This is a genomic window from Peribacillus sp. FSL P2-0133, assembly GCF_037975445.1.
Classification (GTDB): Bacteria; Bacillota; Bacilli; order Bacillales; family DSM-1321; genus Peribacillus; species Peribacillus simplex_E.
Genome location: NZ_CP150254.1, coordinates 2,589,701 through 2,820,386, shown reverse-complemented (window position 1 = coordinate 2,820,386; position 230,686 = coordinate 2,589,701). Strand labels below are relative to the sequence as shown.

215 protein-coding genes, 1 other RNA gene, 13 pseudogenes and 3 riboswitches (1 of these 232 only partly in view) are annotated in these 230,686 nt (G+C 38.3%); of the genes and pseudogenes, 73 read left to right on the top strand and 156 right to left on the bottom strand.

The window, feature by feature from the left end:
* The first annotated feature begins 435 nt into the window (after positions 1-435).
* The 4 genes from MKY17_RS13555 (at position 436) to MKY17_RS13540 (ending at position 4,514) form a co-directional block, all read left to right on the top strand.
* Positions 436-648 (top strand): hypothetical protein, encoded by a 213-nt coding sequence (locus MKY17_RS13555; RefSeq protein ID WP_098372361.1) that lies wholly within the window; start codon positions 436-438, stop codon positions 646-648.
* 834 nt (positions 649-1,482) lie between these two features.
* Positions 1,483-1,989, top strand: a complete 507-nt coding sequence (locus MKY17_RS13550) for a hypothetical protein (RefSeq protein ID WP_339202226.1) — start codon at positions 1,483-1,485, stop codon at positions 1,987-1,989.
* Between the two features lie 599 nt (positions 1,990-2,588).
* Positions 2,589-3,866 carry an IS110 family transposase gene (locus MKY17_RS13545; protein ID WP_289314804.1) on the top strand — a complete coding sequence of 426 codons (1,278 nt, stop codon included), beginning with the start codon at positions 2,589-2,591 and terminating at the stop codon, positions 3,864-3,866.
* Between the two features lie 435 nt (positions 3,867-4,301).
* On the top strand, positions 4,302-4,514 hold the full coding sequence (locus MKY17_RS13540) for a hypothetical protein (protein ID WP_098372358.1): 213 nt from the start codon (positions 4,302-4,304) through the stop codon (positions 4,512-4,514).
* Positions 4,515-5,015: 501 nt separating this feature from the next.
* Here the strand turns inward: MKY17_RS13540 and MKY17_RS13535 are convergent.
* The 6 genes from MKY17_RS13535 to MKY17_RS13510 all read right to left on the bottom strand — a co-directional run bounded on the left by MKY17_RS13535 (position 5,016) and on the right by MKY17_RS13510 (position 9,771).
* Complete coding sequence (locus MKY17_RS13535; RefSeq protein WP_339202225.1) at positions 5,016-5,198, bottom strand: hypothetical protein; 183 nt, start codon at positions 5,196-5,198, stop codon at positions 5,016-5,018.
* 85 nt (positions 5,199-5,283) lie between these two features.
* The gene (locus MKY17_RS13530) at positions 5,284-5,418 is read right to left on the bottom strand and encodes a hypothetical protein (RefSeq protein WP_283902636.1); all 135 of its coding nucleotides are present in this window, start codon (positions 5,416-5,418) and stop codon (positions 5,284-5,286) included.
* A 351-nt stretch (positions 5,419-5,769) separates the two neighbouring features.
* Positions 5,770-5,940 (bottom strand): hypothetical protein, encoded by a 171-nt coding sequence (locus tag MKY17_RS13525; RefSeq protein WP_339202222.1) that lies wholly within the window; start codon positions 5,938-5,940, stop codon positions 5,770-5,772.
* A 157-nt stretch (positions 5,941-6,097) separates the two neighbouring features.
* Positions 6,098-6,433: a YolD-like family protein gene (locus MKY17_RS13520; protein ID WP_339202220.1), complete on the bottom strand. Its 336-nt coding sequence runs from the start codon at positions 6,431-6,433 to the stop codon at positions 6,098-6,100.
* A gap of 318 nt (positions 6,434-6,751) precedes the next feature.
* Positions 6,752-9,409: a heavy metal translocating P-type ATPase gene (locus tag MKY17_RS13515; RefSeq protein WP_339202380.1), complete on the bottom strand. Its 2,658-nt coding sequence runs from the start codon at positions 9,407-9,409 to the stop codon at positions 6,752-6,754.
* A 41-nt stretch (positions 9,410-9,450) separates the two neighbouring features.
* Entirely contained in the window at positions 9,451-9,771 is a 321-nt protein-coding gene (locus tag MKY17_RS13510; RefSeq protein WP_098372355.1) for a metalloregulator ArsR/SmtB family transcription factor, read from the bottom strand.
* A 123-nt stretch (positions 9,772-9,894) separates the two neighbouring features.
* Here MKY17_RS13510 and MKY17_RS13505 point away from each other — a divergent pair, with 123 nt between their 5' ends.
* From MKY17_RS13505 to MKY17_RS13455, 11 genes are all read left to right on the top strand, one after another.
* Positions 9,895-10,437, top strand: coding sequence for a copper resistance protein CopC (locus MKY17_RS13505; protein WP_339202216.1), 543 nt, complete (start codon positions 9,895-9,897; stop codon positions 10,435-10,437).
* Positions 10,438-10,734: 297 nt separating this feature from the next.
* Complete coding sequence (locus MKY17_RS13500) at positions 10,735-11,418, top strand: DsbA family protein (RefSeq protein WP_339202214.1); 684 nt, start codon at positions 10,735-10,737, stop codon at positions 11,416-11,418.
* A complete protein-coding gene (locus MKY17_RS13495; RefSeq protein WP_339202378.1) occupies positions 11,418-11,855 on the top strand; it encodes a disulfide oxidoreductase in 438 nt (145 codons plus the stop codon). Before MKY17_RS13500 ends, MKY17_RS13495 begins: the two co-directional genes overlap by 1 nt.
* A gap of 280 nt (positions 11,856-12,135) precedes the next feature.
* Entirely contained in the window at positions 12,136-12,642 is a 507-nt protein-coding gene (locus MKY17_RS13490) for a class I SAM-dependent methyltransferase (protein WP_339202211.1), read from the top strand.
* A gap of 9 nt (positions 12,643-12,651) precedes the next feature.
* Positions 12,652-13,188: a copper resistance protein CopC gene (locus MKY17_RS13485; RefSeq protein WP_339202209.1), complete on the top strand. Its 537-nt coding sequence runs from the start codon at positions 12,652-12,654 to the stop codon at positions 13,186-13,188.
* Positions 13,185-14,264, top strand: a complete 1,080-nt coding sequence (locus MKY17_RS13480) for a CopD family protein (RefSeq protein WP_339202208.1) — start codon at positions 13,185-13,187, stop codon at positions 14,262-14,264. Before MKY17_RS13485 ends, MKY17_RS13480 begins: the two co-directional genes overlap by 4 nt.
* A gap of 319 nt (positions 14,265-14,583) precedes the next feature.
* Entirely contained in the window at positions 14,584-15,069 is a 486-nt protein-coding gene (locus MKY17_RS13475; protein ID WP_144551583.1) for an arsinothricin resistance N-acetyltransferase ArsN1 family A, read from the top strand.
* Between the two features lie 22 nt (positions 15,070-15,091).
* The gene (locus MKY17_RS13470) at positions 15,092-15,301 is read left to right on the top strand and encodes a hypothetical protein (RefSeq protein ID WP_339202206.1); all 210 of its coding nucleotides are present in this window, start codon (positions 15,092-15,094) and stop codon (positions 15,299-15,301) included.
* A 60-nt stretch (positions 15,302-15,361) separates the two neighbouring features.
* On the top strand, positions 15,362-15,817 hold the full coding sequence (locus tag MKY17_RS13465) for a MarR family transcriptional regulator (protein ID WP_141994861.1): 456 nt from the start codon (positions 15,362-15,364) through the stop codon (positions 15,815-15,817).
* A 52-nt stretch (positions 15,818-15,869) separates the two neighbouring features.
* Entirely contained in the window at positions 15,870-17,243 is a 1,374-nt protein-coding gene (locus tag MKY17_RS13460) for an FAD-dependent oxidoreductase (protein ID WP_339202204.1), read from the top strand.
* A 1,134-nt stretch (positions 17,244-18,377) separates the two neighbouring features.
* Entirely contained in the window at positions 18,378-18,692 is a 315-nt protein-coding gene (locus tag MKY17_RS13455; protein WP_339202202.1) for a hypothetical protein, read from the top strand.
* Between the two features lie 153 nt (positions 18,693-18,845).
* Here the strand turns inward: MKY17_RS13455 and MKY17_RS13450 are convergent, their stop codons facing one another.
* Together MKY17_RS13450 and MKY17_RS13445 are read right to left on the bottom strand one after the other, a co-directional pair.
* A complete protein-coding gene (locus MKY17_RS13450; RefSeq protein ID WP_339202200.1) occupies positions 18,846-18,977 on the bottom strand; it encodes a hypothetical protein in 132 nt (43 codons plus the stop codon).
* A gap of 232 nt (positions 18,978-19,209) precedes the next feature.
* On the bottom strand, positions 19,210-19,656 hold the full coding sequence (locus tag MKY17_RS13445) for a hypothetical protein (protein WP_098372344.1): 447 nt from the start codon (positions 19,654-19,656) through the stop codon (positions 19,210-19,212).
* Positions 19,657-19,986: 330 nt separating this feature from the next.
* Between MKY17_RS13445 and MKY17_RS13440 the strand changes: the two genes are divergently transcribed.
* The 5 genes and pseudogenes from MKY17_RS13440 to MKY17_RS13420 form a co-directional block, all read left to right on the top strand.
* Positions 19,987-20,334, top strand: coding sequence for a metalloregulator ArsR/SmtB family transcription factor (locus MKY17_RS13440; protein ID WP_098372343.1), 348 nt, complete (start codon positions 19,987-19,989; stop codon positions 20,332-20,334).
* Between the two features lie 17 nt (positions 20,335-20,351).
* Positions 20,352-21,650: an arsenic transporter gene (locus MKY17_RS13435; protein WP_339202196.1), complete on the top strand. Its 1,299-nt coding sequence runs from the start codon at positions 20,352-20,354 to the stop codon at positions 21,648-21,650.
* A 34-nt stretch (positions 21,651-21,684) separates the two neighbouring features.
* Positions 21,685-22,104: an arsenate reductase (thioredoxin) gene (arsC, locus tag MKY17_RS13430; RefSeq protein WP_339202194.1), complete on the top strand. Its 420-nt coding sequence runs from the start codon at positions 21,685-21,687 to the stop codon at positions 22,102-22,104.
* Between the two features lie 85 nt (positions 22,105-22,189).
* Positions 22,190-22,567: pseudogene (gene arsD, locus MKY17_RS13425) on the top strand (arsenite efflux transporter metallochaperone ArsD).
* Positions 22,568-22,601: 34 nt separating this feature from the next.
* A pseudogene (locus MKY17_RS13420) lies at positions 22,602-23,028 on the top strand (ArsA-related P-loop ATPase); the annotation flags it as partial.
* Positions 23,029-23,058: 30 nt separating this feature from the next.
* On the opposite strand, the pseudogene MKY17_RS13415 reads toward MKY17_RS13420, so the two are convergent.
* The 9 genes and pseudogenes from MKY17_RS13415 to MKY17_RS13375 all read right to left on the bottom strand — a co-directional run bounded on the left by MKY17_RS13415 (position 23,059) and on the right by MKY17_RS13375 (position 34,396).
* Positions 23,059-23,622, bottom strand: a pseudogene (locus MKY17_RS13415) (tyrosine-type recombinase/integrase).
* Between the two features lie 101 nt (positions 23,623-23,723).
* Positions 23,724-23,903: a hypothetical protein gene (locus MKY17_RS13410; RefSeq protein ID WP_286177137.1), complete on the bottom strand. Its 180-nt coding sequence runs from the start codon at positions 23,901-23,903 to the stop codon at positions 23,724-23,726.
* Between the two features lie 1,743 nt (positions 23,904-25,646).
* Positions 25,647-26,624, bottom strand: coding sequence for a nitronate monooxygenase (locus MKY17_RS13405; protein WP_339202191.1), 978 nt, complete (start codon positions 26,622-26,624; stop codon positions 25,647-25,649).
* Positions 26,625-26,696: 72 nt separating this feature from the next.
* On the bottom strand, positions 26,697-28,583 hold the full coding sequence (locus MKY17_RS13400; protein ID WP_339202189.1) for a sigma-54-dependent Fis family transcriptional regulator: 1,887 nt from the start codon (positions 28,581-28,583) through the stop codon (positions 26,697-26,699).
* Between the two features lie 213 nt (positions 28,584-28,796).
* A complete protein-coding gene (locus MKY17_RS13395; RefSeq protein ID WP_098372337.1) occupies positions 28,797-29,573 on the bottom strand; it encodes an acetoin reductase in 777 nt (258 codons plus the stop codon).
* 43 nt (positions 29,574-29,616) lie between these two features.
* Positions 29,617-30,999 carry a dihydrolipoyl dehydrogenase gene (lpdA, locus tag MKY17_RS13390; RefSeq protein ID WP_339202187.1) on the bottom strand — a complete coding sequence of 461 codons (1,383 nt, stop codon included), beginning with the start codon at positions 30,997-30,999 and terminating at the stop codon, positions 29,617-29,619.
* Between the two features lie 17 nt (positions 31,000-31,016).
* A complete protein-coding gene (locus tag MKY17_RS13385) occupies positions 31,017-32,240 on the bottom strand; it encodes a dihydrolipoamide acetyltransferase family protein (protein WP_339202185.1) in 1,224 nt (407 codons plus the stop codon).
* A gap of 107 nt (positions 32,241-32,347) precedes the next feature.
* Entirely contained in the window at positions 32,348-33,382 is a 1,035-nt protein-coding gene (locus tag MKY17_RS13380) for an alpha-ketoacid dehydrogenase subunit beta (RefSeq protein ID WP_339202183.1), read from the bottom strand.
* 21 nt (positions 33,383-33,403) lie between these two features.
* A complete protein-coding gene (locus MKY17_RS13375) occupies positions 33,404-34,396 on the bottom strand; it encodes a thiamine pyrophosphate-dependent dehydrogenase E1 component subunit alpha (RefSeq protein ID WP_098372333.1) in 993 nt (330 codons plus the stop codon).
* 275 nt (positions 34,397-34,671) lie between these two features.
* Between MKY17_RS13375 and MKY17_RS13370 the strand changes: the two are divergent.
* Positions 34,672-34,962: pseudogene (locus MKY17_RS13370) on the top strand (transposase); the annotation flags it as partial.
* 36 nt (positions 34,963-34,998) lie between these two features.
* On the opposite strand, the gene sdaAA reads toward MKY17_RS13370, so the two are convergent.
* The 14 genes from sdaAA to MKY17_RS13300 all read right to left on the bottom strand — a co-directional run bounded on the left by sdaAA (position 34,999) and on the right by MKY17_RS13300 (position 52,038).
* Positions 34,999-35,874: an L-serine ammonia-lyase, iron-sulfur-dependent, subunit alpha gene (gene sdaAA, locus MKY17_RS13365; RefSeq protein ID WP_339200947.1), complete on the bottom strand. Its 876-nt coding sequence runs from the start codon at positions 35,872-35,874 to the stop codon at positions 34,999-35,001.
* A gap of 40 nt (positions 35,875-35,914) precedes the next feature.
* Positions 35,915-36,577 (bottom strand): L-serine ammonia-lyase, iron-sulfur-dependent subunit beta, encoded by a 663-nt coding sequence (gene sdaAB, locus MKY17_RS13360; protein ID WP_339202182.1) that lies wholly within the window; start codon positions 36,575-36,577, stop codon positions 35,915-35,917.
* A 696-nt stretch (positions 36,578-37,273) separates the two neighbouring features.
* The gene (purU, locus tag MKY17_RS13355) at positions 37,274-38,143 is read right to left on the bottom strand and encodes a formyltetrahydrofolate deformylase (protein WP_098372273.1); all 870 of its coding nucleotides are present in this window, start codon (positions 38,141-38,143) and stop codon (positions 37,274-37,276) included.
* A 252-nt stretch (positions 38,144-38,395) separates the two neighbouring features.
* Positions 38,396-39,793: a dihydrolipoyl dehydrogenase gene (gene lpdA, locus MKY17_RS13350; RefSeq protein ID WP_339202178.1), complete on the bottom strand. Its 1,398-nt coding sequence runs from the start codon at positions 39,791-39,793 to the stop codon at positions 38,396-38,398.
* A gap of 113 nt (positions 39,794-39,906) precedes the next feature.
* Positions 39,907-40,218 carry an iron-sulfur cluster biosynthesis family protein gene (locus tag MKY17_RS13345; protein ID WP_339202176.1) on the bottom strand — a complete coding sequence of 104 codons (312 nt, stop codon included), beginning with the start codon at positions 40,216-40,218 and terminating at the stop codon, positions 39,907-39,909.
* 38 nt (positions 40,219-40,256) lie between these two features.
* Positions 40,257-41,135: a lipoyl synthase gene (lipA, locus tag MKY17_RS13340; RefSeq protein WP_098372270.1), complete on the bottom strand. Its 879-nt coding sequence runs from the start codon at positions 41,133-41,135 to the stop codon at positions 40,257-40,259.
* Between the two features lie 251 nt (positions 41,136-41,386).
* Positions 41,387-42,874, bottom strand: coding sequence for an aminomethyl-transferring glycine dehydrogenase subunit GcvPB (gene gcvPB / locus MKY17_RS13335; protein ID WP_098372269.1), 1,488 nt, complete (start codon positions 42,872-42,874; stop codon positions 41,387-41,389).
* The gene (gene gcvPA / locus MKY17_RS13330; protein WP_339202174.1) at positions 42,867-44,219 is read right to left on the bottom strand and encodes an aminomethyl-transferring glycine dehydrogenase subunit GcvPA; all 1,353 of its coding nucleotides are present in this window, start codon (positions 44,217-44,219) and stop codon (positions 42,867-42,869) included. The genes gcvPB and gcvPA overlap by 8 nt, the downstream gene beginning before the upstream one ends.
* 1 nt (position 44,220) lies before the next feature.
* The gene (gene gcvH / locus MKY17_RS13325; protein ID WP_098372267.1) at positions 44,221-44,616 is read right to left on the bottom strand and encodes a glycine cleavage system protein GcvH; all 396 of its coding nucleotides are present in this window, start codon (positions 44,614-44,616) and stop codon (positions 44,221-44,223) included.
* Between the two features lie 163 nt (positions 44,617-44,779).
* Positions 44,780-45,889 (bottom strand): glycine cleavage system aminomethyltransferase GcvT, encoded by a 1,110-nt coding sequence (gcvT, locus tag MKY17_RS13320; RefSeq protein ID WP_098372266.1) that lies wholly within the window; start codon positions 45,887-45,889, stop codon positions 44,780-44,782.
* Between the two features lie 134 nt (positions 45,890-46,023).
* A complete protein-coding gene (glyA, locus tag MKY17_RS13315; RefSeq protein ID WP_098372265.1) occupies positions 46,024-47,274 on the bottom strand; it encodes a serine hydroxymethyltransferase in 1,251 nt (416 codons plus the stop codon).
* A 173-nt stretch (positions 47,275-47,447) separates the two neighbouring features.
* Positions 47,448-47,552: riboswitch (glycine riboswitch) on the bottom strand.
* Positions 47,553-47,881: 329 nt separating this feature from the next.
* Complete coding sequence (locus MKY17_RS13310) at positions 47,882-49,261, bottom strand: amino acid permease (RefSeq protein ID WP_339202170.1); 1,380 nt, start codon at positions 49,259-49,261, stop codon at positions 47,882-47,884.
* 363 nt (positions 49,262-49,624) lie between these two features.
* A riboswitch (glycine riboswitch) is annotated at positions 49,625-49,724 on the bottom strand.
* Between the two features lie 281 nt (positions 49,725-50,005).
* A complete protein-coding gene (locus MKY17_RS13305; RefSeq protein WP_339202168.1) occupies positions 50,006-50,248 on the bottom strand; it encodes a hypothetical protein in 243 nt (80 codons plus the stop codon).
* Positions 50,249-50,850: 602 nt separating this feature from the next.
* Entirely contained in the window at positions 50,851-52,038 is a 1,188-nt protein-coding gene (locus MKY17_RS13300; protein ID WP_339202166.1) for an amidohydrolase, read from the bottom strand.
* Positions 52,039-52,455: 417 nt separating this feature from the next.
* Between MKY17_RS13300 and MKY17_RS13295 the strand changes: the two genes are divergently transcribed.
* Positions 52,456-52,893, top strand: coding sequence for a hypothetical protein (locus MKY17_RS13295; protein ID WP_339202165.1), 438 nt, complete (start codon positions 52,456-52,458; stop codon positions 52,891-52,893).
* A gap of 150 nt (positions 52,894-53,043) precedes the next feature.
* Here the strand turns inward: MKY17_RS13295 and MKY17_RS13290 are convergent, their stop codons facing one another.
* The 7 genes from MKY17_RS13290 to cdaS form a co-directional block, all read right to left on the bottom strand.
* A complete protein-coding gene (locus MKY17_RS13290; protein ID WP_339202162.1) occupies positions 53,044-55,032 on the bottom strand; it encodes an acetoacetate--CoA ligase in 1,989 nt (662 codons plus the stop codon).
* 107 nt (positions 55,033-55,139) lie between these two features.
* Positions 55,140-56,411: a HAMP domain-containing sensor histidine kinase gene (locus MKY17_RS13285; protein ID WP_339202160.1), complete on the bottom strand. Its 1,272-nt coding sequence runs from the start codon at positions 56,409-56,411 to the stop codon at positions 55,140-55,142.
* Positions 56,412-56,624: 213 nt separating this feature from the next.
* Positions 56,625-57,767: an acyl-CoA dehydrogenase family protein gene (locus tag MKY17_RS13280; RefSeq protein WP_141994893.1), complete on the bottom strand. Its 1,143-nt coding sequence runs from the start codon at positions 57,765-57,767 to the stop codon at positions 56,625-56,627.
* 115 nt (positions 57,768-57,882) lie between these two features.
* Complete coding sequence (locus MKY17_RS13275) at positions 57,883-59,130, bottom strand: GTPase (RefSeq protein ID WP_339202159.1); 1,248 nt, start codon at positions 59,128-59,130, stop codon at positions 57,883-57,885.
* Positions 59,131-59,246: 116 nt separating this feature from the next.
* Positions 59,247-59,999, bottom strand: a complete 753-nt coding sequence (locus MKY17_RS13270) for a helix-turn-helix transcriptional regulator (protein ID WP_179891103.1) — start codon at positions 59,997-59,999, stop codon at positions 59,247-59,249.
* A gap of 245 nt (positions 60,000-60,244) precedes the next feature.
* On the bottom strand, positions 60,245-60,991 hold the full coding sequence (gene map / locus MKY17_RS13265) for a type I methionyl aminopeptidase (RefSeq protein ID WP_098372255.1): 747 nt from the start codon (positions 60,989-60,991) through the stop codon (positions 60,245-60,247).
* Positions 60,992-61,267: 276 nt separating this feature from the next.
* Positions 61,268-61,888 carry a sporulation-specific diadenylate cyclase CdaS gene (gene cdaS, locus MKY17_RS13260; protein ID WP_098372282.1) on the bottom strand — a complete coding sequence of 207 codons (621 nt, stop codon included), beginning with the start codon at positions 61,886-61,888 and terminating at the stop codon, positions 61,268-61,270.
* A gap of 276 nt (positions 61,889-62,164) precedes the next feature.
* On the opposite strand from cdaS, the gene MKY17_RS13255 reads away from it, so the two are divergent.
* Complete coding sequence (locus MKY17_RS13255; protein ID WP_098372254.1) at positions 62,165-62,485, top strand: 2Fe-2S iron-sulfur cluster-binding protein; 321 nt, start codon at positions 62,165-62,167, stop codon at positions 62,483-62,485.
* Between the two features lie 77 nt (positions 62,486-62,562).
* Here MKY17_RS13255 and MKY17_RS13250 read toward each other — a convergent pair whose 3' ends face one another.
* Positions 62,563-62,943 carry a VOC family protein gene (locus MKY17_RS13250; RefSeq protein ID WP_063233829.1) on the bottom strand — a complete coding sequence of 127 codons (381 nt, stop codon included), beginning with the start codon at positions 62,941-62,943 and terminating at the stop codon, positions 62,563-62,565.
* A gap of 379 nt (positions 62,944-63,322) precedes the next feature.
* On the opposite strand from MKY17_RS13250, the gene MKY17_RS13245 reads away from it, so the two are divergent.
* The 4 genes from MKY17_RS13245 to MKY17_RS13230 all read left to right on the top strand — a co-directional run bounded on the left by MKY17_RS13245 (position 63,323) and on the right by MKY17_RS13230 (position 65,937).
* The gene (locus MKY17_RS13245; protein ID WP_098372253.1) at positions 63,323-63,790 is read left to right on the top strand and encodes a DinB family protein; all 468 of its coding nucleotides are present in this window, start codon (positions 63,323-63,325) and stop codon (positions 63,788-63,790) included.
* Between the two features lie 66 nt (positions 63,791-63,856).
* The gene (locus tag MKY17_RS13240; protein ID WP_098372252.1) at positions 63,857-64,270 is read left to right on the top strand and encodes a VOC family protein; all 414 of its coding nucleotides are present in this window, start codon (positions 63,857-63,859) and stop codon (positions 64,268-64,270) included.
* A gap of 380 nt (positions 64,271-64,650) precedes the next feature.
* The gene (locus MKY17_RS13235; RefSeq protein WP_339202154.1) at positions 64,651-65,151 is read left to right on the top strand and encodes a VOC family protein; all 501 of its coding nucleotides are present in this window, start codon (positions 64,651-64,653) and stop codon (positions 65,149-65,151) included.
* A 234-nt stretch (positions 65,152-65,385) separates the two neighbouring features.
* Positions 65,386-65,937 carry a DUF402 domain-containing protein gene (locus MKY17_RS13230; protein WP_144551528.1) on the top strand — a complete coding sequence of 184 codons (552 nt, stop codon included), beginning with the start codon at positions 65,386-65,388 and terminating at the stop codon, positions 65,935-65,937.
* 89 nt (positions 65,938-66,026) lie between these two features.
* On the opposite strand, the gene MKY17_RS13225 is transcribed toward MKY17_RS13230, so the two are convergent.
* The gene (locus MKY17_RS13225; protein ID WP_286177123.1) at positions 66,027-66,677 is read right to left on the bottom strand and encodes a lysozyme family protein; all 651 of its coding nucleotides are present in this window, start codon (positions 66,675-66,677) and stop codon (positions 66,027-66,029) included.
* Between the two features lie 224 nt (positions 66,678-66,901).
* On the opposite strand from MKY17_RS13225, the gene MKY17_RS13220 reads away from it, so the two are divergent.
* Positions 66,902-67,057, top strand: a complete 156-nt coding sequence (locus MKY17_RS13220) for a DUF4021 domain-containing protein (RefSeq protein WP_098372249.1) — start codon at positions 66,902-66,904, stop codon at positions 67,055-67,057.
* Positions 67,058-67,305: 248 nt separating this feature from the next.
* Here MKY17_RS13220 and MKY17_RS13215 read toward each other — a convergent pair whose 3' ends face one another.
* The 5 genes from MKY17_RS13215 to MKY17_RS13195 form a co-directional block, all read right to left on the bottom strand.
* On the bottom strand, positions 67,306-68,091 hold the full coding sequence (locus tag MKY17_RS13215) for a glucose 1-dehydrogenase (protein ID WP_098372248.1): 786 nt from the start codon (positions 68,089-68,091) through the stop codon (positions 67,306-67,308).
* Positions 68,092-68,136: 45 nt separating this feature from the next.
* Positions 68,137-68,889 carry an SDR family NAD(P)-dependent oxidoreductase gene (locus MKY17_RS13210; protein WP_339202148.1) on the bottom strand — a complete coding sequence of 251 codons (753 nt, stop codon included), beginning with the start codon at positions 68,887-68,889 and terminating at the stop codon, positions 68,137-68,139.
* A gap of 34 nt (positions 68,890-68,923) precedes the next feature.
* Complete coding sequence (locus MKY17_RS13205; RefSeq protein WP_339202146.1) at positions 68,924-69,712, bottom strand: glucose 1-dehydrogenase; 789 nt, start codon at positions 69,710-69,712, stop codon at positions 68,924-68,926.
* Positions 69,713-69,825: 113 nt separating this feature from the next.
* Entirely contained in the window at positions 69,826-70,476 is a 651-nt protein-coding gene (locus tag MKY17_RS13200) for a GntR family transcriptional regulator (protein WP_098372245.1), read from the bottom strand.
* A 249-nt stretch (positions 70,477-70,725) separates the two neighbouring features.
* Positions 70,726-71,523: a DUF2935 domain-containing protein gene (locus MKY17_RS13195; RefSeq protein ID WP_144529102.1), complete on the bottom strand. Its 798-nt coding sequence runs from the start codon at positions 71,521-71,523 to the stop codon at positions 70,726-70,728.
* Positions 71,524-71,864: 341 nt separating this feature from the next.
* Between MKY17_RS13195 and MKY17_RS13190 the strand changes: the two genes are divergently transcribed.
* A complete protein-coding gene (locus MKY17_RS13190; protein WP_339202376.1) occupies positions 71,865-72,503 on the top strand; it encodes an SUMF1/EgtB/PvdO family nonheme iron enzyme in 639 nt (212 codons plus the stop codon).
* A 269-nt stretch (positions 72,504-72,772) separates the two neighbouring features.
* Here MKY17_RS13190 and MKY17_RS13185 read toward each other — a convergent pair whose 3' ends face one another.
* Positions 72,773-73,033 (bottom strand): hypothetical protein, encoded by a 261-nt coding sequence (locus tag MKY17_RS13185; protein ID WP_098372242.1) that lies wholly within the window; start codon positions 73,031-73,033, stop codon positions 72,773-72,775.
* A 175-nt stretch (positions 73,034-73,208) separates the two neighbouring features.
* On the opposite strand from MKY17_RS13185, the gene MKY17_RS13180 reads away from it, so the two are divergent.
* Positions 73,209-73,922: a methyltransferase domain-containing protein gene (locus MKY17_RS13180; protein ID WP_339202145.1), complete on the top strand. Its 714-nt coding sequence runs from the start codon at positions 73,209-73,211 to the stop codon at positions 73,920-73,922.
* Between the two features lie 101 nt (positions 73,923-74,023).
* Here MKY17_RS13180 and MKY17_RS13175 read toward each other — a convergent pair whose 3' ends face one another.
* The 6 genes from MKY17_RS13175 to kdpA form a co-directional block, all read right to left on the bottom strand.
* On the bottom strand, positions 74,024-75,574 hold the full coding sequence (locus tag MKY17_RS13175; protein ID WP_339202143.1) for a histidine kinase N-terminal 7TM domain-containing protein: 1,551 nt from the start codon (positions 75,572-75,574) through the stop codon (positions 74,024-74,026).
* Between the two features lie 268 nt (positions 75,575-75,842).
* Entirely contained in the window at positions 75,843-77,642 is a 1,800-nt protein-coding gene (locus tag MKY17_RS13170; protein ID WP_339202140.1) for a S9 family peptidase, read from the bottom strand.
* Positions 77,643-77,783: 141 nt separating this feature from the next.
* Positions 77,784-80,099 (bottom strand): histidine kinase, encoded by a 2,316-nt coding sequence (locus MKY17_RS13165; protein WP_339202138.1) that lies wholly within the window; start codon positions 80,097-80,099, stop codon positions 77,784-77,786.
* A 63-nt stretch (positions 80,100-80,162) separates the two neighbouring features.
* Positions 80,163-80,720: a potassium-transporting ATPase subunit KdpC gene (gene kdpC / locus MKY17_RS13160; RefSeq protein WP_339202136.1), complete on the bottom strand. Its 558-nt coding sequence runs from the start codon at positions 80,718-80,720 to the stop codon at positions 80,163-80,165.
* Positions 80,721-80,745: 25 nt separating this feature from the next.
* Entirely contained in the window at positions 80,746-82,785 is a 2,040-nt protein-coding gene (gene kdpB / locus MKY17_RS13155; protein ID WP_339202133.1) for a potassium-transporting ATPase subunit KdpB, read from the bottom strand.
* A gap of 22 nt (positions 82,786-82,807) precedes the next feature.
* Entirely contained in the window at positions 82,808-84,481 is a 1,674-nt protein-coding gene (gene kdpA, locus MKY17_RS13150; RefSeq protein ID WP_339202131.1) for a potassium-transporting ATPase subunit KdpA, read from the bottom strand.
* A 720-nt stretch (positions 84,482-85,201) separates the two neighbouring features.
* Positions 85,202-85,343, bottom strand: a riboswitch (cyclic di-AMP (ydaO/yuaA leader).
* A gap of 242 nt (positions 85,344-85,585) precedes the next feature.
* Between kdpA and MKY17_RS13145 the strand changes: the two genes are divergently transcribed.
* A complete protein-coding gene (locus tag MKY17_RS13145; protein WP_179086106.1) occupies positions 85,586-85,960 on the top strand; it encodes a DUF2294 domain-containing protein in 375 nt (124 codons plus the stop codon).
* 556 nt (positions 85,961-86,516) lie between these two features.
* Here MKY17_RS13145 and MKY17_RS13140 read toward each other — a convergent pair.
* The 7 genes from MKY17_RS13140 to MKY17_RS13110 form a co-directional block, all read right to left on the bottom strand.
* The gene (locus tag MKY17_RS13140; protein ID WP_339202128.1) at positions 86,517-87,518 is read right to left on the bottom strand and encodes a C40 family peptidase; all 1,002 of its coding nucleotides are present in this window, start codon (positions 87,516-87,518) and stop codon (positions 86,517-86,519) included.
* Between the two features lie 71 nt (positions 87,519-87,589).
* A complete protein-coding gene (locus MKY17_RS13135; RefSeq protein WP_339202125.1) occupies positions 87,590-88,456 on the bottom strand; it encodes a carbon-nitrogen hydrolase family protein in 867 nt (288 codons plus the stop codon).
* Positions 88,457-88,507: 51 nt separating this feature from the next.
* Complete coding sequence (locus MKY17_RS13130) at positions 88,508-89,992, bottom strand: sodium:solute symporter family protein (protein ID WP_098372231.1); 1,485 nt, start codon at positions 89,990-89,992, stop codon at positions 88,508-88,510.
* Positions 89,989-90,189, bottom strand: a complete 201-nt coding sequence (locus tag MKY17_RS13125) for a DUF3311 domain-containing protein (protein ID WP_095393819.1) — start codon at positions 90,187-90,189, stop codon at positions 89,989-89,991. The genes MKY17_RS13130 and MKY17_RS13125 overlap by 4 nt, the downstream gene beginning before the upstream one ends.
* A 136-nt stretch (positions 90,190-90,325) precedes the next feature.
* Positions 90,326-91,558 carry a Zn-dependent hydrolase gene (locus MKY17_RS13120; RefSeq protein WP_141994917.1) on the bottom strand — a complete coding sequence of 411 codons (1,233 nt, stop codon included), beginning with the start codon at positions 91,556-91,558 and terminating at the stop codon, positions 90,326-90,328.
* Between the two features lie 91 nt (positions 91,559-91,649).
* Positions 91,650-93,269, bottom strand: coding sequence for an amidohydrolase (locus MKY17_RS13115; RefSeq protein WP_339202119.1), 1,620 nt, complete (start codon positions 93,267-93,269; stop codon positions 91,650-91,652).
* Between the two features lie 319 nt (positions 93,270-93,588).
* Positions 93,589-94,473: a hypothetical protein gene (locus MKY17_RS13110; protein WP_339202118.1), complete on the bottom strand. Its 885-nt coding sequence runs from the start codon at positions 94,471-94,473 to the stop codon at positions 93,589-93,591.
* Between the two features lie 191 nt (positions 94,474-94,664).
* On the opposite strand from MKY17_RS13110, the gene MKY17_RS13105 reads away from it, so the two are divergent.
* From MKY17_RS13105 to MKY17_RS13095, 3 genes are all read left to right on the top strand, one after another.
* Positions 94,665-95,396: a hypothetical protein gene (locus tag MKY17_RS13105; protein ID WP_339202115.1), complete on the top strand. Its 732-nt coding sequence runs from the start codon at positions 94,665-94,667 to the stop codon at positions 95,394-95,396.
* 618 nt (positions 95,397-96,014) lie between these two features.
* Positions 96,015-96,968 carry an arginase gene (gene rocF, locus MKY17_RS13100; RefSeq protein ID WP_339202112.1) on the top strand — a complete coding sequence of 318 codons (954 nt, stop codon included), beginning with the start codon at positions 96,015-96,017 and terminating at the stop codon, positions 96,966-96,968.
* A gap of 373 nt (positions 96,969-97,341) precedes the next feature.
* Positions 97,342-98,778 carry an amino acid permease gene (locus tag MKY17_RS13095; RefSeq protein WP_098372224.1) on the top strand — a complete coding sequence of 479 codons (1,437 nt, stop codon included), beginning with the start codon at positions 97,342-97,344 and terminating at the stop codon, positions 98,776-98,778.
* Positions 98,779-99,064: 286 nt separating this feature from the next.
* Here the strand turns inward: MKY17_RS13095 and MKY17_RS13090 are convergent, their stop codons facing one another.
* The gene (locus tag MKY17_RS13090) at positions 99,065-99,343 is read right to left on the bottom strand and encodes a hypothetical protein (protein ID WP_142323975.1); all 279 of its coding nucleotides are present in this window, start codon (positions 99,341-99,343) and stop codon (positions 99,065-99,067) included.
* Between the two features lie 84 nt (positions 99,344-99,427).
* The gene (locus MKY17_RS13085) at positions 99,428-99,565 is read right to left on the bottom strand and encodes a hypothetical protein (RefSeq protein ID WP_339202109.1); all 138 of its coding nucleotides are present in this window, start codon (positions 99,563-99,565) and stop codon (positions 99,428-99,430) included.
* A gap of 170 nt (positions 99,566-99,735) precedes the next feature.
* On the opposite strand from MKY17_RS13085, the gene MKY17_RS13080 reads away from it, so the two are divergent.
* Together MKY17_RS13080 and MKY17_RS13075 are read left to right on the top strand one after the other, a co-directional pair.
* On the top strand, positions 99,736-101,067 hold the full coding sequence (locus MKY17_RS13080) for a polysaccharide biosynthesis protein (RefSeq protein ID WP_144529118.1): 1,332 nt from the start codon (positions 99,736-99,738) through the stop codon (positions 101,065-101,067).
* Between the two features lie 160 nt (positions 101,068-101,227).
* Entirely contained in the window at positions 101,228-101,419 is a 192-nt protein-coding gene (locus MKY17_RS13075) for a DUF3934 family protein (RefSeq protein ID WP_098372221.1), read from the top strand.
* Between the two features lie 206 nt (positions 101,420-101,625).
* Here MKY17_RS13075 and MKY17_RS13070 read toward each other — a convergent pair whose 3' ends face one another.
* Together MKY17_RS13070 and MKY17_RS13065 are read right to left on the bottom strand one after the other, a co-directional pair.
* Entirely contained in the window at positions 101,626-101,991 is a 366-nt protein-coding gene (locus MKY17_RS13070; protein WP_339202105.1) for a DUF948 domain-containing protein, read from the bottom strand.
* A 96-nt stretch (positions 101,992-102,087) separates the two neighbouring features.
* Positions 102,088-102,477: a DUF948 domain-containing protein gene (locus tag MKY17_RS13065; RefSeq protein ID WP_144529120.1), complete on the bottom strand. Its 390-nt coding sequence runs from the start codon at positions 102,475-102,477 to the stop codon at positions 102,088-102,090.
* 163 nt (positions 102,478-102,640) lie between these two features.
* Here MKY17_RS13065 and MKY17_RS13060 point away from each other — a divergent pair, with 163 nt between their 5' ends.
* Both MKY17_RS13060 and MKY17_RS13055 read left to right on the top strand, forming a co-directional pair.
* Entirely contained in the window at positions 102,641-102,970 is a 330-nt protein-coding gene (locus tag MKY17_RS13060; RefSeq protein ID WP_339202102.1) for a four-helix bundle copper-binding protein, read from the top strand.
* A 229-nt stretch (positions 102,971-103,199) separates the two neighbouring features.
* Positions 103,200-103,511, top strand: coding sequence for a hypothetical protein (locus MKY17_RS13055; protein ID WP_098372217.1), 312 nt, complete (start codon positions 103,200-103,202; stop codon positions 103,509-103,511).
* A 126-nt stretch (positions 103,512-103,637) separates the two neighbouring features.
* On the opposite strand, the gene MKY17_RS13050 is transcribed toward MKY17_RS13055, so the two are convergent.
* Entirely contained in the window at positions 103,638-104,309 is a 672-nt protein-coding gene (locus MKY17_RS13050) for a hypothetical protein (RefSeq protein ID WP_098372216.1), read from the bottom strand.
* Positions 104,310-104,652: 343 nt separating this feature from the next.
* Here MKY17_RS13050 and MKY17_RS13045 point away from each other — a divergent pair, with 343 nt between their 5' ends.
* Complete coding sequence (locus tag MKY17_RS13045) at positions 104,653-104,862, top strand: YqaE/Pmp3 family membrane protein (protein WP_098372280.1); 210 nt, start codon at positions 104,653-104,655, stop codon at positions 104,860-104,862.
* A gap of 77 nt (positions 104,863-104,939) precedes the next feature.
* Here MKY17_RS13045 and MKY17_RS13040 read toward each other — a convergent pair whose 3' ends face one another.
* A complete protein-coding gene (locus tag MKY17_RS13040) occupies positions 104,940-107,510 on the bottom strand; it encodes a helicase-related protein (protein ID WP_339202098.1) in 2,571 nt (856 codons plus the stop codon).
* 580 nt (positions 107,511-108,090) lie between these two features.
* Here MKY17_RS13040 and MKY17_RS13035 point away from each other — a divergent pair.
* Complete coding sequence (locus MKY17_RS13035) at positions 108,091-109,050, top strand: sensor domain-containing diguanylate cyclase (RefSeq protein WP_339202097.1); 960 nt, start codon at positions 108,091-108,093, stop codon at positions 109,048-109,050.
* Between the two features lie 278 nt (positions 109,051-109,328).
* On the opposite strand, the gene MKY17_RS13030 is transcribed toward MKY17_RS13035, so the two are convergent.
* From MKY17_RS13030 to tnpB, 3 genes are all read right to left on the bottom strand, one after another.
* Entirely contained in the window at positions 109,329-109,508 is a 180-nt protein-coding gene (locus MKY17_RS13030; protein ID WP_076369116.1) for a hypothetical protein, read from the bottom strand.
* Positions 109,509-110,252, bottom strand: a complete 744-nt coding sequence (locus MKY17_RS13025; protein WP_230302870.1) for a type II toxin-antitoxin system SpoIISA family toxin — start codon at positions 110,250-110,252, stop codon at positions 109,509-109,511. It lies immediately after the preceding gene.
* A 344-nt stretch (positions 110,253-110,596) separates the two neighbouring features.
* Complete coding sequence (tnpB, locus tag MKY17_RS13020) at positions 110,597-111,802, bottom strand: IS200/IS605 family element RNA-guided endonuclease TnpB (protein WP_098372279.1); 1,206 nt, start codon at positions 111,800-111,802, stop codon at positions 110,597-110,599.
* A gap of 219 nt (positions 111,803-112,021) precedes the next feature.
* On the opposite strand from tnpB, the gene MKY17_RS13015 reads away from it, so the two are divergent.
* Entirely contained in the window at positions 112,022-113,107 is a 1,086-nt protein-coding gene (locus tag MKY17_RS13015; RefSeq protein WP_339202093.1) for an MBL fold metallo-hydrolase, read from the top strand.
* A 314-nt stretch (positions 113,108-113,421) separates the two neighbouring features.
* Here the strand turns inward: MKY17_RS13015 and MKY17_RS13010 are convergent, their stop codons facing one another.
* On the bottom strand, positions 113,422-114,369 hold the full coding sequence (locus tag MKY17_RS13010) for a DMT family transporter (RefSeq protein ID WP_339202092.1): 948 nt from the start codon (positions 114,367-114,369) through the stop codon (positions 113,422-113,424).
* 641 nt (positions 114,370-115,010) lie between these two features.
* Between MKY17_RS13010 and MKY17_RS13005 the strand changes: the two genes are divergently transcribed.
* Complete coding sequence (locus MKY17_RS13005; RefSeq protein ID WP_098372211.1) at positions 115,011-115,337, top strand: YnfA family protein; 327 nt, start codon at positions 115,011-115,013, stop codon at positions 115,335-115,337.
* Between the two features lie 106 nt (positions 115,338-115,443).
* Here the strand turns inward: MKY17_RS13005 and MKY17_RS13000 are convergent, their stop codons facing one another.
* The 4 genes from MKY17_RS13000 to ssrS form a co-directional block, all read right to left on the bottom strand.
* On the bottom strand, positions 115,444-116,787 hold the full coding sequence (locus MKY17_RS13000) for an aromatic acid/H+ symport family MFS transporter (protein WP_339202089.1): 1,344 nt from the start codon (positions 116,785-116,787) through the stop codon (positions 115,444-115,446).
* A 248-nt stretch (positions 116,788-117,035) separates the two neighbouring features.
* A complete protein-coding gene (locus MKY17_RS12995; protein WP_098372209.1) occupies positions 117,036-117,224 on the bottom strand; it encodes a hypothetical protein in 189 nt (62 codons plus the stop codon).
* A 313-nt stretch (positions 117,225-117,537) separates the two neighbouring features.
* Positions 117,538-118,905, bottom strand: coding sequence for an aromatic acid/H+ symport family MFS transporter (locus MKY17_RS12990; RefSeq protein WP_339202086.1), 1,368 nt, complete (start codon positions 118,903-118,905; stop codon positions 117,538-117,540).
* 287 nt (positions 118,906-119,192) lie between these two features.
* A non-coding RNA gene (gene ssrS / locus MKY17_RS12985) (6S RNA) lies at positions 119,193-119,380 on the bottom strand.
* Between the two features lie 374 nt (positions 119,381-119,754).
* Between ssrS and tatA the strand changes: the two genes are divergently transcribed.
* Positions 119,755-119,961 (top strand): twin-arginine translocase TatA/TatE family subunit, encoded by a 207-nt coding sequence (gene tatA / locus MKY17_RS12980; RefSeq protein ID WP_048686086.1) that lies wholly within the window; start codon positions 119,755-119,757, stop codon positions 119,959-119,961.
* A 327-nt stretch (positions 119,962-120,288) separates the two neighbouring features.
* Here tatA and MKY17_RS12975 read toward each other — a convergent pair whose 3' ends face one another.
* The gene (locus MKY17_RS12975; protein WP_098372207.1) at positions 120,289-121,587 is read right to left on the bottom strand and encodes a globin-coupled sensor protein; all 1,299 of its coding nucleotides are present in this window, start codon (positions 121,585-121,587) and stop codon (positions 120,289-120,291) included.
* Positions 121,588-122,216: 629 nt separating this feature from the next.
* A complete protein-coding gene (locus tag MKY17_RS12970; RefSeq protein ID WP_098372206.1) occupies positions 122,217-123,623 on the bottom strand; it encodes an amino acid permease in 1,407 nt (468 codons plus the stop codon).
* A 513-nt stretch (positions 123,624-124,136) separates the two neighbouring features.
* Here MKY17_RS12970 and MKY17_RS12965 point away from each other — a divergent pair.
* Positions 124,137-125,198, top strand: coding sequence for a DUF3900 domain-containing protein (locus tag MKY17_RS12965; protein ID WP_098372205.1), 1,062 nt, complete (start codon positions 124,137-124,139; stop codon positions 125,196-125,198).
* Between the two features lie 340 nt (positions 125,199-125,538).
* On the opposite strand, the gene MKY17_RS12960 is transcribed toward MKY17_RS12965, so the two are convergent.
* Positions 125,539-125,712, bottom strand: coding sequence for a hypothetical protein (locus MKY17_RS12960; RefSeq protein ID WP_179891100.1), 174 nt, complete (start codon positions 125,710-125,712; stop codon positions 125,539-125,541).
* Positions 125,712-125,972: a hypothetical protein gene (locus MKY17_RS12955; protein WP_098372204.1), complete on the bottom strand. Its 261-nt coding sequence runs from the start codon at positions 125,970-125,972 to the stop codon at positions 125,712-125,714. The genes MKY17_RS12960 and MKY17_RS12955 overlap by 1 nt, the downstream gene beginning before the upstream one ends.
* Before the next feature lie 197 nt (positions 125,973-126,169).
* Here MKY17_RS12955 and MKY17_RS12950 point away from each other — a divergent pair, with 197 nt between their 5' ends.
* Positions 126,170-126,403, top strand: a complete 234-nt coding sequence (locus MKY17_RS12950; protein WP_061463132.1) for a helix-turn-helix transcriptional regulator — start codon at positions 126,170-126,172, stop codon at positions 126,401-126,403.
* Between the two features lie 119 nt (positions 126,404-126,522).
* Here the strand turns inward: MKY17_RS12950 and MKY17_RS12945 are convergent, their stop codons facing one another.
* On the bottom strand, positions 126,523-126,726 hold the full coding sequence (locus MKY17_RS12945) for a hypothetical protein (RefSeq protein WP_053346496.1): 204 nt from the start codon (positions 126,724-126,726) through the stop codon (positions 126,523-126,525).
* A gap of 307 nt (positions 126,727-127,033) precedes the next feature.
* Positions 127,034-127,882 (bottom strand): pyridoxamine kinase, encoded by an 849-nt coding sequence (locus MKY17_RS12940; RefSeq protein ID WP_053346497.1) that lies wholly within the window; start codon positions 127,880-127,882, stop codon positions 127,034-127,036.
* A gap of 209 nt (positions 127,883-128,091) precedes the next feature.
* Between MKY17_RS12940 and MKY17_RS12935 the strand changes: the two genes are divergently transcribed.
* Entirely contained in the window at positions 128,092-128,631 is a 540-nt protein-coding gene (locus MKY17_RS12935) for an ECF transporter S component (RefSeq protein ID WP_096340597.1), read from the top strand.
* A gap of 139 nt (positions 128,632-128,770) precedes the next feature.
* On the opposite strand, the gene MKY17_RS12930 is transcribed toward MKY17_RS12935, so the two are convergent.
* The 5 genes from MKY17_RS12930 to MKY17_RS12910 form a co-directional block, all read right to left on the bottom strand.
* Positions 128,771-129,028 (bottom strand): hypothetical protein, encoded by a 258-nt coding sequence (locus MKY17_RS12930; RefSeq protein ID WP_095396088.1) that lies wholly within the window; start codon positions 129,026-129,028, stop codon positions 128,771-128,773.
* A gap of 24 nt (positions 129,029-129,052) precedes the next feature.
* The gene (locus MKY17_RS12925; RefSeq protein ID WP_153246107.1) at positions 129,053-129,220 is read right to left on the bottom strand and encodes a hypothetical protein; all 168 of its coding nucleotides are present in this window, start codon (positions 129,218-129,220) and stop codon (positions 129,053-129,055) included.
* A gap of 270 nt (positions 129,221-129,490) precedes the next feature.
* Complete coding sequence (locus MKY17_RS12920) at positions 129,491-129,835, bottom strand: YolD-like family protein (RefSeq protein ID WP_053346500.1); 345 nt, start codon at positions 129,833-129,835, stop codon at positions 129,491-129,493.
* 87 nt (positions 129,836-129,922) lie between these two features.
* A complete protein-coding gene (locus MKY17_RS12915; RefSeq protein ID WP_339202076.1) occupies positions 129,923-130,180 on the bottom strand; it encodes a hypothetical protein in 258 nt (85 codons plus the stop codon).
* Position 130,181: 1 nt separating this feature from the next.
* On the bottom strand, positions 130,182-130,637 hold the full coding sequence (locus MKY17_RS12910) for a DUF559 domain-containing protein (RefSeq protein WP_339202073.1): 456 nt from the start codon (positions 130,635-130,637) through the stop codon (positions 130,182-130,184).
* A 126-nt stretch (positions 130,638-130,763) separates the two neighbouring features.
* On the opposite strand from MKY17_RS12910, the pseudogene MKY17_RS12905 reads away from it, so the two are divergent.
* Positions 130,764-131,027, top strand: a pseudogene (locus tag MKY17_RS12905) (DUF3898 domain-containing protein); the annotation flags it as partial.
* Between the two features lie 391 nt (positions 131,028-131,418).
* Here the strand turns inward: MKY17_RS12905 and MKY17_RS12900 are convergent.
* The gene (locus MKY17_RS12900; RefSeq protein WP_098372201.1) at positions 131,419-132,297 is read right to left on the bottom strand and encodes an acyltransferase; all 879 of its coding nucleotides are present in this window, start codon (positions 132,295-132,297) and stop codon (positions 131,419-131,421) included.
* 123 nt (positions 132,298-132,420) lie between these two features.
* Here MKY17_RS12900 and MKY17_RS12895 point away from each other — a divergent pair.
* The 4 genes and pseudogenes from MKY17_RS12895 to MKY17_RS12880 all read left to right on the top strand — a co-directional run.
* Positions 132,421-132,531 (top strand): annotated as a pseudogene (locus MKY17_RS12895) (Rha family transcriptional regulator); the annotation flags it as partial.
* 271 nt (positions 132,532-132,802) lie between these two features.
* Positions 132,803-133,666 carry a hypothetical protein gene (locus MKY17_RS12890; RefSeq protein WP_098372200.1) on the top strand — a complete coding sequence of 288 codons (864 nt, stop codon included), beginning with the start codon at positions 132,803-132,805 and terminating at the stop codon, positions 133,664-133,666.
* Positions 133,667-134,153: 487 nt separating this feature from the next.
* Positions 134,154-134,906, top strand: a complete 753-nt coding sequence (locus MKY17_RS12885; protein WP_339202070.1) for an alpha/beta hydrolase — start codon at positions 134,154-134,156, stop codon at positions 134,904-134,906.
* A gap of 7 nt (positions 134,907-134,913) precedes the next feature.
* Entirely contained in the window at positions 134,914-135,498 is a 585-nt protein-coding gene (locus tag MKY17_RS12880; protein WP_098372198.1) for a TetR/AcrR family transcriptional regulator, read from the top strand.
* A 333-nt stretch (positions 135,499-135,831) separates the two neighbouring features.
* On the opposite strand, the gene MKY17_RS12875 is transcribed toward MKY17_RS12880, so the two are convergent.
* Positions 135,832-137,436 carry a phosphodiester glycosidase family protein gene (locus MKY17_RS12875; RefSeq protein ID WP_098372197.1) on the bottom strand — a complete coding sequence of 535 codons (1,605 nt, stop codon included), beginning with the start codon at positions 137,434-137,436 and terminating at the stop codon, positions 135,832-135,834.
* A 284-nt stretch (positions 137,437-137,720) separates the two neighbouring features.
* Between MKY17_RS12875 and MKY17_RS12870 the strand changes: the two genes are divergently transcribed.
* On the top strand, positions 137,721-138,035 hold the full coding sequence (locus tag MKY17_RS12870; RefSeq protein WP_098372196.1) for a hypothetical protein: 315 nt from the start codon (positions 137,721-137,723) through the stop codon (positions 138,033-138,035).
* A gap of 507 nt (positions 138,036-138,542) precedes the next feature.
* Here the strand turns inward: MKY17_RS12870 and MKY17_RS12865 are convergent.
* The 3 genes from MKY17_RS12865 to MKY17_RS12855 form a co-directional block, all read right to left on the bottom strand.
* The gene (locus MKY17_RS12865; protein WP_286177115.1) at positions 138,543-138,875 is read right to left on the bottom strand and encodes a M15 family metallopeptidase; all 333 of its coding nucleotides are present in this window, start codon (positions 138,873-138,875) and stop codon (positions 138,543-138,545) included.
* A gap of 21 nt (positions 138,876-138,896) precedes the next feature.
* Positions 138,897-139,025 carry a hypothetical protein gene (locus tag MKY17_RS12860; RefSeq protein ID WP_286177114.1) on the bottom strand — a complete coding sequence of 43 codons (129 nt, stop codon included), beginning with the start codon at positions 139,023-139,025 and terminating at the stop codon, positions 138,897-138,899.
* Between the two features lie 102 nt (positions 139,026-139,127).
* Complete coding sequence (locus MKY17_RS12855) at positions 139,128-139,343, bottom strand: hypothetical protein (protein WP_098372195.1); 216 nt, start codon at positions 139,341-139,343, stop codon at positions 139,128-139,130.
* Between the two features lie 549 nt (positions 139,344-139,892).
* Here MKY17_RS12855 and MKY17_RS12850 point away from each other — a divergent pair.
* The 4 genes from MKY17_RS12850 (at position 139,893) to MKY17_RS12835 (ending at position 143,642) form a co-directional block, all read left to right on the top strand.
* Complete coding sequence (locus tag MKY17_RS12850) at positions 139,893-140,258, top strand: DUF2089 domain-containing protein (protein ID WP_098372194.1); 366 nt, start codon at positions 139,893-139,895, stop codon at positions 140,256-140,258.
* Between the two features lie 13 nt (positions 140,259-140,271).
* Positions 140,272-140,661, top strand: a complete 390-nt coding sequence (locus MKY17_RS12845) for a hypothetical protein (RefSeq protein ID WP_098372193.1) — start codon at positions 140,272-140,274, stop codon at positions 140,659-140,661.
* A gap of 10 nt (positions 140,662-140,671) precedes the next feature.
* Positions 140,672-140,953 carry a hypothetical protein gene (locus tag MKY17_RS12840; protein ID WP_098372192.1) on the top strand — a complete coding sequence of 94 codons (282 nt, stop codon included), beginning with the start codon at positions 140,672-140,674 and terminating at the stop codon, positions 140,951-140,953.
* 1,774 nt (positions 140,954-142,727) lie between these two features.
* Positions 142,728-143,642 carry an iron-hydroxamate ABC transporter substrate-binding protein gene (locus tag MKY17_RS12835; protein ID WP_098372191.1) on the top strand — a complete coding sequence of 305 codons (915 nt, stop codon included), beginning with the start codon at positions 142,728-142,730 and terminating at the stop codon, positions 143,640-143,642.
* A 627-nt stretch (positions 143,643-144,269) separates the two neighbouring features.
* Here MKY17_RS12835 and MKY17_RS12830 read toward each other — a convergent pair.
* From MKY17_RS12830 to MKY17_RS12745, 18 genes and pseudogenes are all read right to left on the bottom strand, one after another.
* Positions 144,270-144,818 carry a GNAT family protein gene (locus MKY17_RS12830; RefSeq protein ID WP_098372190.1) on the bottom strand — a complete coding sequence of 183 codons (549 nt, stop codon included), beginning with the start codon at positions 144,816-144,818 and terminating at the stop codon, positions 144,270-144,272.
* 280 nt (positions 144,819-145,098) lie between these two features.
* Positions 145,099-146,007, bottom strand: coding sequence for an endonuclease/exonuclease/phosphatase family protein (locus MKY17_RS12825; protein ID WP_098372189.1), 909 nt, complete (start codon positions 146,005-146,007; stop codon positions 145,099-145,101).
* A gap of 562 nt (positions 146,008-146,569) precedes the next feature.
* Entirely contained in the window at positions 146,570-147,034 is a 465-nt protein-coding gene (locus MKY17_RS12820) for a hypothetical protein (protein ID WP_098372188.1), read from the bottom strand.
* A gap of 2 nt (positions 147,035-147,036) precedes the next feature.
* Positions 147,037-147,624: a hypothetical protein gene (locus tag MKY17_RS12815; protein WP_286177112.1), complete on the bottom strand. Its 588-nt coding sequence runs from the start codon at positions 147,622-147,624 to the stop codon at positions 147,037-147,039.
* A 359-nt stretch (positions 147,625-147,983) separates the two neighbouring features.
* Positions 147,984-148,250 (bottom strand): hypothetical protein, encoded by a 267-nt coding sequence (locus tag MKY17_RS12810; RefSeq protein ID WP_286177111.1) that lies wholly within the window; start codon positions 148,248-148,250, stop codon positions 147,984-147,986.
* Positions 148,251-148,807: 557 nt separating this feature from the next.
* On the bottom strand, positions 148,808-149,293 hold the full coding sequence (locus MKY17_RS12805; protein WP_098372187.1) for an immunity protein YezG family protein: 486 nt from the start codon (positions 149,291-149,293) through the stop codon (positions 148,808-148,810).
* Positions 149,294-149,857, bottom strand: coding sequence for a DNA/RNA non-specific endonuclease (locus MKY17_RS12800; RefSeq protein WP_339202063.1), 564 nt, complete (start codon positions 149,855-149,857; stop codon positions 149,294-149,296).
* A 30-nt stretch (positions 149,858-149,887) separates the two neighbouring features.
* Entirely contained in the window at positions 149,888-150,208 is a 321-nt protein-coding gene (locus tag MKY17_RS12795) for a hypothetical protein (protein WP_339202061.1), read from the bottom strand.
* A gap of 172 nt (positions 150,209-150,380) precedes the next feature.
* A pseudogene (locus MKY17_RS12790) lies at positions 150,381-150,679 on the bottom strand (contact-dependent growth inhibition system immunity protein).
* A 17-nt stretch (positions 150,680-150,696) separates the two neighbouring features.
* Positions 150,697-151,109, bottom strand: a pseudogene (locus MKY17_RS12785) (RNase A-like domain-containing protein); the annotation flags it as partial.
* A 486-nt stretch (positions 151,110-151,595) separates the two neighbouring features.
* Positions 151,596-152,063, bottom strand: coding sequence for an antitoxin YezG family protein (locus MKY17_RS12780; RefSeq protein ID WP_098372185.1), 468 nt, complete (start codon positions 152,061-152,063; stop codon positions 151,596-151,598).
* Between the two features lie 2 nt (positions 152,064-152,065).
* Positions 152,066-153,019 carry a DNA/RNA non-specific endonuclease gene (locus MKY17_RS12775; RefSeq protein WP_339202058.1) on the bottom strand — a complete coding sequence of 318 codons (954 nt, stop codon included), beginning with the start codon at positions 153,017-153,019 and terminating at the stop codon, positions 152,066-152,068.
* A gap of 120 nt (positions 153,020-153,139) precedes the next feature.
* Positions 153,140-153,598 (bottom strand): SMI1/KNR4 family protein, encoded by a 459-nt coding sequence (locus MKY17_RS12770; RefSeq protein WP_339202055.1) that lies wholly within the window; start codon positions 153,596-153,598, stop codon positions 153,140-153,142.
* 20 nt (positions 153,599-153,618) lie between these two features.
* Complete coding sequence (locus MKY17_RS12765) at positions 153,619-154,056, bottom strand: SMI1/KNR4 family protein (protein ID WP_098373859.1); 438 nt, start codon at positions 154,054-154,056, stop codon at positions 153,619-153,621.
* The gene (locus tag MKY17_RS12760; protein ID WP_339202053.1) at positions 154,047-156,023 is read right to left on the bottom strand and encodes a T7SS effector LXG polymorphic toxin; all 1,977 of its coding nucleotides are present in this window, start codon (positions 156,021-156,023) and stop codon (positions 154,047-154,049) included. Before MKY17_RS12760 ends, MKY17_RS12765 begins: the two co-directional genes overlap by 10 nt.
* Positions 156,020-156,310 (bottom strand): YwqI/YxiC family protein, encoded by a 291-nt coding sequence (locus MKY17_RS12755; RefSeq protein ID WP_098373749.1) that lies wholly within the window; start codon positions 156,308-156,310, stop codon positions 156,020-156,022. The genes MKY17_RS12760 and MKY17_RS12755 overlap by 4 nt, the downstream gene beginning before the upstream one ends.
* Entirely contained in the window at positions 156,310-156,738 is a 429-nt protein-coding gene (locus MKY17_RS12750) for a DUF5082 family protein (RefSeq protein ID WP_098373750.1), read from the bottom strand. The genes MKY17_RS12755 and MKY17_RS12750 overlap by 1 nt, the downstream gene beginning before the upstream one ends.
* A 239-nt stretch (positions 156,739-156,977) precedes the next feature.
* On the bottom strand, positions 156,978-157,226 hold the full coding sequence (locus tag MKY17_RS12745; protein WP_098373751.1) for a hypothetical protein: 249 nt from the start codon (positions 157,224-157,226) through the stop codon (positions 156,978-156,980).
* Between the two features lie 382 nt (positions 157,227-157,608).
* Between MKY17_RS12745 and MKY17_RS12740 the strand changes: the two genes are divergently transcribed.
* Positions 157,609-158,013 (top strand): hypothetical protein, encoded by a 405-nt coding sequence (locus MKY17_RS12740; RefSeq protein ID WP_098373752.1) that lies wholly within the window; start codon positions 157,609-157,611, stop codon positions 158,011-158,013.
* Between the two features lie 170 nt (positions 158,014-158,183).
* Here MKY17_RS12740 and MKY17_RS12735 read toward each other — a convergent pair whose 3' ends face one another.
* The 9 genes and pseudogenes from MKY17_RS12735 to MKY17_RS12695 form a co-directional block, all read right to left on the bottom strand.
* Complete coding sequence (locus MKY17_RS12735; RefSeq protein ID WP_098373753.1) at positions 158,184-158,477, bottom strand: hypothetical protein; 294 nt, start codon at positions 158,475-158,477, stop codon at positions 158,184-158,186.
* A gap of 343 nt (positions 158,478-158,820) precedes the next feature.
* A complete protein-coding gene (locus MKY17_RS12730; RefSeq protein ID WP_339202052.1) occupies positions 158,821-159,846 on the bottom strand; it encodes a serine hydrolase in 1,026 nt (341 codons plus the stop codon).
* Between the two features lie 116 nt (positions 159,847-159,962).
* Positions 159,963-160,793: an ammonia-dependent NAD(+) synthetase gene (gene nadE, locus MKY17_RS12725; protein ID WP_144553986.1), complete on the bottom strand. Its 831-nt coding sequence runs from the start codon at positions 160,791-160,793 to the stop codon at positions 159,963-159,965.
* Between the two features lie 34 nt (positions 160,794-160,827).
* Positions 160,828-162,297: a nicotinate phosphoribosyltransferase gene (locus tag MKY17_RS12720; RefSeq protein WP_141994225.1), complete on the bottom strand. Its 1,470-nt coding sequence runs from the start codon at positions 162,295-162,297 to the stop codon at positions 160,828-160,830.
* Between the two features lie 61 nt (positions 162,298-162,358).
* A pseudogene (locus tag MKY17_RS12715) lies at positions 162,359-162,502 on the bottom strand (isochorismatase family protein); the annotation flags it as partial.
* Between the two features lie 321 nt (positions 162,503-162,823).
* Positions 162,824-163,645: a hypothetical protein gene (locus MKY17_RS12710; RefSeq protein WP_339202048.1), complete on the bottom strand. Its 822-nt coding sequence runs from the start codon at positions 163,643-163,645 to the stop codon at positions 162,824-162,826.
* 303 nt (positions 163,646-163,948) lie between these two features.
* Complete coding sequence (locus tag MKY17_RS12705) at positions 163,949-164,833, bottom strand: hypothetical protein (protein ID WP_339202045.1); 885 nt, start codon at positions 164,831-164,833, stop codon at positions 163,949-163,951.
* 379 nt (positions 164,834-165,212) lie between these two features.
* A complete protein-coding gene (locus MKY17_RS12700) occupies positions 165,213-165,989 on the bottom strand; it encodes a helix-turn-helix domain-containing protein (RefSeq protein WP_339202043.1) in 777 nt (258 codons plus the stop codon).
* Between the two features lie 334 nt (positions 165,990-166,323).
* Positions 166,324-166,608, bottom strand: coding sequence for a hypothetical protein (locus MKY17_RS12695; protein ID WP_098373760.1), 285 nt, complete (start codon positions 166,606-166,608; stop codon positions 166,324-166,326).
* Between the two features lie 685 nt (positions 166,609-167,293).
* On the opposite strand from MKY17_RS12695, the gene MKY17_RS12690 reads away from it, so the two are divergent.
* Positions 167,294-167,641: a hypothetical protein gene (locus MKY17_RS12690; RefSeq protein WP_144553995.1), complete on the top strand. Its 348-nt coding sequence runs from the start codon at positions 167,294-167,296 to the stop codon at positions 167,639-167,641.
* A 454-nt stretch (positions 167,642-168,095) separates the two neighbouring features.
* Here the strand turns inward: MKY17_RS12690 and MKY17_RS12685 are convergent, their stop codons facing one another.
* From MKY17_RS12685 to MKY17_RS12645, 9 genes and pseudogenes are all read right to left on the bottom strand, one after another.
* Complete coding sequence (locus MKY17_RS12685) at positions 168,096-168,242, bottom strand: hypothetical protein (RefSeq protein WP_179891087.1); 147 nt, start codon at positions 168,240-168,242, stop codon at positions 168,096-168,098.
* 674 nt (positions 168,243-168,916) lie between these two features.
* Positions 168,917-169,307: pseudogene (locus MKY17_RS12680) on the bottom strand (VOC family protein).
* Between the two features lie 216 nt (positions 169,308-169,523).
* Positions 169,524-170,621: an L-dopachrome tautomerase-related protein gene (locus MKY17_RS12675; RefSeq protein WP_339202040.1), complete on the bottom strand. Its 1,098-nt coding sequence runs from the start codon at positions 170,619-170,621 to the stop codon at positions 169,524-169,526.
* A gap of 391 nt (positions 170,622-171,012) precedes the next feature.
* Positions 171,013-172,038 carry an LLM class flavin-dependent oxidoreductase gene (locus tag MKY17_RS12670; protein ID WP_098371996.1) on the bottom strand — a complete coding sequence of 342 codons (1,026 nt, stop codon included), beginning with the start codon at positions 172,036-172,038 and terminating at the stop codon, positions 171,013-171,015.
* 156 nt (positions 172,039-172,194) lie between these two features.
* Entirely contained in the window at positions 172,195-173,169 is a 975-nt protein-coding gene (locus MKY17_RS12665) for an LLM class flavin-dependent oxidoreductase (protein WP_339202037.1), read from the bottom strand.
* A 1-nt stretch (position 173,170) separates the two neighbouring features.
* The gene (locus MKY17_RS12660; protein ID WP_339202034.1) at positions 173,171-174,130 is read right to left on the bottom strand and encodes a TIGR03571 family LLM class oxidoreductase; all 960 of its coding nucleotides are present in this window, start codon (positions 174,128-174,130) and stop codon (positions 173,171-173,173) included.
* A gap of 111 nt (positions 174,131-174,241) precedes the next feature.
* Positions 174,242-174,373 (bottom strand): annotated as a pseudogene (locus MKY17_RS12655) (LLM class flavin-dependent oxidoreductase); the annotation flags it as partial.
* A 348-nt stretch (positions 174,374-174,721) separates the two neighbouring features.
* Positions 174,722-175,030 (bottom strand): metalloregulator ArsR/SmtB family transcription factor, encoded by a 309-nt coding sequence (locus tag MKY17_RS12650; RefSeq protein WP_056519758.1) that lies wholly within the window; start codon positions 175,028-175,030, stop codon positions 174,722-174,724.
* A 739-nt stretch (positions 175,031-175,769) separates the two neighbouring features.
* Positions 175,770-176,135, bottom strand: coding sequence for a winged helix-turn-helix transcriptional regulator (locus MKY17_RS12645; protein WP_095394856.1), 366 nt, complete (start codon positions 176,133-176,135; stop codon positions 175,770-175,772).
* A gap of 208 nt (positions 176,136-176,343) precedes the next feature.
* Here MKY17_RS12645 and hxlA point away from each other — a divergent pair, with 208 nt between their 5' ends.
* The 3 genes from hxlA to MKY17_RS12630 all read left to right on the top strand — a co-directional run bounded on the left by hxlA (position 176,344) and on the right by MKY17_RS12630 (position 178,396).
* Positions 176,344-176,976: a 3-hexulose-6-phosphate synthase gene (gene hxlA / locus MKY17_RS12640; RefSeq protein ID WP_098371994.1), complete on the top strand. Its 633-nt coding sequence runs from the start codon at positions 176,344-176,346 to the stop codon at positions 176,974-176,976.
* An 8-nt stretch (positions 176,977-176,984) separates the two neighbouring features.
* Positions 176,985-177,542, top strand: coding sequence for a 6-phospho-3-hexuloisomerase (gene hxlB, locus MKY17_RS12635; RefSeq protein ID WP_339202030.1), 558 nt, complete (start codon positions 176,985-176,987; stop codon positions 177,540-177,542).
* A 137-nt stretch (positions 177,543-177,679) separates the two neighbouring features.
* Positions 177,680-178,396, top strand: a complete 717-nt coding sequence (locus MKY17_RS12630; protein ID WP_063593819.1) for a 3-ketoacyl-ACP reductase — start codon at positions 177,680-177,682, stop codon at positions 178,394-178,396.
* Positions 178,397-178,737: 341 nt separating this feature from the next.
* On the opposite strand, the gene MKY17_RS12625 is transcribed toward MKY17_RS12630, so the two are convergent.
* From MKY17_RS12625 to MKY17_RS12605, 5 genes are all read right to left on the bottom strand, one after another.
* Positions 178,738-180,201, bottom strand: a complete 1,464-nt coding sequence (locus MKY17_RS12625) for an NAD-dependent succinate-semialdehyde dehydrogenase (RefSeq protein WP_098371992.1) — start codon at positions 180,199-180,201, stop codon at positions 178,738-178,740.
* 58 nt (positions 180,202-180,259) lie between these two features.
* Positions 180,260-181,555: an MFS transporter gene (locus MKY17_RS12620; RefSeq protein WP_098371991.1), complete on the bottom strand. Its 1,296-nt coding sequence runs from the start codon at positions 181,553-181,555 to the stop codon at positions 180,260-180,262.
* A 133-nt stretch (positions 181,556-181,688) separates the two neighbouring features.
* Entirely contained in the window at positions 181,689-182,933 is a 1,245-nt protein-coding gene (locus MKY17_RS12615; RefSeq protein WP_286177088.1) for an iron-containing alcohol dehydrogenase, read from the bottom strand.
* A 109-nt stretch (positions 182,934-183,042) separates the two neighbouring features.
* The gene (locus tag MKY17_RS12610) at positions 183,043-184,248 is read right to left on the bottom strand and encodes a hydroxyacid-oxoacid transhydrogenase (RefSeq protein WP_339202027.1); all 1,206 of its coding nucleotides are present in this window, start codon (positions 184,246-184,248) and stop codon (positions 183,043-183,045) included.
* Between the two features lie 18 nt (positions 184,249-184,266).
* Positions 184,267-185,709, bottom strand: a complete 1,443-nt coding sequence (locus tag MKY17_RS12605; protein WP_098371988.1) for an aldehyde dehydrogenase family protein — start codon at positions 185,707-185,709, stop codon at positions 184,267-184,269.
* Between the two features lie 603 nt (positions 185,710-186,312).
* Here MKY17_RS12605 and MKY17_RS12600 point away from each other — a divergent pair.
* Both MKY17_RS12600 and MKY17_RS12595 read left to right on the top strand, forming a co-directional pair.
* Positions 186,313-186,978 carry a GntR family transcriptional regulator gene (locus tag MKY17_RS12600; RefSeq protein WP_057215460.1) on the top strand — a complete coding sequence of 222 codons (666 nt, stop codon included), beginning with the start codon at positions 186,313-186,315 and terminating at the stop codon, positions 186,976-186,978.
* A gap of 122 nt (positions 186,979-187,100) precedes the next feature.
* Positions 187,101-187,313 (top strand): topoisomerase C-terminal repeat-containing protein, encoded by a 213-nt coding sequence (locus MKY17_RS12595; protein WP_162258151.1) that lies wholly within the window; start codon positions 187,101-187,103, stop codon positions 187,311-187,313.
* Between the two features lie 445 nt (positions 187,314-187,758).
* Here MKY17_RS12595 and MKY17_RS12590 read toward each other — a convergent pair whose 3' ends face one another.
* The 3 genes from MKY17_RS12590 to MKY17_RS12580 are packed head-to-tail and all read right to left on the bottom strand — an operon-like array spanning position 187,759 to position 189,501.
* Complete coding sequence (locus MKY17_RS12590) at positions 187,759-188,895, bottom strand: zinc-dependent alcohol dehydrogenase (protein ID WP_056519699.1); 1,137 nt, start codon at positions 188,893-188,895, stop codon at positions 187,759-187,761.
* Positions 188,896-188,910: 15 nt separating this feature from the next.
* Positions 188,911-189,273 carry a spore coat protein gene (locus MKY17_RS12585; RefSeq protein ID WP_048682441.1) on the bottom strand — a complete coding sequence of 121 codons (363 nt, stop codon included), beginning with the start codon at positions 189,271-189,273 and terminating at the stop codon, positions 188,911-188,913.
* Between the two features lie 12 nt (positions 189,274-189,285).
* Complete coding sequence (locus tag MKY17_RS12580) at positions 189,286-189,501, bottom strand: hypothetical protein (RefSeq protein WP_061463532.1); 216 nt, start codon at positions 189,499-189,501, stop codon at positions 189,286-189,288.
* Positions 189,502-189,690: 189 nt separating this feature from the next.
* On the opposite strand from MKY17_RS12580, the gene MKY17_RS12575 reads away from it, so the two are divergent.
* Positions 189,691-189,894 (top strand): hypothetical protein, encoded by a 204-nt coding sequence (locus MKY17_RS12575; protein WP_098371985.1) that lies wholly within the window; start codon positions 189,691-189,693, stop codon positions 189,892-189,894.
* Complete coding sequence (locus MKY17_RS12570; protein ID WP_144553643.1) at positions 189,894-190,193, top strand: spore coat protein; 300 nt, start codon at positions 189,894-189,896, stop codon at positions 190,191-190,193. Before MKY17_RS12575 ends, MKY17_RS12570 begins: the two co-directional genes overlap by 1 nt.
* 2,251 nt (positions 190,194-192,444) lie before the next feature.
* Here the strand turns inward: MKY17_RS12570 and MKY17_RS12565 are convergent.
* Genes MKY17_RS12565 through MKY17_RS12555 form a run of 3 tightly spaced genes read right to left on the bottom strand, consistent with a single transcriptional unit; the run spans position 192,445 to position 196,206 of the window.
* The gene (locus tag MKY17_RS12565) at positions 192,445-193,533 is read right to left on the bottom strand and encodes a GerAB/ArcD/ProY family transporter (RefSeq protein WP_098371984.1); all 1,089 of its coding nucleotides are present in this window, start codon (positions 193,531-193,533) and stop codon (positions 192,445-192,447) included.
* A gap of 29 nt (positions 193,534-193,562) precedes the next feature.
* Complete coding sequence (locus tag MKY17_RS12560) at positions 193,563-194,642, bottom strand: Ger(x)C family spore germination protein (RefSeq protein ID WP_098371983.1); 1,080 nt, start codon at positions 194,640-194,642, stop codon at positions 193,563-193,565.
* Between the two features lie 28 nt (positions 194,643-194,670).
* Positions 194,671-196,206, bottom strand: a complete 1,536-nt coding sequence (locus tag MKY17_RS12555; protein ID WP_098371982.1) for a spore germination protein — start codon at positions 196,204-196,206, stop codon at positions 194,671-194,673.
* Between the two features lie 1,257 nt (positions 196,207-197,463).
* Between MKY17_RS12555 and MKY17_RS12550 the strand changes: the two are divergent.
* Positions 197,464-197,598, top strand: a pseudogene (locus MKY17_RS12550) (ADP-ribose pyrophosphatase); the annotation flags it as partial.
* A gap of 151 nt (positions 197,599-197,749) precedes the next feature.
* On the opposite strand, the gene MKY17_RS12545 reads toward MKY17_RS12550, so the two are convergent.
* The 11 genes from MKY17_RS12545 to MKY17_RS12495 form a co-directional block, all read right to left on the bottom strand.
* Positions 197,750-199,279: an acyl-CoA carboxylase subunit beta gene (locus tag MKY17_RS12545; protein WP_179891086.1), complete on the bottom strand. Its 1,530-nt coding sequence runs from the start codon at positions 199,277-199,279 to the stop codon at positions 197,750-197,752.
* Between the two features lie 23 nt (positions 199,280-199,302).
* Entirely contained in the window at positions 199,303-200,085 is a 783-nt protein-coding gene (locus tag MKY17_RS12540; protein ID WP_141994228.1) for an enoyl-CoA hydratase, read from the bottom strand.
* 19 nt (positions 200,086-200,104) lie between these two features.
* The gene (locus tag MKY17_RS12535; protein WP_339202013.1) at positions 200,105-201,004 is read right to left on the bottom strand and encodes a hydroxymethylglutaryl-CoA lyase; all 900 of its coding nucleotides are present in this window, start codon (positions 201,002-201,004) and stop codon (positions 200,105-200,107) included.
* A 17-nt stretch (positions 201,005-201,021) separates the two neighbouring features.
* Positions 201,022-201,234, bottom strand: coding sequence for an acetyl-CoA carboxylase biotin carboxyl carrier protein subunit (locus tag MKY17_RS12530; RefSeq protein ID WP_076371237.1), 213 nt, complete (start codon positions 201,232-201,234; stop codon positions 201,022-201,024).
* A 38-nt stretch (positions 201,235-201,272) separates the two neighbouring features.
* The gene (locus MKY17_RS12525) at positions 201,273-202,622 is read right to left on the bottom strand and encodes an acetyl-CoA carboxylase biotin carboxylase subunit (RefSeq protein WP_339202009.1); all 1,350 of its coding nucleotides are present in this window, start codon (positions 202,620-202,622) and stop codon (positions 201,273-201,275) included.
* Between the two features lie 12 nt (positions 202,623-202,634).
* Positions 202,635-204,272, bottom strand: a complete 1,638-nt coding sequence (locus tag MKY17_RS12520) for an AMP-binding protein (RefSeq protein ID WP_339202372.1) — start codon at positions 204,270-204,272, stop codon at positions 202,635-202,637.
* Between the two features lie 124 nt (positions 204,273-204,396).
* Complete coding sequence (locus MKY17_RS12515) at positions 204,397-205,539, bottom strand: acyl-CoA dehydrogenase family protein (RefSeq protein ID WP_141994231.1); 1,143 nt, start codon at positions 205,537-205,539, stop codon at positions 204,397-204,399.
* Positions 205,540-205,599: 60 nt separating this feature from the next.
* The gene (locus MKY17_RS12510) at positions 205,600-206,271 is read right to left on the bottom strand and encodes a TetR/AcrR family transcriptional regulator (protein WP_141994232.1); all 672 of its coding nucleotides are present in this window, start codon (positions 206,269-206,271) and stop codon (positions 205,600-205,602) included.
* A 177-nt stretch (positions 206,272-206,448) separates the two neighbouring features.
* On the bottom strand, positions 206,449-207,207 hold the full coding sequence (locus tag MKY17_RS12505) for a hypothetical protein (protein ID WP_141994233.1): 759 nt from the start codon (positions 207,205-207,207) through the stop codon (positions 206,449-206,451).
* A gap of 28 nt (positions 207,208-207,235) precedes the next feature.
* A complete protein-coding gene (locus MKY17_RS12500; protein ID WP_339202006.1) occupies positions 207,236-208,282 on the bottom strand; it encodes a cytochrome d ubiquinol oxidase subunit II in 1,047 nt (348 codons plus the stop codon).
* 15 nt (positions 208,283-208,297) lie between these two features.
* Positions 208,298-209,659, bottom strand: coding sequence for a cytochrome ubiquinol oxidase subunit I (locus MKY17_RS12495; RefSeq protein WP_098371973.1), 1,362 nt, complete (start codon positions 209,657-209,659; stop codon positions 208,298-208,300).
* Between the two features lie 636 nt (positions 209,660-210,295).
* Between MKY17_RS12495 and MKY17_RS12490 the strand changes: the two genes are divergently transcribed.
* A complete protein-coding gene (locus MKY17_RS12490) occupies positions 210,296-211,684 on the top strand; it encodes a M28 family peptidase (RefSeq protein ID WP_098371972.1) in 1,389 nt (462 codons plus the stop codon).
* Positions 211,685-212,509: 825 nt separating this feature from the next.
* Here MKY17_RS12490 and MKY17_RS12485 read toward each other — a convergent pair.
* From MKY17_RS12485 to MKY17_RS12470, 4 genes and pseudogenes are all read right to left on the bottom strand, one after another.
* Positions 212,510-213,055 (bottom strand): hypothetical protein, encoded by a 546-nt coding sequence (locus tag MKY17_RS12485; protein WP_098371971.1) that lies wholly within the window; start codon positions 213,053-213,055, stop codon positions 212,510-212,512.
* A 265-nt stretch (positions 213,056-213,320) separates the two neighbouring features.
* The gene (locus MKY17_RS12480; protein WP_098371970.1) at positions 213,321-213,818 is read right to left on the bottom strand and encodes an RHS repeat-associated core domain-containing protein; all 498 of its coding nucleotides are present in this window, start codon (positions 213,816-213,818) and stop codon (positions 213,321-213,323) included.
* Positions 213,819-213,928: 110 nt separating this feature from the next.
* Positions 213,929-214,663: pseudogene (locus MKY17_RS12475) on the bottom strand (IS66 family transposase); the annotation flags it as partial.
* Positions 214,664-215,378: 715 nt separating this feature from the next.
* Entirely contained in the window at positions 215,379-215,885 is a 507-nt protein-coding gene (locus MKY17_RS12470; RefSeq protein WP_098371969.1) for an acyl-CoA thioesterase, read from the bottom strand.
* A gap of 860 nt (positions 215,886-216,745) precedes the next feature.
* Here MKY17_RS12470 and MKY17_RS12465 point away from each other — a divergent pair.
* Entirely contained in the window at positions 216,746-218,194 is a 1,449-nt protein-coding gene (locus MKY17_RS12465) for a flavin monoamine oxidase family protein (protein WP_179891091.1), read from the top strand.
* Positions 218,195-218,289: 95 nt separating this feature from the next.
* Here the strand turns inward: MKY17_RS12465 and MKY17_RS12460 are convergent, their stop codons facing one another.
* Genes MKY17_RS12460 through MKY17_RS12450 form a run of 3 tightly spaced genes read right to left on the bottom strand, consistent with a single transcriptional unit; the run spans position 218,290 to position 221,920 of the window.
* Positions 218,290-219,402, bottom strand: coding sequence for a Ger(x)C family spore germination protein (locus MKY17_RS12460; protein WP_098371967.1), 1,113 nt, complete (start codon positions 219,400-219,402; stop codon positions 218,290-218,292).
* Entirely contained in the window at positions 219,399-220,493 is a 1,095-nt protein-coding gene (locus MKY17_RS12455; RefSeq protein ID WP_098371966.1) for a GerAB/ArcD/ProY family transporter, read from the bottom strand. Before MKY17_RS12455 ends, MKY17_RS12460 begins: the two co-directional genes overlap by 4 nt.
* Positions 220,490-221,920: a spore germination protein gene (locus MKY17_RS12450; protein WP_098371965.1), complete on the bottom strand. Its 1,431-nt coding sequence runs from the start codon at positions 221,918-221,920 to the stop codon at positions 220,490-220,492. Before MKY17_RS12450 ends, MKY17_RS12455 begins: the two co-directional genes overlap by 4 nt.
* 210 nt (positions 221,921-222,130) lie before the next feature.
* On the opposite strand from MKY17_RS12450, the gene MKY17_RS12445 reads away from it, so the two are divergent.
* The 4 genes from MKY17_RS12445 to MKY17_RS12430 are packed head-to-tail and all read left to right on the top strand — an operon-like array spanning position 222,131 to position 226,440.
* Entirely contained in the window at positions 222,131-223,657 is a 1,527-nt protein-coding gene (locus MKY17_RS12445; protein ID WP_286177086.1) for a spore germination protein, read from the top strand.
* Between the two features lie 18 nt (positions 223,658-223,675).
* Entirely contained in the window at positions 223,676-224,767 is a 1,092-nt protein-coding gene (locus MKY17_RS12440; protein WP_098371964.1) for a GerAB/ArcD/ProY family transporter, read from the top strand.
* Positions 224,764-225,849, top strand: a complete 1,086-nt coding sequence (locus MKY17_RS12435; RefSeq protein ID WP_098371963.1) for a Ger(x)C family spore germination protein — start codon at positions 224,764-224,766, stop codon at positions 225,847-225,849. The genes MKY17_RS12440 and MKY17_RS12435 overlap by 4 nt, the downstream gene beginning before the upstream one ends.
* 39 nt (positions 225,850-225,888) lie before the next feature.
* A complete protein-coding gene (locus MKY17_RS12430; protein WP_098371962.1) occupies positions 225,889-226,440 on the top strand; it encodes a Rid family hydrolase in 552 nt (183 codons plus the stop codon).
* Between the two features lie 131 nt (positions 226,441-226,571).
* On the opposite strand, the gene cysI is transcribed toward MKY17_RS12430, so the two are convergent.
* Entirely contained in the window at positions 226,572-228,302 is a 1,731-nt protein-coding gene (gene cysI, locus MKY17_RS12425; protein WP_144528144.1) for an assimilatory sulfite reductase (NADPH) hemoprotein subunit, read from the bottom strand.
* A 27-nt stretch (positions 228,303-228,329) separates the two neighbouring features.
* Entirely contained in the window at positions 228,330-230,144 is a 1,815-nt protein-coding gene (locus MKY17_RS12420) for an assimilatory sulfite reductase (NADPH) flavoprotein subunit (protein ID WP_339202001.1), read from the bottom strand.
* A 336-nt stretch (positions 230,145-230,480) separates the two neighbouring features.
* Between MKY17_RS12420 and MKY17_RS12415 the strand changes: the two genes are divergently transcribed.
* On the top strand, positions 230,481-230,686 hold the beginning of the coding sequence (locus MKY17_RS12415; RefSeq protein ID WP_339201998.1) for a LysR family transcriptional regulator. It continues 703 nt past the right edge of the window; only the first 206 of its 909 coding nucleotides appear in the window; it begins with the start codon at positions 230,481-230,483; its stop codon lies beyond the right edge, outside the window.

Sequence of the window (230,686 nt, the reverse complement as noted above, 5' to 3'; positions counted from 1 at the left end):
TCTCGTATAAATATGTCACAGTATTCCTTAAAAAATCGCTTAATTTTCAACACTATTTTTAAACATAACCAAAAGAAGAACCCTTTTCGAAAAGAGTAGGTTTTTTTTATTTCCAGTTAAAGATTGAAGTCCTCAAGAGCTTCGTCCAATGTATCGGTGAGTAATGGACGGAAGCCGATTGGTTGAAGCTTTTGTAATATCTTCTTGGTAATAGCCACAATGAATTCTTATTCAACTAAAGGGTGCGTTAGCTGAAGATCAGAGCTGTCTTTAAGGCGGCTTTTTCTTATGGCACTAACGGGACAGGTTAGTTGAACAAGCTATGAAGATCCAGCTGAACACTTATGGAAAAAGAAATTTTTGACAGTTATGTGAACTGGTAGGATTAGCGACTAGAAATAAAGAATACCTATTTATCAAAAGGGGGCATCTTTAATGGAAAAAGAAAACTTACTAGCTGTAAAATGTTCGTGCTGCAAAAAGGAATTGGACGCAATAGACTTGGTCATCATCAATGAATCACTTCAGCTGACGCATATTCAATGCCCTGATAAAGGAGAAAAAGCAATTATTGATGTAGGATATTTTAATGCTGTATCCCGAAAATACCTGACCTGTACTCGTGAAGAAGCCCCTATAAGTTTTTAGTGGAGCATAAGTCCATGGCTTTAAAATCTTTCTACAACTAACAGGTGTGTTAGCTGAAAATGATAGCTATCTTTAAGTGAGTTTTTTCTTTTTACTATAATTACCTTTTATTTAGATTCAGCATGAAATCGTTCCAGGATTTATTTGCATTGTAATGGGTTACGATATTAGTAATTTATCTATTTTAATTTTTATCATGATGAATTAAAGGTTATATATCCGAAATAATAAAATTAAAGTATACCAATTAATCTGTTTCTTTCACATTTGGTTGTCTGGCTCCTGCAAGACACAATGTATTCTTTAGGGTACAATTTTCATATGATAGCAGAATCATATTCCTTTTAGGACACAACTCCATATTAGTTAAATCCCAAATTTAATAAATCGGAGGTATGAATGTTGAAAGACAAATTTAAAAAATTAATAAATGATCCAAAAGTACAAAAGGCAGTAAAAGAAAAGGTAATTCCTTTGGTGAAAAAAGAAATTGAAAAAAGAAAAACAAATAAAACATAATCCTTATGAAGGACCTAGGCTGCACCGAATGGATTCGAAGTGATTAACTTCGAACACACGGATGTTTCCGACATTAGAAAGTTACCATTTGAAGCCAATTAAAATATAAACACATTATTAACTAACGAGTGTCTTAGTTCATTTAGAAGGCCACCAAATTGGTGGTCTTTTGAATGTAAGATTCTTATACAAATCATACATTCAAATTAGAGAAGAAAGTACCCTTATGCAACTAACGGTGCAGGTTAGTTCACTAAATATGGATACTTTTTCAATTTACATATATTGTAGAAGGAAGAAATGGAGGGATGAAATTTGAGGATTTTCAAGATGTTTTCTATGTGCATTTTAATGATAATATTCTTAAATGCTTGTAGTTTAGAAACTACAAAAACGAAAAGTGGAATTTTGGAGATACCTAATGAAGATGAATATACAACTTTATTAGTGCAAGGTGTTGATGAGGACGGGGTAACTTCCCAGTCAACTTCAAAGATCATTACAGATATTAATGAAATACAGGCTTTTATAGAAAAAGTGAACAAAATGGAAGTTGTGCAACCTCCTAATAAGGAGTTATTGGAGAAGAGTAAAGAATTAAATAAAAAAGGGAATTACTTTTTTGTTTTATCCGATAAGGAAACCATGGATAACAAAGTATATACTATAAATTTTTTTAGTGATGGAAGGATTATGTTTCAAGAACCGAACGGAAAGAAGCAAGAAACAAATGGAGCAGAACAGAAAATGATGTATTTATCAAAAGAAAAACATTCTGAAGTTCTTCTTGAAATGAAAGAATTATTAAACATTAAGTTTTAATTAACCATTCTTCAACTAAAAGGTCGATAGTTTAACAAAGGGTTGCTGCCGCAACCTTTTCTTATGGCACTAAAGGGGCAGGTTAGTTGAAGAACGGTAACAGAAAAAGTAGGGTAATTTGTAGGAGGTGCTAGTATTCGAGTTTTCTTATGTTTTTTTTATTTGTTTCTTTTAAGTGGTCTAGTAATGGGTTCAATGGAAAGTATTTTTTTTACTGATATTTTTGGTAAAAGCAGGTAAAGTTATTCCAACACTTTTTGCAATACCTTTAATTTATTTGATACGGGATCATTTTAAAGAGATAAAAGAACTGGATTTTGGAATGATGTTGTTTTTAAGTATTGCTTCTTTTACAGGAATTGCAGTCATCTTTGTTGTTTAGAGATGTTAAAAGGTGATTTTAAAATTCCCTTAATGAACTAACGGGTGCGTTAGCTGAAGATCAGAGCTGTCTTTAAGGCAGCTTTTTCTTTATGGAACTATCGGGGCAGCATTCCTGTTAGAAGGATGTTCGAAGTCTTGAAAGAAAAAGAGCCCTCTTGTATGATGCATGAGTGTCAACGACCATTGACTCAGCATCAAACAAGGAGGACTTCTCTATGCAGTTTAAATGGAATGAAAAAATTAATCAAGTTACTGAAAATACACTCGTTGTTGGTATGGATATTGCCAAGCGTGTTCATTACGCTTGTTTTGTTGATGAACGAGGGCGCGTGATAGAAAAAGCCTTCGCAGTACATCAATCAAAAGAGGGCTTTGAACACCTGTATGAAAAGATTCGTCAAACGATGAAGGAAGCTAAGAAAACAGAAGTAATTGTTGGAATTGAGCCAACAGGCCACTACTGGATGAACTTAGCTAATTTCTTAGATCATTACGGCATACCACTAGTCATGGTGAATCCAATGCATGTCAAACGATCGAAGGAACTGGACGATAATTTACCGACAAAGAACGATAAAAAAGATGCATTAGTCATCGCTCGTTTATTGAAAGATGGGCGTTTTAGCTATCCACGTTTATTAAAAGAAGTAGAAGCAGAACTTCGTATCGGATCTACTCTTCGTTCAAAGTTAACGGAAGATTTAGCGAGTATTAAAAACCGGATCATTCGTTGGCTTGATCGTTATTTTCCCGAGTTTACTCAAGTCTTTCCGGCTTTCGGAAAGATGGCTCTAGCTACATTGGAAATGACTCCGTTGCCACAGGATATCGATGGAAAAAGTGCTGAGGAGCTTGTCTTTCTTTACCGTAAGGTAAAGGGAATGAGAGCCCCACAGCTACCAAAAGCAAAGCTACTCATTGAAGCAGCGACGAACTCAATTGGACTGACAGAAGGGACACAGATGGCCCGACATGAAATTGCCACGCTCCTGCGTCAGTATCGCTTACTAGAAAACGAAATTGAATCTGTGAATAGTCAATTATCCGAAATGGCCCAAACAACTATGGAATATGAGCTGCTGGCTTCAGTTCCTGGATTAGGAGATGCAACCATTGTTGATTTGCTTTCAGAAGTTGGAAGTTTTTCACTTTATGAAAATCCACGCCAATTGATTAAACTAGCGGGATTAACATTACGTGAAAACTCATCTGGTCAACATAAGGGACAAAAACATATCTCCAAACGAGGAAGAAAGCGACTTAGATATATTCTTTTCAAAGTAATAGTACCACTCATTCGTCACAACGAGGGGTTTAAACAGCTTCATGAATATTACACAACACGCCAACAAAATCCCTTACGCGGAAAGCAATCGATGGTGGTACTCTGTGGTAAATTGTTGAAAGTATTGCATGGTATTTGTAAAAAGAAAGTCCATTTTAATGAGCAGAATATGATGAAGGATCTCTACTGCCTCTCAGAGGCAGCGTAAGCATTTCTAACTATCGATTTATAACAAGAAGGATGACACGGAGAAGCCAGCAACATTACTAAACTAAGACCAAGAGTCCCCGGGGCAGCTTAGCAGGCCTCTGCCTTATGAATAGACCGAACGAAGGAATGTAAGCGCAAATGACGCTAAGAGACATGGGAGGGTACGTCATCATAAGTTTCGCAGAGATCTATTGTGCATCACAAAGTGGAGAAAATAGCTAATGATTTCCATTAGTTTTAGCGAAGCGTACGCTCAATTTAGTAATAAAAACCAGAATTTCAATACTCTGTTTAAAAGTAGAATGAAAAAATAATTCCCCTAATACACCGAGTGGTGCAAACCGTTGATACATCAATGTTTATAGAGGGAGGTTAGTTGAACAAGGAATTAGATAATTAGGCTAATATTAGACTTAAGTTAGGGGGAGATAATGTGGATGACAAATTAATGGAAATGCCCTTTCCAGAACTTATCTCAAAATTAGCGATAGCACCTTTATATATTTTAGTGGTAATAGTGGCTATTTTAAATGTAATACTAAATAGAAAAAATAAAGGGTGTTTTAATTTTTTCTTGATAATGGGTTCTTGGGTATATATTTGTATATATTTATTAGCACTGTATTTCTTTTTCTTTGGAAAATAAATAGTTATACAACTAGCATGAAAATAAGTTTCTTTAAAAATAAAAATGACAATACTTAAGAAGACCCTGCTCAATCGTTTAAAAAAAGAGGGAGAGCGTTAATTAATTAGTCTATGGATTAGGGTTGACTGGATTAAGGTCAGTATCAGTATTGACACTTCCTAACCATTTTCATTCTTTGTGGTGAATCGCCGATTTTTGCGATTCATGGATGGCTAAAGGGTGCATAGGAATGGCTTAAGGTGGCTGTCAATGGGTGAGGTATACCCTGAAACAGGGTATACCCAGGACTCATTTTTTCCTTTTTTTATTCAAAAAGTCCAAAAGGAAGGAACAAAACAGTGCGTAGAACCCTATTACAAGAAGGTAGTAACTTGGAATGTCTCCTACCACGAAAAAGAAAATTGCAAATAACAAGTACGGAATTGATAAAATGATTCGCAACTTTGTCACATGGTCACCTCCATAAACATTGTTTACCTTAGGAACTGATTATCCATCTCAATTTTCGGCTTCCGTATAACCATTGACGGATAGTGCGATTTCAATTTCTTCAGCAGCTTTATAGTCCAATTTAAATATAGACAATAAAGCGAACGCTTGTTGATTTTCTATGGCCAAGGCAACTGCTTCCACGTCTTGTAGTAACTTCAGGTCCTCAACGTAGTCTTGGGCGGTTCTCATCGCTAAATATTCATTTAGTGGAGTTGAACTGAAGAAAGTCTTGTTAAAGTGGAGATTGCAATAGGCAAGGTTCAAAGTCATAGATTTATTTATTTTTATTTTCTAATTCCTCAACTCTCCTTTCCATGTTCTTTATTTTTTTGATTGAGTGAAGGGAGATCCCTAAAGCTATTCCACCTAAAGTGAATGCTGGAAAAACAAAAAAAGTAAACCATTCCATCTTTTAACACCCCCCTAAATCTACTAAACAATCTGGACCCATCTGGAAATGGAGGATTTCCTTTATGATAATTTTGGCAAGAAGTCAAAGCTTCTTAATGCAAAGTCAAAAGGAACCAAAAACCTTAAATGTTATTCATCGTAAAACCTTCTGATATTCATAATATTCTGTTTATTAAATATTTGAAGTACTATGTGAGGGTTGTAAACCCTTATTCAAGCTGGTATGTGATGAGCAAAATGTACTCACCAAATGAAAATAATGAGGACTAACCAAGTTGATTAGTCCTCATGACCATGTAGTACATTGTCGTGATAATATTTCTTCAGGAGTACTGCGGAAATTATGCTTTTAATCAGTAGTTATCTCTCGTATTCCTTCATTGATGTCAAAAAGTTTTCCTTCTATGCCTTGAAGGAAAATTCCCTCATCTAATTTTTTAATTTCCAAAAGAATTAACAAAAGCAAAAAAAGCAACAGAATACCAAAGATATACAAACTAAAAGTATGCACCTTTTTCATAGTTGGTTTTATCTCCTTTTTGATGAGATGGGATGCATTGATTAGAAGTATTATATATTGAAATTTCTTGATTATGTTTATCTTTTTATGCTCTTTATCTTTTTATCTTTACAAGCAAATTTACTGTATTAAAGTTAATTATTTTACAAACTTTAATTTAGATCTTTTTCGCCCCCTTAATCGTTGAAAAAGGTATTCTATGTATTCGTTCGTACACATCAATCACTCGTAAATGTCCATTCATTTGATCCACATAATGCACCAATCCTTCTACGTTACTCAGCCGATTATTCTGGTATAGCGTAAAAGAAATCGGAAAAGTAAACTCCATCGAAGCAGCAATTAAATCATTCATCTCCTCCAGGTGTTGTTCATCCAACACGGGTTCGGGTTCATCGTAATATTCCTCGTCAAAATAATGCCGTAGCATTTTTATATGTTCAGGTAGCATCAGACTGGTCCATTTAATATTACCTCTATTTCGAATGGTCATCTAAATCACTCCTTATTTAGATTACAAACGAACGTACGTTCTTTTTGAATAGCTTTTTATTTTGAGTTGGTAATCCAAGTTGGAACGAATCATGGATTTGAATCATTAAAATTTGCATAACAATTATGTTAAATAGACAGGCTTTTTTATTTAAATTGTGGTTTAGGCAACTAATAGTTATTTAAAAACAAATGCGATTTGTAGATGGCTAACGATTTGTTAGCTTAAGATCGAAGCTGTCTTTAAAGCAGTTTTTTCTTAAAAATTCTAATTATAAAAAAATGAGATGTTTCTTATCAAGAAACATCTCATAAATATCTATTCTTTAAATTTTAACAATCTCATTGCATTTAAAATAACAATTAAGGCTGCACCTGTATCACTTAATACAGCCATCCATAGTGTAAGCCAACCTGGGAATATAAAGACCAACGCAAGGACTTTAATAATGATAGAGAACCAAATATTTTGTTTAATAATCGTTAAAGCTTTTTTGCTTAACTTCATTGTATGAGATAATTTATCAAGATTATCAGCCATTAAAACAATATCAGCTGTTTCCATCGCGGTATCAGTTCCTGCACCACCCATAGCGATACCTAAATCTGCTGTTGCAAGTGCTGGCGCATCATTAATACCGTCTCCAACCATTGCCACCTTATGACCTTCATTTTGTAATTTTTTTATGGCATCTACTTTATCCTCTGGCAATAATTCTGCGAAAAAACGATTAACATTCGCTTCTGAAGCAATCATTTTAGCGGTTCCTTCATTATCTCCAGTCAACATGACCGTTTGATTAACTCCACTTTGTTTTAATGCTTCTAAAGCTGATGCTGAATTGTCCCGTATTGTATCAGAAACAGCAATAATCCCGATAACTTGATTTTGTGTCCCTATTATAACTACTGTTTTCCCTTTGTTCTGTATTTCATGAATATGTTTTTTTATATCCTCTAAATATACATTCATTTCTTCGAATAGCTTTAGATTACCTGCGTAAAAAATATCTCCTTGAATTGTAGCTTGAACGCCTTTTCCTACAATGCTTTTGTATAACTCACCATTTTTAGGTTGGATTCCTTTTTCGTTGCCGTAACGAACAATCGATTTTGCAATAGGATGTGTTGAGAAACCTTCTAGTGTTAATGCTATGGACAGTAATGTCTCTTCTGATACGTTTATCGTTTTAATTTCTGATACTTTAGGCTTTCCTTCCGTTAAAGTTCCTGTTTTATCAAATGCAATGGCCGTGATGGCACCTGCTTTTTCTAAAAACGTTCCGCCCTTAATTAATATTCCGTTCTTTGCGGCGTTTCCAATAGCTGATACGATCGCAACAGGAGTAGAAATGACTAAAGCACAAGGACAAGCTACAACTAGTATTTCAAGTCCTTTATAAAACCACTCTCCCCAAGTGCCAAATCCAAGGAGTGAAGGTACAACCATAACTGCCATTGCTAAAATAAATACAACAGGTGTATAAATACTTGCAAACTTATCTACAAATGCTTCTGTTGGTGCTTTTTGTTCTTGTGCTTCTTCAACTAAGTGAATAATTTTTGATATAGTCGTATCTTCCACTAACTTAGTGACCCTAATCTCAAGAGAACCATTTTCATTTATAGTTCCTGCGTATACTGTATCACCAATATTCTTATCGATAGGAATTGATTCTCCTGTAATAGGTGCCTGATTTACACTTGATTCACCTTGAATAATTTCACCGTCTAATGGAATTTTATCACCTGGTTTAACAAAGATAATGTCACCGACATTTATTTCTTCAACTGGTTTTTTAATGATTTCTGAGCCAACATAGATCCAAGCTTCAGGGGGAGCTAAATCCATAAGATTACGAATCGAATTCCTTGTTCGTTCAATTGATTTTGTTTGTAGTAAATTGCCGATTGCAAATAACCAAACAACGGTGGCACCTTCAAGCCATTCACCGATTAGAGCAGCTCCAATAGCCGCAACAGACATTAGGACATTCATATCCAGTGAACGACTTTTTATTGCATAGAATGCACTTTTAACTGGCTTAGCCCCACTTATCACCATTGCAATGGCGTAAAGTATTGAGGACATCATTGTAGAAACTCCATTAAATGAACCGATAAAGCCAAGAGCTATTAGTACACCAGATAAGATCACTAAACCATTTTCGTTTTTATTTTTATGAGTCTGTATCGACTGATTGTTTGATGGTAAGGAAGCTTTAAATCCGATTTTAGAAACTTCAGTCATAATATCTTTAACACTATTGGAATGTTCGATTTTCATTTTTCCAGTCGAGAAATTAACGCTGACATTTTTAACGGATGGAAGGGTATTTAAGTGGTTTTCAATGCTCTTAGCACAAGTACCACAATCCATTCCTTCAATTTCAAATGTTTTTATATTACCATTTTGATTTAAAGGTTCAATAGAAAATCCGAGTTTTTTGATTTCACTCTCAATCGGGATAAAGGCATCAGCGTTACTGGCTGCAACTTGCATTTTCGCTGTGCTGTAATTAACCTTTACTTCAGCTATATCCTTTAATGTGCTTAAACCTTTTTCAATGGTTTTTGCACATGCAGGACAATCCATTCCATGCACTCTATATGCCATCTTCTCGCCAGGAGGAAGAGAATTCGAGATTGTATCTTTTGTCCGTGGATCATTACTATTACAACAGTTTGTTTTCACGGAAATTTTATCTTCTGTTGTTTCACTATTACAACAAGCATTAGTTTTTTGCTTATTGTCACTTGTAGGGGAAGGGCTACAACAGCTTATTTTTTCTAGTTCATTAACGGTTTCCTTCGATGAATTACTGCTACAACAATTATTTTTTTTTTGAATTAAAATAGGTACTGGGTTAATACCATCTACTGAATGATGGTTACTTGAACAACAACTTGAATTCTCTAGTTTTGCGATTGATATATCAGAAGCGCTACAACCATTTTCCTCTTTATTTTCATTCATTTTATTTGAGCCACAACATTGTTCATCCAATTTAATCACCCCTAATCTATATGACGATCGCAACATGCAACATCATTTTGAACATCTCCAAGAACTGTATCAAACATCGTTAATAAATCTCGTATATGTTGATTTCGTAAACTGTAATAGCTGTATTTTCCTTCGTTCCTCCCCACAATAATTCCACAACCTTTTAAACACGCAAGATGTTGAGAAATATTAGATTGATTACCGCTAATCTCTTCTACAATTTGGGACACCGTTTTTTCTTCGTTTTTTATACTTTCGAGAATTTGAATCCTTGTTTTATTAGAAAATCCATGGATTAGTTTAACTTTCATATCGATATCAATATTTTGCATATATTTACCTCCGAACATATTAGACAGAGCTAATGTGTTTTGTTATTATCATATTAGCAACGCCTAATATGTGTGTCAAACAATATTAAATAATTACATAATTAATGAAAAGGAGTTTATTGAATGACTAAAAAGGTTTCAGTATTATTTTTAATCCTGTACTTTTTATGTTCTAATCAAGCATTCGCACACACTTCACTGAAAGAGTCAACACCTAAAGAGGGTGAAGTAATAGCAAAGCCCATTCAAGAGGTAACTTTAATTTTTGGAACCAAAGTTGAACAGACAAGTAAAATTACTGTTTTAAATTCAAAAGGAGAATCTATTCCACTTGGGAATTTCGTAATCGAAGACGATGAAATATGGGCTACTTTCCTTCAGCCTTTAGAGAACGGAGATTATAAAGTTAACTGGACGATAATAGGTGAAGATGGACATCTGATAGATGGTCATTTTTCTTTCACTGTTAATAGTCCTATGGCTGAAATTCCTTCGAAAGATCAAAAGAAAGAGACTGCACAAGTTAAAGAAAAAGAAGTAATTACGCCATCAAAACAAGAATCTGAACAAAATAAAATGCAGTCTTACATAATACCATTAACCATAGTTGTTTTATTATTTATAGTTATAGGAAGTTTTTTGTGGTTAGTGAGGAGGAAAAAGTAAAAAATGATAGTCTTGGGTGAAATTAGTGAGGCATTATTATATCTTTGCTTTTCCCTTTCAAAAGGCAGCTTTCTAATATGTTACCCAGAAAATTCATTTGATTATTATGATTAGCCCTTATAGCTTAAGAATCGATCATCTATATTTTTTGCCAAGGCATTAACGTCCAGAAATAAACGGATCAAAGGGTGTTTTAATGTTAAGGACTGGTTTGATTTTCGAAAGAGTTATTTAACTCTTAAGTTAAGTATCCAATAAGATTATAAGTTTAGAAAATAGTTTCAAAGAGGTGCTATGATGACGAAAAGAGAAAATTCACCATTTAAGATTGCAGTAATTCTAACATTAGTCGTATTTGTTTTATTGGCTGCATTAGTTATGGTTAACAATATGAAATCTAAATCAAATAGTGAAACAACTTATGATAAACAGCCACCAATAGAAGGTCAACCTACGTTAGGTGATTCTGATGCTCCGATAACAGTAGTGGAATTCGGTGATTTTAAATGCCCTTCTTGTAAAGCTTGGGGGGAAACAATTTATCCACAATTAATGAGTGATTATGTAGACACGGGCAAAGTGAAGTTTTCGTATATAAATGTGTTATTTCATGGGGATGAGTCCAAGCTAGGTTCATTGGCTGGAGAAGCAGTATATAAACAAAATCCAGAAAGTTATTGGATATTCCATAAAGAGTTATTTAAAGCACAACCAAGTGAGAATCACGACGGATTATGGATAACAAATGAGAAAATTTTAGAAATAGCTAAGACTATTCCTGAGATTGATGTACAACAATTACAAAAGGATTTAGAGAACCAAACGAGTTTAGAAGAAGTAAATAAGGATGAAAAATTAGTTGAAGAGTTTAAAGTACAATCTACACCAAGTATCATGGTAAACGGTACGATGCTTGAAGACCCCTTTGACTATAAAAAGATTCAAAGCCTTATAGATAAAGAGTTAGAGGAAAGTAAATGATGAAAGAAGCTGCAAGAAGGTCAAATAATACACAGTTATTTCTTTATATGGCATGGCTAGTTTCTGTTGTGGCTACGTTGGGAAGTCTTTATTTTAGTGAAATTCGAGGGTTTATTCCTTGTGAACTATGTTGGTATCAGCGTATATTGATGTACCCATTAACCTTAATTCTTGGAATTGGAACTTTTCAAAATGACGCTTCGGTAAAAAGATTTATACTACCAATGGCGATAATTGGTTGGTGTATCTCTCTTTTCCACTACCTTGAACAAAAAGTTCCAGGTTTTGCCGAATTAAAACCATGTGTAAATGGTGTTCCTTGTAGTGCAGAATATATTAACTGGCTTGGCTTTATCACGATTCCATTTTTAGCATTATCAGCTTTTTCTTTGATTATCGTGTTCATGCTTTTGATAAAAAAACCAAAAAAAGATTAAAGATAAAGGCGATCCGATAGGGGGAAGAGCTTGAAAAAGCATTCATCAGATATGGGCGCTACTCTAATTGTCACACTCAACAGCCTACGAGTTCTAACTTCTCAGATTAAAAGACAAATAACAGAGGGCTCCCATCGAGGGAGCCTATTTTGATAGGAGGGGAAAGCGATGAATAACAAGTGGAATAAATTTATATAAATGTTGGTCGCCTATTTACGATTATGTCTTTAACGCTGGATTATTTTTAAAAGCAAGAAAAGAAATCTTTCATGAAGTTAGCTTGGACAAGGGAAGTAAAGTTCTTGTAGTCGGTGTTGGAACGGGTGCGGACCTCCCATACTTACTCCATAAGGGATATGAGGTTACGGCTATTGACTACTCGTGTGATATGTTAAAACAGGCACAAGGGAAATATACCGATTCATCCATAAGGTTTAGAGAAATGGATGCACAGCAAATGGACTTTGAGAACGAAACATTTGATTTTATTGTTGCCAACTTAATACTTACGGTGGTACCTGATGCGGAAATGACAATAAAAGAAATGGTAAGAGTATTAAAGAAGAATGGCAGATTTCTCGTGTTTGATAAGTTTGTACCAAAAGGAAAAAAAATAAGGATGGGGCAGAGAGTATTCCGTCCTATTCTAAAAGGAATGGGAACAGATATCGGAATGGACTTTTATAACGTTTACAAAATTGTCGAAAACACCTGCGAAGTTATAGAGGATAAGGATGTTATGATGAATGGGTTGTATAGAAAAATAACAGCTAACAAGAAAGGATAGATCATAAAAATGAAAAAGATACTTTTTATGTTGATGTGCATGTTTACATGCATTCCTACCATAGCTAATGCACATACGGAACTTACTTCCTCCAATCCTAAAGAGGGGCAAATGGTTACCGAGGAACTGGATGAAATCGTTCTGGACTTTGCAGGATCTATCGAGGAATTAAGCACCATGAAACTAATGAAAGATGGAGAAGAGGTTTCGCTTTCTCAAGTTCAGGTACAAGACAAGAAAATGGTTGGGTCACCTTCTGCCCCTCTTGAAAATGGTTCGTATATCATTGACTGGACTATTGCAGGGGAGGATGGTCATCCCATTTCTGGCAAGGTTTCATTCACTGTACAAATAAAACAAATGCAAGAAGAAAAAGAAGAGGCACAACCAAAAGCAGCTAACAAAGAAAATGAACAGCAGGATAAAGGAGAGGTGCAAAAGGAAAATCAAACCTCATCCAATTCAGTAACAACCATCATCACCGTAATTCTTTTAGTCGTTTTATGCTTGGGTGTAGCTTTGATGTTCAGGAAAAAGCGTAAATGATGAATATACTTATCCCTTTTGCTGAATTAGGAAACTATATATTGTTTTCGATTCTTGCGGGGCATGTGGCACTACAATTTGTACCAGAAGAAAAAAAACCAGTAATTAGGATACCGAAACCTATTTTGCTTCTTTCTACTCTGGGTATTATTATTTTTACATTAGGACCCATTGTTCAAGTTATCTCCTTTTTTAAGGAAGGTATTGGGTTACAACAAGCTACCCTGTCCGCCTTTACTGAATTTCAGGTAGGAAAAGCCTGGACTTTCATTAGTTTTATGGCGACGTTATTATGGATGACCATCCATGTACAAGGATCAAAATATGTACAGGCGTTGTTGTTATTTCTAATGTTCCTTGGAGTGGGCTATGCAAGCCATAGTGCATCGTTGTCATTTTGGTCGGGATTGTTCTCTCACACGACACATTTCCTTATTGTCTCATTATGGACAGGCATACTCATCCATGTTTCTTGGTTCTCAAAGAAACAGTCCAATTGGTTAAGGTTTTTACGATGGTTTACACCATTTGCTCTTGCCTGTTTAGTCATCATATTAATAAGTGGGTTTATCATAATGTTTTCTTTTGTGGAACCACAGGATTATATGAAATCTTGGGTGCTGCCTTACGGGCAGATGCTGCTTCTTAAACACATAAGTATCATACCTGTTATCGCTTTTGCATTTGTTAACGGTTTTCTTGTAAAAAAGGCATTGTATCTTTCATCATTTAACCCACGTCCTTGGCTAATAGGTGAAACCATTTTACTGATGATTGTTTTCTATCTTACAGGAGTATTAGGGACGCTCATGCCTCCTCATGAAATTGATTTTACAGTAAGTTCAGAAGGTGCCTCTCCTTGGGTAGAATGGTTATTAAACAAAGATATTATTGCTCCATTGTACATACAGTTCATCCCATCTCTACAAACCATCTTGTTAATGATAATTTCCATCTTATTTTTGACGATGATTGTTGTAAGCTTTAGAAAAGCAAAACCCTATTTAGGACTCGTATTTGGAATATGTTTTATTGCGGCCTTATATATGGGGCTGATGCTGTCCATTTCCATATAAAAAGTAGAAAGTTCACTTATAAGCAATTTAACCTAATCCCGTTATAAAACCTCGGCAATTGCTGAGGTTTTTTTGCATATAAACAAATAAGAACTATAAAAGTAACATTAAGAACGATGTGATTCAAATAGTAAATTGCATTGCTCTTTTTACTCGTATTAATTAAAAACGAGGAACCCCATTTATGACTTAGTGAAAACGTAATGTTTGTATCACTTAAATTATACTTGCAACTTGCAAGTATTGGTATTATAAATTGGATATAGAATATTTGTAATGAATAATTTGCTTTTACAAGTGAAAGGAGAAGGGGAAAGGTATGATCATTCGTGAAGCGATGGAAGCGGACATAGATTTCATCAAAGAAATTTACAATCAAGGGATTCAAGATCGGGTCGCCACGTTAGAAACAGAGATGAAGGACCAAACTTACATGGAGGAATGGTTTGCTAAACACAGCGGTCGCTATAAGGTCATTGTCGCTGAGCAAGAAGGAGAAATCGTTGGATGGGCTTCCTTGAACCCATATAACAATCGTAGTGCTTATAAAGGGGTTGCCGATTTATCAGTTTATATCTCAAGAGATCATCGAGGAAAAGGAGTTGGCGGTTTATTGCTGCAATCAATCGAAAAGCTCGCAAAAGAAAATGACTTCAATAAAATTGTGTTATTCACTTTTACCTTTAACCAGATGGGTCAAGGATTGTACAAAAAACGGGGATATCGCGAAGTAGGAGTATTTAAGAACCAGGGAATTTTAGATGGGGAATTTGTCGATGTGATGGCTATGGAGAAATTACTGTAAACAATTAGGGGGTAGGAGGATTATGACAGTGAACCATTCAAGCGTATTGTCTGTTGGTTATTTTGATGCCTATTTCAAACTGGCTTTAGCTTCTCGTGAACCTGTGGTGGAAAAGACAAAAGAATTCATTGAAGCCAACTTTTTTAAAGGCGAAGCGTTTTATTATGGCGAGCAAACTTACCGAAATTTCATGACAGCTTTTAATAAGCTAAAAGGAGCAACAAAAAAATAGTTGAATCAAATAGTTGCAAAATGCAAATAATTAACGTATAAATTAAGAGAGGTGAAAGTAATGGAAAATGAAAACCTTAGAGGTCTCTTCCAACTCTTAACTAGACGTTTTGGATTATTGAATAAAAATTGTTGCAGCGCTGATGGAATTGAGATATCCCTTGTTCAAAGCCATATCCTGTATGAAATACATCGACAAAATAAGGCTTCCATCCAGCAAATTGCAGAAACATTGGGAACGGATATTACGACGTTCAGTAGACAAATCCAATCCCTAATAAAATTGAATTTAGTCACAAAAACCCCAGATGCGGAAGATCGGAGAATTTCTATTCTTTCTCTGACCGATGAAGGCGTGAAAACCAATCAAACCATCGACCAACAAATGAATGATTACTTGAATGAGATTTTCAAAACGATGAATGAGTTTGAAAAGGAATCAGTCGTGCGTTCTCTGCAATTGCTTAATGATCGAATGTTGAAGTCTTCCGTATGTTGTACTACTCCTTGGGGGTAGTATAATTTTTCGAAAATACTTGCAAATTACAACTAAAATATAGGAGGGAATAATGATGGTCCAATTTGATAATAGTACATTACCCGTAGCAATTATAGGTGGGGGACCTGTGGGCCTGGCCGCTGCCGCTCACTTACTAAAAAAAGGGGAGAAGTTTATCGTATTGGAAGCGGGGGATTCCGTTGGTTCGAGCATGTTGGAGTGGGGACACGTTCGTATGTTTTCTCCGTGGCAATATAACATCGATAAAGCAGCAAAGGAATTACTAGAGAACGCTGGATGGGCGTCACCTGACGAAGAAGCTTTGCCGACAGGTCGCGAATTGGTAGAAGAGTACCTTCTGCCGTTGAGTAACCTACCAGAAATGAAGGAAAACATTATGTTACAAGCAAAAGTAGTCGGTGTTGCCAAAAGGGCACACGATAAATTAAAAACAGGACAACGGGATACTGTTCCCTTTCAACTGTATGTAGAAGTGAATGGTGACACAACAGTCATTGAAGCGAAAGCAGTGATTGATTCCTCAGGTACTTGGACCAATCCGAACCCGATCCTTTCAAATGGAATTTGGACGAATGCGGAGAGACAATTACACAAACAAATCCACTATGGCATCCCTAACGTCGTACAACTAGAAAACAGATATCAAAATAAATCCACCGTGGTGATCGGAAGTGGTCATTCTGCCATAAATGCTCTATTGGATCTGGCCACCTTACAGCAGCAATTTACGGATACCAAGATCTACTGGGTTCTTCGTAAAAAACAGATGCATGAAGTGTACGGCGGGCAAGAAAACGACGGCTTGGCAACTCGTGGAGAGTTGGGCATAAGAATTCAGCAATTAGTGGAGTCTGGACGAATCCATATTCTTACTCCCTTTCATATTAAAAGAGTTTATCCAACAAACGGTCAAATCACTGTGGTGGGAGAACTAAACGGAGAAGAATTCACACTTGGTGATATCGATGAAATCGTTGTGAGTACGGGTTTCAGACCCGATACATCCTTTTTAAATGAAATAAGGATAAACCTTGATTCAGCTGTGGAAAGCATAGACACGCTTGCTCCGCTAATTGATCCCAATATTCATAGCTGTGGAACGGTGCGGCCGCATGGTGAACAAGAATTACGGCACCCTGAAAAGTACTTCTACATTGTTGGCATGAAGAGTTATGGAAGAGCACCTACATTCTTACTGGCGACAGGCTACGAACAAATCCGTTCGGTAGTGGCTTATCTTACTGGCGATATTGAGGGAGCAAAAGAAGTACACTTGGAACTGCCTGAAACAGGAGTTTGCAGTGTGAACCTGACATCTAGCTCCTGCGACTCTGATACCCCAGCAACTGAAACTAAGGATGGATCTTGCTGTGGGAGTCCTGTTTTAGAGAGATTGGAAATTAAAAAGAATTCTTGCTGCTAAAGAAACGGAACAGTGGAAAGTTGAATTGCTGGAACCATCCAAAGATAAAGGAAGAAAATATAAGGAATCCATTGTTTTTACTCCTTAAATATAAGTGGAGTTACTAACGGGTGCATGAAAAAACGGACTTTCGAAAGTCCGTTTTTTGTTTTTTACGCCCCCATTAACCCGTTGGAGGTTGTACGGTTTGGACGTGTTTTTGTACACTTCTTATGGGGTATACCACATAACGCACCTTTAATTCCTTACCCATAACAAATCTGGTAAAATGATTAAGACAAAAAACAAAGGCATTATGATCCAACCTATTTTCTTTGGTATCGTCTTCTTCAAGTAAGGAATTTTCTCTAATAGATAAAAACCCATTCCAATGGAGATAAAAACAAAAAGAAAACTCAACCAAATATTTTCAATCATAGGGGCAAAATATGTAATAATGATTACGAACCAACATCCCCTTGCAATAGCATTTAACTCCATCTCTTTTTCCTCACTTTTACTTCTTCCTCAGAAGAAATTCAATAGTTACAACTATAATCACTAGAAAGCTACCTATACACGCAGTAACTATGCCTTCTGTTTTGTCTTTTGCAAAAAAACAAATATATGTATTAAAGGAAGCAAAAATTAAAAAAATTAATAACTTTGTAACTAAGTTAATTCTATTTATTGCTCTCACAGTAAATCACAGTCCTTAATGGTGAATTAACGATATCATATTAAAATAATTCGAACCTTTAAATAATAACAATAAAGAGTAATTATTCATAAGGGGTAAAATAATCCATAGTAGATAAGTTATGTAATTTTAATTAGACTTCAGTACCCATAAAAAAGAGCTATAATCATAGCTCAAATTCATTTATGTAATAGAAACCTGTTAGTTCTATAAGGATTTTAAACCAATCTTCATATATCCAACAACCAAAGCATCCAATCTTTCTCCTCCTAAAAGGCTGTAATTCACATCATTTTATCAGAAAACAATCATTTAGCCTTTAGGTAGAATATGGACATTCTTTTTCAACAAACCTGCCCCTTAGTAACTAAATTGTAAACGGATTGTTACGCAAATAGCATTGTTGGAGGAGACTTCAATATATATAATTAAGACTCGTTAAGGAGTGATGAAAGATGATAAGCGTTACAGTAGATAAGTTAAAATTCAAGAAACAATTATCGGGGATTGAACAAATCACACTGAAAGATTTTCTGTATACCTGGGTAGGTAGCTCAAGCAAGGGATTTGATGATTTTTTTCACCTTGAGTACACAGTAGATGTATTTGCCAAAATGGAAAAAACGACGAATGACACCGATTTGATGATTTCTGATGATGATTATTTCAGATACATAACATTGACGGAAGATAATCAAATTGTGATAGGTGTTTTAGATATGAATTCAGAATTAAAACATAGAATAATTTCACTAGATAAGATTAAATAATTCTTCGTTTTTTTTAACCCATACAAAAAGAGGCAGTGGTACACTGTCTTTTTTTAATTGTTCACTATATGTCCTATACGACGTTACTGAATTATCCTGCCCCGTTAGTGTCCATAAGAAAAAGCTGCCTTAAAGACAACTCCGACCTTCAACTTATGCACCCTTTAGCCATCCATGAAATGAACAAAGATAGCTGTTAGCTGATATTATTATCGTTACACCAAGTACTAAAACAGGGAAGAACGCTGTATTTATGAAATGACTAGAAATCCATGTATCATACATTAAACTCCACCTCAGTTTTTGTTTTTATTGGTGTGAACGAAACTCTGGTGTTCCACTCAATGTTAAAGTCCATATTTTTTAAAGAGAAAACTACCAGTGACAAAAAAGAGAAATTTTAATATGTAAATTGAAAAAACTATTATTAGGATAGGGAGTCGTTTTATATTTTTCATCCTTTTAATAATATGGCTCTTACTTAGAGCTCACAGTACGAATACACTGCGTTAGCTGATTAAGAAACACTATTTTCATTTATTAGTATTCCGCCTTTTGACTGATAAACTCTCAATGACTTTCCTTGTTCAGTTTGTTGATAATACTCTACTTCACAGTAGTAGTTACCTTCTTCTACACCCTGATAATTCTTAGGAAACATAATGCTATGCTTTCCAAAGTTAGCCTCTGTATGTCCCCCTCTTGTAATATCGAATATGACGACCTCACAATCCCCTTTATATTGTTTCGTATTATCAGCTAAAACGTTAGGCAGGTCTAACAAAGAAAAAACAAACAAGAATCCTGATAGGAGAAATAAAAAGGCGACTCCAAAAATGTCCTTGATCGGTATCTTATACGAATCTCCGTTTTTCTTTTTCAATTTATAAAAATGCCAAAAATAAGCCGACATCCCCACAAGCATTACAAATGACAAGATTAGTAAAGAGTAATACTGTGCCAATTTCCTTCAATTCCTTTTTTATAGTTTCTTCTTATACGTTTCCCGATGATGTTTCAATTCACTCGTTTTTAACCCAAAAAAGGAATGAAACCTTATGGAACTATACTGCCCCGTTAGTTCATCAAGAAAATTAACAACACCCTTAAACAAGTCTTTGAAGGGGGCTAATAGGCTCGGAGATATTTTGAAACCATCTTTTAAGCAGACTAAAATAAAAAATTATTTTGTTGAATAGTTAAGCCTTGATTAAATAAGAATATGCTTATACAATGATATTGAATAACCACATAAGCATTTAATTATATATTCGATTAGGCTAGGAGGGATAACATGCAAACGAATGAAGCGTTGGAAATAGAAGGTACTGCAAACGTTCTTAAACTTTTAGGTGATAAAACACGTTTGACCATGGTGAAAATTATGTCTGAACATGAATGTTGTGTCTGTGAATTTGTAGACCTGTTTGATATGAGCCAACCTGCTATTAGCCAACATTTACGAAAGTTGAAAGATAGCGGAATTGTGAATGAAGCGAGAAGGGGACAATGGATATTTTACTCGTTAAACCAAGCATCCTCGTATTACTCCTTTATTCAAACAGTTATCAAGGACTTGCCAAGTCAAGCATTTAAAGTAGAAGAATTAACAGCACAAGGAAAACGAATTTGTTGTGACTAACGAGGAGGAGAACATCAGTGGGTACAGTTATATTAGCGAGTATCATCTTTTTGCTGACGTTGACATTCGTCATTTGGCAACCCAAGGGATTGTCAATCGGCTGGTCAGCATGCGGGGGTGCGTTACTTGCCTTACTCGTAGGAGTTGTTGACTTCAACGATGTAATTACCGTTACGGGAATTGTATGGAACGCGACGTTGGCGTTCATTGCTATTATCATTATTTCTTTAATTTTAGATGAAATTGGGTTCTTTGAATGGGCAGCTCTACATATGGCGAGAGCGGCCAAGGGAAATGGAGTTAGGATGTTTGTGTATGTGAGCATTCTCGGAGCTCTAGTCGCTGCGTTCTTCGCAAATGACGGAGCCGCGCTCATCTTAACTCCGATTGTATTGGCGATGGTTCGAAACTTGAAGTTGGAAGAGAGAATGATCTTCCCATTTATCATCGCGAGTGGGTTTATTGCGGACACTACATCCTTACCGCTTGTAGTAAGTAACCTGGTCAACATTGTTTCTGCTGACTTTTTTGATATCGGGTTTATTGAGTTCGTATCTAGAATGATCGTTCCCAACCTGTTTTCATTAGTAGCTAGCATCCTGGTATTATATTTGTACTTCAGAAAGAGCATTCCGAAGAATTATGATATGGCTCAATTGAAGAAGCCAGTCGATGCCATTCGGGATGTAAAAATGTTTCGCCTGTCTGGGATTGTTTTAGGTGTTCTGTTGGTAGGCTATTTTATCAGTGAATTTTTCAACATTCCTGTATCCATCATTGCAGGTGTTATCGCCATTTTCTTCTTGTTTATGGCAAGAAGAAGTCCAGCTGTAAATACCAAGACCGTTGTAAAAGGCGCACCATGGGCGATTGTGTTCTTCTCCATTGGAATGTATGTCGTGGTGTATGGATTGAGAAACGTTGGATTGACGAACATTTTAGCCGACCTAATCCAAGTGACAGCTGATCAAGGATTATTCGCTGCTACTGTCGGAATGGGATTCATCGCAGCTGTTCTTTCATCGCTTATGAATAACATGCCGACGGTCATGATAGACGCTCTTGCCATTTCCGACACGAATACAACGGGCGCGATTAAGGAAGCCCTTATTTATGCCAATGTCATCGGTTCGGACTTGGGACCAAAAATTACACCGATCGGTTCTTTGGCTACCTTATTGTGGCTGCATGTCCTTTCATTAAAAGGCGTGAAAATCTCATGGGGAACCTACTTTAAAACGGGTATTATCTTAACCATCCCAACATTGTTCATCACATTAGTTGGCCTATATATATGGTTGAACATTATTCACTAAACACATCATTTTACTCATAAAGGAGAGGAACAACATGGCTAAAAAAACACTTTACTTCTTATGTACAGGTAACTCGTGCAGAAGTCAAATGGCTGAAGCATGGGGTAAGAAATATCTAGGAGACGAATGGCAAGTGCTAAGTGCAGGAATTGAAGCACATGGGTTAAATCCGAAAGCTGTTAAAGCGATGAACGAGGTTGGAATGGATATTACCAATCAAAATTCCGATATCATTGACCCTGACATTTTAAATAATGCCGATTTTGTAGTCACATTATGTGGCGATGCGGCAGATAAATGTCCCATGACGCCACCGCATGTGAGACGAGAACATTGGGGATTTGATGACCCAGCAAGAGCGGAAGGGACCGATGAAGAAAAATGGGCGACCTTCCAACGTGTTCGTGATGAAATCGGAGAAAGAATTGAACGTTTCTCTAAAACGGGCGTATAAATAAAACTGAAAAGCCGAGTAATCACTCGGCTTTCGTTTTATCCATAGCATAATTAAATGATTATATAAGAAGGGGAGAAAACAAATGATGAAAGTGGAAATCTTTGATCCTGCCATGTTCTGTTCAACTGGGGTATGTGGACCGAGTGTTGATCCTGAATTAACAAGGGTGGCAACTGCTGTTTATTCTTTAGAAAAGAAAGGGTTTGATATCAAACGTTATTAATTGACCAATGATCCTGTTAAGTTCGCAGACAACCCTGACATTAATAAAGCTTTACACGAAAAAGGACCTGACGCCTTGCCTATTATTTTAGTCAATAATCAGATTGTAAAAGAGGGAAGTTATCCAACGAACGAAGAGTTTGGGAAATGGTTTGAAGTAAAACCTGAAAAGTTAAATAAAAAGCCAAAAGCTCGTCTTTCCATTGATTTAAATCAACTGAAATTAGAAAGAAGGTAAAAGTACGTTTCAATCCTTCAACCCGAAGAATGCCATTCATACGCCCTTTTTATTTTTAACGGGAAAAAGGGTGGGGTAGGAAAAACATCCACCGCTAGTGCGACCGCCATTGCATTAGCCGAGTGGGAAAAAGGTGTTACTCATTAGTACAGACCCAGCTTCCAACTTACAAGATGTATTTGGAATAGCATTTACCAATTCGCCCCTAGCGGTTCCTTGTGTTGGTGGAGATTGCCGCATTTGATGAATTTTCAAATCTGCTGACCAATGTTGACATAGTCAATCAGTATGACCATATCATCTTTGATACGGCCCCAACTGGGCATACGCTGAGACTTTTGTAGCTGCCAACGGCATGGAATGGGTTCCTGGAAGAAAGCACGCATGGTGCGTCATGCTTAGGGCCTTTATCAGGGTTGGCGGATAAGAAAGATCTTTATGCAAAAACCGTAGAGGTCCTATAAAATCCAAGTAAAACCACATTATTTTAATTAACTAATAAAAAAACTGTTTATGGCTTTTTTCTTCTGTTCAAAATCTATATGGGTGTACATACTCGTAGTAACAAGACTTTCATGGCCTAATAATTCCTGTAACGTTCTTAAATCCACTTTATCTTTGTTTTCTTGCAATAGTAAGGTAGCAAACGTATGCCTCAAATGGATCAGAGAGAATCGGTGAGCGGGTAAACCAGCTCGTTCTAAAATCTCTTTAAATATTTTGTGCAATCCACGCGGATTTAAAGGCTTATTTTTTTGATTATAAAAGATTGGTTCACTATAATGTTTTTGCTGCTTTAAAAGAGTTTCTTTATAGTCTTGAAATAACGGAAAGACAATGGGAGGAAGGGGAAGGAGGCGTTCTTTTCTCCCTTTTCCTCGAACTAAAATCGTTTGATTTTCTAAATTTACTTACTCCCATGTTAAATCCACTAATTCTTGACGTCTCATTCCTGTTGTTCCAAGTAGTTTAAACATTAATTCATTTCTAATTCTTTGGGGTCGTGGATCATGCTCTAAATAGGTAAATAACTTTTGAAGCTCCTGTAAGGTCATATATTTGGGTAAATTCTTATCGACTTTAGGTGCTTGAATACCTGCTGTGAAGTCAGACTTCATGTAATTTTCTTTTAGACAATATTAATTACTAAATGATTTTAAGCACGAAATGCGGCGTTATAGCGTTCTTGGCTTAATACTATGATTGATGACTGATCTTGCACAAAAAGACGCACACTGGACGACGTGAGCTCATCTAAGTCTAATGATCGGTTGTTAGCAGTTAAAAACTCACCGTAGAGCTTTAAATCGAATGCGTAACTAGTTAAAGTGTTCAAGGAGTAATTTTTCTCAACTTCTAAGTGAGATAATCATCCGAAGCTTGAACGTAATTCATAATTATAAGACCTCCTGGGAATTATTCTGTCCAACCCAAGGAATTATGTTCGAATCCATTTATTATGAGAACTAACCGACTAATCGGAAGCAGCATTGAATATTATAGTCAACTTGAGCCAAGTTAGGGGACAATAATGAATCTTATGGGAACTTGATGCTGAGACCACTTGGTACTATTATGTTTGTATCTAGTTTACATAATATATATTATAGGAAGTTATATTTTTATTGTTAATTTTATCTCATATCTTAAGAATACTTAACTTAATGAGACGAAATGCAAATTTTTATATTTATCTGCACAATTATTTATTATTATCTTTTTATCTAATTACTCATTGTTAACTAATACTTTACGTAAATCTTGTTACGTTTAGTTAGAAAAAAATGATTGATCTTCAATTTTATATTGGGATTAAATATTGGCAGTGAATTTTGCTTTGATTTAAGCTAATTTCACAATGAATTAAGTCCCATAATATTTAATTCTCAAATGTCAATTAAATTTCAGATATTTATTCTCAATCGTAATTTATCTGTTAATGGCTAACATTTTTCGTTTTTGTCTATTTTGTTTGTTTACGATTAATCACTTAATCGTTTTAGTTCCCTTATTATTTATTATACTTAGTCATTTGACTCTAAGGATCTCAAATCATTTTGTTGTATTAATTCTAAACTATATTATGTTTTTCCTTCATGTAAAAAACCGGTTTCAGCATTGCTCGATACAAAGAATTTGGATAAATCTTCAGTTGTTGTGTATGAAGATATAGACATGAAGTAAATAAACGATTCCCCCCTTCTATTAATAAAAATAACGCCGCTCTGCTGAGACCCCTCTAATCTTTTTATTCAAGTTGCTCATTTGAAATTCTATAGTTATCAAAACATTACGCTTAACTGACCTGATTTACCAATTTTGTTATTCTGATATATATAATATATGGCAATATGAGAAAAATCACGGGTTAACACTTCTAAAAAGTTATATTAATATATTTTCTCTTATGACAACTCTAAGGGTTTTTATCTTGAAATTCCCGCTTTTTCTTCCTGAAAGTGATTTTAGGGTCCTCTATTTAGCAATATAATCTCTCTTTAAACTTATAACTGCCTATATCATGAATAACCTTTAATAAATGATGAACAATCCGCTCTGTTTTTAAACTTATTTTTAAGTAAAGGTTACGATTTTAAGGAACTGCTTTCATAATTGCAAGGAAGCTGCCAAAGGCGATAAAGTAAACCTTCAAATTGATTTTTTTAAAAAACACTTCCTACCTTCAGCAATCAGTTCTTTGGTATAATGGGTGTAATTCATTTATATGTAAAAGTCGATTTTTACATATAAATGAATTACAAGGTTTCACAAATCAAGGCAGATTATAAGTTAATGCGAGATGACAACATATTTTTATAAAACGGAATAATAATGTTATGTAAACTCTAATCACGAAATGATGATTACCTATTTCTTTGGTTCTTTTACAAAAGTCTTTATTAAGAAGTTGAGGAAAGTTGGTTAGCAAGTTATTGATGAGTTATGTACCTTTTTTTCTTATTTGAAGGGGCATTTCGCGTTAGAGTTTCGATTAAATGAGTTTTTCCTTCAACCTTATGTCTAATAGACAAAAAAGGAACACGAAATAGCACTTGATCTCATGTTCCTGATACATTATTCATGTTCGAATGGATTCGATACGGCTTTGGATGAATTCGAACGAGGTTTTTGCTTCTTGGACGATTTGTTTTATTAGTTCATTGACAGTCAATATTTCTTTTATCAGTCCTACGGATTGACCGCATGACCAGATTCCTCCGTCTAAATTTCCTTCAAAGTATACTTTCTTGCTTCGTTGTCCCGTAATCAGTGGAATCAATTCCTCTATAGTGGCACCTTCATTTTCAAGTTTGTCCACTTCTTTACTGACTGCATTTAATGCTACACGTGACGGACTGCCTATATTCCGTTGGATGACAACCGTATCCATTTCATTGGCAGATACCATCCACTGCTTCACGTTATCATGGATCGGTGCTTCTTGCGTTGCCATAAAGCGAGTCCCCATGACGATACCTTCAGCACCGAGTGACAAGGCACTAATCAGGCCTCTGCCATCCGAAAATCCTCCGCCTGCTATTACTGGTATAGTAACGGAGTCAACGGCTCTAGGGAGCATGACAAGCGTTCCTACATCCCCCATGCCTGGATGTCCGCCTGTTTCATTCCCTACAATTATAATGGCATCGACTCCTAATTTCTCAGCCGACATTGCGTTTTTAATGTTCGCTACCTTATGTAACACGGTAAAGCGGTGCTCTTTAAGTTTGGCCATTAAACTTTCTGGGCTTCGGCCACTCGTTTCAACAATTTTTACATCTTCGTCAATTAAAATATCGATGAACTCATCATTCGGAGTTGCCGTTTGACTTGGAAACAGGTTCAGGTTGACAGCAAAGGGCTTCTTGGTCATAGTTTTCACTTTGCGTATTTCATCACGTAGACCTTCTGGTGTCACCTGTGTTTTCGAAGTTATGATGCCTAGTCCCCCCGCTTCTGAAACGGCGGCTGCAAGCGGGGCTCGGCCAACTTGAAACATCCCGCCGCAAATAATCGGATATTCAATCCCCAATAATTCTGTAATTCTTGTTTTCATTTGCCATACCCCTCTCATTTTCCATGGATTTCTATCAATCTACTCTTCTTACATAATGTACACACGCCATGTCTATATCCCATACTTATGAAGCCGCTTGTAAAATGTACTTCTGGGTATATCCATCAACTTTGCTGCAGCCGTTACATTTCCTCTTGATTTTTGTAATGCCTCTATCATTAAATCCCGTTGAATTTTTTCACGGATTGTCAGTTCATTTCCCTTGATGCCTTTTTTACCATGTTCATCCCATGAAGGGAAATCATCATGTCGGGTAACGGGCTGTGAATGCATGGAATTCAACACTTTAGCATAATCCAGAGGTCCTTCTGCAAGTAAGATGGTCAATCGCTGAAGTACATTCTGCAGTTCTCTAATATTGCCTGGCCAATTGTAATCATTTAAATGTATCAATAATTCTTCGGTTAATGGAATATTCCAATTATTCTTCGAACACAAGTAGTTGACTAGATAAGGAATGTCTTCAATTCTTTCTCTCAATGGAGGTACATGAATAGGGTAAACGTTCAACCTATAGTATAAATCCTTCCGAAAGGACCCTTCATTGACAAGCTCTTCAAGATTACGGTGTGTTGCAGTGATAATGCGAATATCCAATGAAATGCTTTTTGTGCCACCGATTGGAACGATTTTTCTTTCTTGAAGTACACGCAGTAAGGCAACTTGCATCGCTGAAGGGATTTCACCGATTTCATCGAGAAAAATGGTCCCTCCATTTGCCTGCTCGAACTTCCCTTTGTACCCTTGCCGTTTAGCCCCTGTAAAAGCACCATCAACATACCCGAATAATTCACTCTCCATTAAATCTTTAGGTATGGCTCCGCAATTTATCGTGACGAACGGTCCTTTTTTACGGAAGCCATTTTCATGAATGGCCATGGCAATAAGCTCTTTCCCGACCCCTGTTTCACCAGATATATACACATTGGCTTCTCTCGGTGCAACAAGCTTCACTTTGTGTAATGTGTTATGAAAGGATTCGCTAATCCCGCTTTCCCCTTTGAAGGCAAACCTTTCTGCAGGCATTGAAGCAGGGAAAAGCCTATTGGTTTCATGACCATGATTCTCTGATAAGAATAAACACTTACCTGAAATCCTATTATCTTCTTTGGATAGAAGCGGATTTTCCTTTACGATTCGATATCCATGATTTAATACATCAGCCAATGCCATACCAATGGATTGAGGAATTTTTTTGCGAATCTGTTTACTGGCGGAGATTATCATTTCTTTATGATTACAGACGATAAAAGGCAAATCCGGATAGGTCTCTGCAAGTTCTATCGAGTGCTGGGTCAGTGCCAGCTCCTTTTTATAGGAACGCACTCCCATTTCCTGTTCGATCGTATACGCCAAATTGGCTACCATACCCAGCATGGAGGGATGGAAATAATCTACTGGACAAGATATATCCAAAACTCCCAATATCTTACCGTCTTCATTTAAAATGGGCATGGCAGAGCAACTCCATTTGTGGGAGGCAATTGAATAGTGCTCGGTACCTTGGATCATTACGGCTTCACCCGTTTTCAAAGCTGTTCCAATTGCGTTCGTTCCGACCTCACCCTCCGTCCAGCATACGCCCTCCACAAAATTTATTTTACCTGCCTCCTCGAGGATTTTCTCGTTTCCGGAAAGTGAAAGGACATATCCATCCGGATCGACCAATAGAGCCATCATTCCAGATTCTTTTATCGATTGATTCATCCTAGTTAATTGGGGTGATGCCACTTCTAATAGGAAGGAGTTTTTTTCTCTTTGAATGTCCAATAATTCAGTCGTCAAAATGTGTTTGCCTTTGTTAAGGTATGGGTTAACTTGTTCTTTTTTGCAGCGATGCCAGGATTCCATTATTCGCTTGTTCAGACGATTTGAATCGAGAACCCCTTCACTGACAAAGCGTTCCCATGTGCGTAGATAACAACTAGTGGATAGCATATAATCCTCCTCTAATCATTTGGTTTAAACCTTCATTTGAACAGTCAATCTAGAGGAAAAATACCATGGAGTATAAAATAAGATGTTAATCGAGGTCCATTTAATTATAGTAGATTATGTATTCGCTTACAATATATAGATTTAGTATTCACAAAAAGCATCATGTGATCATTCACACGATGCTTTTCCTTCTAACAATATAATGTGTTAGTTTTATGAAAATATAACCCCACCATCAATCATGATGGATTGCCCTGTCATATAATCCGAATCCGGTGAAGCAAGGTAAGATACGAATTTCGCAACATCCTCTGGGGTTTCAGAGCGTCCTAAGGTTATGGAATCTGTAAACTTTTTAAATGTTTCACCTTTAGCAAGATTCATATATTGGCCCATTTTTTCATCGATTAAATCCCACATTTGCGTCCCGACAATTCCTGGACAGTATGCATTCACCGTAATGCCAAACTGGGCCAATTCCTGTGCTGCCGCTTGTGTAATGCCTCTTACGGCAAATTTTGTGGCCGAGTATGTACCTAATAAACTAAAGCCTTTGTAACTGGCGATGCTGGCAGCACTTATAATTTTTCCGCCTTCTTGCTTTTTCATTTGTTCAGCAGCGGCTTGCAGGCAAAAGAGGACACCATTTACATTTATATTGAAAATCTGTTCCAGATCCTCTTGAGTTACCTCCAATAGAGGCTTTATTTGAGCAATTCCTGCATTTGAAACCATAACGTCAAGTTGTCCAAAACGTTCCACAACTTGATTCACCATATCGAATACTTCCCGTCTATTGCTTACATCTGCTTTAACGGCAAAGCTTTCACGTCCAATTTCCCTGATCTCATTCACGACCGATTCAGCCGTATCCATATTGACATCGTTAATGACCACATTCAATCCATCTTGAGCTAATCTTAATGCAATGGCACGTCCGATACCACGTCCGGCACCAGTGACTACCGCCGTCCTTTGACCGCTAGCCATACAAAAATCTCCCTTCTGTCAAAAAAAGCTTATTTATAATTTTTTATGAATGCACAGCTTGACCTACAACGTTCAAAAAAGCTTCATGTATGGATTCCGACAAGGTTGGATGTGCCGCTACAAAATCTCCCATCATATCTGCCGTTATTTCTGCATGCAGCATGACCGTACCTTGACCAATCAATTCTGTCGCATGTTGACCAACAATGGTAAAACCTAGAATTTCATTATATTGTGGGTTCACTAGGACTTTGACCTTTCCTACCGGTTTATTGGAAAGGATTGCTTTCCCATTTGCCGAAAAAGCGAATTCACCAACTTTAATTTCCCCATATTTTTTACGCGCTTCTTTTTCAGTCAAGCCTACACTTGCAATCTCCGGGGAGGTATAAATGCAGCGAGGGATTGCCCGGTAATTAACTTGTGCAAATTGACCACAGGCATTTAGAGCCGCAACTCGCCCTTCATGAAAAGCGACATGGGCAAGTTGTATGCCCCCTATCACATCACCACAAGCATATATAGATGGAGTGCTTGTTTGCATTCGATCATCCACCGAGATGCCAAGTCGGGAAAAATCAATATCATTTCCCTCTAAGCCCATTTCGTTCACTCTTGGTTTTCTCCCTATTGATACGAGTACGTAATCTGCATGAAGTTCTTCAAATTCGCCATCGCTTTTCTCTAAAAATACCGTCTTACTGGCTGCATTGATGCTTTTGACAGATGTGGATGTATGGACCGTTACACCTTGGGTTTTCAATTCTCCATGAAGGATGCTCGTAATATCATCATCTTCCCCCGGAAGCAGCTTTGGCCCCATTTCTATAACGGTAACCTTGGTGCCCATCCTGCTATAAATACTGGCAAATTCACATCCGATGACGCCGCCTCCGACAATTAGCAGCGAATCGGGAATGGCAGGAAGTGACATGGCATGGCCACTGTGGATGATCCATTCACCATCAAACGGCGCAAAAGATAAAGGAATCGGTTCGGACCCCGTTGAAATGATGATCTTACTTGCTTCAATCTCTTCATTTTTATTTCCGTTCTCGATCCGAAGTCGATGGCTCGTCAGGATAGACGCTCTTCCCTGAATGACTTTTATTTTATTCTTATTCATTAAATATCGAATGCCGTTCACTAGTTTAGATATGACATCTCTCTTTCGTTCCTGTACGGTATCCCAATCGACTTCAATCGAATTGGAGGGCAGGCGAATTCCCATATGCCCGGCATTTTTCACCAAGTCATACGTATCGGCACTTTTCAATAATGACTTCGTTGGCATGCAGCCTTCGTTTAAACAGGTGCCCCCCAATGGCCCATCGACTACCAATATGACTTCCTTATCCTGCTGGGCAACAGTGATTGCCGCTACATACCCAGCAGGACCGCCGCCTATAATAGCTATACGATTCAAGAGCTTTCCCTCCTTTTTTATAAAATCACGGTGATCGGCTCTTCTAAATACCGTTTTAGTGTTTGTAAAAAGGCAGCAGCGGGTGCCCCGTCGAGTACACGGTGATCAAAAGTTAAACTGAGTGGCAAGATCGTTCTCCTCTCCAATTCTTCGCCAATATAAAGCGGGGTATCATAAGCAGAGCCAATTCCCAGTATCCCCGTTTCCGGTGTATTGAGAATCGGTGTAAAATGCTCAACGCCATATGCCCCAAGGTTACTGATGGTAAAAGTGGACCCTTGCATGTCTTCAATAGGCAATTGACCGTCACGTGCACACCGGGCCAATTCCTTACCTTTATTCGATAACTGCCTTAGGGTACAATTTTCGGCATTTCTTATGACAGGAACAACGAGCCCCTTCTCCAAGGCCACCGCTAATCCAAGATGGATATGCTCATTCAAAATGATGTTATCTTCAATATAAGCACTATTCATTTTAGGATGCTCATTAAGTGAAAGCACGACAGCCTTGGCAACAAAGTCCGTTATAGTCAATTTAGTTGATTCCTGTTTTTGTAGCGTTTCAGTAGCCTGTTTTTGCAAAATGACTAAATCGGTGACGTCAACTTTCATCGTTAGAGTTAATTGGGCACTGCTTTGCAAGCTCTCTTTCATACGTTTTGCAATGATTTTCCTCATTCCGGTAACAGGGATCTGTTGCCGACTCTCTAAAGTAGGTTGGGGAGGAACTATTCTTTCTTCTGTTGTATTTACCGACATGGAATCCCTTTTTTCGATTACTTTCTGTACATCTTCTTTAGTGATTCTTCCTCCTGGCCCGGTGCCTTGAATCTTCTCAATGTCAAGATTCGCTGCCTGTGCCATTTTTCGTGCAACCGGGGTGATCATCAAACGATCTCCCATTGACAAAATGGGTGACTCTTTTGTTTTCGGCTTTTCTTGATCAGCAATTCTCGACTGAGTTTGTTCAGCAACATGATCATCTTTCACTATTTCTTCATTCGGATTTCCGATATGACAGATAACGGTTCCTGGAGGTACTCCTTGCCCTTCTTGGACAGCTATATTCAGAATCGTACCTTCCGCCGGAGATTCAATATCCATTTCGATTTTCTCTGAATTGATGCTGGCTATTGCCTCACCTTTTTCGACTGGATCCCCAACAGCCTTACTCCACAAAGAAACGGTACCTTCTTTCATTGCCATGCCTAATTTCGGCATTACTACTTCGACCGCCATAACTTTTTTCTCCCTTCAGATTGGTTTCTGTGTCCAACTTTGGTTTTGTTGCTCCAACTTTTGCAGTTCTATTCGAAAAAGCTGGAGCATGCATCATATTGATTTATTTACACCCTAAGAATGGAAGGCTCCCCCAATAATTCTTTAACGACTTGTATCACTTTTTCTGATGTTGGAAGGTAAATATCTTCTAGCGGTGGAGAAAAAGGTACAGGTGTATGTGGTGCCGTAATCCTCTTAATTGGCGCATCGAGCGTGTCAAATCCCTTATCCGCCACCAGTGCGGCAATATCCGTTGCGACGCTGCATCTAGGGTTCGCTTCATCAATCACGATCAAACGATTTGTTTTTGCCACAGAATTGAGAATCGATTCTTCATCCAGTGGTGACAAGCTCCGAGGGTCGACAATCTCAACTTCAATGCCTTTTGAAGTAAGTTTTTCAGCAGCCTCCATCGCGGTGTGAACTTGTTTACCGATGGCAACGACCGTCAAATCCGAGCCTTTCCTTTTAATTTCAGCTTTGCCGATTGGGATTGTATAGTAGCCTTCCGGAACCTCTCCGACCATGTTGTATAGCGTTTTATCTTCAAAAAAGATGACAGGATCATTATCTTCTATGGCTGAAAGTAAGAGCCCTTTTGCGTCATAGGGGGATGAGGGAACAACTACCTTCAATCCAGGAATGCTAGTGAACAAGGCATAAAGGCTTTGTGAATGCTGTGCTGCAGCCCTGAACCCTGCACCATGCATCGTACGGATTGTCACGGGAACCTGTGCTTTTCCTCCAAACATATAGCGGAACTTCGCACCTTGATTCAATACTTCATCCAAACAGCTGCCAATGAAATCGTTGAACATTAGCTCGGCAATCGGTCGTAAGCCTGTCGAAGCGGCTGCCATGGCCGCACCCATATAACCGGCTTCCGCAATGGGAGTATCAAGGATTCTATCGCGGCCAAACTCTTGAACCAATCCTTTTGTGACACCTAAAACACCACCCCATGCTTCGTCATCCTGCAAATGATCAACCTCTGCGCCTCCGGCTACATCTTCTCCCATAAGGATGACATTTTCATCTTTTCTCATTGCCATGGCCATTGCTTCATTTATTGCCTGTGACATACTGATTTTTCTACTCATTTCAATTCCTCCTTTTATAATTTAATAGGATACATAAACATCTTTTAATAAATCGGAAGCCTCTGGATATGGGCTATCTTCACTGAACTTGACTGCTTGTTTAATAGATTCCTCAACGGCAATCTCAAGAGAAATCAGTTCTTTTTCCGCCAGCAGATTCTGTTTGAGTAAGTAATTCCTAAACAGGGAAATCGCATCTTTCTCTTGTTTATGCTCCTTTTTGTCTTGTTCTTTTTTATATTTCTGTGCATCTCCCTCGAAGTGTCCATAATTACGATAAGTAACGCATTCGATCAATGATGGACCTTCTCCCCTGCGAGCCCTCTGAACGGCTTCTTCGGCAGCCTTATACACAGCCAATACATCTTTCCCATCCACTCGGACACCCGGGATATTGTAGCTAATCGCCCGATCGGCTATCGTTTTACAGCTTGAAGCATAATTGAATGGCGTGGCCTCCCCATACCCATTATTTTCTGCGATGAATATTACGGGTAGCTTCCAAATTGCCGCCAGATTTATACCTTCATGGAATGTCCCATGATTATTGGCACCATCACCAAAAAAACAAACACTAACATGATCGGTCTTTTTATATTTCGCAGTTAATGCTGCACCGCATGCGAGCGGAAAGCCTCCACCAACTATCCCGTTTGCACCTAACATCCCCTTATCCAAATCGGCAATATGCATGGAACCGCCTTTTCCCTTGCAAAGCCCTGTCACTTTCCCATAGATTTCAGCCATCATCCCGTTAAGGTCACATTCTTTTGCGATACAGTGGCCATGCCCCCTGTGAGTGCTTGTAATGCTGTCCTTTTCAGAAAGGTGAGCACATACTCCTACAGCTACCGCTTCTTCCCCAGCATACAAATGGACAAAACCTGGTAAAATCCCTTTTGCAAAAGATTCATGAACTTGGTCTTCGAATTTCCTGATCTCCAGCATTTTTTTGTACATCCAATAAGCCTTGTCCTGTGATAACTTTATTTCATTCGATTGAACCGTTTCCATTTTTCAGCCCCCAATCATTAATAATGAGTCAATCTTTATATTGATATTGCAAATGCCGTGCCAAGATGGGAGGTCGGTAAAATTAGGATTTTATCTATTTTCAGTCGAGACAAAACAAGACAAAATGAGAATGTTGTCTCGTTTTGTCTCGTTTTTTTAAAATATACTATCCCAATTCATTAATCACTGAAGTGAAAAGATAATATGAATGCGGAAGCAGCGTTTTTAAGATTCATTTAGGGTGTCAGTACTTACTATCATGGATTTTTGTAAATAAGGGAGAAATAGAAAACTTAACAGGAATTCGACCTCCGGTCGTATTAGAGTCTACTAGTCATTGTCATACACCAGTTGTTCAGCATTTCGAGGAAAGAGATTATTTACAAATTATCATTAACCCACTTGTCTTATATCGAGAAAAGAGCTCATCTCTACGAAAAGTAAAAACAGATGTGATTGATGCTTGCCATCTCTGCGAGCTGTATAATAAAGTAGATTTGGAGCCAATACCTAGAAGTGACTTTGTTTTTTCTCCAATGCTATTGCAATACAGAGCAAACTTTTGAGGACAATGATTTCATAATTGAGCCTAAGGCGTAGGTTTATTTATATGAACCGAAAATTTCCTTTGCCAATCTACGCCCAGTAGGAGTCGCAGCCAGCCCGCCCTCTGCCGTTTCGCGAAGTGCAACCGGCATGGTCAATCCTATTTTATACATGGCGTCGATAACTTCGTCACATGGAATGCGGCTAGTAATGCCTGCAAGTGCCATATCAGCTGCCGTTATCGCGTTGGAGGCACCCATTGCGTTACGTTTCACGCAAGGAACTTCAACCAATCCAGCCACTGGATCACAAACCAGTCCAAGCATATTTTTCAATGTGATCGCCATCGCTTCTGCGGCTTGGCTCGGTGTACCGCCGGCCAGTTCTACTATCGCAGCTGCGGCCATGCCACTTGCCGAGCCCACTTCTGCTTGGCAGCCACCAGCCGCTCCAGAAATGGAAGCGTTGTTTGCGACCACGAAACCGAAGGCAGCGGAAGTGAAAAGAAATTCGATCATCTCTGCTCGGGTCGGGTTTAATTTTTCTTTCACAGCAAATAATGTCCCGGGAACAACGCCTGCCGAACCGGCAGTCGGAGTGGCACAAATCATTCCCATTGCTGCATTCACTTCGTTCGTCGCAACAGCTTTACTGACGGCATCCAATAATAAATCGCCTGCGAGCGCCTTGCCTGACTTGATATAATTTTGCAAAAGAACGGCATCCCCGCCCGTTAGGCCTGTAACGGATTGCACACCTTTCTGGCCTCTTTCCACCGCTTGTTCCATCACTGTCAAATTCCTGTCCATCTTTTCAATGATCTGTTCTCTCGACAGGCTCGAGAACTCCATTTCTTGTAAAATCATGATTTCCGCGATTTTTACATGTTTACTTTCAGCAAGTTCAACCAACTCTGCTACATTTCGGAACATGTTTTTACCTCCATATCTATGCCAACACTTTTACTGATTATTATTCAACCATTCTTATGACTTGCGACACGTTTTCCAATCCTTCAATTTCCTTCATGACATCACCCTTGATTTTCTGATCGACTTCAATCACCATGAGGGCCATTTGACCTTTTTCTTTTCGTGAAACTTCCATATGTCCAATGTTAATTTCATGATTCGCCAATACTGTCGAAACGGAGGATATGATTCCAAACACATCGTTATGCACGACTAAAATGGCTGGGTTTTCACCCGACAATTTAAGCTTGAACGTATTCAATTCCGTTATTTCTATCGTTCCGCCGCCAATCGAGATCCCAACAAGTTCCAATTCTTTATCTTCGTCGAACAGTCTGATCTTGACTGTATTAGGATGATCCATCACAGTATCCTCGATTGTAAAGGTAACTACCATGCCGGCTTCTTCCGCTATCGTTAAAGAGGCAGGGATTCGTTCATCATCCGTATCGAAATCCAATATCCCGCCTACGACAGCGACATCTGTACCGTGTCCCCTGAATGTTTTTGCAAAAGAGCCATATAAAGAAATGATGGCTTTCTTCGGTTGCTTTCCGAATAATGTCCGTGCTACTCTGCCAATTCTGGCAGCTCCTGCTGTATGTGAGCTTGAAGGTCCAATCATGACGGGACCGATTATATCGAATGCAGATCTGTATTTCATCGTGATATGCCCCTTTTTGGGAAAAGATTTGTTTATCCGTCTTCATTATGCCGCTTTTTGTTTTTCTTTCGCCCTTATTCGTGAAAGAGCCTAATCTTTTAATTTTGAACACGATTAAGCCAAGGAAACCTACCGAATCTCTCACAACTTGCACATAACTCAGCTGTGATAAGTCACCTTTACAGGATCATTGAAATCGTACAAAACTCCATACACTGCGATTGGTGTGGCCGTCCCGGTTACATTACTTGTCAGAAGCAGGGAAAAAGCTTTACAAGACGAGAACGGCCCTTGAGTGCGTCAATGCTTAAAAAAGAGTTTATTCAACTAATAATAATTTCAGTTATCGAACAGGCGAAAAAGGTAAAGTACATTTCGAACTTACAATGCTTGTTTATATTTATAATCCTCCGAAATTAGCAGTGAATCGGCTCAATCAACAAATGTACAAAATGAATCAAGCTGTTATTCGTTTAGGTAAACGAAGGCAAACCCTTTTATGGAATTAATTCAATTATAATAGAGATTGAAATGTGGCATTAATATAGGAATAAATAGTAATGATGTCCCTTTTGAGATATGACAAAATACTCACAAGGTCGAGGATTTTGTCTGCTCTAATAGAATTAGTAGAGAAAAATCTCTAAAAATAGTGTAAAGTTTATCTCCTATCTTTGAAGCATCATAATATTGTATTCACTCAAACACGATTGTTTTATTACCATGAATAATAACTCTATCTTCAATATGCCAAGAAACAGCTTGGGCAAGAACCTGTCTTTCCACATGACTTCCGGTAACCTTTAATTCTTCGATTGTATGTCTATGATTAACCCGCTTTACATCTTGCTGAATAATGGGTCCTTCATCAAGATCATTCGTAACATAATGAGCAGTTGCCCCAATTAGCTTTACACCACGGTTATAGGCCCTCGCATAAGGGTTTGCACCGACAAACGCCGGTAAGAAAGAATGATGAATGTTAATAATTTGATTTGGGAACTCCGATACAAAGGTTGGGGAAAGAATTTGCATATATCTAGCCAAGGCAATAAAGTCTACTTTCCCTTTCAATAGATCTATTGCTTTCTGTTCTGCTTGTTGCTTCGTTTCATGAGCTAAAGGAATATGATAATAAGGTATGCCATAACTTTCTACTATTTTTTTTAAATCAGGATGATTACTGATCACCATCGGAATTTCCACTGGAAGTTCATTCGATTTCCAACGCCATATAAGCTCCATAAGACAGTGATCCATTTTGGATACAAAGATAGCCATTCGTTTTCTTTTATTATTGCCGCTTAAGCTCCATTCCATCGCATAAGCCTGGGCCAGCACATGTAAGTCCTCTTCAAGTTTTGCATAGGAAGCATCAAAGTCGTTTAAATCAAATTCGATTCTCATAAAAAACATACCAGCTTGTGGATCCGTCGTATGTTGGTCAAAATGAACAACATTTGCTCTGTTTTCTAATAAAAGGTTAGATACGGCCGAGATAATACCTGGTTTCTCTGGACAAGATATTAATAATTTAGCACGATTAACATTCACTACTTGATACAATGGACTCTCACCATCCTTTAGATTTGTAATAAAAATATGTAAAAACTTTCGAATTCAGAATGATGGCTAAACTCAACCGCTATAGGTGTCCGAACAATACCGTTACTACAATTTCATTTCTAGCAATCTTGAACTACGGTGAGAGAGGGCTATGGACCTTGAATTTTTTTTACTGACTCCCACCTATCAAATGGTTCGCCTTCCCCCATGAAGGAAGAAGTATTCAACTCTTCTTTTTACTATCCTTTATATCTATGAGTGTATTTCCTTACCATATACAGCTAGGGCAGCTTCCCCAATTGCTTCCGCTAATGTAGGGTGAGGGTGTATCGTATGTGCAATGTCCATAGCTGTTGCATTTAATACTCGTGCAAGACCAGCTTCCGAAATCATATCGGTTACATGTGGCCCAACCATATGCGCTCCTAACAACTTACTAGATTCTTCTTCAACAACGAGTTTGACAAAACCGTCTGATTCACCAAAAACAAGAGCCTTTCCAATCGCACGGAAGGAGAACTTCCCTGTTTTTACTTGATACCCTTTCTCCTTTGCATCCTCTTCTGTTAACCCAACACTAGCTACCTCCGGGTTACTATATATGCATTTGGAAACAAGAGATTGATCAAGTGGCACTGGTTTTTCTCCTGCCATATGTTCAATGGCGATGATCCCTTCATGTGAAGCAACATGGGCAAGCTGTAATCCTCCAATCACATCTCCAATTGCATAAATGCTAGGCTCATTCGTTTGATAAAACTCATTTGTTTGAATCACACGTTCGACTTCAACTTTGGTATTTTCAAGGTGAATGCCTTCTATGTTTGCTAATCTTCCGACAGATACTAATAATTTTTCTGCTGAAAATGACGTGTCTTTTCCTTTATATTCCGCCTTTATAGAGACACCGTCACCTTTTTCTAACGATTCTGGAAGCACCTTTGCCCCTGTTACGATTTTCACACCTTTTTTCTTCATTAGTCGCTGTACTTCCTTTGAAATATCTTTATCTTCCGTCGGTAAAATGCGATCGGCATACTCAATCACAGTCACTTCTAATCCAAAGTCAATAAGCATCGAAGCCCATTCTATTCCAATAACACCGCCGCCGACAATAATGATGGAATTTGGGAGCTCTTTCATTTGTAGCGCTTCTTCCGATGTCATCACATATTCGCCATCTGCTTCTAGGCCGGGTAATGTCCTTGGACGAGATCCTGTAGCTATTAAAATATTTCGAGAGCTTAATATTGTTTCCCGTTCATCATTATTAAATCTCACTAAAACATCTCTTGACTGTAAAATACTCCCTTTCCCTTCAAACACATCTATTTTCCCTTTTTTCATTAAATGTTGTACACCTTTAAATAAGCGTCCAGTAATTTCTTCTTTCCTGGCCTGTACTTTTGAGAAGTCCAGTCCAACTTCCGGTGCAATAACACCATATTTATCTGCATTTTTTGCATTCGAATATATCTCTGCACTTCTTAATAATGCTTTACTTGGAATACAACCTGCATGAAGGCATGTTCCACCAAGTTTACCTTGTTCAACTACCGCCGTTTTTAATCCTAATTGAGACGCACGAATGGCCGCAACATATCCACCGGTGCCCCCACCGATGATAACAACGTCATATTTTTGATTCACCTAATACTACCCCCTTTTGTTTTCATAACCATAGAGATATATGGATAGTCTAAGATAACAACTAACTTATTAAACACGATCTATTCTATTAATAGGTAAACGATCATGATACTTTAAATTATTTCAATGGCACATGCATTGGATGCAAAGCTTTCTCCAACAATAAAGCCACTATCTTCTATATAATCAATTTGTGTTTCTTCATCTAAATAACGTTTTGTAAAATGATCTAATCTAAGCTGAACTCCCTCATATTCAATAATTACATCGTTTCTGCGGGGCTCGTCCAATAAGAGGGAGAACTTCACCGACACCCCGCAGCCGCCGGCAATATCAGCGTCAATGCGAGGAACTTGCGCACCCTTACATGTCATTTCCTTCAGTTTATTCATAGCTGCCTCTGTTATCTTTATTTTGACTATCATCTGATTCTCCCCTTTCTTAATGGATTATTGAAAAATGATTACGCATTAGCCTTAGTTGCACGGACTTGTTCATCTGCATGATAGGAGGAGCGAACAAGCGGACCGGCTTCGCAATGACTAAACCCTTTTGACATGGCAATGTTTTTCAGTTCTTCAAACTCTTCTGGACTCCAATATTTTTCGACTTTCAAATGTCGTTTAGTCGGCTGCAAATATTGACCAATAGTCATTATGTCTACATCGTTAATACGAAGATCATCCATTGTTTCCATAATTTCTTCTTTTGTTTCTCCTAGACCAATCATAATGCTTGATTTCGTAGGGATAGTGGAATTCATTTGCTTTGCCCGCCTTAAAAACTCTAATGAACGTTCGTATGTTGCACGTGCACGAACTTTTTGGGATAAGCGTTTTACTGTTTCAATGTTGTGATTCAAAATGTCTGGCCTTGTATCCATTAATGTTTTTAAGCTGTCATATTCCCCATTCAGATCTGAGGGGAGAACTTCAATGCTGCAAAATGGATTTTGCCGTCTCACTGCCTTTACAGTTTCTGCAAATACCTTTGCTCCGCCGTCTTTTAAATCATCACGAGCAACAGCGGTAATCACCACATGTTTTAGGTTCATTTGCTTTACTGATTCTGCGACACGTTCGGGCTCTTCCCAATCAAGTTCTGATGGTAGCCCTGTTTGAACTGCACAGAACCTGCAAGCTCGGGTACAAACACTTCCTAAAATCATGAAAGTTGCCGTTTTTCGTACCGCCCAGCATTCATGAATATTAGGACATCTTGCTTCTTCACAAACAGTATGAAGTTTTTTTTCCCGCATCATTTTCTTTAAGCCTGTATATTGTTCATTCGTATTTAATTTAATTTTAAGCCATTCTGGTTTACGAAGATCAGTGATGGACATTTTATTTCTCACTCCTATGAGCAGATGTAATTTTAGCTTTAAAGAGGTTGCTCCATACGCCTAAAAAAAAAGACCGATAGAGTTTCTCCGTTGCTCTGTCTTTTTAGTTCTCAAGACTATTTTCTCCTTGCACCACTTGGCACTTTTTTCATCCTTTATAAATACGCTTAAATGAAACCACCTTGAATGATATATTGAGATTCTTGTCTTTATATTCATCCTTGGTGGTTCATGTTCATTCAAACATTCATTTATGACGTTACCGTTGCTTCCTCTACTACTACTTCTTCTTTGGAATAACGCAAGATAGGTTGTCTAGCTGCTTGGACCTCATCCAATCGCCCAATCACTGTAGTATGTGGTGCTTCTAAAACAACCCCTGGGTTTTCTTCCACTTCTTTGGCAATTGTAATCATTACCTCCGCAAATGCATCGAGTGTTTCTTTCGACTCTGTTTCTGTCGGTTCAATCATCAAACATTCCTCAACATTTAACGGGAAATAGATGGTCGGCGGATGGTAGCCGAAATCTAGCAGGCGTTTTGCTATATCAAGCGTTCTTACACCTAGCTTTTTCTGTCTGGATCCGGATAGGACAAATTCATGCTTGCAAATTTGTAAATATGGCGCTTCAAAGTATGGCTCCAATCTTTTACGAAGGTAATTAGCATGAAGCACAGCACTTTCTGATACTTGGCGAAGCCCAACAGGCCCCATCGTGCGAATATAAGTATATGCCCGCAGGAGAATTCCGAAGTTTCCATAATACCCTTTTACCCTTCCGATAGAGTGCGAATAATTAGCGTTCAGCACATATTTATCACCTTCTTTTTCTATGCGCGGAACTGGCAAGTATGGAGTAAGTTTCTCTTTCACACCGACAGGACCTGCCCCTGGACCGCCACCTCCATGAGGAGTCGTAAATGTTTTGTGAAGATTTAAGTGCACGATGTCAAAGCCCATTTGACCTGGTGTTGTTTTTCCTAAAATGGCATTGGCATTCGCTCCGTCATAATATAATAGTCCCCCTGCTTTATGAACAACCTGAGCGATTTCCACAATTTCTTTTTCAAAAAGTCCAAGGGTATTCGGATTCGTCAACATTAGCGCAGCTGTATCAGATCCAACATGTTTCTTTAATTCTTCTAGGTCAACTAATCCATTTTTATCGGATGGAATCGTGATCGTTTGAAAACCAGCAACACTTGCACTTGCAGGATTTGTACCGTGCGCTGAGTCTGGAACAAGTACTTTCGTTCTGGTTTCACCTTTTTCAGCATGATACGCCTTAACCATCATTAAACCTGTCCATTCCCCTTGAGCCCCTGCGGATGGCTGTAATGTTACAGCATCCATTCCTGTAATGACGGCTAGCTCTTCCTGTAATTCATATAAAACTTCTAATGCACCTTGTACTGTTTCAACGGGCTGATAGGGATGAATGCGGCTAAAGCCTTCCAACCGTGCCACATCTTCATTTATTTTCGGATTGTACTTCATCGTACAAGAACCCAGTGGATAGAATCCATTATCGATTCCATGGTTTTTATTAGAGAGCGCTGTGTAATGGCGGACAAGCTGCAACTCTGATACTTCTGGCAGCTCAGCAGGTTCGTCACGGATTAAGTGCTTTGGAAATTTTTCATTTATATCAACATAGTCAACGTCACTATCCGGAATACTTGAACCTACCCGTCCTGGACGACTTATTTCAAAAATCAACTCATTATATTCAACCATTTACAATCGCCTCCAAAGCATCAACAAATTGGTCAATTTCTTCTTTTGTTCGCTGCTCAGTCACAGCTAGCAGCATTTTGTTTTCAAAACCGTAATCACTTTCTAAATCAAATCCACCGATAATACCCGCCTTAAGAAGTTTTGCATTGACTTCCTTTACCGAACGAGGAAGCCCGACTATAAACTCATTGAAGAATGGTGCCTCATTGATTATGGTATAGCCCTTCTGTTCTAGAGTTTTCGCCATGTAATCAGCTTTCTCAATGTTTAGCTGTGCCATTTGACGAATCCCTTGCTTTCCAAGTGATGTCATACAAATAGAAGAGGCAAGAGCATTTAATGCCTGGTTGGAACAAATATTCGATGAGGCTTTATCACGGCGAATATGCTGTTCACGTGCTTGAAGTGTTAACACAAATCCACGCTGTCCTTTTTCATCTGCTGTTTGGCCTACAATTCGTCCTGGGATTTTGCGCATGAGTTTTTTATTTACCGCAAAATAGCCGCAGTGTGGACCGCCAAAGGACATCGGGATTCCTAATGGCTGCATATCACCGATCACAATATCTGCCCCAAGTTTCCCAGGAGCCTGCAAGAGTGCTAGTGCAAGAGGATTGGCGCTTACGATTAAAAGGGCACCTTTTTCTTCCGCAATTTTCTTAATTGCTTTTATATCCTCAATGGAACCGAAGAAATTTGGATATTGAACAATTACGGCAGCAGTGTCATTATCTATTTGTTCTTGCAGCTTCCCTAAATCTGTAATCTCATCAGCTAGGTTTACTTCCTCAGCTGTGTATCCCGGACCACCTGCTACTGTATGTAAAATAGCACGGGATTCAGGATGTACCGCTTTGGAAACAAGAACTTTCGAACGTCTCGTAGCCTCAACAGCAAGTGATGCAGCTTCTGCAAGCGATGTAAAACCATCGTACATGGAAGAGTTAGCCACATCCATTCCTGTCAACTCACAGACCATCGTTTGAAATTCAAAAATTGCTTGTAATTCACCTTGACTGATTTCCGGTTGGTAAGGTGTATAGGCTGTGTAAAATTCGGAGCGTGAAATCATATGGTTTACCACACTTGGAATGTAGTGATCATATGTCCCCGCGCCTAGGAAAGTCGGGTAATGATTCGCATTTTTGTTTTTTGTAGCAAGCTGGTTCATTTTTTTCACAAGCAGCGGTTCAGGAACCGCCTTTGGGATGTTTAGCTCCCCCTGCAGGCTGATTTCAGCTGGAATATCTTCAAATAACTCATCTATAGAAGAAATATTTAAAAATGTTAGCATCTCGTCTTGGTCTTGTTTCGTATCAGGAAGGTATCTATAAGTGGCTGTCATATTATTCCTCTCCTTCATTAGTAAATGCTTGATACTCATCTTCGTTTAGAAGTGAGTCTAATTCTTCTGGATTGGACATTTCTACTTCGACTAACCACCCTGCTTCAAATGGATGCTCGTTAATCGTCTCTGGAGCGCCTTCTAACTCTTCGTTTACAGTAACTACTGTTCCTGAAACAGGTGAGTAAAGTTCGGAAACTGCTTTAACTGACTCGATCGTTCCCATCGATTCATTGACAGTTACTTCATCATCAATCGCTGGATTTTCAACAAAGACGATATCACCTAACGCTTTTTGTGCATAATCAGAGATTCCAATACGAACACGGTTTCCTTCTAATTGTTGCACCCACTCATGTTCTTTGCTATATCGAAAACTTGATAATAATTTCGTCATTGTATTTTCCCCTTTTCTTTTCTTTTTTGTTTTTTAACTATTCCCATAATTCAGAATATAATTTGGGTAATTTTGCTCTTAAGTAGTCGATTTTAGGCTGCATGCAAGGTAACGGATATCGACTCATGAAAACTACACGATAACTCTATTAAAATATTTCCGCTTACCTTTTGTAGAATGGTGCATTAACAATAACGGCTTCAATCTGTTTATTTCGGATTTCCACTATTATTGGTGTCCCCACTTCAGCTTGATCGGCTGATACCAAGGCAAGACCTAAGCTTTTCTTCAAAGATGGTGATTGTGTTCCTGATGTAACAATACCTATTTCCTCTCCATCTTTAGAAATTACCTTGTAACCATGACGCGGAATCCCCCGGCCTGTTACTTCAATCCCTACTAATTTTCGTTTTAATCCAGTTTCTTTTTGTTCTGTAAGAGCAGACTTTCCGATAAAGTCACTTTCTTTGTTCGTCTTTACGACAAAGCCGATTCCTGCTTCAAGCGGGCTGATATCATTACTTAGTTCTTGGCCATAGAGTGCAAGACGTGCTTCCAGCCGAAGCGTGTCCCGTGCACCAAGTCCGCATGGTTTTAATCCACTCGTGGCTCCTGTTTCTAAGATCTTTTCCCAAAGTGCTACCGCTTTGTCTGCAGATAAATAAAGCTCATATCCATTTTCTCCTGTGTAACCTGTACGGGATACAAGTACATCGGAAATCCCCGAGATGTTGACGTGTTGGGCGAATTTAAAAGAACCAATTTCTGATAAATCAATTTCCGTTAACTTTTGCAAAATGCTTTCTGCCTTTGGTCCTTGGATGGCAAGCTGAGCGATGTCTTCCGAAATATTTTGGAGCTCCATCTCTCCTTTTACATGCTGCTTCATCCATTCGTAATCTTTCTCAATGTTTGCAGCATTAATGACAAGTAAATATTTTTCATTTCCTAATTTATAAACTAATAAATCATCGACCGTTCCACCGTCTGGATAACACATTGCGGTATACTGTGCTTGATTGATGCCAAGCTTTGTTACATCGTTTGTAACAAGGTAGTTAATATAACTCTCGGCATCTTTCCCTTCCACAAGTACTTCTCCCATATGAGAAACATCAAAAAGTCCTGCTTCAGTTCGAACAGCTTCATGCTCTTCTAAAATGCTGGTAAATTGAACCGGTAGAGCCCAGCCACCAAAATTTATAACTTTTGCCCCGTATTTTTTATATACTTCAAAAAGCGGTGTTTGCTTTAATGCTGTTTCAATACCCATGATTTACCCCCAATTATGATTTTCTGCAAAATAGTTCAACTGTTACAGGTTTCTTTATTGCTAGTAGTATCTCGCTGCCATGGCAGTTGCTCAGGTTTCAGCAAAGGCATAATTCCATTAAGCTGCCCCTTTCTTTACACAGTAGTTGGCTGTTGAAATAACGGATAAACATCACAAATCTCTTTGGTTGTTTCTCTTGCTTTCTGAATGACGTCTTTATTACCTTTACTCTTTAGAACAGTTGCAATCACTTCACCAATTTTCACCATCTCTTCCCTCTTCATGCCTCGAGTTGTTAAAGCTGCTGTCCCCATTCGGATACCGCTCGTAACAAATGGCTTTTCTGGATCATAGGGAATCGTATTTTTATTCACGGTAATGCCTGCGTCTTCCAATAATTTCTCCGCTTCTTTTCCTGTTAAATTCCACGGACGCAAATCTAAAAGGACAATATGATTATCTGTTCCACCAGAAACAAGTGCTGCACCTTCATTTTTTAATGTTTCGCCAAGTGTTGTAGCATTTTCAATGACTTGTTTCGCATAATCCTTAAAGCTTGGTTGTAAAGCTTCGTTGAATGCAACTGCTTTTGCTGCAATGATATGCATAAGTGGACCGCCTTGAATTCCTGGGAATACGGATTTATTAATCGCTTTGATAATTACTTCATCGTTCGTTAAAATGATGCCCCCCCGAGGTCCTCTTAATGTTTTATGAGTTGTACTTGTCACAACATCCGCATATGGGATTGGGGATGGGTGAAGACCAGTAGCTACCAGCCCGGCTATATGAGCCATATCCACCATAAGTTTTGCACCAACTTGATCGGCGATTTCTCTAAATCGTGCAAAATTAATCGTTCTTGGATAGGCACTTGTTCCTGCAATAATCAATTTAGGTTGTTCTTTCTTTGCGATAGCTTCCAACTCATCATAATCAATTAACTGAGTATCTTCTCTAACTCCATAAGACACAACTTCAAACCATTTTCCTGAAACGCTGACTGGACTTCCATGAGTTAAGTGGCCACCATGTGAAAGGTTCATTCCCATCACCTTATCACCAGGCTGAAGGAGTGCGAAAAAAACTGCGAAATTGGCTTGTGCACCTGAGTGAGGCTGAACATTTGCATATTTGGCACCAAAAAGCTTTGTTAGACGCTCAATGGCCGTTTGTTCTGCCACATCGACAAATTCACATCCACCATAATAGCGCTTTCCTGGATAACCTTCTGCATATTTATTTGTCATCACGCTTCCCATTGCCTCTAATACATCTGGGCTAACAAAATTTTCTGATGCAATCAATTCCAGTGTTTGATGTTGACGTTGTCCTTCTTTCTCAATCGCTTTAAAAATGGTTGAATCATTTTGTTGTAAACTCATTTCATTTTCCCTCCCGGACATTTTTGTTAATTCTGAATTTTTACATAATTTTCAATTCCAATATGGTGCTCTTTCCCGCTACAGGCCTGCTTTTCTATGAAAACTGCTAAAAACAGTATGCTTTACAACCTTTTTTGCACGCAAAAAAGGACAGAAAAGGGTCGTAGCGTTCTCTACCCTTCTCTGTCCTTTTACCTGAGAGTTTAGCTCCATTTTTTAATAGAGCCTTTCCCCTTTGGTGGCGTATATGTTTATACGCGCTCTCCAGAGGTGCGTCCATTTGTGGTTCCATCTACCTGAGAGATTTATTCCAAGGGTCTTTTTGGAACTTGCTCCTTCGGTGGCTTGTCGCTTTGCACTCTCCCACAACTGTCATCCGCTTATTCAATTTGGTACATTTAGAATAGTTGTTGAGAATAATTATGTCAAGCATTTTTGAAAGCGCTAACAATACTATTCTATAATATTTATTTCGAATTATCATAGAATCAACCAGATATCTTTGGCTTTTTAAAACGGGCAGATTTTTTACTCACCCAGTTGGAAAAAATGGAGCGGCAACTATCTGGACAAACACAGCAAATAGAATCAAAGGATTTCTTGCCTCTTAATTCCCCGCTACCTCTCTCTGATTCGCCTGATCCACCTTCGTTATGCGCATCTTATAAATCGCAATCAGCATAATGAACCAAACAGGAGTAACGAATAAGGCAACACGAGTGTCGTCCGCAAGTGCAAGAACAACTAGGACGAACGCTAGGAAAACAAGGATCAAGTAATTGGAAATTGGATAAAGTGGTAATTTAAATTTGTTCTTTTTCACTAGATCTGGTCTTGTTTTACGGTATTTCAAATGACTGATGACTGTAATTCCCCAAATAAAGATGAAACATACGGTAGAAATACTTGTAATCAAGGTAAATACTCCTTCAGGCATTAAATAATTCAAAACAACAGAAATTAAAATGACAACAGTTGAAAAGAACAATGCATTGGAAGGTACTTTACGGTCATTAAGTTTTGCAAACGGTACAGGTGCATTTTTATCTTTGGCAAGTGAGTATACCATCCGGCTTGTACTGAAGATTGCGCTGTTACATGCCGAAGCAGCCGATGTTAGGACTACAAAATTAACGATACCAGCAGCTCCAGCAATACCTACAGCCACAAATACTTGAACGAATGGGCTTTCCGTTGGGATGATTGCGTTCCACGGATAAACACTCATAATGACAATAAGTGCGCCAATGTAGAAAATTATAATCCGAATAGGAATATTATTGATCGCCTTGGGGATAACTTTTTCTGGATCTTCTGTTTCACCTGCTGTAAGTCCTACAAGTTCAATGCCCACAAACGCAAACACTACCATCTGGAATGAGAGGACAAAACCATTTATTCCATTTGGGAACATACCTTCGTGACTCCATAGATTCGTGAAACTTGCTGCGCCTGAATCAGTGGAAAAGCCTTTAATAATCATGAAAATACCGATAACAATTAATGCTAGAATAGCTATGACCTTAATTAATGCGAACCAGAATTCCATTTCGCCAAAAAGTTTTACGGTTGCAAGATTCATAAATAGCAATATGACTAGTGCAATTAATCCAGGCATCCACTGCGGTACGGAGGGAAACCAATACTGAGTATAAAGTCCAACTGCTGTTAAGTCGGCCATTGCGATTGAAATCCAGCAGAACCAGTATGTCCAGCCGGTTACAAATGCTGCCATATTACCTAAATAGTCTCTTACAAAGTCAACAAAGGAATGATAGTTCAAATTAGATAAGAGTAGTTCTCCAAGTGCGCGCATGATTAAAAAACAAATGATGCCTGTAATCATGTAAGCAAATAGAATTGATGGCCCAGCTAAATGAATAGATTTTCCTGCTCCAAGAAATAATCCCGTTCCGATTGCACCACCAATAGCTATGAGTTGTACGTGCCTGTTTTTTAACCCTCTATCCAACTTTTGTTCCTGCATACGATTCCCCACTTTCTACTTTTATAGGCTACTTGGAATTTTTTCCTTATAAAGGTTCAGTCCTTCAATGAGTGTGAATTATTAGCATACTGGGAGACTGACCTATCACTGTAAGCGCTTTCTCGGTGGGTACTAGATATAGTTTTTTGAAATAGATCTACCAACCTTTTTTGAAAATATACCATTAGTTGCACAAATCAAAGGATAGACTCATTTATCTACATATCTCCATGCACTCTCCTCTCTTTTTATCTTTCCAAGTACAAAAAAAGGCAGAGGAAAGATAGGGATTTTCCTAACTTCCTCTGTCCTTTTACCTGAGAGTTTAGCTCCTTCGGTGGCCTATGGCTCTCTTCAGAGACGCGTCCAATTGTAGTCCTTTTACCTGAGAGATTAGTCCCCTGCTTTTTAGGGTTTGCTCCTTCGGTGCTAAACAATGTTTAGTCTCTCCCACAATCTTCATCCGCTGATATAGAGTTGTACTACTAGTTGTATATTATCGGGTTTTAATGGATATTTCAATTATTATCTGAAAAAGCTCTATTTTCTGATAATTAAATATGGACAAGTTTGAACTTTATGAACAGTGTATAATTTGAAGTTATTAGCTACGAAAAAACAAGCTTATAGCAGCTTTTCTATGTCGCAAGGAATCCCAAACAAGCTTATGTATAAGCGAAACATTTTTACATTTTTCCGATTGACAATACGGGTAAATTTTAAAGTTGGGAAAGGGCATAGAGTCTATAGTTTTATCATAATTAATGTATGGAAAAAGAGAAAATTCGAGACTCGCGAAAATCCTTGCAGCAGTAAAGATTGTCTAGGAGCTTCCTCCCTAAGTTCAGCAGTATTAGAAGCCTTCTCTTCTTTATCAACTTCCTCTTCAGCCCCACCACCTGCTATATTAGCAATGATGACTATTGCTAGAACCCATACCCACCACTTCTTTGGCTTCTTTAGCTTGATTTTCTTTTCCTTAACCATTAAGCCTTATACCCCCTTTACAGTTTTTCAGACGGACTGTTGTAAACAAAAATAGAATAACATAATTTGGATCAATACGGTTTATATTTATCATCAAGCATTCATTTTCACAATGCTTGACGTGTTAACGAAACAATCTCCCATTTCACTTTACCAGCGTCAAACTAGGCCACTAATTTGGTTAGACTCTACTTTTTAAACATATCCATAAAGTATGATCAATTCTATACCTTACCTTGATAAAATGACATATTTTAAGGGCGTGTTTAGGATGATCCAAACACACCCTTATAAAAATTCAATTGATTCATTCTATAAAAAGGGTTGATTTATTTGCATTCCCTATTTACAGATAGATGAAAATTCGAAGTTATCGTTGCCTTTTCCATAGTAATAGGGTGGTTAGATTTTTTATTTATAGAATCAATCAGCCCCTACCTCGCACCGTGCATGAAAGTTTCCCTTCACACGGAGATCCGCCTATCAGGTACTGCCATTAGCCTTTCTCCGCAATCGTTTTACTTTTTACTAATAAAAATATCTAATTCAGCAAATCCTGTGGTAATCTGAACCACACCTTACAAATGATTCTATTCTTTTCCTTAATCTAACTCATAATAACCACAAACAACATACCCTACTGCTTTTGCTGCCACGAGAAGGGCATCTTCATCGATATCAAATTTAGGATTATGATTAAAATAAGGTTTTTCTACTCCTTTAGGTGTACAAGCAATGTAAAAGAAACAGGAAGGGATTTTTTCAGCATAGTAAGCAAAGTCTTCAGATGGCGGCATTGCTGGAAATTCCATTACTTCTTTAATATCTTTATCCTTTGCATTCTTAAGAAACTCAGCAACCTTTCCTGTTAGTTCGGGATCATTATATAAAGGTGGATAGTCATTCGTATATGTAAGATCACATGTTACTCCAAACTCTTCTTCAAGTCCTTTTACAAGGCGTTTAACTTCCTTTTCAATTTTTTCTTTTGTTTCAACAGTCATATAACGGATATCGCCTTCAAGCTCTACGCTGTCTTTAATTATATTAAATGTTCCTTTTCCATCAAAAGAGCCAATAGTAATCACACCAATATCAAATGGACTTAATCGACGGCTAATAATCGTTTGAGCAGCTGTAACAAAATGAGCACCAGCCACAATGGCATCATTTGCTAGATGTGGTGAGGAACCATGTCCACCTCTGCCTTGAATTTTTAATTTCAAATAAGCCCTGCCGTTAAAGGAATATCCAGCATGATAACCAACAACTCCTGCTGAATCCATTGGCAGCAGATGGATGCCAAATATATTATCTAAATCGTCAAGTACCCCGGATTCTACAATACTCTTTGCCCCGCCTGGCGGAACTTCTTCCGCATGCTGATGAATAATTTTGATTGTACCGGGAATTTCATCTTTTAATTGAATGAGGCAATCCGCTAAGACTAACAAGTAGGCTGTATGGCCATCATGAGCACACGCATGCATAACGCCTTCATTTTTTGATTTAAAGGGTATATCCGTTTCTTCAACAATTGGAAGCGCATCAAAATCAGCTCGAAGACCGATGTTTTTTCCAGGCTTTCCACCTTTAATGGTCACGATAATTCCGTATCCATTACCTACATTAGATTGAACTTCTACGTCCTTTTCTTTATAAAAATCGATAATATATTGAGCTGTCTTTTCTTCTTTAAAAGAAAGCTCAGGATTTTCATGTAGGTATCTACGAATTTCAATCATTTCATCCGTACGGGATTGTAGCATTTCCATTAATTCACTTCTCATAATCTCTTCATCCCTTCATTATTTTTCGAAAACGCCGTTAAATGTGGCATTTTACATTTCCAACAGCTAATTATTCTGCAATAGGGATCCGGTTGGTACCAGCCGGTGATTTTTTAGGAGCATTAGATGTTTTAGCGGTATCTTTTGCACCAAAAAGATAATAGATGATATTGAAAGCACAGCGAATATAACATTTACGAAAATCCCTATTGAAGCCGCTGTTTCAAGCTTTCAATTTGCTGCTATTCCACCGTAAACAGCAGCTGAAGAAATCGCGACGCCGAATGCACTGCCAAGTGAGCTTGCCACCTGTATATGGCTTATTTTGAAATACAGCAAAGTCAATCAGAACGATATCTTTGCTATTTTCAACGATTAAAATAATAATGCCTATGATTGTGGCAACGAGTAGGACGATTGAAATCGGACTTGTCCATCCTAATCTGCTCCGTAATTAATAAATACATTCAAGGCAATCATTATAATGCTAAAAATGATCAAGCCAGTGTAATCGAATTTATAGGCACCGTTTCCTTTCTGGTTTATCTTTCAGCAGAAACATACCAATTATTGCAAAGAATGAAAATCCACCTCCGCCACATGGAAGCTGCGATTGCACCTTCGCAAAAGATATTACGTCTTTTCCCGTTTACCTTTCTCCTGCTTCTTCATAGCCTTCTAATTGCTTCCTCTAAATTAATTATAAGAATACTATTCAAATATAATGAGTCATTATTTGGTATATTGCCTACAGGGACACTGTTGGATAGTTCTTATCGTCATCCAGGTGTTCATAAAGGCAGCGAAATTCATAATCATGAACTATTACGCCTGCAGATCTGGATTTTATGCTAATGAGCTTTCCTTTTTCGTATATCGTGTAAATATATTTTCATATTGACTTCGAAAATAAAAACCCATATCCAGAAATAGAAGTGCTTGTTGGGGAAATAGCACCAGGCCCATTAAGCTAAAAAAGACGGAGCTTTTTGCTCCGCCTTAATGCTAGAATATTTTTTTCTCATTCAACTCGAGAGCTAATTCTTTAAAGAACTGTAGCGATTCTGGATTTCCCATGGAGTCTGCATTCACTACCTTATCAAACTCGAATCCTAATAACACTTTACGAATCGGGACTTCCATTTTCTTTCCGTTCAATGTTTTTGGAATTTGTTCAACGACATGGATTTGGTCAGGAATAAAGCGAGGGGACACATGCCCTCTGATTTGTTCCTTGATTTTTGCCGTCAATGAAGTATCCAGGGCTTTACCGGGCTTAAGAACAACGAACAGTAACATTGAGGAACCCCGGCCAAGCACTTCCCTATCAATGACAAGGCTTTCCATCACCTCGTCTATCGCTTCGACGACCCGGTAGATATCGCTAGTTCCCATCCGTACACCAGAACGGTTGATGGTCGAGTCGGAACGTCCATAAATGATACAGCTGCCCTTGTCGTCGATTTTTATCCAATCACCATGTTTCCATATGCCAGGATACGTATCGAAATAACTCTCGTAGTATCTTGACCCGTCTTGATCATTCCAGAAGTATAGCGGCATGGACGGCATCGGTTTGGTAATGACCAATTCACCGACTTCATTAATCAATGTTTGACCATGCTCATCAAAGGCTTCCGCACAAACCCCTAATGCCCTTCCTTGTATTTCTCCGATTCTCACGGGCAATGTTGGGACACCGCCAACAAAACCGGCACAAACATCGGTTCCGCCACTGGATGAACTGAGCCAGATATCCTTCTTGACATTCTCATACACCCATTTATAACCGTCGCCAGACAATGGAGCTCCAGTGGAAAAAAGAGCCTTCAATTTGGATAAATCATATTTTCCCATGGGTTTATTTCCTAACTTCATGGAATTGGTAAGGAAAGGTGCACTTGTTCCAAAGAAAGTCATGCCTGTATCTTCCGCCAATTCCCAAAGGGCATTCATATTCGGAAAAGAAGGACTGCCGTCATAAAGGACGATGGTCCCTTCATTAAGTAGACCGCCCATAAGGAGATTCCACATCATCCAGCCTGTCGTCGTAAACCAGAATACAGTATCCTCGGAAGCCATACCTTGATGGATTCTTGTTGATTTAAAATGCTCCAATAATATACCGCCATGCCCTTGTACAATTGGTTTTGGCATCCCGGTTGTACCTGATGAATAAAGAATCCATAGCGGATGATCGAACGGAACACTTTCAAAAGATAATTCTGTCTTTTCTTTTAAAAGGTCATCCCAAGGAATCACATCTGCCAGATTCACTTCCAAATTCTTTTTTTCTATGTAAGGAACTAACACGGTATGCTTGAGAGTGACCAATTCCTGTATAAGCTGTGAGACGACTGATGTTTTATCATATACATTTCCATTGTACTGATACCCATCAACCGCCATTAATACAACCGGTTCAACCTGTTTGAAACGATCTATGACACTTCTTGCCCCAAAGTCAGGTGAGCAACTGGACCAGATGGCACCTATGCTTGCTGTTGCCAAGAAAGCTATGACCGCTTCAGGAATATTCGGCATATAGGCAACAACACGGTCACCGGATTTCACACCAAGTTTCCTTAATGAATGGGCGACAGAAGCTACTTTTTCTTTCAGCTCTTTCCAGCTAACCTCTTGCTGCCTGATATGTTCGGAACGAAAAAAAATCGCCGTTTTTTCTTCTTGATCATTCAATAATGCATTTTCAGCATAATTTAGCCTTGCCCCCTCGAACCATTTCGCACCTGGCATTGTTTGCTCCGCTAAAACCCTATCATATTTCCTGGCTGCTTTTACATCACAATATTCCCAAATGGAAGCCCAAAATTCCTCCAGTTCATCTACCGACCATTTCCATAATTCATGATAATCATGAAATGTTAAACCTTTCTTTTCTTTTAACCATTTCACATATTGAGTCAATACCGTTTGCTCGATTTGTTCCTTTGTCGGTTCCCAAATGATTTGTCCATCTGTAAGCGATTTCATTTCATCATCTCCCTTAGGTATCAAATGCGTTATTGAATCATTTCATAATATTGGTAGTTTACTTAAATTGTAATCTATGAGTTTAAAACCGTCAATTTACACTAAACTTAAATCAGCTCGTTTCTATGTATAGGCAGGTTAATAGAGAAACATGTCCCTCTCCCTTGTACACTTGATACATGTACCGTTCCATCCATGCTTTTGATAACGCTATATGAAACCATCATTCCTAATCCCGTCCCTTTATTTTTTGTCGTGAAGTAAGGCTCACCTAAACGGTATATTTGTTCCTGTGTCATCCCAATTCCCTGATCTTGAATCTTAATTTGGATGGTAGTGGCAGCACGAATTAACTGTATGTATATTTCACCATCATGGTGCATCGATTCTACGCCATTCTTTAAGATATTGAACAAGCACTGCTGGAATTTCTTCCTTTCCCCCATGACAAAATAAGCTCCATCTTCGATTAGGGATAGCTTCAATTCCGTTCGATTATTGTTAGCCAATGGTTTTATGTTGTTCACGACATGCTGAATTTCCTCGGATACCCTTAATCGCTCTGTGTTTTCAGGGCTTATGGCAGCAAACGTCAAATAATCATTAATGACATCTGTGGCCCGATCTAATTCCTTCAATGCAATATTTGCATAATTGACCTTCGTGTGAGAAGACACGTCTTCGCTTAACATTTGAATATATCCCCTGGTAACTGTAAGGGGATTTCTGACTTCATGAGATATGCTTGCAGCCAGATGACTAACGAGCTGCAACTTTTCCGCTTTCACTAATTTTTCGAGAACCTGAAAATTAGTGAGGATGACTTCCCATAATATGATCACAACAACGATTCCTATGACTTGAATCGTGAAGTATTGTTTCCATAGACTTATACCGATAGTAAGTTCAAATACTACTGTTGAAATAAATTGTGTGAGAATATGAACAATGAATATTAATGATATACCAATGCAGATTTTTTTACTGACAGACATTTTTAGATAGTATTTAGATATAAAAAACAAGGAAACTCCCATGAGTGGAAAAGTGATGCATGAGATATAAAATCCATTTTCCCCCCCTGATAAATAGCGAATAAGAAGAGTGATGACTATCAATATGATTCCTAGCCGGTAGCCTCCATATAAACCGCCTAAAAGAAAAGGGATCCATCTAAGATCCCAAACAAAATCCTCTTCTATAACAACGGGAAACAGCATGCATAGAACAAGTGAAAGAATAGGGAAAATCGATAGGAAGGATCCTTTTAATGCATCTAAACGGTATACGTACTTCACTAGATAGCTCATTTGCAATAAAAAGATCGGAAAAAGGATAATTAAAAAGTTAATCAGTAAATCTTTTGTCATAAGATTCATTATTACACCGAACTTTCGATATTTTTCGAAGATTTAGACAGGTATATCAATCATAACAAGATAGAGAATGATAAGCTAGTGAAATTTCCATGCTGGACTAAAAAAAGATGCAGCTAGAGGGACCAACAAAGAAAGCGGATGATTCAAGGCTAAAAAAAACACTGAAACGACGAAGTCATTTCAGTGCCATCAAAATAATATCCGAATACGAACTTAATAAAGAGCTGACTTTGCGAGCGTGGTGATTGTCGCATCATCCATCGGAGGATTATGAAGTCCTGCTCGTACATCCCTATAGTAACGTTGCAGGGGATTATTTCGTTGTAAGCTTTTGGCACCGACGACTCTCATCGCTTTATCGACGATGGAAATCGATTTGTTGACGACCGATAACTTAACAGCACCCAATTGCTTCGATAATTCATCATGACTTTCAGGGTGCCGCACCCATTTTTCTGCGACAGAGTAGAGGAAATGGTGTGCTTCGCCCAATTCCAGTTCCATCTCCCCGATTGTCCGTTGAACATTCGGAAGGTCCCTGATTGGTCCTGGTAAGCTATTGGGAGAATAGGTTTTCGCAAATTCGACTGCGTAATTTCTGGCAGCCACTGCGATACCCAAGTAGCAAGCCGGTATATGTAATAGCCACGCTTCAGGCTTTCTTTTTTCACCAGGATTGCTTTTCATCACATAATACTTTTCAGGCAGGCTGACATCATTTAATACCAAATCGTGACTTCCTGTCCCCTGCATGGAAATCATATCCCAAGTTTCTTCTATACTTACCCCCATTACATCACGATGAATTAAAAATGTTCCTAGCTGCTCATCCTCGGGAACCCATGCCGTTACTAGAAAAATATCAAGGACGGGTGAGAGTGTAGTGAAAGTCTTTCTGCCATTCAAATTCCATTGTTGACCCTTTTTGATAGCGATCGTTTCCGGTCGGCCTCCGCGCGTCGGGCTTCCTGTTCCAGCCTCAGATGCTGCCGTGTTGATGAGAGCGCCTTTAGACACTTCATCAAACAATTCATTCATGACTCCTTTTTCCCATGGTCTCTTCTCCGTTAAGGATAGGACCGTTCCGACATGCCACCCTATTCCTAAGGCTGTCGGGCCGCAATATTGGGCTATTTTTTCTTGGCATAGGAGAAAATCATATAACGAACCGCCATATCCGCCATCTTCTTTTGCTAAAGTTAATTGGGGATATCCGAATTCCTTTAACTCCTGAATGTTTTCAAAAGGAAATCCCTTTGAATCATCAAGCGCTTCAGATCGGCCGGAAAAGGACTGAATCGCATCCTCTAATTTTTGTATATATTCTTTTTGCTTCTGTGAATGAAAAAACGACATGAAGATCATCCCTTCTGTAGTAAACAAAATCCTGAACCATTTTGCAGCAGAAACAGAACTGCGAACTCCACTTTATCATATCACCTTAGTGTAGTTTATGGTTTGAATCTGCCCATTAAGAGTCAATATCTTCATTTTTATAGTCTTTGTTCGCGTTCTTGTAAGCTTCCTTCGCCTGATCAATATCTTTGTTTTCGAGAAAGTAAGCTATCGCTGCTTGCCCGATTCCATATGTGACCGCGCCCGCTACCGCACCTGAAACCGCTAGACCAGCTCCTGGGATGAATCGGACTGCAGCCCTGACACCTTCCCTCACAAGGAGACCGATTCCAACATTGATCCCTAATGCCGCAATGAATTCACTTGCAGTTTTTGTATTGATTTCTTTATCCGCGATAAAACCAATCACCACAATCATCAAACCTTGAATGCCGGTCAAAATGGGAAAATCAGCGAAAGGTATCGGCTCTGCACCTATTAAACCAGCTATTGCCGTAAACGTTCCCACTATCGTCCGCGCGAATTTCTTCTTAACGAATTGGCTCTGCATCACTTTGGCGGTCTTCAGCTTCGCTTCACTGGGTAAGGCCTCGATCAAGTAATCAGAAAGCAAATCTATGTTCCAACGCATATCATATTCAATATTTCCATTTTCATCAAAATCAATATACGAACAAATAGGAATGATGTTCAATAGTGGTATTTCACTCTCTTTAAATCGTTTTGACATCAAAGCGATGGCTTCATCAATATTCTGTTTTTTCTTAGGATTGGCATCAAAAGGTGCTTGTTTATAATGGGGCGGATCTAATTCATCCACTTGGGTGACCACACAGATTACGGGTACATCATAATGGTGATTCTCTTTAACGATTTTGCGCAGCTTCTTCAACTCTTTTAAATCTTCTTCAACCCTTGAATCTGTTTCTTTTGCTTTAATCAAAAAAAGAAACACATCAGGCTGTTCTTCGGTTACCGCTTTTATCAATTCATCCATTGGTGTTTTTTCTTCGAACTCTTCCGTAGGAGCTTCACTCTCACCCAGTCCCCGGGAGTCCAGCAAACGGATTTTGGGCTCGGCATCACTCGGGTACCAAAGCCATTTTCCCTTACCCGTTCCAGATTTAACGGAACTGACATATTGCCGTTCCTGTCCAAACATCGCATTGATCAGTGATGATTTTCCGGACCCCCGCCTTCCTACAAGAGCAATTCGCGGTTCCCTTGCATCAACTGTCATCGTTTTAAGCTTTAGGAGCTGGTCGAGCATTTTGTTCTTTTTCGATTGTGAAATGGGCAGTTTATCTACCTGGCCTTTAATGAAACTGAATATGCTTCCCATTTCTTCGTGTTTTTCCACCATCAGTCATTCCCCCTTGTTAAGAAGTTTTTTAAGTAACATTTACCCTTGAACGATTCAATTTAAGCATGTAACTTCAATCTCCTTGCAAAATTAAGGGGCTCCATTTCTTATTTCAATTAACTCTTTTCTTTTAAGAACATAACGACACTGGCCATGTATTTTTGGACTTCCTGGACTTGAAAGGCTGCAGAATCCGCAATCTGTTTGTAATGATGCTGTCCTTCATCGGTGATTCGTAAATACCGTTTAGTTCGTTTTTCACTTTCCCACCTGCCGACAAGAAGGCCGTTCTCTTCCATTTCATGAGATAAATCGTATAAATAGCCGTTTGAAGCGATCCAACCGAACTGATTTTTAAGGAGATCGCCAATTTCCCCCATGTAAATGGGCTTCTTAGTGAAAGCGGCTTTTAAAGTTACATAACGGACAAGGTCTTTCACCGATATTATTTTCGAGAAATACGACCTGTATTCTTCTGGAAGTTCATTAATAACTGGTGGGTTTTCACCAGAACCCCTTAAATCGAACATGAAGCGATCAATGACCTTTTTCACTTCGGAAAACCGTTCCAGGAAATTTTCTTGATACCATATGTAAAGCTCTTTGCCTTTTTCAGTTATTTGATAATAATTTCTTCCCTTATTCGTATATAATGATAAATGTTTGGATTCGACTAGCGTATTGGATATTTTACATAGATAGTCATAGCTATGCACTTTTCCAGTGAACGTATTTTTTAGGTCCTGATGAATCGCCCTTGGATAATTCGGTTTTATTCTCAAAGAGTGTAGTAAAAAAATCGTTAAAAATTCCCGCTGGCTCAACCCAACTGTTTCAACCGTTGCAGACAGTTTCTCCCCTTTCTTCACAGTCATTACCCCCTTTATATAGTGTTTATATAACATATTATTAATTATTTCTTCCTTCCCCTTATTATCCTGTGCTCCCACATAATAGTAAAGTTTTTAATGCCTAACTGCCTAGTACTAATTTTTCGAATTTGATCTATTGTGGGTAAATGGAATTCAGAATATTCTGCCGAGGTTTATTGTGAAATATTTCAATAAAACAAAAAGAAGAAACGGCACATGATTAGGCCGTTTCTTCTTTTTGTTTACTGTTCCGTTAAAATGATCGGATCTTCTTTTGTAATGACGAGGGTATGTTCATATTGGGCGGAGAGTTTTCCATCTGCCGTTCTTGCCGTCCAGCCGTCTTGGTCCATTTTCATATGCCATGTTCCTGCATTCAACATTGGCTCGATCGTGATGACCATTCCCTCTTTTAAACGGGCACCTTTACCTGGCTTACCATAATGTAGGACTGTTGGGTCCTCGTGCATGGTTTTACCGATTCCGTGCCCTGTAAAATCGCGAACAACAGAAAACTTTTCACCTTCTGCATATGACTGGATTGCATGCCCGATGTCCCCAAGACGATTTCCTGCCCGTGCAACTTCGATGCCTCTATATAAAGCATTCTTGGTTACATCCATTAAACGCTGAGTTTCATCGGAAACTTCTCCGACTGCATATGTCCAAGCTGAATCCGCCAAACCTCCGTTAAGGTTCACTACCATATCAATCGTAACGATGTCTCCCTCTTTTAAGGCTTTCTTTTGCGGAAAGCCGTGGCAGATTACATCATTCACTGATGCACACGTTGCATATTTGTAGCCGTTATAGCCCTTTTGTTCAGGAGTGGCACCATGCTCTGCCAAGTACTTATCGACAAATTCTTCGATTTCCCAAGTCGTGATGCCCGGTTTTATCATTTTTGCAATTTCTCTATGCGTCGCAGCAAGAAGTTTGCCCGCTTCATGCATCAAATTTATTTCTCGTTCACTTTTAATGGTTATCATTTAAAATCCTCTTTCGTTTTATAACTTTTCTGATTGAGACTCCTTATTTATCATATGCCTTTTTTTATATAAAAAGCAACCAAAAACCCGGTAAAAATCACCGGGTTAATTAATTCATGACCTTTTCCGTACCTGTAATACCGAGAAAAATAAGCTTTTGAATTACAAAAGTGAAAAAAATACGTTTTCCTTTACCCAATTGCTCTATGATTATTTTTTCAGGGGTGAATTACCTACAGAATTATAATCACTAATGACTTAATGGTCTCAAAAATTCTAAATGGGCCCATGAGCATTAATTGGGTATAAATTCCCATTAAACGCGAATGAAACTCTTCCTGTTTCCTCTGATACTACCAATACAAGGGCATCACTTCGTTCAGATAAACCTAAAGCAGAGCGATGGCGTGTTCCAAGTTTTTTTCCCCCTGTTGGTCTGTCTGAAAGCGGAAGGACATTTGCTGCGGAAACAATCTGATTTTGACTAACCAATACGGCACCATCATGTAGTGGATTTCCAGGGAAAAAAATTGATTCCAATAAAGAATGGGTTAACTCCGCTCCTATTGAAATACCTGGTTGGATCAAAGAATCAAGAGAATCTCCCCGTTGAATAACAATCAACCCGCCATGTCTCAAGTTCGACAAATTTTGTACACAAATTGATAATTCGGGATATTTGTCCGTAAATGGTGACAAATAACAGTTCAAATAAAATGTTGCTGCTTTCATATCGATGTATACGAATTTATCCTTTATTTTCTCGAAATTTCCAAGAAGACAATAATTTTCATCATCCATTGCTTCTAAGTTATCCTGTAATGCCGATATTACTTGACGAATTTCCTCTTTTAACATTTGTTTCATTGGTGAAAAATCACAATTGCCATTAGTCACAGGCATGCACCTCCCTTTTATTATTTCACTCTCTTTTATTCAATAAATCTTAATTATCTCTCTAAATGAACATTCTTATTTTCCCTAGCTCTGTTTATGCTTTGTTAAATTTATTATTATGAATGTACTTAAAGTTTGTCTTCAAGATAATTAATTATTCATCTTAACTAGCAATCAGTAATGACTTCACATTTTTTTATGTCATATGGACAAGGTAAGAGAATAGATATGTTAATGACCTGTTGAAAGATATTTTATAATAAGAGGTGGTATTAGATGCCTTACGTAACAGTATTTGACCAAGGAACGTTTGAAGTTGAGAATGGAAAAAAGTTAGTATTAGCATTGGAGGATAATGGTATTAATATTCTTCACCGATGCGGCGGGAAGGCTAAATGTACAACTTGCAGAGTGGAAATATTGGCAGGTGATTTTTTGGAGGTCACACAAAAAGAAAAAAAGGTCTTTGAAGACAAAGGAATGGAAGATCATTTGCGTTTATCTTGTCAAATTTACGTGAATGGAGACATAACCGTTCGGCCGATCAAGACGGTTGAGAACTCTGGACTTCCTGCTGGGACAAGGCCTGCAGACTAAATAGTAGTATCAAAAACATCAAAATGACTAAAAAATAGTTTTTCTAGTCGTTTTGATGTTCTTTTATCTTTAATGATTTACTTCTTTTCCATGACCGCAAAGTAATTATCTTCATTATCAGCAAAATTGAAGACTCTTCCAGATGGCATATTCACAAGTTCCCCAACTTTGATATTCTTCTCCGAAAAGTCTTTATATAATTCATCAAGATTATCCGAGTAAAACATTAATGAAGGTGTATTAAGATTTAATTCCGGCTGCATTTTAGCAATGAATTCCTTATTATGCAGGATGATACTCGTTTGTGCTTCCTTTGTTGGGGCTATTTCAATCCATCTTAGCCCTTGGCCGTTATCTTCTTCAGAAATTACACTAAAACCGAATTTTTCCGTCCAAAATTTCAATGACTCGTCTTGGTTATTTACATATAACATGATTTGACCGACTTTATTAATCATTTGCTTCTCTCCTTTTCTGCTGGCTCCGTTATTAATGATATCCATTACGTATAAGCATATTGTTGGTTGGAAATATATAACCAATTGAATCGTATAATAAATACAAGATTTAATCAATATTTACCATGTGCGAATTCCTTCCAGATATTAAGTTACCACTGTTAATGGTACTATAACTCTAATTGGAGTAAAAAACCGTCTATGTTTTAATGCTCCTATTCATTTCATCAAGTGTAAAAGAAAAATGATATTTTTAGGAAGCTTTCCCCGGTAGTAAAAAAAGCTGTGCAAACTTTACATACAGAAATTTGCAGGAGTTGCAGGACTTTTCAATTTTCCCCAGAACTTCTATACAGAGTATTTCTTAAAGGAGAGTGAAATGGTGGTTCTATCGAAAGAGGGTTTGTTAAATATATTGGAAGGCAACAGGAGATTAACGATGCGGGTGGTTGAAGCCTTTCCTGAAGAGGAATTATTTCACTATACCCCCGCCGGGAAGCTTCGCCCTTTCGCAGAGATGGTTAAAGAAATCATGAACATTGAGACTGGATATATGCGTGGTATTGCACTTAGTGTTTGGGAGTATCCAGATTCGTTTGCTGGAATTTCCACCAAAGAGGAACTAGTTTCAGCATGCGAAGCAGTAAGGGATGATACTAGGAAACTGTGGAAGGAAATGACCGAGGAAACGCTTGCAGTGGTGGAAAAGGATCCTTTTTTCGGTCCCTCACAAAGCCACTTTGATAGACTTCAATATGCCTTGGAAAATGAGATCCATCATAGGGGACAAGGTTATATCTATCTTAGAACGCTCGGAATTGAACCACCGGAGTTTTTCGTCAGGTAATAATGCAACATGATGTCAATAAACTTGTAGCAACGAATAAAAATAAAAAAAATTGGAGTGAGATAGATGTCAGTTGATGCATATCTTAATTTTAATGGGAATTGTCGAGAAGCAGTAGAGTTCTACGCAGAGGTTTTTGGAACGGAACAACCAAATATCATGACCTTTGGGGAAACACCGCCTAATCCGGAATTTGCCCTTCCAGAAGAAGCGAAAGATTTAGTCATGCATACAAGGCTAAATATTAATGGAAGCAATGTCATGTTTTCCGATACTTTTCCTGGTATGCCCTTTATTGAAGGCAACAATATCAGCCTGGCATATGTCGGTAGTGACTTGGATGAAATTAAATCGATTTTTAACAAACTAAGTGTAGGCGGCACGGTTGGTCTAGAGCTCCAAGAAACATTCTGGAGTAAAATTTACGGTCAGTTAACGGATAAATTCGGAATCAAATGGCAATTTAACTTCGAGAGCTGAGAAATGAACATGACACTTTATTGATTAATCTTCAATTATTTGGATATAGGTCTTTTCACTGGTGAAAAGTTTCTATATCCTTTTTTATTTCCATCACTAGGGGCAAAGATACCGTAACTAGCATAAGGAAATAATTTTTCGTTAACCCTTAGGGGATGCTATATAAAGGTAATTAGTTAAATGATTGGCTAGTAAAAATTGAATTCTCAAACGGTTTTTAACTTCACCCTAACCCTTACATAATTTTCTAGGTTCCTGATAAATGGTGTATAGTAATAGGGTATTTCAATACTCGAAAAATAAATTTCACTTATAACCCCAATAACTGAAGGGTTTAGTTATCAAAGACTTACTAAATATGTAACCGAAAAGGAGAAATTATGAAAAATAAAATTCAAAAAATCACAACCAACTTGTGGTTTGATAATCAAGCTGAAGAGGCGGCAAAGTTCTACACATCCATCTTCGAAAATTCTAAGATCGGTAGGATCACTCGCTATGGAAATGAAGGAAATCAAATCCACGGGAAGCAAGAGGGGTCAGTGATGACCGTGGAATTTGAATTGGAAGGACAAGCATTCGTAGCATTGAATGGCGGCCCTCAATTCAAATTCACAGAGGCAATATCATTTATCATCAATTGCGACGATCAAGAAGATGTCGATTATTATTGGGAAAAACTTTCCGAAGGCGGAGACGAAAAAGCGCAAGTGTGCGGTTGGCTGAAAGATCGATTTGGTGTGTCATGGCAAATTGTCCCTGCGGAACTAACCGAGATGGTAAACGACTCCAATCCTGAAAAATCGGAAAGAGTTATGAAAGCGCTGCTCCAAATGAAGAAAATTGACATTAAAACTTTAAAGCAGGCGTATATAGGATAGGTTCCAAGAAACAACTATCTTGTAAGTTGTGTTTATTCCAGAAGTGTACGATTTTGAAGTAAATAAAGCCTAGTTTCTCGTTATTGTAGGTGTGAAATTAGGTTTTAATATTTGAATTTCCATAAAGCTGTTAATCCCCCATTTCCCTGGCGAGCCCCTTATTAGAAAAGAAAAACCTTATTAAGTAAAATGAAATAAATGATCTAGATAGTTTTTAAGGGAGAAATAGAAACGATGGACAATATATTTACACCAGCACTACAGCGTGGCGATGAAATAATAGAAAGAAAAATCCGCTATGACTCCTTAGTTGTGGAATATAACTGTTTGCTGTTAAAAGCACAAAATCAACATGTCGTGCTTTTTCATGAAATCATGGATTCTTTCACGATGAAAGCGGGTCCTATAAAACTAACCATTCCTATAGGCAGTTATACGATTGCTCATTATTGGAAAGACCGTCCTTATAATTTATACATTTGGAGAGATAACCAAGGGAATTATTTAGGATCCTATTTTAATATTGTAAGGAATACATATATGGAGGATAAGTTGGTTTCCTTTGAGGATTTGATCATTGATATCTTGGTGCTTCCGGGTGGGGCACATTTTATTTTAGACGAGGAAGAGTTACCTGTGCCCTTAGAGCACTATGAGAGTGGTTCTGTTAAACAAGCCCTAAACTCTTTACTTGATTCCATTGATATTCTTCTTTCACAAACCATTTCAGAATCCGAGAAACTCTATAAACATAAAGACCTCCTTCCATGGTTGAACAACAAATGACATTGGTTTTGATACTTTGAACTCAACAACAGTGAAACCTTTAGCATGAACAAAAAGCCTACTTCATTCAGCAGGCTTTTTTGTTCTCCTCACTCACCATCAGCTTGAGCCGATATACTGTCGGCAAGCTCCTCAATGTTCTTAGATACCTTGGCACTGTACGAGTAATCACCGTAGCAATATGGGTATCGAAAATTCTCTTTGTCTCCGCCGCAATCATAAAGGGTAGGGTTTTTTTCGACCTGAAGCATGGAAAACTTCTTCGCAAGCTCCTCAGTATGCTTGCCCCCTTTATTCGCAACGAAATCAATATAACCAATTCCCATGTTATATGCTTGAATGATCGTGGCAAAATCCACGTCCTTTTCATTGCCGTATTCATTGATTCTCTTAAAATGTTTCACTCCATACTTAATGCTTTCCGTTGGATCTGTGATTGTATTTGGATCAAGACCCGCTGACTCAGATGCCTGCATTGGGTCACCGCCCCGTCCTCGGCTTTCCTGCTGCATCAAAGCAATCAATGTCGAAGTATGCTCCTCAAGCCCGTATTTAGCCAACTCGTCTCTGAGAAGTGAACTATACTTTTTCACGTTCGCAAAAGAATCAAGCGTATTTACTGATGTGGAAACATTTTCAGAATTGGGGGTTCGCATGATCTCCTTTATTAGCAAAAATGCAAAAATGAGAATAAAAATGACAAAAACATTCTTTGATTTCTTACGTTTCTTCTTCACAATCTCTCTCCGTTATCTCTAAGTTATATATTTATATCTTAACAAATAGTAAGAGTTATAACTATTTAGAATACCAATTAAATGTTGTTGAAAATGAGATTACTAGTAATGAATTAGTATTTTATGTTTAACTCTTAACTTAAACGCAAGAAAACTTAAAAAGACCTGGTCGCTCAGCGTATGTTTTTTCGGATAATGAGACACCCTATTGTGTGGAGGTGATATGTATGGATAGGAAGAATGATAAAGAAGAAATCCTTGATGATAAAAAGAAAAAAAATAGAAATGAGTTTGGGGCAGATCCTGATGAACAAGAAATGAATGGTCTGTATGGTATGTTGGAAACTGAATATGAAGATAAGCTTCATGATAAAGAAAAATAACGATTGGTTTCTTGAAATTTTGTTAAGCGCCTTGTATGGCGTTTTTTTTATGAGTTCATCTGTTTTTTAGCTTCTTGAATCTATTCTAAAGGTTCGCATTTAGGCTATAAACTGATTTTTTACATAAGCAAAAAAAACGAAAACCCAGAAAGTCTTCGTTTTCATCAAATCCAAAAAAGTTTTGGTCTCTAACCATAAAGGATACCATTAAAAGGGAGTGACCTAATACTGGCACTCCCTTTACTTAATTAGTATTGTGATGATTGTCCGCCATCAATCGGAATGACTACCCCATTGATGAACTCTGATTCCCCTGATAATAAGAAAGCGACTAAACGGCCGACTTCTTCAGGTTTACCAAAGCGTTTTTTAGGATTCACACTGACGAAATCCGCCATTGCTTCTTCCCAATTCTCCCCGCCTATTTGCCTGAATGAACCTTCTACCATCGCTGTTAAGATTACTCCTGGTGCAATGGCATTTATGCTGATTCCGTATTGACCATACTCTATGGCGGCTGTTTTTGTTAATCCTGCTACAGCATGTTTACTTGCAACGTACGCAGCTTGGTTAAGCACAGCACGAATTCCGCCTACAGAAGCAACGTTCACCACTGCCCCTGATCCTTGTTCTTTCATGATTGGCAGGATGTATTTCATGCCATAAAATACACCATTAATATTGATGTCTGTTACTTTGTTGAAAACGTTGCTATCGTATTCAGCCGTTGGTGCCTGTTTACCTTCGATACCCGCATTATTATAAAAACCATCGACTCTACCATATTTGCTGACTGTTTGGTCTACATAGTTCTTTACTGCTTCTTCATTCGAAACATCTGCAGTGATCAGAAGCACATCTGAATTTGGTGCAATTTCAAAGATTAATTTTTTTGTTGCTTCCAAAGATGCATCGTTTAAATCAACTAATGAAAGTTTAGCTCCTTCTTTAGCCATTTCCAATGCGGCTGCTTGTCCTAAACCTGATCCTGCACCTGTAATGATTACTACTTTGCCATCGAATCGTTTGCTCATTGACAAAACTCCCTTTTTAAGTTATCTGAAAAATCTATTTATAATTTACCCCTTAAAGCTTAAGAATCCATCATCAACAGGAATGACTTGTCCATTAATGGCATCCGCTTTTTCAGAAAACAGGAACGTTACAACTTCAGCAACTTTTTCTGGCTGAATCAATTTTTTCCTCATATGAAGTTGTGCCAAACTGTCCAGGAACTCTTGATCATCACCAATGATCGGCGTTTCAATAAAACCTGGTGCCACACCGACAACACGAATCCCATATTGCGCAAGTTCAATTGCTCCTGATTTAGTCATGGCGATGACTGCAGCTTTTGCAGCATGGTAATTAAAGCTGCCAATTGAAACCATCGTCCCAAATATTGAAGCTGTATTAACAATCGTTGCGCCTGTTACCCCAAGCTCCACCATCTTCCTTGCTGCATAATACATGCCATAATAAACGCCGTGTTGATCAACATCAACGACTCTGTGATAAGACTCTGGATCCATCTCTAAAAATGGTTTTACTAGTCCAATTCCAGCGTTGTTGAAAATTCCGTCGATGGTGCCATGATTGGCAACTGCAGCTTCTACCATCGCTTCCACTTCTTCCGCTTTAGCTACATCCACTTTCACAAAAGAAGCCATGCCTCCCTTTTGTTGAATAGATTCAGCCGTTTCTTTAGCAGCAACATCATTGTAATCAGCCGCTACGACAATAGCTCCCTGTTCAGCTAATTTAAATGCCGTTTCCTTTCCAATTCCGCTGCCTGCTCCTGTAATTACTATGACTTTTCCTTTTAAACTCATGTATTCGTCCCCCTATAATAAAGTCTATTGCTTATCAGATTAAAATGGCCCCGCCGTCAATTACAAGTTCTTGACCCGTAATGTGGCTGGAAAGATCTGATACTAAGTACATCATTAGATTTGCAATTTCCTGCGGCTCAGCATACCGACCATCCGGAGTCGTTGCTTCCAACTGTTTTCTAGCCGTTTCAGCTGCCGCGGAATCACCTTGACCAAATCCGCTTTCAATCGACCGCATCATAGCCGTGTTGACGACACCTGGGCAGACGGCATTCACCCGTACACCATGGGGAGCAACTTCGACACCAGCAGTTTTCGTCATTCCAAGAACCGCATGTTTACTTGCACCATACGCCACCATGTTTGGCGTTGCGAGTAAGCCAGCTCCTGAAGCTGTATTCACGACCGCCCCGCTTTTTTGTTCAATCATATAGGGCAATACATGTTTCAAACCCAAGAAAACGCCGCGTACATTTATTGACATTAATTGATCGAAAACTTCAGTAGGATAATCGACAAGTGGCATGATTTTGCCTTCCCACCCTGCATTATTCAGGAAAATATCGATTTTCCCATAAGAATCTATCGTTTTTTGAACATAATTTTTTATATCGTCTTCATTTGTAACATCGGCTTTAACAAACTTCGCTTCGCCGCCTTTTTCTTTGATTTCATTAACCGTTAACATGCCAGCCTCTTCAGAAAGGTCTACAACAACCACTTTGGCTCCATACTCTGAAAGTGTAATAGAAGCTGCCCGGCCGATACCCCCGCCGCCACCGGTAACAATTGCTACTTTTTCTGTAAAATCAAATGCTTGCATAATATTCTCCCTTTCTCCCTTTGATCTTGGTGATGATATTCTTGTTTGAATACGATTACATCATAACACTAATTTTGTCGATTGTCGACAATTTGGTTTTAGAGTCAAAGACTCTACATCACTCCACGATTCAGAGCTTCATGAATTTCATTTTTTGCCTTAACGAAATCCTCTTCGATAATGGCCTCAATAGACATTTTTAATCTTAAATGGAAATTTTCCATCGTTTCTGTATTCCATTGACTTTGGGCAAAAACCATGAGGATATGACCGGCTTCCTCAAAAAATCTGGATAATGCTTTGTTATTAGCGATTGAAAGAATATATCGAAATATCTGTTCAGCTTTTTTTTGATACTCAATTACATTACTTTTCTTACACTCATCCGTTGCACTTTCCAAATGCTTTCGTAATGATTGCTTATTTTCTTCGTGCCATCTCCCTTGGGAAAATTCAATGCCCATCTGGATCAGCCCGATCGTAACATCATTATATTCAATGATTTCCTTTTGTGAAAATGGCTTGACGATCGTTCCCCGTCTTGGTATCCTCTCAACAATACCGTCAACCTGCAATAGATAAAGGGCTTCGCGTACTGGTGCACGGCTCGTATTCAATTCTTTGGAAATGTCTTCTTCGACGATTTTCTCTCCAGCTTCTATTTCCCCTTCAATGATTTTTTTTAAAATGTGTTTAGCGATTTGTTGTGGTAACGATTCTCCAAAATAAATGCCATCTGTCAAATTGGAAGTATTTCCAAACATCTTTCAGCACTCCTATACTTCTATAATTGATTTTAGTTCTTTTAGTATAACATAAGGATAGGAATTAACTTCCTTAAAAATTACACTCCGTAATGTTAACCAACCGAGAAAAACGTATTTAACCATGCGAGGCTCAGAAAGACAAGATGACCGAACGCTTCTTCGAAGAGTTAAATATCCTACTGAGTTTGAAGTTAAATTCAACAGATTTGAGCCCCTTTTATAGAAAGGGCTCTCTGGTTCACTTTTTTATTCCACTAGCCTAGGTTTCGCTGGATCGCAGTTTGGCTTTTCTGTGTCTGTCGATTCAGCGAGTTTCGTTAAATAATAACATTCTTCACGCCACATATGATCTGCCATTAATGGTGAAAACGTTCCAAGAGCCTGCGCACTGAGGTCAAGCTCCTCCAATTCAAGCAGAAAGTGCTGAAAGAATTTAATTTCCAAAGTAACGTCCTGATTCAATTTTTCCAATGCTGGGAATGTTGACAGATTGGTTCGTAAATATCCAGCCATTTCAACAGCTTTTAAATAAAAATCATTAAAATGTTTTTTATATTGGTCACTTTTCTCCTTTAATCTTTTTTCAACTTCATCCATATTGGATGATATTGCACCTGCATGCCCAGCTGCATCTAACAGCCAAAGCAAATGATGATGAAGTTCATGGAAAACAGGCGGCATTTGATTTGAATTGAAGTATTTCAATAATCTTAAATATTCTTCTAATTCGTTCACCATATGATTAATGAATGAAGGTGAAAGATGTATTTTTATTTTACCTACCAGATGTTCTTTAAGTAGGGATAGCTTAAACTCTCGAAACCTTAATGCCTCTTCTTCTGCCATGGCAGTTAGTTGCGAAATCTCTTCTGAATTGGCTTTACCAAGGAGAGTATCAAAAATTCGAATGAATTCTGAGGCAATTTCAATGTTTTCCACTTCAACCGGAGCTAAAGACTCATGGATGAACCTGCCATGGTCTCCTAAGATTTGCAGCCAAAACCGATGCTCAAATCTTGCTGTTTTTTCCAAAAACTCGTTCATTCGCTCTCCCCCATAATTTAAAGTATCGAAACTCACTTATAATTTGTATTCCAAAACCTACAAACTTATTAATATTAATTAAATGGGGGTCATGAAGCTTAAGCTTGCTCCCTTCCCCGCTCGATAGTTCATGCACCAAGAAAAATTAATGTGTTCCAATCATAATTGCATTACATAATCACATCTACTCCGCATACCCTCTTCAAAACGGTGGTTTGCACATATTTGAATCTATATTTGTATTGATTTAATAGTTCTGATTGTGGTAAGATTTGTAAAATTCTGATCATTTGGAGGAAGGTAGCTTGTCTAAGGAAATAATGAGTTACATTAACTGTCCAATGGTGAAAATTCCAGGGGGAGAAATAGAATTAAGGGACGACAGAATTAAAAGCAAATGGAAAGCTGAAATAAGACCATTCCTTCTTGCCCGTTATCCTGTTACTAGGGATTTCTACTATGATATTACAAATAAATCGCCTAATTCTTTTGATCGAGATTTAAAACCTGTTGTGAATATTTCTTGGAATGATGCAATTTCTTTTTGTAATCTACTTTCACGGAAAGCTGGACTGGGAGAGTGTTATTCTAAAAATGGTGAAAACATAGTTTGTGATTGGGAATCAAGCGGTTTTCGACTTCCTTCAGAAGCAGAGTGGCAATATGCATGTAAAGCTGGGACTGCTGGTTATAGATATGGTGATCTGAATAAGATTGCCTGGTATAACGAAAATTCAGGGGGCATAATCCATGAAGTAGGAACAAAGGAACCGAATCCATGGGGTTTGCATGATATGTTAGGGAATGTTTGGGAGTGGTGCTGGGATTTATATGATGAACAAGTGTACGGCACCTACCGTATTTTTCGAGGTGGTAGCTGGGCTGAGGATGCCAGGGGTTGTGGAGCTTCATGTCGTCGGCGCAGCCATCCGACATTTTGCATAGACGACCTAGGATTCCGTCTTGCCCGGTCTTTTTAACTTCAGCAATCAAGCCAACTTAATTCAAGGTTTTACAGTTTTACTAACGGATAACAGGAGTGAAAACAGAAAGATCAGCTGTATGTATTTGTGTTGAACCCCCAAAAAGAAGAAAGTTCAACAAAAAGGATCGATTAGAGATTAAATCCAGAAAAAAGAAGCCGTACTGCTATTCATATTTCTTTCCAGTTTTTTTGGTTGGATTCCGATTGTGAACAAAATAAAAAACCTGATAATTTTTCAGGTTTTTTAATATTTTCATCATTCGATTACCAGAGAAATGCGAGAAAAACTAAAGATGCAATTGCCCCAAAGGCAAATCCATTTGCAGCACCCCATCCAAATCCTGCATTAAAACCTCCATAACCAAACCCACCAAGGTTTCCGCCACCGTCAAATGGACGAATATATACACGGTTCGGTGTAACCCGGTGTATGATTCCCCGATGAACGGTTCCTCTACTTGTACGAATTTCAACCGGCCTTCCAACACCTTGCCTGCATTTATGATAATAATTATGATAACCCATTTTACACTCCCCTTGTCCGTCGATTATACATCGTATGCATTCGGGGACTAGCCTGCATGAATTAAATACCCACCAAACCTTTAAAAGTCTTTCCTATATTCCTTGTTAATGGTTAAACACACTTTGAAACCAAAGCATAAAATACATTTATACATGTACCAAAGGAGATTATGCCATGAACCACTCATACCAAGACGCACTAGCCATAATTGGAATTGAAGGGGCACACCCTGGTGGATTTGAACTGACTAAGCAGCTCTTGAAAAATGAAGAAATCGATCATACGTCAATAATCCTTGATGCCGGATGCGGGACTGGGCAAACCTCATCTTACTTGGCAAAAACGTTTCTTTGCCAAGTATCCGCGCTTGATAATCACCCAGAGATGGTGAAACATGCAAAAAAAAGATTCCAACAAGCTAACTTAAGCATTGACCTATATAAGGCTTCAATAGAAGAACTGCCTTTTGACAATCATTCTTTTGACTTTATCATAGCCGAATCAACGACTGCATTCACGGATATACAAAAATCGCTCCGTGAATTTTTCAGGGTCCTTAAACTAGAAGGAACTTTGTTATCCATTGATATGACAGCAGAAACCAGCCTTGATTCTGCCTCAAAAAAAGAAATCATGGACTTTTATAATTTAAGAGAATTATTGACGCAATCCGAATGGTTAAAGGCCTTCCAACAAAACGGATTTACAGATTTAAAAATCTTGAGATCGAGTACCGTCTTAGAGGAATTAATGAATTCTTCAGCATTAAATAGCCTCGTTCAGCCATTGAATGAATCCTTGGAACGAGTCATGGACGAACATTACCGCCTCATTCTATCTTATGGAAACAGCCTCGGATATAGAGTATACAGAGCAAGTAAAAAGTAGGGCATTTATTATGCATTATACAGTTCAATATTGTCAGGAATTTTGAACACAATAAAAAAACCTAGAACAAGTTCAAGGTTTAATGGGATGGTTCTGTTATCTTAGGCGATGATCTTTACACAATTTCGTCCATTCTTCTTTGCGGCATATAAGGCTTGGTCGGCCCGTGGCATCAATGTTTTGATGGATTGGCTTCGGTCACCAGCTTTAATTAAGACATGAGTCACCCCGAAACTACAGGAAACGGAAATCTTTTCTTCATTAACAACTGTAATGCTTTCAGATACCTTTTCCCTTATAATATCGGCCAACTCATATGCAGTGGCTAAAGCGGTGTCCGGCAAACATATGATAAATTCTTCACCGCCATAACGCCCCAATAAATCTCCTTCCCGAATGTGTTCCTTTGCAGTATTTGCAACAAGCGTTATGACCGCATCCCCTGCTTCATGTCCAAAAGTATCATTTACATCTTTGAAATGATCGATATCGAACATGATGACTGAAACACTGCCGCCTTCCATGCTTAGAGCATCGAATAACATTTCCGATTCATTAATGAAAAATGTTCTATTCAATATTTGGGTTAATCCATCCAAGCTGGCCAGTTGTTTCAACTTTTCCAGCATAAGCACTCTTTCAGTTACGTTGGCGAAGGTGATGATCTGTCCGATAGGCAGGTTACTTTTGTTGAGCACGGGTGAAAAACCAATATGGTAATGAACCAATTTACCATTTAGGCTGCAATTAAAATCACTGTCTTGCTTAAGTTCGATTATTTCGCTAAGATGATGATTCCCATTTAGCACACTTGTAATCGATTTACCTATGGAATGTTCATCCAACATGGGTATGACTTTGCGCATTCCATGGTTATAGTCAACAATCAAACCCTGTTGATTTAAAACGATGACACCCTCTTTCATACTTTCAAAGACAGTTTCCCGAGCGATCGGGGCTACATTGAACATTTGAAAAGTCAAAAGTGCCGCACCATGAAAGATAAACGTGATACTCATGGATACAGGACCAAGATCGATACCATATGAGCTTAATCCATTAATATAATAGTAATTTGCCATTATAGGAATAAGAAGACCTGCCACCATCATTGATATTTGCATCCTGAATCTGAATGAGGATTTTTTCACCTGCTTTAGCAATATGATTATACTTATCATGACACATAAAAAAAGAAATAGGGATTGGACGTAAAACCAAGGGCCCCCCACCAATTTTATAATTGGAAAAGGACTATCGCTTCTCAATTCCATTGATTTGTAATACAAGTGATGAAGGTCATTTGTATAATGCAAGAAGATGGTGATGAACGGAATGATGAAGAGCGCATATTGCCAAACCTTCTTAATTCTCTGCCCTATATATTCAATGCACATCAACAAAAGGAATACTGGGATGAATGGTAAGGCCAAGTACTCGACCCTTAACCAGAATATGATTTGTTCCAAAGATGTACTGGAAAGTTCGAAAGCATAGGAAAAAGTAAAAATGGAAGACAATAATGTCACGAGAATATAGGGTTTTGCTCCAGGTGCATCCTTGATCCTTAACTGTGCAAATAAACACAGGAAAAAGCTTAAAACACCTGCCATTATAACTACGAGTATGTATAACAATAATTCCCGTGGCAATGCGATCAACTCCGTTTAACAAAAAATATTTTTCCGTATATTATATAGCACTTTATGACTAGATGACCAGAGTTTATTCAGGGAATTCTGAGTTTTAATTGTCAGGTTTTTTTAAAACACGCCAAACTGGGAAGCTATTTATTAACTCCCCAAACCGCCGAACCTAAAATAACATCCAGTTTTCAAACATAAAACCCTGCTTCATCCCTTTGAATGTGAGTGGCAGGGTTTCCAATTAAATGAAATTAAACGAATTTTTAGATGCAGATTATACCTTCTCTGTTATTGCTGTGAATCGCTTTAAGAATGTGAGTATTTTTTGATAGACGGCAATTTCATTTTCTTTTTTGGAAAATCCATGTCCTTCATCTTCCAGAAGCATATAATCGACATCTCTTCCTTTATCCTTCAACGCTCGAACGATTTGATCTGATTCTGCTTTGACGACACGGGGATCGTTTGCTCCTTGAATGACAAGCATTGGCTTTATCATGGATTCTAAATAGGTGATAGGCGAAAACTCGATTAGTTTTTCTTTATCTTTTTCCGGATTTCCTACCCACTGATCCATGACTGGCTTCCAGTCTTCTGGAACGGAATTGATAAATGAGAAGAGGTTGGATGGTCCGAAAATATCGACAACCGCTTTAAAATAATCCGCATGACGACCGTGTAGCAGAAGTGCCATATACCCTCCGAAGCTTCCCCCCATCAATAGAATGTTACCTTTTTGTGCATGCCCTTGGTTAATGAGCCAATCAAGGCCGGCTACATTATCAAGTCTTGGTCCATTTCCCCAATCTCCCTCAACCATTTTCGTGAATTCCAAACCATATCCAGTAGAACCGCGGAAGTTTGGCGCAAAAATACTGTAACCGTGATTTAGGAAAAATTGAAATGATGCCCTAAAGGACTTCCGTTCTGCCGCTTGAGGACCTCCATGTGGCCAAAAAATGACTTCACCATTGTCGTTTTCCCTTTTTGCCCTAAAAAATAACGATTCGATCTCCAGGCCATCAAAGGAAGGGTATTTAATGATGTCCGGTTCAACCAATTCATTGGAATCGACGCCAGGAACAGTATATTTAGTTAATAATACCCACTCATCACCTGTTTTTTTATAGATATTATGAGGCTTTGTTGCGCTCATGCCAAATAAGTAAAGCGTGCCAGATGAAGCAACCTCAAGTTTATTAATGACGCTGCACGGGACGGGAATATTTCTCCAGCCTTCATTTTGCAGATTGAATTCATATAATTGATCCTCTACACCCTTTTGACTGGTTATATATAATAGTTGGTTCTCTTTACTATATTTAATGGCAGTAAAACTCTCATTCTCCAATTCTTTAACTTTACTGAATTTGTTTGTTTCAAGATTGTATGAAGCCAAATAGGTAAAGTCCGAATCATAATCAGTCAATAAATATATCATCGAATCCGAAACAAAAACACCATCATTCACTGTGTGTTGTTTCTCAGAGGGCGGAGTGAGCAGGATATCTTCGTTCCCTTTTTTTGCATAGAGAAGGGTATATGTATTAGCAAAGTGTTTATAGTAAAGTAAGGTTTCTTCATCTGGGCTGAAGCCAAATAAATAGGTCGCTGCGCCTTTCCCCTCCAGTACCAGCCTCTCCTGTCCTGATTCTAAATCTAAACAATAGGAATTCAGAAAGGAAGGATTTCCTCTGGATGTCGTGTAATAGAGCTTTTTACTGTCATTCGATAATTTTGGCATGAAATTACGTGTATTTTCATGATGGACGATTTCCTTCATTGTCCCGCCATTCAAAGGAACCCCGTAAAACTGGGTATTTTCATTGCCGTCTTGATCGAAACCAGCAATTATAAACCGGCTCTTCTTATCATATATCAGCTCTTGGCAGCTCTGATCAATGGATGTAAGCGGATATGGAAAAGAGTTTGGCAAATCCATTCCCCATAAATTATACTTGCCGCTCAAATTGGTACTGAAAACCAGATGTTTTTCATCTGGACTTACAGCAAAATCAGCAATGGAAAAGGTTCGTAAAAATTGCTCAACATCAGGTTTAGGAAAAGTGATCATTTTTGGCAACCCCTTACATTTATAATATAAAGAAAAATCCGTAATTAATTATACCATATTTTCCCTTCCAACAGCAGGTAAAATGAAATCTGGAAATTCACGATCGCCACTTCTTAAAAAATTACTGCCCTGATATAAGAATTAATCAGCTACGATCAAAACATCAAGATGTCTAGCTTCTCTTAGAAGACGAGCAACAATGGATCCACCCATAATTTCTTGCCATCTCGTTCTTGCTGATTGCCCTAAAATGACTTGTGTTGCTTTTTTAGTGAGTAATTGTTTCTTGATCTCCTTGACCACAGATTGCCTATCCCTCGTTGTATATAATTTAAAAACGCCTCCTAAGCGATGTGTAAGGCTTAGCAGTTTATCAAGTATCAATTTTTCATCAGTTCGCAGTTCATTTTGATGTTTGACGAAAATAACATACCAATTCGCTTTAAGTCGATAGGCTATACGAAACCCCCTTCTAATTAAACGCTCAGAATTCGCTCTAAGATCGACACAGACAAAAATCACTTCATCTTTTCTCCAAGGACCTCTTACTCCTTCCTTCCGTTTCATGGATTCTAATCTGTCATCCACATCATCCGCCAATTCTCGGAGCGCAAGTTCTCTCAAAGCTATAAGGTTCTGTGTCTTGAAGAAATGGCTAAGGGACTGTTCGACTTTATCCATGGCATAAATATTACCTTCCTCCATCCTTTTTCTGAGAGCATTTGGTGAGATATCGATCATCTCAAGTTCATCTGATAAGTGGAGAATGCTGTCAGGTACTGTTTCTCTTACGAAAACACCAGTAATTTGCTTCACACTATCTTTCAAGCTTTCTATATGTTGAATATTCATCGTGGAAATAACCGAAATTCCGGCTTCCAAAATGTTCATTGCATCTTGATATCTTTTTTGATTCTTGCTTCCCGGTACGTTCGTATGTGCTAATTCATCTATTAAGACCACTTCAGGATTCCGAATGATAATCGCATCTAGATCCATTTCCTCCAACATTACGTTTTTATATGGAATGAGTTTTTTCGGCAAGATTTCTAAATTTCCCACTTGGGCAGCTGTCTCTTTTCGCCCGTGTGTCTCCAATAATCCAATCACTACATCTATTTCATTTTCCTTCAATTGATTCGCTTCCCTAAGCATTGTATAGGTTTTTCCAACACCTGGAGCAGCTCCGAGATAAATCTTAAATGTCCCTCTTTTCACCCCTTCGACTTTTTCATGCAATTCATCAGGTGTGAGTCTGTGATATGGATTTCCACTACTTTTTTCCGTCTTTATTGCAGGGATGATTCTCTCACCAAATGCTTTAACCCTTTCTGCTACAATAAATACATCAATGTTCTTCGATTTTCTCAATATTTTATTGATAATGGAACCGTTGATCATCTCCTCCCACGGTGACTTTTTGGATTGGCCCAGGATAATTCGAGTTATATGATGACTCATGGAGAATCCAACTATTTCTTCTGCTATTTCGTCACCATTCATTGTAATCTCGATAAAACTCCCATTTAATTTATTGATCAGTTTTTGCATGGAGCTTTTAAAGGTTTCTTCCTCTTCTGATAGTTTTTTGGATAGTGGGATAAAGCTGGCGATTATAAGCTCTCCTCCCAACCGTTTGGCAATTTGCTCTCCTCTTCTTATTAATATGGAGCCATTCCAATGATATTGTACACAGACCAATATTCGTTCCGTGGCACCTGAAGGTCCCATTAACCCTTCTAGTTCCCTGTGTTCAGTTAGGTCATCTTCCACTTCTTCCGCTAAAAACCGAAGTGACAATTCCCTAAGGGTGGCAAGATTTCCGTTGTTGTAAAATTGTAACGTCCCTTCGTTTTTTTTACCGATTTCCCCATTTTGCAGACGTTTTAAAATGGCTTCTGGAGTGACGTCCAATAAACGTACTTCATCAGCCTTTGTCAAAGTATCTTCTGGAAGCGTAACCTCTACGTGAAGCGGCAGATTCAGCAATTGCTCTGCGACTTTCTTCACTCCTTTCAACTCATAAATATTTATCGTCGTAATGACACTGATTTCATTCTTAATTAATTCCATAACGTCTTCCAATCGGGTGGCGTTTTTTGAATTTATATGATTTTCATGAGCCAATCGATCAACTAAAACAACCTCCGGATTCCGTTTGTAAATCTTATCTAAATCAAGATCCTGTTCTACGTGTCCATTTCGCTCCCATTCTATAATCGGGATAAGTTCTAGACTGCCTAATTGCTTAAGTGTCTCAGGACTGCAGGACTTATTGACGACCCCGACAACTACATCAATCCCACGTTTCTTCATTTCATTTCCTTCAAGAAGCAATTGATAAGTCTTGCCTGAACCGGTTACAGCTCCAAGTATGATTTTCAGCCGTCCCCTTTTGATATTGGAAATCGACTCTTTAATTTCATTTGGTGTTTTCCTTCGAAACTGTTCCGACATATAACCACCTCCAATTATTGTTCTATATCAAAAGTTGAGTCTACTAAACTCTCCAAATCTTCATTATTTCAATTTGTCCAATGCCATATTCAACTCCAAAACATTAATTCGCGGTTCACCAAAAATTCCAAGCGATCGGCTGCTCGTATGTTTTTCCACAAGAAGATATACCTTTTTTTCAGATAATCCCCTTTCATGAGCAATACGGGAAACCTGAACCTTCGCGCCATCAGGAGAAATGTTGGGGTCAAGCCCTGACCCCGAATTTGTCATTAAATCAGATGGTATGTCTGCTTTATCGACAGTAGGGTTTTCTTCTAAAAATTTTGAAATATCCTTTTTTGTCCGATCAAAGAGCTCCTCATTTGAAGGAGAATAGTTTAACGTACCTGAATTAGCTGCATCATATTCAATAGATGAAACACGACCTTGAAAGTACCGAGAATCTTTAAACGATTGGCCGATCATTTCGGAACCGATTATTTCTCCCGATTCATTCTTAATTAAACTGCCCTCTGCTTTTGCGGACATCGTCAACTGTGCCAGGCCTGTCATCAGCACCGGATAGGCCACTCCACATATGAGAAGAAGCACAATAACCAAACGTAAGTTTTTTAACATGGAATTCCACCCTTAATTTATATTTTTACACCACTCTTAACACGACAAGAAGTAAATCAATCACTTTAATTCCAATGAAGGGAACTAACACTCCCCCCACTCCATAAAGGGCCAAATTCCTCTTCAACAATCTTGTAGCGCTCATAGGAACATATTTAACCCCTTTCATTGCCAACGGTATTAGCAATGGAATGATAATGGCGTTAAATATTAAAGCTGATAATATGGCACTTTGTGGTGTTGCTAAACCCATAATGTTCAGGGCTTTCATTTGAGGTATCGCCAACATGAACATGGCTGGGATTATCGCAAAATATTTAGCTACATCATTCGCGATGCTAAAGGTTGTCAATGCCCCCCGGGTCATGAGCAACTGTTTCCCAATGGATACTACTTCAATGATTTTTGTGGGATTTGAATCTAAATCCACCATATTAGCGGCTTCCTTCGCCGCGTTTGTTCCTGTATTCATCGCCAACCCTACATCTGCTTGTGCCAATGCAGGGGCATCGTTTGTGCCATCTCCAGTCATAGCAACAAGCTTGCCCTCCGCTTGTTCCCGCTTGATGACGGAGATTTTATCCTCCGGCTTAGCTTCTGCGATAAAATCATCGACACCTGCTTCTTTGGCAATAGTTGCAGCAGTTAAAGGGTTATCCCCCGTGCACATTATGCTTTTAATCCCCATTTTCCTTAACTCATCAAATCGTTCCTTCATGCCTGGTTTCACTGTATCTTTCAAGTAGATTGTGCCAAGTATACGGTTTCCCTCTGTGACAACCAGTGGGGTACCGCCTTTTTTGGCCACTTCATCACAAGTATCTTTTAAACCGGCTGGCACTTCTCCCCCTTGATGCTCTATATATTTCATGATCGTATCAACCGCACCTTTTCGGATCCTTTTCCCATCAGAAAAATCAGTTCCGCTCATTCTGGTTTCAGCTGTAAATTCAATTCCTACCGAACCGGTTTTATTCAGCGTATTTTCAGGCAACCCGATTTTTTTGGCGAATTCCACAACGGAACGGCCCTCAGGGGTATCATCATGTAAAGATGCGTATACGGCATATTGGGTAAGCTCCTCCTGACTAATACCGCTAGCCGGTATTAAGTCAGAGGCCATGCGGTTTCCATGTGTTATCGTTCCTGTTTTATCAAGGATGATTGTATTGATATCACCAGCGGCTTCCACAGATTTTCCAGACTTCGCAATAACATTGAATTGTGTCACCCTATCCATCCCCGCTATTCCTATAGCTGAGAGCAAACCGCCTATCGTTGTGGGGATCAAGCAAACCAGTAAAGCTACAAGTGTAGCGATGGGTAAGGTAACGTGTATATATGATGCAATTGGCACAAGCGTCGTACATACAAGCAAAAAGATAATGGTCAAGCTGACCAGAAGTGTACCCAGTGCGATTTCATTCGGTGTTTTTTGCCTTTTAGCTCCTTCCACCAAATTAATCATCCGATCAAGGAATGATTCACCAGGATCTGCACTGACTTTAACTTTGATATAATCACTAATAACTTTTGTTCCGCCTGTTACTGAACTGAAATCTCCACCAGGTTCTTTTATTACGGAAGCTGATTCACCCGTGATCGCTGATTCATCTATGGCAGCCACTCCTTCGATGATTTCTCCATCGGTTGGTATTAAATCGTTTGCCTCCACTAAAACAATATCGCCTTTACGTAAATGCAAGGCATCGACTATTTTTATGGAACCATCTTTCTGGATTAACCTTGCTTTTGTATCCTGCTTTGTCTTTTTCAGGCTATTAGCTTGTGCTTTTCCGCGTCCCTCAGCAAGAGCTTCCGCAAAATTAGCGAAAATGATCGTTACAAATAAAATGATGGTTACTGCAACGTTATACCCCCTGTCAGCTATTCCACCAAAAATTTCAGGGAATATAGACAGAATTAAGGTAATGACAAATCCCACTTCAACAACAAACATGACTGGATTGCGAGCCATGACTTTTGGATTCAATTTCTTGAGTGCATCTTTACCTGCCTCATAAACAATGCTCTTATTTAAATTTGCAATTCGCTCTGTACTCATTTGGAATGCTCCTTTTCAACATTTATCTAATCGAAAGCCATTCAGCAATTGGTCCAAGTGCCATTATGGGAAAGAAGGTCAAAGCTCCTATAATTAAAACCGTTGCTAACAGAATGACAAGGAAGGTACCATTATCCGTTTTGAATGTTCCCATTGTCTCAGGAACACGTTTCTTTACCAGTAATGATCCTGCGACCGCAATCATTGCGAACATGGAAAAGTAACGGCCGAACAACATGACTAAACCGGTGGAAATATTCCAAAAAGGTGTATTGTCACCTAAGCCTTCAAAACCGGAACCATTATTGGCAGCAGAAGAGGTAAACTCATAAACTACTTGAGAAATACCATGAAAGCCAGGATTTGAAATAGCTGCTGATCCCATTTGTGTCGCTAAAGCGATGGCGGATGGAACTAATATGATCAATGGGTGGAGTAGAATGGCTATAGCTATTAATTTCATCTCCTGCCCTTCAATCTTCTTACCCAAAAACTCAGGTGTACGTCCCACCATAAGGCCGGCAAGAAATACAGCCATTATTGAATACATGAGAATGTTGATTGTCCCCACACCTTCTCCGCCAAATACACAATTCACCATCATCATTGCCAGTGGAGCTATACTTCCCAGAGGCGTTAGGGTATCATGCATATTATTTACCGACCCTGTAGTGGCCGCTGTAGTGATGCTAGTGAATAATGCACTCTGAGCTACCCCGAAACGAACCTCCTTCCCTTCCATACTCCCATTCTCTTGTGAAAGGCCTATTTGCTCTAAAGATGGATTACCATTTTTTTCATTAAAATAAGTCATGCCCAAGAAGAGAAGTAGCATGAGTCCCATCGCTGAAAATAAGATCCAGCCTTGCTTCTTATTTCTCGCCATATATCCAAACGTCAACGGAAGGGCAGCAGGTATAAGGAACATGGATATTATTTCTAATACATTAGTGAAACCATTAGGATTTTCAAATGGATGGGCTGAGTTAACCCCAAAGAACCCTCCTCCGTTTGTACCTATGTGCTTAATCGATTCCAGTGCCGCTACAGGTCCCCTTGCTATATTTTGGGTTGCTCCTTCTAATGTTGTCGCAATTGCAGTAGGGCTAAATGTTTGCGGAACCCCTTGGGACACAAGGATTAAACCAATCAAAATCGATAAGGGAAGCAGCACTCGGGTAATCGTACGGATTAAATCCACATAGAAGTTTCCTAGATTCCTCTGACCAGTTAACCCTCTAAAGAAAGCCATACACATTGAAAGGCCTGTAGCGGGGGTCGTGAACATCAGGAATATGATTACTGCCATTTGAGATAAATATGACAGGCCCGATTCCCCGCTATAATGCTGTAAATTGGTATTCGTAAGGAAACTTGCAGCGGTATTGAATGCCAGCAATGGCTCCATGCCGTCTACATCACTGGGGTTGCCTGGTAACTCCCCTTGGAAACGAAGGATCATATAAGAGATAAAGAACATCACTAAATTACTCAATAACAGGGCCTTGGCGTACTGCTGCCAAGTCATATCATGCGTCTTAATTCCGGACAGTTTATAGATATAACGTTCCATACTTCCAAAAATGCGATCTTGTTTCGTTATTTCAAGAGAATAAACACTCGTTAAATACTTAGCCAATGGCACGGCTAATATTACCGCAATTGCCAATACCACAACGATTTGTAAAAAATCCATTTGCAATTCCTCCGATAGTAACCATTAGTATTTTTCCGGATATATTAAGGCATGTATTAAATACAGTGTAACCGCTCCGACGATGATCATTAAAAACATCACGCTACTCACCCTCATTTGCTATGACTTTATTACAAAAATGAATGAACCCTAAAAAGAGAATAAACGGTGTAACCATTAGTAAAATTGTTATCACATCCATTTTGTATCACTCCTCCCACACAGCTACTAAAAACTTTTATTCCGATCCACCTCCTTAAAAGGTAAGTATCTTAATCTAGAAGACCTTTTGCTAAAAAACTAAAACCATGGTTTCAATCGTTTACATCCCTTATCTTTGAATGAAATTGGATAATCTCTTTCGTTTTTTAAACACTTTGACTTTTCTCAGGCAGAGGAAAACGTCAGTTAAGGCAAAAAAAATAGACCAATGCTTACTTTCCCCCAGTACAGCTGCCCTGCTCAAATAAATCCTTATTCTTACAGCGTCACGAGCTTTGACGCATCAGAAAAAGAAAAGATATGCAGAAGCAAACATATAGTTGGAGAAAAAGTAATCATTGGTCTACTTAACGCCCAGCAAGCCAAAAAGCTTACTTTGCGATCCGTCTTCCAAGAAACCTTTTCAATTATAGGCATAATAAAAAGACCTACGGAAATGTCAGATTGCCATTTTGCTATAGCATAACAAAAAAGCCTCCTGAAACAAGGTGGTCTTATGACCTCCTTCGCTTTAGCCGACGAAGTTAGCTGACGGGTAGGATGGCGAAAGAGTATCTCATCCCTTCTGCAAATGCAGAATTAACCCCAAAAATAGTGGGTCCTCCGTTCTCAATCACTTGAGATTTGGCCGGTATCAAATTGTATTTCTTGAGGTTATTGTACGCTCCTCACCGAAGGTTTGTAAACTCAAATAAATCTTTAAAAACCTTCATATTCGTTCATTACAGACCATATTTAACCATTTAAGCTACAAGAGTGCTTTATTTCTTTAAAACACTAACTATTTCGCATTTTTCTAAAGTTTTACAAACTGTTATTGACAAGAACTCAAACCTGGCATTATGATAAACCCCATAAATTGGTCAGGTAATTGGAGGCATTATGATAAATACAAAAAAAAGGCTTGAAGCTGAAATAAGTGAAGCATTCATTAAGTTCCAGCGCGAATTGATTGGAAGAGGACCTCAAGAAACTAAAACGTATATTATCAATGATATGTTGATAACCCGTTTCAAGGGTGTTCTGACTGTTGAGGAAAAGCACCTTGTAAGTCACAATTCCGGTAAAAAACTTGTAAAGAAAATGCGTTCGCTGCTTCGTGAAATGTACACGAAGGATTACGAAAAAATTGTTGAAGATCATACCGGATGTAAGGTTCTTTCTTCTCACAGTGATATAAGCACCAAAACAGGTGAAAGAATTGAAGTTTTCATAATGGATAAGGATTTAGAACGTCTTTTTGAAACGATCAAGTAAAAAAGCTATAAAGTTACGATTCTACCAAACAAATATTACAGTAAATTATTTCAAAAGAACTTTATATGAAGAAAACATCAGTGGGACGACAAATATTACTGCCCCTTCTCTGATGTTTATTGTTCTTTTAAATAAAAGGTAAAATCACCAATCATGAAAAACAGTTTGGTTATTCCAACTTAATACACTATAAAAGTATACGGATATTCAGGTTCTTCACTCCTATTCCTATCATCAATATGAGATACGGGATGTTCGCTTTGAATGGCGGATGGATGATTTTCCTGAAACTTGTATCCATTCATCTTCATAAAACCCATATGTATTCGTCACACAATACACAATAGTATGAATCATAAACTTAACAACAATAAAAGGTATATCAAAATATAACTTTTGAGGAAATAGTGATAAGGAGACATGAAGAAATGGTTTTTCAGTATATGCAGGAAGATAATGGCATTGGTCGGTCATAAGTTTTGTCATCCGTTAGAGAGATTTGAAATCTTGTTTACATAAAAAAACCTGAGAGCACGGTGCTCTCAGGTTTTTAAAATCAATCGATATATCTTCTTGCTCCGGCATATTCCTCTCCGTATCCGGATGTTTTAATTTCATCTATCCTTACATGTGTTGAGCTGTTAGGCGAATGGATCATTTTGCCGTCACCAATAAATATTCCGACATGATGGACCTTTCCTTTCCCTTTATCATGGGCAAAAAATAGTAGATCACCTGGCTGAAGATTTTCTTGTTCCACCTTTTTGCCATATTGCGCCTGAATGGAAGAGTCCCTTGGGATCGTTATTCCATTAGCATGGTACATTGTATAGGTAAATCCAGAACAGTCAAATCCAAATCCGGACATTCCAGCCCAGAGGTAAGGAAGCCCTAAAAATCCCTTTCCTGTTTCAACGATGTCCTTACCGGTTGGAGCTGGTATTTGATTTTCATTTTGATAGACGGAAACATCCTGCTTTTCTATCCATTTTGCTCCATTACTTAGTGTCATCACCTTTACTTTATCCTTTTTAACCTGCAATATCGGGAGGCGGGTATCGAAGCTGACCTCCATGAATTTGGACCGAAGTTTCGAATCCGAATAAAGCCAAGTCTTCGGGGCATTTACAAGGGCAAATCCTCGTTTAAATTGCTTCTCAAAAGAATTTCCGTCTTTTAATTGTGCCTTTGGCATCCATCCTGGATAACCAATATCATTTCGGGGCGTCGGTTGATTGGCAACGGCTACTTTCACCCATTCACCCCTTTCTTCTAAAATCGTCACTTTTGAACCATATAAAGCTTGTGTTTCCAGGTTACCCACAAGCCACAGCTTGTCTTCATAATTCATCGAGCCGATCCAGGCATTCAAATCAACGGGATTCGATGATGAAGAAGCATCGATATCCCTTAATAATCCCGGCTCCGTCCAAAGAGTGGCCACGGCTACATCCACATAGGCAATTCTCTCCTTCTCTCTTGAACTAGCTTCATTGGGACTGAATACTAAAATACTAAGAGCAAATAAAGATAGCACTACAACGGTTAACCTTTGCAAAATAATCACCCTTTCGAAATAGTTTTTATTAGTAAAAAACACTATTGTATTAATAGTGTTTTTTCAACAGATTATTTCAGCCCTTGATAAGGCTCATATTTTGCATACATATCTTTTCGGCGATTACGATCCTTGAAAGTGGTCGCCGCACCATTCTTTCGATTCTCATATAGTTCGTCCATATCGACCGTACCGGTAATGATTGTATGTTCATTCATTACCGCCTCGGCTACTATTCCATTTGCTGGCCAAGCGCTGTCACAGGGGCTAAGTATACTGGCGCGGCCGTATCCGTTCGGCAGCGGTGTCCCTGGTTCACCAACAGTGGGGCAATGAACAAAATATACCTGATTCTCGATTGCACGTGCATGTGCGCAATGGCGTACCCGCCAAAAACCAGCCTCAGTAAATGTGTATGATGGGCAAAAAATGATGTCGGCCCCATTCACAGATAATATCCTTGAAATTTCAGGTATCTCCGCTTCATAACATACCGCTATTCCTATTTTAACCGGACCTACGGAGTAAACTTCCAGATCATCACCTTCAGAAGTATGCCAATTCGCTTCAGCAGGAAAGATATGAGTTTTTTTATGCTCAACGACCGATCCATCTTTATCAAAAATGTATGCGATATTGAAGTATTCATTTTCGCGGCGTTCCATATGCGTGCCCGCAATGATGACCTGCTTTCTTTTTCTGGAAAGTGAACTGAAAAGATCTTTGTATTGATTGGTATATTCATCAATCCTGATAACGGACGAAGCATCTTGTTCTCCAAAGGCCGCTGATAACCCGATGGTTAACAGTTCAGGAAAAATGATATAATCCGAGTTTTCGGGAACTTGGGTGATCAAGTCCTCTACTTGTTTCTGAAATTCATTGAAATTTGACACTTTTTCTACTCGAAATTGACAAGCCGTTATTTTAATTTTCACAAAACCCCTCCCAAATCATGCTTTTTATTCCATTAGCCTTGTTAAAAGAAATTAGGATATCTTGTCCAGATCATTCATTTCGGTCTGTTGCATAGAGATATGTTTAGTCAGTGCACTTACAATGAATGTTACTAGAATATTAAACAACAAAGCTATGACGCCTGTACTGATATCATTAATTACATGTGGAATATCCGGCAGGAATGTAGCAACCTTCACATCTGCAATTGTCGCATATAAAACAATCAGGACGCCTGCCAATATCCCTGCCATTGCACCATACTTATTGATTATATTGGTTTTTGGTAAACTGCAAAACAACGAAGGTGCCAGTTGTGTAATTAAACTGTATGACATGATATTCAAGATGGCCAAAGCCTCGCCGCCTGTTACCGTTACAATTAAAGCAATGATTGAGATACCGATGATGATGATCCTGGAGACAATCAATTGATGTGTTTCAGTCGCAGCAGGGACGAGAACTTTGTAAAAGCTATTTGTCAGACCTACTGATGCAGCCATTAGCATGACTGAAGCAGGTACTAGGGCCGTCAATAACCCTGCAGCTCCGATAACCCCTATCACCCATGGATCGAATGTTTGAATCGCCAGCCTTAAAAGTGAGAGATCCCCATCAGCCCCTTGCAAACCCGGGATTTCCAAGATGGCTGTAAATCCGATGAAAAAAACGAATAGCAGTAACAATGTGTATAAGGGTAAAGCAATCGCATTTTTGCGAAGGGTCCTTTCCCCATTGGACGATAAAACGACCATGAATGTTTGTGGCAGCAAATAAAATCCTAGTGCATTCAGCAAAACGGTGGACACAAACCAGGACTGACTCAATCCCTGATCTGCCAAAACCAACATTTCCGGTTTAGCAGCTTGGACGGTCTCGAACATTGGCTGTATGCCTCCGAAGTAATGAAATGGAATGTAAATCCCTAAAAAGATAACGACCACCAAGATCATGAAATCTTTCAGTATGGCTGTCCATGCTGATCCATGAATGCCTGAAATCATTACATAGGTAGTTACGACAACAGCACCGATGACACTTGCAGCAACTGGAGAAATTGCTCCGTAAGATGCCTCGGAAACAATGATACCTAATCCTTTGAGCTGTATGACTATGTACGGCACGAGGGCTAAGCTTCCCAATACAGCTACGATCATCCCCATTGTCCTGCTCTTATATTTAGATGCAAAATACTCTGGCTGAGAGATAATGGAATGGCGTTTTGAATATCTCCATATTTTAGGGACGAGCCAATATGATAGGACGTAGGCTAAGAAAATATAGGCGGGAACATAATAAGCAGCGGCACCTTTTGAGTAAGCCCACCCACTTCCGCCCAGGAATGTAAAAGTTGTATAAATTTCACCTGCTATCAAGAGAAAAATGAAGAATGTACCGAAGCCCCTGCCCCCTACGGCAAATTGCTCCATGTCCATATCCTTCCCTTTTCTTGCTTTTATTCCTAAATAAAGTGCCAGAACCAAGAAGATGGAAATGATGAGTAATGATATATTCATTCAGAATCACTCCCTTTATTATCAGGATCGAACTTATAGACAATCATTAAGATGATCGATGCCATGACCATCCAAAATGCAACCCAAAATAACAAAAAAGGCATACCCAATATGTACGGTTCTATTTTATTAGCATAGGGCAATAAACCTAAGAACCCTATAAATGGAACAAAAAGCAATAGCTTAATAGCATCCAAATTATACCCTCCCCTAATTAGGCTCCGAACATGGATGTATCACCATCAGTCAAGCCTAGTTTCAAACTGAACTGATGGTTTGATAGCATCCGTGGCTTACTGTCATTAGCTGCTTTCAACCAACCGTATATGCGTCTTAAGTAGTTTGGATGGCAAGGACCGTTTCCAATATTACATTGACGCCTTTTTCACAATCTTCCCAAGTAGTAAGTTCCTCTTCACAATGACTTTTACCGTTGATGCTTGGAACGAAAACCATGGCAGTCGGTATATAACTGGCTATAAACTGTGCATCATGTCCTGCACCGCTTACCATTCTCTTATATGGTAGACCTAGTGTATTACTCGATTGCTCAAGCAAATTGCAAATGGATTTTTCGAACCAAACGGTATCCCTGTCCCATAATTTTTTCACTTGGATGTCGCAGCTGCCTTCTAAACCTGTTGTTGTAAGGCTTTCAATGACTTCCTCCACCTTTTCGATGACATTGGAATCCTTATGTCTCGCTTCTAGCGAAAAAACCACTTTATTAGGGATAACCGTATGGATATTAGGAAACACATTTACCCTTCCCATCGTAAAAACCAAATCGTCATCAAGCATGCCCAGCTTCTGACGAGCCTCCATAATCAAGCTATTCGCAGTGAAGAAAGCATCTTTTCTCATATTCATCGGGGTGGTTCCGGCATGATCGGATTCTCCTGTAACTTCTATCTCATAGCACACCATACCAAGGACACATTCAACGACACCGATCGTTAGTGATTCACGTTCAAGAATCGGCCCTTGTTCAATATGCAATTCTAGAAATGCAGTCGCTTCTTTTAAACGATTCTCTTTATCCCCTGCATATCCAATGGCATTCAAAGCACTTTCGAAAGTCGTTCCGTCACTATCTGTCTTTTGCAGCATGATGGATTTTTCGAATTTACCTGAAAGAACTCCCGAAGACATCATGGAAGGTTCGAATCTGGCTCCCTCTTCGTTCGTAAAATTGACGATCATTACCGGAATTTTAGGTTGGATATTATTTTCCACCAGAGTCCTCACGACTTCCAAGCCTGCAGCTACACCCAAGATACCATCAAACCGCCCGCCCTTTTTTACGGTATCCATATGTGATCCCATCACAATAGGCGGTTTGTTTTCAAGTCCCGCCAAAGTAGCGTAAATATTCCCCATATCATCAAGCTTTATGGTCATACCCAATTCTTTACAGCAAGCACAAAAGTAATCACGGACTAATCGATCTTCTTCGGAAAGGGATAGCCGTGTGACTCCATTGTTTTCTGTCCTTCCAAAATCAGCAAATTTCTCGAGCGTATGACTCAGCCTCTCACCATTAATTAATAATTTTTGCTTTTTCATAGCGAATATCCCCCTTTTAAATTCTACATGCGTTCGCTTAAGCCAAAAATGAAAGTGAAGGTATTGTTGTTTTAGAATAGTTACGTTAGATTTATATTTCTACTAATGTTCCTCTATGATAAAGAATCTCCCCATTCAGAATCGTTGACTCAACATTCAAATCCTTGATATTTTGGGAATCCACTTTCAATATACTATCATTCAATACTACTAGATCGGCCAGCTTGCCTGCCTCCAGGCTGCCTTTGACATCTTCATCGAAACTCGCAAACGCGCCATTCCATGTGTATAGTTTTATGGCTTCCAATACGCTAATAGATTGAACCGGACCTATTTTCGTACCAGACCTGCTTGTTCTATTAACAGCAACGTGTATGCCTAATAAAGGGTCGTGATCAGTAATGGGTGCATCGGAACCGCCTGCGGCCAAGATGCCATTATCAATGTAATCACGGGCGGCGTACATGTGATTGACCCTATTGCCGTAGTGTTCAATATATATATCGCCGAATTCATAAGGAAAGGGGGGGTTGGGGATTGGGATGACTCCAAGTTTTTTCATCCTCATTTGTAAATCAGGCGAAGATATTCCAGCATGCTCGATTCTATGTCTATGATCTTTTCTGGGCGATTCATTCAATGCCTTTTCCACGCAATTCAAATACATCTCAATCGCTTTGTCGCCTTGGGCATGGACTGTGATCTGATAGCCTTTTTTATGTGCCTGACCTAATACTTGATAGATCTCCTCTTCTTTATAATAAAGAATGCCAAAATTGCCAGGATCACTCGAATAAGGCTCACGGGTAGCGATTGTCGGACCGGTACTGCTGCCATCCGTAAACAATTTAGCTGGTCCGATTTTGAATCTTTCGTCCCCAGTTCCGGTTATGACTCCCGAATCGACCATTTTATTTACAAATTCATGAGAATTATTCAATGAACCGACCATCGCATAGATACGGACACGAATATCGTTATTTTTTATGGCCTGCTGCATTAAACGGAAACTTTCAGGACCATGAGCACCAGCTTCATGAATGCTTGTTATGCCTGCTGCGATGAAATGTTCCGAGGCTATTTTCACTGCTTCCAACAGTTCACTTTCTGAATAGCTTGCTCTGTCGGCCATTATCATATTTGCTGTTTCAATGAGTTTGCCTGTAATCCTCCCAGCCCTATCCTTCTCAATGATCCCTCCAGTTGGATTCTCTGAGTTCTCATCAATTCGGGCAATCGCTAACGCCCTGCTATTCACTACGCTTATATGGCTGCATGTACGGGTTACCATGATGGGATGGTCTTTTGAAATAGCATCCAACTCCGCTATTGTTGGATAACGTTTTTCTTTCACAGCGGTCTCATTAAAGCCCCAGGCGCGAATCCATTCACCTTTAGGGATCGTCGTAGCTTTCTTCTTGAGATCGATCAATAAATCTTCTACAGATTTGATATGTTCAGCTTTACAACTTACTGCCAATTGGTTGACTCCGTACAATATAAGATGAATATGAGAATCAATAAATCCGGGAAGTAATGACTTCCCCTGCAAATCGATTACATTTGTTTCTTCTCCGATAAATACCTTGATTTCATGATTCGTACCGACTGCCGAAATACGATTACCTTTAATTGCCAGGGCTTCTGCGACTTCATTTTTTTGATTTACGGTTATTACCTCGCCGTTTATGAACACGATATCAGCTTTCAAACAACACACCCCTTCCTTATTTTTTCACCCCTATTAGCACTTCCTCTTCCTTTTCCGTCTCCCTTTTTTACTTATTGGAATATTCTGTTTTCAACAGATTCATTATATCCACACCAGATTGTGAAATCATTAGACAAATAGTCAAAAATTCCATCGTTTTTTTATACCTTTTATATAATTATGTCTTATTCCCTATGATTTGCTGATCTCCCTTTTATCAAGCAAAAATGATCAATAATATTCCTAAGGGGTCTATAACCAATAAAAAAGGGATAGGTAAAGCTGCTGATATGCTTACCTATCCCGCTTTTCATTTTTTTTACAATCCATTCAATCTTCCGATTATGCCAATGGTCAAATACTGTTTGTTAGCATTAAAATCCCATGTCCAGTAGCGAAGGCTTAATTCGCTTTTATCCACATTTTCAATAAACGTTTTTACCCCAATCAATGCTGCCCCATATCCTACGTTCGAGGCCAATGCAAAGATGGCATTCATCCCTTCATTAATTGTATCAATATACTCAGGTTCGATTTTTAAGATATCAGTCCATGTAATACAGAATCCATTTTGCTTGGTACATTTTGAAATAGAGTGATTCATTTTACGTACGATTTCATCCCTTAAATCTAAAATTCCATTCTTAATCTCTTCTGCGTCTTTTTTCTGATATTGGTGTTCATAATCAGAAAGCAGTTCCTTGGCCCAATTATAAAATAGTTGGGTATAAATGGCGGATGTTGCCACGATTTCAAAATCATTATAATAATTAGCAAAAACACTTTCAGAAAGCTGACCTAACCGATTCTCGGTTTCCTTTAAATATTGAATAATTCCCTTTGCCGTTTCACCACGATCCAGCATGGAAGATAGGTGGTGATTAAAATCCACTTTATCGAGGCCTGTTACATCGATTTCAACAAGTTGAATTTTCTTCTGGGTCCGTTCAGGCAAATTCGCCGTACCCTTTTCCATACTTTCCATATCAATATCAAATAAATATATGGAGTTGCATTTAGTCGCCAAATACTCTAAATCCAAATCATCGCAATTGCCTGCACCTACGATAGCCACTTTATCTGCGAACGAATTTTTCGAAAAAACGGCATCGAATAGCCCTGTAACTTGTATACGATGCGGTTGCCACCGCAACTTTCTGTATTCATCCCGATTATGATTCATTTTTCTTTGATAGATATCCAAGTCATTCTCTCCCTTTAGGGTACTAACGATTTATTTATTGTAACAAAGTATCCCGATATTTTGGAGGGCGGGCAATTTAGATTTCGCACCGGGAATATATCTGCTCAATTTCCATATTAAATTGAGCGATAATAATGTTAGAATAATATGGTAATTATTGATATATAACAGAGAATACAGGAGGGTGTTCCTTGAGCAAAACAAAAAAGATTTTACTTACTTTACTAGGTATTTTTTCAATCATCGTTGCCGGAGTGGTGATACTTGTGTTTTCATTCACACAGAGTATGAAAGCAGATCCCGCTGAAGAAAAGAAGATCCGGGATCAAGCTGAACGATATTTAGGGAAAACTTTTCTTGACGGAACCGAAATATATGATGTCCTATACGACAATATGGGAAACCGGGGCTATTTTAAATACGCAGCTAAAGTGAAACATGAAAAATATGATACTCAATTTCTAGTTTTCTTTAATGATGAAACAGGGGAAATGGAGGATACATTCATATCTGATAAATGGCAAGATGATGCAGAAAAAGAAATCAGGCCTTATGTTGAAAAAGAACTTGGTGACATATTGATTTCCAAGGAAATGGGAGATATTGCAGAGAGTGATGAGTGGAAGGAGATTCAGGAAGAAATAGGCGATCATAATCAATTACTCTTGGTCTTTGATGAGGAGATGGGGAAAAAATTGAAGATTGATCCGAATAAACCAGCCAGCTATAAAGATTACGAAGTTTCCCCAACCATTCGGATTACCCTTTCACGTAAGAAACAGGACGCCGATGAAGACCGCTTTATCGAAATTATCAATGCCCTAAAAAAAGATGGCGTTCTTAAACATGGAAATATGATTGTAGAATATATTAGCACCAATGGTGTGCCACTTGAAGATGAGGAATGGAGCAAATCTTTTTAAAGGTTTGAGATTTTTTAAAATAAAATACACAGCAAAATTTTTATCAATTTTTTCTAGACCAGCGGTTCGATAAATACTGAATACTTTCAATCCTTTGACTCCACGCCTGTTTCCCACTGTTTTCATCCTTACTTTTTGTAAAAAGTACATTATATTTCAGATAATATATATATTTCGGGAAAATATATTATGCTAACAAAGTGAAATGAAGTGTAAAATCATCTATTTTTAGTCTTCCTTATTATTCATTATGAAAATTATTAATCCTTTCATCTGAGTTACAGCCTTGTTTTATGAGTAAATGTACCTAGTAAAATATATTCACCAACTCTTTTATACCGTTATCGATAAACGTTAAATGGAAGAATCCTCCCACTCCCTATTGAAGTTTCAAATTCAACAGGAGTGGGGATTTTATTGTATTTAACGCACTTTTCAATCATCCAATATACCCTATCGGTAAAAATTTCGGCATTTTCACAAAATTAAAAATAGGGATATTAACCCAAGACTTTTACCCTTTTTTCAATCGTATAAATATTCAAAAAAATGTCGAGTTGAGTCATCTATACTTTTACCCTTATACTAGGGAAGAAAATTGAAAGGGGAGAATTATCCATGAAGAAGGAAATTTCAATCATTGGTGTACCAATGGATCTTGGTCAAACTAGAAGAGGAGTCGATATGGGTCCTAGCGCAATCAGATATGCAGGATTGAGTGAAAGACTTGAAAACATAGGATACAATGTCCGTGATGAAGGTGATATTAAAGTAGAAATACAAGAGAGAGCACAAAGTGATATCGACACAAATTTAAAGAATCTGCAGGACGTAGCAGAAGGTAATGAAAAATTGAGTCAAAAAGTGGATGAAGTCATCCAATCCAATCGGTTTCCTTTAGTATTAGGTGGAGATCACAGTATAGCAATCGGGACATTAGCCGGTTTAGCGAAGCATTCTGAAAACTTAGGGGTAATATGGTATGATGCACATGGAGATTTAAACACTGCCGAAACTTCCCCATCAGGAAACATACATGGTATGTCCCTAGCAGTAAGTTTGGGTCTTGGCCACCCTGCACTGACTAACATTGGCGGATATTCTCCAAAGGTCAAACCAGAAAATATTGTCATTATTGGTGCACGTTCTTTAGACCAAGGTGAGAAAGAGTTAATCAGGGAAAAAGGAATTAAAGTCTATACGATGCATGAGATTGATAGAATGGGTATGACAAAAGTGATGGAAGAATCGATTGCCTATCTGAAGGAACGTACGGATCTTGTTCATTTATCACTTGATCTTGATGGTCTTGATCCAGATGATGCACCAGGAGTCGGAACGCCTGTAATGGGAGGTATTAGTTACCGTGAAAGCCATCTTGCCATGGAAATGCTAGCTGAAGCTAATATCATTACATCAGCAGAGTTTGTTGAGATAAACCCAATATTGGACGAGCATAACAAAACGGCTGAAGTTGCTGTCGCATTAATGGGCTCATTGCTTGGTGAAAAATTACTTTATGGAGCGGAAGACCAATTTAATACTACTAATTTACTGGTTGATGTTAAATAGTCGACATCTTTTTAGATAACTGGTATTGTAAGAACTTATGAGAGATTTCGTTAAATAGATGGCCCAGTGGAAAATAGCCCCTACTTCAATAGGGTGCTTGTTACCCATTGAAGGATGGTCCACTTGAATCCATTCATCCCTAGTTTCCTGACGCTTGGCTTCCTTTTCTTTATAAGCGGCGCTACCTGAAATTAATTCTGCATTGGAACCTATATATCTCTAAATGCAGAAATAATCTCTTATTCTAGGGAATTCAACAACATCTAAGATTCAAATCAAATCTTTTATATTTGTGAGTAAAACACACAAATTCCCTAATAACGTCCCAACATAAATGAAACCGTTTGCACCCATCAGGTAAAGGAGTTTTTCAATGAAAACAGCAGAAAATCAACCAAATGAATTAAAACGGAGCATGAAAGCAAGACATTTATTTATGATTTCAATAGGGGGATGTATTGGTACGGGCTTTTTCATTGGTTCAGGCTATACCATTCATGAAGCAGGAGCCTTCGGTGCTATCCTCTCTTACATAGTCGGCGGTTTCATCATGTATTTAACGATGCTTTGTCTAGGTGAACTATCCGTTGCCATGCCTGTTTCCGGTTCGTTTCAGACATATGCGACTAAGTTCATCGGTCCTGGAACCGGGTTTGCCATCGGATGGCTTTACTGGTTAGGTTGGGCCGTTACAGTTGCTTTAGAGTTTTTGGCAGCAGGACAGCTTATGCAAAGATGGTTTCCCGAATCACCCGTTTGGATGTGGTGTGCAATCTTTGCTTTTCTCATATTTTCACTAAACGCCTTATCAGCAAAGGCATTTGGCGAATCGGAGTTTGTTTTTTCCAGCATAAAAGTATTGGCCATCATTCTGTTCATCATCGTTGGCGGTGCTGCCATGTTTGGTCTTATTGATATGAAAGGTGGACAAGAAGCTCCATTTTTCTCCAACTTTTTCAGTGAGGGCCTCTTCCCGAATGGAATATCGGCCCTGCTTATCACAATGATTACAGTGAACTTTTCCTTTCAGGGCACAGAGCTAATCGGAATTGCCGCGGGAGAAAGTGAAAATCCAGAAAAGGTCATACCTAAATCGATTAAACAAACCGTTTGGCGTACCCTTTTCTTCTTCGTTCTTTCTGTCTCTGTTCTTTCAGCGATGATTCCAAGGGAACAGGCAGGAATCGTTGAAAGTCCATTCGTTGTTGTACTAGATAGTATCGGAGTTCCTTATGCGGCTGACATTATGAACTTCATCATTCTAATAGCGCTTTTGTCCGTTGCAAACTCCGGCCTTTATGCGGCGACACGTATGCTTTACTCGCTTTCTAAGGAAGGCATGGCAAGTCCAAAGCTCGGTATGGTAAATAAGCGAGGAATTCCGCTTAATGCCTTGCTTATCACCCTTGCAATAGCTGGTTTGTCTTTACTTTCAAGTGTAGTAGCCGCCAAAACAGTGTTTGTCTTTCTTCTCTCCCTTGCAGGATTAGGAGCACAAATTGGCTGGATTGCCATCGCGGCTAGTCTTCTTGCTTTTAGAAGATCATATATCCGCAAAGGTGGACAGGTGGAAAACTTGAAATTTAAAGTACCGCTATATCCATTCATCCCCATTCTTGCCTTGATAGCAAACTGCATCGTCATGATCAGTCTAGCCTTTGTTCCTGAGCAGCGAATGGCCCTTTATTGCGGGGGGACATTCTTCCTTGGATGTTATGCGGTTTATCACTTTAGAGTGAAGAAAAACAAGAAAGTCGAATCTCCAATGCAGGAAGTTGAATTAAGTGCCGGTAAAAAAATGGTCATTTGATCCTGAACGCTGTGGAGTAGAGTAAGTGGTGAAAAGCGATCTTTACAATTCATAAAGATTGCTTTTCAAAGAAGAAAAACCCTGGATGTTTTCACACCCAGGGTTTTTCTTTTATTTAATCACCATTTCCTGCATAGCAAACCAATGGTAAACCGCTTTATAAATTCTTCCTTTTCCCTTCCAGCTTTTTTAGTTCCCATCTCCCTGTCTATGATAATAGGCATATAATAGGAAGTTAAATTTCCAGTTCCATTTAGGCAATAAAAAACAAGTAAAAAAAATCATCTTAATCGATGATTTTATTTTGTGCATATTCCTTTAATCTAGGCAGGATAGGCTCTAAAATTTCCTTGGCTATGTAATCCGTATCCAATCCAATGAAACGTTCACCATCCATGTCGACCGATCTCGCATTTTCCGGGTCATTACAAAAAATAAACGATATGATTCCGTTATCTACCTTCATATCTACATATTTAAATGTAATGTCATGTTTCGTAAGACAACTTTCAAACGCAATGCACAATTCATCTATATTTGATTGACTAATAGATGTAAATTTCATATTGATCATCCCCTCTGCTAAAGGATAGCAAAATAAGGCATGAATTTCAAAGCGAAATTCAAGTCCCATTCTTATGTTCATGATTCATCTGACACTTTCGACCAAAGTGAACATAACCAAAAACTTGACCTTGTTTGGAAAATCATCCTTTGAAGCCTTTTGATGAAAAATGGCATGTGTAGGATTTCCCCATAAGACATGAATGTAACTAATCGATTTCATTCAATTCCCCACCCTCACCTTGATTTAATTTTTCATCTTACAACAACGATTAATAAGGGTTTCCCTAGGCATATAACCGCATATTGTATCGCCGGGTATGCAGTCCCTCATGAATAATCCATGGCATGTCTCATATCTTTATACAAACACCTTGTTAGGAGTGGGCCAACATGAAGTCTTTTTATAAAGGAACGCTCATTTTGATTGTAGCAGCGTTTTTTGGTGAATGTATCGAATTTTTAGTGAACATGCTCCTGGCCAGGGAATTGCACGAAGAGGGCATGGGGCTTTATATGTCCATATTGCCAATTTTCTTTTTGATATATGTGATTGCCAGCCTTGAATTACATATTTCCATTTCAAAATTCGTTGCGGAAAATAAACAGGCAATGCATTATAATCTTATCATTCATGCACTTAAAATGGCTGCAGTCGTCGTATTGGTAATGTGTATAGTCATGCCTTTCATACTTTCCTTCTCATCCATAATGGACAAATACCATCCCTATATTAAATGGCTGCTCATCACATTGATCCCCATAGTTTCCTTTTCATCGATTGCTAGAGGCTATTTCATGGGTGTTCAGCAAATGGGGAAGATTGCCTTATCCAACTTTTTAAAAGATATCATTCAATTCGGTTTGCTTTTCCTCATGTTTAATTTATTTCATTTTAACCAGGAAAAGTCATTATTGATGGCCTTTTTTGTTTTGATTGGCAGTGAGTTCCTCGTTTTTCTATACTTGATCAACCTTTTGATTCTTCAAATGCGAATCATGAGGCGCGGTACGAACTCATGGACAACCGGTAAACATGCACGACAAAAGTTATTGGCCGTTTCGCTGCCCACCATGGGGTTAAGGATCTTTCATGCGATAACGAATGCCATCCAACCTTTTTTGATCCATACTGCCCTTCTCTCGGCAGGATTCGGTGCGGTAGTGGCTACAGAGCATTTTGGGATGCTGACTGGGGTTGCGATGACGATTGGCTTCTTTCCGGCCTTTATCGCGCATTCCTTAATGATCATGCTCATTCCGAATGTTTCGAATGCTTACAAGAAGCAGGATAAGGAAAAATTGAGGGTTTTATTGCAAAAATCGATGTCTTTCACCGTATTATATGGAGTTCCGGCTGTGATTTTCATTTATTTCTTTGCGGAACCTTTAACCTCCCTCTTTTTTTCTTCAACATCTGCCGCATACTATTTAAAATTATTATGTCCTTATTTCCTTTTTCATTTTTTTGTCATTCCTATGCAAGCTTATCTCATCGGCCTGGGTTTAGTGAAGGATGCTTTCATCCATACCGTATGGTCCCATATTGTTGCCTTTTTAATGATGTATATCCTAGGGTCTCAGGCTTCTCTTAATATGGGAGGAATCATTTTAGGAATGAATACTGGGGCTGTATTATTAACTTTCATGCATTACTTGACCATTTGCAAAAAAATCGGTATAAGCATCTTACTTACGAAATCAAGATCCATATCGATAAAGTGAGGCAAAAACCCTTGCTGTTATTGGTTTATAACGATTAAGATTAAAAATATTGAGCCTTTCCCTGTACATATCACCTTCGTTACTGTATATTTCAACATACTTGGGTAATAATCAAGTAAAATGGTTTAAACTAACCATACAATTGTAATGGAGTGATTTCATGAGTAAAGCTAAGGCAAAGAGTGGAACTGGTAAAGGTACGGGCACTGGAACGGGCAAGAAGGGCTGGAATCGTTGGAAAACAAGTGCCAACAAGAAAAAAAGCGCCAAACCATATGTAAGTAAAGGCATCAAACATTCCAATGACTCAAAAACATCCGGTCATGCTGCAGGTGACAAGACAGAAAAATAATTGCTTGTCCTATAATCCATACAATATTTATGTTTGTTCCATATTCTCATACAGAGTGTTAAGAGATCTGTATGAGAGAAATGGGTCTTATAGATATAAACCACGGGCAATATCCATATGAAGCATAAGACTACAGCTATTATACATACCATCAAAAAAGACACTCCAAATCCCGGTAGTGTCTTTCATTTTTTTATATTTTCTTTTTATCTAAATTGGTTTTTGGGTTTGATAGCATTGTTTTTTTTCGGGGTAAACTCTGTACGGAAACCGTTAGTGGCTTTTTTAACAGAGTCTGTAACTGAATGTATCGCTTCACCAACATCCTGAGCAGAATCCAATAATGGTTCAACCGTTTTCATTTTAGTTTTTACATCGTCGGTGATTTCATTTGCAGTTTGCAATAGTTGTTTCGATTCGCCGGACAAATCGTTGATGGCATTTCTCACCTCAACCAATGTTTGATTTGCTTCACCTATCGTGACCATTCCCTTTTGAAGAGTACTGATTAAAAATACGACCAACCAAATTAAGGCTAAAGCGATCGCAGCCACACTATATTGAATTATCAAGATAAAGCTCCCCCTCTAAATTAAATAGTAGAAACGATTACTTTAAATATGTTAGTGAATCCCGGGGTGCCTGCTTTTTAATGATAAATGATGATACTATTTAATTATTATTTGAACCCCCTCAGCTTCAGTTCGAGTTGAAGGAACTGTCGGAGTGGATAAATCCTTAGGGCGGCCTTCCAAACTGGCTTCTTTCATGGAATTGGTTACATTATGAATCATTTCCCCAACATCTTGAGCTGATTCCAGCAATGGATCGACATTTTCCATCTTCCCTTTTACATCCGCTGTAATTTGATTGGCAGAGTGGATCAATTTTTTGGACTCTTGCGTCAATCCATGTACCGCATTTCTTACCTCTTCCAGTGTCTTATTTGTTTCTTCGAGCGTTCCCATTCCTTTACGCAGCGTCTGGTTGACATTATATATCAAATACACGACGGCTCCGGAGACACTGGCCACACTTAATTTAATAAACATTTTCATATATCCACTCCTTTCATTTAAATTTATGCCCTGTCCCTTCCATTAATTCCCTAAAGTCCTTCACTTGTCCAGTCAGTTTTATAGAAGGACCATTCACCTTAACCTAAAAGAAGTTTAAAGGATAATAGTAAGGGAGAAACCATATTTAGGAGGAGATTTGTTCATGTCACATGAGAATTATTCATCTTTTATCCAAACTTTAAATGAATGTATGACCGCGTGTAATCATTGTTACGACGCATGCTTAAAAGAAGAACATGTAAACATGATGGTGGAATGCATACGCGTGGATCGGGAATGTGCGGATATTTGCTCTTATTTAGTACAGGCGATAGGAAGAGGTACACCATTTATTTCAGAGTTGGCTGAAGTTTGTGCCAAGATTTGTGAAAGCTGCGGAAACGAATGTAAAAAACACGATCATGAACATTGTCAAAAATGTGCTGAGGCATGCTTGAGATGCGCAGAAGAATGCAGAAAATCAGCCGCTTAATGTAAGGAAAAGCACTAAGCTATTCTTTACATATATTTCCCCCTTAACTACCCATTTCTTTGTTAAACCTATTTAAGGATGATGATATAATCTATATATTCTAGCGAGGTATATGTTGAAATTTTTTAATATAAATAAATATTTTAAAGATGATATTTGTAAAAATACAAAAACATATATTGAAAACTGCCATTTTTAGGCACACTAGCATTAAAAACAGGAGGATATTATGACACCTCGTAATGTTCCGGCTAAAGATGATTTAGAAGTGAAAGATACCCCCGCTTCACCTGATAAGGAAAGTGAAGTAGCCAAACTCAATCGATTATTAGGTGCGGTCATGCGATATTTATCAGATGATGACCAAGAAGAAATTGATATAGAGTATCTTCTTGAAAACACCGAAGGGCTGCGAGATTGGTGGAGCGAATATAGGGAGCTTGATCGAAAACGGGTCGAAGAAGAAATAAAAAATTCCCTGACAGCTCTAACCCTTGAAGAACTTGAAAACATCCGTGAACAAATCCGCATAAAGGAATAATAATAAAATCCCTGCACTGGGATTTAACCAGATCATGCAGGGATTTTATTATTTTCTTCTATATACAAAGACATTATTTTGAAATTAAAAATCATGCCGTTCATGCGGCATCAGAAATCCTTTGATTCAAAGACCACTCAATGAACTTAGTTCTAATTGATTGATCATGGAATCAACTAATGCATCCAATGGGTTTAAAATTGTCTTTCCTGTCTGAAGTTCATATCTCTTTGCTGCTTCGACCATTGATAGTTGAGCCACCGACATAGGTCTATTTTCGTTATTAAACTGGTATAGGAAGTTCAAGATTTCCTGGTTATACCTCTCTCCCAATCCCTGCATAATGAATTCAAAGGCATTGTCGATGATGGTAACTTCAAAATCCACAGCCCCATATTTTTCAGCTTGGGCATTTAAACGTTTAACTGTTCCTTCAACAGTGGCAGGGTTCGTGAATAATATCATCTGCGGTTGCTGTAATTGGCAAATTTGCTCAAAATATGGTTCATCGATTTTAATGATAGGCATGGGTAAGGATAGCTGTTCTTCGTTTAAAAAGGCGATGTAGTTTGTACAGGTTATCAAAATGGCATCCACTCTACATTCGGCAATCCATTCGACTTGTTGTTTAACCCTTTTTTGAGCTTCCGAATCCTTAAAATTTTCATCCGTTGACACCCGTTGCATCAATCCCGGATCTACAAAATGAAGCCATTCAATATCGAATTTTGAGAATGCGGTTTCTATGTATTCTATATTTGTATAGTGTGCATGCAAACAGCCTATCCTTTTTTTCATATATCTCCCGCTTTCAACAGTTAGTATTCTGATTATTCTAACACATTAAGCGACGTTACACTGGCCGTATCGGCAAAAACGACAATTATCCATAGCCCTCCTGACATCATCGGGAGTCAAAAGACTGCTTCTTAGTGCCAGAAGCTCAGTTGGTATGAATCCGGCTCTTGTGCATATATTTATCAAGGCGATAGCAAGAGATATCATCAGGAAAATTGAACTTCAGTAACCGAATTACTTTTCGATTCAAGTAAAGCATTTGTTTTAGAATAAAAAATTAACAAAAAGAGAAAAACAAACCTTAATAGTCAGATAAAAATCATTATATTGGAGAGTGTTCACCATTCTTTATTTAATTGCGATTCTTTTCCCTCCATTAGCCGTATTATTAGCCGGTAAACCCATCCAGGCTGTGTTTAATCTGGTCCTCACACTATTTTTTTATGTCCCTGGTTTAATTCATGCAATCTTAGTGGTGCATGATAAGAAAGCTGATAAACGAATGAAGCTGCAAGCAGCACTTATTGCTAAATCGAAACAAACGACAAAGTGATTTATACAACCGCTAATAACCCGAATGCCGACACCATGGTGCACTTTATTCGGGTTATTACTATTAAAACAATTTCGTTAATTGAATCTGTGCGTCTTTTTAATCCCTCTATGATAACAAGCATCACATATATGAAAACGCGAGTCATCCGGAAGCCTTTTTCCACAGCGCTTGCATTTTTTTTGATAATTCAACATTTCGTCTTTTAATTGATCATGAACGCCATCACTGATTTCTTCACGGATACGCTCCCAATAAACAGCTTCCGTCCGCTTACCCATCCGATATAAAAATAGTAGATGAAGACCTATCGCTTTATAAGATAGCTCCAATTCCTCCAGATTTCTAGTCTTGATGATCGGTTCAGGAAGGTCACTGTTCTCGGCAATCGCTTCGACCGTTTCCAGCCACTGCCTGATCAAACTTGGTTCCTTTGCCGAAAAAGGAATATGCAGGAAACCATATAAATCCATTAAAGAAAATCGCGCTTCGATTTCAGTATCCCGTATCAGTTCGTAAAGCTCCCTTTCTTCCGATAGAGAAGCCTTTTTCGTGCCTTTAGGAGGCTCAAACCTCTCCCACATTTCGAAAAATGTCCCTAGGTTCCGGTAATATTTTTGAAAACGTTCAAACACAGCAGAGGTTGGGGCGATAGTGAAGGTTTGAACTGGTTCATCTACCTGTTCCAGCAACTTATTCATGATTTTGATCTCTGCTGTAAATGCTACCTTTCCTGTGTCATAAATTCCTTTTCTACCCGCTCGACCTGCGATTTGTTTGACTTCTTGAGAAGTCAATCTTCTTCTCCGTGTCCCGTCGAATTTTTCATTTTCAAGAAAGACGATGCGGCGTATTGGCAAGTTCAATCCCATACCAATCGCATCTGTGGCAACGACAACTGATGTTTCACCACGATTGAATAACTCTATTTGCCGTTTTCTATTTTCAGGAGGCATACTGCCGTATATCATGCTGACATTATGTCCACTCTCTTTTAACCGGGACGCGGTTTCCAGTACCTGCCTTCTCGAAAAACAAATGAGGGCATCCCCTTTTTTTGTATACTTCAGTCCATACTCCTTTTGTTCTACCTCAAGCGGTATTTCCCGTCTGTATTCGTGGAGTTCTAAATCAGCTTCATTCAGAAGATTCAGAAGCATCATTTTAATATTATTGCTTCCGATTATGTGTACTTCTTTCGCATTTGCTTGCGTGATTGCCCTGAACCATGAAAAGCCTCGATCTTTATCGGCAATCATTTGGGCTTCATCTATGACAATTACTTCATGGTAGTCTTTCTCATGAAACATTTCAACGGTGCTGGAGACATGTTTAGCCCCCTCAACAGCCTTTTCTTCTTCACCGGTTTTTAATGAACAAGGTACACCGTCAGCATTTAATTTATCAAATACCTCAAGGGCCAACAGTCTAAGGGGAGCTAGATACAAACCGCTTTCCGCTTCTTTCATTTTCTCCAAGGCCTTATGCGTCTTCCCGGTATTAGTTTCTCCGATATGCAAAACATATCTTACTTTTTTTCCTAATGATGGAGTATAGGCCTTACCGATGATGTCATCGATCATCCTTTGTTCTTCTGCGCGCTTCTTAGCTTGCTCTGCCAATACTTCAGCTTTTCTTCTCTCTCTGTTCTCAACGTCTTTTTCGTATATTTCTTCGTGCAATGTTTCATTAAAAGGAATTCCTTCAAGCTTCAGTAAATCAGAAAGGTATTCTTCCTGAAGTTCATCAAAACAGGACTGAGACAAATCAGCCAATTCATCGCTTAGTATACCTTGAAGGGCATCAACCGTCAGCCTTTCCCCATATGACTCAAAAAAATCATGATGCAGTGCAGCAGATAGATGTTGCATGTATTTGTCAGGGGCTAATTTCATTATGAAATCCGCAACTAATCTTTCATACCTGTAGAAGTAATTTTCATATTCATAACGGTTCCTTCCCCAACCGATTAATGAGTGAATATCGCCTGTCAGCTCTTCAAAAAAATCAGTGACCATTAGGTATTCGGCAGCTTGAAAGCCCCCCTCTTCAACCAATTGTTCTTCAAGCAAGTATGGATCGACATATTGGAATTTAGGCTTATTCTTAAGATCCTTTGTCAAAATTCCAGCAATATAATACCTGACATGTAAATATAAAAGAAGTGAGTTACTTTCGAAAAAGCTATTGGCCACTTCTTGCAGTCTTGCGCGTATCTTCCATCGCTGCTTGGCAAGCCGCTGTTCTTCTTGTCGCCTAAAGAATTTTTCCCTTGCATTTTTATATCTCTTCTCCCAATCTTCTTGATTATCAGCAAAGGTTTTTTTAATCCACGTTAAGCCATCAAACGGGCGATACTTCTTTAATTCGTTCCGGAACATGCTATTGATCAGCTTATGATCTGATCCTTCCGTTACAAATCCCCTTTCGCTTAAAAACGCTTTTTTTTCCTTTCTGGGCACATCGTTTGATGCTTTATTTAACCAAACATTTATCCAAATTTGCTCAATAAAAGTCGTCCTGTCTGATATATAAGATGAATAAGAAGGCATCGTCTCTTGATTCTCTAGATAAAAATCCATATCCTGGATTATTTTTTCCTTTGTATTCTCTATAGCAATAGGATATATACTTTCTAATTTTCCCATAATGATCCCCTTTTGAATTATCCAATATGTACTTTATTGCTTCTTTTTATCCTCCCCAAATTTTATTTATAAATGAGCGCGATACATTCGTTTTATCTATTTAAATTCATGCGCACCGTTATCATGAGATGGTGCAGGAATGCCAAGTTGCTTTACATTTGTACGCTCCAGGGTAAATAAGAAAAATATACCAAGTCTGCACATCAAAAGTACTCTTCCCATTTCAATTACAGTATAATGCATGATGAATAGACTGATCATTGACTTAGATTTTATGGATCATGAAGTGATACCCATCCCTGAAATCCAGAAACGGATACAGAAATTTAGATAAATGATAATCCGACGAATGAAAATTTAATGATATTAAAAAATTGCCGAAAATAAAGTAAAGGTCAATTTTTCAACTTTCTCGTTTACACTATTCATCGATAAAACGAATTCAACCCCTTAATTGAGTTTAGTGGAAATCCGGACAACTGTCACGGTATTCAGATTCCGCTTTTGTGTCTTTGTCGTTCAATTTGAGAAATAACATCCGGAAATCTAAAAAGACTATAGATAAAAGAGGAGCCTGAGAATGATTCAGCAAGATTTCAACTATTACAAAAGTTTCGATTCCATCGCTAAAGAAGTATTAGCACTATTAGCTCAAACCATTGAGGTCAATACATTCTTTCTTTCTTTCTTGAATCCCATCCAGAGTTTTATCATCAAATCCTTCAATAGAAATGCAAAGTTAATTTGTGAAGGTGACATCCTTCCTTATAATATGGTTTATTGCAAATTAGTTGTTGAGAATGGCTTGCAACCACTCGTTATCCCGAATTTGAGGGAACATGAATTGACTAGTGGCCACCCCGCAACGAAGTTTATAGGGAATGGGTGTTTTATGGGGGCTCCCCTAATAATTGAGGGTGAAATCATTGGGACATTATGTGCATTCGACATTAAACCTCATGTTTTTAAAGAATATGATCTGATACTCATTAAGTCTTTGGCAGCTTTGATTAGTCATACCATACTACTTGAAAAAGGGATTATCAGGGATCCTTTGTCAGGTTTATATAATCGGCACTTCATTGATAATTATTTCGATTATCATAAAGATAAAACAAACGATGAAATGGCCCTTCTTTACATCGATCTTGATCATTTTAAATTTTTTAATGATTCTTTTGGTCATGATGCTGGTGACGACGTTATTAAAAAGGCAGCGGAATGTTTTTTGCAAACCGTACCCGAAGGCAGTCATGTGGCTCGAATCGGTGGTGATGAATTCATTGTATTATTACATCCATCGCATTGTGAAGATTTAATGAAAAACACTCAGCAAAACGCTGAATTATTACTGAACCATTTATCCACCATGCCCATTCACATTAATGGAAAGGATCATTTTGTATCAGCTAGCATAGGGATAAGTTTTTATCCTCATAATGGTACGGAAATGGAGTCACTTTTGAAAAAAGCGGACCGTTCCATGTATATGGCTAAAGAGTCTGGACGTAAGAAAATTCAATACTTCCGCCAGCAGTGATCATCTGAAAAATAAAAAAACCAGTTCTCCTTGGAGACTGGCTTTCTTTTACCTTAAAAAAATCCAACGTTTAGCTTTCAGCCTTTGTAAAAGCTTTAGCAGATCTGCATTTCCCTTATGTATCCGTTTCTCGGATGGTGAAGCGGAGGGGACCGGGATGTTAACTCTCTCGGGTTTTTTGTTCATATTCTGAAAGACCCTTCCTATTCTTTGATTTTGAATAGTATATGCGGGTTCTCCATTAAATATCATAAGGAAAGGAAAAACCCCTTCCCTTCTTATAAAACATTTTTTAATCGGCTGAAGCGTGCAGCTTTTTCTTTTTGCTTCAGGATAATGCGTTCGTTCTGTTTCATCACTTTTTTAGTATGAGGACTTAAACCTACATCGGGTATTTTCACCTGTGGTTTGATTACGGCAACTGACACGTCATTGCCGGCTTTATCATAAATGCTCATTTATCCTTCACCACCTGGTTTTTGTTTTATGACCATATCGAACATCATGATTAATAATGCTATTAATAAACAATCGACTTCTGAAACGAAGCTCTCTGATTTAACGTCGAGGATATAAGGTTCCATCAAAATGCTTACAGGCTGCAAAGCCATTTTTTCTTCATCATTATAATACGTATCTTCTCTTTCCAATGTAGCACGAATGGTACTGCCATTCAAGTTCGGATGCCCATTAATCACCAATTGCTTGTCCTGTTCCGTCTTGAAAGGAAGTATTTTCACGTTCATCCCTTCCTTTGCTGCATACGCTTGCAGGAGAATGCTCAAATAAGCCAAATATTCCTTATTCGTTTGATAATACTCAGGTATTCCTTCTTTTTTTAGGAGATGAAACATATTCTTGACCTTTTCCCTATTATCCGTTAAAAGTTTGTCACTTTCCGCAACGGCTTTTGTTGCATAGGATAGCTCGTTATCGCCAATCTTGGATATATACATGCTCAAGAACACAAACATATCAATCAGGATGAATACGATAGCCATAATCAAGAAATTTTTCCACTCATTAAAAATGCTCATCGGATAGAAATTCCAATAAATCAATGCACCCAGTATAAAAATGATATACCAGGTTTTTCGAATCGCTTCAATCCTTTTACTTACCTTGTCTTTATATTTCCAAGAAAGAATGACATAGGCTAATAAAGCAATAAATACTACCCATACAAAGACTCTGAAAAACATTAACAATCGATTTATCACCCTACCCTTCGGCTGCTACAATCCTTATACCGCTCTCTATATTATTCATTATATATACCTCTATTCCCTGCCTAAGCCGGGTGAAACTTAAACACTTGTCAGAAGTTTTTCACTTGAGAAAAAACACTCCTCCCAATGTGGGTTTACAGTTAATGAATCATATGTTTCACCATCCATTACCCTTTTTTTAAAAGGGTTCATCTTTATCATTTTTCTAGTGGGACATCATAGTAAATAACCTTTTGAACTACCCACCACTTATCGACCTTACAGTCTGATTGAAGTGGGGGATTCCTAAGAACATTAGCCTATCGGCCAATTTTTAATTAGGCTATCCCCGTCGTTCCTACGGGTAGAAGCCTTATGGCTTCATTCATTAGATTGAGTCCTGCGTTAATATCTCGATCGTGGTGAGAAGAACAAGAAGGACAATCCCATTCACGAAGATTCAGATGTTTAACGTCTTTATTTTGGTACCCGCAACCAGAACACAATTGGCTAGAAGCAAACGTTTTAGATACGGTCACGATTTGTTTACCATACCATTTTGCTTTGTACTCCAACATTGTTTTAAATTGGTACCAAGATACTTCACTAATCGCTTTAGCTAGTTTGTGATCTTTCATCATATTGGATACTTGCAAGTCTTCCATTCCAATAACATCGTGGTTTTTGATGATTTCGGTAGAAAGTTTATGTAAGTAATCCATTCGGGCATTTGAAATTTTTTCGTGTAGGATGGCCACTTTTCGTTTTTGTTTTTGATAGTTTTTGGCTTCAGCCAATGATTTCCTTTGATTCATGGCTATTTCTTGTCGCCTTGAAAGAATTCGTTGTGCTTTGGCCAATTTCTTTTCGACCGTCCGGAGGAATTTTGGGTTTTGATAGACCGAACCATCTGAAAGAATCGCAAAGTTCTTCAAACCAAGATCTATACCGCAAGAACGATTCGTTTTAGGAAGAACTTGAACATTGGTTTCCGCTAAAACGGAAATGAAATATTTCCCCGAATGGTTCCGCCTGATTGTGGCATTGATGATTCGCCCTTCGACTTCACGACTTTTAGCAAAACGTACTAGACCGAGTTTGGGCAATTTGATTTGGTTTCCTATTATTCCAATATTTCCATTCGTATGTTTAGTCGTGTAGGACTGGACCGGATTCTTTTTCGATTTGAAGCGTGGTGACTTGTTTTGCTTTTTATAATATCGACTATAGGAATCTGCTAAATATTCCACCGATTTCTGTAAGGCTATACTGTCTACTTCTTTCAGGAAAGAATACTCCTTCTTTAAAGCTGGAAGTTTTTTGATTGTTGCGTATTTATTCAGAAAAGAACCTTTCCATTCATTAGAGGGTAATTGGCCGTTTTGCTTCATTTCTTCACAGATATACCAGTAGGCATCTTTCTCCTTTTGTTTGCCTAAAAAGAAGTTGTAGACAAAACGAGAGCAGCCGATCGTTTTATTGATGAGAACTAGTTGTTCTTTAGTTGGGTATATCCGAAATTTATAAGCTTTGTTTACGACCATTAATTTCACCCCCTTATAGTTATTATCAACCACAGAACGTACGTTTGTCAAAAGATCACTTTGGCTTTGGCTTAAATGCCAACCGCCATTCATCTCCCCCTTACCGTCGGGCTCTTGCCCTTCAAACGATTGAAGAGGGAGTCTTCTGGCGGGAAATGATAAATTCTGTGATATGATATGTTTTAATAAAAGGTCTGATTATTATGGGAGGAAGCTATCATGATGAAAATTATTAAGATCCTCATTTCTTCTTTTATAATATTGTTACTTTTCCTAAACCTCTATCCTCCACTTGGAAGACGGACAAACAAAGAAAAAGTGAGAAGTTTCACTACAAAAGAGAATTTTGCCAAGGGAAAATTCCAAAATCAGATTCCTGCCAGTCAAGCGATGAGTCTTAAACATACTGGTTCCATTTTACGTGATTTCATTAAACCTAATCCAAAAAGGAGGCCCGACCGTCCCATCGTAATTGGAACAAAAGAACCTGCATCTGTGAATTCCAATAAAATCACCTGGTTTGGTCATTCTGCATTCATGTTGGAGTTAGATGGGAAAACCATTTTAGTGGATCCCATGTTTGGCAAAGCACCCACTCCCTTTCCTTGGTTTGGGAACAAGCGCTTTAGCGGGGAGCTGCCTATCGATTTGGATATGCTGCCTCCTATCGATGCCGTCCTCCTTTCACATGATCACTATGATCACTTGGATTATTTCTCAATAAAGAGATTAAAAGATAAGGTAAGTCAGTTCATTGTCCCACTAGGTGTCGGTGGACATCTTGAAAGATGGGGCGTTAAACAAGAACTGATTCAGGAACATAATTGGTGGGATGAAGTTTCATTCAAGGATTTGCAATTTGTTTGTACGCCTGCAAGACATTTTTCTGGAAGAAGTTTACGCGATGGCAATACGACACTATGGTGTTCTTGGGTAATTAATGGCAAACAAGAAAAGGTATTTTTCAGCGGCGATAGTGGATATGGCAGCCATTTTAAAGAAATCGGCGAAAAATACGGACCTTTTGATATAACTTTAATGGAATGCGGCCAATATGATGAACGTTGGTCAACCATCCATATGGTTCCAGAAGAAACTGTTCAAGCACACATCGAAGTACAAGGAAACCGGATGATCCCCATTCATTGGGCTGGGTTCACCTTGTCTTTTCATGACTGGACAGATCCGATAGAACGTGTAACAAAAGCGGCCAATGATCTTGGTGTCCAGGTCTGCACACCTCAAATAGGCGAACCAGTAGTGATTGGTTCAACAGATTTCCCTCAAACAAGATGGTGGAAATGAAAATGCCCCATTCAGTTAGTATAAAAAAGGGAGTCGGTAAACGTATCTTTCAGAAAATGATGTTCCCGAACCAACTGACCCAAAGCAATACCTTCAAAACCTACTGTATCGTTTCTATTTAAATGTTATACCTAAGTTGATCGGAGCGGGTGTGCGAGACTCCTGCTTAGAAAAGCGTGTCCAAGTGAGACCCCTGCAGGCGCAAGCCGAGGGCGGGCAGCCCGCGTAAGTGAGTGCCTGGAGCGGAAATCAAAGACCGAAAATACCGTAGACAAACTGAATGGTCCATCCCTAATGGGACGGACCATTTTCATTCACATTTTCCCTTCATTATATTCCAGATTCACTTTTATTGAATGCTCTTTCTTCACACCAAAATAATTCGTTCCTATTACACCTAAAATGATTAATATCGACCCCAAAATATCGTAGATGGTAATCGTTTCATTTAGAATGAGAGCTCCTGCTGTTATCGTTACAACTGTGGAAAGATTAGCAAACACACTCATTTGGGACGCTTTGATTTTTGATAAAATCGTATTGGATAATAACGAAGTGACCAATGAAGCCAATATTCCCAAGTACAAAATGGAACTGATGAATTCCGTGCTCGACCATGGTGTAAAGAATTCCCCCATCGATCCTTGTTTTAAGTGGGTGAAGAGCGCAGCCACGTTAAATATGACAAAGCCTGTTCCCATCATGAAAAAGGACATTTCGCCTGGTGTATAGTCCTTGGCAAGTGAACGGGTCATCGTTGTGTAACAGGCAGTTGCAATACAGGATAGCAAGATCAACAGCATCCCAAGCATGTCGGAAAAATCGATGGTGCTCCCTTTCATCACAAAAATAAAAATGACCCCCACTACCGACAAAACAATCGAAAGCTTTTGATATAAAGATGTTTTCTCCTTCAGGAAATATCCAGCTATCATCAATGTTAGAATTGGGGTGACAGCAGACAGAATTCCAGCATCGGTGGATTGCGAATACTTAAGTCCGAAAGTTTGAAAGGCAAAGAAAAGAGTTGGGAACAACAAGGATAGCGGGATCAGATTTTTAACCGACTCCCAGGAATAGCTCACCTTAATGACTTTAACGGCGACCAGGAATAAAATGATGACGAAAGAAACCGTGAATCGGAACGCCAAAGTATCAAGCGGATTCGATTCTGCAATCGCCATTTTCGTAAATAAGAAAGATAGACCGACAATACTTGAATGAAATAGCGCTAACATGTATGCAAATGTTCGGGATTTCATGGCTGCAACTCCTCAACTAGATTACTATATTCCTATTTAGGTATAGTACCCTTTGCATCTGTTTTGCAATCCAAGTTAGAGTTAAAAAATCCTGGTCTTTTTTGGGATATTTTACGTATTTGAAATTTCAAAAAGACAACAATGTGGTGTTGACATGTTAATTTATTAGCCTTTTTTGTTGTTTTAATTTGTAAGAACATAGGAGAAAAATGGATGCCCGCTTATCATGAGGAACGATACTCCCATTTTTCATATAGCTTGAAATTATATTGAGGATTATGAATGCATTTTGTGCTATGCAAATTAAAGCCTATTACAATAATGTATGGTTGAATTAAATCTGAATGCATCATATCGTAAGAAAGTAATAATTATTAATCGACAATGACAGTGTTTTTTTGATAGGTTTCTTCTACTTCAATGCTATTGTAGGCAATCGGTTCTTTAAAAGTGGTCTGAGCTTTCTGTTTTCTTTTCAAATACATACTAATTGTATAAGTAACACAACCTCATAACTATGTCTCTTTAATGAAGAATCAAGATGTTGCACCAGTAACTTTCAATTAGTTAGAACTTTGTTGAAGTATGATCATTTACAATTCATATATGATAAAATTTCAACGAGGAAGCGAGGTATATATATGTTAGTTACTACTTTAATTTTCATTATGGCTGGCCTAGCGGAAATTGGCGGCGGTTACCTTATTTGGCTCTGGCTAAGAGAAGGAAAATCCATTTACCTAGGTTTAGCCGGAGGTTTCGGATTGGTGCTATACGGGATCATTGCAACTTTCCAAACGTTCCCTACCTTTGGACGTGTCTATGCTGCATATGGCGGGGTTTTTATTGTTTTATCGGTTTTATGGGGATGGGGCATCGATAAGAAAACCCCTGATTTATATGATTGGATTGGTGCTGTAATCTGTTTGGTCGGGGTTTCAGTCATTATATGGGGTCCTAGACACTAAAAAAATTAAAGGGCATAAGGCCCTTTAATTTCCTTTACCAAATTCTCCATTATTGTTTGGCCGATCTACATCTGATTTTAATACAGTGATTCAGCCTTGGTATACGTTATATCAATTTCTTTTCCTGCCTGATTTCAGTCAAGTTGCTGAAATTATCCTGAATGAACCAAATCGCCGCTGCTGCAATGATGCATGGTATGGCAAAAGCTAAAAAGTTGACTTGCAATGACAACTTCATATCAAGCAGGATCCCGCAGAAAGTAGGGGCGAGTATTCCGCCAATTCTGCCGATGCCCAATGCCCAGCCGACACCTGTAGAACGGATTTCATTCGGATAATACTGGGATACATATGCATTCGTTACGATTTGTGTACCAGTTGTCGTACCTCCTGCAATGGCAATCAGTATATAAAGCATGATCATGCTTGGCTTGAAACTCAGCATTGTAAGGGTAATGAATCCAATGACCAAAAAAGTTACCAGAATCCTCTTGGAACCATATCTATCTGCAAGCTTCCCTCCAACTATTGCCCCAAAAACTGCTCCAAGGTTCAATACGACTAAGAATGTCAGGCTTGAACCTAATTCATATCCTGCCCCTCCCATGATCTTTGGGAGCCATGTACTCAAGCCATACATTACGAACAAACACATGAAAAATGCAATCCAGAACATGAGGGTGCTTAGAGTCCTCCCTTTTTTGAATAACTCTTTAACTGGAAACCCTTTCATTTCACTTTTAAGTTGCTCCTGAAGGACATAATTATCATTCATGGTGTATTGCCCGTCTACATTCACTTGATTCAGAACGTCCACCAATTTGCTTTTTTTGTTTTTTGTCATTAAATAATTAATCGACTCTGGCAACAATCTATATAATATGGGCATGAAGATTAATGGAAGTGCACCGAGCCAAACCACTGCCCGCCAATCAAAGTTCGGAATCAGATACATCGCTCCCATTGATGCGACAACTCCCCCTAAAGCGTGCCCGCTGAACATGATCGCGACCAGGGTACTTCTAAGTTTTTTAGGAGCATATTCAGTAATGATTGCAATTAGGTTCGGCATGACTCCTCCCAGTCCAAGTCCTGCAACAAAACGTTGTATTCCAAAAGAAGTTGGTTCATCAGCAAATCCTGATGTAAATGTAAATACCGAAAAAATGACCGTACAAATCAAAATGACTTTCTTTCTGCCGAATTTATCAGCCAGCGGTCCAAAGACCAACGCTCCTATCATCATTCCAAACAATGAATAGCTGCTGAATAACCCTGCCTCTACAGCAGTTATCCTCCACTCCGCCATCAAAGATGGCAGGATCGTCCCAAGCATGAACATATCATACCCGTCACAGATGATGATAAAGATACAACATAATAAAATCTGTAAATGAAAGCGGTTAAATTTTTGTTCATCAATCATTTCAGGCACTTGGATCGTGCGCATTTCCTTCTCCTCTTTCTGCTTTTCCTTGTGACATAGTCTTAAGGATGTCCCTATTTTTTAGGTCGAACTAAAATTTAATGACAACTGATTATGTAGTTACAAAGACCAATTACACACATATAGAACTAAGTTCACTATATATTAACTTAGTTTTTAGAATATTGTCAATAATCAAAGTCGATTATCCATATATTAATCAACAAAGAAAAGCCCTCTTATCAAAGAGGGCTTTTAACGGAATATAAGGATTAAGCTTCCGAGGCTTCTTTACGCTTTCTTTTCCTTGATTCTGTTATAAGATCATAACCAAGATAAAGGATGATGGCTCCGCCTAACAATTTAATATATAACGGAATGTCCGCTACAAAGAAATAAATCATTGAGAATAATGTCCCTATAATGCTTAACCAAAAAATTATATGTTTTAAAATTTTCAAAGTAAGACTCCTCACAAAAGATGAGATTATTTTCTTGTTCGCTCCATTTTAAGGAGGAATTAATTATCCGTACCATCATTCTAACATTTATTCTTTATATTAAGAGTGACTCGTATTGCGAAATTATGAACATTTAAGCAACTTTTCTCAAGAATAGGTCAAGCCAAACAATTCCCGGAAAATCTTTCCGCGAATTCTTTTCAATTTCCCTTTTCATATAGATCCATTACTACATGAAAAAAGGCAAATAAAAAACAAATATGCATGAAATGGCAGCAAGGGTATCCCTGCATTGCATTCCATGCATTTAATTTTACAAGACGTTCATTTTATTGGACTCTACCACCATTTCTTCAGTTGGTTCCGAATGATCATGTTTATAATAAGCCATTTTCGCTGGAACGAATGATAAAGCAACCGCGGCAATGAGACCCGGAATAGCGAAGGCGATGAAATTCAATTGGATGGGTAGCGAGATGGATAAAAGGAATCCGCCGAGTATGGGTCCTAACATACCACCGATCCTTCCGATTCCAGATGCGACCCCTAATGCCGTAGATCTAATATTTGGTGGATAGTACTGGGAAACATAGGCTTGTACAAGATTTTGGGCACCAATGGTACAGGCTCCTGCAACCGCTACCAAAGTGTAAATCACAAAAGAGCTTCCGCCCATTCCCAATAGGGTCAAACTGACTGCCCCAAGCGCATACATCGGCACAAGCATTTTCTTGGATCCATAACGATCACAAAGTTTAGCGATGATAAGTGTCCCTACGATAGCGCCCCCTTGAAGAACGATCAAGAAACCTAAGCTTGAATTCAGCGCATACCCTGCCTCGATCATTAACTTTGGTAGCCATGTATTCAATCCATATACCATCAATAGACACATGAAAAAAGCGATCCAGAACATCAGTGTGCTTAGTGCACGGGAATCCTTGAATAATCCAACGATCGGCATATTCGTATCTGTTTTTTTCACTTCCACAATTTCGTCATTGATGTCGAATTTACTCTCCGGACTGACCTTGGATAATATCCTGATCAATTCTTCTTTTCTGTCAATTCTGATCAGATGCGTCGAAGCCTCTGGTAAACGCTTCATCATGTAGGGTAAAAATAACAATGGTATTCCTGCAAACCAAAATATTGATTCCCAGCCTAGTGAAGGCATAAGCAAGATGCCCAATATCGGGGCAAGCATCCCACCGAATGAGTAACCGCACAAAACGATGGAAACGACCATGCTCCGCATCGTTTTCGGTGCATAATCCGTCAATAAGGCTATGACGTTCGGCATGATTCCCCCTAGCCCTAATCCGGCTAGAAATCGGAAAGTCGAAAACATCGTAGGCGTGTTCGCAAATCCACATAATAGTGTAAATAAACTAAATAAAATCAATGAAATAGCGATTACATTTTTTCTGCCAATCCGATCTGCTAAAGTACCAAAGAAAATGGCCCCGAACATCATTCCAAATAGTCCATAGCTCCCCATTGCCCCCGCTTCCACGGAAGTAAGGTTCCACTCCTCCGTCAATACCGGGACAACCGTACCGTAAACGACGAGGTCATAGCCATCAAAAAGGATAATGATAAAACACCATGCCAGCAATCCAAAATGAAAGCGATTGAACTTACTGTTGCTAATTACCTCGGTCGTATTAATTTTAGCCATAAAATTTTCTCCTCTCTAGGTGACTGCAGTGCTTCCTTCTAAATGATAGCGCTTACGTAATCCTTTTAAAAAATAACGACTCACCATCATTTTATATAAATAGTGAACCGAGTTATCTAATTGTTATTATAAATGCTAATTATCTGATATTTCAATAAAAATTTTCATATATTTTTCATAAATATCTTAATAGGTTTTCTGATGCTATGATATATACAAAGTTCCGAACATGCGTAAAAACAACAAAAAACCAGTCCCTTATCGGAACTGGTTTCTAGTTATAAAAATAGTAAGCCGCAATTGCCGTATTCAAGTAAGAAAGTTTTAAACCACCACTCCTCAAAGTGGGTGTTTGCAGAAACAATCCTGTTGTCCAAGTCAGTGACGAGGCATAACATTCCTGTCTCGATATAAAACTCCCTATTACAGCTTAAAGGTTAAAACTTAATTATCATTACGAACAACGCAGCTTGTATAGTTATAATACCGAAATATCTTCAATCTTGCAAGTTTAATCATTCCCAGACATCAAAAAAATTACATGTTACACATTAAGCTGGTGGAGCCAATTTGTCATGCCCAACCGTTAAAATTAATGGCTGCACTCTGATTTCTCATACTGTCCCCAGACTTTCATTGATATCTTTTTAAGGAATAGCATTCTTAGCATTCTTGGGTAAGTAATATTTTCAGATAGAATGTGCAAGATAAAATTGGGACGGAATTGAAAGTGTTTGTTTTGCGAAGATCATCGGATGCTGAACTGTATAGTATATCCTGAATAACATTTGCAAATACACGGAAGGAGTCTATAATATTAACTAACAGACTTGATTGGAGTGACTAGTTATGCTTTCAAACATTGGTTTTCCCGGTTTGATTTTAATCCTTCTTTTAGCTTTAATTGTTTTTGGACCGAACAAGCTACCTCAAATCGGTCGGGCAGTCGGCACCTCACTAAGGGAGTTTAAGGATGCAACCAAAGGAATAACAGAAGAAATACAAGAGGAATTCAAGGATGACGTACAAGCTGCAAAAAAAGAATCGATAAAATGAAAAAGACGCCTGCACGCAGCAGGCGTCTTTGATGCGTTTGTGGCGCAGAACCGTCAGGCCACATCCCGACGTTTAGCTAAAAGCTTGTTCTTCGACTTACACAAATTAGCTCATCGCTTTATTAATATAACATTAAACTTGTTTTATATCAAGTTATTTATTGAGCAGCCTGTTAACTGCATCTTGGATTTGATTTTATTTCCTTCATGTTTGTTGCTATTCTATAAACCGCTTTAGGGCTTTTTAGAAAATATTCTATCGAGTTGTTTATTAAAATATGAATGAGCCCCGATAAAGTATTCTATCAAGCAAACTCGTTAAACTTCATTACAAGTTTATCGTTAATTGAGTCAATTGATCTGAGGAAACGGCCACTTGATTGAACGCTTCATTAATATCATCGAATATATCATTCAGCTCTGTCATTTCCTTTGTGATTTTAATATTCTGCTCTTTAACAGAAAGCATGGAGTTTGCTATTTCAGTAAAAAATATGCCAGTTTCTTTCCCTTGTTTCGTGCCTTTAGTAATTTCACCGCTAACCATGGAAATTGATGTGTTCATGACATCGGTAAAATGAGCAATTCCATTAACCAGTTTCACTACTTCCGAAACTGATTCCTTGGTATTTTCTGAAAGCTTCCTTACCTCACCTGCCACAACTGCAAATCCTTTACCATTTTCACCAGCTCTTGCCGCCTCAATCGCTGCGTTCAACGCCAACAAATTCGTTTGCTCTGCAATTGAAGTGATGATTGTGACAATTCGTTCAATTTCCTTTGACGTATTGGATAGCTGTTCCATATCTTTGGAGATGATCGTCATTTGCTCTTGTGTTTTTACCAATCTTCTCTCTAATCCTTGTAACAGTTCGACTCCTTCATTTGATTTTCCCTCTGCATGTATTGCAACCTCTGACCCTTTTTGAGTGAAATCATGAATTTCGCCTACCTTATTTGCCATTAATTGAGTTGCTGAACTAGTCTCTTGACTGATTGCTGCCAATTCCTCTGCATTATGATTGACCTGTAGTTTAATCGTTTCTTTTTCTGCTAAGTTTTTTTTGCGGATTTTCTCATTTTCAAGTTCATATGCCTCTAAAACTATTTGCTGCTCTAAATTAAAAATTTTTGTGACAGCCAGAATGTTTTCTTGATATTGCTCAATATTTTTTATATCGGAAATCACATGAATGATTAATGATTGCAATAAATCCTGAAAAGCACTCATATACCATTTTGGCTGCAGTCCAATTCGCACATGTACTTGTGCGATAATATAACGCTGTTTAACATACGCATCATCAATGGTACCGCTAAACATTTCGAACATATGGCGCTGCAGAGTCTTTTTCAACCTTTCAACAGAACTATTGTCCGAAATGATTTTCATTAATGAGGGTTCAATTTCTAGATTTTTATAAAAATTCCCTACAATTTGGGTCAAGTGTTCTTTCACTTTTTCCTGTAAAGAACGAATTATGCACAAATCCCCGATCGTCAAATGAATCATGTCCACTTGATTCAATACGCTTGGACATTCCCTGATATTAATACCAACTTGTTCTTTATATTGCATATAGTCTATTGAATCTATCTTTTGCTTACTTCTCCAGATACTTTTCATGATTGAATTGCCTCCAATTTTTTCTGCCCATATATACTATTTCGACATAAGGTCTGTAAATCTTAATTCACTTTGATAAATTTCCCTCTTTTACACAAGACTTATGAACTATTTATGTCCAAACAAAAAAACACTCCATGGAGTGTCTAAAAAGAAGTGCCTGTTGATTTAAGGAATCTGCTCCCTTTCCACCGACTGTCTGCCAAGCGTCTATGGGGTTTGTACAATTTGAACGTAGATTTCCACTCCAGGCAACTCGCTTTCCGCGGGCGGTCCGGGAGCCTCCTCGGCGCTCTTTGCGCCTGTGGGGTCTCCCTTGGACGCGTTTTCTCGCAGGAGTCACGTACCTTTCGTTCCAATCAACTGGAATATTTTTTTAAGAAAAAACTTTAGTCCGATCTCATCTCGAATAAGACTAGTTAATAATTTTGGTTATTTACATTTCTATGAAACCTTCACTAGATTGAAGAAATTTGCGACACTCCTGCCGAATAACTGGCAGGCCAATAAAAAGTAAAAAACATGCGGGATAATCAAGTTTTCTTTTAAAATCATGGTTCGGAGTGAGAGCATTCCGAAACCCTTATGTCATCAAGCTGAAACACTCCAGAGAGTGCCTTTTTAAATGATTATTTTTCCTGCTGGTTAAGATTGGAATGCTTACGAGAATAAGTGAAGTAAATGACGACTCCGATAGCCATCCAGATCAAGAACCTTATCCATGTATGACTTCCTAGCTGAACCATCAAGAATACGGAAAATACGATTGCCAGGCCTGGAACGAGCGGCACAGCCGGACAATAAAAAGCACGTTTCATATCCGGTCTTGTTTTCCGTAAAACGATGACCGCGACGGAAATCATCGTAAACGCAGTCAATGTTCCAATGTTGACCAACTCAGCCAAATCACCAAGAGGTATGAATGCCCCCAATAAGGCCGCTATCAAACCAAATATCCACGAGGCTGCATAAGGTGTTTTATATTTTTTATGAAGTTTTGATAAGGATTTTGGCATCAGCCCATCACGTGACATTGCAAACATGATTCGGGTTTGTCCATACAACATAACCAAGATCACCGTTGTCATTCCGAGGAAGGCACCTAGATCGATGATCCCTGCAACCCAATTTTGTCCTGCGCTTTGCAAGACCAAAGAAATCGGGTGGTCAAGAGCCTTGCTGAATTGTGCATACGGTACCACACCTGTCATGATTAGACTTACGATCATATAAAGCACAACACAAATGACTAAGGAACCGAGGATACCGCGTGGTAAATTCTTTCCTGGATTTCTTGTTTCTTCAGCAGCAGATGCAACTGCATCAAAGCCGAGAAAGGCAAAGAACATTAATGCGGCAGTTGAAAATACCCCATCTATTCCAAATGGCATGAATGGCTGCCAGTTTTCCGGTTTCACATAATAAATAGAAGAAACAATGAACAATAAGACAACCAACACTTTTATAACGACCATTATATTATTGATTCTAGTCGTTTGTTTCGTACCTATGGAAATCAAAAAGGTTATCGCCATGACTATCAAAAAGGCTGGCAAGTTCATATAAGTCGTGACACCTTCAACCGAACCCGGTGCTGCCGTCAATTTCTCCGGAAAGTTAATCCCGAATCCACTTAAAAATGATTGGAAATATCCCGACCATCCGGCCGATACGGCACTAACAGCCAATAAGTATTCAAGGATTAAATCCCAGCCGATTATCCAAGCGGCGAATTCACCTAAAGTTGCATAAGCATACGTATAAGTCGAACCGGAGACCGGCACGGAAGCTGCAAATTCTGCATAAGAAAGTGCAGCGAATAAACAAGCAAGACCAGCAATGACGAACGATAATGAAAGTGCAGGACCAGCATTCACTGCACCAGTACCTGTTAATACAAAAATGCCAGTCCCAATAATCGCTCCAATTCCTAGCATCGTTAAATCCCAAGCACCTAGTTCCCGTTTCAATCCCTTATCGCCGGAACCTGCGTTTTTCAACAAGTCCTCAATGGACTTCTTTCTAAAAATACTCATATCCTCTCCTCCATAAATTTTATAAACTATTCTGAAAAATACTGACAAATAATTTCGCTTAACATTTATATCGGAGAAATTTCGACAAATTTCCGCAATTCCTGAATTATCTGACTTTCAAATTATACGTATTACCCTTTCCTCCGCAATGATTTATAATTTTAAAATTCTGTTTTTTGGTACTTCTTTGGAATGTATGCTTTATTATTCAACAGAATCATCCATCATTAACAATTAATGATTAAAAAAATCATTATTTTAATATTTATAAAAGTAAGATGTTGGAGTATTTCCTGTATTCCTATAAACTGTTCTTGTAAAAGTTCTTATATATTTAATTTTATAGAGATTCATTATTTATTTTTCCCTATGTATTATTATGAAATAATTCATCAATATTATTCTGATCTTTCGTGCACCAATCGTTTGACGGAATCAAAGTACATCACTATACTTATTAAGTCTTAAAAAAAGTACGGGAATTATGCTTAATAATTGAAGAAGGTGACATTCATGGATTTTACGATTACCTATCTGTCTTTTTATTTAATCCAAGTCGAAGGAAAAGGCGATCAGGCAGATAAGCGTTTTAAACATTTCCAAACTCTTGATACCCAGGAATACGAGGAAAGTCCTCTAAAGGATTTTTTGGATGGGGAATTGATGAAGATTTCCAAGCGAAAAGTGGACCGTCATCCAAAAACTGAACAAATACCGACGAAAATCGGTTCTTTCATTGTTGAAGAAGGCCATGCACTTGATTCCAACCCTAATTACAATGTATTTAACCGTGTTCGATATGCCAAAACGAAAGAAGAATTCCAAGAGGAAAATGAACAATTCACGCGGTCCTATATTGATACAAGTGCCGTCCGTGGCGGTGTCTTCATAATCGCATCGGCTAAATTATCGAAATATCTTGATGAACCATTCGTTTTCTTATTAAAATGTGATTTCGAGCCGAAAGTCGCTTCCATTTCGGATGAAAGGACCTTGATTAGGCACGTTGAAATGGCAATCACCACTAAAAATATGAAATCCATTCAATACCCATACATGCCCGAAGAAGGAATGGTCGAAGAAGGCGAACTGAAAATCCATCAGGCTTCACATGCCCGCTACTTCGAGGACTTCTTGAAATTCGTCGAATATGGTGAATCGATGCCGGAAATCATGAAAAACCAGGTCATCCACATGGTCCATGAACATGTATCCGCCCAATTCGAAGAAAACAGTGACGAACTGCACAAATTCGAACAGGACCTGGAAATCTGGGAAACAAGCGATAAGCGGGAAATCCAGGAACGCCTTGAAACCCATCAGGTCGTCGAAGCTACTGCCCAGATTGTCGAGCATACACCAGAAGCCGAACTGCGCATGAAGCTAGGCAGTACATCCATCAAAGGACTTCTAGCCGATTTCGGCGACAGCATCCATTTAGGAAAGATTAACGGCAAGTATGTATTAATGATAGAATCCGATACGATAGAGTTCGATAAAGGTGTTTCGCCGATTGAATTTCATAGGCCGGATGATTTGCAAATACTAATCGAAAAAATCATAAATAAAAGTTGATAAATAGTCCGAGTTTTGTGAGCAAAAATGTGAGCAGTATGTGATCAATTTTAGACCTTAAAATACTATTAATACTCTTAAATCTAACTACTAACTTTTGTTAGTAGTTTCTCCAGTTTGTTTATTTTTTCTAAGTCCTATTTTCAATTAAGAAGTTAAATATATTTTTTAGAAATGCATGCTTATCATGAGCCTAAGTAAATACTGCCACTTAGGCTCTTTTCTTATAGAACTTGTTTTCATACAACTTCACGTTCTGGTATTCCAAAGTTATAAATTTCCCCTTGCCTGCCACGTTTAGGAAGATTCTTTTGCATTTTCTCATAAGATGTTAGCTTCCTCATTGTAACGAATAACACTTCCACCGTGACTTTTGCAGCTTCTTTATTACCTTTCCTATCGTATATTTATCAAGTTGCTTCTTTAACTCGGTAATCTCTAACTCAGTGGCTGTGATAATTTCTTGGAGGACATCATTGGCGAGAGTAATGGAAGGAAGATATCTGTTATTCATTAGTTGATCACCCTGTATTCACAGATGTAGTCAACTGGAGAATCATAAGGAAAGTGTTCTTCATGCCATTGAACCACACCCTCTGATGTTTCTACGTTGTATGTAAACACTTCGCCAGTTCCAGCTACATAATCGTGAAGGTCGTCAATAGTAGCAAGTTTGTATTGGAATCCTGCTTGCATTTCTTCTTCAAATACAATCCATTGCTCTTGGTTGTCAGTTACGAATACCTTTTTAACCTCAATTGTTTGAGTTGTCATATTATTTATCCCCTTTTGCCTTTCGGCTGTTTTTTGTTTGGATTTTTTCGTTGTCCGTCTTGCTGATAAGTTAACTATACTATATAGTATATATTATATCAACAATAAATTACAATTTTTCCAAATTATCTTTTTATATTCTAGACGATATAGGATATAGTATAATTATATAAGTAAATAAAAGGGGTTGTATGAGAATGAAAACTACAGTAAAGGTCACTCCAAGATTAGGTAAAGTATTGAAGGAAAGAGGAATGACACAAGTTAAATTGAGTGAACTTACAGGAATCCCTCAAGGAAACATTTCAAGGTTTGATAAATTAGAAAGTCATAAGGATACTCATACAGTTTTAATATCCAGAGCATTAGATATATCTATAGAAGATTTATTTGAAATTGAATTAGTTCAAACTGAAGAAAACCACCAATAGCAATTACTGGTGGTCTTTTGTATAAACAGGAAATTTATTGTAAAAGATATTATTATCACTAGCTTTTCTTTCTTTATTAATTCCCCTTAACTGAGCTGAGGTATATTCTTTAGCTTTTTTCATTCCTCTTCAAGCCAAGGTTTATCGTTAAGTTTACCCTTTTTTAATAGTTCATAATATAGGTGAGTGAATGCTTTAGCCATTAATTCCATATTAGGCTCATTAGCATAAGTAATTTTACAAGGCGGTCTATCTTCTTTATTTGTTTTTGCACTCCATGGAATTTTTGCGTTTTTTAATTCTAAGCAACCTAATTGACGCATTTTCTTTATAATTTCTGATCTATCCTTATCAGGAAATAGAGCTTCTAATTCCTCGATTGTAGATAATATTGTTTTTTCTTCAAGTAATTTTTCTTAATCTTTGTAAAGGTCTATGGAAGTTAAATATTTTCAAACTTTAACGAACATAAATACTGGCTGTTGTGAGGTAAATAGAAAGTTTCCTTATTATTTAAGTGATTTTTTACAATATTCGGCAAAATATAAGTACTATTTGATTTATACAAAAAGCTCGGTTAGTCAAAAAGCCGAGCTTTTGTTACTCTATTTTTTCCATTTTTTAAAGCATTCATAATAACATTCGTAAATATTTTTCGAAGTTAACTCCTTCTACTTTAGGAATTTGCTCCAAGGAGGAATCATTGATAGCCTCTGTCAGGAATGCCACTGCGAGCTGTACGGATTTTTCTAGGTTCTCTCCACGCATCATGCTTCCCATAATCACAGATGCAAATAAATCACCAGTACCTGAATAGCTTTCACCGTTATACTGCGTCGCACTATAAAAGGTTCTACTTCCGTCCAAATACATATTTCCGATAAACTGCTTCTCTGAATCTGCTGACGGTGGATTCATTCCAGTGATGATAACCTGAGCTCCCGTTTCTTGCTGCAACATATTCCCTGCTTCTTCTATCGCTTTAATATAGTCCTCTTCGTTTGAATAGCTATGCAGCTTTTCATAAGACAATCCGGTTAATAAACAGCACTCTGTAACATTTGGTGTAATGACATCTGCACGCTTCACCAGTTCTCTCATAAGTACCAGTAATTCATCGGTAAAAAGTTTATAGACTTCTCCTATATCCCCCATTACTGGATCAACAAGTAAAATGGTTTCTTTTGTATAAAATTTATCTAAAAAATGGAAAATATTATTAATTTGCTCTTCACCAGTAACGAAGCCGGTATAGATTCCATCAAAGGTTACATTAAGCTTGCTCCATTCTTCTATGAAGTATTTCATTTTGGATGTAAAATCTTCACAAAAAAAACTTGGATATCCGGTTTGCGCAGTCAATATGGCCGTTGGTAAAGGGCATGCCTGCACGCCCATGACCGAAAGAACCGGAATTGCAGCTGTTAATGAACATTTTCCAAAAGATGATAAATCCTGTAGTACAGCAACTTTTTTCATAATAACCTCCATATGGCCTATCCACTTTAAACTTTATTTATCTTATCATAAATCAGCTAAAAACAGTCATCTCCTCTCTCTTTTCAATACGTATAATATCTGTATTTTTTATCAACTGACCTCATAGTTTTTTAATAAATTGACACTTTTATAGACACCAGTCTTTTGCTAAAATCATAGGAAAATTCTAGTTAGGAAGGTTTACAGATATGCAAAATACACAAAGTTATTCAAGGTCAAGTCAAAAAACTATGGATTTAATTATTACCGCAATGTTGATTGCACTTGTGTTCCTATCTACTTTCTTTTTGAATATTAAACTGCCAATTGCCGCAAATGGAGGGTTAGTTCATCTAGGAACAGCTATGCTTTTTATTGCATCTATTTTATTTGGTCCTAAAAAAGCAGCTCTTGCTGGTGCGATAGGAATGGGGTTATTTGATATAGTTGGAGGGTGGACATTGTGGGCACCTATCACCATTGTGGCGCGTGGTTTGCAAGGATATATAGTTGGTAAAATCGCTTGGTCAAAGGGTCGCAACGGTACTAGCATTGCTTTCAATGTAATAGCAACAATCGTTTCCATTCCATTTATGATAGCTGTTTATTATATTGGTGAAGGGATTCTATACGGTAATTGGATTGCACCTTTAGCTTCGATACCTGGAGATCTCGTTCAAAATATATTAGGAATTATCGTTGCCGTTCCAGTTTGTGTGGCTTTGAAAAAGGTTCCTTATTTTAAGTAAATTCGCTATAAAGGTAAACGTCAAGTAGCCCCCAAATACTACATGGATGGTGTATTTGGGGGCTATGTTTTGTTTGCTTCCCTTTTTATCGGTACTCTGCATGCAGAGGGTAAACTAGATGACCACGACAAGACTTTATCTATTTCTTTTTTTCATTCTTAAGTCTTTTAACGTGAGCTCTCATTTTATCTAATTCCTTTTGTTTCCCTTCTTCATCATTTGCCAATGCAGAAAATAAAGCTATCGTGCCTAATTTGTCGAATTCTACATCTCCAGATCCACCTTTAGTAAAACTAAAGTATAGTTCCGTAAACGCCTTAGCCATTAATTCGTAGTTAGGTTCATTTACAAAATAGCCATTTCCTCGCAGTTCTTTTCTTGGTTTACTCTTTTTCACATTAGAATAGTCCTTTCAATTAAACTATTTATTCTTTTCCTTATACAAAAACAGCCTACTTTCTTCTTTGGCTATACACTCGAAAAGCTTCCTTCTAAAATATTCATTAATATCGATATTATCCGCTGAAATAACTTCTACATCGGTCATATCGACATCATTAAGATTAATTTTCTTTGACTTTTTATCCAATCAATATCACTCTCCTGTCCTACATAATAATCTCCAAACAAAATATCTTATATTCACATTTCACTAAATTATCTATGAAAATAGTAACGAGTAAAATTATAGAAAATAAAAAATCACCAATCGTATAGACAGGTGATTTCTATTCATTTTGTATATTTAGCTAAGATTAACTTCACTTCTTTTTTCAAGTATTCATCTACTGTAAATTCATTTAGGAATGTTCTACTCTTAATCCACAGTTTTCTTTTTGGTTTTGCTTTAGTCATTTTTTCACTCCATTACTTCTACCGCTACAAGATCTTCAAACTTCACCTTAATAATATGTCCCTTCTCATTTTCCAGCTCCAAATATATCGCCTTGGTGAATGGATCTAGCCTGTGTATCATCCCTGTATACTCCCAATCAAATCCATCTTCCCAAACTGTAAACTTTACAAGTGAAGCAAACTCCATTGCGGTATGTATCTTGTTTTCAAACTCCTCTAACTGGTACTCATCTAATATTGGCTTTACTTGACGGTAATAATCCTTATTTGCTTCATTAAGTAATTTAACATGCTCTGGCAGCATCAAAGCTGGTTGCCATTTAAGCTTTCCACGATCTTTTATTGACATAAGAACATCTCCATTTCATTCTATAAATACATTACAGAACATTCGTTCTTAATTTAATCAAAAAAAATGAAGGGGAAAATTTTCCTTCTAAAGATAACGTAGGTATTTTTCCTGTAACAGTGTTTTTATTAACTTCTCCATATCCAAGCTACCTTCTTCCGTTGCTATTCCAATTCCTTCGATATATGTGAATTCTTCAGTATTAATAATCTTTCGAGTAACTATTTTACCCTTTTCATTAAAGTCTTTATAATATGCAATTTCATCATAATCACTTATCTTTGCTTTAACTAACTCACCGTTTTTGTTGACGTATTCAATTGTTTCTACTTTACTTTTTGTCATATTAATCCTCCGAATGGCATCCACTTGAGCATTTCTTTTGGATTTCAGATTCAATTCGAGTTATCACCTTGCTCATATTACCATTGATAGCACTTCCACTAAATCGCAGCGTTTTCCATCCAATTGATCTTAAGTATGCATCTCGCTTCCTGTCGTGTGCTTTAGCTTTTTTGCTTGAGTGAAATTCTTTACCATCACATTCAATGGCTAATCGATATTCTGGAAATGCCACATCAATTCTATATCTTCTTATTGGATACTGTGTAGTTGGTTTATAATCCCTCATCCATAAAGCTTTTAATACCCTCTTCTCAATTGGACTTTGACATTTATCTAATTCCACAAAGTATGGGGGGATGTAATGATCCACTTTAACTCCTTTACTTCTTCGTATGTCCAAACCTAGAAAGACAAACCCTGTTATGACAAGTCCAAAAAATACGACATATTCTACCATTGTAAATAAATTTCCCCTTTCTCGTAGGTACAAGCACTAGATACGAACTTTCTACATATCATTTACTAAGTAATTAATAATCCTTTACTGATTATTTAAAAGAAATCAACGAATTAATAACTAATCCAGGTCGTAGAGGCCACAGCCCAGATTGTCGAGCATACACCTGAAGCCGAACTGCGAATGAGGCTTGGCAGTACATCTATCAAAGGACTACTAGCCGATTTCGGCGACAGCATCCATTTAGGCAAGATTAATGGCAAGTATGTATTAATGATAGAATCCAATACAATAGAGTTCGATAAAGGCGTTTCTCCAATTGAATTTCATAGGCCGGATGATTTGATGGAGATTGTGGAGCGGATTAATAGGAAAAGTGTTGGGGAGTAAACAAGGAATGGTGATGATTTGTGCTCATTGTTGTGATCATTAAAACTGTGCCATATAAGGGTATGTGATCGTTAGTGTGATCAAAATTATGATCAATTTATGCTCTAAAACATGTTAATAATGGTTTCCTTTAATTAAGTAACTTATAATTAATCAAAAAAGACAGTGAGCTTATCTTTGCTTCTGTCTTTTCGTTTATAACTAAACAATTAGTTATTCAGTTGTTCCTTCTTCCGTTGTTCCCATTGCTAATTCTCCTTTGGAGAATTCTAAAAAAGACATTAAGAAACCCCTTTAATGCAATTAAAAAAAACTTACAATTATTCCTGTATCCTTCATTCTTAACTACCATTTGGAATTTTCTAATTTTAATCTGGAATAATTCATTCATCTACTTCTTACTTCCTTTGTGAAAGATTCGATCGAGAAATGTTTTCTTTTTCTCAGGAGGCACAGGAAGAAAGAAACGATTCTTACTTGTTACATCAAGATAAGGCGTTAATATGTCAGTCTTCTCCTCTACAGAAGTTGCGGTATTTAGCTGTTCTTCAATTTTTGCAAAATGTTTTGCTGTTGAGCCTTCTGACGTATAGACAAAACGCCCATCCGGGAATTTTTGTGATTCTGCTGTTTCTTTTTCTGTATATGCATGGACAGACGGACGTGCCCAAAAAACATTTTTCCGCACCACACGTGCAGGACTTCCTGCAGCTGCTACATTTGACGGGAGCGTTTTTGCCACGAGTGACTTTGCACCTAAAATTGAACCTGTACCAACTTCTACTCCTTTTAGTATCATGACGTCCTGCCCAATCCAAATGTGGTCACCTAAGTACACACTCTTTGTTGGGTTAATCCGTTTTCGAGTTGTTCCATCATAGATCAAATGTGGATCTGCCAAACGAACGACTATACCACTTGAAAACATATTATCATCACCGATGAATAGATTCTTTTGCTCAGAAAGAATAAATCTCGCTGCTCCATTAAATGAATAGTTGCGACCTAGGAAAAATGTATTGTCATTCCAAACATTGACTCTCATCGTTGCATTGCGTTTGGATTTCCCAATGATTATGAGCGAGTTGTTCCCATTAAAACTTAGCGTCGCATCTTTAAATTCCGCTCCACGTTCAATAATTAATCGATTTCCTTCACCAAACAATTTGATTTTACTATTCACAAACGAAATCTCATCTTCGGTATTTCCTATAAAGATTATTTCATTATCCGTTTCAGGTTTCTGTAATATATTAGAAATGATTTCCATACTATTCGTACCCTCTTTTTCAAAGTGTTGAAAACGTGTTCATTATACATCATTTTTTACTCAACACAAAGAAAACCTGGGGAGATGTAAAGCTGAAGCCTCCCGATTTACGAAAAAAGGGTAATGGTAAATGAATTTTGGTTTATAAATCAAAATGGACAATTGCTGGTAGATAGTCGTGAATTTGTAGAAATGTTTGGGAAAAGTCATGACCATTTAATTAGAGATATTAAATGATACGTAAAGGTTTTAGAGGAGTCCGTCAGCAACTAACCCTTTCGCTTATGATAAGCTGTCACAGCTCCTTTGTTTCCACACCTAAATATCTATCATCAGCTTCGATTTTTAACGCACGCTGAATACACCCTACATCTTTTCCTTTTAATCCAATTTTAATTTCACAGAATAGCATTCATTTATCTGCGTTCCACACACTAAATTTATAGTCCCTTTTTGGAAAATAATTATTTTTTCTGATATTATACTAATAATAGAGGTGATGCATATGGTAAAAAGAGCATATAGCTTAGAATTAAAAGAAAATATATCAGCAGAAACAGCTCATAAAAATTCACTATCTGGAATTTTGAAAAATAATAGAGCATTCGTATGCTCTGATAAAGAATGTAATATTAAGTTAACCTGTACTAAATGGTCGGACAAAAGTGCTAAAAGAATTTTCTTTACCCCTAGTTCAAAAAATGACCTACATATAGCTGGCTGTAACGAATCTGGAGAAGATGAAGAAAAACACCGCTCTAAATTCGAAAAAGAGAATGCTAAAACTACTATAGCAAAAAATGGTGTTATCGTTTTAAAGAAAATCTCAGAACAAAAAACAGTTAAACAAGAATCAAAATATATTAAAGATGCAATTACAATCCCAACAATTTCAAATAAATCAAGTAATGATTTTAATAGAGTGAAGCCCGAAGGTAGTTATATAACATCTATCTTGTCATTAATTGATATGTATAAGGATACAGATTTAAATAACAAAAATAAAATTTTAAAAATCTCTTCAACAGAAAATTTAACTCTAGAAGAATTCTTCTTCAATATTGATACAACCTCACCTATTCCTACTAATAAGACTAGAATTTACTATGGTAAAGTTAAAGTTTCAACTTTTAAAGAAACGGGATTAAAGATTAGCTTTATTAATTCACATATTTCACAACCATTATTTACTAATAAAAAACGAATGTTTGATAAATATTACGGGAAATACGCTAAAGAACATGTAGATAAAGGTGCAGAAATTTATGTTTTCTTTCGAGGATATTTAAACGAAAAAAATAAATGGTGTTCATTTAACAATGAGTTTTATAAAGACCTATATTTTTCGAAAACTAATATTTTAAATTAAAATCAATATGAAATCCCCTAAAGAATAGTAGTTTATGTTCTTGAAGGGATTTTATTCAGCTGTAGTTTTCACAGGTTCTTTAGACTTATTAGTGGCTTTACTAACAACTTATTTAGAAAAGCCAGATTCCGCTGCAACATTTATGAGCAGTTATGTGATCAATTTTATACCTTAAAATACTATTAATATCCTTAAATCTAGCTACTAACTTATGTTAGTAATCGTCCTATAGTAACCCTGATCAGTCCTTAAACGCTCTATAATAATGTTAAAATTCGTGAAAGGATTGAAACATTGAGGCAGAAAAATTTAAATTTATGTAGAGATCACGATGCTCTCCCCCTCCCTGCTTGTTAAATACTATGGCTTTTTCTTTTAGTATTGCGTCATTATGCGATTGGAAATTAAATTGCATTTTACATTGACTAAACGTTCATTCAATAATAAAATAATACTGAAAATTCAGTGAAAAAACGGAGGGGTTGCATTGGATTTACATTTTCAGATTACTGGCAGTGGTCATCCTGTTGTTCTTATTCATGGTGGTGGTGCTGATTTGAGGCAATGGACATTTTTGGCTTCTCTTTTATCTAAGGATTACAAAGTTATTGCTTTTGATGGCCGTGGTGCTGGTAAATCGCCATCCCCTATAAAACATGCAAACTATGTTGAAGATGTATTGGCATTAATGGATTACCTGGAACTTAATCAGGCAACACTTATAGGCCATTCCATGGGCGGACAGATTGCAACTGATTTCGCTCTTAATTACCCTGAAAGAGTATCGAAACTTATATTAATTGCTCCTTCTTTAACAGGTTTTCCCTATTCAAAGGAGTTTGAACAATATCATCACAAGATATTGGAAAGTGCCCCCAATATAGATAAGATGTTGGATCTTGCCCTTCATTCACCAACTTATCAAGTTGTTATCGATAGTCCGCACAAAGTTCTCACTGTTCAAATGCTCAGGCATCATTTTGGGCGCATGCTTAAGTGGCCCGCGGATTTCTGTATGAAATGGCCTCAGCCGCCTGCAATGGAAAGATTAGAAGGATTGAACCCCGAGACTTTATTTTTTATTGGCAAAAAGGACTTGGCAGACAATTTTCGAGTTGCCGATTGTTTCCGTAAGGTTCCAAACATCCGTTTCATCGAATTAGAGGATGCCGATCATATGCTGCCCCTCACCCATTCTGAAGTTTTATATCAAGAATTCACTGCCTTTATGGAGGATTGAAGTTAAAATGCCACGTACACCCGAAGAGAATGACCGTATTCGCCAAGCATCCAAAGAAAAAATTCGTGCTGCAGCCATGGAGTTATTTATGAAACAAGGATATTACGCTACTTCTATAAGCGATATAGCCAAGAAGGCGGGTATTTCTAAAGGGTTACTCTATAACTATTACAAAGGAAAAGAAGAACTGCTTTCTGAAATGGTCGAGGCCAGAATCAGGGAAGTGGTTGAAGTCATGGAAGAAGCGTTCACCTTAAATACACCTCGTGATCAGCTTGAACATATAGTCAATGGTGCCATTGAAAATATCCACAAAAAACCGGAAGTCCATCGCTTCTATCTCCACCTGCAAACACAGCCAGAGGCTGATGAAGAGTTGATAAAATACAGTCATCTCATAACTGAAGCAAATGCTAGACAATTTGAGTTTCAATGTAAAATATTTGAAAGCATAGGAGAAAAGGAACCAAGGAAACGATCATTATATTTTTCATCTGTGCTACAGGGTATTATGCTGATGATTTCCACCTATCAACAAGGGTTTCCAGTAGAAGAAATAAAAAACCAGATTATAAGGGAGTTTTGTAACTAGTATACCGTTTGAAAGATCATATCTTGAATAATGTAAAAATAATGAACTTTCACAATCGGGGAATAAAATGGAGTAAAAGATTTCGTCAATTGAAAACAATCCCATGATTAACCTTTTATTATGCCACAAGTTCAAACAATAAATAGCTTAATTCTTTGTGATCTTGGTCGGATGATCCCATTATTATTAAAAAATCTCTTCAGAAAAAAATCTGAAGAGTTTTTTTAGTTTATTCGTGACGGCCGGTTTGAACTAAAACTAATATCACTACTTAAAGGTATCTTCTAAATATATGGAAGAAGTTACTCTTTATCTCCTTTACATGTTCATCTATTATTTTACTATCAATATTCCGTCGGCAATCGGGCGTTCACCTGTTGCGTCAGACGGTCTTGTGACTCGGTCAGCCCCAACTGTCATGGTCGTCGATCCGCCGCCGTCAAGATTGATGGCATCTACGGCTCCTAATGACTTCATGACTTTTGCACTTTCTTCAAAATTTGCCCCCAAACTCCATCCGGGTGCGCGTCCATCGATGGTGACAAATAATAGATTGCCATTCTCTTTTATTCCTGCAAGCGTTCTAGGATTACGACGTTCCCCAAAACGATAATAAAACCCAGGATCTTCTTCCCAGTGAAAGCCTTCCTCTAAGGCATTAATGGAAATTTCTCCATTTTCCAATAATCGAGGACCTCCGTTAATCATGCTAGTGGTTTGGTCTAATTTTAATAGCTTTCCATCCCCGATGATTTCACTCTTCACCTGAATCTTCATCCCTTGTTGGGCATGGCCACGAAGCCATTCTGCCGCTTCCCCCGTTCCCGCAAGAACAGAACCGCTGCTTGGAATTATTCCCCCGCGATGGTTACGAATTTCCATCACTTCCCCAGCATGATTTACTACCACTTCCACACCATCGCCCGATTCTGTCTTTTCTCCAAATACGGATGTATATTGGATAAGCTCACTTTCATCTATACAAGTATAATCATGTTTTGGCCGTTCTGTTGTCGTATCTCCCCCAACACCGCCACAATTGCGGATTAATCCCGGCTTACGATTTAATCCATCCACTTCCCTAACCGCACCATCAGATGAAGTAGCCTGAATTGACGTGGAAACAGATGCAATGTTTGCCTTCTCTTCAACAGAAGATAAAATCAGAGCTGAACGGCCATTTATCGCTTCACTGACAAGTTGACCTTTGCTGGCGAATATACCGGCAAGATCGCCTGGTGTACCATCCTTGGCTCCAACAACAAAGTATCCCGCATTAACTCCTGCAATGGCATCATTTCTGTCAGTCATTTGGGTCAATGTTTCTTTTCCTATCACTGCATCATTTGCTAATTCAGGCACCACATGCCCTTGAAATCGATCCTGATCCACTTCAATTACGTTCACTACCCATGGCCCTGTTGTTTTCTCTCCGTCTTCACCCGTAAACACAGTCCGTAGACCCGAATATCCCTTTTCCGATAACTTGTTTCTCATTTCGGCTGCATACGCTTCCTGCTGATATTGGCCGATGCGAACAATGTATCCAAGTGGACCTTTTTCCCGGTCATCCAAGGCCCGATCCGGTTCCCTTATAATGCGAGCATTTTTGAAACCGTCTCTCTTTAAATTTCCCAACAATATCTTTGCCTGCTTCTGTGCTTCTAGAAATGCCACATCCACTGTGAAATAGTCTTTAGAAGATGTTTCACCACGATTGATTTTTGTATACGTCACTCCTGGTGCTGGATTCATAGAAGTTCTTCGCTCATGCAAAGTAGACGTTCCCAGCGGAAGCACATGATTTTTCATTTGCACTTGTGAGTGAACATTCAATTCTGCTTGAACTGGAGTTTCTGGAATCGCATTTACAATCATCAATGACGCTAGACTAATAGAGGCGATAGGCAAAATTTGCTTTTTCCATATTTTTTTCATATTTTTCCTCCAATAAAGTTATGTCCTCCTTTAACTTTATTGTCTAAATGTGATGGAAAATTAAAAAGACTATTATATTTCAGTCAATTTTAAGTGAACAAAAATGAGTATAAATGCTCGATAAATATTACAATTCATAATTGTGAAAGGACAACTTTTAAATATGTTTCCTTTGTACTCAGTAGATCAACCTTTACTTTTAACAAAGCCTTAACCTTGCCTTGCTACCTAATCAGTGGATATTATAAGATATCGAGTGGGATTATCACTTTGGAGGTAAATAAATGGAGAAAGTAAAAAAGAATTTGTTATTAATACCAACCATTTTGTCGGTTATCAATGTTATCTGCCTTGCTTCATTCATCATAGGACTTAGTATTATGAACTACCCAATTTCAAGGATTTTAACAGATTTTGGCTTGCTATGCCCAATTATCGCAACCTTATCATTCTTCTATTTAGTGATTAAAGTGAAGGGTATAAATCATTCCGCATTAAAGTACTTCCATATCGTAAATGCGGTTACATTTCTTGTCCCAGTATGTATTCTTACTTTTCTTATACTACGTTTCTTGAACGATTGGGATATTTACTTTTAAAAAAACTGCTAATATAAAAATCATTTTTTATTCATACAAAAAAAGCCCTCATTTTTAGGGTTTTTTTTCTAAGCCAATTGAATTTAAGCATTATAGTTTTATTCAATTTCATATATTATCCAAATAGTTTTGAAAATGTATTTTCACCTGCAATACCGTCTGCAGCTATTCCCTTGGCCCTTTGAAATGCCCTTAACCGCTATTTCCGTTCCGCTTCCCAAGATACCATCTATGCCATGTGGATTTTGCCCTTCCAAATAAAGTGCATCTTGAAGGATATAGGTGATATTCCCTTTCGCCCCTTCCCTAACATTAGGTGATGCCGCTTTTGTTTGGTGTCCCCATATCCCATTAACACCTATTTTTGCATTATAGCGGCTATTTAATGTCTTTTGGATGGACTTGATAGTCTGATTGCGGCTGTCCTTTGCAGGCGTATCTTTTACAATGAATTCCGATTCGACTTATGTTGCTGGTGGAGTGGTACCATTCACTTTTGATATCAGTCTAGGTTTTGTTCCCGCTTTTCACTGAGAATAAGTTATTCCGCCCGTCATATCCAAATTGCGGATAATCTTTAAAGCTTGACCAATCCCCGCCCCATGCAAAGCCCCAGGATTTACAAATAGCCGCTACTCGTTTCCATTTTGCATCAACAGTCCATATGGCATTCTTTCCATCATCGCTGACTATGAAGTAATCAATGGCTAGTCCATAGTTATGGTAAGATTGACCTCGCATCGCGTTGGTCACTCTCGGTTTCGATAAATCACTATAGTTTTTTCCATCGTAGATATAACCTAGGCGACCTTGACCATATAGCTTTGCTTGCTCCTCCATAGACCGATAACCTGCGCTGATTTAGACAAAAATGCCTTCTTCGTATGCCCGTTTAACCATTTCCAATGCTGATTCTTTTACGACTGGGTGAATTCCGCTGCCCATATTCTTTTCCGAACGATTCAATAAAGCTTCTAATTTAACTGTCAATTTTATCACCTCCTAATATGTTATGGTACTTATTAGGAAATCATCCATACAATTCTTGTAAAATAACAAAAGCACAACCCTTAATGGGACTGTGCTTTTATTTTATAATGGCTTATTTTGATTTTCTTTATCTTTATCTTTGCTAATAACTTTTATCAATTCATCCAGCTTTTCATTTCTTTCTTGATCTAATCTTGTCTTTGCATTGATGAATTTTATTATTTTAATTATGAAATAAACACTTAAAACAATAAGTCCCAGATAAAACAAAATCGGTATGATTGCTAAAAGCCCTATTAAACTGCTGGCGTGGTCCATAAATAATTCCTCCTGAATGTAAAATATAGTATTATTATACAGGAAAAACAGGCTAAGAAGACCCCGTTCTAAATTTAGGACGGGGTTAAAATATAGTCGTTTAATTTTCGATATAAGATACTTCACTGTACTTAAAAATATAACAATAAAGTCGTTTAAAAATCTAAGTTTTATTCAACAAAAGCACCCTATTCTGGAATAACTAAAATATAGACTAAGTAATTTTCAAGTTCTAAATCACAAAATAATATATCAATGCTACGACTGCTGAATCATCCTCAGGTGGAATATTAATTCAAATATCCAGGGATTCAGCATCTCATTGTCTAAGTAATCTTGCTCATTATGTATTTTCACCAAGACGAATGTCTACAATTTCCACCACTATGGTAAATATAATATTTTAATGAATTACTAAAACAGGTAATCAATAATATTAAATAACAAATTAATATTATTGATTTTTTTGATCAAAAATTTTAATTTTATTATTTATCTTTTTGATCTCTTGTTATATAATCGAATCAAATAAAAGAAAGGAATTTCATTATGGCATATAAAGTAATCACAAATTGTCCTGTCTGCAGTGAAACATTGAAAATTACAAAGTTGCAGTGCTCTCATTGTCACACTACGATTGAAAATGAGTTTGAATTATCTAAGCTGGCATCCTTATCAAAGGATCAGCTTCATTTTGTGGAAGTATTTTTAACATGCAGAGGAAATATCAAAGAAGTTGAAAAGGAACTGGGGATTTCGTATCCAACGGTTCGCGGCAAGCTAACAGACATCATTTCATCCCTTGGATATGTGCAGAAGAAGAAAAATGAAATAGACGAGAAAAAAGTTGTCACCATGTTGGAGAATGGCGAAATCACACCAGAAGAAGCTATTAAGCTCTTAAAAGAGGATTAAGGAGGAATTTATCATGAAAGAGGAAATTACAAGAGTGTTAACAATGGTTCAAGAAGGGAAGATTGATGCAGATAAGGGATCAGAACTGATTCAAGTATTAAAAGAGAAAGAAGAATCAGGTAATAAGCTCTTTGAAAAACCGACTAAATATTTAGATAAAACATTAAAAATTCGTGTTGTATCAGCCGAAAATGATAACGTCACGGTCAATTTGCCTATAAAACTCGTCAAGGTCGTATTAATGGCTGGACACAGCATCGCAGCTAGTATTCCTCAATCGGAAAAATACGTTAAAGATATAAACATAAACCTTATTATTGAAGCAATCGAAAACGAATTAGATGGCCAAATTGTTGATATTAAATCGGCAAACGGGGATACCGTTTCGGTCATCATTGATTAGTGATTTGCTTATGATGCATGTAAAAGTGAAAGCAAAAGACGTTCGGTTTTCCATCCCAATTCCATATGCTATTTTAAACATTGTTATTTCAATTTTGTCTTCAAAATTTATTCAGCAAAATGCAAACAAATGGACAAAAGAGCACTTTGAAAGAAAAAAACTGGACTTTACCTTTCCACTAATAGACAAAAAAACGCTAAAGCCTATCGTCAAGGAACTGAAAAATTATAAAGGAATCGTGCTAGTAGATGTCAAAGCTAAGGACGGCACTGAGGTTAAGGTTAGACTATAATTTAATATAGAATACACCTTGATTTAAATACCCTTCCATTTAAAGAGGATTGATGTGAATAATGCACTTAAACAAACTTGTGCTTTAGTGGAATAAGGACATAAATCAAACTTATAAAAATCTCATACTTAGCTAAAAAGAGTAACTCCATTTTGAATCAATCCTTTTTCAAAATGGGGTTTTACATTTGCTATTAAATAAAGCTTAAAACACATTTTTTAATCGATCTTTATTTTAAAGCTACAAAATTGGGCATATTTAATTTATAGTGCAAAATATCTCCTAAAGTGACAGCTTCAGTTCCAAAAATCATCCAGCCTCCAGCACACATCGCCAATCCTCAGCTTTCGATTAATTTTCATTCGTATTGTTCCATATTTTCAACCTCCAATGATTAAGCAGGGATACCCTTAAGAAAGACTGGCTTATAAACATTCAGCCATCACGGTTGAGTGTTTTTCATCTTTATATTTGCACTAATGCATCCTAATCTACAACTGCATGTCCAAATAAAAAAGGCAGCCACTAGGACTGCCTCTGTTGAACAACTTTTTACAGTTGCTTCATTCTTTTAATGATTACGGCGTTTGTTTTTTTTGCATTTACATTTACAACGCTTTCCAGGAAACCATACTGTACTGGGATCATTGTCCTCAAAACATTTTTCCTCAAAACAACAATTTATCTCCATCCTAACACCCTCCTTACTATTGTATATGCTTGGACTGGTGGAAGGTGTGGACAAGTTGCTAAAAGTTTAGAAGTGAATGCAAATACTGACACCGGTTATTACCGTTTGTTTTTATTTTGGTCTCATGAGTTGAAACCGATGACGAGATGTTTAGTATTAATAGTTAAAAACTTGCAAACACGATTAAAAGTCCTTTTTTTAACTTTTTAAATGCATTTCTTCCTTTCTATACTTCCAGAAGGTCATCTATATATGCCCCCTCATTTAATAGTCCATAATATAATTATGTAAACAACTTTAAGTGATAAATGGAATTTTACACAAATTCCATCAAAAAAAAGTTTTAACTCCGTACAAGTAACCCTTATTAGCCAAAATGAGGGGTACTTTATCCGAAAGTGAAAATACAGGAAACTGTAATGCAAGGACTACATAGATTAAACATTAGAAGTTTTATCCGAAGAAAGTTAGATTTTGCTAAATAGGCTCACGGTTTAGCAAAAATTCAACAAATCCGGCCTTATTGAAATTTTCCCCCTCGACTTAGTGGATAAGTACAAGTAAGGCAGTGCCTTTATAAACAGCACCTCGGTATTGCATATTGATAGCCCCAAGCGAACCCGTATATCGAGATTTGGAGGACAGCGACGTTACTTTAAAGACATTTTTTATGGCTGAACACTTAAAACTCTCAACGACTTCTTTTAAAAATCCTATAAATTGATCCACTTCCTCACTAGTGCCTTATTGAAAATGGTTCTGATCTGTCTAAAAATCCCTGACCTTACCTTGGCTCTCCTCCTTCGCCACATTTAGAGCAACTACCGATTCATAGTTTTTTTCCTTCTTTACTTATTTACCAGTACCCCTTGTCCTCCATGTAGTGCCGGCCTCAAACATGTTTCTACAAGTAAGGGTGACAGTTTAGTTCACAGAGTTTAGCAATCTGGCGAAAGTTATTGACAATGATTATCATTCCTATTAACATGTTGATGTAGTCATTGAAAATGAATATCATTATTAATTAGATACTTTTTTGATATGTTTTTAACCTACACTATAATTAGTAAGGAGAAAATCAGAATGAAAAAGCTATTCATACCCTTCCTGCTCTTGTTTGTACTTATTCTTAGTGCTTGCGGGAACAAAGAGACAGCGAACGAAAATAATGCATCCAAGACTAAAAAAGAAACAATAACGTATCAATCAGAAACAGGTCCTGTTGAGATTCCTAAAAACCCCAAAAGAATAATTGCTCTCTCTAATGGACCTAATGTATTGGCTTTAGAAGGTAATGTCGTCGGGATAGATCAATGGACTAATATGAATCCCCTTTTTAAAGATAGACTAAAGGGAGTGGAAGTCGTATCAGAAGATAACCTGGAGAAAATCATTGAACTGGAACCGGACCTTATCATAGCAGGATCCGAGATGAAAAATATTGCAAAGCTTAATGAAATTGCTCCAACTGTAGTATTCACTTGGGGGAAATTAGATTATTTATCACAGCAAATAGAAATCGGAAAACTCTTAAATAAAGAAAAGGAAGCAAAAGAATGGGTTAATGATTTCAAAACGCGTGCAGCATCCGCAGGAAAAGAGATACGTGCAAAAATTGGTGAAGATGCAACCGTTTCTGTGATTGAAAATGATGCTAAAGAGTTTTATGTATTTGGAAATAATTATGCACGTGGGACAGAAATATTGTATCAAGCAATGGATTTGAAAATGCCTGAAAAAGTAAAAGAAAAAGCACTTAAATCCGGCATTTATGTCCTCTCATCGGAAGTGCTTCCTGAGTATACTGGAGATTATATTATCTTTAGTAAAAATCCCGATGTGGTTAATTCATTTGTGGAAACCGAAACATGGAAAAATATACCTGCAGTTAAGAACGATCGTATATTTGAAATAAATAGTAAAGCATCCACATACAGTGACCCAATCACTCTAGAGCATCTTCTAGATTTTTTCGAAAAATCATTTCTTAACAAATAGTATGTCAAAGAAGGAATTCTTTAATTAAGAATTCCTTCTTTCTTTTCTTTTTTAAAAAAAGAGGATAACGTAATGGCTTGCAGCTTTATTTTTTAACATTCCTAAACGTCCATTCTTTCCTTCTCAACAAAGGATTCTTGATAGACCGTACTTGACCGCTAGTCTCTTTCTTTTCGATAAAGCGTTACCGTTTTATAAACATTTGATTATGAGTTCTTACGATGAATTCACCCATTTAATAATCTATCGGAAATTTTAGCCATAAAAAGAATGAAGTAAACCATTACTCGTGTTTTGTCCAAGTTCAAATTTCCCCTCTGATAGTTGCTTAAGAAAAGAGCATCAATTATGAAAACTTTGAAAATAAGTCACCAAAAACCTTTCGGCATCCAGGAAACACTTGATCTAAAATAGTGTGAAACTGAAGTTTAGCTTCCACTTACATATTCGATACGATTACCTTGACAACTTCCGAAGTTCTAAAAGCTGAATCACTCTAATTTTGGCCGTTAATCTGTATCTTAGTATTGGCTGTTTTCGTAAATATTGTTGCTTTCCTTTTATTCTCTTTCTTCGGTGGATAAAACAAAAATAACAGACCCTTTTTCAAAAGGGTCTGTTATTTACTTATTTCATCGGATTAATAATGCCATAAAAAACAAGATCATCAAAAGAGTCATTTTTATAAAAATGATCTTTTAGAGTACCTTCGTATACCATTCCACACTTTTTCATTATCTTTCCAGATGAGGGATTCGATTTAAAATAACGTGCATAAACTCTATGAAAATTCTTCTCTTTAAAAACAAAGTCTATCATTGCTTTTGCTGCTTCGGTTCCATATCCATTTCCCCAGTATTCTTCTCCTACCCAGTAAGCCATTTCACCATTTTTATGTTGTTTATGATTTGAAATAGCGATAGCACCATATAACTGTCCGCTATTCTTGTCTGTTATAGCGAATTCATACATTCTGTCTAATTCAAAGTTTTGCTCGTGAGTTACAATCCACGAAAGAGCACATTCTAAAGGATAGGGATATGGTAAATTCAATGTGCTTTTGTAAATATTATAATTATTACACATTCTGCTAACATTTTTTGCATCAGATTCTTTAAAAATACGCAGAAGTAATCGTTCAGTTTCAATTGTTTTTTCTGCTTTATTATAAATCATTTTTTTACCCCTATCCAAAATAAAAGTTTAATACATTCACAATAATTTTAACATAAATTTCCTTATCCATATTAGATAGTTCGATTTTATTCCGGTCTTTATTTATCAAGATGAGCACACCAAAGAAACCATTCATTCTATACCAAAACAGCTTAGTATTTTGATCTGTGGTAAAGCACTAAGTTATATAAGTTAGCTTGATGGGTATAAGGCTGTACAGCATAAAGTGAAAAAGTCTCAATCCTTCTTGAACAAAGGGTTGAGACTTCTTTTAATTGTTTTAATAAGAAAATGTTACATCCGTTATAACAGGAAAATGATCACTTGGAAATTGTCCATTTTTATAATAATCTAAAATTTCAATGGTATTCGCTTTGACGTTTCCTTTTGCAAGAATCCAATCTATGCGATTTTTCGGTCCTCCGCCAGTTGGGTCATGGAAGCCATTAAAGGTACCAAGGTGTTCATTGATTCTTTCCTCAGCAGTTACCCATAAATCATCAAATGCTTCTTCACTTGTTAGCTTTTGGTAAGGAACACTATCCGGATTTGCATTAAAATCCCCTGTAAATACAATAGGGAGCTTCGGATCAAATGCTTTAATTTTTTGTAAAACTAATTCTGCACTCTTCTCTCTAGCATTTGCAGATTTGTGGTCAAAATGAGTATTCACAACATAAAATTGTTGTTTACTTTTTTCATCAAAAAATTTCGCCCATGTTACCATACGTGGAATTGTGTTTCCCCAAGAAGTGGAACCAATTACATTTGGTGTATCTGATAGCCAAAAGTGATCATACTCTAGAGGAGTATAGCGTTCTTTTTCATAGAAAATTGCCGAGTATTCTCCTTTACTTCCTCCTTCGCGCCCTAAACCAATCCATTCGTATTCAGGTAATTTTGCATTTATGTCCTTTAGTTGTTGATATAAAACTTCCTGAGTTCCAATAATACCTGGTTGTTCCATTCGTATAAGTTTTTTTATTGCAGGAATCCTTTCTGCCCAAGTATGTGGTGATTGATCACTAGTATTCAAATACCTTAAATTATACGTCATTACCTTTACATCTACCTCAGATGATTGTCCTGATTTCCCTGAAGCTGACACATTTGATGTTCCTGAAAAGATGTTACTTACTAACAATAGTACTAATGCCAATAAAAAAACTGGTTTTAACACTTTTCTCATCTATAATTCCTCCTAAATTATGTATTACAAAAAAATCATAACAATTATATGTGTAATCATTATTAGAAAGAGATTAATTATTCATAAAGTTATATTAATTAGGGAATAGTTGTGTAGTATTAAGGGTTTTAGAGAAAAAAATAGATGAAATATACGAAGTATGTTGTAATTTAGGCTTGAAGAAAGACTCAAAAAAAACACCTGGTGCCCTAAAAGGCAATCAGGTGCTATATAGCTAGTTATATAAATTAATTCATTACTAATCCTATCTTTATACCAACAAACATGTTAATTTCCTTAGCAGAACATTGTTATATAACTCCATGATGGTACTACCTTCATGAGTCATGAATTCAAATTACAGCGTATCTTCGATTGTAAACAATTTAAAGGTTATTATTTTTTATCTCCTCAAACCACTCATTAGCAATATATAAGTATCATTTTTCTTTTTGTCTAACTCAATATTTTATTTATCTTTAGTTCACTTGCCTTATGTGTTACTGATATATGACAACCTTTTGTATATCTAGCTTCGGCACTGGAGAGTGCTCTAAACCCGTTATCTTTCCTCTTTGCACAAATGAATGTACTGACCAAAATCAGGAAATACGTCCCAGTTTCTTTCAAGGGTATCGCTAATTTCGCGTTTCTCGACTGAACCGGTTGTAAAGTCTCTCTTTTCCATTGCTATATAGCCATCTTCTCGGAAGCCCAAAATCAAGCTACTTACTTCCTTATCAGTTTCATCATCATATTCCCAATACATTGCTGTTCTTAAAAAAATCTTTCCATCATTCATAACTTCAAAGTCATAATTTAGATACTTACGAGTGAAATCATCATAAAAACTTACCGAAACCCATTCATTTGTTACATTTACAATATATTGAGGTTTTTCATCTTCAGTTAATACCGCCGTATATGGTTCATGTTTTTGATGGCATGTGTATGCAGTACGTTCATCAAGAATGTTCCAAGGCTTTTTTTTGATATCTGACCACTCGTCACAATAATAAACTTTCATAGTCAATTATACACCTTCCCATTAATATCCTTAATAATAATTCTGTTTTTTGTTGCTTCATCAAGAATTGTTTGCGGAATTAGTTTATTTTGAACTGGCACTTCTAATATTAATTCACCTTTAAGTCGCCCTCCTTTGAGAGCGTTTGGATTAAAAGAGCCATTTGATATTTTAGAGCCTGAAGGATATTTTTTTGTAATTTCATTTAAGTAACTCTTAGCTGTCTTTTCTTGCACTTCACTAAGTTGAGTGAATTTTCTCGATACTATTTCCTTATTGGGTGAATATGAATCAACTACGTACTTTTTGCCGCCTACTTCTTTCGCTTCCAACTCTACCTCATTATAAGGGTAACGAGGACGATTTTCCTTATTAAAATTATTACCTGCTTCCCATCGCTCTTTAAGCCAATCCGGTACAGTTTTCTTTTTAGGTGTAACTTCATCCGTACCCTTAGGAATACTCTCCCTTGAAACACCCTCTACTTTGCTATCCTTCACCGTGAATTTCTGATAGGCTTCCTTAATTGTCTGCTTTTCCATCATAATTTGGGGGAGGATTGGTCCTCCTGCAAGGGAAACTTGTTCCACACTTATACGTTTAGGGATTTCTTTCTTACCTATTTCATTACCTATATTTTTTAACGTGGTTTTTCCTGATCTAGCTATGTCTGTTATTGTAGCTTGAACCTTCTGAACCTGCTTTTGCGCAAATTCCTTGCTGTAAGGGATGAACTTTTTACCACTCGCTACTTTTTTCTAAGCCACCTTGCCTTAAAGTAAATCTATATGATTTTAAGTCCTCACGGCCTATTATCTGAGGAGCCGATAGATGATACATATTCATATCAACAATGAAAAGACCTTAACTTTACCGTTAAGGTCATACTAAAGAACGAGCTTTTCTTGCCCTACATCATTCTTTCTTAAGGTATTCTAAAATACTCATATCATATTGCTCTATTATAAGGAGCTTTAATTTCACGACCAGGATAAAGTTCATCCAAACTTGGTAAACCTGCTTCTTTTCTAACTTTAGGTGAGCCACCCTCAAATATTTTACCTTCTAAACCTTTTACATCTGTTTTTCCAATAGCAATTGTTTGAGTTTTAGGAACACCTAGTTTTTTTCTAAGAGTTTCCAAATCCTCTTTTCCAATGTTAATACCCGATTTACTTCCAGTTCCATTTAAACCCTTACCACCATCACTCTTCACTGCAAACTTCTGTACTATATCCCTAATAGTCGTTTTATCAAAAGTGACATGCTTGTAGTTGTTTCCATACGCTGTCGCTAATTCTTCGACCCTGATACGAAGAGGTACTTCCACATTGCCAATTTGCCGACCGAATGCTTTTGCCTTCTGAACCTGCTTTTGCGTAAATTCCTTGCTGTGAGGAATGAACTTTGTACCACTTGCTACCTTTTTTCTAAGCCGCCTTGCCTTGAAGTAAATCTATATGATTTTAAGTCCTCACGGCCTATTTTCTGAGGAGCCTGATATGGAGTAAGATGATACATTTTCATATTTCAACAATGAAAAGACAAAAGACCTTAACTTTTGCGTTAAGGTCATACAAAAGAACAAGCTCTTCTTGTCCTCCAATATTCATTCTTAAGGTTTTCTTCTAAAATACTCTTATCATATTCAGATTCAGGTAAAAGACCCAAGCAAGTGTATTCCCAAATACCCCTTCTTTCGTGATTATCTGCATCTGAAAGATTATCTTAACCATAGTCAACCATAAATTAAAATTTTATTAACAGGTATGTTTATTTAGTAGTATTCTTAATTTTTTTATATTCTTCAATTATCTTGAAATCCCGTTTTCTATTCGCTTTTGGCATTATGCCTAATTTTTCATATTCCCAAATTACTTGTTGCTCATAGCTATCATCATTTTCTAAATTTCTATAATTATAATCAATATTAAATTTTCCATTTGATGTCAATTCTAATGTTAAATTAGTCCACTGCTCTTGTTTTTGATTTTTAAATTCATCCCATAATTCTCTTAGAGATTCATATAATTGGTGTAATTGTCTATTAACTTCATCCTCATTAACATTATCCATATCTTCAATATCTAAACTATAAAAAGGTGTTTCTTTATTATGAGGATAATAGTAGAAATAGGTTCGATTACTCCACTCTGTTACTTCAGAATATAATAATACTTTGTCCCAAGATTCAGGAATAATAAAATTTAATTGTCGTCCTATATTTTGATATAGTTGCTCCATTTTTTCTTTATTCATTTATTTACCTCCATATATGTTTTCCAAGACTTCCACAGATTTTTTACCATCAATTTTATACTTTATTTCAAATCTACTTGGTCGTAAAGACTGCCCTTCATATATTGGTTTTATATCTACCGAAACATGTTGACCTTCTCTTAAAGCTTTTGCCCAAGAATATTCAAGTTTTTTATAAGCACTTACATTAACATTACCATTCATTGCAACTATATTATCGATAAGAGGAGAACCATTAAATTGAGTACCGATTAAATGTCCTCCATGATCCCCTTTAGTACTAGGAGCTATTATTCTCTCATCCCCTCCAGCAGCTAACTGATGTTTGGTATCACGAACACCCATTTCCAACGTTAACTCTCCTGAAGCCTTCTCAATTCTTCCTAAATCGTCTGTTTGATATCTATATCCATTTGTTTCATATTTAACATTTGGCTTTAATTTAAACTCATCTGAAAAATGACTTCCGTCCCTAATGATACCATCTGGAATCTGACTGGTTTTATTACTCGTACCCTTAGGAATATTCTCCCCTGAAACACCCTCTACTTTGCTATCCTTCACCGTAAATTTCTGATAGGCTTCCTTAATTGTCTACTTTTCCATCATTACTTGGCGAAGGGTTGGTCCTCCTGCGAGGGATACTTGTTCCATACTTATCCGTTTAGGGATTTCTTTCTTACCTATTTCATTAACTATATTTTTTAACGTGGTTTTTCCTGATCTAACTATGTCTGTTATTGTAGCTTGAACCTTCTGAACCTGCTTTTGCGCAAATTCCTTGCTGTAAGGGACGAACTTTGTACCACTCGCTACTTTATCTGCGACCTTGGCAGCACCTGCCACACCGCCGATTCCGAGTGCCATCAACAGCCCGTTCTGGCGCTGTTCCTCGGTTAGCTGGTTGCCGAACATGTCTTTGCCGGTGGCCGCTTCGCCGAGGCCGTTGGCTGCGAGGAGTCCGTATATTCCGTATTCAGTTTTCTGGAGGAGGCTAAAGTCCTTCAGTTATTTATAATAAAAGGACTTTAACAACTTATGTTAAGGTCCTTTTATTTTCCACCCAAGGTTTTCTACGAAAAAAATTCTATTTTGAGTTCACAGCTTCTTTTATTTGTTCTGCGACATTATTAAGCCACTCTATAGGAGTTAATCCAATTGCGGGAAAATAAAATTCAGCATTAGTTTGAATATAGTTTTCCTTTTCTTGTTTTGTTCTATTACTTGTTAAAATTTGTCACAATACTTTACTGTAAAAAGCAAACATTCTTTATTAGCTTCGTTTATAAACTCATCTAATGCTTGTTCAGGCGAACTAATATCCTGGTGGAATGTTCCACCTAAAAAATCTTCTAACTCTTCTAAGTAATCATAACTTACGTCCATTTAAATTCCTCGCTTCTTTATTTTCCTGGATATCCTGTTAGTATAAAATTACCATTTAAATCCTTTTTAAGTACAATTTTTGCGTTTGTAACATTCTCTACAACTTCGGAGTTTCTTGATACACTTCTACCAATTACCTCTCCATCACCCTTGTATCTAAATGGTAATGTAGGTCTACTATTAGGGTCAGAAAGCCATTTTTGTATTTTCTCAATATTTTTGGGGTTGTTTAAGACAGTATAAGCAACTTTCTCAGCTGTTGCCCTACTATAAAAGTAGAAAAACCAGTAATTCTTGGATTACTTCTTATTCTTTCTAATAATTCTTCATCTGTTTTCCCAACATGTCCTTCAATCAAATGCCCACCTCTTGACTCATGTACAGCCAGTCCGCCACCAGGTGCAAGAGAACTCTTATCTCCTGGTTTAACATGATCTATGCCCTTAGAAATACTCTCCCCTGAAACACCCTCTACTTTGCTATCCTTCTGATAGGCTTCCTTAATTGTCTGCTTTTCCATCACAACTTGGCGAAGGCTTGGTCCTCCTGCGAGGGAAACTTGTTCCACACTTATCCGTTTAGGGATTTCTTTTTTACCTATTTCTTCACCTATATTTTCTAACGTGGTTTTTCCTGATCTCGCTATGTCTGTTATTGTAGCTTTTGCATACTGAACCTGCTTTTGCACAAATTCCTTACTGTAAGGGACGGACTTTGTATCACTTGTTACTTTTTCTAAGTCACCTTACCTGAGGTAAGTAAATCAATATATTTTCTAAAGAAAGTTTTTTTTGACCTGACTGCCTTTTTTCTGAGGTAACCGATATAACTTGAGATGATACATATTCTATTTCAACAATGAAAAGACCTTAACTTTTGCGTTAAGGTCATACGAACAAGCTTTTCTTGCCCTACATCATTCTTTCTTAAGGTATTCTTCTAAAATACTCTTATCATATTCAGATTCAGGTAAAAGACCCAAACGAGTATATTCCCAAATAACCCTTCTTTCGTGATCATCTGCATCTGATAGATCTTCATAATCATAGTCAACTTTAAATTTTCCTGTACTTTCTAAAGTAAAAGTTAAATTGGTCCATTGTTCTTGAATATTATTTTTAAATTCATCTGACAATATTTTCAATTCATCTAATAATTGATACCATAATTTATCATATTCTTCTTCAATTAAACTATATATTTCAGGTATATCATGACTATAAATAGGAACTTCACTATTAGGAGTATAATAAAAAAAGAAAGCAGTACCGGTACCGTCAGCAATTTCACCGTACATTAATACCTTTGACCATTCCTCTGGTATAGTTTCATTAATAGTTTGAGCAATTTGTTGATAAATACTATTAAGTTTAATTTCATTCATACTTACCTACCTCCTGATCTATTTTCAAAAATCCTTCTCTCCCAACGACTATTATCAATCTTATAATTTATTCTAAAACTAGCGGGCCGCTTCGAGTCTCCTTTATAAACTGGAGTAATTTTCACTTCAACTGTTTTAGGAGGATTACTGTCTAGAGCTTTTGCCCAAGATATTTCGAGTTTTTTCCATTCCCCCATATTCAGATTTGCATTCATAGGAACAAGGTTGTCTAGATGACCAGATCCTTTAAATATACTGGCAATTAAGTGACCTCCTTGATCATCTGGCAAGCGATCTTCTCTTCCAGCAATTCGTTGTGCATAGTTGTTACGTTTGCCACTGCCTAAGTCGAGAGAACCTTCTACACTTGTTATCCGACCTTTTTCATCCGTTTTATATACATGACCTCCAGGGGATGAATATTCAATATTCGGTTTTAATACTTTCTTCATTCGCTCTCTTGTATAGTGCTTTCCATACTCCACTTTTGTAATTTCATTGGATCCTTTTGCTAGAACTACTTTGTCTGTACCCTTACCACCATCACTCTTCACCGCAAACTTCTGTACAATATCCTGAATCGTCGTCTTATCAAACGTGACATGCTTGTAGTTGTTTCCATAAGCCGTCGCTAATTCTTCGACCCTAATACGGAGAGGCACTTCCACTTTGCCAATTTTTCTGCCGAAGGCTTGAACTTTCTGAACCTGCTTTTGCGCAAATTCCTTGCTGTAAGGAATGAACTTTGTACCACTCGCTACTTTATCAGCGACCTTCGCCGCACCTGCCACACCGTTGATTCCGAGTGCCATCAACAGTCCGTTCTGGCGCTGTTCCTCGGTTAGCTGGTTGCCGAACATGTCTTTGCCGGTGACTGCTTCACCGAGGCCGTTGGCTGCGAGGAGTCCATATATCCCGTATTCGGTTTTCTGGAGGAGGCTAAAGCCTTTTGTCACCAGCCATGGTTATAATCCTTTTGACCTTAAATACAAAATAAACCAAATTTTAACTTAAATCAGTTAAGATTTGGTTTATTTACATATTATTTATTTTTTCCCAAAATTAAGTATTTGTTTTTACTTGGCGACAAGTAAATTGTCCATGAACTCTTTAAAATTTCCAGATATCGGTTTGATAAATTCTTTCCTTAACTCGTTATCTTCTTCAAAATAGTCCATGTCACAAAAATATACTTTACCTTTTTGTTCTCTATCTAAAGATAAACAGATTAAACTATTAGCCGGATCTAATCCTATAGGGAGAAAATCTTTTGGTACTATCTTGCTTTCATTATACTTAATGAAATTACTTTCTAGATTTTCATCTATTTCACTTGATAAAGGAAAAAATAGTATAATCGAGGAAGTGATTGTATGATCTTTTGTTTGAAATCTTCTATTTACCGCTTTTCCGCCATTATTAGATAATAAAAACCTACTAAAATCTTTCGGTAGTACTATATTAAATTTTTTCTCAAAATTTTCAAGTTCACTTACCGAAATTTTTTTAAAAGTGTATTCAAACTTGTATTCCATTTTATTTTTTGCTCCCCCTCCTACTTTGTATCTTCTAAAGAATACAATTGCTTCAACAAATCATTAAATGTATCACACACTAATAATAACGTTTCCTCTTCATGATTGAGAAAAACTATTTTGGGAGAAGAATGATTATTTCGATAATCAAAGCATAAGTAGTTTCCAAATGGATCTCTAGCAAAAGGCACAATTCCTTTTAACTTTGGACCAGAAAATCTCTCATAAAACATTTCTATATTTATATCATTATCAGTAAAGCTAATTAAATCATTAAATACTCCCTGTTGCCCTTCACTGAAATTAAAGATATTAGGTTCTGGAAAACCTCCGTTATATTTCATAACACATATTTTGTAATCATCAGGATATTCTATATCAAACGCTTTTTCAATCGAAGCTATTACACTCTCATCGGGCTTTTCTTCCTCTACAAATAGCCACTTTTTCAATCCCATGTTACCATCTCCAGAATCTCTTTTTTTATAATACCCTTTCTTCCCGATTCACCACCGCCCCATATAGCTCTTCCACCAGTATGTCCGGCTGCTTGGTGTTCAAAATAATCCACAATTTGCATTCTACCTGATTCCTGATGATGATGCCAAGTAAGTGTTTTTGGAACTCTACCTTCTTTTAATAATTCATATTCTTTTGCAGTGAACTTTTCAGCTAATTCTGGATTCCTGATTACTTCTTCATATAAGGTTTTAGATAAATACTCAAATTGTACGGCATCTGTTTCTAAATAATATTTTTCTGGTAAGAAAATATCATATTTTGAATGAAAAATCGGGAATCCACCTTTGTCATAATTCACTTGATATTCTTTGCCGTTCTTGGTTGAAATAAAAGTGTACAGTGTAGTTCCGTCTTCATTACGTTCTTTATATTTATAATTTCTTGGTTGGTTAGGTCTTCTCGCATATGCTGGTAGTTTTCTTGCTGCTTCAACCATCGCATCATCGGCCTTCATTTGGTTTACAGAAGAAAGTCTCTTCACTGCAAACTTCTGTACAATATCCTGAATCGTCGTCTTATCAAACGTGACATGCTTGTAGTTGTTTCCATAAGCCGTCGCTAATTCTTCGACCCTAATACGGAGAGGCACTTCCACTTTGCCAATTTTTCTGCCGAAGGCTTGAACTTTCTGAACCTGCTTTTGCGCAAATTCCTTGCTGTAAGGGACGAACTTTGTACCACTGGCTATTTTATCAGCGACTTTAGCCGCACCTGCCACACCGCCGATTCCAAGTGCCATCAACAGCCCGTTCTGGCGCTGTTCCTCGGTTAGCTGGTTGCCGAACATGTCTTTGCCGGTGACCGCTTCGCCGAGTCCGTTGGCTGCGAGGAGGCCATATATTCCGTATTCGGTTTTCTGGAGGAGGCTAAAGCCTTTTGTCGTTTTATAGGCATCGAGGGCGCGGTTCGCTGCGTTGAGCCCTTTGGCCGTTTTGTAGATGGCGCTGCCGCCTTTGATGGCCCTGCCGGCCCAGCCGACGACGGGGATGAATCCAGCGGCTGCCATGGCGCCAGCGGCGATTCGTTCGGCTTCGGACAGCTTGCGGCCCGTTACTGGATCGACTCCGGTTGAGGCCCTGATTGAATCATAATATCCCGTGAATTCCCCTGTAAAGGTTTTTGTCGTATCCCAGGCTTTTTCGTACCATGGGCGGTTTTCGAGTTCTTCCATTTCTTGTTCGATTTTCCGGGCTTCGGCTTGTTGTCTTTTGAAGGTTTGATAGTTTTTCATCTGACCGGCGACTTCATCCTTCACTTGATAGACGTCACTATTCTTGAAGGCCGATTGGTTGAACGTCATCGGAGAAACGGTGCCGTCCTGTTTGGTGGCGTCAAGTAAGGCGCGGAAGAGGCCAACGGCCACGTTTTCTTGCCCGACGGACACATCATATTCCTCGACCAATTGCCGGTCGACATTCTCGACCTTTGTCACGGTGTCATCCAGCCTCTGTCCGGCTAGCGTGATTTTTTCATTAAAGTCCTTTTGGTCGAACCTATCAAGAGGCAGGATATCGTCAATGCTGTCGAGGATCCTTTGGAGATCGTTCGCTTGTTCATCGACAAGCGACTTCGCTTGGTTAATGCCGTTCGACACTTCGCCATCTAAAAAGGGAACCTCGACCACCGTATTTCCGGAGAGGTCCGCCTCTTCCAGGCTGGCTGGAATGCCTTCCAAAAAACTGATCTGTGTCGTGAAAAGTTCCATCCAGGCGTCGGCCACCTCGATTTGCGCTTCATAGAAGCTTTTGATGGCGGCGGCACCGGCCCCTTGAAACTCGTTATCCAGGCCGACGATGCCCTGAAATTCCTTTTTCAGGGCTGTGACTTCCTTCTTTAGTTCTTCATATTGCTTGGCGCGCGACTTGGTTGCGGCCGTCAATGTCTTGGCTTCATATATTTTCATCGCGTAGGATACCCATGTGAAGACGCATGGGCGATGGCTTCATCCTGTTCTTTTAATAAGTCAATGTTGGCACGGGTATCTTCCACATTTTTCTGGACGATTTTGATATATTGCTCGAAGACCTTCTCCAGGTTCGTTTCCCGGTCGATCCATTTCGAGGTGAATTCCAATTTATTGTTGCCAAGCTCCCCTGCCGGCAAATTTCCAAGCGTGACTGTACCAAGTGCCGTCTTCACCTGATCGACTTGCTTCGTTACGGCAGGATGATTCAGTTTGATTGTCGTCATTAAAACAACCGCCTTTTTAAATCTGATATTTTACTTTCCAGCTGCTCAAATGCCTCTTCGCCTTTGCTCAAAAGGGAGTCGGCTTCTTGGGCTATATTCCCTGCTATGCTCAGTAGAGTATTTTCGGCATTCAGCTTTGTAATCATTGCCTCGATTTTCCATTGGTAATCGTCATAATCGTCATGAATGATACTAAACATCACATTATAGGCATCATGACGGGCTTCCTGAAATTGATCCGAGCGATTCCCTGTCCAGCTGCCACCTAGCTCAGGGTCTTTTATTTTCCTAATCTCGTTCAGACACATGCTCTGCTCTTTTATAATATCGTTTTTCGCATTTTCTAAACGTTCAATTTTCACATTCAAATCAGCTTTTTTACTGGAGATAGCAGAGTGTATATTACTCAAAATATCTGCATAAACCATGAAACTCACCTCAGAAACAGTATAATCCTACACTAAATGTCATATTTTCCTATTTAACATTATAAGGATTAAAGTCCGAGAGTTAAATAGGGAGAAATATGCTATTTTGTCAGTTAAAAGAGAAGATTGGCATAAAAAAGTTCCTACATACCATATTCTTTATACCCTGCATTTTACCAATTTTAAACAAGTGGGCAGAATGTCATCTCATTGGATTCTCTATAAAAATTGCCCCCACTTCATTCAAACTGCCCTAAATTGTATCTGTGCAACAAATCATCCCGAACAAACTCCCTGCAAGTGGAAGATAGATGTGACCGCTCAGGATGTATCAGATCCCCAAAAGGCAAATCACCGACAAACTTAACTTCGCCTTCAAAATCCTGCCCGGATTCACCATCAAAACCGATGACTTTCACAAAGCAAGTTTTGTGACCGGTTTTCATAAAATCAATTACCGTTAACACATGATTATGTACATCATTCATTCTTTTTTCCTCCAACCATGAAAGCATTAAGTAAAGATATTTTTTACTAGCATTATAATAAAGAAACCGATCAAAACAACCATGGCTAAGATCGCTAAAGGCATTAAAACATTGGAAATAGACACACCTACTTTCCATGAATCGCTTATACTTTAATTTTTTATGTAATTTGGTTGATCTATTAAGTATAACCTTAGTTAAACTGACGTTGAATGTCCTGACTTCACAATTCATTCACTTATGCTTTTTTTACGTGACCCGGAATATACTTCCCTTAGCATGTCTATGATTTCATAATACTTCCATCGAAGGTCAGTCTGGCAACCCCCTCTTCTATATAGATTTATAACCTGCTATAATCTAAGGATTGGAGGTGTGAAAAATGAAAGAAATAATCCAGATATTAGCTGAAATCGTCAATAATCTTCACGATTTCATCCTATTCTTTGTGAGTGACACATTAAATTCAAATGCAACGGACAAAGATTTGCATTTTTGGATAATGGGAATCATCGGTATCATCATATTTTTGTTCGTGTTATTTTTATCTAATTTAATTTCCCGGATGCGTTTTGGGATAACGATACTCTCTTTCCTTTATACCTTTACAGTCATGGTTGTTTTAGTATTCGCCATTGAAATACAGCAAGCCCTTACCAGCAGGGGGAATATGGAGTTTCAAGATGCGGCGGTAGGCCTTTGGGGGTTCATCGTATTTTTCATGATTTTTGCAGTACTATCATCCATATTCCTTTTGGTGAAGAATTTTTTCAAGCAATCAAAATAAAGGTAACGATAGGTCACCTTGCTTAAAACATTCCTAATGGCCTTTCAATAACTTTAAATTCGGATTTTGTATTGGCGGGAATGATAAACTCTCTGTAGCATCATCTTAAATCGCAAGGAAGGTTACAGAGAAGAAAATTTGATTCGGGGTAAATAAGCATATACTATCAATTACTTCGGATCACTTTCATTGAATAAATCAATGCTAAACAGATTGAAAGAATCGTCGTCATTAATACGTTCCTGGTCATTTCCAGATATATCAGGACTATTTTCCCTGCGACGGCGATTTACTTCCCTTAATTCCGCTTCCAGGAATTCCGCTTGATCGTGGGAAAGCTTGATCGTGATTTCATTATTTTGATCATCTGCAGCTTTCAAGAGGACATAACTATCCGCCGCATTACGCAAAGTCACATTGCTTACTGTTAAGTTCATGTTCGCGAGTTCATATCTTGCCTTCATAAATTAAAAAGAACCTCCATCGGAAAATACCGGTTAAAATAATGTTATATTAAATATACTCTACTTCAAGATATCTAAATATACAAATTCTTTGTTTGAAAAAGCCTTGATACCTAAAGCAATCTACCTCCTTAAAGTTCTTCCCAATACAAGAAATGCGCCGCATCTTGAATAAAGATACAGGTGAATTATCTTTACTTGAAAATCCAGAAGTTCTGGAAACAATGGAGCAATTGGATGCAATTCCGTCCCTTTTTAAATCTAAAACAGGATATCAATGATTGAATTCACTTTGACTATAAACAAAGGGAACCCTTTACTCGTTGAAAGGTTCTATTTGTTTTTATAATTCTTTCTCAATCACGCAAGTAATATGGTATGGACCCGTGCTTTCATTTGAAGTAATGACGGTTTTCAATCGATTTGCCGGATATACCGCTGAATTGAAACTTACACCCGGGTCATACCCCATAAGATGATATTTGAAAATCGCTTCATTTTTTTTACTTATCCATATGCCGTATCCATAGTAATCCCCTTTATCTTCCGTAGCAATATGGGGCTTCAATAAAAGATTGGTATATGCTTGATTCAGTAATTGATTGGAAAATAACCCCTCCCAAAACCTGAACATATCTGATGTTGTAATATACGCACCTCCATCCGCACCGCCTTTGATCGGAAGGGAATAAACATTTGTTCTCCATGCTCCATTTTCTTCGTCAATGTACCCTAATGCAGTATTTTTAGGAAGCTGGTCCATGGAAAAATAACCGGAATTTTTCATTTCACAAGGCAGAAAGATGTTCTTGTCTATATATTCGGAAAATTCAAGTCCAGTAAGTTCCTCAACAATCAATCCTAGTAAAATATAGCCTGCATTATTGTAATGAAATCTTTCCCCGGGTTCGAACATCATCACCTCATCTTTAAACATTGGCAGGAAATCTTTTAATCTTTTTATATGGTACATCGAATTTTTCTGCCAAAGCTCTTCAAAATCCTCCATCACTTCTTCATCAAAGTAATCAGGAATGCCCGAAGTGTGTGTTAAGAGGTGATGTATGGTTACATTTTGGTTAAAATCAGGAAACACGATTGGAAGACAGTCTTTAAGCTTAGAATCGAACCTAAGTTTCCCTTTTTGTATTAACTGGCAAATGGCTATCGCCGTAAACAGTTTACACCCAGAAGCAATTCCGAACTTTGTTTCGGTCGTATTCATGATTTCATCCGCCCGATTGGAATAGCCATGTGCTGAGCTATGAATCAGGTCATCTCCCGCTTTCACACCGATTACACCCGAGAATCCAATTCCCTTGCTCGTTTCTTCAATAATCCTGGATAAATCCATATGTTGAGTCGACATTTAGTTTTCCCCTTTGCCGGTAAAATTTCAATACTGATGTGCTGGCCAAGGTGCTCGTTATGTTCTTGCAAAAAAACCCGCATCTTATGTGATGCGGGAAAACTTATCAGCTTCTTTTATTTCCACCAAGTATCATAAACGTTAATGGCTTCATTGCGTTTATGTTCGGTTTTAGTATACCAACCTTCGATGATTTCAGCAGCTTCCGTTCTGATTTCCTTGCCTTCAAGGTAATCATCGATTTCATCGTAGCTAACGCCTAAAGCCGCTTCATCAGGAAGTAAGGGTTTGTCATCTTCCAAATCGGCCGTTGGTATTTTCGTATAAAGACGCTCAGGCGCACCGACGAATTTCAGGATTTCTTTTCCTTGCCTTTTATTTAATCGGTATAATGGAAGGATATCCGCTGCGCCGTCACCATGTTTCGTAAAGAAACCTGTGATCGCTTCTGCTGCATGGTCCGTACCAAGCACGACGCCTTTATAAAGTCCAGCTAAATCATATTGTACCTTCATTCGCTCACGTGCTTTAACATTTCCCCTTAAGAAATTCGATAGCTTTTCAGAAACTGCTTCTTCCACAGCTTTTACTGATGCATCCACCGCTTCCTTGATGTTGACTGTAACCGTTTGGCTTGGCTTGATGAATTTTAACGCAAGCTGCCTGTCATCTTCATCAGCCTGTACTCCATATGGCAAGCTTACAGCAACAAACTTATAGTCGCTGCTATTCGTTTCTTCATTCAATTCATTGACAGCGGTTTGGGCAATATACCCCGCCAGTGTTGAATCTTGCCCTCCAGATATTCCAAGTACAAAGCTTTTCAGAAACGTATTTTTATTCAAATACCCTTTTAATAGATCAACACTTTTCCTGAATTCGACTTCAGGATCGATCGTTGGTTGGACAAGTAATTTTTTTACGATTTCTTTTTGTAATGGACGCATTGGCAAAGCCCCGCTTTCTAATAAAATAGGATTGTCATTTCGTTAGCATTCTTTCTACATTGGCTTTAACTTCATCTATATTCCTCATTTTATTATCCCAACAATCCTGGCTTAGATCTACCGGGTATTCTTCAGGATTAAGTGCACGCAGGTACTCCGGCCATAATACTTGGAGATTTTTTTGCGTGAATGCCTTGATTTCATCTATGGTTGGCAATTCATAAATCAAACTTCCATCTTTGAAAATATCCACATGCAGATCAACCGCATCGAAATCCGTGACGAATTTACTTAGGAAGGTATGGACAGGATGAAACATTTTTAATTTTTCCTGTTCCTGCGGCTTCTCATATTCCATCGCCAAATAATCACCTTCAGCATGATGGTTCACTTTATTGATGATTCGATATACTCGTTTTAAGCCAGGTGTCGTAACCTTTTCAGGGTTAGAAGAAATTTTGATGGTATCTCTCATATTCCCATCTTCACCCTCTATTGAAACCATTTTATAAACGGCACCGAGCGCTGGCTGGTCATAAGCCGTAATCAATTTGGTTCCGATGCCCCAAATGTCTATTCTTGCTCCTTGTTGTTTCAAGTTGATGATCGTATATTCATCCAAGTCATTTGATGCGACAATCTTCGCATCATGGAACCCTGCAGCATCAAGCATACGTCGTGCTTCTTTTGATAAGTAAGCTAAATCACCGCTGTCAAGACGGACGCCAATGAAATTGATTTTATCGCCCAGTTCCTTGGCAACACGGATTGCATTCGGGATGCCAGAACGCAATGTATCGTAAGTATCAACCAAGAATACACAGTCTTTATGGGAAACAGCATATTTATGAAAAGCGGTATATTCATCTTTATAAGCTTGGATCATGGAATGTGCATGAGTCCCTGAAACCGGAATGCCGAACAGCTTTCCAGCACGTACATTACTAGTGGAATCAAAACCAGCAATATAGGCCGCTCTCGCTCCCCAAATTGCAGCATCCATTTCTTGCGCCCGCCTTGAACCGAATTCAAGGGCAGATTCTTCACCGATGACCTGTTTGATGCGCGAAGCTTTTGTTGCCACGAGTGTGTGATAGTTCACAATGTTAAGCAGCGCAGTTTCAATGAGTTGAGCCTCACCGAGCGGTGCCTCCACCCGTAAAATCGGTTCATTGCCGAAGACAAGCTCTCCCTCTTTCATGCAGCGGATCGCTCCCGTGAAACGGATGTTTCGCAAATAATCCAAAAATTCTTCATCATAGTGCAGATCATTTTTTAAATAGTCGATATCACTTTCCGAGAAGGAAAAGTTTTGAAGGTAATGGACAATTTTTTCAAGTCCCGCAAAAATCGCATATCCGCTGTTAAATGGAAGCTTTCTGAAAAATATTTCGAAAACTGCCTTTCGGTTATGTGTTTTGTCCTGCCAATAAGTTTGGGCCATATTGATTTGGTAAAGATCGGTGTGTAATGCGTAACTGTCGTCGTTGTACTTTTTTTCCATGGATAGTTCCTCCCAAAAGAGAAGCATTCGCTTCCCTTCTATTCTGTTACGTTAATGAATATTATAGAATGGTTGCTCCAAGAGATCCTTTAAAATGTCCAAGCGCCCAATGGTGACCGACATCATTGAACGAGGCTACTGCATTTTCATATACAAAGATTTTATAGCCTAGATTATAAGCGTCGATTGCCGTATGCAAAATGCAGCGATATGAATAAATAGTATATCCAAAAATCCGACTCGTACCTGTCAGGGCAAGGTTTTTCATACCTCATTATACAATTTTACTTCAAAAGGACAAAATGGTATACAAAAATGACCGCCTTTCGACGGTCAATAAGCTATATTTTTTCAACTCTTTCATGTCTCTTCACTACTTGTTTCATCATTTTTTCAATAACTATTGCCTGTTCCTCACACTTCGTTTGGTAAGCCATTAAAGTCTTTTTCATTTTGGAAACTTCTTCCATTAGTTGTTCTACAGATAGATTTTGCTCTTTTACCGAAGAAAGGTTCTTTTCACCCCTTAAATCCTCATGAATGACATGAAATTGTTTATAACTTCTTCAGTCATCACTTCTTCCGATAACGGCTGAATGTGGCCTGCTGAAGTATTTGGAATTTTAAAACCAGCTTCACTCAGTATGGCGTGTACATTGGTTACTATTACATACGTTTTTCTCCCTGTTGTACCTGTAGTGGTAGTCGTGAATGCTCGTTGCTTTACCGGAATAGACGTAAGGTCTATAGATTCGAATTCATGGGTTTCTTTTTTTAAAAAACCTAGATACTTACATGCTGTTTCTACAAAGCCGCTTATAGTATTATGGGAAAAGTCTTCAAATCTGTCTTGAATCATTATTCCCTCGAAATTCGAGCTTATAGAGGATACTTTACCGAAATGCTTTGCTCTTTCATGCAAAGGCACCTGTTTCAGTAATGAATATTCAATTGCCCGATTAGGTTTAGCTCTTAAACTCTTTAATAAACGCAAGTAACTAACAAAGGATACAACAACTGTAAAGGTATCCACTTCTAACAAATCTATATCCCAAAACTCTAGGAAGTCCAAAAATCTTCTCAGTTGATGTGCTTGTCTTGAAGCAGTATTTATAGGAGTGTCAGTGTACTTTTGTTTTAATAAGAAACAAGTGCTATTGTAATGCAGTTTATGAGAAGAATTGTAAATTTGTATAATATTTCCCTTACCATCAAAATGCACATAATGTAAACCGTTTATCTTTGCAAAGGAATAAATCTGGACGAAGGCTCTTAATCTGTCAGTACTATCCAATGTATTATCAATATGTCTCAAGTGATCGTAGTCACACTTACCACTCATATCCATATACATCTCTCAAATTATCAATATCACTATCTGTGAACTTAATTTCTTTGATATTATTCGCAATACTTTCCAATCCAATAAATAACCCATATCCGTTTCTAAAAGGTAAATTTCTAAAGAATAGTTCAAATAACGCCTGTCTGTAGTGCCTATCATGCCAATATGTTTCAACCATTTTTACTTGGTAAGCATCGGTGTACAAAGCTTAGCTATTGTTTTGAAAATTTTTCCTCATCATATTCAACCTCCGACGGTTATAAAAATGTATGTATCTGAAGAGAGATCACCCTCTTCAGATATCCATTAAAGTTTTAGTTCTTTAATTGTAGTTAGTTTAATTGGGTATTTTGAAGCTAATTTTATGTATTCATCATCTGTGACTTCATCAAAACCTGTGATGGAAGATGTACAATCTTCTAACACATAAATTAAATAATCCTTGTGATTTATCATTTCAAACTCTTCCACAATCTGTTTGATTGTCTCAAGTACACAGTGAGACTTAGCCTCTCCACCAATAACTATTGTTTTATAATTCTGCAATTGACTTAAAAGATTTTTGTCTGTTAAATCCGTTTTTGAATACTCAGGTTTTATTATTCCATACATTTCAGAAATAGGATTTAACCCTTTTGTCACGTAATGTACATCCTTCTCTTTATACAAAGAGTAGGCAAATAACAGGTTAGATAATTGCGATTCAATTGCTGCACCAAATGTACCTTGTAGGCAATGGAAACTCCAAATTATCAAGGACTTCTTTTCAGTTGCCTCTAGTCCACGAAGATACTCTAAACTTTCTTGCTCTTGGAAAATAGGTGCCCACTTACCTTCCAATACATCTTGATAAGTAATAACCGTAAATGGCTCAGGATACTGTCCTTTATCATTTACCCACCAAGCAGGGTGAAAGATTTGTTTCGGTTGATGTATATCTAAACTCATAAAAATATCATCTATAGCATCAACATTTTCATAAATGAACTTAGCAAAGTTTCTTACGTCTTGATAAGAATCAGCAACAGCCAGATTTCCTTCTTCCAAGAAGTCATTTTGAAAATCAATACCAATTACAGCCACTTCTTTATTACTTGTTGGATTAGAATTTAAGTTTTTTAAATTAGGCTTTTTTGTAGTCGCTTTCCCGATTAGATCAACATCAAATAATTCTTCAAATAAAATATTCATAATGGTCACTCTCCTCCTATAAAAGCTTTATGTGTTCAAGTTCTCCCCGGCGTTTTCTTTGTAGACTATAAAAATGAATGGATTGGCTGTTCGATCCAATGTCCTTTCGTTTGTTCAACCTTTTTATGGATTTTCACTTATTAGACTTCCAGTAAGTCTTGGGCAAGCTTCCGAAGCCTAGTGACAGAGAATTGATCTATCAACTACCACCAATCCATTATAGGTAAATACTGGGGCAAGTTTGTACATTTGCGTTTTATCATTTGAAGTTTTGGGGCTCAAATGCAACTTTTTATTTCTGTCTGCCGACACTGTTGTAAATCGTTTAGTTCGGAAAGGGATTTTATATGAAATTTGAGTTATCGAGAGGTAATTTTTTTCAATCCTCTTCCAACCAATTGTAGAAAGGAACATGATCTTGGGCAGGATTTTCTTTATTGTTCACTATTTGTGAATACTCATCTTGCGTAAATTCATACAACTTTTTACTCTGATTTCTTGGTATCTTTATAGGAACTGTATCAGTACTCCAATTCTCTCTAATTGCTTTCTTTATAAAGCCATCAACGTTTCTTACCTTTAAACGGGATTGCTGCATTATCAGAAGTACTTCCATACATCTTTGAATACCCACTTGAGATAACAATGCAATCATGTCTTCTGTAGGTGAGCTTAATGTTACTGTTTTATATGCAAGAGTTACTAGGTCTCTGTTCTGATTTATTTCTTGATGAATAACATTGGTGTATGGCACTGAAGGAGATTGGGATATAACAGGAGATTGCACCGGAGGTGCTTGTTTAAAATTCATGTTAGTTAAGTCATTTTCCGGGATACGCCATCCCTGTACATCACTGTTCTTATAAGCGTTAGGGAATTGTTGACCAGACCTGAGCCAACGTTTGATGGTTTCTTCGCTTTTGCCTAGTCTAGAAGCGACCTGTGATACTGTTAGTGTCTGGTTATTTGTTTTAGGTTGTTCATTAATCGTTGGTTTTGATAAAAGGAAGATATCCGCCGCTGGTATTTTCCATCCTTCTTTATCCGAATTGTATTGGGCATATGGAAAAACATCGCCTTTACGTAACCACCTACGAATAGTTTCTTCACTCTTACTCAATAAAATGGCAGCCTCTTTAACCGTATAGTGTTTCATAAAATACCCCCAAGAAGTAATGATTCGAAAGGTATAAAATCCAGTTAAATTTATATTTTGTTAAACAGACGTACGTTCTTAAACTCATTTTACCAATTTAGGTGGTTAGACTATTTCATTTAACTAATCAATTAATTTACCTGCTAATTTAATGTATTGGCAGTAAGCTATTATGGTTAAACGGGATTCCTTTATCGTAACTACAAAATAAAAGATTTTTATTTTTAACTTTCCCTTCCTCCTCAAGCCTGTCCATTATCATTCTTCCTGAAGTGTCCCAACACTTTAAAATTAAAGTCGGTTTATAAAAGTTGTTTTGCGTCGCCTTCTTCAGTCATCTTAATGCTGATTGGTTATTTTTCGGTGGAACTGACCTAGCTTGGATATTCTCTTTTTCGTCTATATAAAATTCTATTTTCGTACCATTAACACCATCGTAGAAATGAAAGGATATAGACTTATTCTTGATTTCGTAAAATACGACTTCATTATTACTTTTTATTAGGTTTTGAATGCTCTTCTCTGTTTCAGGGTACTTATTCAACTTTTTATTGCGGTATTCATACAAACTACTTAAAGCATCGTTAATAAAAAAAGTGACTATATTCTTATCGTCCATACTTTACACCTCTTTGCTTTTTTTCAAATTTCGCGACAATTATTTATATTCTTCCTTTTCCCCTTCCATACTCTACTCTATTAGTATTTTAATAGTACTTCAATATTTAAAATAACTTAATTTTGTAGCTTAATATATTGGTATATAGTTAATATGGAGTTAATAAAGAGTTAATTTTCATCTTTCATTATTTTTCTACAAAAATAAATTAAACAAAAAAAACATAAATAAGGAACCAGAAAATAATAAAAAGACAAAACAAAAATTGATAAAAAATTGATAAAAAATAAAAAGGAACTTTAAAAATAAAGATATTTATTAATTAAAAAATTACAAAGGAGTTAAAAAAACGTTAATAAACTTACTTAATTACAAAGATCCTTTACCTTAAATAAGTATCTTGGAATATTTTACAATTATATCACAAAAAATTAGAACCCCCATCCTTCCACCACAAAAACATCAGTGTAGTGTAAATAGTAAACAACAAAGCACACAAGAAGACTCCCTTTAAATTGTGGATATGCTTTGTAGTAGGTGATGAGGGAGAAGGTTTGTATGAAGGAGTTTCTCAAGGTGTTTATGTGATTGAGGTAGAGAGGAGAGGAAAGGTAAGATTTATTGGGATATTGTTGCCTCGCTAAAAGTAAGAAATTATAAAAATAAAACACAGACAGGTAGTGTGATGGTCGCTGTAAATTTACCAGCTGGTGAACATATCGATATATTTGAATCAGCCAAAAAGGTTTTTGATAAATCTTTCCCTAACACTAGTGATCCTAGCCAGTATTACTATAATAAAACTAGCCGTGCCATATTAGAAAGATTCCTGTTACTTTTAGTTAATACCTTACTTTATCTCAGGTCTGATAAAGCTATAACTCGGCATATTTCCCCACCTGTATCAAAGAAAAAGAATCGTACAATGAAATCAAAATCAGAGTTTTCCTCTCCTTATATACGTGTTGGAGATAAAATTACCATTACTTCTGCTCAACGGAAGGCTTATAAAGAAGCGAACACTTTGTTATAAGGCGTGAACAGAAAGCATAATAAGCCATTTCATCAGTGGATTGTAAGAGAGCATTGGAGGAATCAGGCGTATGGTGAGGGATTAAAAGATAGAAAACTCATATGGATTCAACCATATGTAAAAGGAGCAGGCCCACTAGTACAGAAAGATTATGTAATTAAATAAATACAAAACAATATAATCGGGTGCTTTTCTAGAGTAAGATAATTATTTATGGGATGATCGGTTTTTACCGTTCAGTCTATTTTTTATCAATAAGTTTTACCCTTTTCAACTAAACAGCCCCGTTAGTTGAACAAGTAAAAATACACACTAGAGTCATTAAATTCAAAACCACAATTACTCAATAACAAAATTAAAAATGTAAATAAAAAAAGACAATTTCCCAAACTTTGAAAATGTCCTTTGATATTTAACGGCTACTACAATAAAAAAAGAACCTCATAGAGATTCATTAAGGTGTATCTACTAATTTATCCACTACATTTCCATTTTCATCATAAATCACAAGAAAGGGTTTCCCAGTTGTCCAATCTTCACTTGCAGGAATCAAAAACAATGAAAATATTAAAACTATAGATAACCTTAGTAAAATTTTCATTTACATCCCCCCATTTAATATTTTTCTATATTTTACCATAAACTATCCGGGAACAATTTGAACATTATGTAAGATACAAAAAAGAACCACTTAAGAGATCCTAAATTATATTTTTAGTTGATTAATTTTAAAAAGGTAATTATGCGAAATTAAAACGTCTAATTCTATTTACTGTAATTGTCTGCATATACTAATAATTAATTACGTCTAATCTGAGTCCGAAAAACGCTCCCGTACAATTCTCCACAAACCTTGCTGCTAATTTAAATCATTACAGGAATGCTATCCTGCATAAAGAAAAAGCTGCCTTAATGACAGCTCCGATTTTCAGCCTGTTAGTTCTATAAGAAAAGCGAACCTTATTCAAGAATCGCTCCCGAGAACGAATATAAAAACTTGGTGGGCAGGTTTTCCCGAATTTATACATGTCTACTTCTGTGGGCGCAATGCACTGTCACTTTTTATTAATAAAGAAAGTTTCATCTCCATTTGGTGGTTAGAAGTTTCTCGTCTCTATTAAGGAAATTGGGGTGATTATCGTGGAATTTCTAAAAGTAGTGTTGAAAGGGATTGTTTCCAGGCAATCTCATATCTCTTTCTCAGCAAAGAAAACCACCCCGCGTAGGAAACAAAAGGGTGGTTCCCGATCAATCTTTATTCACCAAACATGTATCCTATTTTGCATTCTCATCAGCTTGATGAATTCCGAATATATTCCCTTCGGTATCAATATAGTATCCCTTGCCACGCCATTCCAGGCAGTGCATATTTGGACAATGCGACCTTGCCGCCATTCTCAAGAATTTTGGCTTCCGCTTCGTAATAATTATCGACACCCGTTGTACAAGCATAAAGAGCTTGGCCTGCTTCCGGCGGAGGACTTTGACGCTGCATCAATGCCCCATTAATCACAGGTTCATTCTCATCGCCAGTCACCGCTCCCAAGTAAGGCATTCCTGCGAAATCACTTCAATCTTGAAATGACCATCCAAATACCTCACCATAAAATTTCTTTGCCCGTTCCATGTCATCCACATGAATTTCGAAGTGAACTAATCTTCCCATGATTACCTCCTAGTTTTGTTCAAAATTTTTCCTCTTACCGTAAGTTGATACTTATGTAGCTTCGTGCCTATGGTGCTTTATTTATAATTTTAAATCTAAGATGAAGCAGGCTTTTCAATTTGAGTTAAGTCACTTCTTTATCATAGGACAGTTGCGGGAATATCTGACAAAAAAGGCAGCTCCCTGATGGGGGATAGCTACCTTCGTTTACGATTACTATGAAAAGGTAGGAGCAGGGGATTCATCAATTCTCATACGAAGTAAACTATATGGTTTTTCTCGCAGGTCTCTTCCATAATGAAATCTTGCCTGCCGATGTAATTGATTCACAATGACATATAAGTATTGGTCGGGGCCAATCGAAAAAGTATCCGGCCATAAAATTCTCGGGTCATGTGCGATGGTTTCCATTGCGCCATTCGGCAATATCTTCCGGATACTATTGTTTTCATAGTCTCCCGCATAAACTGTTCCTTTTGCGCCGGTGATCATTCCATCAGACGCACCTTTTTCCCCCCAATACTGCACATATTGGGATAAATTCAGGTCCTGTATTCTTCTGTCTCTTAGGGCTTCTGTTGAGATCGAGAACAGCTGACGGCTGGTTAGCGGAGCATAAAATAAAACCTTTCCATCAGGAGAAATCGCTAAACTATCGGAAGCCAATCTAAATGGGAAAGTCGAGCCGTCCGGGTTTCGATTCATCAAAATTTCACCTTCTACTTTCGGTAAAAAATAGGGATCAGGTGAAGTTGATATTGTCCCATTTAACCGCCTAAACGCGTTCCCATTTTCTAAATCTACGACGATAATAGCCCCTGGCCCTCTGGAAGAAGAATCCGTTATATATGCATAGCCTGCTCTTCCAACCCGAAAATCCAAACGTACATCATTCAGATAAGTTGTTGGCAAGACAACATCTTCTGTAAAGGTATATACTCTCCTTATTGTATTATTGCTTAAATCAACAGCAACTAATTTTGCTCCCCCTTGAATAGGTTCAGAAAAATTTGGTGCCCCTGTATCTAGTACCCAAAGTGTTCCTCTTCCATCAGCAACGATACTTTGGACACTGACGAAAGACATCGTAATATTCCCAGTATTAACTAAATTGGTTTCTACACTGGGATAAGGCTGCAATTCACCCTCAACAATTTCCGCCACAGTAAATTGAACGTCGTCTCCCCATTTCGGAAAGCATACAAAAATACGACCGGTTTCGGAAACGCTGACACCTGTAGGCATAGCCTCATAAAAAGCATGCACCAGTTCAAACTGCCCAAAATATTTTTCCATAGGTAACATAGGTTGCATGATATCCTCCTCATCAAATCCGAACGGATATCACCTATATATGATGAAAATTTTTTGTAGTGCCTGTTTCTTGATAAATTTTTCTATCGTGATGGATGCTGTAGGTTTATTAGTCCAGAAACATGGGAGTTTCGATAAAGTGATTCAAACTTCCACTGGCTCTCCAAAGACGGGAAATGAGAGCATTTGAATTTACGTTTGCAGTCAATTTTAGAACTAACATAAAAACTATTATGATTTGCTCCCGTCCTGCAGCCTGGTTAGAAAATAAATCTGTCTCCTTTAAAGGGGAGTATTTTTAAGTTTAGTGTAACTTTTTCATCCTGAGCATAAGTAAGAATTTTTAGAAGCCTATATGCAACGTTTCTTCCATGGTGATGCCAGTTTTGACCTATTTTAGCTTAGTAATTTCTGCCAATATTTCATAGGAATGGAGGCGGGCCTTATGATCGTAAACCTGGGCGATTGCCATAATTTCATCGGCTTGACTTTCATCCAGAAGCTTTTCCAGCTTTTCTTTTACGATTTGAGGACTACCGACAATCGAAGTTCCTAATTGATTCTCAAGGGCAGCTATTTCATAGTCGCTCGCTATATCATTAATATTATCCACTGGCGGCTGCAATGGGACTTCCTTCCCGCGCATCAAATTCAAGAACTGCTGCTGCAATGTTGTAGCGAGCCGCTCAGCTTCTTGATCTGTATCGGCCGCAATGATGTTTAGCCCTACCATTGCATGCGGCTTGTCCAGTACTTTAGAAGGCTTAAACGAACGGCGGTACAGCTGGATAGCCGGCAGTGTGTTATGCGGCGAGAAATGGCTCGCAAATGCAAACGGCAGTCCAAGCTCTCCTGCCAGCTGGGCACTGTATCCGCTCGAACCTAACAGCCAAATAGGTATGTTTAATCCCTCACCCGGAATTGCTTTAACATGACTATATCCTTGTGCCAGGGAAGGGTCAAAGTAATTCCGGAGCTCAGCCAGCTGCTCAGGGAAATCTTCTCCTGAACTTCTCAAGTCACGTCTTAATGCACGTGCGGTAAGCTGATCAGTGCCTGGTGCTCGGCCCAAGCCAAGATCAATACGTCCTGGATATAATGATTCCAGAGTACCAAATTGCTCAGCAATAACAAGAGGTGCATGATTCGGCAGCATAATGCCACCTGAACCTACCCGGATTTTTGATGTACCTGCTGCAACATGGGAAATGACTACCGATGTTGCAGAGCTAGCGATAAATGGCATATTATGATGCTCAGCGAGCCAATATCGGTTATACCCCAGCTTTTCAGCGAGCCGGGCCAGCTCCAAAGTATTGCGAAAAGAATCAGCCGGCGTCCTTCCATCTGCAATTGGAGAGAGATCCAGGACCGAGAATGGAATATCCGTAATTTGTTTTGTATCATTTTTAGGCATATGATCATCTTCTTTCTTTAAAAATTTCGTTTCAAACCTATAAAAAAATTTACAGGTTGTATTCTTTGTCTTCTTTTACTGTTTAAATCTAAATCACATTAATTTAAAAGATTTAATATCTGCAGAAAATATATCCTTTATTAGACTAGACAATGTTTAATTTACTGCAGCCTGAGCCATAATTTCATCAGCGTCAGTCTTTTCTATTAACTCATGGAGCTGCTGCTTCACACCTGCAGGGTCCCCGATGATGGAAGTAAAAAGCTGTTCTTCAACCGCCCTGCGTTCATTATCGTTCCAAATCTCGTCCATGTTATCAACAGGTGGCAAAATGGGCGAAGGCTGTCCGCGAGTTAACAAAAGAAATTTTTGATACATCGAAGTGGCAAGCCTTTGTGCCTCCTGTTTCTCATCAGCAGCCACCACTTGAACGGCTAACAGTACATAAGGCTCCTCCAAAAATTGAGACGGACGAAAATAATCCCGGTACAGTTTTATGGCCTCCATCATGTTACCTAGAGCAAAATGTCCCGCGAAAGAGAATGGTAACCCAAGTATTCCAGCCAATTGTGCACTATAAAACCCTGAACCTAACAGCCAAATTGGCACATTTGTTTTTTCGCCGGGAATGGCGTGAAAGCTAAATAAACCATTCTTAGTGGCTGTTCCTGTACCATAAAGATATGCGATAAGCTCCTCAAGCCGGGCATCAAATTCAGGTTCACCAGCAACCCGCTGCCGCAATACATTTGCTGTATATTGGTCGGTGCCAGGTGCCCGCCCCAATCCAAGGTCGATTCGAGGGAAGAAGGATTCTAATGTTCCAAATTGCTCAGCCACGGAAAGAGGAGAATAATGAGAAAGCAGCATTGCGCCTGATCCAATACGAATTTCTTCCGTGACAAAGGCTACTCGTCCAATTACGATTGGGGATGCTGAACTCGCCATTCTCGCCCAATTATGATGTTCAGCAAGCCAAAACCGTTTATATCCCCACTGCTCTGTTTTCTTTGCTAGATTAAGCGTGTTTTGAAGGGAAAGTTCGGCTGATCCTCCCTCGACAATTGGGGAGGGAGATCTAGTACTGAAAGTTCTATTTTCTTTGTCATAATTCTTCCTCCTTTTATACAATTTAATTTGTACCTTTATGGGTTGGAAAGTAGGGTAAAACAAATTCTCCAAGTTCCTGGATTACTTCCTCTGGAGGGCGCTTGGAAAAATACAGAACAAACGCCAAATGGTTCACACCAATCGCTTGAAATCGATGAAGTAGATCAACTAAACGGTTTCTTCCCACGGAATAGCCTAAGGGTATAGGGACAGGCATTTCATCGGGACTTTCCAATAAATTGATGAACAAGCTTTGAGAGAAGGGTTTAAAATCTCCTGGAGCATGCACTTCAGTTAAAGCACGATAATCCTGGATAAGCTGCGCCTGTTGAATAATGCTTCTTGGGTATTGAAGCCACCCATCCCCATTCCTGGCTATCCAATTGATAGACTGATTGCTAAATCCAGTCACCATGGTCGGAATCGAAGATACAGGCTTTGGAATTAACCTCATATCTGTACCATCGATCAGCCCGGCGTGGCTGTGGATTGTCGGCTGATCCTCTTTTAACAGCCGGTCGAGAATTTCGAAATTTTCTTTAAATAACGGACCGCTTTCTTGCTTAGATATCCCTAAAGCTGTAAAGTCTTTTTCCCTGTCCCCTGATGCCACCCCCATAATCAATCGACCTGGAAACAATTGATCGATTGATGCAGCTTCCTTGGCTACCCTGACGGGGTGGCGCAAAGGAAGAACTACACTTCCTGTCACTAACGCAATGTGCTTCGTATAAGCAGCAAGATACGTCAAATAAATCCATAAATCGTATTTTTGGCCGTTATCATCAATATTCAAATTCTGTATCGTAATATCACGGAGCCATAATGAAGCAAAGCCATATTCCTCAATTTTACGGGCAAGCTCCAGCTGATTCTCCATAATCGGATTTTTAGACATTCTGGCAGTCGGGAGGATAAATCCGAGTGTCATTTTGTCTTTCTGGTACATGCTGTTATAGGCACGATGATTTTGAAAACTCACTCTTGGTCCTCCTTAAAAGGTTATATTTTTAAGCCTATATACTTTTCAAACTGTTTAATGGTTTCCTCATTGCGTCGATAATAAGTCCATTGTCCGATTCGTTTCATTTCTACCAGGTGAACGTCCGACACCTGCCTCTATTCTTACGGGAAAAAGTGATTGTAATTGAAATAGCTGGGTAGCCACCTTATATGCACTATACTGTGGAAGCAGGATTCCACCACTGCCAACCTTCAATTATGTTTTTCAAATTTGTTCATTTTAATTTTCTCCCTTTTCATCTCTTAGAATTTCAGTATATTATTAAGCAACGGATTGTATTGGATCAATAGGAAACAAAAGCGAATACTTCATCCTTATTCTTATGGACACCATTTCTAAATTCGCCTAAATCTCTTCCTTACTATAATTAATAAATCAGCTCCTTAAATAAAGCTGAAATCCTAGAAGCGTATATAGTAAATTAATATATCGCGAATTAACGATTTATTTTAATAAAAAAATATACACCCTAACATATTTACATATTCTGAAATATCGATATATAGTAATTAATTAAAGTGAATTGCTTCAAGCAATTCACTTTAATCCTCAAATCTCTTTCTCAATGTAATTGCTTATTTCCTTAATAACTTCTTCATTACGCTTATAGTATGTCCACTTCCCCTTACGCGTTGCTTCGAGTAGCCCAGCCCGATGTAACATAGTAAGATATTGAGAAACCGTTGATTGTGTTACATTTAACTTATGATGCAGCTGTGATACGCATACACCCTCTTTCTCAAAGCTAACCCCTTCAGAAATAGGGAGTGTAAAATAGTTTTCAGGCTCTTTTAACCACTTCAAAATCTGCAAACGTTTTTCATTAGACAATGCTTTAAAGATTTCTATGATATCCATATGTTTATAATATCATTAATTTCCGATATGTCAATTTGAATTTTCCCCTATAAGGATATCAATCGAAGTTAATACCTACTACCAAGCATGTTAGTTATCTAAATATAGTCAGAATACTATTTACGGACCCAATCAATCTGAACATAATTAGAGCCTCCTTATACAGTGTTTGTCATTGTCATCCGGATTATGCCAAAGCAGTCGTAGCAGTGAAAAATGCGGCAGATCAATATTCACTTTTTTGTTCAAATTTATTGATCTTCCACAATCGAGGCATTATCTACAGTATGGAAAAAAGCCCAATTTCTCAATTTAATGCTGAGAAATTGGGCTTTTTAATATTGGTATTTCCTTAACGTTGTAAATTCGCGTTTTGCTGGTGGTACCCCTGTAAGTACGCACTTTATAATTAAATAGTATCAGTAAAATTACATAGTGTAATAAAGTATACCAATTACTGGGTCTTTGTATAATATTCCTAGAAACGAAAAGGTTTTCCCCTCTGAGTAGACACTCCTTCATTAAGCTAACCGTACACCACCCTGGCTAGAGATTTGCACCCATGCCGGGTGCATGTGAAAAAGCCAAGGTCAGCGACTATACAAAAATCGCTAACCTTGGCTTTTAATAACTGATTATAAAATGTTGTGCTTTTCTCTACCTTAATTTGATACGTGACCATATCAAGGTAAAGAAAAAGGAGAAAACATCTTTGAATAAGGAAGAAGGGATAGTTTTTCTACTTGATATCCTCTTTTCTTTTTACTTGGTCCCCAACATTATTCTCCATATAATTTTTACCCCAATTATACATCGAATCAAGAATCGGCATCAGGCTTTCTCCTTGTTCTGTCAGAGAGTATTCCACTTTGGGAGGTACAATTGGATAGACTTCGCGATGAACAATAAGATCTTCTTCCAGCTCTCGAAGCTGGTTAACGAGCATTCTTTGAGTGATGCCCGGCATAAGAGCCTTCAGTTCACCAAAACGCTTGGTCCCCTGCTTGCCTAGGTGCCATAAAACAAGCATCTTCCATTTCCCCCCAATAACAGAAAGGGTCAATTCCTTCTCACAATTGAATGTTTTATTCTGTAGCCTTGTCATTCAAACCACCTCCAAATATAAATCCTAAATCACATAGTATACTTTTTAACACTATGTAAAATTAAAGTGCGTACTTACAAAAATATTATACTTAGTATACGATACATTGTACAGTCGATATGAATTTCTTGCTGTGCAATGATTGAGTGCCAGAGGGACATACTTACTGTGCAACAAACTAAAACATACTATTAGGAGTGAAGGATAAATGGAATTACAATTGGCACTGGATTTAGTAAACATTCAAGAAGGTATTGAATTGGTTAAACAAGTGGAGGAATATGTTGATATCGTAGAAATCGGTACACCTGTGGTTATTAATGAAGGGCTTAGGGCTGTTAAAGAAATGAAAGAAGCTTTCCCTTCTTTGAAAGTATTAGCCGACCTAAAAATTATGGATGCAGCCGGTTATGAAGTGATGAAAGCATCTGAAGCTGGCGCTGATATCATCACGATTCTTGGTGCAGCTGAAGATATGTCCATCAAAGGGGCTGTTGAAGAAGCTAGAAAACAAGGCAAAAAAATCCTTGTTGATATGATCGCTGTGAAAGATCTTGAAACTCGTGCTAAAGAAGTGGATGCATTTGGCGTCGACTACATCTGTGTGCACACTGGCTACGATCTTCAAGCTGTTGGAAAAAATTCTTTTGAGGACCTTCAAACCATTAAACGTGTTGTAAAAAATGCAAAAACTGCTGTAGCAGGCGGCATAAAATTAGATACACTTCCGGAAGTCATTAAAGCACAACCTGACCTTGTCATTGTTGGTGGAGGTATCACTGGACAAGCTGATATTAAAGGGACAGCTGCCCAAATACAAAAATTAGTAAAACAAGGCTAATATCCATCATGCAGACTTCTCAATATTTAGCTGAAATCATAAAAGAGCTAAATCGTTCAGTAGACTTAATAGCTAACGAAGAAGCTGAAAAACTGGTTAATGGGATTCTTGAATCAAAGAAAGTTTTTGTAGCCGGTGCAGGCAGATCAGGATTCATGGCCAAATCCTTCGCCATGCGGATGATGCATATGGGAATTGATTCTTATGTAATCGGTGAAACTGTAACTCCCAACTTTGAAAAAGAGGATATCTTAATCATCGGATCCGGATCCGGGGAAACGAAAAGCTTAGTCTCCTTGGCTGAAAAAGCAAAAAGCATTGGTGGTAAAATTGCAACTGTCACGATATTCCCTGATTCCACTATTGGACAGTTAGCAGATATCACCATTAAATTGCCTGGATCCCCGAAAGACCAATCAGAGGGCGATTATAAAACCATCCAACCAATGGGCTCACTATTTGAGCAGACCCTTTTACTTTTTTATGATGCCGTCATCTTGAGATTCATGGAGAAAAAGGGATTAGATACCAATAATATGTATGGCAGACATGCCAATCTTGAATAAAACATAGTCCTAAGAATGTAATAACCAAAAGACCGCAGACATACTAAAGAAACTTTGCGGTCTTTTGGTTAGTCTTTAAAACATTATTTTGTTATTATTAACAATTATTCTAAAATTTTTTAAAAAGGAATGATAGCATGATTTCATTAAAAGGAAAAACTGCTTTAATTACTGGGGCTGGCAGAGGAATCGGGCGTGCTACAGCGATTGCTTTAGCAAAAGAAGGAGTTCATTTAGGATTGATTGGATTAACGATGTCAAATCTTGAAAAGGTAACCGCGGAACTAGAGCAATATGATGTGAACGTTTCAGCAGCGACAGCAGATGTAGCCGATCTTGAAGCAGTTCATCAAGCTGTTGAACACATCAAATCAGACCTAGGTTCTATTGATATTTTAATCAACAATGCAGGTATAGCTAAATTTGGCGGTTTTCTTGATTTAACTCCTGAAGAATGGGAAAACATCATCCGAGTAAACTTGATGGGTGTATATAATGTAACAAGAGCCGTTTTACCTGATATGATTGAAAGAAAATCAGGAGATATTGTGAATATCTCCTCAACTGCGGGCCAAAAAGGAGCACCTGTTACAAGTGCTTACAGCGCTTCTAAATTTGCTGTTTTAGGACTAACGGAATCACTCATGCTAGAGGTAAGAAAGCATAATATCCGTGTAACGGCTTTAACACCAAGTACAGTTGCAACTGATTTGGCCATTGAAACCAATCTTATTAGTGGAAATCCTGAAAATGTTATGCAATCAGAGGATTTAGCAGAGCTGCTTGTAGCCGGGTTAAAGCTTCATCCAAGAGTCCTAGTAAAGACTTCAGGATTATGGTCAACTAATCCTTAATTTGAGAAGCGATCGTCTCTTCTTGTCTATATTGGTTAAGAAGTAGGCTTGTTGTAAAGTGTACCCTTTGCAAAGGAAATTTTAAAAAAAGGGATTAGGCAGCCTAAAGAAGATAATCTCTGTATTGTGGAGTGACCCCAGTCAAATAGACAGAAATAAAAAAGACCAATTAAGCAACCTGAGTTCTATATTGATATGGACTCAGGTTGTTTAATTTTTTCTGGAAGCGATGAGAGGTAACTAATCCATCCCACCTGATGCCATCGCTATGACACGGTGCATTACTTCGGAAGGAAAGGCTTAAGGATTCGACTTCACCTTAAGCCTTTTCTTGCCCTATTTTAAAAACCCATCGATATATATTTTTCTTCTAAATATTCATCAAGGCCTTGATGGCCGCCTTCCCTCCCCATGCCGCTTTCTTTCATGCCGCCAAATGGGGCTTGTGCAACGGTGGGAATGGCGTCGTTGTATCCGATGATGCCGAACTCCAGAGCTTCGGATACCCTGACTCCCCTGCTTATATTCTGTGTGTAAAAATAAGCGGCCAGCCCGTACTCTGTATTGTTGGCAAGCTCGATCACCTCTTCTTCTGTATCAAACGGGATGATTGGTGCGACCGGTCCAAATGTTTCCTGGTATGTGATGAGCATATCCTTGTTCACTCCACCCAGAACGGTCGGTTCATAGAATAATCCATCAGTCAATTCCCCTTCAACTCTTTGTCCGCCACAAAGAAGGCTGGCACCTTTATCCAAGGCATCTTGTACATGTTCCTCTACCTTTTCCAGGCCATCACTGCTGACAAGAGGCCCGACTTCAACGGTTGGATCGATGCTATTTCCGACTTTTAGAGCTTGTACCTTTTCAACAAAAAGTGCAGAGAATTTATTGATGACAGAACGGTGGACGTAAATTCGATTTGCGCATACGCACGTTTGTCCGGTGTTCCTGAACTTGCTTGCAACGGCACCAGCTGCTGCGGCTTCCAAATCAGCATCCTCAAAGACGATAAACGGCGCGTGTCCCCCAAGCTCAAGGGAAAGTCTCTTGAGCTGCGGGGCTGACTTGGTAACCAGCAATTTGCCTACTTCAGTAGATCCTGTAAAAGAAATTTTCCTTACTACCGGATTTTCAAAAATTTCATCCGAAATAGGTCCGGCACTCCCTGTTACGATACTGACCACTCCAGCAGGCACTCCCGCCATTTCCACCAATTTACCAAACGCTAACGCACTAATAGGAGATTGTTTTGCAGGCTTGACAATGACTGTACATCCAGCGGCCATGGCAGGTCCTACTTTCCGCGTCATCATGGCCAACGGGAAATTCCAAGGGGTAATGGAAGCGACCACTCCAATCGGCTGGCGAATCACCGATAGCCTTTTATTTGCAGCAGAAGCAGGGATCGTTTCCCCATAAATCCGGCGTCCTTCTTCAGCAAACCATTCCAGGTAGCTTGCAGCAAAATCCACTTCACCCCGGGCTTCCGTTAAGGGCTTGCCCATTTCCATACTCATGATTTCTGCTAATTCATCTTTATATTCATGCATAAGGTCATGCAATATTTTTAGATATTTACTGCGTTCCTGTGCCGTCAGTTTTGACCAGGTTTTAAACGCTTCCTCAGCAGCTGCAATGGCCGCATGCGTTTCTTGGCGTCCTCCATTTGGAATCCTTGCCACCACTTTCCCTGTTGATGGATTTGTTACTGGTAAAGTTTCTCCGTTAAGTGCTGCAGTCCATTCACCGTTCACATACATTTTCAGTTCAGATAAATTGACTAATCCACTAGTTTTCAGCATGAATATGTCTCCTTTTTTCGTTGAATTTGCAAAGCGCTTCATTATATACACAAAAAGATTAGAGTCCTGAAACTTTAGTTCCCCCGTCAATGTCCGTGTTAATGGAAATCCTTTCATTTTTAAGAACGAAGGTATACCCCACAGCAGCAATAAGGCAAATGACTACAGGTATGATCAGGGCTATATTGAAATTATTGAACTTCGTTATTAAGATCCCTGTTGCGACTGGAGCTATCCAGCCAGCGAGGTTCCCTACGAAGTTTTGCAGCCCTGCAAGCTTTCCTTCCGCACCCTTTGGAGCAACATCCGAAACAGTGGCCCAGAGAATGCCCGCAGCCAATCCTTCACCGCCGATTGCTATTGAGATATACGTAAGTGCCATTATGGCGCTGTCTGTATAGATAGTCGGTATAATGGCTAATGGAAAAAGCATGCCGATGGTTAAAACAGTCTTTCTTGCTTTGATGGAATTCCAGCCTCTTTTAATTAAGAAATCCGACAACACCCCTCCTAGAATATTCCCCAGAAAGGACATGATCCAAGGCAGCATCGTGAAAAATCCGGCTTTTAAAAGAGTCATTTGCCTTTCGATTACAAGATAAGTGGGAAGCCAGGTCATCATTAAATAAGTAAGATAGTTATGGGCAAACAAGCCATATAACATAGGGTAAACACTTCTGAATTTGAAGAATTTAAATGGTGAGATGTTTAGTGTCTTTGCTTTTTCGGTTTGAGTTTGCTCCTCTTTGATATAGGCTACTTCGGCCTCGTTTGCAATCTTACTTTGCTCTGGATGGTTTTTGAAAAAGAATAACCAGAATGCCAGCCATACAAAACCGGTGGATCCAATTACCACAAAGGATGCTTGCCATCCCCAAGTCTGTATGATCCATGCTAAAATGGGTGTCGTTATGCCAATCCCGATAGCTGTACCAGAATTAAAAATCCCGTTTGCAATGCCCCGTTCATGTGACGGCAGCCAGTCTGAAATAACGCGCGTATTGGTTGGAAACGCTGGAGCCTCTCCGATTCCCATTAAAACGCGGATACCGATCAGTCCGCCAAGCGAACGTCCCATTCCAGTAAACACCGTACAGAGCGACCACCAAACGATGGCAATCGAATACGTTAAGCGTGCCCCCAATTTATCAACGATTACCCCGACCGGGATCTGCATTAAGGCATACGACCAAAAGAACGCTGACCCCAATATCCCGAATTCGACTGCCGAAAGCGAAAGATCCTTCATCATCGAGGGTCCTGCAATGCCAAGAATTGCCCTATCCATATAATTGATTGTTGTTGCGACGAAAAGGAGTACCACTACAAGCCATCTTCCATTGGTCTTTTTCATACGTCACCTCATTAGATAATTATATTCAGGTAGAAAAATGCTGCGGGAAATCCATATGTCCGAAAAAAGTTAAAAAGGGGAAACTGATTCGAAATCCCCTGAAATTCCAGGTGATTTTCAAATTGAATGGTTTTTATACATTCACGATGGCCGTTTCTGAATTTTTTGCACTGCTTGCATTTCGATTACCATTATTAAAACCTTCAAAGTCCCCCTCATAAGCCTTCTCTATAATCAGTTGGATATCCGATGCCTTCGTCAGCCTTGGATTAACGACCACGTTACCGCTTCGCATGGAATCTTCCACTAATTTCGGCAAAACATCCAATGAGACTCCAAGCTCTTTAATATTAAGAGGAATATTCATGCTCCGATTCATTTCGATGATGGTTTCGATTGCTTGCTCGGCTGCTTGCGCATTGGATAAACCGCTTACATCCCTTCCTAAAGCTATTGCAATTTCTCTATACTGATTCTCACATGCCGGCAGGTTGAATCTCATGACGAATGGCAATAGTGCTGCATTTGCGATGCCATGCGGGATATTAAAGACTCCTCCAAATGTATGGGAAATGGCGTGTACATTACCCAGGCGGGATTGTGAAAAGGCTGCACCAGCTAACAGGGAGGCTACAAGCATGTTTTCCCTGCTTTCCATGTCCGTTCCCACAAAGTACGATCGTGTTAAATTTTCACTGATCATCTTAATGGCCTGTATCGCGAAAGCCTTGCTGACAGGGTTGGCAGATTTGGAGGTGTAAGATTCAATTGCATGAGTCAGAGCATCCATACCAGTAGCTGCAGTAATCTCTTGAGGCAAATTTAATGTAAGGGCAGGATCCAATATAGCTAGCTTTGGAAACAGAAGAGAACTAAGTACACCTAGTTTAAAAGAGGTGTCCTTATTCGTTACCACTGTCGAATTAGTAGCTTCACTGCCAGTTCCAGCCGTAGTCGGGATTGCTATGATCGGGAGCGGAGGATTGGATATCTTACCAACTCCTTCATAATCCAGGATATGGCCGGGATTAGTAGCCATTGCCGCGATGCCCTTGGCTGTGTCAATGCTGCTTCCTCCGCCAACAGCCAGAACCGCCTCCATCTTTTGTTGCTTAAGATACACTGTCCCCTGTTGGATTGTTTGAGCTGATGGATTAGGCTCTACCTCATCGTAAATCTCAAAATAAAGGTTTGCCAAAGCAAGGGATTTTTCAATGCCTTGTAAGAGACCGGCTCCTCTAACCCCTTTATCTGTTACGATTAGCACACTCGATACACCTAAATCCTTAATGAATTCCCCTGTTTTTCCAGATATTCCGTTACCGCACTCCACCCGTGTCGGCATACTATATGTAAAAGGCAAAAGAGACATTTTCATCTTCCTCTCCATTTATATTCTATTAGTTAGTGAAACCCTTTCCTCCGCAGTCTGCAGATCCATCATGAATGATGCTTAACCTTCCAGGGACACCATTCCTTCAAGCCATCTATAAAGCTTTTCTAAGTAATTCTTCTAAACTGTGCTGGGTTGGCACTCTTGGGTTATTCCGAATCAGGCGATCGATTTGGAGGGTCTTCTCAGCAATTTCGGGAATATCCTCTTCTTTGATCCCAATCTTCGTCAGCTTTGTAGGCAGTCCAATTTCCCCAAGCAAGGTAAGCACAGCTTTTGAAGCAGCCAAAGCGGCTTCCTTATCGGAGAGGCCATCCGAGTTCACATTGAATGCATGGGAAATCCTCACCATTTTTTCTGTTTCTACAGTTGCATTATATTCCATGACATATGGAAGCAAGAGTCCGGTCACCTCTCCATGAGGTGACTTCACAAGTCCTCCGATTGGGTAAGCCAATGCATGGGCTGCTGCTGTACCTGCATTTGAAAAGGACATTCCTGCAAGCAGGCTGCCCATTAGCATATTGGAACGGGCCTCGAGATTGCTCCCTTGCTGCACCGCAAGCGGCAGGTTTTTTGCAATCAATTCAATGGCTCTGAAGGCGAGTGCATCGCTTATGGGGATTGAACCTTGGAATAAAATGCTACCTTCTGCCTGGATATATGCAGAAGGTTTGGCTGTGTACGCCTCTATCGCATGTGACAAAGCATCAATTCCGGAACAAGCTGTAACATAAGCGGGAAGTCCTAACGTTAATTCTGGATCAAGTAGAGCAACGGTTGGTCTTAGGTAATTATCCGAGATACCAACTTTCAGGTTATTTTCCACATCGGTCAACACCGCTACAGATGTCACTTCTGAACCGGTTCCAGCAGTCGTCGGAATCGCTACAAGAGGGGCGATGGGTCCAGGAACCTGGTTTTCTCCGCCATAATAGTCCAGGGGATGTCCGCCATGGGCGACCAACAAAGCGACAATCTTCGCCATATCAATGCTGCTTCCTCCGCCAAGGCCAATTACTGCATCAATATCCATTTGAGATTTAGCAAACTTATAACAATCCATCGCCGAATCTACCGGAGGCTCCGGTACGACCTGGTCATAGATAACTGTTTCGTAATTTGCATGTTCCAACAACGATGAAATTCTGTCTACGATTCCTGCATTTTTGATCCCTGGGTCAGTAACGAGTAAGATGTTTTTCGCCTTTAATCTTTGAAGGATCACATCCAATTGCCCGATTGCCCCGTTTCCAAATACGATTCTTTCGGTAGAATAAAAATCCCATGTATTTCTCATATTCCTTACCTCCAAAGTCTAAAGATTGATGACGACAAGTTTTTCGTCTGTCATTTCTTGCATGGCATAATGCGGTCCCTCTTTGCCAATTCCGCTGTCCTTCACACCGCCATACGGCATAATGTCAGCACGGTATGTAGAAACATCATTGATGATTACACCGCCAAAATGGAGTTCCTGTGTTGCCCGCATGGCTAAAGTGATATCGGATGTAAATAAACCAACTTGTAAGCCGAACTTCGTATCATTGGCCTGACGGAAAGCCTCCTCGATGCTATCGAAAGGAATGATGCTAATCACCGGCGCGAACACTTCCTGGCAGACTACCTTCATTTCCGGTTTCACATCTATTAATATAGTAGGTTCTAGAATCGAATCCCGCCTTTTCCCTCCATATACCACTTTTGCCCCAAGACGCCTGGCTTCCTGGATCCATTCTTCCGCACGCCTTGCTTCTTTCTCGGAAATCATAGGGCCAATGTCCGTGGAAGAATCTTCCGGATTACCGACCTTCAAGCCCTGTGCCACCTTGACTGCCTTCTCCACAAACGTATCGCAAATATTTCTATGAACGTAGATTCGCTGTACTGAGATGCAAGCTTGCCCTGCATTCACATACCCTCGTGTGACACAGAGCTCAACTGCTCTGTCTAAATCATGGACATCCTTGTGAATGATGTTTGGGGAGTTATTCCCTAATTCCAAAGTAACCTTACGAATTCCCGTACTGCTCTTAATATGCCGACCTACACCGGGACTCCCTGTAAAAGTGAACATCGCAATTCGTTCATCCTCCAAAAGGTATTGACCTGTTTCCTGCCCAAACCCGTTAACCACATTCAGAAAACCTGCAGGCAATCCAGCTTCAGAAAAAATTTCTGCGATCTTGCATGCAATGAGTGGCGTCATTTCAGCTGGCTTCAACACGATTGCATTTCCCGCTGCCAACGCAGGAGCTACCTTGTGTATGGTGAGATTGAATGGGAAATTAAACGGGGTGATCGCACCGATAACTCCAACAGGAACCCTGATGGTGAAAGCCATCTTTTTGTCGTTTCCAGACTGGCCCAAAGGAACGCCTGTACCGGCAATCCTTTTTGCTTCTTCCGCTGAAGCTATCATCGTTTGGATTCCTCTATCGATTTCCCCTCTGGCATCCTTCAATACTTTACCGACCTCCTGAACCAGAATCATCGCCAGCTCTTCTTTTCTCTCTTTAGCGATATCCGCTGCACGCATTAGAATCTCGTAGCGTTGATTGGAATCTAGCTTTCTCGTATTAAAGGTTTCCAAGGCATTGGTCACCGCTTCAGAAACAATTTTCCGGGATGCCCTGCCGATCTGGGCAATTTCTTCTTTGTTATATTTGTTAATAACAGCGATTGTATGTTGATCGGATATCCATTGCCCATTTATGAAATGGCCATAAAATGTGTTTTTTCTGCTCAGCGTTGTGCTCATTGAAGATTCCTCCTTTGAAAAATAAAGATCACTTTTTTTAACTTCACAGTTATTTCTTCTAAATAGATTCAATAAATTTCAATCAAGAAAACTGCAAGCATAAAGCGCTTCCATTTTAAACTTAAGATATTGCCTGCCCATCAATACTCTTTAGTAACTGATTATTGTTGTTTATATAATCCTGCTCAAAAATAGTATGTAATCATTTCCAAAAATATATCATATAATATACGATTATGTAAATATTTAAAATTAAAAAGATTCAGTTTTTTTATAAAAACCTTACTTATAAAGGATTTATGACTTTAAATAATATCTACAGATTAATTAATTCATATTAATTCGAATGATTTTATATATAATTCTCACAAAACTTACCGAATATAATATATAATTATCAGTAATGAGTATATATTTTTGTAGCTATCCAGCAAACTATGGAGTCCCCTTATAAAATCTCTATTCTTGATATCAATATGGTTTCGCCTTATCTTATTGATAGGGCAACAAGCAGAAAGCTACTTCAGTAATAATTTAAGTTGTTACATCTATATGAAATAACACTCGTTCTAATAGAAATTTTTTTAAGTTAGGGGCATTTCGATGATAAAGGAAAAAGAACGCGGAGAGACAACGGAATATGTCTACAATTTATTAAAAGAAAAGATTTTTGAATGGGATTTATCGCCGGGACAAAAAATCAATATCAGCCACTTAACCCGGGAAATCAACATTAGCGCCATACCTCTCAGAGAAGCATTATCTCGTCTGAACTCTGAGAACTTAGTCATCTTAGAACCAAATAAGGGGTATCGGGTCAGTGACATATTAGATACTGAAAATATGGCGAAAATGTTAGAGGCCCGGATATTACTGGAGACGCATGCGGTCCGGAATATTATCCGCTTAAATAATGTAAGCGTGACGGAAGAAATGGCCGCGCTTACAGATGAAATGTTTTCCACAAACACAGGTGCTTCCAACAAAAAAATACTAGATTTTACTCATTTAGATCAACAATTTCATCATGCCATCATGAACGCTGGAGGAAACCCGTTTTTATTTGAAGCATATAAAGGCATGCACTGTCATCTTCATATAGGACGGTTTTATCACGTCAAAGGTGAGATCGACCAAAAGGACGCACCATCGGAACATATGGAAATCATTGAGGCCATCCGGACAAGGGATGTATACAGAGCCGAGATTGCGATCTCCAGCCACATACAGGATTCCATAGATCGTTTATTGGAGAGGACAAAAAGATAATACTTGGAAGCTATTGAGGATAATCTTCTTCGGATATCAGTCATCGTAATCGCTTTGATCAAATTTCCGGAATATGCAAGTGGATTTAAACAGACATTCCCATCTCAAATGCATTAAAGAAAGTGACAGAAAAACATGTGAAAGATTTATGCACCAAGAAGAAAACAAGTGTGATCATAGGGATGAAGCCAAAGGCAAAAGAAAAGAAGCCTTTTGATGCTTCTCTTGTTTTGAAAGATGATGGATCGATTGGATTTGAATTTGCAAAAAAACATTTGCTAAATCAAAATAACAAACTAAAATCCCTATCACAATTGATAGGGATTTTACTATGAAAGAGTATATGCCGAATGATTCGCTGAATGAATCCACTTACTGCTATAACCTTTCTGATTTTGTTCTCCAAAGAAAAGAAAAAGTATATGTGATAAATCCAAACGAAAAAAGTAAAAAATAACAAAAACCCTATAACTAATTTGCCCCTTATAGTTTTTGTAGGTCGTGGGTTTTCCTTAATGAAAAAAAGATAGCTTAGAGCACAAAAAAAAACGATTTTCCCTTAACGTGGGCAAAATCGTCTTTTCTTGTGCTTAATTTGTAAGGTAAATGTAGCTCTCAAGACAGGGGTGTTCACTTTTCTAAAATCTCCTTCTATGCGTATTTCATCCAGAAGTAAAAATTACACCAAAAAGTTAAAAAAGGGTTTGATACCTTCCCTTCTTACTCATAGTCCATATCTATAGTTGTAAAATCTATTTTTCCAAATGAAAACAACCATCATTATGGCTTAAGGACCACTTTAATACATCCATCTGTCCTTGTATCAAATACTTCATACCCATGCTTTGCTTGGTCAATTGGAAGTACATGGGTTACAACATCGCCAGGATCTACTTTTCCTTCTGATATTAGTTTATAAAGGTAGGGCATATAAGGAATAACAGGAGCCTGTCCGGTTTTAATATCCACGTTTCTTTGGAAAATATCTCCTAGGGGGAATCCATTATAACGACCGCCATATACGCCTGTTATTTGTATGGTTCCCGCCTTACGCACTGCTTGGGACGCAATTACAATCCCTCCCATGGCTCCCCCATGTAATTTAAGACCCGATGCAAGATATTCCATCGGAGTCATTTTGCCACTCATCCCGGAACAGTCAATAACGATATCTGCACCACCTTTAGTGATTTCTTTAAGGTATTCGCCAGTGTTTTCATATTGTGCAAAATTTACGGTTTCGACTTTATTCGTCCTTTTTGCATGCTCTAAACGATAATCGAGATGGTCGACAGCAATCACTCTTTTCGCCCCTTTAAACCAAGCGAATTTTTGAGTAAGTAGACCTACAGGACCACAGCCTAAAACGATAACCGTATCGCCAGATTTGACACCTGCGTGATCTACACTCCAGAATGCTGTGGATGCTGCATCAGCGAGCAACACCAATTTTTCATCTTCTACCTCGCAGTCTTCTGGGATTTTGAAAGGGGTAAAGTTTCCATAAGGAACACGCATATATTCAGCTTGCCCGCCGGCATACCCACCAGTTGTTTCTGAGTATCCAAAAAAACCACCCATTTCCCCATGAGGATTTGAATTATCGCACTGACTTGTAAGGTCGTGGTCGCAATACCAGCAGCTCCCGCAGCTAACGTTAAAGGGGATAATGACCCGGTCTCCCTTCTTTAACTTAGTTACCCCTGGTCCAACTTCCTCAACAACCCCCATCGGCTCATGACCAATCACATAATCTGTAGGCATATTGGGAATTAATTGATGAATTAAGTGCAAATCGGAGCCGCAAATCGCCGAAGTAGTGACCTTTACAATAATATCATCTGAATTTTTGATGTTAGGGTCTTTAACTTCTTTAACCTGTACATTTTTATTGCCCTGGTAAGTTACGGCTTTCATGATGCTTTTCCTCCTTTATTTATTCGGCGTTGCGAACATGCCGAGTCTGTCAGTATCATTCGGGAAAAGATTCATTCCAGCGATACTAACCGCCATATCGGCTGATTTCAAATCTAATTCCACCTGTTTACCTACATCGTTCGGATAAAGCCAGCCCTTCCTGATCATTAAATCGGATAACTCACCATGTAAGTCAATAGATTGCTCCATTTGCTGGTACAATGCTTTTCTCAATGCGGGATTCGCTGTTTCAGATAATGCAATACCATAAGTATGAATCCCACTTTTGATAGAGAGTAGAAAATCTAGCGCGAAAGAGGAATCAGCCATTTCCGGCATATGTTCAGCGCCTTGAGGATCTAAAAAATCCATTTCCATTTAAATTTCACCTCATTTTTCATAGTTTGTTCGGGCTTCTGTATAAAAACCCTTTAGCTCGTTTATAGCAGCTATAGATTGTTGTACGTCTTTTTCCATTAATGCTTTTAAGTCATTGTCAAAGCAAATACCTTGCATTAATTTTGATCTCATTAAACCTATTGTTTTTAAATTTAAAATTTCATGCGTTTCCATGGTTTCATGAAATGCCAAGCTTTCATTTTCCATACGTTCACCTCCCTAATCTATATATAACAAAAATACCTTTCCCAGTTCATCTGTTTGTTATACGGATTATTGACAGATAGGTAGTTTATTTCCCAAAATACACGTTACCTTTGCAAATGATGATGTATAAAAACTATTGTATTACGAAAGATATGTAAGTAAATTTTCAAAGAAATGGAGTGAAAAATCATGACTAAAAATTTAGGACTGCATGAGACTTTAGAGGCGCACGAAATTTTAACTTTCAAGAGTCTTTGTCTAACAAAGTCCTCTACAATGAGCAGTTTAGTGCAGGATACAGAACTACAAAATATTCTATTAAAAGACATGAGTACTGGAACACAAGATATTCAAAAACTGCAGGAAATTCTGACGAATCGAGGGGAACAGTAATGACAAATTTTTTGCAAAATATGGCGGGTATGGGTGGCATGACTGATCAGGTGATTGCAACGGACTTCTTAATATCCGCAAAATCAGGAATTAGAAATATTGCATTTGCCATTACAGAAACAAAAACACCTGAATTGAAAGCAGCCTTAAGAGAACAGCTTCGTGTCGCTGTAGAAAGACACGGAGAGATAAGTAACTATATGATTTCAAAAGGTTACTATCATCCACATGATTTAAGTGAACAATTACAAGTTGATATAAATACAGCAAATACAGCCCTAAACCTTCCTCAACAATAAAGTCAACTCATGGATGTGAAAACAGACAGATTACACAGAGGTACGGGCAAATGGAAAAAAGCAATGAATTTCTCGAACTTGAGATGCATTGCTTTTTTAGGAGTATATTATAGAAAGTCCTTAGCAAAACAGGGGGATAATGGTAATGTAGATGATCCAATCTATAAGCTGTTGTGTTTTAACTAATTTTACTTCTTTCTTAATAGGGTTAAATCGATTTCTTCATGCCAAACTCTCTGCATTTACGAATATATTTAACCGAACTTTCAAACTAAGCTTTACCGAAATTGTCATAGCGACGACTAACGTCAGGATAATCTTCGTGGTCATAAATAATTACCTTCTGGATTTTCTATAGACAAAGTAAAATCACCTTCACTATTTTATTTGATTATATAAGACAGCAATGCGGAGCAAGCCTGCCTTTGTATAATTTCTAAACTTTACCTTGCACTTAATCTTCGAATCTAAATAAATAATTTTCATTTTCTTGTTTTCATCTACAATTAAATCTGATACTGACTATAGAATATTTTTTCCTCGCTGCAGGAGTGACAAACTCTATTATGCCAGCTGGCTTTATTCGGTTATTTCTTCAATCCCTAGAAGCAAACCAAATTCATCTTTTCACAATCCAGTTATTACTGCATCGGTATATTGATAATAGATAACCTTGAGCCCTGCAATCGTTTACCAATCTGATATTTTTAATTTCCTTTTTTGACAATTCCTTCTAGCCCTTGTTGTTTTACTAACTCAAAATAAGCCGGACCATTTCCATACATCCATTGAACCTTACAAATTAAATTGAACATCAGCTAACGCAACCATTAGTTTCTTAAGACTTGTTGTAGAGTTGACGCAAACTGCAAAAAAAGTTAAAAGGAGTAGTATAGCCGACTACTCCCAAAGAAAATTAACCATTACAAATCATAAGTACATTACCATCTGGATCTTGAAAGTTAAAATAAGCAAAATCTCTAATTCGCTCTATTTCTTTGACAATGGATATGTTATTACTCTTGATGAATTGGTGAACTTCGTCTATATCTTTTGCGTAGAAGTTAAATAAGACGTTATTGGATGGCTTCAATATAAAATTTCGGATCAAACATTAGGAACTTTACAACAAGCATTGAATAAATACTTATTAAGTTAAACACGGAGAATTTTAGAGGAGAGTCGCTTTGCCGACTCTTTTTTCTTATTCAATATATTCTGACCAACTGTCTAAATATTTGTTCCTGCCCGGCAGTTACACCTTGGTATAAGCTATAGTTAGGGTATTTAGTTTTTAATTCAACACTAATCAAATCATTTTTTTCTTCAACTAAAATGCCGGTACATAAAGAATGTGCTGCCTTAAAAACAGCTCCTGTTTTCAGCTAACGCACCCGTTAGCCATCCATGAAGCGCAAAAATCAGCGCTTCACCGCAGAGAATGAAAATTGGTCTCTAGGTCATAATGTTTTAATGGCTGGCGAAGAAGGTCGTTGAACTATAGTGCCTTTGAGCCCATCAGTTAGTCTGACTCCGACGACCACGGTGTACCACCGACTGTCGCGCCCTTTATGGGTAGCACTCATGGGAGATTAATCCTTTTTGATCGTCGCGCTAGCCTTTAATTAATTTGCAATGATTGGAGGTTTTTGTTTAACGATTTACCAAACTCAATTAGATCACTCATAAGGCTCAGCCTTTTTTTAAAAAGCGTTTTTACTGGGTCAATTTTGTTGTGGTTTTTTCTGGATATTGAGATTTTTTAATTTTCATGGGAGCTCAATAAGAAAAACGATACCTCTTATTGAAGTATCGCACTCGTTAGTTTAAGAAGTACATCATTAATCAATCAAATGGTTCTCTTCAATTTTCTTTTCTTATTTGAATCTGTAATTAATATTAAAACTAAGATTCTTAGGGCTTATTCCGCACAATTGCACCTACCCTACTTACTCCCATTCCTCCCCCCCTAATTAACTTCAAACCAACAAAATGCGTTATGGTACCTACATTTACAAAAACCAATGGAGAAATATATAATGGTAAGCTTGATTTGTGTTAGAACATCAGTGTGACAAATCCCTGACGCAATAAGGCGATCTAAAAACCTCACTTAGTTTAGGATCATCCATTGTAATTTCTGTGATTTGGAATGGTTCACCTTCCCAAATGTAACTGCAGACCTTTTCTGTTGAATCCTTCCAAAACGATCTGCCCAGATTGTATTATAAGTTTCTAGAAGCTTTCTATCCTACTTAGTTATTTTATGCTTAATATGAATGTACAAAAAGAGAAAAGGGATATATAGATACACAAAGTAAAAAGCAATGTTTGAATACATTTCATTCAATCGCTCTATTTGACTCCTCTCTTTGAGCACATTAGCTATAATAAAGAATAGGACCAGTACAATGAACAGACTTATACGTTGTTTCACATTTATTACTTTCTTAATAGCACGACAACCTGCCCATATTTTCACACTGATATTGGGTAATATGAGAAGTAACCAAATCGAAACAACGATAAATTCGACTCTTTCTATTAGAGGGAATTTCGCAATTTTCATTTGATCTAATGTGGGCCATATTGTATGGTTTAATTGTCCTTCACTAAAGAAAACAAATGTGATGAGTGCTACTATTAGATAAAGTAAGCTTGAGAACAAAAGTCCAAAATGGGCCCATTTTTGTGATCTGTCTGGATTTTTTATGAATGGGTAGAACATGAATAAGGTCTCAAAGCCAACATACTGAAACAACATAGCTTTAGAGGATGATACGATTTCCTTCAGAGAGTGGTTAAAGACGGGTAATAAATTGTGAAAATTGGCAAATTCCAACGAAAAAAAATTAAGGGGAAACAGGATAATAAAAGGTATAATAGTTCCCCAGAAACACATTCCAGTAATCACGCGGAATCCACCGGATACAACGTAATAAATGAGGACTAGAAGAATGAGGCTTATTTGCCAGGTCTTCATTAAGGGAAACAGCCAAACTTGAACAACTTCAATATAAACACGGAAAACAATTAACGCTAATATAAGAAAGTAGAAAATCACAAAAATGTTGAACAGTCCGCCAATCCATTTTCCAAAGCAAAATTTGTGAACATGTATGACATCATTTTTAGCAATTCCAAGAATACGATAGATCATCCAAACTAGTATATGAATGCTTATACTTGATAAAATGATGGAAATCCATGCATCATAACCTGCGTCCTTCGTTATATCTCGTTGAAAACTCATGATTCCTATGCCAATAATATTCGTGTAGATCAGAAAGAAAACGTAAAAGGAAGATACTAAATGTCGTTCGTCTAGTAATGATTTCACGTGGCTCCTCCTTCTCTTATCTGGCAGACTTACTCTTCAATACCTGTATTTAGTATGTCAATATTTGTGTGTACAGTGGTTTTTACTTCTGGGTATATGTCCATAAACCGTTGATAGTCCCAATTTCTTGAGTTGGCTCTAACCTTTTCTCCCAACCCAATGGGATCTACATTGTATCCTTGTGCCAGTGAAATTAAACGTTGGACCTCTTCCTTAAAGTGTTCATTTAAAGTTCGTTCCAATTTTACAATATCTTTATCTTTTTTCAAATCAAACCAGGATGATGCTTTTTCAATCTCTGCATGGATGGTTAAATCGATGAATATACTCGGAATGCCTTCGCTTTTCTCAACCGTATATGTAGTTTTTGCATCCAGGTTTTTCAAGAGAATAAAACCTTCCTTTTTATTTTGCGTGATTTTGGTTTTATATTGTCCATTTTGAGACCCATCAATTAATGTTTTTAGAATTAAGGACTGTCTTAAATTAATATGATTTATGTACTTCCCGTTTTTTAATAAAGCTAACCCGTCAATTTTAATTTGATTTTCCTCTAGGATAAGGTAAGGTAAAATTTGATCCCTCCCTTCTTGATGAAAATTGTTCAAAAACATGTGCAGATTCATTTTTGGCAAATTACCACTTTCAATGTTTTGATTGATTTTTTCACTTAAATGGAATGAAAGATTCACATGTTTACTGGATTGAAGTATATCTTCGGCTGTGTTTTCAGCAATGCCCAACTGCATTCGACTCGCTGTATTTGGATTTCGGGCAAAATTAGTGATAACATCTTCGATCCCTTGTGTGGCATATTCCTTGCCGAACAATATAAAATCTAATTTTCCTGTCTCAATAGGATAGGCTGATTTTGCATTCATTCTCGGGAGTATGTCTTCATATGAATCAGACACCGTTTTATTAATCTTCAATTTGACATTTCCCTGCTCTGCGAAAGTAGGATAAATAACAATTCCTTTAACTTTTCCTTCTTCCCGATCATATCCTAGAGCTTCAATTATCTGAACTTCATCAATGATCCTCTCATGTATACCACACCCTGATAAAAAGAAAGTTAAGCTAAAAGTTAACAGAAAACATAATTTCATTTAATTCACCTTTATTATCCTTTCCTGATTATTCATCAAAATCACTTTTCTTTTTTTTGTGATTATGTGGGTGGTATCTCCAAATTGATTTAGGCCGTAAATAATTTGGCCTTTTGGATGTTTTACTATAAGAGGAACGGATCAGGCTGTCCGTTAAATCCTCAGGCCTAAAAGGATAAAATGGAACGGTATAGGGTGTTCCTAATGATTCTAACCGTGTAAGGTGAATGATTAAAAAGGCAATTCCGATAACGATACCTAGTCCCCCCCAAATAGATGCAAAGAGAATTAAAGGAAAACGTAAAAACCGTATAGTGTTCGACATTTTATAAATTGGAGTAGTAAAGGAAGCTAAGGCAGATAAGGCGACTATAATGAGTAAGACATTACTTGTAAGGGACGCCTCAACTGACGCTTGACCGATAACAATACCGCCCACTATTCCCAATGTTTGTCCTACCTTTGTAGGTAACCGGACTCCCGCTTCACGTAATAGTTCAATCGTGAATTCCAGAAAAATCACCTCTAATACCGGCGGAAACGGGACATTATAACGAGAAATACTAAGTGAACCGAATAAATCGTTTGGAATCATCTCGTAATGGTAAGTGATAACGGCTATATAAATAGATGTTCCAAAAATGGAGAAAAGGACACTGAATACCCGTATTAAACGAAAAAAAGATGCAAGAATCCATGGGAGAAAGTAATCTTCTGGTGAAATAAAATAATCAATGATCGTAGAAGGACCTGTAATGACATATGGCGACCCACTACTTAAAACAGCTACTTGTCCGTTAATAAGAGAGTGAACCGCCCTATCCACACGTTCAGTTGGAAGAAGCAAAGGAAACGGTGTAATGGAATTATCTTCTATAAATTGATGCAGCTGAGAAGTATCAAAAATGACATCAAAATCAATATCTTGAAGCCGTTGGGTCATGGTATTAACATGCTGCTCACTCGTAATCCCATCAATATGAGCAATAATAACTCGAGTATTTGAAGTAGAACCAATGTTTACTTCCTTCGTAATTAGATCAGTTGTATTTATTTGTTGTCTTAATAAATGTATATTTACATCAATATTCTCAAGAAACCCAATTTGTGGCCCCACCACACTAAACTCATTTTCAACATTATTTTGTTCACGCAATCCAGCTTTATCATTAGATAAGAGAATTAAAGCAACCCTTTGATCATTTTCCTTCATTTGAAGTATCGCATACCCTTTAAGTAACTTTGATTCAGCTTCGTTCCGATTATCCGTTATTACAATATCTTCTATTGCGATGATTTTCTTTATGTCATCAATTTTCTCTAGCCTGCCTAGTTCAAAAGGGGTCTCTCGGAAAATCATTAAAATTTTCAGTTGGAGTTGTTGTTGATCGACCAGTGTATTGTAGTAAGAAATGATTAAATGTCCCGCTTCATCCGTAAGTGGAAATTGTTTAAAATCACTGGATTTTTTAACCTTAGCAAACAGCTGGCCAATATCTTGTGAATTCTCAGTCACGGCCTGTTTGTCTTTATTATTTCTAATCTTTCGTTTTTTGAAGAACATCTAATCACCTCCCTATTACAAAGGAATTCATATCCTTCTATATTATGTAAAGTCATCCCCATATTTATGTAAATCCGTTTTATAATAAGTGAAAACTTTATCCTCCCCAGTTTACATAATAAAAATATAGCTTAGAGTAAGCAAAGGACCCTGATCCTAATAGAAATAATCCCTGTAGGGGTAGGGTAGGACAGCAAAACACAAATTTACAAAGTTAAAACTTTTTCAAAATAAAAAGAGCCAAAAGGCTCTCTTAAATCATCGAATGGAGTTTAAACTCTAATGCTCCCCTCAATTTTATACCAAATTCAGTATACTCATTTAAACCGGTCCATACATTAACCCATCCCTCATTTTGTTCAAACAGTTTGCTTATTAGTGTATCATCATTTTCTTTCAAACCTTTTTTTAAACTTCATTGATTTATGCCCTCATTATCTACTATTTGTATAATCTTAATATCAGTTTCTTGATCATCCTCTACTTATATATCTGTTGTAATTTTCCGCATGACCCAAATCCACACAAAATCCTCGAAATCATCAAGGGTAAGAATATCTATTCATCGATATTTACAACTACGTAAGACTAAAACTGTAACGCCTTAATGCTTGTACTTTGGTGTGTGCGTGGGAGGCTTTTCGCCATTCTTCTCCCTATTCGTCTTGTTTAATTGATTTGCATGAAAGCCTTTCCACAAAATGATGTGCAATGATGGATTCAGGAGAAGTATCTCCAGTTTGTAACTTTTGTATGCTTTTAGCGGCCTGATATACCAAATCGAAAATATTAATCTCTATAGAAGAAAAGGCAGGTAATGATAGTTAAGTTGAATGGACTTCCACACTGTGTATAGAAGTCTTTTTGTCTGTTATTATTTAGATTATTGGATAATTCAGCTCGTAACTTGTTTTCCATGCTTAAAGGGTGAACAAGAACAATTGGCGGATAACTGAAATTCAATATTTATATATTGGTGGGATAGAACGTGGCGAAAGGAATGTATCATTTAGAAACTTTTGAAAAAACCTAGGCTTTTCATCATCTGTCTTTTTAAATATTCCATCATCCCCTATTGTTATAGAGATTGGAATACCCTATTAGAACTTTATCTAAAGCTTGGATCGAAGCGTTTACCTTGTCGCTCAGGAACCTTATTCTCTCTAACTACAAAAATATATATGTACAATTCCTTTCGTTAACGTATACTACTGACATCCTACTACTACATCTCTACTACAGGAAAAAAAGAAATACATTACTCCGGATGGATACACAGCAGATATTGTGATTTTTACTATCACTACTAAGAAAACTGCAGAGAAAGCCCCGCCTGAAATGTTTTTGAAGCTATTATTAATCAAACGTGCCACAAAAGATAAGGAAAGTAATTAGTAAATCATTAATTACTAATTAAAGTACTCTTCCTTGTGTAATTTAGCAACTCAAAATCAGAAAAATTTTCTAATTATTTAAAAAATCATTTATTTTCATACATGATAAATAGCCCGGTCATGATGACCGGGCTTGTTTATTGAATTCTTTAAACGGGATAGACTCCATGTTTACGATCGGTAAATGTCAATTGCTTACTGCTATACGCTTCAAACCGGGTGCTCAATTCATCACGCAGGTCATTTGGCTGGATGATGCCATCAACAATCATTTCGGAGGCTAAGCGGTAGATATCGATATCTTCATTATACTCATTGCGCTTCTGTTCGATGAATGCCGGGCGCTCTTCTGGTTCCATCGCATTTATTTTATTGGCATAGACTGCATTGACCGCAGCTTCTGCCCCCATGACCGCAATCAATGCCGTCGGTAAGGCAAGTACGCAGTCCGGTTCAAAAGCGGGACCAGCCATCGCGTATAGTCCAGCACCATAAGCCTTACGGACAATGACAGAAATCTTGGGAACCGTGGCTTCACTCATGGCCGAAATCATTTTCGCACCATGGCGAATGATCCCAGCCTGTTCGACCTTCGTCCCAATCATGAATCCTGGAATATCCACCAGGAACAACAGCGGTATATGGAAAGCATCACATAAATTGATGAACTTGGCTGCCTTATCAGCTGAATCATGGAACAGGACGCCGCCCTTGACACGCGGCTGATTGGCTATGATCCCTATCGTTTGTCCATTTAGCCTTGCAAGCCCAGTAATTAATTCGGGTGCAAATAGTTTCTTGATTTCACAAAACGATTGCCTGTCTATAACCCTATCGATCAGGTCATACATATTGAAGGGTGCATTCTGATTTTTGGGAATCAGGTCTTCCAATGTTTTTTCGAAATCTGCAGGCAGCTCAGGTTTTACGCTTTTAGGTCTTTCTTGATAATTTCCTGGAAAATAGCTTAAGTATCTGCGCGCAAACGCGATGGATTCTTCTTCCGACTTGACAAGCACATCGCCGCATCCTGAAACAGAACAATGCATTTTCGCCCCGCCCATTTCCTCTTCGCTTACCTTTTCGCCAATGACCATTTCTGCCATTCTCGGTGAACCTAAATACATGGATGCATTGCCATCAACCATTACGACAATATCACAAAAAGCTGGGATATATGCCCCGCCTGCGGCAGACGGACCGAACAATAGACAAATTTGCGGGACTTTTCCTGATAACTTCACTTGGTTGTAAAAGATGCGTCCTGCTCCGCGGCGTCCCGGAAACATTTCTACTTGATCCGTAATTCGTGCCCCGGCAGAATCGACTAAATAAAGAAGCGGCAACTGTAGCTTTTCAGCTGTTTCCTGAATGCGAATGATTTTCTCGACGGTCCTTGCTCCCCAGGAACCAGCTTTTACAGTCGAATCATTGGCCATGACACAGACCCTCTGACCATTGATTTTCCCGATGCCTGTAACTACACCATCAGCAGGTAATCCATCACTGGCACAATTAGCAAAGAAAGCGTCCTCTATTTCAACCCCTTCATCGAAAAGCAGCTCTAGCCGTTCACGTACGAAAAGCTTTCCTTTTTCAGCGTTTTTTTGATGATATTTTTCTAAACCGCCTTTTTTAATCGTTTCAACCGTTTCGGTTAGTTTATCCGTCGTTACCATCCCTGTTCCTCCTTCAATTGAAATCATTGGCCCTTAAAAACCGGTTTGCGCTTTTCCTTGAATGCTGACAGACCCTCCAGTCGGTCACGGGTTTTTAAAGTTGTCTGATAGCAGTCTTTTTCAATTTGCAATCCTGTTTTCAAATTAGTCTCAGCCCCTTGATTGATCGCCGCTTTTGCAGCCCTGAGTGCTAATGGGGCATTGACTGCAATTTCCCCAGCCAATTTTTTCGCTTCCTCTAGTAAATGTTGGGGTGAGTATACATGACTGATGATTTTCAAGGCATGTGCGGTTTTTGCATCCAACCTCCTTGCCGTATAAATCAGTTCTTTCGCTGTCGGCATTCCGACTATCCGCGGCAGTCGCTGAGTACCGCCGGCGCCTGGGATGATGCCCAATGACGTTTCTGTCAGTCCAACCTTAGCCGTTTCCGATGCGATGCGTATGTCACAAGCGAGTGCCAATTCCAGCCCTCCGCCAAAAGCCGAACCGTTAATCGCGGCGATGACAGGAACTGGAAGGTTTTCTACAGCCGTAATCGTGTCACCAATCAACTTGACTGTCTCCCTGACTTTATCATCATTCATACCTGCTCGTTCCTTAAGATCCGCACCTGCACAAAACGCCTTTTTACCTGCTCCCGTTAAAATGACCGTTCGTAAATTGGAATCTCTTCTCAATTCATACAGCCCTTCAACTAAGCAATGAAGCAGTTCTGTGGATAGAGCATTAGCAGCATCAGGCCGGTTTAAAGTCACGAGGGCAATTCCATTATCTTCATGACTGATCTCCACTAATGAAGTCATAAATTCACCTCAATTTCTCTTATTGTGCGTTATAAACAGCCATCTGATGGCTAGGCAATGGTTTTTCCAAAAAGCTTTGCATCATGGCCGCAGCCTTCATTAATTTTTCTGGTTTGATTCCCGTTTGAATTCCCATTTTATGTAGCATATGGATCAGGTCATCTGTTGCCACATTTCCGCTCGCACCTGGTGCATACGGACATCCCCCTAATCCTCCGAGCGAAGAGTCGAAAGTGTCAACACCATAATTCAGTGATTCAAGGACATTTGCGAGTGCCATACCCCTTGTATCATGAAAATGGAGGGCAATTCGGCTTATATCATATCTTTTTACTGCCTGTTCTAGGAACAAGGCGACCTGTCTTGGAGATGCGACCCCAATGGTATCACCCAATGAGACCTCATGGATTCCATATTCAAACAGTTGATCACAAACACGGAAAACCTGTTCGGTCGAAACCTCCCCTTCATAAGGACAGCCGAAAACAGTTGAAATATAGCCCCTAACCGTTTTCCCGCTGTTTGCTGCTGTCCCGATGACATCCTTCATTATTGGAAAGGTATCAGAGATCGATTTATTAATATTTTTAAGATTATGCGTTTCACTGGATGACATGAACACGGAAATTTCATCGATATTAGCTTCAAGAGCCGACTCCAGTCCCCTTTGATTGGGTACAAGGGCCGCATAAGTGATACCGGGATTGCGCTTTATTCCCTTAGCAACCTCAACGGCATCCCTCAATTGGGGAATCCACTTTGGATGGACAAAAGAAGTCACTTCTATATAAGATAATCCCGTATCAGAGAGCTGATCGATCCATTCTATTTTGCTTTGTGCAGGTATCATGACCTTTTCATTTTGCAGCCCGTCACGCGGACCCACTTCCTTAATTGTCACTTTTTCAGGCCAATTCATCTTACCCCTCCGTCCTTTTATTCAATGACGGCCAAAATGTCGCCCTCATTTACGAAATCCCCCTCATTCACTTTAAGTTCTTTGATGGTGCCAGCTTCTTCGGCTGCAATGGGGATTTCCATTTTCATCGATTCCAAGATAATGATGTCCTGTCCGTCTGTTACACTTTGCCCCTCATTCGCTACGATTTTCCAAACGCTTCCTGCCATGCTTGCCTTTAATTCTGCCATCTTACATTCCTCCTGATCATTTTGTTTTAAAATATGCGTTATACAGTCAATTTTTTAATATATTTCGCAATGAAATCCGTAGTCGTATCTCCTTGGGAAAAAGCTTCATGAGAAATTATTTCCATAAGCAAAGGAAGGTTTGTTTTTATTCCTTCTATTTTATAGTTTGCCAGCGCTTCTCTTAATCTCTTGATCGCTTTATCCCTTGAATCGCCGCTCACTACCAATTTGGCAATCATCGGATCATAAAAGTGGGACACGACGGAAGTTCCATGAACCGCCAATTCATGACGGATCCCTTCCCCTTCCGGAAGTTCCATGCTGGTGATTCTCCCCGGTGCTGGATAAAACGTTTTCGGGTCTTCAGCGTATATGCGCACTTCAATGGAGTGTCCATCCTGTTTAATCTCACTTTGAGTGAATTCCAATTTGTTGCCCGATGCAATTTTAATTTGCTGCTCGACTAAATCCAGCCCCGTAATTTCTTCGGTGACAGGATGCTCAACCTGAAGACGTGTATTCATTTCCAGGAAATAAAAATTTTTATCACCATCAACTAAAAACTCGAGGGTGCCCGCATTGCTATAACCAATGGATTTTACCGCTGTCACTGCAGCCATTCCCATCCTGTTTCTTGTTTCTTCGTCAAGGAAAGAAGAGGGAGCCTCTTCTACGACCTTTTGGTGGCGCCTTTGAACGGAGCATTCCCTTTCCCATAAGTAAACAGCATTCCCAAAGGAATCCGCCAATACCTGAATTTCGATATGACGAGGCTTCTCAATCAGTTTTTCTATGAACATATCTCCATTGCCAAAAAACAATTGGGCACGTTTTTGATTCCCTTCGAAGGCCTTGGTCAATTCATCTTCATTAGCAACGGCCTGCATGCCGATTCCCCCGCCGCCTGCTGCTGCTTTTAACATGACTGGATAGCCAATTTTTTCGGCAACGGCTGCCGCTTCTGCACTATCAATTAACGGACGTGAAAATCCAGGCACCAATGGAAGTCCCGCTTGTTCCATCTTTTTCCGTGCCTCGACTTTATTGCCCATCTGCTGGATGATTTCTGGTTTTGGACCAATGAATATCAAGCCTGCTTCTTCGCATGAACGTGCGAAATCTGCGTTTTCACTAAGAAATCCGTATCCAGGATGAATGGCTTCCACTCCCGTTTTCTTAGCTATTTCCAAAATCTTATTGACGTTTAAATAGCTTTCCTGTACTCTCGGGCCACCCAATAAATATGCCTCATCCGCCAATCCCACAAATGGCGAATCCGCATCTGCTTCCGAATGGACGGCGACAGTAAGTATTCCCAACTTCCTGCATGTACGAATAATGCGTGATGCTATTTCTCCCCTGTTTGCGATAAGAATTTTTCGAATCATTCGATACCCTCCTTATTTAGTGCGTTCCGATAGTAGATCAAGAGTTTGTTGCCGAAGCTTATACTTTTGGATTTTCCCGGATGCAGTCATGGGATAAGCATCGGTAAATTGAATGTAACGGGGAATTTTATGAAAAGATATTTTCCCTTTGCAATACTCTATCAATTCTTTCTCCGTCAGTGTTTCTCCTGCTTTCAAAATGATCCATGCCGCTACCTCTTCCCCATACTTCTGATCTGGAACGCCGAGTACCTGGACATCGACAATTGCAGGATGTTGATAGAGGAATTCTTCAATCTCACGGGGATAGATATTTTCCCCTCCGCGAATGATCATGTCTTTCAGCCTACCTGTAATCTTGCAATAACCCCTTTCATCCATCACTGCTAAATCACCCGTATGAAGCCAGCCTTCCCGGTCAATCGCCTGCTCAGTGGCCTCCGGATTATTATAATATCCCTTCATTACATGGTATCCCCTCGAACAGAGTTCCCCTTGTTTGCCCCGCTGGACTTCTTCCCCGGTAACTGGATCGACAATTTTCACTTCCACTTTCGGCAAAGCCCTTCCCACTGAGGAAACACGAAGTTCGATCGGATCGTCCGTTCTTGTCATCGTAATTCCTGGAGACGATTCCGTTTGACCATAAGTAATCGTGATTTCCGAGATTCCCATCTTATTCACCACGCTTTTCATGACTTCAATCGGACATGTGGAGCCTGCCATGATTCCAGTCCGCAACGAACGTAAATCATACTGGTCAAATTCATCGAGATTAAGTTGAGCGATGAACATCGTCGGAACACCATGAAGTCCCGTACATTTTTCGGCTTCAACGGTCTGAAGGACGACGCGTGGATTAAATTCCACAATCGGCACCATTGTTGCCCCTACAGAAACCGAGGCCATCGTACCAAGGGAACAGCCGAAACAATGAAAAAACGGAACCGGGATGCAAAGCCGGTCAACTTCGGTAAGCCTCATGCATTCCGCGACATTCAATCCGTTGTTGACCAAGTTTGAATGCGTCAACATCACTCCTTTTGGAAATCCTGTCGTCCCTGATGTATATTGCATATTAATCACATCATCGGGAGCCAATTCCTCCATCCTCATGTCCAGTGACTCCTCCGAAATGGATTCGCTTCCGCTAATGACATCATTCCACGAAAACGTTCCGGGATATCGCGCTTCACCTAAAACGATGATATTTTTCAATTTTGGCAGTTTCTCAGATTGTAATTTTCCTGGTTCTGCATTTTTCAATTCAGGTACGATTTCGTACAGCGTATCAATATATGAATGATCCTTATATTGTTCCATCAGGATGATCGTCGTCGCATCCGATTGCTTAAGCAAGTATTCCAGTTCACTTGTACGGTAATTAGTGTTGACCGTAACCAGCACCCCGCCCATTTTCGCGGTGGAAAATTGGGATATAAGCCATTCCGGTTTATTGGACGCCCAAATGGCGATATGTTCCCCTTTTTTTATATCGAGTGACATGAACCCCCTGGCCGCCTTTCGGCAAATCTTTTCAAATTCGCGATAGGAATGGCGGAGGCCCAGTTCATGGTACACCACCGCTTCATTATCACCATATTGTTCAGCTGTCCTCTCAAGCAATTTCCCGATAGTAATATCTAGCAAATCAGACATCAAACTCCTCCTAATCAAATAAAAGTAAGAATGAACGCGTTTTGCTGTATAGATAACATCTGCATTTCACCAAAATGAACCAAAGCATCATCGTTCATTTTACGTTCCATAAAGATTAACAGCCTAATTGTCTGGCGATAACGATTCTTTGAATTTCGGATGTGCCTTCACCAATTTCCAATAACTTAGCATCTCTTAAATAGCGCTCCACTTCATATTCGCGCATGTAACCAGAACCGCCATGTATTTGAATCGCTTGATTGCTGGCCCGGAAAGCGGTTTCACTTGCAAAAAGCTTGGCGTATGCCGCTTCCTTTGCAAAAGGCTTTTTATTGTCTTTTAACCACGCCGCCTTATATACCATATTCCTCGCCAGTTCAATTTCCATCGCCATGTCTGCCAGCTTGAATTGAATGGCCTGGAAATTTGATATCGATTTACCGAATTGTATGCGCTCTTTTGAAAAAGCTAAAGCTTTATCAAAGGCAGCCTGAGCGATACCGACGGCCAAAGCTGCAATGGAAATCCTTCCTCCATCCAGAGTGAATAAGAATTGTTTGAACCCTTTGTCTGGATCTCCCAATAAATTTTTCTTTGGTACCCGGACGTTATCCAGAATGATTTCACAAGTATTGGAAGCCCGAACTCCCATTTTTTCATAATTGCTATTGATCGTAAGCCCTTGGGTATCGGTTGGCACGATGAATGCCGAGATGATATTCTTGCCCTTGGAATCTTTGCCCGATACAGCAGTGACGGTAACGGTTCTTGAATAGCTGGCATTTGTAATCCATGTTTTCTCACCATTGATCACATATTCATCACCTTCCAACACAGCAGTGGTTCTCGTACCGCCAGCATCGGAACCCGCATTAGGCTCTGTCAACCCGAAAGCTGCCAGAGTTTCACCGGTCGTGATTGGAACCAGATATTTTTGCTTCTGTTCTTCGGTTCCAAAATAGTAAATTGGACTTGCTCCGAGCGAAACTGCTGCAGCATAACTTAAGCCGGTTCCTCCGCACGCCTTGCCAACCTCTTCAACTGCAATGGCATATGAAATCGTATCTCCGCCCGAACCGCCATATTCTTCAGGAAATGGAATTCCAAGTAACCCGAGTTTCCCCATTTTTTTGAATACATCCTCCGCAAACATGGACTTTGCATCCAGCTCAATCGCAATGGGTTTAATTTCCTTTTCGGCAAATTCCTTAACCATTTCCTTAATCATCTGCTGCTCTTTTGTAAGTGAAAAATCCATATGTTCATTCCCCTTTCAATTGAGACCGACTAGTTGGTCTGTACAAATCAAGTTAATTGTTTAATCGACAACAACATTGTTCTTCAGTAGAAATGGTTGGGTGATTTCCGCATCTTTTTCTTCATCTGTTAATAGGGCATTCAGAATTAGATCAACGTAAATATCACCGATTTCATCAATCGTTTTTCCACCGTCCCTTTTGTACCATTTGTAGGACCAGTTCACCATGCCCAGAATTGACATTCCGGTAATTTCCACTGGCAATTCGCTGCGGAACACTCCTTTGTCAATGCCTTCTTTAATGACGGTAAAAATGATTTCTTTATACATTTGACGCTTTTTTTTAATTGCTTCAACATAAGGTGGTTTTAAGTAAATGCTTTCTTGATAGAAAACTGAGATGTGTGGTTTATAGAGGTCAAAAACTTTAACGAATGATTGAATGATCTTTTGCATTTTTTCTGTTGGATGGGTACTTTCTGAAATGGCTTCCTGTGCTTTTATTAAAACATATGAAATAAAGTAATCATGAATGACAAATAGGAGTTCATCTTTGGAAGAGAAATGGTGATAAAACCCCCCCTTGCTAGTTCCGCATGCCTTAACGATTTCGTTAACGGAGACACCATGAAAACCATGCTGATCGAAGAGAGTCAGCGACGTTTCAATTATTTTTTCTTTTAACTCCGTAAGACTGCACCCCCCTTTGTATCCGCTTACATTTAACAACATAATGAGTGTGGATATGTAGTTAACTGGATTTATTTAGATTTTACCAAATATTTAAAAATTGTCAATTTTTAATTTAAACAAAAAACAGCCCTCAATACCAAGAGCTGTCATCTTCTTTATTTAACTAAAGTATGCCTGAACTATGTCACATGCAAGCCTATCCCATGATAACATTCACTATTTATTTCTTCCCTTGACCGGTTTAACTTGGGCTTTTACAAGCTGCCATCCATTGTTATACTTCCATACTGATTTGATTTCCAGTATCGAATCACGTTCATCGGACCCTTTTACATTTTGGACTCCCACAAGCGCTTTCCCTTTCCCAAAAACGTTCTTTAAGTCCAGTGAAGAATATGGATCAACCATAAGCTCTGTCGGTTCATTTAATTTTCCATTTAGATAAATGCCCATTTCATCATAAGCTTGTTTTCTGGAACTGACATCTATCACCACAGGCTTTTGACCTTCAATGATGATTTTCGCTTTGTATCCATCAAGAAATTGGGCCATTACGGGAACGGATGGAGGGATTTCCAGTTTCCTCACTTTTCCATCCTTGAACGTATAGGCGTAACTGGTTATCAACCGCTCTCTACCTTCCATCAAAACCGTGACCAATACATCCTGGACCCCATCATTATTCAAGTCGGCAACCTTGAGATCTGGATTATACCCAGCTTCAAGCGGGACGCTGATTGTACGGCGATTGCTTTCCACACTTAACTCAATTTTCTTCAGAAACTTGCTTCCTTCCTCATATGGCAAACCCTGAACCTGGATGATGTCTATTTTCTGGTCACCTGTTACATCTCTTTTTGTTGAAATATAAGTGCCATCGACCTGAAAATTTTTATCATGCGCTTCAACCGCTTGATAGCTCAAAAAGAGTGAGATGACTAAAACCGCATATTTTAGCAGATCTAACTTTTTCATAGTGATAACCTCTCTTTTCCAAGATGAACTAATTTGACATTTGCCGCCGTTTGAACTTTCGACGCTGATCTTTCATGAAGATGGACCAGAAATAATAGAACCCTGGCACTAATATCGCAAAGCCCACGATATATGTGGCAAAAACGGCCCGGAAAGATGTTGGATCGGTAAATCCTGAAAGAATCGTGACATTTGGATATATGATATAAGGTAAATGTGCGATACCATAAACATAACTGCCGATTAAATACTGAATGATAATCGCTATTACAGCGACGCGAGGCATCCCTTTAACCTCCTGCTTAGAAAAATAGGGTAAGTACAGTGCTATCCCGCTAATGATAAAAAAAACGAGCGAGACGAATAACAATGCCGAGTTTTTCATCATTCCTTGGTAGATCCAATTCGCTTCGTTTTTTAACGTGAGCATAACCAACAGAGCCATGACTAACATAAGCGGTCCCGTTAACATCGCATCCCTGCGATATATTTTGAATGCTTTCATTTCGTCAGCCTGCTTTGAGTAATCAGACAGGAGCAAAGATGATAAAAAAAGCGTGCTCATGATTCCAAACCCCACAAATGCATACTCATTCGGACTCGTGAAAAGTTTAGTTAGATTCAATTCTTCATTTCCTCTCACGCCTTCGACAAATCCAAGATGGGTGATGGGCAATACACTGATTAATAGCCCGGGTATGATCAATCCCGTCAATCCTGAGATATATGTTAACGCTTTTTCATATTTGTCTACGCTATGCGCGAAAACCAAGAAAGCGCTCCTAATACATAGCAGAACCAATATCAGGCTCGCAGGAACGATCAAGGCTACCCCAATCGGGAAAACCGCACCTGGAAATAAACTGTAAATCGCAATTACAAGACCAACCACAAAAGTATTAGTCACTTCCCAAGTCGGTGATAAATAGCTATTTGCAATCTTCGTAGCATTCGTTTCTTCCTTTTTAATGTAAGTCATTGCCCAGAAGCCGGCGCCAAAATCCATAGAGGCCATGATGGCATAAAGAAAAATAAAGCCCCAGACCAATGTTATTGCAAGAAGAGCATCACTCAACCGCCTTCCCCCCTTTTATGAATTCGAATCGAAAAGCCTTACATCTTTCTGTTCTGCTTTATAAATATCATCCATAACGGAATGACGTTTGAAATAATACAAAAGTGTAAATACGACAGAAACGCATAAAATGATATATACAATAATGAACATCGTGAATAAAAATCCAAGGTTTTCGTACGAAGTGACTGAATCCTCAGTAGTCAGCATCCTGTATATCGTCCATGGCTGTCTGCCTGTACAAGCAAAAATCCAACCGCATTCAATCGAAATCACCGAAAGCGGACCTGCAGCAACAAACAGCCAGAGAACCCATTTCGGATAAGTTTCCCTTTTCAGCCATTTATTCCATACCAATGCAAACAGTGCTAAGGCGATTAAGCTGGAACCGATGATGACCATGGCGTTGAATAAGATATGGACATAAAGCGGTGGCCAATACTCTTCTGGAAAATCGTTCAAGCCGGTCACGACCGTATCGAAGCTATTACCGGATAGAAAGCTTAATAACCATGGGAATTCAATCCCATACTTCACTTCCTGGGCTTCCCTATCGGTATAACCGAACAAGGTAAGTCCGGCATGGTCCTTTGTTTCAAACAACCCTTCAGCCGCCGCCAGTTTCTCCGGCTGTTCCCTATATAAATGCTGTGTAGTCGCATGACCGTTCAATGCCGTCAAAAAAGAAAAAACCAAACCCAATACAATACTGAGCCTCAGTGCTTTTTGGTGAAAATTATATTCAGCAGTGCCATATTTATTTTTCAGCATCTTATAGGCTGCAACGGCCGCTACGACAAAAGCACCTGTAGTATAAGCAGTCAAGGCCGTATGACCTGCCGTCACCAAGAAACTTGGGTTGAAAAATGCCGCCCAAGGATCGACATCGACGATTTCCCCATTTTCAAACCGGAACCCAGCCGGTGTCCCTTCAAAAGCATGGACATTAGAAATCAAAACCGCCGAAGCCATTGCGCCGAATGCAACAAAGAATAAACTTACGATACGGGCCCATGGCTTTATTTTTTCAGCAGCATACACGTAGATTGACATGAATAGCGCTTCAACCATGAATGCATAAATCTCGATCTGGAATGGAAGCGCCATGACACGTCCAATCACTTCCATAAACCCTGGCCATAATAGTGACAGTTGCACACCCGCAATCGTACCAGTCGGAATCCCGACCCCAAGCAAAACCCCTAATGTTTTGGTCCAGCGTTTAGCCATGACAACATACTGTAAATCCTTTGTCCTTTGATACATTAATTCCGCTGCCAACATCATCATCGGTAACCCGACGCCGATCGTTGCAAATATGATATGTACAGCCATATTCGTCCCGAACATCGCACGGGCCATTTGTATATGATCCATACTGTCTTCCTTTCTTACCTTTGTCTCTTGGTAGTATCTCCTCTGTAAAGGAAAATATTTAATAATATTCCACAAACTAAGTTTTCTTGGTTTTGCAGAAAGACAGTATTGTCCTTGATGATGTTTTTGGTTGATTGTTTTATTTAAATATTCTATCGAGGTTATTATTGGGATATATTCACTCTGGTTGATCGCTTCTTAACCTTGCTTAGGTGCCGTCAAGTCGATGATATTTACTCCGCTTCCATCAATACACCTGTCCCGGCCCGAATACGATGTACTGCACGTTCCTTCTATATTTCCCCGCCTGGTACATAGGCTGCCAATCAATACGGTCTGTCGTTTACAATCTTAATTGTTCATCGACACCGTCAAAAACAAACATTACGAGACCCGTCGAAAGATATCATTTTATATCGGCATTTCGTTCGTCACATCAATTGAATAATATTAAGAGCGTATTTTGATTAAACTTTTTTCAAAACAAGCTCTTTCTTTTTGTTCATTTACCAAGTTATTAGTATGAGAGCGGGTGTCAGACACCGATTGATAGTTGGAATTTAAAGACTAATGACTCATTTACAAACTATTCAGTAAAATACATAATTAGGAAGATTATGAAGAAGGAGGGATTATATGTATAGAAAATCACTAACAATACTATTAGCTGCGGGTATGGTTCTATCAACTGGTACAGTATTTGCACAAACAAACGGGGCAACAAATGCCCAGTCTGACACAGCTTTTGATAACAAAGTTATCAAAAAAATTAGTGCGGACAATATGTATAATACGATTGCCTATCTATCAGAGCAACCGAGGGCTGCTGGTACAGAAGGGGAGCTCCGTGCAGTCAAATACATAGAAAGTCAGTTTAAGAGTCTTGGTTTTGAAACAAAGGTTCAGCCTTTTCCCATCTATGATACGGTGCAAAATGTAAAAGTGAAAATTGGTGACAGTGATTTAGGAGGAACACCGCGTGCCCTTAGCGGCAGTATCAGCGGGAAGGTAACGGCCGAACTTGTTAATGTTGGAAAAGCAAAGCCAGAGGAAGTTGGAGAAAATGTATCTGGGAAAATTGCACTAGTTGAACGTGGGGACATTACCTTTGTTGAAAAGGTTCAGAATGTCCTAAATAAAGGAGCGGTTGGCGTTTTAATGTACAACAACTCACCATCAGGAAATAATTTCGGACAAGTATCAGCGGGGCAAAATATACCTGCTGTAGCCATTACCCAAGCCCAAGGGTTAGAGTTGGTCGAACAGCTTAAAACTAAACAAATCACGTCCACTCTGGAAGTGGGAAAAGCTGAAAGAATCGAAAAGACATCCTACAATGTCATCGCTTCCCTAAAACCAAAAGCCAATAAGGATAATGGTCAAATCGTGACTGTTGGAGCCCATCATGATTCTGTCCCGGGCGGCCCTGGTGCAAACGATGATGCTTCGGGTGTATCAGCTGTGCTGGAACTGGCAAGGATCCTGGCCAAAACGCCAATTGACACTGAAATTCGCTTCCTCACGTTCGGATCTGAGGAAAGAGGGCTCGTTGGATCATCCTTCTATGCAGATTCCCTTCCCAAAGAGGATGTAGACCGCATGGTGGCTCACTTCCAAATGGATATGATAGGCGGACGTGATGCTGGAGAGGATAATCCTGCAGGTGGTTTGATTATGTATACCATTGATGGAATGAAAAACCTTGTGACGGACCTGGGTTCCTCAGCAGGGGCCAGAACGATGGATGTTGCGATTCCTTATGGACAGCTGGGCAGGAGTGACCACCAACCATTCCATGAGCTTGGCATTCCATCCGCCTTGTTTATCCATTCCCCTGTAGAGCCTTGGTATCACCAGCCTACAGATACACTGGATAAGATATCGAAAGAAAAATTGCAGCAAGCAGCTGAAATTGTCGGTGCCAGTGTGTATCAAATTGCCCGTCCGGAAACTCCGGCATTAACAAATGCACGTGTAGCTCCTGGCACGGTAGACTATGATTTTGATGACCGTCCGGTAGATTAAATACTTCATTGTACAGAATTACGAGATTAATAATGGATCTTGGAGAAAATCAGGAGGGCAGCTGTGTAGTTTACAGATGCTCTCTTCTTTTTATCGGCCAGCGCCTCGTGCTTAATTTTTTCACTATTTCTAAGCTCTAAGTCTAGTGAAAATCCTATATGAAATATGTAATAAAACATACATGCTTATCCAACTCCAATACCATTCCCACTGTAAATGTAGGGTTAAAATAAAGTTTGATCAAAAGTGTGCTGCAAAAGCTGAATTTATAATAGAAGAAACCCACACATTTTGCACGAAGATTGATCAAAATGTATGGATTTGATTTTTAGGTTATAGAGATTTTTATAAAAAAGATTGATTATAAATACACGGATTCTTTTAAATGAATTAACTTCCAATAAGCACGTATGATTACAAGTAGTACCATTCTTGTTATTTTAAATGGTTTACGTATCTTGAATAATCGAATTTAATCAACTGTACCTCATTAAAAAGCCCGACCATTTTGAACGAATGGTCGGGCTTTACTATAGAACTTTTTGTCAATTGTTGTTTCTTTGAATAAACGTTAAAAAAGGCAATAAAATTTATTTTAAAAAAATCTAATTTTCTGTTGATGATCAGATAAAATATCTTGAACATCACTTCGGATGAACGTTAAAAAAGGTGTTGGAGGTGTTGGAAATGAATCGTAGTTACGTCCTTTTCTCCATGCTTTGATTGATTCTATAACAAGTTCTATAAATATTTTATAATTTTCATAATCATATTTAATATTAAGTCAAAATCTTTGATAAATATGATAAATTGATACGTTTTCGTTTAATCCTCATCACTTGTAATCGGAACTTTATTGTACGGATAATCAGAAAAATTCGAAACGAAGTCAAAACCTATTCCGTCATGGCCTACCCAAAGATAATATCTATCTTTTGATGTCGTTTTTGTATAATCCAAAATAAATCTCGCTAAACCAATGTCACTCGTAAAATCCATTTCTATTGTTTTCTCAGTAGAAAACAAAATACTATCATTGTTAAAAGCGTCCAAATAGGCTTTAGGAAAATAATTGACTAGCTCTTCAATATTATTTATTTCTACTAAATGATGATAATTTCTAGGCGCAACTTTCGATGTTTTTGCTCCTTTCGATATATTAATTTCCTTCGAACCACTAATTCCATGCAAATAAATCGGATACTTATTTAATTTTTTTAAAAATTCTTTTAAGCTTTGGCTATAACTCGTAGTTAAATCCTCTTCAACTGAATCAATAAAAAAATAAAAATTAATCATCCCTCTCTTTCCAGATTTAAAAATATATGAAAAACCGTCTCCAACTAAAAAATCATTTAATGATATTTCCATTTCCATACCACCTTATAATTTGCTTATGTTTTTATATAGACATTAGTTGGTATAAATTCAGCTATAATGTAATGCACCCCTGATTTATAATGATAATGCCAAATTCCTTTTCGATATTGCTTACTGGTTTTCTTTCCCATTTTTCCAAATAAGCTACCTTTGGTAGTGTATGATAGTCTATAGAAAAAACTCGTCCTTTCCCTTTCTCAATAACTTTAAGTAATACTCCTCCATCAGACTTAATGCTATATTTAGAACCCTATTTTTAAAAATATTTAGAAGCTTTTTGAACCATATACTTTCTTGCTTTTGTTAAAGCTGCTCCTCCATATCTCTTTATTAAAGGTTTTGCCAAAAAAAGTAATGCTTGAGCAATATATTTTGCAATTTCCCCATCTGGATCTGTATACATTACGGGTTTATTATTCGCATAAGTATACCCATTCTGCGAAAGTGGTTCATCATCGTCACCTGAGTGTGGATCTAATGCTAGGAATAGACCATTCTCTGGATTGTAATAACGGGCTTGTAAATAATAATTTTTCGTTTCTTCATCATAGTAATAACCCGCATAACCTACTGGGTTTTCTTTCGCCACTGTGCCTTTTACGGCTAAAATATTGCCATACGCATCGTATTGATATGAACCGACTTCTTTATCTTCGCTGTCACGAATGCTTAAGACATCGCCACGTTGGTTCGTGATAAATTGATATGCTTTGGTGTCAAACTTACCTGCATCATCTTTTGCTTTGACAATCATACCAAGTGGTATTCTATGTATTGTTATTAATCAGCTGTCCAACAGCTGACCCCATAAGAAAGTGAACGTCAAGTAGCCCCCAAATACTACATGGGTGGTGTATTTCGGGACTATGTTTTGTTTGCTTCACTTTTTATCGGTACTCTGCATGCCGAGGGTAAACTAGATGACCACGGCAAGACTTTATCTATTTCTATTTTATTCGTTAGATCCATATTTGGCAGCGTCTCAAACAAATAGCGAAGATAATGATAGGGACTCAAATTGTTCTCTTTTGCCGTTTCAACCACACTATACATGATGGCACTCCCTCTAGCACCTCGCGGTGTATTAGAAAACATCCAATTTTTTCTCCCAATCACAAACGGCTTAATGGAACGTTCACTTCTGTTGTTGTCGATTTCTAAATGCCCGTCCAATAAAAAAGCTTCAAGATGCTTCCATTGATTCAAACAATAAGTGATAGCTTTTCCTAGCGCACTTTTTGGTAGAACGAGATCTTTTTGTTCATAAAGCCATGCTGAAAAAAGGTCCAGAATGGGCCTGCTTTTTTCCAGTCGCTGCTCATGTCGTTCTGTAGGGTCGACATGTTTTAGCTATCTTTCGATAGAATAGAGTTGATTACAGAAATACAACCCTTCGCTCGCCTTCACCTTTTTTCCTTTCTGTGAATCAGGTAAAGCCTTTAAGGATTCATCAAACTTACGTCTGGCATGCGCCCAACATCCCACAAGGGTGACATCCGGTACTTGATTGTAACCACTATAACTATATCCATCACTTGTAAATAACCTTGATAACCCGTTAAAAAACGTTTCGGGTGAGCTTCCCATTCTTTCTTTATAAGGCGTTTTTTCATAAAAAAACCTCCACATGTATGATGTAAGGAGATTATCTCATGAGCTATTTACAAGTAGTAGGTGGGGAATATTTGACGCTTACTTTCACCTTAAAAACCTCACTTTCTAAAGAAATAAATTAGAGATTCCAAATTTCATACTTACACCGAGCCATGTTAGCAGCTAGACGCATATCTATTTGATAATTTTGTGCTATGGAAGAAACCGTTTGAAAAGAATGACTATTATTTCGTAATTTTTCTGCCATTTTTTCTGTCCAATACTGGCCTGATTGTTTTGCATCCATTCAAAGTATGAAGCCGTTAATCCACCAGAACTATAATATCTTTGTTTGTTCCAACAATTTGACTTATCGCAGCCAAATTCCCTCGACTTAACTGATCTAATTAAGAAGAGGTAATGTTATGGGGAATCGCAAACAATAAGCCTTTTCCTCTATCAACAGGAAGATCAATAATCCCAAATTTTAAATTTCATCGACATGGATAAACAGTTATTTCTGGATGAAAACGAACTCGTCCCTTTGTAGGCCCAACTAATCATTATGTTGAGAACGATAGCCGGAAAAAAGACTGGGGTGAACTTAGTAAATCTAATGCTTCACTTTGCTTATTGTCCGGCTTTTCAACTTGATCGATATTGATAAGGATTGCCTCTTACCTTCTTTGCACCTCGTAGGTTATAGGTTACTATATGAAAGTTAAGGATAATCTACATTTAAAAACGTTGCCACATCTTTGCTTTTTTGTTTTCTCTGTTGCCGCATACTTGCTCGATCTAATGCCGTTTCATGTAATTTTTTTTCTTCTTCTGTCTCCGGAATAACTTTTGGAACACGTGTTGGACGTTTATGTTCATCTAGTGCAACAAATGTTAATAGAGCAGTCGCTGCAATTCTACGAACACTGCTTTTTAAATCTTCAGCAATAATTTTCACAAAAACCTCCATTGAAGATGTGCCGGTCCATGCCACATAAGATATAAAACACACTGAATCTGTTGTACGAATGGGATGTAAAAAGTCAACTGAATCTGTGGAAGCAGTTACACATTCACTTCGACTATGACGTGCTGCAGAAATCGATGCTACTTGATCGACATCACTCATTAATTTGCCGCCAAATAATGTATTATGATTGTTCACATCATTTGGAAATATACGACTCGTTCTTATGACCCTTGATTCTCTGCAATATTTCGCTTCTATAAACCCGTCCTCCTAAAACATGGGACCTGAAATCATCACCTATGTAAACTTTTAGTATATGGTTATATTATGATACAATTTTGCGCTTTTTAACCTTAAAACACTATCGGCGTATGTAGCCTAGTGTTCCGAGAATACGAAGCTTGCTTTAAAATATCATTCACCATCTGCTGTTGCTCAAGCTCTTTACGTAGCATTAAAAGCTCCTCCTGCTCGAGTGAACTGTTGTCATTCTCTTGGAAGGAACCAGCCTTTTCATACTAGTGAATCCACCGGTCAAGGGAGGACGGGGTCGTATTATTTCTTCACTGAGCACTTATTATGCGCACTCGCTAAAATTTATGAAACTATACTAACTCCAATTGTTATGCTAATTAGCGTTTTTTCAAAAGACAAAGAACGATAATTGCCTCAGTTATCCGCTTTTTTATTGCTTAATCAACTGTTATTCATATATATAGATTGGTGAGTTTTTTCCGAAATAAGGTTGCGAATAGCATTCTTCGTTATTTCATCCCATTGTTCAAAAAAGCTGAACACTGCTTCTCTAACTTTCTAAATTAAATTCGGCTCCATTATAAATTGTAGTCTTTAGATAGTTAGCTTCCGAAAAAAATGGCATCATCTTTTAACAATAAACAACTTATTCATGCACCTTAAATATCTAATAATAGAGTATTCACATAAAGGATAAACCTAGAGGAATATGATAGTTATAATCAATCATGACAAATTATTGAAGATCCTTCATAAATGGTGACCCAATAGGAATAAGATAGCTTAAATCCCATATAGAAAGTGTAACAAGAGAGGAGAAAAACCCTTTGTCCTTTTTCAAAGATCCGCTTTCACCCGATCAAATGCTTGCTGTTATCAGAAATGGCCTGGGGCATTCCCAGATCCCAAAAAAAATCATTATCATTGGTGCCGGCATGTCTGGGTTGGTTGCAGCATCCCTTTTAAAACAAGCGGGGCACGAGGTTACGATATTGGAAGCAACCGGGAGGGTCGGAGGGCGTGTTTTGACCATACGTGAGCCATTTTCAGAAGGTTCCTACCTTGAAGCCGGTGCCATGCGCATTCCGAATTATCATTACTTAGTTGCTGAATACATCAAGAAGTATGGTTTACGAGTCAACACTTTTGTTAATGCGACTCCTAATGATCCCATTTATGCCAACGGAATCAAGACAACCGCTGCCATATATCAACGGAACCCGGATATACTGAGGTACCCTGTAGCTCCCCATGAAAGAGGTAAAACAGCTGAAGAATTACTCAACATGGCAATTAAGCCTGTGACTGACTTCATCATTCAAAACCCAAGTAGAAATTGGGAAATAGTCATCAAAGAGTTTGATAAATACTCCATGAGCTTCTTTTTACAGTACAATCCAGTAGGAATGAGTCTTTCAACAGGGGCAATTGAAAGCATCAAAGTCCTACTGGGATTAGAAGGATTCCCGGAACTTTCTTTTCCTGCCATACTTCGGGAGCTTATGCCACTCTTAAATCCAGACATGGAATTTTTTGCAATCGAAGGAGGAAACGACCGGCTTCCTTATGCTTTTCTACCGGAATTGAAGGATAATCTAAACTTCAGATATGAAGTGACAAAGCTCATCCAACATGATAATCAAGTCACCATCCACTCTAAACATACTCAAAGCCAAAACCCCTTAACGGTTACCGGTGACCTTGCCATCGTGACTATCCCACTTCAATTGTTGCAATTTATGGATATTGAACCCCGGAATTCATTTTCCCATAATAAGTGGAAGGCAATAAGGGAACTCCATTATGCTGCGTCCACGAAAATTGGACTTCAATTTACACATAGGTTTTGGGAAAAGGAAGGAATCTTCGGCGGTAAATTGACGACCGATTTACCCATTAGATTTTCTTATTACCCCAGCCAAACGAGCAACCAGAGTGAATCCGGTCTCATCTTAGCAAGTTATACATGGGAAGATGACGCCACTTTGTGGGATATACTTCCTGAAAAAGACCGTATACAACACGCATTGAAAAATTTGGCTCAGGTCCATGGAAAACAAGTATACGATCATTTTTTATCAGGGGCTTCATATAGCTGGACACTGAATCAGTATTCATATGGCGCTTTCTCCATGTTTAAACCTGGTCAGGAAACGGACTTGTTTCCATACATCCCAACTCCTGAAGGAAGGGTCCACTTTGCTGGTGAGCATACATCAACCGTACCAGCATGGATTGAAGGAGCCATTCAATCCGGCATCAGGGTTGCACATGAAGTGACGAATCTGCCTAAAACATCCAGTGAGCCTTGAATGGACATTTTCTTTGGCATTAAGTAATCAATCGACTAAAGAGGACATACGAATAAAAATCTTCGCATTTGGAAGGTCTTTATTCGTATGTCCATTCACTTTACCCCTCCTTTTGAACCGAAGTCTATGATCCTTATGTCCACTTCATAATTAATATCGGCTTTACTGAAAACTTCGTCCCATTTCTGCTTATTTTTCTCCCAAAACTTTGGATGCTGATTTTCTACATAACGATAAAATCCTGCTACCCCTGTTTTATAATCATGCTGTAATTTGTATACGATTTTCTTGACGTCCTTCTTCACTTCATCCTCGGCAATACGCTCAATCTCTTTTAGATAGGCTTCTTCAAATGAATTTTCCTTACCATACCAATCTTCCGAAAGTCTTCCTGTGTAAGCGCCCTTAACATTGATCTTCAAATGATCCCCGTTCAATTCCGTCGTGACTTTCCTCCTTGTCCTTTTGATCACTTCAACACTTATAGGCTTACCGTGTTGGACCGCTTCGATTATTCCGCCCTTCACGTTTCCGTTCAACCAATTTAAAGCAGCTATATCTTCATCATCCATGACCCCGACCAACTTTGAATTGTTGATTACCCCTGCACCCTCCAAAATTAATTTCCCTCTTCTAATATCAACGGCCTGAATGGCAAAGCTTCCATCTGATTGCAAACTTGAGGAAACTTTGCCCATCGTTAAAGGCGGAAGGATTTTATTCGTTCGATTCACATTATCTTTCAATTCATAAATTACATTCGAAGGGATCTCCCCATCGTCGGCTAGTCCCAAAATTTCTTTTGTCGGTCTCTTTGTTAAATAAACAAGACAACTTCTCCTTGTGTTATTATCGCGAATTGCCTGATTAATGATCGCTTCCATCGGGATTTTCTTTAATACATCTTCATTAATGAGCATGATACGCTGATGATTGGTTAAAACCGTATTGGTTATGAGCAAGGAATCCCTTATTGCTTCATGCAACGTTTTGGCACTGACTGTAACATTCTTATATTTTAGTTGAGCTTGATTCTCCTGAACACTACTTCCTGGAGGTACCAGAATTTGCTGGGTTAACATAATTTCGTCTTTCTTTTTACTATTATCGATTCCCATTCCGACCACAAGGGATAACTCTTCTATATTTTGACTGTCCCAACAGCCTGTAAGCAAAGGGATAAGCAAGATAAACCATAATCTTTTCATCCGCTTCTTCTACTCCTTTTCACTTGAACGATCGTGAATGTAATAATTGGCAAGCCAATCAATATAAAGGGAAATACCTTTCCCAGTAAATCGCTCATTTTAAAAATCTCGATTGTATTTTTAGGGATTTTGGCCAGAAAAAAAACGATTGGAACCAAAACAATAAGGTTCGTTGAATATGAATTGTTGAAAATTTTCGTCAGTCCTTCTGCTGCGAAGTAATAGTAAATTGCATGTGTACAAAAGAACTGAAGAATCCAGGTGATTAATAGAAACAGCTCTAACCGCTCTATAAATATCCCTTTTACTTCATACGATTGAATAAAAGAAATGGTTGGCCATGTAACAGCTTTGACTTCAGGAACAGTCAGTGTAGCGACTACCAGAACATATGTAATTACATATAATATCATCGGTATGAAAAAACCGATTAAAACGCCACTTTTTATCTTGCTTTGATTTTTAACGACGCCAAACAAAAAGATGAAAAGTTCAATTCCAAAAAAAGACAAAGTCCCGGAGCCCATTCCTTTCATGACAGGGAGAAATCCTTTTCCAAGTACAGGCTGCAGGTTTTTTATATCGACTACTTTAATACTGAACATATAAATTAACAAAACGATGACAATTGTCAGAGGTAAAAAGAAGACGCACACCTTTGCAATGGCTTTAATTTTGCCTGTCAATAGATGGACACTCGCTAAAATCAATGTGAGTATCAATATTTCAACCGGCGTATTCTCCAACAAATAAAATCGGACCATTTCACTCATCGCAAGCACTTCAAAGCTGGCCACACCTATAAAGTACACCACCACGATCAACCCAAAAATTTTGGAGAGCCACTTTCCATAAGCCTCCTCCATGTATGTGTAATAGTTAGCCACCTTATGTTTTTTTAACAGTACAACCAATAAGCATATGAAAAGGGCAATAGCGATCCCATTAAAAATCAAGACGATCCATCCATCGGATGTATTAACTTTTTCCGTTATCGTCCTTGGAAGCGTAAGCATCCCAACTCCTAACATGGCGCATGAAATGATCGAGGCCAATTCCCCACTAAGAATTTTGCCGTCAGCTTTGCTCAAGAAAATTCTCCCCCTTTTTTCCGCTTCGGTAAGCGTAAGAACGCACCCTTCCAGGTTTTTTTACCGATAAAATCCATTGGTTGAAAATAAGGTTCTTGAAAGCTTGTCAATTTCGACAAATGACTGATAACAATGATAAAGTATAAAGTGGTTCCAAATAGGCCTAGAACGGCGGAAAAAATCATCGCCCCGAACCTTAATGCCCTGAATGCCAGTCCAAAGCTATATTGTGGTACCGTAAAAGATGTAATCGTCGTGATCGCAACGATTATGACCATCAGGGAACTCACAATATTCGCTTGAACGGCTGCTTGTCCAATAATGACGCCACCAACCAATCCAACCGTTTGCCCAATGGGCGCCGGGAGCCGAATGCCTGCTTCACGAAGCAGTTCAATCGTCAATTCCATTATTATCGCTTCAACAAAAGGCGGAAATGGCACGTTCTCCCTTGTACCAGCTATGGTCATCGCTAGTTCCGTCGGCAGCAATCCAGGGTTGAACGAAACCAAGGAGATATAAATCCCTGAAAGAAAAACGGTAATAAATAAAGAAAAGTAACGAAGAACACGTAGAAAAGAACCCGCAACCCACCTTTCATAATAATCATCAGGTGACTGCAGCAGCATCGTCATCGTCGTAGGTGCCATCAATGCAAATGGCGAGCCGTCAACCATGATGACCACCCTTCCTTCCTGCAGCGCCGCCATTACTTTATCCGGACGCTCCGTATTCTGGATCTGTGGGAAAGGGCTAAACGATGTATCTTCAATTAATTCTTCAAGCATCCCCGAGTCTTGAAGATCGGTAGTTTTTACTCCATTTATCCGATTATTCACTTCTTTTAACAAAGGATCGCTTGCTTTTCCTTCATAATAGATCAATGCAACTTCCCGCTTTTCAAGCGTCCCTAACTTCTGTTGTTTGACGATTAGGTTGGGATGGTTGGAATATTGCCTTATCAAGCCGATATTTTCCTGGAGACTTTCGATAAACCCAAGCTTCGGTCCACGCACAACCCTCTCTGTCGAAGGTTCACTCAGTGTACGAATTTTCTCCTTTTTCAGATTCAAGACATAACCATTTGCCATTCCATCTATAAATAAAAGTGTTTTCCCGTCAAAAATATGCTCTTTGGCTTTTTCATATGTTTCCACATCCTGTTCCCTGACTGAACAGATTTTGGAAATGACCAGCATATCGATGGAAACCGTGTGCCTTGATTCGACCTGCGCAGCCGATAAATCCAGGACTATTTCATTGAATGCTGGATAATCCATCGTTCCATTGACAAATACGAATAACCCTGAAACCTCATAACCGGGAATGAAAACCTGTTTAAAAACTACATCATCCTGCATATCCAATTCAGAGTTCAATTGTTCCTGCTTTTGATCCAATTTAATATGCAAGGGTGTACTTTTCATGGTGAACTCCTTTGGTTAAATGGGTTTTATTTTAGTTTCCACTTTCTTCAATTATTTTATTCGAAAAGGAAATGGTGACAGTTTTTATAACCAATGATTTTTCAATCTATTCCCATTTCATTTAACGAGGAACATTAACATTGTAAATGGTTAATTTGTAATTAAATTGCAAATGCTAGGATAACTAGCTTTAGATTAGAGGTGACAGCATTGTTTAACCGTAGAAAGTTCAAAAAAAAAAACATACAACATAATGTTAAAAATGACGAATTAAATAAAGCTTCGGATGTAAGGGGCCTATTCAATTCCCTTTCTTCATCCAATGATTTCATAAACCATCAAGGAACATATAATGGCGTCGGCTATTGGGTATCGTTTTATCGCACTTTAATTGATGCACAGGAACTTCACGAAAGTGTTCTTTCTGTCATACCAACTCTGGAAACGATAAATTTGGAGCAAATTAAAGAGAACGTTCCTATTGAAAATACACTGATTACCAGTACCAAGGTTGTAATCGAAGAAAGGATCATGAGAGGCCAAATTGCCATTCGTTTAGATGGAAATCTTGATGAATGCCTATTAATCAATGTTGCGGCCCAACGAGACAGGCAAGTTAATAAACCTGAACTTGAATTTGGAATCATAAGTGCTCAAGAAGCTTTTGTCGAGGATATTGATATCAATCTGAATCTTGTTAGAAAAAGGCTGCCTATCCCTGGATTGCAAGTAAGTGAAATGACTGTAGGATCCTTGTCTAAAACGAAAGTGGCAGTGTTATCAATAGAAGGGATCGTTAATCAGGAAAATGTTGATAATGTTATCCAAAGGATCAATGACGTAGAATTTGATGAAATATTGGACGGGTCACATCTTGCGCAAATGCTATATGATAATTCAAATACCTTATTTCCCCTTTTCCTAAATACGGAAAGGCCAGATCGCGTCGCAGGTGCATTGGCTGAAGGTAAAGTAGCCTTGTTAATCGATAGGTCGTCCTCTGTACTTATTACTCCAACCATATTGTTGGAATACTTTATCACCATGGAAGATTATAATATGCCTTGGATTCCGGCATCTGCTTTCCGTTTATTAAGGATATTCGCGGTCGCTTTTTCCATATTTGCAACTCCCATTTATGTAGCCGTGCTGACCTATCATTATGAACTGATTCCAAAAGACCTTTTGGAAACGATCGTCACTTCAAGGAACTTAATACCTTTTCAGCCTTTGATCGAAGCATTATTCTTGGAGATCTCCATTGAGTTATTACGGGAAGCGGCTGCCAGGCTGCCAACTAAGGTAGGCCAGACATTAGGTATCGTCGGCGGTATCGTAATCGGTCAAGCAGCGGTTGTAGCTGGTCTGACCAGTAATATCTTATTGATCATCGTTGCCCTCTCGGCATTGGCATCATTTGTTACTCCTATTTATAAAATGGGGAATGCCATTCGGTTACTGCGATTCCCCTTTTTAGTGGGGGCCCAAATTTGGGGGGGACTTGGCATTATCATAACGGCCGTGTTTTTGATGACCCACCTTATCAAATTAACGTCAATGGGACATCCGTACCTTGAACCCATATATCCATTTCGCATCCAAGATTGGAAAGATACCTTTGTTCGGCTTCCTTATAATCTTTTTAAATCCAGACCTAAAAATTTACATCCTGATGATATGTACAGACAGCCAAAGCCAAAAAAAGCGAAAATCAAAAAAAATGATTTTAATGAATGATTTAAATGAGGGTCCTATATGAACAAAGTAAAAGTTAATGAAAAGTATAAGGTATCACCGTTCTATGTGTTTTTTTTGGTGCATTCCGTGCAAACGGGAGTAGGCGTTTTAAGTTTTCAAAGAGTTTTAGCAAAGTCGGCGGGAACGGATGGCTGGATTTCGATACTACTTGCCGGACTGATCGTTCATATATTGATCTGGATCATATATAAAATATTAAGTATCGTCCCAGGTGATATCATTTCTGCCAATAATCATGCATTCGGAAAATGGATTGGGAATTTTTTCAGTCTATTATTCATTCTTTACTTTTTGATCCTTGGGATGGATATGATTATCAGCTATATAAATATCATACATGTATGGATGTTTGAAGAGGTAGCTTCTTGGGCGTTTACAGTGGTTTTATTGCTTCTGATTTATTATATAAATACGGGAGGCTTCCGTACAATTACGGGAATTGCCTTTTTAAGCGTCATTTTGTCTTACTGGATTTTCTTTGTCCTATTCTATGTCATGAAATACTCTGAATTCACCAATTTGCTCCCTATATTCGACCACAATCTATTGGATATACTGAAGGGAACCAGAAGTACTTCCTTAACTTTTCTTGGTTTTGAAATGATCCTGATGTTTTATCCGTTCATCGAAGATGCTAAAACTTCACAAAAATATGCTCATGGAGGGGCCTTAACAACAACCTTATTAACCGTTTTCATTTATTTAGTTTCACTGATTTTTTATTCACAAAAACAGTTGGAACTGACTATCTGGCCGACACTTACAATGACCAGCATTGTCGAATTGCCCTTTATTCAGCGATTTGAATATATACAAGTTTCTTGGTGGGCCATTTTTGTCATACCCAACATGACCATCTGCTTGTGGGCTGCCAGCAGGGGTATCAAGCGCATATTCAATGTTCAGCAAAAGTATCCATTATGGGCGATGTCCATTATTATCCTGTTCACTAATATATTTGTTTTTGATAATGATTCCTTATATATATTGAATAAAATAATCAATCCATACGCCGTGCTCTTCCTTGCATTATATTTGCCTCTTCTTTTAGCCATCATTTATATAAAGAAAAGGAGGATACGTTTATGAGAAAATTCTTTCTTGTCATCTTGGCTTTTTCCCTCCTTTGCAGCTGTGCCCAGCCAAGAGTGGTTGATGAAGTCAATATGTCCCAAGCCATTGGTTACGATATACGAAAGGATAAAATAATCGAAGGAATGTTCGTCATCCCTATCTTCCAACAGGACAAGATGGGTATGTATCAAACCTTAACTGGAACATCGACGACAACGAGTGATGTTCAGGCTATCGTATCCAAAAAAGCGGATAAGCCGGTGATGCTTGGACAGACACGCATCTTTTTATTTAGCGAGAAAATCGTACATGAAATAGGAATAACAGAACTGACCGATTATCTCTACCGTGAGCCTCAACTTGGAAACAGGGTCTTTTTGGCCATCGTTGAAGGAAAGGTCAAGGATTTGTTAAATACGAAACCACCAAATACGAATGTAAATATTGGAATCTTTTTATCGGACTTAATCAATCAACAAATTGAAACAGGGAATGGACCGGATACAAACCTCCATCTTTTTTTAAGAAACTCCATGGAAGATGGCGGAGATTCGTTTCTTCCTTTATTTAAAATAATTAATAAAGAAGTTGCAGTTTCAGGAGTGGCCTTGTTTCATGAAAATAAAATGGTCAGTAAAGTTCGAACGGAAGATATGTTCATTTTCAAGACATTAGTTCAATTTCATAAAGAGGGAATTTACAAGTTCAAATTAAAAGACAAGCAGAAAAGTGATATCGTAGTGGAAAGTATCCGAAGTGGTTCAAATTATGAGGTATCCAACTCCGAGCGAAATCCGTCCATTACGATTAAGCTCAAAATTAAAGGACAAATTAAAGAATCAATGCGAAGGGACAATCTTACCAATAAAAAGTTGATAAAAGTAATTGAAAAGGAAATGGAAGCTTCTTTAAATAGGCAGGCAAACCGTCTTATTAAAGATTTTCAAAAAAAAAACATTGACCCGATTGGCTTGAAGGCCAAATATCACGCCAAAAATAAAAGAATGACCTATGAACAATGGAGAAAGATCTATCCCATGATGGACATTAAAATAGAAACCAAAGTTGACATTCTCCAAACCGGGGTCTCTGAATAATAAATTTTCAGGAATACTTTTCGATAAGGAGCTGACTTTATGAAAAAAAACATGAAATCAGTCATTACTACTTCAGTATTAGGTATAAGTTTAATCACAGGAATCTCTTTTGCTTCCGCAGGTAACGATAAAAATGAATTGAACTCAGATAAAGTGACCTTCTTTGGCTCCACATCTTCTGCGATTTCCAGTTCAGTTGCTGTACCTCAAAGTTATAACCGGTTATTGTTTAGCGGAACAGTCCCTCCTCTTTTAAACAAGGATGGAAAAACCACTTATGAGAGATATGGCAATACAGAAGAGCAGGCAATCGGAATCTTAGAAAATTTAAAAGCAGATTTGAAAACTAAAGGACTATCCCTCGCTGATGTAACCTATTTGCGTGTGTATGTCGCACCAGATCCAAACAAAGGAGATAAACCAGATTATCAAGGTTGGTTTGATGCCTATGCTCTGTTCTTTAATACAAAGGAAAATCCAGTAAAAACAGCTCGTTCTACAGTAGGGGTGCAAAGTCTGGTTTCGCCGGATTATCTTATTGAGATTGAAGCAGAGGTAGCCTATAAAAATAACAGCAAGTCAAAAAAATAAACGATAAGTGTGAATGGTCCTGTTTCATTATCGGTATTCCAGGCTTAGTTATCATTCTTATCATTGCACTCCGGAAAAATTTTGAATACAAAAAGAGACAGGAAATTATACCTGTCTCTCGTTGCATTTAATCAATCATGAAAATTCATTCCATCCGTCACTTCTTTAACAATGCCCGCATTGATGACAAAGTCTCCGAAATGCTCTCCTTGCTGACGTTCTTTTGCATATCGGGAAAGAAGTACACGCAATTCTTTTAATATCTCTTCTTCACCGATGTTTTCACGGTACATTTTGCTTAATCGGCTTCCGTCGAAGGCAGCACCGAGATACATATTATATTTGCCAGGTGCCTTACCGATAAAACCAATTTCCCCGAGTGCATGCCGGGCACAGCCATTCGGGCAACCGGTCATGCGAATCGTGATTTCTTCGTTCCTTAGGCCGTTTTCATCAACGATCTCCTCGACTTTATCAAGCAGAACCGGCAAATAACGCTCTGCTTCGGCCATTGCCAACCCGCATGTTGGAAGCGCCACGCATGCAATCGAGCTGCGTCGGAGTGCTGAATGATGTGCACCATCCGTCAAACCGTATGTTTCAAGCAATTCTATGATCTTTTTCTTTTGCTGACTTGACACATCTGCAATGATTAGGTTTTGATTGGCCGTCAAACGGAAATCACCCGAATGGATCTTTGCGATTTCACGCAAACCGGTCATCAGCTTGTAATCATTGATATCGGCAATTCGGCCACCCTCGACAAATAGTGTAAAATGCCATTTTCCTTGCATGCCTTTTACCCATCCATAGCGGTCACCATTATTATCAAAATGATAAGTTCTCGCTTCCTCCAGCTTCCATTCTAGACGATTTTCCAATTCAGCCTTTACCGCTTCGAGCCCAATCCTGTCTACCGTATACTTGAACCGTGCATTTTTCCTTACGGAGCGGTTTCCATAATCACGCTGAATCGTAATGACTTTTTCAGCCACATCCAGTATTTGATCAGGGTTGCAAAAGCCGATTATTTTGGCTAGTTGAGGATATGTCGCCTTGTCACCATGGGTCATTCCCATACCGCCGCCGATCGCCACATTAAAACCAACGAGTTTTCCATTTTCAACAATTGCTATGAAGCCAAGATCCTGGGAGTAGACATCAATGTCATTGGATGGAGGGACCGCAATGCCTATTTTAAACTTCCTTGGCAAATAAAGCTTACCATACATTGGTTCGACTTCCTCCACTTCAGGAGTACCAACCACTTTTTCTTCATCCAGCCAGATTTCATGGTACGCCCTTGTACGTGGCAAAAGATAATCACTCAATTTTTTCGACCATTCATATACTTCGGAATGAATTTCGGATTGAAATGGAATCGAATTGCACATTACGTTCCGGTTTACATCACCGCATGCAGCGATGGTATCCAGCATGGAAGCATGGATTTCCTGAATGGTTTTTTTCATATTCCATTTTAAAATGCCATGCATTTGAAACGTCTGTCTTGTTGTCAATTTCAAGGTTCCGTTTCCATATTTCTGAGCAAGGTCATCCATAACAAGCCATTGAGAAGGCTGTGCCACCCCGCCGGGCATGCGGACACGCAACATAAACTGATAGGCAGGCTCCAGTTTTTGTTTCTGACGCTCATTGCGTAGATCCCGGTCATCCTGCAAATAACTGCCGTGATGTTTCATTAGTCGATTGTCATCATCCGGAATACCGGCACTAATCCGATCCTGCATCACTTTTCCAAGTGTACCTCGCAAATAATCGCTTTTGTCTTTAATTTGCTCAACATCACTAGGCGGTCCTTCTGGTGCTTTCAATAGTGCTTTCAATAGTGGGTTCACCATGTTGTTATCTCCTTTTCCTCCAAATTTTCAGTACACATCACGTTGATAGCGTTTATTTTGTTGCAATTCTTCAAGATAAGCTTGCGCATCAGCATGGCTCATATTGCCTTCTTTTTCAATGATCTCAATAAGCGTATTATGGACGTCATGTGCCATGTTTTTCTCGTCACCGCAAATGTATACAGCTGCCCCTTCTTGAAGCCATTCGTATAATTCCCCGCTGTGCTCGCGCATACGGTTTTGAACATACACTTTTTCATCAGTATCACGTGAAAAGGCAACATCCATTTTCGTAAGTACGCCTGTTTCCAACCACTTTTGCCATTCAGTCTGATAAAGGAAATCCGTCACGAAATGCTGATCGCCGAAAAAGAGCCACGTTTTCCCTTTCGCTTCCGATTCTTCGCGATACTGGATAAAGGATCTGAACGGAGCTATGCCCGTTCCCGGTCCAACCATGATTATTGGAGTGTCTGGGTTCTTCGGCTGCTTGAAATTCTGGTTATGCTGAATGTAAATAGGCAGCATGTCCCCAGGCTGTAATTGGTCTGCACATAAAATGGAGCAGACACCTTTTCTTTCTCGTCCGTGACTTTCATACCGGACAGCTCCGATTGTCAAATGCACTTCATCCGGATATGCGGATAAGCTACTCGCAATCGAATATAGACGGGCTGGAATTTTCCGGAGAATTGATACGAATTCTTGCGCCGATTCGCCCCATGAGCCAAAATCACGGACAAAATCAAGCAAATCACGGCCTTCACGATATTCTTTTAATCTATCTTCATTACCAGGCACTAAAAGCTCCTTTAAATCCTCGTTATCTGAAAGCTGGGCCACTTGTTCAATGAGGGACTTTGTCAAAACCGTAATTTCAAAATCGGAGATGAGCGATTCCCTAAGCTGACGAACTTCTCCCTGCTTATTGATCTTCACGGTTTCTTCTGGGTCCCAATTGAGTTCCTTAAGAAGCATATCCACTAAATCTGAATCATTTTTCGGATATATACCAAGGCTGTCTCCAGGTTCGAATGTAAGACCAGAGCCCTCAAGAGATAACTCGAGATGATGTGTCTCTTTATTGGAGCCACGACCGTTCAAGTTTATATTTTCAAGCACTTCCGCTTTAAACGGATTTGTTCTCGAATACGTTTGTTCACCTACTGAAGCCATCGTTGCGGGAACTGCAGCAACAGAACTGCCTTGCCCTTCATTTAAACTAGAAATGACTCCTGCCAGCCATTCGGAAGCAGGCTCATCATAATCAAGGTCACAGTCCATCCGCGGAAATAACCGTGTCCCTCCTAGTTCCTCCAAGCGTTTATCGAATTGTTTTCCAGTTTCACAGAAAAACTCATATGAGCTGTCCCCAAGCGCCAATACTGAAAAGCGGAGTCCTTCAAGGCTTGGTGCCCTCCTGCCATGAAGGTACTCATGGAAAGACAATGTATTATCCGGCGGATCACCTTCTCCATGCGTGCTAACGGAAATGAGGAGATTTTGGACCTTTTTCAAATTGTTGAATTTAAAGTCACTCATGGATGAAATGGTAACCTGAAAGCCATTACCCTCAAGCTTACTCGCCGCATTTTCTGCCAGTCCTTGAGCATTGCCCGACTGTGAACCATAAAGTATGGTCACCTCTTTTGATACTGTCTTTACGCTGCTTTGAGCTTCCAATACCGGAGCGTCGGCTGAACTCATATTCGAAACTGACAAAGATGCAGTCAGATAACCGCTCAACCAAACTTTTTGTGTTTCTGTCAAGTTAGGCAGGAGGCTGTTAAGGCGCTCTGCCTGCTCATGATTAAAGGGACTGTTACTTACCTGAAGTTGCACGATTTCCACCTCACAAAGGGATATTAACTTATCTTAGTTGACTATTAGGTATAACGAGTAGGTTAAACATTTTTATTTCCATCCATAAAATAATTAACTCGTTTACTCCTATAGACGAAGTCGGTTTTAACTCCAAAAAAAATTGAAAATACAGGCATATAGGTTCATAGCACTCTACAAATAAAAAATAAGGTTATAAAGGACGTTAACCTTCCCCAGCTTATACTCTTCCTAAAATAAGTTTCTCATTAAAACTTTACTGGAAGGCACATCATTAGTAAAATATATATAATTTATTGTAACTATTAAGAATATTAATAATAAGGAGAAATTTCTATGTACTATGATGCTCTAAAAACATTTGTGACCCTTGTGGAAGTCAAGAATTTTACAAAAACAGCAGAAATGCTTCTTATGTCGCAACCCAGTGTTAGTTTGCATATAAAAAAATTAGAAGAAGAGTTCCAAACCAAATTATTTCTCCGTTCTCCTAAATTCCTAAAAGTCACCTTAACGGGAGAAATTCTTTACGACCGGGCCAA

Excerpts from the sequence above, each read along its gene's own strand:
- MKY17_RS13555 (WP_098372361.1), top strand. The coding sequence starts at position 436 with ATGGAAAAAGAAAACTTACTAGCTGTAAAATGTTCGTGCTGCAAAAAG.
- MKY17_RS13545 (WP_289314804.1), top strand. The coding sequence starts at position 2,589 with ATGCAGTTTAAATGGAATGAAAAAATTAATCAAGTTACTGAAAATACA.
- MKY17_RS13535 (WP_339202225.1), bottom strand. The coding sequence starts at position 5,198 with ATGAGAACCGCCCAAGACTACGTTGAGGACCTGAAGTTACTACAAGAC.
- MKY17_RS13530 (WP_283902636.1), bottom strand. The coding sequence starts at position 5,418 with ATGGAATGGTTTACTTTTTTTGTTTTTCCAGCATTCACTTTAGGTGGA.
- MKY17_RS13525 (WP_339202222.1), bottom strand. The coding sequence starts at position 5,940 with ATGAAAAAGGTGCATACTTTTAGTTTGTATATCTTTGGTATTCTGTTG.
- MKY17_RS13520 (WP_339202220.1), bottom strand. The coding sequence starts at position 6,433 with ATGACCATTCGAAATAGAGGTAATATTAAATGGACCAGTCTGATGCTA.
- MKY17_RS13515 (WP_339202380.1), bottom strand. The coding sequence starts at position 9,409 with ATGAATGAAAATAAAGAGGAAAATGGTTGTAGCGCTTCTGATATATCA.
- MKY17_RS13510 (WP_098372355.1), bottom strand. The coding sequence starts at position 9,771 with ATGCAAAATATTGATATCGATATGAAAGTTAAACTAATCCATGGATTT.
- MKY17_RS13505 (WP_339202216.1), top strand. The coding sequence starts at position 9,895 with ATGACTAAAAAGGTTTCAGTATTATTTTTAATCCTGTACTTTTTATGT.
- MKY17_RS13500 (WP_339202214.1), top strand. The coding sequence starts at position 10,735 with ATGACGAAAAGAGAAAATTCACCATTTAAGATTGCAGTAATTCTAACA.
- MKY17_RS13495 (WP_339202378.1), top strand. The coding sequence starts at position 11,418 with ATGAAAGAAGCTGCAAGAAGGTCAAATAATACACAGTTATTTCTTTAT.
- MKY17_RS13485 (WP_339202209.1), top strand. The coding sequence starts at position 12,652 with ATGAAAAAGATACTTTTTATGTTGATGTGCATGTTTACATGCATTCCT.
- MKY17_RS13480 (WP_339202208.1), top strand. The coding sequence starts at position 13,185 with ATGATGAATATACTTATCCCTTTTGCTGAATTAGGAAACTATATATTG.
- MKY17_RS13475 (WP_144551583.1), top strand. The coding sequence starts at position 14,584 with ATGATCATTCGTGAAGCGATGGAAGCGGACATAGATTTCATCAAAGAA.
- MKY17_RS13470 (WP_339202206.1), top strand. The coding sequence starts at position 15,092 with ATGACAGTGAACCATTCAAGCGTATTGTCTGTTGGTTATTTTGATGCC.
- MKY17_RS13465 (WP_141994861.1), top strand. The coding sequence starts at position 15,362 with ATGGAAAATGAAAACCTTAGAGGTCTCTTCCAACTCTTAACTAGACGT.
- MKY17_RS13460 (WP_339202204.1), top strand. The coding sequence starts at position 15,870 with ATGATGGTCCAATTTGATAATAGTACATTACCCGTAGCAATTATAGGT.
- MKY17_RS13455 (WP_339202202.1), top strand. The coding sequence starts at position 18,378 with ATGATAAGCGTTACAGTAGATAAGTTAAAATTCAAGAAACAATTATCG.
- MKY17_RS13450 (WP_339202200.1), bottom strand. The coding sequence starts at position 18,977 with ATGTATGATACATGGATTTCTAGTCATTTCATAAATACAGCGTTCTTC.
- MKY17_RS13440 (WP_098372343.1), top strand. The coding sequence starts at position 19,987 with ATGCAAACGAATGAAGCGTTGGAAATAGAAGGTACTGCAAACGTTCTT.
- arsC (WP_339202194.1), top strand. The coding sequence starts at position 21,685 with ATGGCTAAAAAAACACTTTACTTCTTATGTACAGGTAACTCGTGCAGA.
- MKY17_RS13405 (WP_339202191.1), bottom strand. The coding sequence starts at position 26,624 with ATGAAAACAAGAATTACAGAATTATTGGGGATTGAATATCCGATTATT.
- MKY17_RS13400 (WP_339202189.1), bottom strand. The coding sequence starts at position 28,583 with ATGCTATCCACTAGTTGTTATCTACGCACATGGGAACGCTTTGTCAGT.
- MKY17_RS13395 (WP_098372337.1), bottom strand. The coding sequence starts at position 29,573 with ATGGCTAGCGGTCAAAGGACGGCGGTAGTCACTGGTGCCGGACGTGGT.
- MKY17_RS13385 (WP_339202185.1), bottom strand. The coding sequence starts at position 32,240 with ATGGCGGTCGAAGTAGTAATGCCGAAATTAGGCATGGCAATGAAAGAA.
- MKY17_RS13380 (WP_339202183.1), bottom strand. The coding sequence starts at position 33,382 with ATGAGTAGAAAAATCAGTATGTCACAGGCAATAAATGAAGCAATGGCC.
- MKY17_RS13375 (WP_098372333.1), bottom strand. The coding sequence starts at position 34,396 with ATGGAAACGGTTCAATCGAATGAAATAAAGTTATCACAGGACAAGGCT.
- sdaAA (WP_339200947.1), bottom strand. The coding sequence starts at position 35,874 with ATGTTCCGAAATGTAGCAGAGTTGGTTGAACTTGCTGAAAGTAAACAT.
- sdaAB (WP_339202182.1), bottom strand. The coding sequence starts at position 36,577 with ATGAAATACAGATCTGCATTCGATATAATCGGTCCCGTCATGATTGGA.
- MKY17_RS13345 (WP_339202176.1), bottom strand. The coding sequence starts at position 40,218 with ATGATAGTCAAAATAAAGATAACAGAGGCAGCTATGAATAAACTGAAG.
- lipA (WP_098372270.1), bottom strand. The coding sequence starts at position 41,135 with ATGTCCATCACTGATCTTCGTAAACCAGAATGGCTTAAAATTAAATTA.
- gcvPB (WP_098372269.1), bottom strand. The coding sequence starts at position 42,874 with ATGGTTGAATATAATGAGTTGATTTTTGAAATAAGTCGTCCAGGACGG.
- gcvPA (WP_339202174.1), bottom strand. The coding sequence starts at position 44,219 with ATGACAGCCACTTATAGATACCTTCCTGATACGAAACAAGACCAAGAC.
- gcvH (WP_098372267.1), bottom strand. The coding sequence starts at position 44,616 with ATGACGAAATTATTATCAAGTTTTCGATATAGCAAAGAACATGAGTGG.
- gcvT (WP_098372266.1), bottom strand. The coding sequence starts at position 45,889 with ATGGGTATTGAAACAGCATTAAAGCAAACACCGCTTTTTGAAGTATAT.
- glyA (WP_098372265.1), bottom strand. The coding sequence starts at position 47,274 with ATGAGTTTACAACAAAATGATTCAACCATTTTTAAAGCGATTGAGAAA.
- MKY17_RS13310 (WP_339202170.1), bottom strand. The coding sequence starts at position 49,261 with ATGCAGGAACAAAAGTTGGATAGAGGGTTAAAAAACAGGCACGTACAA.
- MKY17_RS13305 (WP_339202168.1), bottom strand. The coding sequence starts at position 50,248 with ATGGTTAAGGAAAAGAAAATCAAGCTAAAGAAGCCAAAGAAGTGGTGG.
- MKY17_RS13300 (WP_339202166.1), bottom strand. The coding sequence starts at position 52,038 with ATGAGAAGTGAATTAATGGAAATGCTACAATCCCGTACGGATGAAATG.
- MKY17_RS13290 (WP_339202162.1), bottom strand. The coding sequence starts at position 55,032 with ATGAAATCGCTTACAGATGGACAAATCATTTGGGAACCGACAAAGGAA.
- MKY17_RS13285 (WP_339202160.1), bottom strand. The coding sequence starts at position 56,411 with ATGAATCTTATGACAAAAGATTTACTGATTAACTTTTTAATTATCCTT.
- MKY17_RS13280 (WP_141994893.1), bottom strand. The coding sequence starts at position 57,767 with ATGTCGTTTTTTCATTCACAGAAGCAAAAAGAATATATACAAAAATTA.
- MKY17_RS13275 (WP_339202159.1), bottom strand. The coding sequence starts at position 59,130 with ATGGTGGAAAAACACGAAGAAATGGGAAGCATATTCAGTTTCATTAAA.
- map (WP_098372255.1), bottom strand. The coding sequence starts at position 60,991 with ATGATAACCATTAAAAGTGAACGAGAAATAAATTTGATGCATGAAGCG.
- MKY17_RS13255 (WP_098372254.1), top strand. The coding sequence starts at position 62,165 with ATGCCTTACGTAACAGTATTTGACCAAGGAACGTTTGAAGTTGAGAAT.
- MKY17_RS13250 (WP_063233829.1), bottom strand. The coding sequence starts at position 62,943 with ATGATTAATAAAGTCGGTCAAATCATGTTATATGTAAATAACCAAGAC.
- MKY17_RS13245 (WP_098372253.1), top strand. The coding sequence starts at position 63,323 with ATGGTGGTTCTATCGAAAGAGGGTTTGTTAAATATATTGGAAGGCAAC.
- MKY17_RS13240 (WP_098372252.1), top strand. The coding sequence starts at position 63,857 with ATGTCAGTTGATGCATATCTTAATTTTAATGGGAATTGTCGAGAAGCA.
- MKY17_RS13235 (WP_339202154.1), top strand. The coding sequence starts at position 64,651 with ATGAAAAATAAAATTCAAAAAATCACAACCAACTTGTGGTTTGATAAT.
- MKY17_RS13230 (WP_144551528.1), top strand. The coding sequence starts at position 65,386 with ATGGACAATATATTTACACCAGCACTACAGCGTGGCGATGAAATAATA.
- MKY17_RS13220 (WP_098372249.1), top strand. The coding sequence starts at position 66,902 with ATGGATAGGAAGAATGATAAAGAAGAAATCCTTGATGATAAAAAGAAA.
- MKY17_RS13215 (WP_098372248.1), bottom strand. The coding sequence starts at position 68,091 with ATGAGCAAACGATTCGATGGCAAAGTAGTAATCATTACAGGTGCAGGA.
- MKY17_RS13210 (WP_339202148.1), bottom strand. The coding sequence starts at position 68,889 with ATGAGTTTAAAAGGAAAAGTCATAGTAATTACAGGAGCAGGCAGCGGA.
- MKY17_RS13205 (WP_339202146.1), bottom strand. The coding sequence starts at position 69,712 with ATGCAAGCATTTGATTTTACAGAAAAAGTAGCAATTGTTACCGGTGGC.
- MKY17_RS13200 (WP_098372245.1), bottom strand. The coding sequence starts at position 70,476 with ATGTTTGGAAATACTTCCAATTTGACAGATGGCATTTATTTTGGAGAA.
- MKY17_RS13195 (WP_144529102.1), bottom strand. The coding sequence starts at position 71,523 with ATGAACGAGTTTTTGGAAAAAACAGCAAGATTTGAGCATCGGTTTTGG.
- MKY17_RS13190 (WP_339202376.1), top strand. The coding sequence starts at position 71,865 with ATGGTGAAAATTCCAGGGGGAGAAATAGAATTAAGGGACGACAGAATT.
- MKY17_RS13185 (WP_098372242.1), bottom strand. The coding sequence starts at position 73,033 with ATGGGTTATCATAATTATTATCATAAATGCAGGCAAGGTGTTGGAAGG.
- MKY17_RS13180 (WP_339202145.1), top strand. The coding sequence starts at position 73,209 with ATGAACCACTCATACCAAGACGCACTAGCCATAATTGGAATTGAAGGG.
- MKY17_RS13170 (WP_339202140.1), bottom strand. The coding sequence starts at position 77,642 with ATGATCACTTTTCCTAAACCTGATGTTGAGCAATTTTTACGAACCTTT.
- MKY17_RS13165 (WP_339202138.1), bottom strand. The coding sequence starts at position 80,099 with ATGTCGGAACAGTTTCGAAGGAAAACACCAAATGAAATTAAAGAGTCG.
- kdpC (WP_339202136.1), bottom strand. The coding sequence starts at position 80,720 with ATGTTAAAAAACTTACGTTTGGTTATTGTGCTTCTTCTCATATGTGGA.
- kdpB (WP_339202133.1), bottom strand. The coding sequence starts at position 82,785 with ATGAGTACAGAGCGAATTGCAAATTTAAATAAGAGCATTGTTTATGAG.
- kdpA (WP_339202131.1), bottom strand. The coding sequence starts at position 84,481 with ATGGATTTTTTACAAATCGTTGTGGTATTGGCAATTGCGGTAATATTA.
- MKY17_RS13145 (WP_179086106.1), top strand. The coding sequence starts at position 85,586 with ATGATAAATACAAAAAAAAGGCTTGAAGCTGAAATAAGTGAAGCATTC.
- MKY17_RS13130 (WP_098372231.1), bottom strand. The coding sequence starts at position 89,992 with ATGAATATATCATTACTCATCATTTCCATCTTCTTGGTTCTGGCACTT.
- MKY17_RS13120 (WP_141994917.1), bottom strand. The coding sequence starts at position 91,558 with ATGAAAAAGCAAAAATTATTAATTAATGGTGAGAGGCTGAGTCATACG.
- rocF (WP_339202112.1), top strand. The coding sequence starts at position 96,015 with ATGAAGAAGGAAATTTCAATCATTGGTGTACCAATGGATCTTGGTCAA.
- MKY17_RS13095 (WP_098372224.1), top strand. The coding sequence starts at position 97,342 with ATGAAAACAGCAGAAAATCAACCAAATGAATTAAAACGGAGCATGAAA.
- MKY17_RS13090 (WP_142323975.1), bottom strand. The coding sequence starts at position 99,343 with ATGAAATTTACATCTATTAGTCAATCAAATATAGATGAATTGTGCATT.
- MKY17_RS13085 (WP_339202109.1), bottom strand. The coding sequence starts at position 99,565 with ATGAAATCGATTAGTTACATTCATGTCTTATGGGGAAATCCTACACAT.
- MKY17_RS13080 (WP_144529118.1), top strand. The coding sequence starts at position 99,736 with ATGAAGTCTTTTTATAAAGGAACGCTCATTTTGATTGTAGCAGCGTTT.
- MKY17_RS13075 (WP_098372221.1), top strand. The coding sequence starts at position 101,228 with ATGAGTAAAGCTAAGGCAAAGAGTGGAACTGGTAAAGGTACGGGCACT.
- MKY17_RS13065 (WP_144529120.1), bottom strand. The coding sequence starts at position 102,477 with ATGAAAATGTTTATTAAATTAAGTGTGGCCAGTGTCTCCGGAGCCGTC.
- MKY17_RS13060 (WP_339202102.1), top strand. The coding sequence starts at position 102,641 with ATGTCACATGAGAATTATTCATCTTTTATCCAAACTTTAAATGAATGT.
- MKY17_RS13055 (WP_098372217.1), top strand. The coding sequence starts at position 103,200 with ATGACACCTCGTAATGTTCCGGCTAAAGATGATTTAGAAGTGAAAGAT.
- MKY17_RS13050 (WP_098372216.1), bottom strand. The coding sequence starts at position 104,309 with ATGAAAAAAAGGATAGGCTGTTTGCATGCACACTATACAAATATAGAA.
- MKY17_RS13040 (WP_339202098.1), bottom strand. The coding sequence starts at position 107,510 with ATGGGAAAATTAGAAAGTATATATCCTATTGCTATAGAGAATACAAAG.
- MKY17_RS13035 (WP_339202097.1), top strand. The coding sequence starts at position 108,091 with ATGATTCAGCAAGATTTCAACTATTACAAAAGTTTCGATTCCATCGCT.
- MKY17_RS13030 (WP_076369116.1), bottom strand. The coding sequence starts at position 109,508 with ATGAGCATTTATGATAAAGCCGGCAATGACGTGTCAGTTGCCGTAATC.
- MKY17_RS13025 (WP_230302870.1), bottom strand. The coding sequence starts at position 110,252 with ATGTTTTTCAGAGTCTTTGTATGGGTAGTATTTATTGCTTTATTAGCC.
- tnpB (WP_098372279.1), bottom strand. The coding sequence starts at position 111,802 with ATGGTCGTAAACAAAGCTTATAAATTTCGGATATACCCAACTAAAGAA.
- MKY17_RS13015 (WP_339202093.1), top strand. The coding sequence starts at position 112,022 with ATGATGAAAATTATTAAGATCCTCATTTCTTCTTTTATAATATTGTTA.
- MKY17_RS13010 (WP_339202092.1), bottom strand. The coding sequence starts at position 114,369 with ATGAAATCCCGAACATTTGCATACATGTTAGCGCTATTTCATTCAAGT.
- MKY17_RS13005 (WP_098372211.1), top strand. The coding sequence starts at position 115,011 with ATGTTAGTTACTACTTTAATTTTCATTATGGCTGGCCTAGCGGAAATT.
- MKY17_RS13000 (WP_339202089.1), bottom strand. The coding sequence starts at position 116,787 with ATGCGCACGATCCAAGTGCCTGAAATGATTGATGAACAAAAATTTAAC.
- MKY17_RS12990 (WP_339202086.1), bottom strand. The coding sequence starts at position 118,905 with ATGGCTAAAATTAATACGACCGAGGTAATTAGCAACAGTAAGTTCAAT.
- tatA (WP_048686086.1), top strand. The coding sequence starts at position 119,755 with ATGCTTTCAAACATTGGTTTTCCCGGTTTGATTTTAATCCTTCTTTTA.
- MKY17_RS12975 (WP_098372207.1), bottom strand. The coding sequence starts at position 121,587 with ATGAAAAGTATCTGGAGAAGTAAGCAAAAGATAGATTCAATAGACTAT.
- MKY17_RS12970 (WP_098372206.1), bottom strand. The coding sequence starts at position 123,623 with ATGAGTATTTTTAGAAAGAAGTCCATTGAGGACTTGTTGAAAAACGCA.
- MKY17_RS12965 (WP_098372205.1), top strand. The coding sequence starts at position 124,137 with ATGGATTTTACGATTACCTATCTGTCTTTTTATTTAATCCAAGTCGAA.
- MKY17_RS12960 (WP_179891100.1), bottom strand. The coding sequence starts at position 125,712 with ATGAATAACAGATATCTTCCTTCCATTACTCTCGCCAATGATGTCCTC.
- MKY17_RS12955 (WP_098372204.1), bottom strand. The coding sequence starts at position 125,972 with ATGACAACTCAAACAATTGAGGTTAAAAAGGTATTCGTAACTGACAAC.
- MKY17_RS12950 (WP_061463132.1), top strand. The coding sequence starts at position 126,170 with ATGAAAACTACAGTAAAGGTCACTCCAAGATTAGGTAAAGTATTGAAG.
- MKY17_RS12945 (WP_053346496.1), bottom strand. The coding sequence starts at position 126,726 with ATGCGTCAATTAGGTTGCTTAGAATTAAAAAACGCAAAAATTCCATGG.
- MKY17_RS12940 (WP_053346497.1), bottom strand. The coding sequence starts at position 127,882 with ATGAAAAAAGTTGCTGTACTACAGGATTTATCATCTTTTGGAAAATGT.
- MKY17_RS12935 (WP_096340597.1), top strand. The coding sequence starts at position 128,092 with ATGCAAAATACACAAAGTTATTCAAGGTCAAGTCAAAAAACTATGGAT.
- MKY17_RS12920 (WP_053346500.1), bottom strand. The coding sequence starts at position 129,835 with ATGTCAATAAAAGATCGTGGAAAGCTTAAATGGCAACCAGCTTTGATG.
- MKY17_RS12915 (WP_339202076.1), bottom strand. The coding sequence starts at position 130,180 with ATGACAAAAAGTAAAGTAGAAACAATTGAATACGTCAACAAAAACGGT.
- MKY17_RS12910 (WP_339202073.1), bottom strand. The coding sequence starts at position 130,637 with ATGGTAGAATATGTCGTATTTTTTGGACTTGTCATAACAGGGTTTGTC.
- MKY17_RS12900 (WP_098372201.1), bottom strand. The coding sequence starts at position 132,297 with ATGGAAATCATTTCTAATATATTACAGAAACCTGAAACGGATAATGAA.
- MKY17_RS12890 (WP_098372200.1), top strand. The coding sequence starts at position 132,803 with ATGGTAAAAAGAGCATATAGCTTAGAATTAAAAGAAAATATATCAGCA.
- MKY17_RS12880 (WP_098372198.1), top strand. The coding sequence starts at position 134,914 with ATGCCACGTACACCCGAAGAGAATGACCGTATTCGCCAAGCATCCAAA.
- MKY17_RS12875 (WP_098372197.1), bottom strand. The coding sequence starts at position 137,436 with ATGAAAAAAATATGGAAAAAGCAAATTTTGCCTATCGCCTCTATTAGT.
- MKY17_RS12870 (WP_098372196.1), top strand. The coding sequence starts at position 137,721 with ATGGAGAAAGTAAAAAAGAATTTGTTATTAATACCAACCATTTTGTCG.
- MKY17_RS12865 (WP_286177115.1), bottom strand. The coding sequence starts at position 138,875 with ATGGAGGAGCAAGCAAAGCTATATGGTCAAGGTCGCCTAGGTTATATC.
- MKY17_RS12855 (WP_098372195.1), bottom strand. The coding sequence starts at position 139,343 with ATGGACCACGCCAGCAGTTTAATAGGGCTTTTAGCAATCATACCGATT.
- MKY17_RS12850 (WP_098372194.1), top strand. The coding sequence starts at position 139,893 with ATGGCATATAAAGTAATCACAAATTGTCCTGTCTGCAGTGAAACATTG.
- MKY17_RS12845 (WP_098372193.1), top strand. The coding sequence starts at position 140,272 with ATGAAAGAGGAAATTACAAGAGTGTTAACAATGGTTCAAGAAGGGAAG.
- MKY17_RS12840 (WP_098372192.1), top strand. The coding sequence starts at position 140,672 with ATGATGCATGTAAAAGTGAAAGCAAAAGACGTTCGGTTTTCCATCCCA.
- MKY17_RS12835 (WP_098372191.1), top strand. The coding sequence starts at position 142,728 with ATGAAAAAGCTATTCATACCCTTCCTGCTCTTGTTTGTACTTATTCTT.
- MKY17_RS12830 (WP_098372190.1), bottom strand. The coding sequence starts at position 144,818 with ATGATTTATAATAAAGCAGAAAAAACAATTGAAACTGAACGATTACTT.
- MKY17_RS12825 (WP_098372189.1), bottom strand. The coding sequence starts at position 146,007 with ATGAGAAAAGTGTTAAAACCAGTTTTTTTATTGGCATTAGTACTATTG.
- MKY17_RS12820 (WP_098372188.1), bottom strand. The coding sequence starts at position 147,034 with ATGAAAGTTTATTATTGTGACGAGTGGTCAGATATCAAAAAAAAGCCT.
- MKY17_RS12805 (WP_098372187.1), bottom strand. The coding sequence starts at position 149,293 with ATGAATAAAGAAAAAATGGAGCAACTATATCAAAATATAGGACGACAA.
- MKY17_RS12795 (WP_339202061.1), bottom strand. The coding sequence starts at position 150,208 with ATGTTCGGCAACCAGCTAACCGAGGAACAGCGCCAGAACGGGCTGTTG.
- MKY17_RS12780 (WP_098372185.1), bottom strand. The coding sequence starts at position 152,063 with ATGAATGAAATTAAACTTAATAGTATTTATCAACAAATTGCTCAAACT.
- MKY17_RS12770 (WP_339202055.1), bottom strand. The coding sequence starts at position 153,598 with ATGGAATACAAGTTTGAATACACTTTTAAAAAAATTTCGGTAAGTGAA.
- MKY17_RS12765 (WP_098373859.1), bottom strand. The coding sequence starts at position 154,056 with ATGGGATTGAAAAAGTGGCTATTTGTAGAGGAAGAAAAGCCCGATGAG.
- MKY17_RS12760 (WP_339202053.1), bottom strand. The coding sequence starts at position 156,023 with ATGAAAATATATGAAGCCAAGACATTGACGGCCGCAACCAAGTCGCGC.
- MKY17_RS12755 (WP_098373749.1), bottom strand. The coding sequence starts at position 156,310 with ATGACGACAATCAAACTGAATCATCCTGCCGTAACGAAGCAAGTCGAT.
- MKY17_RS12750 (WP_098373750.1), bottom strand. The coding sequence starts at position 156,738 with ATGGTTTATGCAGATATTTTGAGTAATATACACTCTGCTATCTCCAGT.
- MKY17_RS12745 (WP_098373751.1), bottom strand. The coding sequence starts at position 157,226 with ATGAATGATGTACATAATCATGTGTTAACGGTAATTGATTTTATGAAA.
- MKY17_RS12740 (WP_098373752.1), top strand. The coding sequence starts at position 157,609 with ATGAAAGAAATAATCCAGATATTAGCTGAAATCGTCAATAATCTTCAC.
- MKY17_RS12735 (WP_098373753.1), bottom strand. The coding sequence starts at position 158,477 with ATGAAGGCAAGATATGAACTCGCGAACATGAACTTAACAGTAAGCAAT.
- MKY17_RS12730 (WP_339202052.1), bottom strand. The coding sequence starts at position 159,846 with ATGTCGACTCAACATATGGATTTATCCAGGATTATTGAAGAAACGAGC.
- nadE (WP_144553986.1), bottom strand. The coding sequence starts at position 160,793 with ATGCGTCCATTACAAAAAGAAATCGTAAAAAAATTACTTGTCCAACCA.
- MKY17_RS12720 (WP_141994225.1), bottom strand. The coding sequence starts at position 162,297 with ATGGAAAAAAAGTACAACGACGACAGTTACGCATTACACACCGATCTT.
- MKY17_RS12710 (WP_339202048.1), bottom strand. The coding sequence starts at position 163,645 with ATGGATATGAGTGGTAAGTGTGACTACGATCACTTGAGACATATTGAT.
- MKY17_RS12705 (WP_339202045.1), bottom strand. The coding sequence starts at position 164,833 with ATGAATATTTTATTTGAAGAATTATTTGATGTTGATCTAATCGGGAAA.
- MKY17_RS12700 (WP_339202043.1), bottom strand. The coding sequence starts at position 165,989 with ATGAAACACTATACGGTTAAAGAGGCTGCCATTTTATTGAGTAAGAGT.
- MKY17_RS12695 (WP_098373760.1), bottom strand. The coding sequence starts at position 166,608 with ATGGACGATAAGAATATAGTCACTTTTTTTATTAACGATGCTTTAAGT.
- MKY17_RS12690 (WP_144553995.1), top strand. The coding sequence starts at position 167,294 with ATGGTCGCTGTAAATTTACCAGCTGGTGAACATATCGATATATTTGAA.
- MKY17_RS12685 (WP_179891087.1), bottom strand. The coding sequence starts at position 168,242 with ATGAAAATTTTACTAAGGTTATCTATAGTTTTAATATTTTCATTGTTT.
- MKY17_RS12675 (WP_339202040.1), bottom strand. The coding sequence starts at position 170,621 with ATGCAACCTATGTTACCTATGGAAAAATATTTTGGGCAGTTTGAACTG.
- MKY17_RS12670 (WP_098371996.1), bottom strand. The coding sequence starts at position 172,038 with ATGCCTAAAAATGATACAAAACAAATTACGGATATTCCATTCTCGGTC.
- MKY17_RS12650 (WP_056519758.1), bottom strand. The coding sequence starts at position 175,030 with ATGGATATCATAGAAATCTTTAAAGCATTGTCTAATGAAAAACGTTTG.
- MKY17_RS12645 (WP_095394856.1), bottom strand. The coding sequence starts at position 176,135 with ATGACAAGGCTACAGAATAAAACATTCAATTGTGAGAAGGAATTGACC.
- hxlA (WP_098371994.1), top strand. The coding sequence starts at position 176,344 with ATGGAATTACAATTGGCACTGGATTTAGTAAACATTCAAGAAGGTATT.
- hxlB (WP_339202030.1), top strand. The coding sequence starts at position 176,985 with ATGCAGACTTCTCAATATTTAGCTGAAATCATAAAAGAGCTAAATCGT.
- MKY17_RS12630 (WP_063593819.1), top strand. The coding sequence starts at position 177,680 with ATGATTTCATTAAAAGGAAAAACTGCTTTAATTACTGGGGCTGGCAGA.
- MKY17_RS12625 (WP_098371992.1), bottom strand. The coding sequence starts at position 180,201 with ATGCTGAAAACTAGTGGATTAGTCAATTTATCTGAACTGAAAATGTAT.
- MKY17_RS12620 (WP_098371991.1), bottom strand. The coding sequence starts at position 181,555 with ATGAAAAAGACCAATGGAAGATGGCTTGTAGTGGTACTCCTTTTCGTC.
- MKY17_RS12615 (WP_286177088.1), bottom strand. The coding sequence starts at position 182,933 with ATGAAAATGTCTCTTTTGCCTTTTACATATAGTATGCCGACACGGGTG.
- MKY17_RS12610 (WP_339202027.1), bottom strand. The coding sequence starts at position 184,248 with ATGAGAAATACATGGGATTTTTATTCTACCGAAAGAATCGTATTTGGA.
- MKY17_RS12605 (WP_098371988.1), bottom strand. The coding sequence starts at position 185,709 with ATGAGCACAACGCTGAGCAGAAAAAACACATTTTATGGCCATTTCATA.
- MKY17_RS12600 (WP_057215460.1), top strand. The coding sequence starts at position 186,313 with ATGATAAAGGAAAAAGAACGCGGAGAGACAACGGAATATGTCTACAAT.
- MKY17_RS12590 (WP_056519699.1), bottom strand. The coding sequence starts at position 188,895 with ATGAAAGCCGTAACTTACCAGGGCAATAAAAATGTACAGGTTAAAGAA.
- MKY17_RS12585 (WP_048682441.1), bottom strand. The coding sequence starts at position 189,273 with ATGGAAATGGATTTTTTAGATCCTCAAGGCGCTGAACATATGCCGGAA.
- MKY17_RS12580 (WP_061463532.1), bottom strand. The coding sequence starts at position 189,501 with ATGGAAAATGAAAGCTTGGCATTTCATGAAACCATGGAAACGCATGAA.
- MKY17_RS12575 (WP_098371985.1), top strand. The coding sequence starts at position 189,691 with ATGACTAAAAATTTAGGACTGCATGAGACTTTAGAGGCGCACGAAATT.
- MKY17_RS12570 (WP_144553643.1), top strand. The coding sequence starts at position 189,894 with ATGACAAATTTTTTGCAAAATATGGCGGGTATGGGTGGCATGACTGAT.
- MKY17_RS12560 (WP_098371983.1), bottom strand. The coding sequence starts at position 194,642 with ATGAAATTATGTTTTCTGTTAACTTTTAGCTTAACTTTCTTTTTATCA.
- MKY17_RS12555 (WP_098371982.1), bottom strand. The coding sequence starts at position 196,206 with ATGTTCTTCAAAAAACGAAAGATTAGAAATAATAAAGACAAACAGGCC.
- MKY17_RS12545 (WP_179891086.1), bottom strand. The coding sequence starts at position 199,279 with ATGGTAACGACGGATAAACTAACCGAAACGGTTGAAACGATTAAAAAA.
- MKY17_RS12540 (WP_141994228.1), bottom strand. The coding sequence starts at position 200,085 with ATGACTTCATTAGTGGAGATCAGTCATGAAGATAATGGAATTGCCCTC.
- MKY17_RS12535 (WP_339202013.1), bottom strand. The coding sequence starts at position 201,004 with ATGAATTGGCCTGAAAAAGTGACAATTAAGGAAGTGGGTCCGCGTGAC.
- MKY17_RS12530 (WP_076371237.1), bottom strand. The coding sequence starts at position 201,234 with ATGGCAGAATTAAAGGCAAGCATGGCAGGAAGCGTTTGGAAAATCGTA.
- MKY17_RS12525 (WP_339202009.1), bottom strand. The coding sequence starts at position 202,622 with ATGATTCGAAAAATTCTTATCGCAAACAGGGGAGAAATAGCATCACGC.
- MKY17_RS12515 (WP_141994231.1), bottom strand. The coding sequence starts at position 205,539 with ATGGATTTTTCACTTACAAAAGAGCAGCAGATGATTAAGGAAATGGTT.
- MKY17_RS12510 (WP_141994232.1), bottom strand. The coding sequence starts at position 206,271 with ATGTTGTTAAATGTAAGCGGATACAAAGGGGGGTGCAGTCTTACGGAG.
- MKY17_RS12505 (WP_141994233.1), bottom strand. The coding sequence starts at position 207,207 with ATGAAAAAGTTAGATCTGCTAAAATATGCGGTTTTAGTCATCTCACTC.
- MKY17_RS12495 (WP_098371973.1), bottom strand. The coding sequence starts at position 209,659 with ATGGATCATATACAAATGGCCCGTGCGATGTTCGGGACGAATATGGCT.
- MKY17_RS12490 (WP_098371972.1), top strand. The coding sequence starts at position 210,296 with ATGTATAGAAAATCACTAACAATACTATTAGCTGCGGGTATGGTTCTA.
- MKY17_RS12485 (WP_098371971.1), bottom strand. The coding sequence starts at position 213,055 with ATGGAAATATCATTAAATGATTTTTTAGTTGGAGACGGTTTTTCATAT.
- MKY17_RS12480 (WP_098371970.1), bottom strand. The coding sequence starts at position 213,818 with ATGATTGTCAAAGCAAAAGATGATGCAGGTAAGTTTGACACCAAAGCA.
- MKY17_RS12465 (WP_179891091.1), top strand. The coding sequence starts at position 216,746 with ATGCTTGCTGTTATCAGAAATGGCCTGGGGCATTCCCAGATCCCAAAA.
- MKY17_RS12460 (WP_098371967.1), bottom strand. The coding sequence starts at position 219,402 with ATGAAAAGATTATGGTTTATCTTGCTTATCCCTTTGCTTACAGGCTGT.
- MKY17_RS12450 (WP_098371965.1), bottom strand. The coding sequence starts at position 221,920 with ATGAAAAGTACACCCTTGCATATTAAATTGGATCAAAAGCAGGAACAA.
- MKY17_RS12440 (WP_098371964.1), top strand. The coding sequence starts at position 223,676 with ATGAACAAAGTAAAAGTTAATGAAAAGTATAAGGTATCACCGTTCTAT.
- MKY17_RS12435 (WP_098371963.1), top strand. The coding sequence starts at position 224,764 with ATGAGAAAATTCTTTCTTGTCATCTTGGCTTTTTCCCTCCTTTGCAGC.
- MKY17_RS12430 (WP_098371962.1), top strand. The coding sequence starts at position 225,889 with ATGAAAAAAAACATGAAATCAGTCATTACTACTTCAGTATTAGGTATA.
- cysI (WP_144528144.1), bottom strand. The coding sequence starts at position 228,302 with ATGGTGAACCCACTATTGAAAGCACTATTGAAAGCACCAGAAGGACCG.